The sequence below is a fragment of the Campylobacter sp. US42a genome (assembly GCF_004379055.1).
GTDB lineage: Bacteria > Campylobacterota > Campylobacteria > Campylobacterales > Campylobacteraceae > Campylobacter_D > Campylobacter_D jejuni.
The window spans coordinates 173015-403700 of the sequence record NZ_RYYK01000001.1 but is presented as its reverse complement, the minus strand read 5'-3'; the positions used below and the strand labels follow the sequence as shown (position 1 = coordinate 403700).

Here is a 230686-nt window from a genome sequence, read left to right as displayed (position 1 = left end):
CCTGAAATCAAAGCCTGTTTCATAGCAAATTCCCAAATTTCAGGGCTAATTTTATAGTTTTTTGGTATAGCTATACTAAATTCAAAGCCCAAAATCGCAGCCGCAATAAGCCAAGAATTGCACATATTGTTACTATCTCCGATAAAAGCAACTTTTGCTATACCATTTTGCATCTTATTCCATTCTTTGATAGTAAGCAAATCTCCTAAAACCTGAGTAGGGTGATAAAGCTCGCTTAAAGCATTGATCACAGGGGCTTTAGAATATCTTGCAAATTCGAGTAAAGTTTCATGTTTATTGACTCTCATCATCACAAAATCAACCATCGCCCCTATCACCCTAGCTGTATCCTTTACAGGCTCGCCACGACTAAGTTGTAAATCATTGCTGCTTAAAAATAAAGCCTTTCCGCCAAGCTCTGTTATGGCTAATTCAAAGGCCATTCTTGTTCTTGTAGAGTTTTTCTCAAAAATCATTGCTAAAGTTTTATCTTGTAAAAGTTTTTTAGGCTCTTTTTTAAGCTCGCTAGCATGATTTACAAGGCTTAAAATTTCCTCCTTAGAAAAATCTCTTAAAGTTAAAAAATGTTTCATTTTTCTCCTTTTAACATTTTAGCTAATTCTTTGGCATGATAAGTGATGATAAGCTTTGCCCCTGCTCTTTTAAAAGCTATCATAGTTTCATATAAAACTTTTTCATAATCAATCACTCCAGCATTTTTAGCTGCCTTTAACATAGCATACTCTCCGCTTACATTATAAACACACAAAGACAAGTTAGAATGAAAGGATATTTCTTTAACCACATCAAGATAAGCAAGAGCGGGTTTTACCATCAAAATATCAGCTCCTTGCGCTTCATCTTCTAAGCTTTCTTCTAAAGCTTCTTTACCATTAGCAAAATCCATTTGATAGCTTTTTCTATCTCCATAACTTGGAGCTGACTCTGCTACATCACGAAATGGTCCATAATAACTTGATGCAAATTTAGTAGAATACGCCATTATGGGTAAATTTTCAAAACCTTCCTTATCTAAAGCTTCACGCAAAGTAGTGATAATACCATCCATCATTCCACTAGGTGCTATCATATCTACCCCTGCTCTTGCATGAACTAAGGCTTGTTTGGCTGAAATTTCTAAAGTGGCATCATTATCCACACTTTTTGTTTTTGGATCGATAATCCCACAATGCCCGTGATCTGTGTATTCACAAAAACAAAGATCGCTGATTATAAAAAGATCTGGAAAATTTTTCTTAATCTCTCTTATACTTCTTGCAACAAGCCCTTCATCATCTAAAGCATCGCTTCCACAGCTGTCTTTTTTCTCATTTTCCAAAACGCCAAAAAGTATAATGGCTTTAATGCCTAAGTTGACTACATTTTGACACTCTTTTAAAATTTCATCTAAACTCATTTGAAACACATCGGGCATAGAAGAAATTTCTTTTTTTATCCCCGTTCCATTAACCACAAAAAGCGGATAAATCAAATCATTTACACTTAAAGAATTTTCCCTTACCATAGCTCTTAAGTTTTCATTAAGTCTTAATCTTCTAAATCTTTTAAACATTTTTTTGTCCTTTTTTTGCTAAAATCTTAACATAAATTTGATTATAGAGAGTAGTAAATGAAAATAAAAATTTCAGAAATTGCGAATTTACCTAGCAAATGGGGAAATTTCCAAATACAAAGTTTCAAAGAAAATGATAAAGAACATTTATGTATATTTAAAAATACTCCAAAAGACACACTCAATCTAAGAATTCATTCAGAGTGCTTAACAGGAGATGCTTTAGGAAGTTTAAAATGTGATTGTGGGGAACAGCTTGAATTTTCGCTAAAATATATAGAAAAGAATGGCGGAATGGTGATTTATCTTAGGCAAGAAGGAAGGGGTATAGGGCTTTTTAACAAGGTTAATGCTTATGCTTTACAAGATAAAGGTTTTGATACGATTAAAGCAAATCATCAGCTTGGCTTTAAAGCCGATGAAAGAACTTATGAAATTGTAGAATTTATACTCAAACACTATGAAATTTCTAAGGTTAATTTACTCACAAATAATCCCGAGAAACTAGAGTCCATTAAGGAAAAAATCATCACACGCATACCGATTTTAATAGAACCTAATCGTTTTAATGTAGAGTATTTAAACATAAAACAAACTCAAATGGGACATCTTAAATAAATGATTTTTAAAGATTATGATTTTTTACAAAACTACGATTTAAAAAACTTTGAAGAAAAGATAAAAATTTATAAAGAATTATTATCTAAATTTAACCGCATTCACAATCTTACTCATTTAAAAAATATAGATGAAAATATCTTTGATAGTATTAAAATTTTAGATTTTTATGATTTTTCTAAAGCAAAAAATATCGCCGATATAGGAAGTGGCGCAGGATTTCCAGCTGTATTTTTAGCCTTTTTACTGCAAAGTAATTTTCATCTTTTCGAACCCAATCCCAAAAAAGCTGCCTTTTTGCGGACATTAAAAATAGAATGTGAACTTCCAAATTTACATATTTACAAAGAAAAAGTTCAAGAATGCCAAAATACCTTTAAAGCCGATATCATCACTTCAAGAGCCTTAATGGATATCAAGCCTTTGCTTAAAATTTGCAAAAATCTAAAAGATGAAAATACGGTTTTTATTTTATGGAAAGGTAGTGAAATTTATCAAGAACTTGAAAATATAAAAGATTATGAAATTTTTGAAAATAATTTAAGAAGATATTGTATTTTAAAGTAGCCCTAAGGCTACTTTTTATTCTGCTAAATCAGCGTTAAAACTGATATCCACCAAAGGCCAAGAAATTCCACCATGTCCTGCAGCCACATCGCTTAATGCTTTTAATGCTTTAGAACCATTTTTAAAAGTATGCAAATCAACTTGTCCTTTAGCTTCAAATTTATTATCTTTGATGGTATAAGTTAAAGGCACAATAGTACTTTTTTTATCCATAGTAATTTTTGCTGAAATAACGCCTTTATTTTCACCCGCAATCACATCTTGAAAAACAACTTTAATATCCGTATCTCCCAATAAAGCAGGGAAAAATACTTTTGTGATATTATTGGTTATAATATCATTGCCTTCACCCATAAAAGCATTACTTGGCTTTATGGTAGCTTTAGCGCCTTTAAGATAACTTGCTAAATCCTTTGTATTTTTAGAAAATTTATATTCTACATTTTTAAATTCACCTTTTGTTCCTATCATATCTTTAGTTTTATATCCTTCAAAAGAAACCTTTAAACTATCTTCTTTAAAAGATACAGCACTTAAAGCCGAAGCTAACAAGCAAGAACTTAAAATACTTACAAGAATTTTTTTCATCTTTATTCCTTTTTAATAAATTTAATTAATGAATTAAATTATATTCTTAGTTGATTAATAAAATAAAATTTTCTAAAAAATAATTTTTATTACCAAAGTATACCTTTAAAAGCTAAGGTTAAAAAATATCCTCCAAAAATCAAAACAAGCCCTAAAACAAAAGCCAAGCCAAATACCCTAGAGCCACTTTTTAAAAATTTTTTAAAGTCAATTTGCAAGCCTAAAGCTGCCATAGCAAAAACGATACATAAAGTACAAAGTGTTTTACCTAAAGAAATAATATCACTCGTAGCAATACCTAAAATACTTTCTTTACTTGCTAGATATGTATTTAAAACTATCATACCTAAAAATGCGAATGCAAAATAAGGTATAGTGATACTTTTTGCAGTTTTTCCACTGTTTGAATGCTGATTTTTAGCGAAAAAATAAGTCACTATAAGTAAAAAAGGAACAAGCAAAATCACTCTCATCATTTTTATAATCACTGCAACATTAGAAGCACCTTGCTCAAATCCTGCCATATCTTTTGCCATTTCAGCAGCACCTGCAACATTTGCCACCTCATGCAAAGTAGCTCCCATAAAAACCCCCATAGCATTTTGATCAAAAAAAGGAAAAAGATTTAAAGAAAAAGCTATGGGATATAAGAACATAAACACAAGTCCAAAAATCACCACAGTACCTACGGCTAAAATTCCCTTAAAAGGATCACTTTTCAAACTTGACTCTAGTGCTAAAACCGCTGCCGCACCACAAATAGCACTTCCAGCTCCAACAAGCATAGAAGTTTCTTTATCGAGTTTAAAAATTTTCATTCCTACAAATAAAGCAATAATAAAAACAAAAAATATCACTATAGCAGAAAGTAAAAACCCTTTCAACCCTACACTTAAAAGCTCAGTTAAAGTGATATTAAAACCATATAAAACAATGCCAAGTCTTAAAAGCTTTTTCGCACTAAAATGCACTCCAGCTTGAAAATGATGTTGGTATTTAAAAAACCAAGGAGAAAGCAACACTCCTATGATAATAGCAAAGGCAGTCGCTGCCAAATGAGTAGTATCTTTGATACTTTGAACACTAGAAAGATACATAGCAAAAATCACTATACAAGCAGTAAAAAGCAAACCCTTAAAATTTGATCGCACTATAGCCACGCTATGTGCTAAAAAACTTGTTTTCATTTATTTTCCTTTTTATAAATTTTGTGTTATTATATTTTTTTTATTAAAATTATAAAAATATATTATTTTAATTTTTATAATAAATTTTTTTTATTAAATAAAGGAATCACTCATGAAAATCAAAGACATGGAAATATTTTTAGATCTTTTAAACACTCAAAGTCCAACTCATACAGCCAACAATTTTTCCATAACTCAACCTAATGTTTCAATAGTAATTAAAAATTTAGAAAATAAATTTGATGGCATTTTATTTGAAAGACTTGGAAAAAAACTCTTACCTACACCAAAAGCTTTAGAACTAGGAAAAAATTGGTTAAAAATTATACAAGCCTACTACCAAAGCTTAGAAAAATTAAACGACGAAAGTATGCTCTTAGGGGAAATAAAAATAGCCTCAACTCAAAGCATTTCTGAACATTTTTTAGCTCCTATTTTATTTGATTTTAAGGCAGAATTTAAAAACATAGAAATTCGCTCTCAAACGCAGAATTCAAAAGAATGTTTAAATTTACTAAAAAACGGAAATATAGAATTTGCAATCATTGAAGCAGAACTTGATCCAGCTTTAGTGGAGTATGAAAATTTAGAAATAAATTTTTGGCAAGATGATGAACTTATAGTAGCTACAAGTGATAAAAAACTCAATGAAAAAGAATTTTATATCGATGAACTTTTGGAACAAAAGTGGATTTTAAGAGAAGCAGGCTCAGGCTTAAGGGATAAATTTTTAAACGAAATTGGTGCAAGCTCAAAAAAACTTAATATTTTTCTTGAACTTGATAGAATGGCTGCGATTAAAGAACTTGTTTTACAAAAAAAAGCAATCTCTATTTTTTCCAAAAAAAGCATAGAAAAAGAATTAAAAAATTCAACACTTTATGAAATTAAATTAAAAAATATCGACCTAAAGCGTAAATTTTATACCTTAAAAAGAAAAAATTATAATTTTAACAGAGCTTTAGAAAAATTTGAAAAAATATTCAAATCATAAGCATAATAACCGATTTATATAGAAAGTTAAGCAATTTTTAGATAAAATCCAAAGCTTATATAAATTTCAAGGATAATCAATGAACGCCAAAACTCAAGAAGCCGAATTAGAAGAATTATTTCAAGAAAATGCAAAAGATTATATCACATATGAAAAATTGGTAAAATATCTTACAAAACAACCAAGTGCATCAACCGCTAAAAAAGTGCAAGCATTAATGAAAAAACACAAAGTGCAACTTTTTTCAGCAGCCGAAATTGCACAAATGAAAAACATAGAAGATGCAAAAAGACTTCAAGAAGAAAAACAAAAACTCCAAGATACAAGCCTTGAGAACGAATTTGATTTAGCCAATGAAAACGATTTATTAGAATGGAGCAGATCAGACTCTCCTGTTCGTATGTATTTAAGAGAAATGGGACAAATTGCTTTATTAAACAAAGATGAAGAAATTGAAATTTCCAAAAAAATAGAACTTGGCGAAGATATTATCATTGATGCTTTTTGTTCTGTACCTTATTTGATAGATTTTATTTTAGATTATAAAGAACCTTTAATAAACAGAGAAAGAAGGGTAAAAGAACTATTTAAAAGCTTTGACGATGAAGAAAAAAGTGATGATAAACTTGATGAACTTGATATAGATGAAGATGAAGAAAACGAAACAGAATTAGAATCAGATGAAGAAAATACTAAAAAAAACAGCAAAAAAGAAGATGAAAGAACTTTAAAAGTTATAGAAAAATTTAAAGCTCTAGAAAAAGCTAAAAAAGATTGGCTAAAAACATCCAAAGACAAAGAAAGCGGAGATGAACTTTTAGATAAATTAAGCATTGCGTTCAAAAAAAATATTTTAAAAGAAAAATTAATGGATCTAGGCCCTACTTCAAAACTTATTAGTGAAATCGTAAAATCAATGGAAACTGCACTAAAAAGCGATGAAGAATTTGACAAAGAACTTAAGCGTTTAGAATACCGCTTACCTATGTTTTCTGATGAACTTAAAAAACGCCATGCAGATATTTTAAAAGATATTACAAAATTGAGCAAAGAAGAAATCACAGAGCGAGCTTTAGAAACAACCATGGTAAGCACTTATATGGAAATTAAAAAACTATTTCAAACTAAAGAAGCTAGTGAAAAAAGCTTTGATCTTGAAAAATCACGTTTAAAAGAAATTTTAGAGCAAATTAAACGCGGTAAAAAAATCTCTGATGAAGCAAAAGGAAGAATGGCAAAATCAAACTTGCGTCTTGTTGTAAGCATAGCTAAACGCTACACAAATCGTGGCCTACCTTTCTTAGATCTTATTCAAGAAGGAAATATAGGTTTAATGAAAGCTGTGGATAAGTTTGAATACAAAAGGGGTTATAAATTTTCCACTTATGCAACTTGGTGGATCAGACAAGCTATTTCAAGGGCTATAGCTGACCAAGCAAGAACCATAAGAATTCCAATCCACATGATAGAAACCATCAATCAAATTAACAAAATTATCCGCGAACATCTACAAAAAGATGGAAAAGAACCTGATGTCAGTGTTATAGCTAAAGAAGTAGGTTTAAGCGTAGATAAGGTTAAACAAGTCATTAAAATCACAAAAGAACCAATTTCCCTTGAAGCTCCAATAGGAAATGAAGATGATGGTAAATTTGGAGATTTTGTTGAAGATAGAAATTCACTTTCTCCAATGGATCATATCTTAAAGGATGATTTAAAAGAACAAATTGATGAAGTTTTAGATCAATTAAACGATAGAGAAAAAGCGGTAATTCGTATGCGTTTTGGTTTAATGGATGATGAAAGTGATAGAACTTTAGAGGAAATTGGAAAAGAGCTTAATGTCACTCGAGAAAGAGTGAGACAAATAGAAAGCTCAGCTATAAAAAAACTCAAACACCCTAAAGTAGGAAGAAAACTAAAAAATTATATTGAAGGTTGGAAGTAAGAGCCAATCTCTTACTAAAAACCCAAATCTTTTTCTTCTTTTAACTTGCGTACATGTTCAAAAAAAACTAATTTTCCGCTATGTTTTTTTAAATTTTTAAATTCCTTAATATCAAATTCTAAACACAAGATAGAAGAAGTTGGAAAAGAAGCTAAACATAGCGAGCTTAATAACTCTCCAAGTTCCATTAAACCAGGATTATGACCCACTAAAAATACTTCGTTAAACTCATCATCAATATCTTGCAGAATTTTTAGCAAATTTTCAACATTACAAAGATACAATCTTTCATCAAAACAAATTTTATTTTTATCAAAATTATAAAATTTGGCTATTTTTTTCGCTGTTTTAGCGGTTCTAACAGCAGGACTTGATAGCACCAAATCAGGATGAATTTCATGCAAGGCAAGATTTTTAAAAAGTTTTTTTAAATCTTCCTTTCCACTCTTAGTAAGTTTTCTTTCAAAATCATCAATATCCCCACTCTTACTTGCTTTTGCATGTCTTATAATATAAATTTTTTTCATTTTACCTCTTTTATTTTAGCTAAAATATAACCACACATAAACCCGAAAATATGACCATACCAAGCAACATTTACCCCCATAAGCAATGGCGCAAAACTCATAAGTAAAATTGCCACTATAAGTCCTTTTGTGCTATTTTTATCAAGAACAGCATAAAAGCCCATTAAAACACAAATTGCACCACTAGCGCCTATGACATTTATATTTTCTCCGAAATATTTAAAATCAAAATACACATAAAAAACACTTAAAAGTGAACACAACAATCCGCCAATAAAATAAATAAAAATAAAACGCAAAGCACCTAAATAAGTTTCTAATATACGCCCAAATTGAAACAAAACTATCATATTTAATATAAGATGAGTTAAATTTCCATGTAAAAACATTGAACTTAAAAGTTGCCAATAAGCTCCATTAAAAAATAAAATATTCAAACCAAGAATATTATAATAATCATAAGAAATCAAAAAATAACATAAAATATTTAAAAAAATTAAAAAAATTGTAAGCAAAGTATAAAACCTTTATTTTTTATAATATTGTCTTAAAATTCACATAAAATTCACATAAATTCTTTACAATTTTACTAAAAAATAATTAGGAAAAATATTGAAAATTAAATTTTTAAGTATTATTACTATTTTAAGTTTATCTTTAAATGCTGATATAATAATTTCTGCTGATAATTTGCCAAGTGTTTCTAAAGAATTTTTACAACATAATTTCAAAGCACCCATAGGGATCGTACAAAAAGACAAAAATTCCTATGAAGTCTATCTTAGCGATGGGACAGAACTTGAATTTGACATAGATGGAGCTTGGAAGGAAATTGAAAATAAAGCCTTTCCTTTTGATCTAGATTTTTTACCTCAAAATTTAGCCAATATCATTAAAAACGAATTTCCAAATATAAAAGCTAGAGAAATCGAAAGAAAAATCAATCATTACAAGATTAAACTTGATAACGATGTAAAAATTCTTATAGATTTTAATGGAACCATCTTGCACAAAGAAATTGATGATTAAAATATAATCAAACCTGCATTATATTTTTAACATCATCATGTTCTATCTTTTCTTTTTCAAGCAAAAGCTCTGATAATTTTAAAATTTTATCCTTCATAGAATTTAAAAATTCATCCATTTCTTTTTTTTGTTCATTTAAATTTGGCTCTTCTAACATATCAAAACTCAACATATAATCAAGCAATTCTTTAATCTTTAAAAAATCATCTTGCGAGTTAGTATAACTTTCATTATAAATCAATCTCATAGCTCTAGAACCAGCCAAATAAACTTTTATACGATTGATAAGCTCTGATTTTGATCTTATATTATGCTCATATTCTTTAAAACGATCTTCAATGAGAGTGATTTTTTCAAATCCTATGTCAAAATAATAAGCACTCAAAGCTTTTGCAGCCTGATAAGTGGCTTGAATTTTCTTCTCTTCATCATTAAAACTTAAAATCTTTTTCTTGCCTAAAAGAACTTTATTTAATACAGCATAAAAATCATTTTCCTCGACTAATGCACTATTTCTTCTTAAAGCATTAATTGCTGCTTCATTGACCAAAGTTTCAAGCCCTGCTCCACTAAAACCTACGCTTGCTTTGGCGATTTTATTTAAATTGACATTATTGTTTTTATCTTTCATATAAATTTCTAAAATTTTAAGTCTATCCTTAAAATCAGGCAAAGATAAAAAAATTCTCCTATCAAAACGCCCCGAACGCAATAAAGCAGGATCCATAAGTTCGATTTTATTTGTCGCAGCTATAACTATAACCCCACTATTGTCCTCAAAACCATCCATTTGAGTTAAAAGTTGATTTAAAGTGCTATCTCTTTCAACATTTGACATTTCTCCTCTTGCCTTACCTACAGCATCTATTTCATCGATAAAAACTATACTAGGAGCCATCATTTTAGCTTTTGAAAAAAGCTCTCTAACTCTTTTTGCACCCATACCTACATAAATTTCAACAAAACTTGAACCGCTTTGATAAAAAAATGGCACCCCTGCTTCTCCTGCAACTGCTTTTGCTATCAATGTTTTTCCTACACCAGGTGGGCCTACCATTAAAACACCTTTTGGCATTTTTACACCAAATTCTTTATATTTTTTAGGATTTTGTAAAAAATCCACAAGTTCGCTTAGCTCCATTTTAACTTCATCAACACCTGCTACATCATTAAAAGTAATATTTGAAATCACAGGTTTTATATGAGAACTTTCTAAATTTATATTTGAATTTTGAGCTTGAGTGTGATTTTGATTCTTATTTGATATTGGATATTTAGCTAACTCTTTTTTACGAGCAAAATAGCCAAGACTTATAAAAAGTGCGATAATAAAAACAAGTAAAATAAAAAACACCCAAAGCGTGTTATCTTTTTTAACTTCTACGGGAACTTTTGCTAAAAGTGTTTTTATATCTATGCCATCTTTTATAATTACGTAATTTTCACCTTCCGCCTTAAGCCAAATTTCGTCTTTATCAATCACAGCTTTTTGGATTAAATTTTGACTTAACAGACTTTGATAAAGATTTTCATCTATATATTTAGGTTCATTTTTAAAATATAAAATTCCCAAAAGCATACATAAAACCATAAAAGATGCTAAAATTATCTTTTTATTTTTCATTATCTAGCCTTTTAAATTTGCAAAGTTAGACTTTTCTTGCACTTCATATTGAGATATAAAGATCCATTCTTTAGCTATATCTTTATCACTTTTAATTTTGATCTTGTTAAAAAACTGATCATACCCCTCAAAAAAACCATCTTTTTGATTTTCCACCAAAACTTCAAGCGGAACTTGATTTTTTTTCCTAAATTCATAATTATTTTTTTCCACGATAGATTTTAAAGTATTTAATCTTTCTTTAGCCAAAGTTCCATTTATCACATCTTTCATGGTAGCAGAATGCGTATTATTTCTAGGACTAAAAATAAAAGCATGGATATGAGTGAGTGGAAATTCTTTAAAATTTCTTAAAGCTTCTTGCCACACTTCTTCACTCTCGCCTGGATGAGCTACTATAAAATCCGTCCCTAAAGCATATCCTTTGCTTGCTATAGTATTAAAAAGCTTTAAATCATTATCCGTATGCGATCTTCTTCGCATTATGCGAAGCATTTTTTCACTTGTATGTTGCAAAGCAATATGTAAATGCCTTTCAAGCCAAGTCTCATCTAAAATTTCTAAAAAACTTTCATCAATTTGTGCGGGTTCTAAACTACCTAACCTTATGCGTTTTATACCTGAAATTTGTCCCATTTTTTGCAAAAGCTTGCCTAAACTTGTGCCATTTTTAAGCCCATATGAACCTATATTAGTCCCTGTTAAAACAATTTCACTATAGCCATTAGCCCCCAAAATTTCAACTTGTTTTAAAAGAGCTTTTTCATCTACACTTCTTGATTTACCCCGCACGCTAGGGATAATACAATAAGAACAAGCAAAATCACAACCTTCTTGAATTTTCACAAAAGCTTTGGTATGATTTTCATACTCACAAACTATATCTTTATCAATAAAATTTAAATTTCCAAGTTCATAAAAACTTGTCTTTGCTCCTAGAAATTCATTGATTTTATCTTTATTTGACGCTCCAAGCACTCCAAAAACTTGCTTTTTATCTAAAAGCTCCTTACCTTTGCTTACAGCACCGCAACCTGTAAGTATAACTTTAATGCCTTTTTTTTGCATGGTATTTACATAAGACTTTATCCCACTATCAGCACCATTTGTAACCGTGCAAGAATTTACAACGATAATTTGTGCTTTATTCTCATCATTTATAATCTCATAATCTTTTACATAACTTTTTAAAAGCTCTGTATCATAAATATTTGTGCGACACCCAAAGGTTTTAAAAAAAACTTTTTCTTTCAATCTTTATTCCTTGCATGAAAATGCATATTTTCATGATGTTGTTCAAAATGATTTTGATTTAAATTTCCTAAATATAAATTTTGCGATGGATAAGCGATTTTTATATCTTTATGCTTATTAAATTCTTTTATAATCTCTTTACTAATCGTACTTCTTAATACCAAAGCCGCATAAGCATTGGTCATATACCATGCAGAAATTCGCATTCCCCAATGTTCAAAAAACATAAAAAACCTTGGCTCCACTTTAGGATTTTTAATACTATATTCATGTTGTAAACGAGCTATATTTTTTCTAGCAAGCTCAGTATAACCTTTGGCATGACGTGTAACAATATTTTCTACAATTTCTTGTGCCTTATCAAGATTACTATCAAAAGTAACACTTATATCAATGCCATCAAGCACGGTTTTCATACCATGATGAGTATAATTAGCAAGCAAATTTGTAAAAACATAGTTATTAGGAATAAATATAATACGCCCACTACGACGATTTTTATTATAAGTTTCAAGTGTAAGCTCTTCATAAAGAGTAATACGTAAAAAAGAAATGTCTATAATATCTCCTATATAGGTAGTATCATTTTGAAAAACCTTTACACGATCCCCTACTCTAAAACTTCCGCCAAAAATAATCACACACCATCCAAGCATAGACATAAACATATCTTTCATAGCAATAGCTAAGCCCGCAGAGGCAAAACCAAGTATAGTTACAAGATAAGTAATATTTTCTATATAAGCAAAGAGCAAAATAAGAAAAATAATATTTATATTAATAAAATTAATAATCTTCGTAGCAGTATAATATCTTTCACTATCTTTAATGTATTTTTTAGCAATAAATTTCAACATAAAAGCTATAGCTATAACAATAACAATAGCAACAAGTATATTTACAGCCCTTAAGCTTTGAACTTTAATCTCAGCACTTACTCGAGAAAGCTCTTCATCAATTTTTTTCTCATAAACAGAATAAGAAACACTAGCAAAATTTAAAGCTTGCTCAAATTCTTCCAACTTTTTATCCGAAGCTTTTAAAGCTTCTATATTCTCAACACTTGGTTTAAGCTCAACTAATTCCTTAAGTTCTGAGTTTTTTTCCCTGATCTTATCTACTAAATTTTTAAAATCATTAAATTTAAATATATACTCTTCCTTTTCTCCTTTTAATTTCTTAATATGAGAAAAAGCTCCTATAATAGCCAAAGGATTAGTAAGCTTAGATAAAGTTTCTATATTATCAGGGGCACTAAGACTTTGTGCAAAATTTAAATCTTTATATTCTTTAAGCAAGCTCAATTGCTCTTCTAAATTTGCTATCTTGCGTTTAAGTTCTTCTTGTTGGTGAATATCGGAAGTCTTTTTTAAATTAAGATTTAAAATGATTAATTCATCATTTATATCTTGATATTTTATAAAATTTTCATAACGTATATTCCAAATACTAGCACTGATTACAGTATTTAAAGTATTAATTTTCTCATTTATATTATTAATAATAGTCCGATTTACATCACCAAAAGCAAAAACAACAAAAAAGGTTAAAATAATAATTTTTTTCATTGAAATTCTCTTAAAGTTGCAATTATATCTTCTTTAGAAATATCACCTTTTATTAAACCCTTACCCAAAGGACTAGCAAGAACAAAATTGATTTTTTTATTAGAGCTTTTTTTATCCATGAAAAAAGCTTCATAAAATTCATCTACATTGTTGATTTTATATGATATTGGCAAACCGAATTTAAGTAAAATATCTTTTATTTTTTGACTTTGCGTTTTATCCAAAAGCCCTAAATTTAAAGCCAATTGATTTGCCATAACCATACCTATAGCCACCGCTTCTCCGTGTAAATAAAGCTTATAATCTGTAAAATTTTCTATAACATGAGCAAAAGTATGACCATAATTTAAAAGCATTCTAAGCCCTGATTCTTTTTCATCTTGTTCAACAACCCTTGATTTAAGTTCTATGCTTCTTGCTATAATTTGAGTAAAAATTTCATTCTCACAAGTAGCATTTAAGAAACTTTTTTCATCAATTTTTTCTATAAAATCAAGTATACTATCATCAAACATTGCTGCCATTTTAATAAATTCAGCCATGCCTGCAGCAAGTTCTCTAGAACTCAAAGTCTTTAAAAAAGAACTCTCGCAATATACAGCTTTAGGTTGATAAAAAGTACCAATAAGATTTTTACCAAAATTATTATTAACACCTGTTTTTCCACCTACTGCTGCATCAACGCAAGCTAAAAGTGTAGTAGGAATATTTATAAAATCAATACCTCTTTGATAAATACTAGCAGCAAATCCGCCCATATCACTAATCACGCCACCACCAAAACTTATAAGCACGCTTTTTCTATCCAATTTAGAATTAAACATTTGGTTTAAAATTTCTTCCATGGTGCTTAAATTTTTATATTCTTCACCATCTTTTACAGTGACAATAAAAATTTCTTTTGCCTTAATTTTAGAAAGTAATGTTTTCAAATGAAATCCTGAAATCTTAGGATTTGAAAGTATAAAAACCTTACTATCAAATTCTAATTCTTCAAGTTCATCAATATAAACCTTATAAGCATTTTCTTTTAACTTAACTTCTACTTGCATTGAACTACTCTTTTTGCGTTTATTCTATCACATTTAATTAATTATTTATTCTACTGGTATGAAAAGTTGGTAATTTTGTCTCATTTTATAATAATGCCTATTTAAATTTGTACTTAAATTTCTGCCAAAATCTCTATTTAGTAATTCTTTTTGAAAACTCACAAATTGTAACAAATCTTCGCGATATTGCAAATTTAAAAGAGGGTTTTCATCATTTTTATTAATAATTTGTATATTTTTATCATAAAGCTTAGATAAACTTCTAAAATACTCCTCCATATCTGTAGTATTTTGAGAATTTGGATTATAATAATATAAAATAACTCCAAAATCAAGCTGTTTGCTTAAATCAGTAATGACATTTGCATTGTTTTCAAGTTCGCTCTCATCGGCACTTAAAATAATCGCTTCTTTAAGCTCATCAAAAGAAGCTTCACCCACTTTCATAATAGGAATTTTTAAATCAAAAAAAGCTTGTTTTTCTTTCTCAAAATTTTTTATATCGGTTACAACTAATCCTATATCATTATTTTGCAACCATGTGGAAATTTGTTTAAAATCCGTGTTGAAATAATCAAAAAACACACCTTCTTTATCCTCAGAAAGTTTTTTTAATTTTTCATACATTACCCCTAATTTAGGATTGATAACATGTATAAAAAATCTTTTTGCATTGCTTTTTTGAGTTAATTTTAAAGTAGTATCAAGCACTCTTTCTTGCATATTTTGATTCATATTTTTCATATCAATTAAAGCAAAAACATTACTTCCAAAAGGCATAGGAAATTGCCCTGCTTTGCCTCTTATATTATGAAAAATACTTTGTAAAACAACAGGATCTCCAACGATCAAAATGCTATCATTTGGCTCTAAAACAAAAGATGGTTTTACAAAATAAATCTTAGAATTTCTATAAATAAGGACTATGCGCCACCTTTTTTGTTGTATTGAACTTATGTGCCTATAAGCAAAAATAGACCCTGCTGGAATTTTTACTTCCATAATCTCTCCAACCCCAAGTCCTATATACTGAGCTGTTAAAGCAATATCTGGTAAAAAATCCATAAATCTACGGCTTAAAGTCATTCTAGCATCAGCTAAATTTGCATGAGTATCATTAACACTTAACCCCCAAAAATCCATTATTTCTATTTCTAAATTTGGATTTAAAGAACGCAAAGCCTCATAACTTTTTTTAGTTTCAAATTCATCTTGCATATAAATAAAAGCCTGTTTAAAATCTTTACTCATAATATTTTCAAGACGCGCTGTGCTTGTAGGATCAAAATAATGCAAGTCAATATACTCACTAGAAATATTTAAGTTATTTTTTTCACTATTTTGACACACTACTGTAAAAAAGTAACCTAAGCCTTTTTCAAAACAAAGCCTTTCTAAGAAATGCTTTGCTAAAATACCGTCTATTATAATTAAAATATTATTCATTTTAAACTCCAAAAAGGAAATTATAACAAATGGAATTTAAATTAAAGCATAAAGATGGAATGGCAAGGGTTTGTGAAATCACTACCGCACACAGCACTTTTTTAACCCCTGTTTTTATGCCTGTTGGCACAGTAGGAGCGGTTAAAAGTCTTGATGCTAATGATATGAAAAACGAGCTTGATGCAAAAATTATTTTAGCAAATACCTATCACATGTACTTGCGTCCAACTTCCAAAGTGGTAAAAGATTTTGGAGGTTTACATGGTTTTACGAAATTTGATAGAAGTTTTTTAACTGATAGCGGTGGTTTTCAAGCTTTTTCTTTAAGTAAAAATTCCAAACATTTTAATGAAGGTATAGAATTTAAAAGTCACATCGATGGGAGTCGTCATCTTTTTACTCCAAAAAGTGTTTTAGATACTCAATATGATTTTAACTCTGATATTATGATGATTTTAGATGATTTAGTAGCCCTACCCGCAACCAAAGAAAGGGTTAAAATTTCTGTTGATCGCACTATACTTTGGGCAAAAGAGGCTATTACTTATCATAAAAGTATGCAAAATAAAGGTATAGGTATAGGGCAAAATATTTTTGGTATTATCCAAGGTGGTACAGATTACAAAGAAAGAAAGCGTTGTGCTTTAAGTTTAAACGAAATGCCATTTGATGGTTTAGCTATAGGTGGGCTTAGCGTGGGCGAAGAAAACGCCTTGATGTACGAAACAGTCCAAAACTTAAACCCTTATCTAGATGAAAATCGTCCAAGATATTTAATGGGCGTAGGAACTCCTGAAGATTTAGTAGAAAATGTTGAGCGAGGAGTAGATATGTTTGACTGTGTGATGCCAACTAGAAATGCAAGAAATGGAACATTTTTCACAAGTTTTGGAAAATTTAATATCAAAAAAGCAGAATTTATCAACGATCATGAAGCCATAGATCCTACTTGCTCATGTTATACTTGTCGTAATTTTTCAAGGGGTTATTTAAACCATCTTTTCAAAGCTAAAGAACTTACTTTTTTTCGTTTGGCAAGTTTGCACAATCTACATTATTATCTTGAACTTGCAAGAAAGATGCGTGAAGCAATTTTGAATAATTCTTTTACGCAATTTAAAAGAAATTTTTATCACTTAAGAGGCAAATAAAATGCTAGAACTACACGAAAATCTAAAAAAAATCCTACAAGCAAAGAATTTAGAAACTTTCTATAGTGAAATTTATGGACAAAAAATTTTTGTTTATGTGGGATTAAATTTGGAAACTTGGCTTTTTAACGATGAAAAAATTTATAAACTTCAAGATGAAGAATTTAAGCTTTCTAGCATAGAAGAATTTTCAAATTTTATTAAATCCATTTTAGAAGATTTTAAAGTACAAAATACTCATTTTCAAAACCTTTTAGAACACAAAGAAGGTATTATCTTAAAAGGTGGTTTTGTTAAAAATTTTTACAAAAAATCCTTTGTGTTAAGACAAAAAATCAACAAAAATCTAAAGCAAATTAATCTTCTAAGCGAAGCTTTCAATCTTTTGCTTAGTGAACAAGCACAATACAAAAAACATTTAAAAATTTTAAATTTATCCATCAGCATCTTAAGTAAAAACACCAAAGAACATCTAGTAAGAGTTGATACTCTTTATACATTAACAAGTGCAATTAAAAATGAAAAAATGAATAAAAGTATTTATCTTTTAAGTATACTTTCTTCTATTTTCCTGCCTTTAAATTTGATCGTAGGATTTTTTGGAATGAATACTAATAATCTTTTTTTCAAAGATAGCCCTTATGGTACACTTTATATTTTTTCTTTGATTTGCTGTATTTTGATTGTAGGTTTTATATTTTATCATTCAAAAAAGACTAAAGAATTTGATTTAGATCAAGGTAAAAAAGCTAAAAAACAAACAAAATAAGCAAAATTTTGCTTATTTTAAGAATATTTATATATAATTTTAACTTATTTTTGCGCTCATAGCTCAGCTGGATAGAGCATTTGATTGCGGTTCAAAAGGTCAGAGGTTCGAATCCTCTTGAGCGCACCATATTATTTATCTTCTTTAATTTTTCTTTTAGCTAATCCCATATGCTCATAAGCATCAATTTCTTTTTTGTAAGATCCAGAAATTTTCTTAAGTTCTTTATTTAAGTAACTTACTGTTTGTGCACTTGCATTAATATTTGCAGCCAAAGCAGAAACAAATTCTAGTTTCTTTTTTGTTGCTTCATCTAATTCTTTAGAAGTTTTTGAACCAAGTTTATGTGTCTGCACATAAAGTTTGGCAAGTTCTTTTAATTCAATATCCGTTAGCTTAACATCGGAAGCAGCAATTATCATTTTATCTAAGTCTGTATCAAATTTTTTAGTCTTTTCAGTTACATGCTGCTTTTGGCTAGTTTTTTGCTTTTTAATTGTTTTTTTACCATCACTTGTAATAAGATAAGCAATCATGCCTAAAAACAATAAAAGCGCTAAAGCAGCACAAAAAATAACCAAAAAAATATGGCTCATTTACAGTTTGCCTACAAAATTTCGCTTCCTTCTTGCAAAAAGAGCTAAAACCACCATCAACGAAAATCCCCAATAAACATAATTAGGAATTTGAGCCGCTTCGCCTGCAGCGTAAGAATGAAGTCCCGTTAAAAAGTAATTTACTCCAAAATAAGTCATAATAATAACCCAATAAGCAAACATACTCCATAAAGCAAACACAAATTGATTACAATATTTTGGAATCATTCTAAGATGCAAAATTGTTGCATAAACCAAAATGCTAACTAAAGCCCAAGTTTCCTTAGAATCCCAACTCCAATATCTCCCCCAACTTTCATTTGCCCAAATTGCACCTAAAAAATTTCCTACAGTAAGCAAACAAAGTCCAAAAATCATTGCCATTTCATTAATTCTTGTAGCCTCTGTAATATTTCTCAAAATATTAAGATTATATTTTCCATCTTTCTTAAGAAAACACATTAAGAACAGCGTAAAGATACCAAGTAAGGCACAAAGTCCTAAAAATCCATAACTAGCAGTAATAACAGATACATGAATACTAAGCCAATAAGAATTGAGCACAGGAACAAGATTTGTAATTTGCGGATTCATTTCGCTTAAATGTGCAACCATTAATACAACACCGGATAAAATAGAAGTTAATGACAAGGCTATAGGACTTTTTCTAGAGAAAAATATACCCGACAAAGACAATGCCCAAGCTATATACACCATACTTTCATAGCCATTACTCCACGGAGCATGACCTGATAAATAAGCACGAAGTCCAAGACCTACTGTATGAATTGCAAAAGCTAAAACATTTAAAACATATACCACTTTAAATATAAAAGAGATTTTTAAATTCGGTATGACCATTTTAGAAAAAACAAGAATCAAAAGTAAAAAACCCGCAATTAAATATACAGGAGCGAGTTTAACGAAAATTTCAGCCTTATTAGAAAAAATTTCCATTTCAACCTTGGTTTTACTAGGCATGACTTTATATCCTATTTTTTCTTGATATTCTTTGATAAATTTCAAACCTTCATCAGCTCTAGTCCAATTACCATCTTTAAAAGCATTTTCCACGGCACTAAAATAATTCTGTATTAAAGCCAAAACAATATGCCCTTCATCCCCCTTAAGAGTAGTTACAGCAGAAAAAGGTGCAAGCCAAACATTATTTGGATTATTTTGAACAGGAATAAATTTAAATAATTCACCACTAAAAACTAAATTTACAACATTAGCTCTTTCATCTAGTTTTATAATTTCCTTATCAAAAACTCCTCTTGCATTTGGGTTTTTACGATTTGCATTTTCAACATATTTTTGAAGTTTATATCGGTTATTCTCATCAAAGAAATCTTTATAAGAAATATATTTAGCGCTAGGAATTTCTAAAATATTTGCAATAGCATCACGAACTGCTTGATTTTGTGGCATTAAAATAAAAGGTTCCATTTGCCATTTATCTACATCAACGAGCATGGAAAGCATAACAGCGTTAGAATTTTGACTCTTATAGCTATCACTTTGATGAATTTTTTCTAAAATTTCTCTTGATAGCGTATCAAAAGGCACCATTCTTCCATCTGCTGATTTTTGAACTATTAAAGTAGCAAGAGCTTTAGCATGATTAGTATTTACCACAGGTAAGGTCGAATTTAAATCTTGAGCAAAAGTCTTTTCAGAGCCAAAAGATAGCAATAAAATAAAAATAATCACACTTGTATGTTTTAAAGTGTCTTTATTAATTAATCTTGCCAAAGTTCTAAATCTAGAATGTGGATTTAAAAAATTCATAAACATTCCAAGACAAAGCAAAAAATAACCTATATAAGTTGGTATTTTACCTGGATCTTTATTTACAGATAAAACAGTCCCTTTTTCATCTTGATCATAAGAACTTTGATAAAATCTATAGCCATCATAATCTAAAACATTATTCATAAAAATTCTATAATCAAAATTTTCATTATTATTTTTTACGGTAATTTCACTTGCATAAGAAGCTGGAGACATAGAACCTGGATAACGATCTAATACAAAATCTCTTAAATAAATATCAAAAGGCAATTGTTCATAAGAAAGCGCCCAAGAAATAAAGAATTTTTGACCCGCAAGTTCTATCATAATAGGTTTATTATATTCAAAAATATAAAATTCTTTACTTTCATTTTTATAGCTTAATTCTAATTTTAAAGCATTAGAGCCAGTTAATTCTAAGTTTTTATTCTCATTGCTTAAGGCAAAATCTTTAAAATGCAATAATAAAGAATTTTTCCAATTTTGAGGCTCGCCAAAAGTAGAAATCAACATAGTTCTACCCACTTCTAACCAAGCAGATTTAAACCATAACCAAAAACTTTCATCTTGAGGTCTATTGGAACCTTCTAAAGCTTCTTGCGCATGCAAAGAAGCAGCTTTAACTACAAAACTAATATCATTGATTTCATAAAGCCTTCTTTCCTTAGCATTTGCCTTTTCTCCAATTTTAAGGTCTAAATTTTGTCCATCTAGCATACTTAGAAAATGTAAGTTTTCACTTGAACTTAAAGTTAAATTTTCGTCAATTTTTACAAAAGGTGCTTTAACATTATCATTCATAAAAGCAAAGTTAACCCCTTCTATATTCTTAACTTCACCTTTTTCAAATTTAACATCAACACCTTGAGATCCTTTTTGAGAAAGCATCAAAACCAATAAAGGATCAGAATTATTATTTTCTTTATAAGTATAATGAGCATTTAAGATTAAATCTTTATATTTTAATACAGCTTGATCATCACCTAAATTAAGTTTTAATTTAAAAGAATTAGCAAAAGGCAAATTTCCTATATAACGATCATTAACCGCACTATAGCGTTCTCCATCTTTTATAGCAGAAATGCGCAAAGAAGTCTTAGAACTTTCTATAAGTGAATTTTGAGTATGCTCTCTAATAGGTAAAATACCTTCAAAACCAGCATATCTTGTCATTGCAGAACCCACTAAAATAAATAAAAAAGAAATATGAAAAATCATTAAAGGCAATTTTTTAAGCCCAAACATTTTATAACGAAACATCCCGCATAGTAAATTAATACCAAGTAAAAGTTGTATATATTCAAACCAAAAAGTATCATAAACCATTGCCCAAGCCGTAGGAGTTCCATAAGCACTTTCAATAAAAGTTGCCAAAGCACAAAAAAGCGCAAAAAGCAAAAACAATACAACCGAAACTCTTAAATCCCCTATGCTTTTTATTATATTTTTCATTCTTTTTCCTTTAAATTTTAAAGCCCTAAATATTTCTTTCTAATCTCATCATCACCTATTAAATTTTTAGCCTCATTTTCCATTACAATGCGACCATTTTCCAAAACATAAGCATAATCACTTATTTTTAATGCAGAATAAGCATTTTGCTCTACCAAAAGAATAGTTATACCCTCTTCTTTTAAACGCACAATAATATCAAAAACTTCACCCACAATCTTTGGAGCAAGTCCCAAAGAAGGCTCATCCAACATCAAAAGTTTTGGTTCACTCATTAAAGCTCTTGAAATTGCAAGCATTTGCGCTTCCCCTCCACTCAATGTTCCAGCTAAAGCATGCTTTTTACTTGCAAGTCTTGGAAAAAGTTTATACATTTGCTCTCTTAAATGCTCATAATTTTCAGCATTATTAAAAGCACCTATTTTTAAATTTTCCTCTACGCTTAAATTAATAAAAACACGCCTTCCTTCAGGAACTAAAGCTATACCTTTTTGAACTAAAGTATGAGTTAAATGCCTTTTAGTATCATAACCTAAGAAATTAACCTCACCAGTTCTTTTAACTGAGTTTAAAAGCGCATTTAAAGTTGAAGTTTTACCTGCTCCATTTGAACCTATAAGAGAAACAATATGGCCTGTTTCCACTTTAAAATCAATCCCTTTAACAGCTTCAATTAATCCATAATAAACATGCAAATCTTTAACTATTAGCATCAAAATCCCCTAAATACGCAGCAATTACTTCTTTATGATTTACAGCATCGCAAAGTTTACCTTCAAAAATTGTTTTTCCATAATCAAGTACCAATACGCGATCGCACAATTTATTTACAAATTTCATATCATGCTCTATAAGCAAAACGCTAATTTTATAATCTTTTCGTAATTTAAAAATGAGCTCAGCAAGTTCATCGCTCTCAGAGCTATTCATCCCAGCGGCTGGCTCATCAAGCAATAATAATCTTGGCTGAGTAGCCATTGCTCTTGCAATCTCAACTTTTCTTTGTTGTCCATAACTTAAGCTAGTAGCCTTTTCATTGGCAAATTCTGCAATACCAAGTTCTTCTAATATTCCATAAGCCTTCTCTTTAAATACTTGTTCTATTTTTCCAAAACGCCCTAAATGCAAAAAGGCTTCAAAAATATTATATTTCATTTGTTTATTAAAACCAATAAGAACATTTTCAAGCACATTCATGCTTGAAAAAAGCCTAATATTTTGAAATGTTCTAGCTATTCCTAAATGCACAATCTTATGAGGTTTTAAGTGGTCAATTCTTTCTCCTAGAAATTCAACCGAACCTGAACTAGGTTTATAGTTACCTGTTATAATATTAAAAAGAGTTGTTTTGCCAGCCCCATTAGGTCCAATTAAAGCAAAAATTTCACCCTCATTGATTTTAAAAGAAGTTTCATTAATAGCCTTAACACTACCAAAACTTTTTGAAATTTGTTTTAATTCCAAAATCATTTTTCACTCCTTTTAAAACGCTTTTTAATCCCTCTAATCAGATCACTCAACTCATAATAACCCATTATGCCTTTTCTTGCAAAAAGCATTACTAAAATCAGAACAATAGAAAAAACAACCATTCTAAGCCCTGGCGTTGATTGGATATCAAGATTTAAAGAATCTATTTTTATATTTAACTCATCTAAAAATCTAAGCCACTCACTTCCACCAATAACTAATATCGCACCTATAATAGCACCTGTAGTAGAACCAAGTCCGCCTAAAACAATAATAATCAAAAGCTGAAAAGTAAGTAAAAAATCAAATTGAGTTGGAGATACGGTAGTCAACAGACAAGCCAAAAGCCCCCCACCTACACCTTCTAAAAATGCTGAAGTGCTAAAAGCTAAAGTTTTTATCCAAAAAGTATTTATTCCCATAGCACTTGCAGCATCTTCATCATCTCTTATAGCCTTCATTGCACGACCATATTTAGAATAAACTATATTTAAAATTAAAATAACCGCTACAATAGCAATACCACCTGTCCAATAAATCGTGGAAAATTGTGGAATATCTACCAGTCCTCTTGAGCCATTAGTAATAGAAGGAAAATTAATAGCAGCTATTTTAATAATTATTCCAAAGCCTAAAGTTACAATAGCCAAATAATCCCCTCTCACGCGAAATACAGCAAAAGCCAAAATCAGGGCAAGTAAAGATGAACAAATTCCAGCTACAATTAAAGCTAGAATAAAGGAATTTGAATGGATGGCTAAAATAAAAGAACTAGGACCATCTAAAAAAAACTGATCATTTTTCGCATCAGCACTCAAAAGAACTAAAGCAGCCGCATAAGCTCCAATCGCAACAAATCCATTGGGTTCTAGTGAAAATTGTCCAGTTACACCATTAATAAGGTTGTAACTCACAGCCAAAATAATAAAAATAGCAATTTGATTAACAATATTTAATCCATAGTCCCCAAAAATATAAGGAGAAATGAAAATAAAAATAATTGAAGCAATTAAAAAGATTAAATGTGAAAGCTTAATTTTAACCATCATTAAAACCTACTCTTTTCAAAATTTATACCTAAAATTCCCGTAGGCCTAAATAACAATATAAACACCAAAAAAATAAAAGCAAATGCATCTTTAAAGCCTGATAAATCTGGAAAAAAAGCCACAACAACAACTTCAGTAAATCCTATAATAAGTCCACCCAAAACTGCACCTACTACAGAACCTATACCTCCTAAAACTGCAGCAGCAAAAGCTTTTAAACCTATTAAAGTTCCCATAGTAGGTTCAACAGAGTAATAATTTGCAGCCCAAAAAACACCCCCAACTGCTGCCAAAGCTGAACCTAGGGCAAAAACTATAGCAATAATACGATTTGCATCTATACCCATTAAATTTACTGTTTGTATATCAAATGCCAAAGCACGAATAGCTATACCATATTTACTTTTATACAAAATCCATAACACTGCTATTAAAATAACAAATGTAAGAGCAGGAACCATTAAAGAACCATAAGTTGTTATCACTCCACCAAAATTAACACTTTCCTCAAAATAACTTGGCGGTGTAAAAGTTCTAGGTGTTGAAGTAAAAAGCATATTAAAAAGATTTTGCAAGAAAAAACTAATACCAATTGCTGTAATCAACAATGAAATTCTAGGAGCCTGTCTTAAAGGTTTATAGGCGATTCTATCTGTAGCTATTCCAACACAGGCAGCAAAAATCATTGCCAAAGATAAAGCTCCTAGAAAAGGAACATTTAGATTAGTCATGCAAAAAAGAGCTGCATAAGCACCAACCATCATAATATCGCCGTGAGCAAAATTAATAAGTCTTAACACGCCATAAACCATAGTATAGCCAACAGCAATAAGGGCATACATACTGCCCAAACTAAGTCCATTAACAAGTTGTTGTAAAAATAAAGTAGAATCCATAATCTTTCTATTTTTCCTTTAAGGATTGATAATATCTTTATAATTTTGCTTTTGATTTTTAATTTCTTTAACCACTACAGAACGAGTTGCATTTCCTGTTTGATCAATACTGATAACACCAGAAACACCTTGATAATTTTTAGTTTGGTGAATTTTTTCATTGACACACTTACTAGTAAGATTTTCAACGCAAGCATTCATAGCATTTAGCATTACAAAATACGCATCAGCACCCATAGCTGAAAAATTTGGAACTTCTTTTGTTCCTTTAGCTTTTTCATAAACACTGATAAATTCTTTGCTTAATTTTGTAGTTGGATTATTAGCATCAAAACTATCTGTGAAAATATAACCCTCGCTTGCATCTCCAGCTAAACTAATAAAAGTTTGATCAGCAACTCCATCTGCAGAACCCATAGGAATATTTAAACCTGCGAGTTTTGATTGTCTTGCAAACAAAGAAGCTTCACTATAATAAAGCGGTAAAAAAATAAATTCTGGATTTAAACTTTTAACTTGAGCTACAATAGCTCTAAAATCTTTATCTCCTGAATTAACTCTTAAAATTCTAAGAATTTGGCCACCATTAGACTTATACTGTTTTTCAAAAGCTTTTGCTAAACCTAAGGAATAGTCAGTGCTTTGATCTACGACAATAACAGCACTTTTATAATTAAGTTTTGAAAAAACATATTTTGCCAAAGATGAACCTTGAAAACTATCCATAAAACATACTCGAGAAGAATACATTTTTTTATCAAGCAATCTATCACCAGTTGCAGCAGGAGCGATTAATGGAATCTTATTATCTTCTGCTACACGCATAACTTGCAATGTATTAGCAGTAACCATTTCTCCTATAAGACCTATAACTTTATCTTGAGAAACTAAACGATTTGCTCCACTTGAAGATTCTAATTTATCACCCTTAGTATCAATAATAGCAAGAGAAACCTTATCTCCATTACTTAAAGTTGATTGCATTGAATTTGCAAGTTTAATCCCTTCTAGTGCACTTTGTCCATATGCTGCAGTAACTCCGCTAAGCGGTAAAACAACTCCTATTTTGACTTCCGCAGCACTTAAACTTAAACTTAGAATACTTGCTAAAATTAAACTTTTTTTCATTCTCTACCTTTATTTTAGTAATTATGGATTTATAATTGTTTTGTAATTTTGTTTTTGATTTTGAATTTCTTTAATCACAACAGAACGAATAGCATTACCACTTTCATCTATGCTAATCACACCACCAACAGCTTGAAAATCTTTAGTTTGATGAATTTTATTATTAATACATTCACTGCTAAGATTATCAACGCAAGCATTCATAGCATTCAACATTACAAAATACGCATCAGCACCCATAGCCGAAAATGCTGGAAGTTCTTTTGTTCCTTTAACTTTCTCATAAGCTGCAACAAAATCTTTTCCTAATTGCGTAGATGGATTGTTATAATCAAAACTATCAGTGAAAATTACTCCATTAACAGCACTTCCACCAAGATCTATAAAAGTTTGATTATTCACACCATCTCCTGCCGCTAAAAGTTTATCAAAACCAATTTGTCTTGCTTGTCTCGCAATTAACGCAGCTTCAGGATGATAAATAGGCATATAAACAAAATCAGGATTTAAACTCTTAAGTTGAGAAACCACGGCTCTAAAATCTTTATCTCCTGAATTAATAACAAGTTTTTTTATAATTTTCCCACCATTATTCTTAAAAGAATTTTCAAAAGCTCTTGCCAAACCTAAAGAATAAACATTGCTTTGATCTATGATGATAACAGCATTTTTAAGCCCTAAATCCTTAGATACATAAGTAGCAAATTTATCTCCTTGAAAACTATCTTTAAAACAAACTCTACTTGCATATTTCTTTTTATCTAGTAGTTTATCTCCAGATGCCACTGGAGCTATTAGAGGAATTTTTTTCTCTTCTGCTATAGAAATAGCTTGAATGGTATTTGGAGTTGTAGCTTCACCAATAATCCCAAGGACTTTATCTGTTGCTATTAAACGATTAACTCCGTTTGAAGTTTCAAGCTTATCTCCTTTTGTATCTATTGTGATAAGTTTAACAACATCTCCATTTGAAAGTTTTGGCTGTAGCTTATTAGCCAGTTCAATTCCGTTAAAAACATCTTGCCCATAAGCTGCCACAGTTCCAGTTAAAGGTAAAACTACTCCTATATTAATATCCTTAGCATATAAGCAATTTACCATAGTTAAAACACTTAAAGTTAAAGTTAGTTTTTTCATAGCATTCCTTTTAATTATAGTTTTTACATTTTATTTTAGAAATATATTATGTTTTGTTTTTTGCGCAGGTTCTTCTTCAAGAAGGTCTTTTACTTGCAAATCAAGCGCAAAATTTCCACCTTTAATATAAGCAATAATATTATCTATATCCTCGTGGCTTAAATTTCTAGCATAAAAAGCCATTTGAGAAGCTGTTGTAGAACTGCTACTATCAAGAGTATAACCTATCAAAGCTCCTTTAATATCCTCAGGAGACATATCTTTTAAAATTCTAGATCCTATAACACTCTTTTCAGCATTATCTCCATGGCAAGTATTGCATTTATTTTGAAAATACAAAGCCTTCGCTTTTTCCATATCATATTGCTTATTTGCATCAAAGGTATAAGTAAAAAATGATTTCAAGTTAATACCAAAAAGCGCAACAACAAATATTGAACTAATAAACAACCATCGTACAATCATGATTTTCCTTATTTTATTGTAATTTCCGTTTGTGTTTTATTTTGATATCTATGTGTTTTTTTGTTGTATTTTTTTCTTTTTTAATATCATAGCGATAACGAACAGTCCCTGAAACTTCTATATCTTTAAAGACTTCATCTAACGGAGCTGCAAAAACAAAATGATTTAAAATCATACCAATTAAAAATATTTTTTTCATTTTTATTCTTTAAACACAAAAAACGATTATATCAAAAAAAGATAATCCTTGTTAATGACCACCTTTATGTAAAAAATAAAGTCCTACACAAAGAGCTAAAATCGATCCAGCAAGAAAAGCCATATCCACAGGAGTAGCAAATTTCATCTGCAAAACCCTTTGAAAGAAATTTACCACTAAGACCATAATGATAACTTTTGCAAGCTTGTCTTTTAATTGATCTAAGCTATGCACCTCTAAAACCTTGCTTTGTTTTGTTTGTTTAAATTCTTCTATTTCGCTGATAAAAAGCTCATAAACTCCAAAAGAAAAAATAAACAAAACTAAAGCCATAAGATAAAGATCAACAGCCCCTATAATTAAAGCCACCACATCCTCATGCAAATCCACATTAGAACCTGCATCAAAAAAATAATTATAAGTATAAAATATAACCTTTAAAACATCATAACTTGCAATAAAAAACAATACAAAAGCCCCAATTAAACCAAAAATTACGGGTAAAATTGTAACAATACGACTTCTAACAAGCAAAGATTCAAATATTTTCTCTAACATTTTTTTCCTTATTCATTTTTTAATTCTAACCATTTTTGCGCAATACGCACAGCATTTGTTGCAGCACCTACGCGAATTTGATCTGCTACACACCAAAGATGTAGTATTTTTTTATCATACACATCAGCGCGAATTCTTCCTACATAAGTTTCATTAGTATCACTTGTCATTAAAGGCATAGGGTATTTTTTATTTTTAGGATCATCTATGACAACAACACTTGGTGCTTTTTTTAAAATTTCTTTAGCTTTTTTTACATCTATTTCTTTTTCAAAATGCATAGTAATGGCTTCACTATGACTTCTTAAAACAGGCACTCTAACACAAGTTGCCGAAACTTCTAAATTTTTATGTAAAATTTTTTGAGTTTCATTAATCATTTTAAGTTCTTCTTTAGTGTAATCATTATCCATAAAAACATCAATTTGTGGAATAAGATTAAGTGCCAAAGTATAAGGAAAAGTTTGAGGTTCAAATTCATCAAGTTTAAAAGCAAAAAAACTTTGCATAGCTTCAACCAATTCTTGCATTCCTTCTTTTCCTGCTCCACTTGCAGCCTGATAGGTACTTACATCAACACGCTTTAAATTAAATGCATCATTTAAAGGTTTTAAAACTTGCACCATTTGTATAGTAGAACAATTTGGATTAGCAATAATCCCTGTTTTTTTCCAATCTTTAATATCCTCAGGATTGCATTCAGGAACCACCAAAGGAACATCTTTTTCCATTCTAAAATGACTTGTATTATCAATAACAACAGCACCAGATTCTACTGCAAATTTAGCATATTTTTCACTCACACTTCCACCTGCGCTAAAAAAAGCAATATCAATAGGATTTTCTTTAAATACATTTTCAGTAAGTTCTTTGACTTTATAAGCTTTGCCTTTAAATTCTACTTCACTACCTACACTTTTTACACTTGCTAAAGGTAAAATACTTTCCAATGGAAAATCAAGCTCATCTAAAACATTTAAAAGTTCTTCCCCAACCGCACCAGTAGCACCCACAATGGCTATTTTTTGTTTTTTTGACATTACTTATCCTTTATTTGATATTTTTTAATTTTTTCATTTAAAATTTTTATATCCATACCTAAAATTTGAGAAGCTTGATCCTTGTCATAATCTACACTTAAAAGAACTTCACAAATCAATTCTTTCTCTAAATTTTTTACATCTTTTTTTATACTTCTAGCTTCTAAGAACAAATCTTCACTTGAAATTTCATCATTTTCACTTAAAATACAAGCTCTTTGTACAACGGATATTAATTCTCTAATATTACCAGGAAAATCATATTCAAGTAAAGCATTTTTAGCTTCTTGGCTGAGCTGTTTTTCCTTAAAATCATATTCTTTACAAGTATCTTCTAAAACCTTTTGAGCTATACCTAAAATTTCTTCTTTACGCTCTCTTAAAGGCGGGATATTAATAGGAACAGTGTTTAAACGATAATATAAATCTGAACGAAATTCGCCATTTTTTATTTTTTCATCCAAATTTGCATTAGTTGCACTGATAATTCTTACATCTATTTTGATGCTTTTTGTACTTCCAAGTCGCGTAATTTCTTTTTCTTGCAAAGCTCTTAAAAGTTTGGCTTGAATTTCATAAGGCATTTCGCCAATTTCATCTAAAAATAAAGTGCCCTCATTAGCCATTTCAAAAAGCCCTATTTTAGTTGCATTAGCATCGGTAAAAGCACCTTTTTCAAAACCAAAAAGCTCACTTTCAATCAAATTTGCAGGAATGGCTGCCATATTAATAGCAACAAAAGGCTTATTAGAGCGTTTAGAATGAGTGTGAATATAACGAGAAAATACCTCTTTTCCTACTCCACTCTCTCCAAAAAACATTACAGAGGCATCAGTTTTAGCCGCTTTTTGACTTAAATTTAATGTTTTTTCTAAATTAGGAGAAGTTGAAAAAAAATCTTTATTTTCTTCTTTTTTTTCATTTTTTTTGCTTTTTTTATCGGCTGTTTTTTCTCTTATGATTTTAGCACGCTTAATAGCCTCGACTAAAGTATCAACATCAAAAGGCTTGGTTAGAAAATCTTTTACTCCCAAACGAACCGCTTCTATAGCACGGCTTAAAGTAGCATTTCCTGTCATAATAATAAAATCATATTTATTTTCACAGGCTTTAACAAATTCTATGCCATCAATTCCTGGCATATTAATATCTGTAATAATCAAATCTGTATTATCATCTATTTTTTTTAAAGCCTCAGTGGCAGATTTATAAGATTTAATATTAAATTCTTCATACTCTGCTAATGCAATTTCTAAGGATTTGCGCATATTAATATCATCTTCTACTATGACTAAATTCATCCTAAGCCTTTTAAAAAATTTCTGCTATGGTATCCAATTTGCGCTTAATTTTGAATTTACTTTTTTTTAAGATAATAAATTATCGCATTTTGTTCGCCAAATTCCACGGTAAAACGCAAGGGTAAAATTTTGACATAAGTTTCGCTTTGGGCATGTAATAAGTCAGTATTAACAATATCCTTAACACTGATTCTAGCTCCTATAAAGCAATCGCTTAATTCATCTTTATGAGAATTTAAAAAATTAAATTTAATTGTTTTTGGCATATTATCATCAATCAATCCTAAAGAAGTTCGAGGTAAAACTTTTAAATCTTGATCACTATAAGAAATTTCACATACCCATTGTTCTTCAACATTTTCGCTTTGCGTCATTGCTAAGGATAAATTTTGATTTTGATGAAAGAGAATGAAATTTTTACTAGAAAGCTCTGCCCAAAAAATAAATTCATCTTGGGCAAAAAGCTTAAAGCTAAGAAAGATTAATAAGCAAACAATTCTTTCCACTTGTCTGCATCGATTTTAAGTTCTAAGTTTACCCTATAAAGCCCTTGATTAAAATTCTCATCAATAATACTTGCATTTTTTATCAAACCATTTACTTGCGCAGTAATAGTTGAACTTCTAAGCATTGCATCTTTTACAGTGTCTTTACCATTCACTTTCACACCATAAAGCTTACTTGCAAGCTGTCTGTAAGCATCTGTAATCGCTGCTCTTTTTGCTAAAGCTAGGGCTTGAGCAGTAGAAACTGTATTCATCGGAGCAATCCCTTCACCAACTGCTGTAAAACTAAGTTCCGTTTCGCTAGCATCTGGAGCCAACATTTTTTCTTCTCTGATAATATCACGCACATCATCTTTATCGACTTTTTGCACGATAACATCTTGAGATGGGGCAGTGCTATTTGCACTTGAATTTTTAGTTGCACTGTTTGCACTTGGTACACAACCAGCGAAAATTCCTGCTATTGCTAGCATAAAATAAATTTTTTTCATTTTTACACCTTCAAAATATTGTAATTAGTAAAAAATAAAAAGCAATAAGCGTTCCAACTTTAAACTTATTACAAATCTAAACCAAAGTTTTCATCGCTTAACTCATCCTCATCATTTTCCTCTTTAGGACACTTAGCAATGCTAACCACCTCGTCATTTTCCACATTAACTACAATGACACCACTCGTATTACGCCCTGCTTTTCTAATGCTTTGCATATCAACACGTATCATCTTGCCTGAACTTGTAAGAGCCATCAAATCCATAGTTTCATCTACTATAACTACGCTAATAAGATCTTTGGTTTTTTCTGTAAGTTTCATACAAATTACACCCTTACCACCTCTGCTTTGCAATCTATATTCTCCAGCATTTGTGCGTTTTCCTATACCTTTTGCACTTATGCTTAAAATTTCTTGCTCATCATTTTCTATAACAACTGCACCTACTAATTCGTCATTTTTCTCTTTAAACTTAATAGCCGTCACCCCACGACTTACACGGCCGATTTCACGCACTTTAGCAAGTGGGAATTTGATACACATACCTTTTTTGGTTACTGCAAAGAGCATTTTACCTTGTGTGCTTACACTTTCTTCATTTTCAAGATTTTCATCATCTAAATTTTCAATTTCTTGATTTTCTAAATTTTCTTCACCACCAGTGGCAAAAATTTCATCTTCATCTCTTTGAACAATAATAGCAGTTACCAACTCATCATTTTCATCCAAGTTGATCGCTCTAACTCCTACACTTCTGATATTTTGATATTCACTCAAATTTGTACGCTTTACAATACCATTTTTAGTAAAGAAACATAAAGATTTACTCTCATCAAAATCCGTGGTTGGAATAATAGCCATGATTTTTTCTTCAGCTTGTAAATTAATAAGATTTACCACTGCTTTTCCTTTAGCCGTTCTTGAGCCTTCAGGAATTTTATAAACTTTAAGCCAATAAAGCTGTCCACGATCTGTTACAAACATAAGTGTATCATGTGTATTTGCCGTAAAGAAACTTTCTATAAAATCATCATCATAAGTCGTAACGGCTAATTTTCCTTTTCCGCCTCGTTTTTGCTTTTCATATTGTTTACTAGGCACACGCTTAATATAACCACGATGCGTAATAGTTACAACCATATTTTCATTAGGAATCAAATCTTCAATATCAATATCATCATAATCATCTTCAATTTGAGTAATACGTGGCACATCAAATTTACTTCTAATTTCTTTTAATTCATCGCGAATTAAATTTTCAAGCAAGGTTTCACTTTTTAAAATTTCTTCAAGTCTTGCAATTTCTTTCATTAATTCTGCAAGTTCATTTTCGATTTTTTCTCTTTCAAGTCCTGTTAAACGACCAAGTTTCATATCTAAAATAGCATTGGCTTGAAGCTCACTAAGACCAAATTTAGCTACCAAAGAATCTCTTGCGGTATTATTATCAGAACTATTTTTAATTAAAGCAATCACTTCATCTATATTATCAAGTGCAATTTTAAGACCTTCTAAAATATGAGCTCTTGCTCTTGCCTTTTGAAGTTCAAAAATCGTTCTTCTAATAATAACTGTTTTTCTATAGGTTAAGAAAAGATTTAAAAGTTCTAACAAAGAGAAAATTTTAGGTTCTTTATTGTGAATTGCCAACATAATCACACCAAAAGTACTTTCCATAGTAGTAGATTTAAATAGATTATTTAAAACAATTTCACTCATAGCCTCACGTTTAAGCTCTATAACAACGCGGATTCCTTCTTTATTGCTCTCATCTCTTACTTCAGATATTCCTTCAATTTGCTTTTCTTTAACAAGCTCTGCAATCTGCTCTATAAGCCTAGCTTTATTGGTTTGATAAGGAAGCTCATCTATAACAATAACATCTTTATTTGTCTTTTTTTCAATATGAGTTTTAGCGCGCACTTTCACGCGACCACGCCCTGTGCGATAAGCTTCTATAATACCTTTTTTACCATAAATTATTCCACCTGTTGGAAAATCTGGACCTTTGATAAACTGCATAATCTCTTCTAAGCTTGCATCTTTACTATCGAGCAAATATAAAAGTCCATCTATCAACTCATTTAAACTATGAGGTGGGATGTTTGTCGCCATACCTACAGCTATACCACTTGAACCATTTAATAATAAATTTGGAACCCTAGAAGGTAAGACATCAGGTTCACTTTCTGAACCATCATAATTTGGAACAAAATCGACCGTATCTTTATCTATATCTTTTAAAAGCTCATGAGAAAGTTTACTCATTTTTGCTTCAGTATAACGCATCGCAGCAGCGCTATCACCATCTATAGATCCAAAGTTGCCTTGTCCTGTAATACTTGGATATCTCATAGAAAAATCTTGAGCCATTCTAACCAAAGCGTCATAAACTGCTGTATCTCCATGTGGATGATAACGACCTATAACAGCACCCACTATACGGGCTGATTTGACAAAATCTGTTCTACTTTTTGCCTCATCATTTTGCATAGCATATAAAATTCTTCTATGAACAGGCTTTAAACCATCTCTTGCGTCAGGCAAAGCACGACCTATAATAACACTCATAGAATAGTCTAAGTAACTACTTTTTATAGAATTTTCTATATCTACAAGTTCAATATCAGAATCTTTGCTAAAAATATTCTCCATAAAAATCCTTCTATTAGTTCAAAGTTTTGATTATAGCATATTAAACTTTTGCATCAGCTAAAACAAGAGCAAAAAGTACAGAAATTTTATTTTCTTCTAAAACTTTTTTAGCTTCCAAAAGACTAGAACCAGTCGTTACAATATCATCTACTAAAATTACAGGTTCGTGAATGGTTTTTAAGAGTTTGTAATTTCTTTTATGTTTTTGACGAAATTCTAAACTTTTTCCAGAATATTTAATATGATTTTGTGCTTTTAAAACATTAAAAACAGGTTTTACAAATTTTGTTTTAAGATATCTAGCTAAAATAGCAGAATGCGAATAAAGCATATCTTCAACCTTATCATCTAAAGCTATAACATTAATTGTCATTCTAGGATCAAAAAAATCTTTAAATTTTGCAAAACTTAATTTAGCAAGCATTTTATAAACAAAATAACCATAAAAATAATGTTTAGAGTGAAGCAAGTGTTGTATTTCATGGTATTTATAAAAAGAATAGACTTTGAAATTATTATCAAGCTTTCTTACATTTAAGGAAAATTCAGAAAGCTCTAGCTCGCATAATTCACAAAAGCAGAGCAGAGCAAAAGCTCCGCAATTTATACACCTCAAAGTTCAGAGATTAAACTAGCTGCTTTATTTGCCATTTGTTTTATTAACAAATGAGTATAAAAAGTTGTTTCTTTTAAATCATCAAAACCTTGTACATCTTGCTTGGTGCGGATTGTAAATTTCTTATTTTTATTTATATCACTAACTTGTAAAACTCCTACTAGTTTTGAATGTAATCCTATAGCATCTTGAGTTGCTCCATAAGATATAAATTCTAAATCAATCTTACTCACATAAGGTGAATTTTGATCGTTATTGTCAAGCACAACTATTCCTCTAGCTTCAAGTTCTTGTTTTAAATAAGTATAAAATACCGCATTAAAATTCACATCAACAAATAACTTTTTCCCTTTAGCATTTAAAACCTTTTGCCCTTCTTTTAAATCATAAAATCTATGTAAATAAACCTTTTTCAAAGCAATACCGGTGTCTAAAGTGCGTTTATTGGCACAACATTGAATTCCAACATCGCTAATGTACAAAAGCCCTTTAATCTTTGCTTCAAAACCACCAGGACTTTCACAAGAACTGCATTGAGAATTTTTAGAAATTTGATTAACTTGAGCAAAAGTATCTTGTTTAGTTGCACAAGCACTCAAAAATAAAATAGGCACTATAAAAATCAAAAATTTTTTAAACATTTTTTCTCCTTAGAAAATTATTTTAAAATTGTATTAAAAATACAAGCAAATTTCAAGCCAAGTTTTAAATTTATCATCAATCTATCTTTAAAACACTCAAAAAAGCCTCTTGAGGTAAATTTACCTTACCTATAGCTTTCATTCTTTTTTTACCTTCTTTTTGCTTTTCTAAAAGCTTTCTTTTTCTAGTAATATCCCCACCATAACATTTTGCTGTCACATTTTTACCCATGGATTTAACAGTTTCTCTTGCGATGATTTTATTTCCAATACTTGCTTGAATGGCCACTTCAAAAAGCTGTCTAGGAACTATTTCTTTCATAGCACTAACAAGTTCTCTTCCTTTACTTTGCGCTTTTTCATTAGGCACGATAATGCTTAGCGCATCAACATTTTCACCCGCTACCTTAATATCAAGTTTTACCAAATCCCCTACTCTAAATTCTATAGGCTCATAATCAAAACTCGCATAACCTTTTGTTAAGGACTTTAATTTATCATAAAAATCCATCACAATCTCATTTAAAGGCACATCATATTCTAGCAAAACACGCTCAGGTGTGATATAGTCCATTTTAACCTGCACTCCTCTTTTGCGATTTAAAAGAGTGATTAAATTCCCTAAAAATTCACTTGGAGTAATGATAGTAGCTTTAACATAAGGCTCTTTTATATGATCGATTTTATTAACAGGAGGAAGCTCGCTAGGATTTTGAATTTTAATAAGCTCTCCATCGGTTTGATAAATTTCATAAGTCACAGTTGGAGCTGTAGCAATCAAATCAAGATTAAATTCTCTCTCAAGCCTTTCTTTGATAACTTCCATATGTAAAAGCCCTAAAAATCCTACCCTAAAACCAAAGCCTAAGGCCAAAGAAGTTTCAGGCTCATAAGTAATAGAACTATCATTAAGCTTTAATTTATCCAAAGCATCTCTTAAATCTTCAAATTTATCCGTTTCTATAGGATAAAGTCCCGCAAACACAAAAGCTTTAGCCTTTTCAAAACCACCTATGGCTTCTTTAGCTTTGTTTTTTACCAAAGTGATGGTATCGCCTACTTGTACATCACCTACGGTTTTAAGCCCTAAAACCACCACACCTACTTCGCCTGATTGTAAAGATTGAGTTTTAATTGGACTTAAAGGGTGGGGATAAAAAAGATCTTGAACTATATGTTTTTTATCCGTACTCATGACTAAAACTTCATCGTTTTTAGCAATACTTCCTTCATAAATCCTAACCAAAGCCAAAGCACCCAAATAATTATCAAACCAAGAATCATAAATTAAAGCCTTAGTAGGAGCTTCATCATCTGTTTTTGGTGCAGGGATTTTAGTAATAATTGTTTCTATAAGCTCTTTTATACCCACTCCTGTTTTTGCACTCACGCAAATTGCATCTTTGCAATCTATACCTATAATATGCTCGATTTCATGCTTTACTTTCTCAACATCAGCATTAGGTAAATCGATTTTATTAATCACAGGAATGATTTCAAGATTATTTTCAAGCGCTATATAAACATTAGCTATAGTCTGTGCTTCAACACCTTGAGAAGCATCTACTACAAGCAAAGCCCCTTCACAACTTGCCAAAGAACGACTCACTTCATAAGAAAAATCCACATGGCCAGGAGTATCAATAAGATTTAAAACAAAATTTTCATTATTAAATTTATAATTTAAACGCACTGATTGTGCTTTTATGGTGATACCACGCTCTTTTTCTATATCCATAGTATCCATAACTTGTGAACTCATCTGCCTATCGCTAATAGCACCACACTCGCTAATAATCCTATCTGCAAGAGTAGATTTTCCATGATCTATATGAGCTATAATAGAAAAATTTCTAATATTTTTTACCGACAAAATTTCATCCTAAATATAAAATTTTAAAGCTAGGATTTTAACAAAATTTATGTTTAAAACAAATAAATTTTATTTTATATAAAAAACTTCAATTGAAATTTATATAAAGCATATTAAAATATCAAATGCTTGAAAAATATTTAAAATCAGCTATATTTTTAGCTCTTTATCCCTTAGCAATGTTAGCTTCTAATTTGCACGAATTTATAGCACTAAGTCAAAATAATGAATCCTATCTCATTAAGCAAATGCAAAGCGAACAAGCAAATTTAGACAAAGAACAAGCTTTTAGAAATTACCTACCCTCTCTTAGTCTAAACTCAGCTTATGTAGCCAACAATAAAGATCGCTTCATTATCGATCCACAAGAAAGTTTATTTGCTAAAGTTTCTCTTAATTTTTTGCTTTTTGATGGGGGTGCTAGAGAGGCTAATTTAAGAGCTTTAGAAAGCAGAGAAAAATTAAACCTTTTAGACAAAGAACAAAATAAAAATTACCTTGCCCTAAATGCAATCACACTTTATTTTAACACCTTAAGTCTTGAAAAAATTTTACTAGCCAATCAACAAAAAGTATCTTTTTTAAAATCAACTTTTGAAAGATTGCAAAAATTTTACGACACAGGACTTAGCCCTAAAGATGAACTTGAAAGCATTAAGGCTAAATACCATTTAAGCTTATTAGAGCTCAGTCAAAATGAATTAAAACTTGCCAATATACAAAAAGAGATTAAAATTTTAAGCGATACAGATTTTAAAGTGCAAGGGAATGCTTTTTTAGAAAATCCGCAACAAGAAAAAAGTCAAAACTATGAAGTAATGATAGCTAAAGAACAAATCAATCTTGCTAAAGAAAGTGTAAATTTAGCAAAAGCTGAATATTTTCCAAAATTTTATATTCAAGATAATTTTAACTTTTATAAAAACAATTATAATCCAAAAGTTCCAGCTCCTTTTGCAAATTTAGCGGATCAATTCTTAGAAAAATATTCTCAAGGTAATCAATTTATTTTAGGTATGGAATGGAAAATTTTTGATTTCAATGCAAGGGCGAAAGAAGTTGAAAAAGAGCGTTTAAATGTTCAAATAGCCAATGCAAATGCAAGATTTAGCGAGAGAAAAAATAAAGAAGAATTAAATTATTTAGACAAAAGTTTAAAAGTTTTACAAGAACAAATTTTAGCTCTTAATCTTAGCTTAAATGCTGCAAATTTAGCTTTTGAAAGTGTAGATAAAAAATACCAAGCAGGACTTGTTTCTTATGTAGAATATCTTCAAGCTTTAGAGGCTAAATTTAAAGCACAAAGCGATTTAGAGCTTGCTAAAAATGAATTTGAAATTACTAAAGCAAATTATTATTTTAATGCGGGTATAGATCTTAATTCAAAGGTTAAAGAATGAAAAAAATTCTATTTTTACTTCTTGTTTTTAATTGCGCCTTTGGCGAAGAAATTTACGCAAGTTTCAATGTAGAAGCATCAAAACAAAGCAAACTTGCCCTTGAAAGCATAGGTTTGGTTCAAAAAATTCCTGTAGAAATTGGACAAAAAGTCAGCAAAGGAGAACTTTTACTTGCTCTTGATCAAGAAAGTGAAAAAATAGCTCTTCAAAATGCTCAAAATTCTTATCAACTTGCCCTTGTAGAATACGAAAATACCAAAAGTAGGATGCAAAAAATCAAAGCTGTAGAAAATGTTATAGACAAACAAAGCTATGAAGATATGAAAGCTAAGTTTGATGCTGCTAATTTAAATTTAAACAAAGCAAAAATCAATATAGCTTATTATAAAAATATCATGGCAAAAAAAGAATTACGCGCACCTTATGATGCTATTATCGCAAACAAATTTATACAAGTGGGCGAAGGAGTAGGAGGAGTAGCTCAACCTTTAATAGAAATTTTTTCCTATCCACAAAGCAAACTGATTTTAAGTTTTGATGAAAAATATAAAGATAAAGTTAGATTAGGCGATGATTTCTTTTATAAAATCGATCAAAATGGTACAGAATTGAAAGGAAAAATCAGCCTTATTTATCCAAGTATAGAAGTAAAAACAAGAAAAATTTATGCTGAAGTGCAAACCACAAATCTAACACCAGGGCTTTTTGGTGAAGGTAGAATCATCACTAAAGATTAAAAATGTTTAAACTAGCTATAAACCGACCTATTACCGTGCTAATGTTTTTCTTAGCTCTTATGATTTTTGGGCTAATCTCTGCTTTTAGCATGAGTGTAAATTTATTTCCTAATGTTTCCATACCTCTTATAAAAATCACAAGTAAGATAAATGGGGATTTAAATTTCGTAGAATCAAAAGTCACTAAAGAAATAGAAAATGCTTTAAGTGAAATCGATGGAGTAAAGACCATAACCTCAGCTGCGTATGATAATTTTAGTGTGAGTGTAGTGGAGTTTAAACTGGGTAAAAATCTTGAAGTAGCTGCTAATGATGTGCGTGATAAAATAGGAACTTTAAGCCTACCTTCTAAGCCTGAAATTGAAAAAATCAGTTCAGATTCTGGTTCTGCTATTTCGCTTTTTTTATATTCTAAAGATAAATTACAACTCATGCGTGAAATCAATGATAAAATAAAACCTTTTTTGCAAAGAGTTGAAGGAGTAGGTAAAATCGAAGCTAAGGGGTTTTTAGAACCCCAAATTCGCATAGAATTAAAACCAAACGAACTTAGAAAATACAATCTTAACGCCCTTGATGTAGCAAATATCATCAAAAGTCAAAATTTTAAACAAGCCCTAGGTGAACTTAACAACAATCAAGATAACTATATCATCAAAGGCTATTTTGAAGCCACAAATTTAGAAGAACTTAGTAATCTTCGCATAAAAACAGGAGTATTTTTAAGTGATATTGCTAATATTTCAAGCCTTTATGAAGATGAAAAACAAAGTGCTTTATACGAAGGTAAAGAAGGGGTGCTTTTAGAACTCGGAAAAATCACAAATTATAACACCCTTGAAATGATTAAAAATGTCAAAAATGCCTTGCCTATTTTAGAAAAACAAATTCCAAAAGATATAAGCATTAATATGCTTTATGATAAAAGCTTAAATATCCACAAGCACCTTTCTCAAGTGATTTTTGATATGGTTTTGGGGATTTTTCTAACCCTTGTTATCGTGTTTTTATTTTTAAGAAATTTAAGTGCAACTCTCATTGCTTGCATAGCTATACCTACTTCTATCATTTCAACTTTTTTTATTATCGATCTTTTAGGCTATGATTTAAACCGCTTAACTTTTATAGCTTTAACCTTAAGCATAGGAATTTTTATCGATGATGCTATAGTAGTGATTGAAAATATTGCTAAAAAACTAAAAACTTATCCGCCTTTACAAGCTGCTTTTTTAGGTATCAATGAAATAGGTTTTAGTGTTTTAAGCATAAGTATAGTTTTACTTTGTGTTTTTATCCCTATTTCTTATATGAACTCTATATCAGGGCTTTTTTTCAATGCCTTAGGCATAAGCGTTGCAAGTGGGATAGTTATAAGCTTTTTGGTTTCTGTATTTTTAATACCTAGTATTGGGGCAAGATTTTTAAATCCAAAAGAAAACAAGTTTTATAAAAAAACAGAAGCTTTTTTTGAAAAAATAGAGCAAAAGTATGAAAATTTACTCTATAAAATTTTACAAAATAAAGTAAAATTTATCCTAGCCACTCTTGTTTTTATAGGGCTTTCTTTTGCTTTAGCCACTCGCATAGGGCTTGATTTTTTACCTATGGAAGATGATAGTGAAATTCAAGTTTTGCTTGAAAGCAAAAAGGATTTAAGTTTAGAAGCCATGAAAGAAAAAAGTTTAAATTTGCTTGAAAAAATCAAAAATGATAGCAACGTCAAATACGCTTTTTTACTTGTAGGCTATGATGATGCCAAAGATGCTACAAAGGCTAAAATTTATGTTAAACTTAAAAATTTAGACGAAAGAAATTTAAGACAAAGTGCCATAGTAAGTTTATATCGTCAAAAATTTCAAGATGAAAGTTTAAAAATCAAAATTTTAGAACTTCCAAAGATAGAGGGTGCAGGCATTGATGATCCCGTGCAATTTTTAATCTTAGGAGATGATTTAAACACTCTAAAAGAAGCTGCTTCTCAGGCAAAAGAAATTTTAGGCACTAATGCACGCATTGTAGATATAAGTGATAATGCTAATGCTACAAAAGATGAAGTAGCCTTACACATCAACAAAGAAAAAGCCAAACTTTTAGATGTCAATCCTCAATATATCGCTGGGGTTTTAGGGTATTCTTTCTCGCAACTTAGCGTAGGAAGCATGGATAGAGGCAATTCAAAAGATGATATTATCCTAAGTTTTGCTCCAGAATTTAAAAAAGACATAGAAGCTTTAAAGCGCATTAGCATTAAAAACAACCAAGGTATAAATTTAAAACTTTCAAGCGTGGTGGATTTTATATACAGTAAAGATTTAAAAACTATCAATCGTTACAATAAAAACCGCTCTGTGAAAATCACAGCTGGAGTGAATGATCTTTCCTTAGGAGCGGTGCAAAAACTTTTACTAGATAATATGGATAAAATTTTAAATAACAATCCAAGTCTTAGCTATGCTTTTTCAGGCTTTATCAATCTTTTAGGTGAAACCGTGCAAGGTTTTGCTATGGCAGTAGCACTTGCTTTTGTTTTAATTTATCTTGTTTTAGCCGCACTTTATGAAAGTTTTATTCTGCCTTTAATCATCATGATAACCATGCCTTTAGCCTTTGGCGGAGCTTCTATAGGGCTTTTTATCACAGGGCATAATTTTTCACTTTTTGTACTTATTGCCATCATCTTACTTTTTGGTATGGTGGGGAAAAATGCTATTTTACTCGTAGATGTAGCTAATAAAAAATGCCATGAAGGTTTAGATCCCGATAAAGCTCTTTTAATCGCTGGAAAATCACGCTTAAGGGCTATATTGATGACAACTTTTGCTATGATTTTTGCTATGCTCCCACTTGCTCTTTCAAGGGGTGCGGGCTATGAAGCTAATTCTCCTATGGCAATAGCCATTATCTTTGGACTTATAAGTTCGACTTTGCTTACCTTACTCGTAGTACCTGCACTTTTTAAATTTTGTTTTAAACTAGATAGCAAATTAAGAAAAATTTATGAGAGAGAAAAATTAAATTAACCAAAATGATTAATTTAATTTTTTTAAGTATTATTCTTATAAAGTGCTTTTAAGTTATCATAGGCAATTTGTATTTTTTCAAACTGTTCTCTTGCGTAAGCTTTTTCTATTGCACTTTTTCCTTGATGAAAATCAGGATGATAAAGTTTTACCAAAATCAAATATTTTTGTCTGATTTCACTAAGATCATTTTGCGGAGTGCATTCTAAAGTATTAAAATAATTACTAAAAAGCTTAGCTAAAGCATTAAATTTCCATTTCATATTTTCTTTATTGTGAATATTTTGGCGAAATTTTTTATACTCTTCGCGGTCAACTTCAAAATTCACGCAATATTTTAAATGCTCGCTCTCATCTGCAAAAGCTTCAAAAAGTTCAAGGGTATTCTCGTTTTTATATTCTAAAATTAGAATATTTGTCATTTCATTATATTCTATATAATGATCTTGAAAATAATTTCTTATATAAGTAATAAATAATTTTTCATTAGAGCTTAACTTCATCAAAATTCTACCCGCAACAAAATCAATCTTGATAAACAACATAGGCTTAAGCATATTATTTTGCTCAAAAATTAATCTAAAAGTTTTAAAATGAGCATCTTGTAAATTCTCTATACCTTCATTTGTGCTTTTGCGATATTTTTGATCTAAAACTTTTAAGAAATAACGGCGCTGTGGAATTTCATTTTCTTCAAAAAAAGAAAAAATTTTATTTTTTCGTCCTATGACCTTTGTGAAATTTTTGGTAATCAAGTCTTTAAAATACTGAAATACGCTAATATCATCTGTATTAACATTGATAGTTTCTAAAGTTTGCACGATTTGCATCTATTTCTCCCATAAAACCTCATTTTCAAAAAGCTCTTTAGTGCCTTTTAAAATTTCATTGGGTGTATAATCGGCTTTATAAGATAAAGATTGACACTTTTTTACAAAATACCCAAGATAAATATAATCTAAGTTCATTTTTTTAGCTATTTGTATTTCATTGAGCAAAGAAAATTTACCCAAAGAAAAATACGAAAAATCAGGATCATAAAAACAATAAATGCTTGAAATTCCATCCTCTAAAATATCAATCAAATCAACACAAACGAGCTTATCTTCTATATAAAATGCAAGCTCATATCCAAAATTCATAAAACCATCGACATAAAGATTATAATACTGTTTAAAGCTTAAATCATAACGCTTCCAGTTCTTTTTTTCTTCCATAAAACGATGGTATTTATCATATAAAAACAAATGTTCATTGCTTAAATTGGGTGTTCTAAGTATAACTTTGGTGTTAATATTTTTATTTACAACCCTTCTTTCACTTCTTGAAAAATTATATTCATTAACTAAAATTCTAAGACTTAAACATTCATCACAATCTTTACAAATAGGGCGTGAAAAATACCTACCAAAACGACGCCAACCTCGTTTTATTAGCTCATTATTGATTTCTTTAGGGCAATTTTCAATGTATGTATACTCTATTCTTGAACGTTTATCCTTTAAGTAAGGACACTGATCTTCAAGAGTACAAAAACCAATCTCAAGCATTAAATTTTCTTAATATCTGTATTTTTAATAAATTCGGAAAATTCATCCTGTAGTTTTTCTTGCTTTAAGAAAATTTCTTGCATTTCCTTATCTATGTTTGTTTCTTGATTTTTTTCGCGAATATCTTTAGCTAGTTTTTCTAAATTTTTTACACTTGCTCCACTCTTGCTTGATTTCTTCGCTAATTTTGAAGTATTGGTGTTAGCTTGCATTTCTTTTTTAATACTTTTAAGACTGTCTAAAAAATCCATCTATTATTCCCTACTTTCTCGTATTTTTTTAAGCGTAGCAGCTATTGCAGCTATAACTTCTTCTTTATTTTCTTGATGACGATCTTCTGTTTTTTCTAATAATTCTTGCATATGTGTCTCTATGAAAGAGGTGTCTAAATACCCCCTTCTAAATTCTCTTGTTTTTGTAATGGCAATTAAAAATGGTATTGTTGTTCTAATATCATCAATCACAAATTCCTTCAAAGCACGCTCAAGTTTATTAACCGCTAAATCATAACTTGTTGCTTTAATAATAAGCTTTGCAAGCATGGAATCATAATAAGGCGGCACAGTATAGTCTTTATAAATATGACTATCAACTCTAACAGATGGTCCAAGAGCTGGGTAGTATTCTCCTATTTTTCCAGGACTTGGAATAAAATTTTTCCATACATTTTCAGCAGTAATTCTAGCTTCAATAGCAAAACCCCTAGGTTTAATATCGCTTTGTTCTAAGTCCAAAATTTCTCCTGCTGCAATACGAATTTGTCTTACAATAAGATCAATACCTGTAATTTCTTCAGTAATTGGATGCTCAACTTGAATTCTTGTATTCATTTCCATAAAATAAAAGCGATTATAATCATCAAGCAAAAACTCTATAGTTCCAGCATTTGTATAACCTACAGCCTTAGCAGCTGCCACAGCTGTAACACCCATGGTTTTTCTAAGATTATCTGAAATTCCAGGGCAAGGTGCTATCTCAATTACCTTTTGATGTCTTCTTTGAATAGAACAATCCCTTTCACAAAGATGGATAATATTTCCGTAGTTATCTCCTAAAATTTGAAATTCTATATGTCTGGGATTAACTACATATTTTTCCATAAATACTTCATCATTATTAAAGTATGTTAAAGCTTCTCTTTTGCAAGATTCAAAGGCATTTTCAAGATCTTGTTCTTTATGAACAACGCGAATTCCGCGTCCACCTCCACCACCTGAAGCTTTTAAAATAACAGGATAACCAATCTTCTCAGCAAAAATTTTAATTTCTTCCATGCTATAGGAATTTAATTTTTCAGTCCCTGGAACAATAGGTATGCCATTTTTAGCCATTAACTTACGAGCGATATTTTTATTTCCCATCTTATGGATTACTTCAGATTTTGGACCTATAAAAATAATTCCAGCATCTTCACAAGCCTTAGCAAATTCGTAATTCTCACTTAAAAATCCATAACCAGGATGAATCGCATCAGCACCACAAGCCTTAGCAATCTCAACAATACGAGCAACATCTAAATATCCTCTTATAGCATCCGTTCCTATGCGATAAGCCTCATCTGCGATTTTTACATGCAAACATTCACGATCAGGCTCTGTAAAAACTGCAACACTTTTAATATGCAAATCTCTACAAGCACGGATTACTCTAACAGCTATTTCAGCTCTATTTGCTATGAGAATTTTATGGATTTGATTCATAATTTGCCTTTTTTGTTATATTTTTATTGTTAATTTTAGCAAATTTTCCTTACAAAAACTTAGCAAAAAATTTAATTTATTTTAGTTATAATAAAACTTTTTAAAATTTTAATTCCAATAAAGAAAAGTTATAATTATAATGGTTGCTGATAAAAGATTATTTTATTTAAGTTGTATTTTAATCACCATAGGAATAGTATTTTCATACTCTCTTACAGCTTTTACTGTTCTTTTTCTTGACTATAGCGAGTTTCATTTTTTTATTCGTCAGCTTTTTTTTGGAATTAGTGGCATACTTATAATGTTTTTTATTTCTCGATTAGACCCTGATAAAGCACTTTCTAAAAAAATTATTTTAGCTATTTTGATTATTTCTTTTATCTTTATCATCATTTTGCCATTTTTACCTTCTGCATTAGCAACAGCTAGCGGAGGAGCTAAACGCTGGATACGCTTAGGCCCACTCTCTATCTCTCCTGTGGAATTTTTTAAAATAGGATTGATTTATTTTTTAGCATGGAGCTATACAAGGCGTATTGATGATAGCAAAAAAGCTATCAGACACGAGGCTTTAATTCTTCTGCCTTATTGTATCTTAGCTTCTATAGTTATAGGATATATTTATATCACTCAAAACGATTTAGGACAAAGCGTAATTTCTTTCTTTTTGATTCTGGCTTTAGCTTTTTTTGCAGGAGCTAGTAAAAGGCTTTTTGCTTTTGGAACTTTAATTATTATGATGATAGGTATAATGGTAATTTTTAGCAACCAAAGAAGAATTCAAAGAATCGCTTCTTGGTGGGGAAATATACAAGATGCTTTTTTACCTATGCTTCCTGATTGGCTGGCAAATGCTTTAAGAGTAAGTAGCAATACCGAGCCTTATCAAATTTCACACTCTTTAAATGCTATAGCCCATGGAGGAATGTTTGGCGAAGGCTTAGGACTTGGAACTTTTAAATTAGGCTTTTTGAGTGAAGTGCATACTGACTTTGTTCTTTCAGGAATTACTGAAGAAATAGGATTCTTAGGTCTTGGGGTTATTTGCTATATTTATCTTTGGATGATTTTAAGAATTTTTAGAATTGCAGGAAGATGTGAAGCTAAACAAGATTTTATTTTTTGTTCAGGCATAGCCTTACTTTTACTTTTTTCTTTCTTTATGAATGCTTTTGGTATTATTTCTCTCACTCCACTAAAAGGCGTAGCGGTTCCACTTTTAAGCTATGGAGGAAGTTCAATGTGGGCAATTTGTATAGGCATAGGATATGTATTAATGATTTCAAAAAAGGTTAAATTATGACAATAGCTTTAACAGGTGGTGGAACTGGAGGACATTTGGCCATAGTGCGTTGCTTATTAGAAAGTGCGATTAAAAAAAATATAGAATGTGTATACATAGGCAGTCAAAATGGTCAAGATAAAGCTTGGTTTGAAAATGAAGTACGCTTTAAGGAAAAATTTTTTTTAAGCTCTAAAGGAGTGGTTAATCAAAGCAAATTTGACAAAATCAGTTCTTTACTCCACACCTTAAAACTCTCCAAAGATTGTAGAGAAATTTTTAAAAAATACCACATCCAAGCCGTTTTTAGTGTAGGTGGATACAGTGCAGCTCCTGCATCTTTTGCGGCTTTATTCTCACATTTGCCTCTTTTTATACATGAACAAAATTCAAAAAGCGGCTCTTTAAATATGCTTTTAAAACCTTTCGCTACAAAATTTTTTAGCGCTTTTGAAAAAGAAATTAGCCCTTATCCTGTAGCAGATAAATTTTTTGATAATGCTAGGATTCGCAAAGAATTAAAAAATATTATTTTCTTAGGAGGATCACAAGGGGCTCATTTTATCAACGAACTAGCTTTAAATTTAGCACCAAAACTTCAAGAACAAAATATCAAAATCATCCATCAATGTGGAAAAAATGATTTTGAAAAGTGCAAAAAACATTATCAAAGCTTAAATATCCAAGCTGATATTTTTGATTTTAGTTTAAATTTGGAAGAAAAAATGAAAAATGCAGATCTAGCTATATCAAGAGCAGGTGCAAGTACTCTTTTTGAACTTTGTGCTAATACTTTGCCCACTATTTTTATACCTTATCCTTATGCAGCTAAAAATCATCAATACTTTAATGCTAAATTTTTACAAGATCAAGCTTTATGTCAAATTTTTATGCAAAACTCTATTAATCTTGATGAATTTTTTAAGTCAATATTAAAACTAAATCTAGAAAATATTTCTACAAGATTGCAAAATATAACCCAAAAAAATGGCGCAGATATGCTAATCCAAAAAGCTTTATTTGATAATTTGACTTTTATAAGATAAATATCCAAAGATATTTACTAAAATTCCAACAAAAACTAACATCAAAATAGCAAATGAAAAATTTTCAAATTTGTCATGCAAAAAACCTATAATCCATTGTCCTTGTGCTGCAATTAAATATCCAAAACCCTGAGCTAAAGCAGAAAGTCTCGCTGCTATTTGAGCATTAGAGCTTTTTTGTGCAATAAAAAGCAACGCAATGCCAAAAACTCCACCCCATGGAAAACCCATGATAAAAGCACTGATAATAATAGAAATTTTACTATCAAAAATAAAGAGCATACCAAAAGCGATCACATACATACTGCACAAACCTGCTATGTAAAAAGTATGTAAATTTTGTCTTAATTTTCCTAAAAGTAAAGGGCCAAAAAGAGACACTGGAGCTGCAACAAGTTGAGCAAATAAAACCATACTTGTAGAAAATTCTTTATCAAATCCTTTTTCTACAACAATTTGAACATACCAAAAAAACAAAGAATAAGCTAAAAAACTTTGAAATCCCATAAAAAGAGTAATTTTCCAAGTTGTTAAATTTGTAAAAAGATTGATTTTTTTATGAGTTTTTTTCTTAATACGAAAAAATCTACCATTTTTAGCTTGAGGATAGTAAACTACTAAAGCTACAAAAGAAAAAATAGCCCAGAAAAACATAGCTCCAGCTAAATCAAATACACTAAGCAAAGGTATAGCTAAAGCAATACCCATAATCGAAGAAATACTCAAAACAAGACTATAAATTCCCATTATACTTGCCATTTTTTTTGGAAATTTTTCTTTAATAAAACTAGGAAGTAAAACATTTGCAATTGCTATACCACAGCCCATTGCTAACATTCCTAAAAATAAGCCATATACACCAAAATAAGAACGAATAATTTCGCCTAAAAAAATTAAAAAAATTCCAAAAACAATAGCACGAATAGGAGAAAAATACCCCACAATAAAAGAAATACTTCCAAAAGCTATCAAAGGAAGACTTGTAAGTATGCCCGCTACGGTTGAGTTTAAATAATACTTATCTTTAATAATATCAATAATAGGCCCCACTGCAGTAATTGGGGCTCTAAGATTAAAAGCTACAATAATAACAATAGTAACATTAATCCAAAATATCTTTTTAAAAGAAGCCATAAAAGCCTTATTTGTTAAGTTCTACTTTGAATATTTTACCTTCTGCCATCTTAGGAATCCATAAAATATTACCTTCAATAAATATATCTGCAGGACCTTTCATCAAAGGAAGTTCAAGTTTTACAGATTTAACATTATCTAAATTATAAATATATCCATTTAGATTATTTCCCCAAGAACTTACCAATAAACCATCTTTATAAGGAACTATTCCATCATAAGATTCTTTTTCATTTTTAATTATACTGAGTTCTTTTGTATTTAAATCATAAGCCATTACAACACCGCCACTTACACCATCAGGATGATAACCAGCTATAAAAAGCTTATGTTTTTTTCTATCTAGATATAACCCATTTGGACCGCCAAATTTTGCTAAATCAAGTTTTAATAATTCATCATATTGCTTAGTTTTTAAATCAACCTTTAAAATAAGCCCTGTGCCAGTATCGCTAACCAAAAGCGTATTGTCGTCTAATTTTTCTATGTCATTTAAAAAGATTGCACCTTTAATAGGTAAATTAAAAATTTCTTTTTTAGTTTTAAGATCAAAACCGCGTAAAACATCGATATCTACCACATAAAGAGTTTTTCCAATCTCCATCATGCCTTTTGGTGCATTAAGATGGGTTAAAAATTTATATTCTAGCACTTTGCCATTTTTATCAAGCTTAGAAATAAATCCATCATTATCTTTCGCCAAAGGTTCAAGTTTTTCTCCTACATTAGATACATAAACATAGTTTTTATCTACAAAAATACTTTCAGGGCTTTTAAAACCATCAAATTCTTGATATTTTAATTCACTTGCACCAAGCAAACTTCCAAGAAGCGCTAAACTTAAAACATATTTTTTCATATTTTCTCCTTTATTTAAAAATATTTTCATTGAATTATATTTATTTAGATAAAAAAAATGTGCTAGTTTTTTGATAAAAAATACAAGTTTTTTGTTTTTTGATATTGCTTAGGAGTTTGCTCATATTTCTCTTTAAATCTTTCAATAAACCAAGCTACCGAAGAAAAAGCGCACTCATTAGCTATTTCATTGATATTTTTTTTAGAAAATTTAAGTAAAATCTTTGCTTTTTGCAACCTTTTTTCATCTAACCATTTTTTAGGACTTTGTCCAAAACATTTCTTAAATTCTTTAGAAAAAGTTGCTAAATCTAATTTCGCAAAATTAGACATTTCATTTACGCTTAAAAATTCTCTACCACAATACTCAAAAAGTTGGGAAAGATCAAGGCGAAATTCTTTTAAAATTCCTGATAAAAAACTAATAAAATAAATATTCTTATTTAAAAGCAAATGTAAAAAAATCTCTTCAAATTTCAAACTCACTATAGGATCTAAAATTTGCGTATTTTCTTCAAAATGCGGTGAAAAACTTTCCAAAATTCCTTGCAAAATCTTATCATTTTTTACCCAAAAAATTTCATAGTTTTGAAACTTTTGATCTAGTTTAAAAAAATCTTTATACTTATAAATAAGTTCAATTAAAAATGCATTGTCAAAAAAAAATAAATAAGCTTCATAAACTCCTTTACTAAGTCCTACATTGCTTAAAGTATAGCTCCCAGCTTTTAAAAACAAAGTTTCATAAGAGTTAATCTTATAATCTTTTGATGCAGTATGTAAAATTTTATATCCTTTGCGAACAAAAGTTAAAAGATGACTTCCTACATTAACAAAAGTAGAATGCGAAGTATCCGTTTGTGTATATTTAGCAAAAGTGCAAGATTTAATTTTTTTATAATTGACACCTTTTAATTGCTTTAAATCTTCTGGTAAAGAAAGAATTTTATTCATCGTAAATTTTGCCTACATTCTAAAAGATACTTTTTAAGATCTTTTTCTTTCATTAAAATTTCACGCATACAAACGCCTGCTACATTTATATCTTTAAAATTTTCTATATTTTGAGCATTGATACCGCCTATAGCATAAAGTGGAATTTGACTAAATTCAAGTAAGGATTTTAAAAAATCAAGCCCTTTAGGTTCTAAACCCATCTTGCAAGAACTTTCAAAAATATGCCCTACAAAAGCATAATTTACCTTATAGCTCATCGCCTCTAAAAGCTCTTCTTTGCTATGGACTGAAGTACCAAGTATATGAAAATATTTTGTTAATTTAGGTTCTTTTCTTAGCAAAGAAAGCGGTGTGTGAAAATAACGATGTCCTAATTTTAAACAAACCTTATCAAAAAAATGCAAAAAACAAGTCACTTTTTGCTTTGCGCAAATGCTTAAAACTTCTTTTGCTAAGTCATAATACTCAAATTCGCTTAAATCTTTTTCTCTTAAAACTATAGCATCTACCTTAGCCTTAGCAAGTTTTTCAATCTGCTTTAAAAAGTCTATTTCTACACATTTTCTATCGCTTATGGCGATGATTTTTTTATCCCACATAGATACTATCGCTCATCACAGCTTGCAAATTGGATCTTTTAAGCATAGCTAAAATTTCATCTACGCTTCTATCATCTGAAATTTCAAACTGCTCATCACCCTTTTTCTCACCCTTATGCTCACCTATACCCACACTCACTCCTGCACTCATTTTAGTAGCACCAAGCTTGATAACCTCATCTCTAAAACCTATTCTTTCACGACTTGAAATGGTAATGCCCGCAAAAGGCAAAAAGAGTCTATAAGCACAAAGTACTTGCAAAAGGCGTTTTTCACTCACATCTTTAGGATGGATTTTAGCATTATTGATAATAGGCCTTAAACGTGGTACTGAAATAGAAATTTCAGCATGCGAATAAGCTTGTTGTAAAAAATGTGCATGAAGCGCCGTAGCAAAAGCGTCTTTTCTAAAATCATCTATGCCTAAAAGCGCCCCAAAAGCCACTCCACGCATACCCGCTTTTAAAGCTCTTTCTTGAGCATTAAAGCGATAAGGAAAAATGCGTTTTTCACCAGCTAAATGAATTTTATAATATTTTAGAGGATTGTAAGTTTCTTGAAAAACAGTCACATAATCACAACCCTTTTCATGCAAAATTTTATATTCATCTTCATTCATAGGATAAATTTCAACACCTACAACCTTAAAATACTCTCTAGCAATCTTGCAAGCATTTGCTATATATTCTACACTTGCAAACTCCCTACCCTCACCTGTTAGCATTAAAATTTCTTCTAAACCACTTTTAGCAATGGCTTGCATTTCTTCGTGAATTTCAGCTTCATTTAGCTTAGCTCTTGCGATTTTATTGCCTTTTTGAAAACCACAATAAACACATTTAGAATTACAATAATTTGACAAATAAAGCGGAGTAAAAAGAGAGATAGAATTTCCAAAATATTTTTGCTTGACTTTGGCGGATTTAAAGGCTAATTCTTCTATGAAATCTTCTGCTGCACTTGAAAGCAAGGCTTTTAAATGCTCTATGTTTAAATGTGTTTGATTTAAAGCATTTTTAACATCCTTGGCGCTAAATTGACTCTCATCATAGCTTTGAACTTGACTTAAAACCTTATTTAAAATTTCGCTTTTTATTTCCTGCATGTGAGGTAAATACTGCATATAATCTTGCATAATCAATCCCTTAAAAAGCCTGTTAATGGAGAACTTGCTTTAGCTTCACTCACACTTGCCAAACCTGCTAAAAAAGCCGCTCTTCCCGCATTTACTGCCAAAGAAAAAGCTCTAGCCATCAAGGCTATATCTTTAGCTTCAGCTATGGCTGTATTTACCATCACCGCACTTACTCCCATTTGCATAGCTTCACAAGCTTGTGAAGGACTTCCAATACCCGCATCTACAATGATAGGCAAATCAATTTCATTAAGCAAAATTTGTATAAATTCCTTAGCACATAAGCCTTTATTACTCCCAATAGGCGCTGCCAAAGGCATGATAGCCGCAGCTCCAGCATCACGCATAGCTCTAGCTGCGTAAAGATCAGCATGCATGTAAGGTAAGGGTGTAAAACCCTCTTTAGCTAAAAGCTCGCAAGCTTTAATCGTTTCATAATTATCAGGCAGCAAATACCTACTATCGCTTATCACTTCTATCTTGATAAGTTCTCCACAACCAAGCTCTCTTGAAAGCCTTGCAATGCGTAAAGCTTCATCGGCGTTTCTTGCGCCTGAAGTGTTGGGTAAAAGTGTGATATTTTTAGGGATATAATCAAGTATATTAGCAATTTCCCCTGTATTTGCACGGCGTAAGGCTAGAGTGATGATCTGCGCTTTAGCTTCTTCTATAGCTGATTTTATAAGCCCTAGCGAATATTTTCCAGAACCTAAAATAAATCTTGAATCAAACTCGTATTTGCCTATTTTTAATTTATCGTTTTTTAAATTTTCTTGCATTTTTACTCCTTATTTGCTAAAAGTTCTAAAACAAGGTTACTTTGATGTCCTGCGCAAATATTTACCCTTGGCGCCATAAGTCCATTTCCTAGCTTAGCACCATTTACCAAATCCCCACACACATAGAAATTTTTAGCAATTTTTCTTGTTTGTATGCTGTTGCTATCACCATAGCCCGCAAGCCCTGAAGCGCAGATTAAAATACTATCTTTGTAAAATCTATGAAAATTTTGTGCCATCATTGCTTTTGCGATAGCACTATCAAAGGCTTCACAAACTATATCTATATCTTTAAACAAAGATTTTAAATTATCCTCATTGATTTTCAAAGTGCAAATTTCAACGCTGATATAAGGGTTAATCTCGCTAATTTGCTCTTTTAAAGCTTCGGTTTTAAATTTACCCAAATCACTTACACGATAAGCTTGACGATTCAAATTACTAGGCTCAATCACATCAAAATCAATCAACTTTAAATACCCCACTCCACTTCTTGCTAAATTTATCGCAATGTGCGATCCAAGCCCACCTAAACCACAAACTGCCACGCGCCCATTTTTAAGTTTATCATGAAGTTTTGGAGTGTGTCTTGCTCTCATCATAGCGTCTAGCGCATCTTTTGGAGGTAAAGTATTTCTTTCTATACAAAAAAGCTCATCATCTTCGTTTAAAGCAATATTCTCTTTTGTTGCAAAACCATTGATAATCCATACATCATTTTCATTTTTGCTGATATTTTCAAAAAATTCCAAACTTGTTTTAAAGTCTGTATCAAGTTCTTTGCCATTAAATTTTACTCTCATCATCCACCTCCCACAAAACTTACAATTTCAGCTTTATCGTTTTCTTTTAAAATCAAATTTTCAAATTCGCTCTTTGGTACGATTTCTCCATTTAATTCTAAAGCAATAAGTTCAATTTTAAAACCTTTTTCTTTGATAAAATCCATAAATTTAAGCTCTTTTAACTCAAGCTTTTGTCCATTGATAATCATTCTAAACCTTTAAAAATTTTCTATCAAGTCTTTAAAAACAAGGCAAAGTTTTTCAAATTCTTCTATACTTACTCTTTCATCAATAGCGTGAATTCTATCATTACAAACCCCAAATTCCACTACTTTTACACCATATTTTGCAAAATACCTTGCATCACTTGTACCACCTTTGGTATTAAGCTCTGGCACTTCATGAGTGATTTTTTGAACGCTTTCATTCATTTTTTGAACGATTTTATTATCGATATTTGTCAAAAAAGCTTCGCTTGATTGTTTTAGCTCTAACTCATAGTTTAAACCATGACAAATTTTTTCTACATAACTTTTTACATCTTCTAAACTTGTATCAGGGGAATTGCGAACATTAAACATAAGTTTTAAATCATTTGGCGTAACATTACACACCCCCATACCTCCGCGAATATCGGTAATAACGATTTTTGAAGGACTAAATTCAGCACTTCCAGGATCAAGATCAAAACCCGCTAAAAGCTTTAAAACTGGCGCAAAATCATGCACAGGATTGATACATTTTTCAGGATAAGCAACATGCCCTTGTTTTCCACGGATTAAAAGCTTTCCATTGATAGAACCACGACGCCCTATTTTAATACTATCACCAATTTTTTTAACACAGGTTGGCTCGGCAACCACAGCATAATCAGGTAGCATATCTCTTTCTTGCATCCATTCTAAAACAGCCTTAGTTCCATATATAGCTTCGCCTTCTTCATCACTTGTTAAAATAAGACTCAGTCTTGCTCCTTTAAAATCCGCATTCTTTGCCGCATCTACAAAGGCTGCTACTCCGCTTTTCATATCTTGAGCACCCCTTGCATAGATAAAGCCTTCTTTTTCCATAGGCACGAAAGCATCGCTACTCCAACCCTCACCTGCAGGCACCACATCTACATGCCCACCAAAAGCTAAATGCTCACCCTCATCTTTAAATTTTTTAGTGAGTAAAAGGTTTTTAATGCCTTCTTTTTCTATAAAAAAAGCTTCAAAATCACTCAGTTCCATAGCGATGAAATTTAAAGCTCCATCATCATTTGGCGTAACAGATTTAAATTTTAAAAGTTCGATTAAAAATTCTTTTGCATTCATTTTTTATCCTAAGAAAGTTTTATATAATAAATTAAGAGCAAAATACTCTATAATTATAGCTGAAATTATATTGATTATAAAAACAACTTTTGCACTAAAAACATGACTATATCTTGCCACCACAAAGGCTAAAGCACTTACCCAAAAAAGTATAGCCACAACAAGCCCCAAAGTCATAAAATAAGCATGATCACTACTTAAAACCACGCTTGCAGCACTAAGCCAAAATCCTATCACAAAAGGATTTGAACCATTTAAAAAAGCTCCTTTAATATAACTTTTCAAAAGACTTTCTTTAAATTCTTTATGCTCTAAATTTAAGCTTTCTTTCTTTTTTCTTAGCATCAAGTACGCCATATAAGTTAAAAAACAAAAACCAAAAATCGCCAAAGAACGCATAAAAATAACATTGTCTAAAAAATTTAAAAGCCCAAATTGAAGCAAAAAAAGATAAAGCATATCTATACTAAATGCTCCAAGTCCTACAGCTATGGAATTTTTAAAAGCTTTTAGTGCATAAGTTAAAATCAAAATATTTACAGGTCCAAAAGGCACACTCACTCCAAAGCCCAAAAAAACTCCACTTAAAAAAGAATCAAACATTACCATCTTTCATAAAATTTTCTATATCAAGTGCGATTTTATCAATAGCACTTATAATATCTTCTATATAGATTTTATCAAAATACCGCTCTAAATTCGCATCTTTTTCGTAGATATTTAAAATACTTTTTTCGCACATTGAAGCATAACGCCCTACAGGCAAAACCGCCCCACTTGTGCCTATGCTGATAAAAAGCGAAGTTTGATTTAGCAAAGAATAAAGCGTAGCATAAGCAGGAGCTTGCTCTTCAAACATGACTATATTGTGTCTTAAATCCTTGCTTTTGCATTTTGGGCATTGTTTATCTGTGATTTTTTCATAGCCTATATTAAAAATTCCTTCGCATTTTAAGCAGCGAAGTTCAGGCAAAAAGCCATGCAAATGAATCACATCTTTACACCCTGCACGCTCTAGCAAATCATCTACATTTTGCGTGATAACAAAAAGATTTTTACCCCATTTTTCTTTTAATTGTGCGATTTTTTCATGAGCATGATTTGGCTTTACATTTTGAAGTTGCGCTCTTCTTGCATCGTAAAAATCAAGTACTTTTTTAGGATTTTTTCTAAAACCTGTTGCGGAGCAAACCTCCATCACATCGTATTCTTCCCAAAGTCCATCATTATCTCTAAAAGTTTTAAGCCCACTTGGAGCAGACAAACCCGCTCCGCTTAATATCATAATGTTTTTCATAATCTCACCACCTTAGCACCAAAACCACCTTGATTGATCGGTGCGTCATTAAAGCCTTTAACGCTTTTATGGGTTTTTAAAAACTCTCTTACCGCAAAGGCAAGCTTTCCTGTGCCTATACCATGATAAATCAAAACCTCATCAAAGCCTGCAAGCAAAGCATCTGAAATAAATTTATCAAGCCTTGAAATAGCTTCATCACTCCTAAGCCCGTGCAAATCCAAGCTAACGCTAAGATTAGTCGGTTTTGCCACACTAATGCTTGTTTTTGGACTTATTTTAGGTGTAGGAGTGCTTTTTTTAAGCAGTTTTAAAGGCACACGAAGTTTGATCCCATCGCTTTCAACCATAGCATCGTTTTTAGAAATGCTTATGATTTTACCCTTAATTTTTTCATATTTTACAAAATCCCCCACACGCAATTCTTCGTTTTGCTCCATACTTGGCAAAATGATTTCTTTTTTAAGCTCATTGGCTTTATTAAGACTTCTTTGTTTGTCTTTTATATCTTTAAGCTGTATAGTTTTTTTAGCTTCTTCTATGGCTTTGTGAAATTTAAATTCTAAATTTCTCAAACTCGTACGAAATTCTTGTTCATTTTTTTCTTTTTGCTCTTTTAAGGAAAGTAAAATTTCATCGACTTTTTGCTCTTTTTTCTCGACATTTTTAAGCTTAGCTTTTAGTTCTAATTCAAGATTGATATTTTTACCCACAAGCTCTTCTAAATTTTCTTTATCCTCGCCATAAAGCTTTTTAGCCTCGCTAACTAAATTCGGCGGAATCTGATAACGCAAAGCCGTTTCAAAGGCATAAGATTTTCCTATAGTGCCTTTTAAAAACTCATATTTTGGGCGTGAAAGCTCTTCATCATATAAAGCAGCGATGAGTTCAACTTGCTCATTTTTTGCTAAAAGCATGGCAAGGCGTTTGTGGTGGGTGGTGATGATGATTTTAAGATTATTAGCTATGAGTTTTGAAATCAACACACTATACAAACAAGCCGCTTCTTCAAAATCTGTTCCAAGCTCTATTTCATCTATACCTAAAAGCAAATTTTTCTTAGAAAAAAGTCTAGAAAAATGCAACATTCTTCCTGCAAAAGTTGAAATGTCATTTTTAACATTTTGCGGATCTTCTATAATAGCGTCAAATTCTTTAAAAGTACCGATTTTACTTTCACTTGCTTTGATATACATAGGCAAAAGATGTTTAGCTAAAAATGCTGCGCTTAACATGGATTTTAAAAGCATGGATTTTCCACCTGCATTTACCCCTGTGATGATTAAAACTTGTTTTTTAAATTCCAAACTCACACTTTTTGGATTTTTTAAAGCAGGATGAGCGAAATTTTTAAGAACCAAATCTGTACTTTGATCGCACAAAACAAATTCAAAATCCCTTTTTTTAGCAAGCAAAACCCTAGCACTATAATGATCAAAAAGATCAAAGGCTGTATTGATAAATTTTAAAAAAGGTAGGTTTTTTGCTAAAAAAGCTGAGAAATTTTTAGCGTATTCATAATAAATTTCTTCTTTTTGATTTTTGATTTTTTCTATATCATTTTGCAAATTTTCAACACTTAAAGGCACGATATAAAAGCCGCCACCGCTACTTCTACCTATGATTTTTGCTTTAATAGCGTGATTAAACCCGCCTCTTACAAGCAAGGCTTCAAGATTGTTTATAAGATGGATTTGTGTATCGATAAGATAAGGCATTAAAGCTTTTGTATAGCAAAATTTCTTAAACTCAGCTATTATGCTTTCATTTTTTAATCTTAAAGCAGCATTAAGATTTACAAGTCTTTCATCTAAACTTTCTTTTAATTCCCCTTTCTCATCGAAATTCAAACAAAGTTCCAAAGCCCCGCTAACAAATTCTATCTTTTGTAGCCAAGAGTCTAAATTTGTTCCTAGTTTTATTTTTTTTAACTTTTCAAAATAACGAAAAATTTTTACAAATTCAAAAATTTCATCTAAATGTAAAATTCCTTGCTTGCTTAAATGAACTAAGGCTTTATCAAGATTGCTAAGCTCTGGTATAGTAGGAAATTCCACCTCGCAAAGCTCATGTATACGTTTAAAATGAAGATTAGAATCTCCTTGCAAAAAAATCTCCTTATCTCTTGCAAAAAGGGCTTTAAACTCTTCTAAATAGTTGTTTAAATCAAGCTTTGAGATCAATTCTTCTTTTGTATCATTCATCATTTAACCTACAATCTTTAATATCTATAATTAAAGAATTAAAACTTTGATTATTATCCTTTGAAATAAAACTTCCTGTACCAAATTCATAATTAAAATACGCCTTAGAAACATTGATATCTTTACATAAAATATTTTTATTTTGATTAAAAACTACGATAATATCTGTTCTTAAATGACTTTTTTGCATATTTTCAAATTCAAAAAATACTGCTAAAACAATAAAAATCACAAGTAAAATACCAAAAAAAGGTTTAGTTTTTTTGCCTAATTTTTCACGCAAAGCAAAAGTGATTAAGGCTAAAATTAAAATAATTAAAAAATATAAAAAAACCCTACTCATTCTTTTGCCTTAATTTGTTGCTGATATCTCCTGCGCCAAAACCTATAATAAGCCCTTCTTCAAAAACCTGCCCCTTAGAAGCCACCAAAAATTTACCCTCTCTTTTAATATCTTCTACAAATAAAGCCTTAGGAAAAACCGCTTTTAAATCAAGCTCTATAGGCTCTTCTCCTGCAGCATAAACAGGTAAAATTACAAGCTCATCAACACCTTCAAAAGCCTTTGCAAATTCCTTTAAATTTGCAGCTAAACGCGTGTAGCGGTGGGGTTCAAAGATAGCTGTGATTTTTTTATATCTACCTAATTTTGCGTATTCTTGTGCTGCACTTAAAGTCGCTTTTATTTCGGTTGGATGATGACCATAATCATCGATTAAAACCAAATTTTCATCAGCATGTAAAATATCAAAACGCTTTTTAATACCTTGATAATTTTTAAGCCTAGTTCTTATCGTTTCTATATCTAAAAAATTTAGAGCCGCCAAAATCGCCAAAGACGCATCAAGGGCTAAATGATATCCCATACCAAAAACTTTAAACTCACCTAAATCTTTTAACTCAAAGCTTGTAAAAGGTTTGAAATTTTCTATACACATGGTGCAGTTTTTGATATCTTTGCTTGGATAAAGCTTGATTGACTCATTTTTATAATTTTTCAAAAACTCATCTTCAGCATTAATCACGCGAATTTTAGCCGTATCTAAAAACTCCGCATAAGCATGATGGAGTTTTGAAACTTCATTGCCATAATGATCTAAATGCTCTGCTTCCGCATTGGTAACTATAGCCAAATAAGGATTTGAATTTAAAAAAGAACTATCGCTCTCATCAGCTTCAAAAACAAGGTTTTGGCTTTCTTTATAAATCATATTTGAACCAAATTCTTTTAAAATCGCTCCGATGATCACAGAAGCATCATCAAGCAAAGAAGCTAAAATACTTGAAGTTGTGCTTTTTCCATGTGCTCCTGCAACTGCAAAAACACGCTTATCTTCTAAAATAAGAGGCAAGGCCTCCTTGCGTGAAAGACATTTAATGCCTAATTCTTTAGCGTGTTTAAATTCAGGATTTTCTTCTTTGATAGCAGCAGAATAAATAACTAAATCTTTGTTTAAAATATTGTCTTTATGATGAGGGATACTGACCTTAACCCCTTCTTTTTCTAGTTCTTTAGTGATTTTACTCTCTTTAAGATCACTTCCGCTAATCTTAAAACCTTTTTCTTTTAAAAATCTTGCTAAAGCGGAAATTCCTATACCGCCTATGCCGATAAAATGGATATTTTGCATCATTTAAACCTTTATACTTTAAAGGCTAAATTTTAGCACTTTTTTACTAAAAAGAAAATATAAATCCTATTTTGAAATGCCTAAACGCTCAGCTAATTGATATAAATTTAACTCTCTATAAAATTTATCAAAGTCTTTAGTATAACCATCAAGGTTAAAAGCTTTATTCATATCTTTTAAAGTATCATTACTTTCAAAATAGTACCCTTTACCACCACTATAAATACCTTTTTTATCAATCCATACAGCATCATTGATCCCAAATTCTAATTTCTCATCATTTGGTCTTGCTAACATATTTCTTCCGCCTACGCTTAAATACTTGACATTATTTAAACTTAAAGCATAAAGAGTTGGAAAAATATCTTTATGAGATCCTACACGATCTTTATCATAATAAATATTATCTTGCAAATCCTTAGGAATATAAAGATAAAAAGGTACACTATAAGCAAAAGCTTTTTGGGAATTTAAATCCATACTCATTTCGCGTACTCTATGATCTCCAGTTGCTGCTATAATAACACTATTCTTAAATGGACTTTGTTTTACTTTATCTAGAAATTTTCCAAATTCATTATTTGCATAAGTATAAGCTTTGATAATATTATCTTGTTTATCTTTTTCATAAGGAAGCATATTAAGCAAAGTTTGTGGAATGTTTTGTAATTTTGGCAAATCATTTTGTGGAATTTTATAAGGTGGATGATTGGATATGGTAAGAGCAATTATAAGGGTTTTATGTGGATTTTTTTGAAGTAAGTCATAAACTTTTTTATATAAAAACTCATCAGCTATCCCATAACCATTTTCACTATCTTTTGCTCCATTATACTCTTTCATTAAAATATTTTCATCTATAATCTCATCTACTCCCAAAATACTGAGATAATTTTTAATATTTTGCCAAGATCCATTACCTGCACTTACAAAAATCACCTTATATCCTGCTTTCTTATAAACAGCAATAGGTGTTAAATCCAAATAAGTTTTCTGAAATTTACTTGTAGAAATATTAGAAAATGGACTTACAAAAAATAAGTTTGCAAAACTTGGTATAGTTCCATTACTAGAACTCAAAAAGCGTTTGAATAAAAAATCTTGCTTAAAATGTTTATCTAACGAACCTAAAAAATTATGTTCTGTATTTGCAAAATCAGCCAAATTAAGCCCAAAACTTTCCATTAAGTTAACAAATACACTAGGATGATTCTTTTCAGCTTTTAGATTTATAGGACTTTGATGCAAATAATCAAAAAGTTTTTCTTTAAGTTCTTGTGCTTTCAAAGGTGTGATAACCTTCAAAGCCGCTTCTTCTTTATATTGTTTTAAAGCCCAAGAAAATGCCATAATTGGATTTAACATTGTATCATTTACAACACTATATTCACTAAAAGAATAATTTTGCACATTTATAGCCACATGCTTAAAGGGACCCCTTAAGGCTATAACATAAACAATAATTAATATTAAATTTAAAGCTATTAAGGGAAATAATCTTAAATTAACAGGTTTTAGCTTTAAATTTAATATTTTCAAATTTAAAAAAAATACAAAAACTCCAAAAATCAACATTAAAGCTAAAATTTTTAAAATTGGATAATCATGATAAATAATACTTAAAATAGTTTTTGTATTATCATCTTTTAGAGTAAACATAAAAATATCAAATTTAGTCTTGTAAATTTCGTAATAATAGTATTTTGCATAAGAAAATCCTATACAAAGACAAGAAAGAACAATTATATAAACGCTTGAAAAAATGAAATAAAAATTTTTACTATATATTACTAACTTATTATTTATTTTTATATTAGAAAAAATTAAACTTAAAAAACCACAAAGCAAGAATGGTAAAAACGCTGCGCTTAAAAATCTTATATCATGAAAAACACCCAAAAGATACATTAAAAAGATTTCATTTTTATCACTAATTAAACCTGTAGGGATGAAAGAATTTTGCATTAAAATACGATTAATGGCAAAAGTTACTATAAATAATACGCTAAAAATAAAAATTTGAAGTAAAATTTTTCTCATATTTACCTTCTTTAAAAATTCTTAAGAATTTTATCAAAACCCCAAAGTTTTCTTGCTTCATCACTTTTTTTAGGCTCTATAATAAGCATTTCTTCTTCAGAACCTAATTTACTTTCTATCTCGCCAAAAGCATTGATAAACAAAGTATCGCCGTAAAAATTCCATTCATCTTTTGTTTTGCCTATGCGATTGACTCTTAAAATATTTGTAGAATTTAAAAAAGCTCTTGTTTTTAAAAGCTCTTCCCATCTTTGTTTGCTTTCAAAGGTACAAGCACTAGGAACGATAACCAAATCAATTTTTTTCGCCATAATCTGCTGCCAAAAAATATCAAAATGCGTCTCAAAACCAAAAAGTAAAGCACATTTTAATTTTTCATAATTAAAAGTAAAAATTTTTAATTCCGATGGAGTTTTGTTGCTGAAAAATTTTTCTTCATTCCAATGTTCATAAGGCGTTAAAATTTGCTGTTCATAACTTTTAACACCATTTGGAGTCACTTTTAAGCAAAGTTTTTTATAACTTTTAGCTTCAACGCTTACATAAGGAGCGATGATTTCTAATTCGTATTTTTTAGCAAGTTTAATCAAGCTTTCTTTTTTAGCTTCACTTTGTTCTTTTATCATATTTTTTGGCATATGTAAAAGTTCTGTAAAAAAACTGTTGATCACATATTCGCCCAAAACTACTAAATTTGCCCCATTGTCTTTTGAAGCTTTGAGATAATAATCAAGCCTTGATTCACTTAAAGCTAAAGTTGGAAACTGTAAAGCCGCTATTTTACTCATCGATTTGCTCCACTTCTAATTTTGCTTTTTCAAGCTCAAGTCTTGCTTTTTTGATACTTTCTAAACCCTCTTTGTAAATTTTTACACTTTCATCTAAGGCAAGCTCTTGATTGTTTAATTTTTCCAAAGATTCATTAGCGTGTTTTAAATTTTCTTCAAAACTCATTGATGATTGACCTTGTAATTTGGTGCTTCATGAGTGATAGTAACATCATGTACATGACTTTCTTTAAGCCCTGCGGTAGTAATTTCAACAAATTCAGCTCTTTTTTGAAAATCTTCTATATCTTTAGCCCCAACATAACCCATAGAAGAACGCAAACCTCCTAAAAGTTGGTGCACCACGCTTCTTATACTTCCCACATAAGGAACACGCCCTTCTATACCTTCAGGAACGAGTTTATCTTGAGCAGTACCTTGCTGAAAATATCTATCCGAACTTCCCTTTTGCATAGCCCCAAGTGAGCCCATACCACGATAAGACTTATATTGTCTTCCTTGATAAGTAAAAAGCTCTCCTGGACTTTCATCCGTTCCAGCTAAAAGCGATCCTATCATAACGGAACTCGCACCTACAGCTAAAGCTTTTGCAATATCACCTGAATATTTAATCCCGCCATCAGCTATCACAGGAACGCCAAATTTATTTGCTTCTTCCACGCACTCATCAATGGCTGAAATTTGAGGCACACCCACACCTGAAACAATACGTGTAGTACAAATACTTCCTGGCCCAATACCTACTTTAACCGCATCCACCCCTGCTTCGCAAAGTGCTTTTGCTGCGGCTGCGGTAGCAATATTTCCTGCGATAAGATCTAAATTTGGATATTTGGCTTTAATTGCTTTTACTGTATCGATAATACCTTTAGAATGTCCATGCGCAGAATCAAGCACAACAACATCAACGCCAGCTTCAACTAAAGCATCTACACGATCCATTTGCCCTACTCCTATAGCCGCACCCACACGCAATCTTCCAAAACCATCTTTATTGGCATCGGGATATTCTTTGCGTTTTTTAAGATCTTTTATAGTGATAAGTCCTTCCAAGCGTCCTTGTTCATCAACTATAGGAAGTTTTTCTACTTTGTTGGTGCTGAAAATTTTTTCCGCATCATCTAAAGTACAACCCTTTGGAGCAGTGATTAAAGGCATTTTAGTCATAACATTTTCAACCAAATTTGAAAAATCACTCTCAAATCTTAAATCACGATTGGTAAGTATGCCTATTAGTTTTTGATTTTCATCCACTACAGGAACACCTGAAATTCTATACTCTGCCATGATTTCTAAAGCCTCCGCAACACTTGCCTTAGGACTTACAAAAATAGGATCGATAATCACCCCGCTTTCGCTTTTTTTCACTCTTTTTACTTCTCTAACCTGTGAGGCTATATCCATATTTTTATGAATCACTCCAAGTCCTCCAAGTCTTGCCATCATGATAGCAGCTCTGTGTTCAGTAACGGTATCCATAGCCGCAGAGATTAAAGGCATATTTAAAGTGATATTTTTTGTTAGTTTAGTGTGAATTTTTACTTCCTTAGGTAGAACTTCAGAATACCCAGGACGCAATAATACATCTTCAAAAGTTAAAGCTCTTTTTACAATTTTCATCTTTCATCCTTAATTTTTAATCATTTGTTCTAAACTTAAAGCCCCGTCTAACAAGGTTTGTTCATCATAAGCTTTGCAAATCAGTTGTGCTGATATATTAAGCCCTTCTTTATCTTTTGCAACAGGCACACTAATGCCTCCAAGCCCTGCTAAATTTACAGAGATAGTATAAACATCTTCTAAATAAGTTTGCATAGGGCTTTTTTGAGTATCAAATTTAAAAGCCGTTGTAGGAGTTACAGGCATAAAAATAAGATCACAATCTTGCAAAATTTCTTCATATTTTGCCTTGATAAAAGCTCTAGCTTTTTGTGCTTTGATATAATACGCATCATAATATCCACTGCTTAAAACAAAAGTTCCTAACAAAATTCTTCTTTTTACTTCTTCACCAAAACCTTCGCTGCGTGTATTTACATACATTTCTTTTAAATTTTGAATATTTTCAGAACGCTTGCCATAACGTACCCCATCATAACGACTTAAATTTGCACTTGCTTCAGCTGTTGCGATGATATAATATGCCGCAATATCAAACTTAGAATCAAGCAAATTTTTATATACAATCTCATGTCCATTAGCTTTTAACATATCTATGGTTTTTAAAAGTGCGTTTTTTACTTCACTATCTGCATCATTGACATAATTTTCAATCACTGCGATTTTTAATTTTTTATTTGCATTTAAATTTGGAGCGGTTTTGATAAACTCGATATTTGCACTCGTGCTATCCATTTTGTCATATCCTGCGATCGCATCATATAAAATTGCCGCATCTTCTACATTTTGCGTTAAAACCCCGATTTGATCCAAACTTGAAGAATAAGAAGCTAAGCCATAGCGACTCACTCTTCCATAACTCGGTTTAAATCCTACACAACCACAAAAAGCCGCAGGTTGGCGTACAGATCCACCTGTATCAGAACCCAAACTTGCCAAAGCCAAGCCACCCGCTACCGCAGCAGCACTTCCACCACTTGACCCACCTGGAACACGCTCAAAATTTAAAGGATTTAAAGTTTTTCCATAACAAGAACTCGCTGTTGAACTTCCCATAGCAAATTCATCCATATTGCAACGCCCAAAAGGAGAAAAACCATTAGCTTTTAAATTAACAATCGCACTTGCATCATAAGGAGCAATATAACCTTGTAAAATCTTACTCGCACTAGTAAGCTCCCAGCCCTTTACGCTGATATTATCTTTTATAGCTACAGGCACACCTTCACCTGAAACACTTAAGTCTTTATCTAAAAATTGTTCAATATAAGCACCTAATTTTTTTTCTTTTTTTGCTTTTTCATTGAGTTCTTTTTTTAAATTTTCAAGTTCTTCTTTGGAGTATTTTAAAGCTTCTTTTAAAGTTATCATTTATTTTCCTTTGTTTTTTTGATCAAAAATACTGCTAAAGCACTAAAAGCCAAAACCACCGCTATAGTTGTGATGATAATACTATTTGGAATCGGATTTTCTAGCATTGAACTCCTTTTAAAACTTCTTCACATCTTAAACAAGGTGTTTCTTCATTTTTACTTTGAAGTTTCCAACATCTTGGGCATTTACAAAGTGAAGCTTTGGTGATTTTAAATTTCTCATTCTCTACTTCAAATTCAGCCAAAATTTCTTCATTTTCATTGCTGATTTGACTTACCATAAACCAATCGGCTAATTCCTCATTTGGGAATTTATTAAAACTGATGTTTAAATTTAATTCCAAAGTAGATTTAATGATTTTATCTTTTTTAAGTATATCAATTTGTTCAAAAAATTTCTCTCTAGCGCTCATTAAAAATGTATCATCTATACCAAAATCATAATCAAAATCCTGAGTTAAACTCAGATCAAATACATCTTTTGCATCACCTTTGATTAAAACATTAGCATGTTCTAAAGCCTCATCTACACTATAGCTTAAATTTGGAGCAAGCAAATTTAAAAGTTCTTTTGCTATCAAAGCCATAGCCACTTGAGCAGATTTTCTTCTTTGAGCATTTTCACTATCGCAATAAAGTCTATCTTTACTGATATCAAGATAAATCCCACTTAAATCCGCACTTAAGAAATTTAAAAGCAAACTAAAACCTTTAGCAAATTCATAAGCAAAAAATGCTTCTTTACTTGCTTTAAAAACTTTAGTTGCACGGCTTAATATCCACTTATCAATAAAGCTAAATTCTTTAACTTCTAAATCTTTTAAATCATTGGTATTAGCAAGTAAAAATCTTATAGTGTTTCTTATTTTGCGGTATTGTTCGCCTACTTGTTTTAAGATATTGTCTGAAATTTTTAAATCACTTGAATAATCACTTAAAAGTATCCAAAGTCTTAAAATTTCAACTCCATAAGTTTTTGCTACATATTCAGGAGCAATCACATTGCCTTTAGATTTAGACATTTTTTGCCCTTTTTCATCGGTGGTAAAACCATGAGTCAAAATGCTTTCATAAGGTGCGTTTTCATTGATCGCTGTACCTACAAGCAAAGAGCTTTGAAACCAACCCCGATGTTGATCGCTTCCCTCTAAATACATACTTGCTCTTTTTTCTCCTGCGTCATAAAGCCCACTATTTAAAACCGCATTAAAAGTACTTCCACTATCAAACCAAACATCTAAAATATCATATACTTTTTCTAAATTTTCAGCTTTATATTTTGAATTTGTAGGAATTAAATCTTTGATTTCAAACTCCCACCACGCATCAGCGCCGTGTTTTTCAAAAATAGCCGCTACAAAGTCAAAAAGCTCATCATCAAAAATGACTTCTTTAGTGTTTTTATCTCTAAAAAAGGCTATAGGCGTTCCCCAGTCCCTTTGTCTTGAAATACACCAATCTGGGCGATTTTCCACCATAGAACCTATTCTTTTTACCCCACTTTGCGGATAAAAGGTTGTTTTTAAAAGTTGTTCTTTTGCACACTCTCTTAAAGTTTTTCCTTGAAGTTTTGGCTCATCCATTAAAATAAACCATTGTTTAGTAGCTCTATAAATCACAGGCTTATGCGTTCTCCAGCAAAACGGATAAGAGTGTATAAATTTAGAAGAATGCAACAGTTTTGCGCCTAAAAGTTCTAAAATCTTTTCATTGGCCTTAAAAATATGAAGACCTATAAACTCTTCAAGCAAATGAGAAGGCAAAAGCTCTTTAGCTCTTAAAGTTTCATCATAACATCCACCATCATCAACAGGCATTAAAACTTCAATGCCATATTTCAAACAAGCATAGTAATCATCTTCGCCATGTCCTGGTGCAGTATGCACAAGCCCACTTCCACCATCCATCAATACATGCTCACCCATGATTAAAACAGATTTTCTTCCATTTAAAGGATTGATAGCTTCAAGTTTTTCAAATTCTTTTGCGTTGAGTTCTTTTTGAATTTCTCCACTTGTAAGTCCTTTTTCTACCATGCTTTTAAGTAAAGCACTTGCAAAAATCAAACCTTCTTTAGTGATCACATAATTTTCGTTAGGATTTAAGGCTATAGCTTGATTAGCCACCAAAGTCCAAGGCGTAGTTGTCCATATCACTGCGCTTGCTTTTAATACACCTAATTTTTCGCAAGCTTTTGCATCTAAATCAAAAGCCACAAAGATAGAATAATCTTCTTTATCTTGATACTCTACCTCAGCTTCTGCTAAAGCTGACTTTGCCGCCCAACTCCAAAAAACAGGTTTAGAACGCTCACAAAGTAAGCCTTTTTTAGCAATCTCACATAAAGTTCTATAAATCGCTGCTTCAAACTCAAATTTCATAGTTAAATAAGGCTTATCCCAATCTGCAATAATGCCTAAATTTTTAAATTCTTCTCTTTGGATATCTACAAATTCACTCGCATGTTGTCTGCAAAACTCACGAATTTCTTTCTTGCTTAAGCTTTTTTTCTTTTCTCCAAGCTTTACTTCTACTTGTTGTTCTATAGGTAAACCATGACAATCCCACCCTGGAGTAAAACGCACACTCTCACCTTTAAAATAATGCGTTTTGATAATAGTTTCTTTTAAAATTTTATTTAAAGCATGTCCTATATGGATATGTCCGTTAGCATAAGGGGGGCCATCGTGCAAGGTAAAACTTTTTTTCGCATTTTTGCGATTTTCTTTCATTTTTTCATAAGCATAATTTTGCTCAAACCATTTTTTAAATCTTTGCGGTTCAAGTTCCGCTAAATTCGCCCGCATAGCAAAAGTAGTGCTGGGCAAAAGTAGAGTTTCTTTGTAGTCCATTTTTTCCACCTAATTTTTAATAATCTTAAATTCTACTCAAATTAGCTTTAATTTCTACTTTGTTTTTGGCTATAATTATAAGAAAAAAGGAAAATTTATGAAACATTTGCTTTATCTTATAGGAGATGAGCTTACTATAAACGAAAAATTCAAAAATTATATTTATAGAACTTATGAAGAAAAATTTAAAGAAATTAACGAAATTCGCATACAAAATAAAACCGATAAAGATTTACCTTTTTTACTTGAAAATCTCTTAAATCAGTATGATTTTATCACTTTATTTACAAGCCCTTTGCATTATGCGACTGTTGCTAAAATTTTAGCAACTTTAAATGATGATAATCTTATCTTAAAAGATGATACCTTGGTTCCAGATAAAGCAGAATTTAGTAAAAATAGCTTTGTGTGTAATTTTTCAAATTCAAAAATCAATGTCGTTAAAATAAATCCAAGCGAAAAATTACCCAATCTTCTTGGGCATATAAAATTAAATTTTGCATATTTTTGCATTTTTGGCATGGATGATGAAAGCGCTATATTGCTACTGCAAACCCTAACAAAATCTTATGAGATAAGTATAAAATCAACCAAGCTTTTAGATAATCTTGTGCTTATTAAGGCCACTTGCGCTAATTTTGGAAAACTTGATGGTTTTTTAAATAGCGTAAAAAATCTTTTTGGACAAAAGGTGTTTTTAGGTAAAGATCCTATACATTTTATAAGCTCTAAACTTTTAGAAAAAAAATTAAAAATTTCTTTTGCTGAAAGTTGCACAGGCGGACTTTGTGCAAGCACCTTAACCAAAATTTCAGGTGTAAGTGAAATTTTTGAAGGATCTATTGTAAGTTATTCCAACCGCATCAAACACGAATGGCTTGGAATTAGCGAAAGCGTCTTAGAAAATAATGGCGAATACAGTGAACGTTGTGTTTATTTTATGCTAAAAGGTATTTTTAAAACGGCTAATCCTGATTTTGCCTTAGCTATTAGCGGAGTAGTTGGCGAAAAAGATGAGGGAAAAATAAAATCAGGCACTATTTATATAGGCGCAATGTTTAGAGATGGAACTTTTATCCAAGAAACGCTTTATTTAGATGGAGATCGTGAATTTATGCAAGAACAAGCTGTTTTAGCAACTTTTTGCCTACTTTTAAAATTAAAACCTGAGATTTTTGAAATTTAAGGGATTTAAAAATGAAAGAAATTAAGCTAAAAGAAGACTTGGAAAAAATTTATCCCTTGATAAAACAATTAAGAAATAACCTATCTTTGAAAGATTTTTTAGACAAAATCCAACTTGCTACACAAACTCAACATTATAAACTTTTTGCCTATGAAAATGAGGGAAGCTACAAAGCAGCTTGTGGAGTCATGCCCTTTAATGTACTTTATCATAATCATTGTCTTTATATTTGTGATTTTGTCGTAGATGAAGCTTTAAGAGGAAAAGGTATAGGTCAAGCTTTTTTGAAAAAAATCCAAATTTGGGCAAAAGATCAAGGATATGAAGAATTAGAACTAAGTTCAAGTTTTTTTAGAACACAAGCTCATGAATTTTATATCCAAAAAATGGGTTTTGAAAAATCCGGTTTTGTTTTTAAGAAAAATATCAAACTATAATATTTTTTGATTAAGCTTTGCATTTTATAATTAATATTATTATTTTTGATTTGAAGGAATAAAATGAATTTTAAAGAACTAATTTCAAAACGCAGAGCTTGTAAACTTTTTAATGATAAAAAAATCAATGAAAAGGATTTGCATTTTATCTTAGAAAGTGGAGTCTTAGCCCCAAGCTCACATGGATTTGAGCCTTGGAAATTTGTAGTATTAGAACAAAAAGAACACAATCTTAAACTCTCAACCCTATGTTACAATCAACAAAATGTAGCAAGTGCGAGTCATAATATTATTTTTCTAGCAAGAAAAGATCTTCAAAGCAAAGATGAATTTGCACAAAAACAAGTGTGTCGTTTCTCAGGTTCTAGCGAAGAAAATTTTCAAAAAATTTTAGAAATTTACACCCATAAAACCAATGCAATGAATGATAATGAACTCTATCATTACGCACAACTTCAATGCTATCTTGCTATGATGCAAATGTCGCTAGCTGCAATGAGCTTAGGTATTGATTCTTGTATGATAGGTGGATTTGAAAAAGCTAAGGTTGATGATTTTCTTCATTTAACTTATCCTTTTGAAACTGCTGTAATTTTATCCTTAGGATATAAAGCCCACGAACCAAAATATTCTACTCAACGCTTAAATTTTAATGAAGTCGTCGAATTTTACAAGGAAAAATAATGAAAAAAGAACTTGAAATTTTTAGCACAAGATATTCTTGTAGAAATTTTAAAAATGAAAAACTCAAAAAAGAGGATTTAAATTCTATTTTAGAAATAGCAAGATTAAGCCCCAGCTCCTTAGGACTGGAACCTTGGAAATTTATAGTAGCACAAGATGAGAAAAGAAAAGAAGAACTTTCTAAAATTTGCAACCAACAAAAACATGTAAAAGATTGTGCTGCATTAATTATCATCATTTCAAGACTTGATTTTTTAGATTATTTTGAAAAAAAACTTAGAAAAAGAGATATGAGTGAAACAGAAATTCAAAAACGCTTAGATACTTATATGCCTTTTTTAAAATCTCTAAATCAAGAACAAAAAATATCTTATGCAAGAGAACAAGCTCATATAGCTCTAGCTAGCATACTTTACAGTGCTAATGCTTTAAATATAGCAAGTTGCACTATAGGTGGTTTTGATAAAGAAAAGCTTGATTCTTATTTATCACTTGATATTCAAAAAGAAAGATCAAGTTTGGTGGTGGCTTTAGGATATTGCAACGATGAAAAAAATCCTCAAAAAAATCGTTTTAGTTTTGATGAAGTTGTAAAATTTATTTAAATTTTGCTTTTAAGCAAAATTTAAATAAAAATAAACTGATTCTTTTTTGTATTTTTACTAAGTCTTTGCTTAAATTTTATACAATTTTGATTATAATTTTACATTTAATTTCACAAGGCTTGTTATGAATTTACCCAATATCTTGGCGATTTTTAGAATGGTTTTAGCGCCTTTGCTATTTTTTTTGTTAATTCATAAATTTGAAAATATTCATCAAAGTTGGATTAACTATTTTGCTGCCTTAACTTTTTCATTAGCAGCTTTAAGTGATTTTTTTGATGGATACATTGCAAGAACTTGGAAACAAACTACAAAACTAGGCGGAATCTTAGATCCATTAGCCGATAAAATGCTTGTTTTAGCAGCTTTTTTAGGACTTTTACTCACAGGAAAAGCTAATGAATGGGTAATTTATATTATATTAGTAAGAGAATTTTTTATCACAGGTTTTAGAGTTGTGATGATTAGCGAAAATTTAAATGTCAATGCTTCTTTTGCAGGCAAACTTAAAACCGCTTTTCAAATGACTGCGATAGGATTTTTAATCATGGAGTGGATAGGCGGTGAAATTCTACTTTACATAGCTTTGATTTTAACTCTTTATTCTGGATTTGAATACATCTATACTTATATAAAAGCTCAAAAAAAAGGAGAAAAATGAGATCTTTATTGCTTTTAATTGTTATTTTGATTTTGGGAATTAAATTTTATTCTATTGAATTTTTAGCAACTATTTTAGTCATCTCATTTTTAATTTTCTTTCACGAATTAGGACATTTTTTGGCTGCAAGATCTTTGGGTGTAAAAGTTGAAGTCTTTAGTATAGGATTTGGAAAAAGTCTTATAGAGCGTGAATTTAAAGGCACAAACTATCGCTTAAGCGCTTTACCACTTGGAGGATATGTTAAACTTAAAGGACAAGATGATATGCGTCCTGGTTTTGAAAATCTAGACAAAGATAGCTATAGCATTTTAAGTCCTTTAAAAAAGATTTATATTCTTTTTGCTGGACCATTTTTTAACCTGATTTTAGCTTTTTTTCTTTATATTATCATAGGAAATTTAGGTCTAAACAAACTTGCTCCGCAAATAGGCAACATAGCGCCAAACTCTGCTGCACAAGAAATAGGACTTCAAAAAAATGATACTATCTTAGAAATTAACGGTGTAAAAATTCAAAGCTTTGATGAAATTTCAAAGCATTTAAGTTTAGAGCCTTTGAAAATATTAATCAATAGAGAAGGAAAAAATTTAGAATTTATTTTAACTCCAAAAATAGGACAAGGATACAATGACTTTGGGCAAATTATTGAAAAACCTCAACTTGGAGTCAGTCCAAATGGTACAAGCACTCTTGTAAAACATCAAGGTTTAGAAAGTTTTAAATATGCCGTACAAGAAAGTTTTCAAGCTTCTACACTCATCATCAAGGGTATAATAAAACTCATAAGTGGTGAAGTTGAAGCAAAAAATTTAGGCGGTATTATCACCATGACTGAAATTACCTCAAAGGCTGCACAAAATAGCTTTACTTTGCTTTTATTTATCACTGCTTTAATTTCTATAAATTTAGGCATTTTAAATCTTTTACCTATTCCTATGCTTGATGGAGGGCACATACTTTTTAATCTTTATGAAATGATTTTTAGACGCAAGGTTCCACAACGTGCTTTTAAATATCTAAGTTATGCAGGCATGGCAATACTTTTAAGCTTAATGCTCTTTGCAACTTATAATGATATATCAAGGATTGCAGGTGAATAAAAAATTTTCCTACCCTATTCCAAATTTTACTGATAGAAGAAAAAGTATCATCTTTTGGCGCTATTTGCGTTTTCAAGCAAGAAAAATTTTATATTTTCCTCAAGTAAGGCTTCTAGAAAAAACGCTTAATGAAGAAAAAAATAAACATTTAAAAGACTTTTTCTCTCAAAGACCCTATGCTTGCTACAATGCTATAAGAAGATTTTGCGATAAAAGTTTTAAAGCAAATGAACGCGTTAAAACACTTATTTATGATGTTGATAAGGGACTTACTTGTTTTAATTTTCTTCCCGAAGAACAAATGATTTTTTCTTTTGATGAAGATTTTGAGCTTTTTTTAGGATATAACCATAATGTTTACGAAGAAGGTTTTTGGGCTTTTTCTTTAAAATTTAAAAAATACACTATCTCACAATGTAATTTTTGCTTTACTTTAGAAAATAATCTTCTACTTTCTTGCATACAAGGATATAAATACAAAGATTTTAATATTTTAGAAATTAATAAAATTTTAACTAAAAAATGTCATGGTTTGCGCCCTGTTGCTTTACTTATAGAATGCTCTAAGATGCTTTGTGAAATTTTAAAACTTCAAGCTACTTTAGGTGTGCATGAAAAAAATCAAATCCGTTCTCAAAAAGGAAAAGAAAAAGGATATTTTGCAGATTATCAAAAAATTTGGTTAGAAAATGGTGGAGAATTAATAAAAATCGATAAACACAAATACTACAAGCTCCACCACTCGCAAAAAAACCTAGAAGAAATTCCTTCACAAAAACGCTCCATGTATAAAAAACGTTTTGCCATGCTTGAAAATATTAAACAAAATTTATTCCAAATTTTATCTAAATAATACTTTTTAAATATTCTACACTTTTCTCACAACCTTTTTTTTGAAGTTTTAAAAGCCTCTCTAAGCATTCTTGAGATACTTCTTGAGGATAATAATACTGCATAGCTTTTAAATCTTCAAACAAAGATTTTTCTATCTTAAAAGCCCCTTTACCTAATTCTTTAACCCCGCCTGTTCCTTTTTCTCTTTTAAAAGTCGCACAATAAGGATAACATTGCTCTACATTAATACGGTCAAGTCCTTCTTTTTTAAGAATTTCTACACAAGTTTTAATGTTTAAATTTCCTTCTCCCAAAGGAACGCCGCAAACATATTCTACACCCTCTTCAATGAAAACTATATGATCCTTACAATGCGTGCTAAAAGTACATTTAGCCATGTCTTTGCAAGCTTTTATAGGATCTTCATAGGCCATCATAGAATTTCCAAAATCATATAAAAATCCTATTTTAGGATGATTGATCAATTTCAACAAATCAAGCAAATCCTCTGAAGTTTGATACTCATGATTTTCTATAGCAAGTTTTAAATCATATTTTTCCAAAATCGGTATCAAAGCTTTTATTTCATCCTTTGTAGCTAAAAAATCTTCTTTATCGAATCTAGTAGTAATTTTAGAATCATCATAAGCCCCATCGCTAGCATGTTTAACCTTTTTATTTTTATCGGTTAAGGGCACATAAGAGCGTATAATTTTAGCGCCTAAAATAGAAGCTACTTTAGCAATTTTTTCAAATTTATCCCTATTAAAACCCTTAGAGTCAATCTCACAATACATATTGTATTCATCCAATTTGACTTTAATTTTTTTAAGATGATTTTCGTCATCGCTTCCTAAGCATCCCCATTCTTCATCCAAACCAAAATCTTTAATGATATTTATAATCACACCCTCACAGCCCAAATTTTTAGCAAAATCGATATAAGAAAATATATCCATCCTGCCATTTTGAAACCATAAATGCATGCTTTCAGTTTCTAAACCTATTTTCATGATACCACTCCTTTTAATGCTTTTTTTCTAGCTATCATCTTAAGTAAAATCGTAGTTACAATCACACCACAAATAGCAAAAATCCCCATTAACGCAAAAACAATTTGATAGCCTAATAAACCTTTAAAACGATCGATCATAAAACCATAAAGTGCAAAACAAAAAAGTTGTGGAGAATAACCAAAAATACAAGCTATACTCATAGCAGCTCCACTAATTTCTCTAGGTACTTCTATCTCATCCACAGGAGCAAAAAATGTTGCACGCATAGTAAAAACAAGAGCGGCAAAACCTAAGGTTAAACTCATACCAAAATAAATATTTAATTTCTCATGAGGCATAAAAACAAAAATTAATATGGCCAAGGCTGCTAAAATCAAAGCGAAACGCAAATATCTTGTTGAAGATTTAAAGGTTTTATCTGCTAAATATCCCCCAATTGGCCCACCTACTAATTTTAAAGTGTATTGATTGATAATACCATAAGCACCGACCAAAGCCACAGGCATACCATAAATATCTTTTAAAAATGGAATAAAATAAGTCAAACCACAATACACAGAATAAATAGTAAAAATGGTCAAAGATACCACCCAAATTTCAGGAGTTTTAATCGCTTTGATAACTCCATTCCAAGCGGCTTTGTTTTTACTGATTTCATTTCCTTGCTCATCTTGGGTATTAATTTTGTCATCTTCAAGTAGAAAATATGCCAAAATACCTGCTATAATCACACAAGCGCTATAAAATAATATAGCAGCCTTAAGTCCACCTGCGCCAGACCCTAAAAGTAAAAAAATTCCCAAAGCACTAAAAGCAACTATAGTATCTATAACACCACGTCCTGCTTCTAAAAATCCAAAAAGTCTTCCTTGTTGAGTAGAATCTCCAAGCAAGCGAATGGCTTTAAGCAAAACAGGCCAATACACAACTTCTCCAAATAAAGAAAGCAAACCCCAAGCTATTAAAATTCCATAAAAAGAAGGAAAAGTAGAAATATAAATTCCAACCAAACCCACACAAACCAATGAAAAAGGAATGAGTATTTTTTTAGAAAATCTATCTGCTATATAAATGGATGCAAAATTTCCCACCGTTTGCACTATGCCATAAACTGAGAGCGCGAGTCCAATTTGTGTATTGCTAAGATTCATAAATTCTTGCATAGGCACATAAAAGGCATCTTTTAAAGAGGAAAGTTTAAAAACAGTTCCTCCGCCAATAACTAAAACGATAAAAGTAAACCAACGAATAGGTTTCGTACTATTCATATCCACCCTCCTTTTTTAACAATTCGCAACTTAAATTAATTATATCACGGATTAAGATAAAAGGTTAAAATTTCACCTTTAAATTATAAACAGGTAATTACAAAAAGTTACAACACTTATTGAAGTATAAATTAAGTATATTTTGATATAATTTAGTCTTGCTTTATGCAAAATCCTTGCTCATGAAAATGGGCTTTAATATCCATAAGGAGAAAAGATGAAACATTATGAGGTTTTATTTATCTTAAAACCAACACTTACCGAAGAGGAAGTTAATGCGAAGTTGGAATTCGTTAAAGAAGTCCTAACCAAAAATGGTGCAGAAATTGAAACTGTTGTTCCAATGGGCACTAGAAAATTAGCGTATAAAATCAAAAAATACGAAAGAGGAACTTATTTTGTGATTTACTTCAAAGCTCCTACAAACTTAATTGCAGAGCTTGAAAGGGTGTTAAGAATCACTGAAGAAGTAATAAGATTTTTAATCGTAAAATATGAAAATAAAAAAGAAATTGCAGCTTGGGAAAAACTAAGCCACGGGATTAAGCAATCTAAAAAAGAAATCAAACCTTTAGATGCTCCTGAAATTCAATAAGGAAAAAGATGTTTAACAAAGTTGTTTTGGTTGGAAATCTTACACGTGATATAGAAATGCGTTATGCACAAAGCGGTAGTGCTATTGGAGCTTCCGCTATAGCAGTAACAAGAAGATTTACCACAAATGGAGAAAAAAGAGAAGAAACTTGCTTTATTGATATAAGCTTTTATGGTCGCACCGCAGAAGTTGCAAACCAATACCTTACAAAAGGTTCAAAAGTACTCATAGAAGGACGTTTAAGATTTGAACAATGGAGTGATCAAAATGGACAAAATCGCTCTAAACATAGCATTCAAGTTGAAAATATGGAAATGCTTGGCAATTCCAATGCTCCACAACAAGGCGGAAATTTTAGCAATAATAGCTTTTCAAACAACAATTATAGTGGAAACTATGAAAATCAAAGCTATGATCCTTATATGAGTGAAAATCAAAATTTTAATAAAGCAAAAACAAACCCTGCTCCACAAAGAAACCAAAACCCACAACACGAAGAAAAATTAAAAGAAATTGATATCGATGCTTATGATAGCGATGATACTAATTTACCATTTTAAAGGATAAACTATGGCAGAAAAAAGAAAATACTCTCGCAAATATTGCAAATACACTGAAGCAAAAGTTGAATTTATTGATTATAAAGATACAGCAATGTTAAAACATGCTTTATCTGAAAGATTTAAAATCATGCCACGCCGTTTAACAGGTACAAGCAAAAAATACCAAGAAATGGTAGAAGTTGCAATCAAACGTGCAAGACATGTAGCTCTTATCCCTTATATAGTGGATAGAAAAGAAGTAATCAATAATCCTTTTGAAGGACTATAATCTTTTAAAAGCAAACTTATAAAAAGTTTGCTTTCTTATACATTTATTCTCAAAATAAAATTAAACCAAAGTATATTCTAAAACATCACTGAAAGTATCAACAGCAATGATTTCCATATTGTCTCTAACCTCACTAGGAATATCTTTTAAATCCCTTTCGTAATTTTTTCTTGGGATTAAAGCTGTTTTTATATCTGCTTTATAAGCTGCAATTAATTTTTCTTTTAATCCGCCTATTGGTAAAACTTTTCCTTTTAAATCTATTTCACCTGTCATTGCAACATCTGCTTTAACCTTTTTATCACTAAAAATAGAAGCAATGGCTGTGCTTATCGTAATACCTGCACTTGGGCCATCTTTTGGGGTAGCTCCATCTGGCACATGTATATGAATATTATAACTATCATAAACATTAACTTTAGGATCAATAATTATTTTTTTAGGTATTTTTATTTTTCCTTCATCGATTAAAACTTTTATCATGCTAAAAGCAATTCTAGCTGATTCTTTCATTACATCACCCAAACTTCCCGTGAGCGTTAATTCTCCTTTACCTTTAATTTTTACAGCCTCTACTTTTAAAACATCTCCACCTACACTTGTCCAAGCCAAACCATTAACCTGACCTACTTGATTTTCTCCATTATTTTTTTCTATTTCAAAAACTTTTTTATCTAAAAATTCATTCAAATTTTTTGTATTAATAATGACTTTTTTAATATTTTCTAAAAGTAGTTTTTTAGCACTCTTACGACACAACTCTGCCACTTTGCGACGCAAATTTCTGACTCCTGATTCACGAGTATAATCACTAATGATTAACTCTATAGTTTCATCATCAATAGATAATTCATTGGATTTTAAGCCATGTTTTTTAAGCTCATCTGGAACTAAATATTTTTTCATTATATGAAATTTTTCACTTGGAGTATAAGAGCTAAGTTCTATAAATTCCATTCTATCTCTTAAAGGTGCAGGAATATTGCTAATATCATTTGCTGTTGCTATAAAAATGACTTTACTTAAATCAATATTAAAATTTAAATAATAATCCCTAAATTTAGAATTTTGCTCTGGATCTAAAATTTCTAAAAGCACCGCACTTGGATCGCCTCTAAAACTGCGATTTAATTTATCAATTTCATCCAATACAATTACAGGATTAATTTGTTTTGCCTCTATGAGTCCTTGGGTAATACGTCCAGGCATAGCGCCTATATAAGTTCTACGATGACCACGTAGCTCATTAACATCTTCAAGTCCGCCTAAGGCTATGCGAATAAGCTCTCTTTTTAAAGCTTTTGAAACAGAATTTGCCAGTGAAGTTTTACCCACGCCAGGAGGTCCATAAAGACAAAGTATAACTTTAGCACCATCTTTTTCTGCTATTTTTCTTTTTTCTAAAAGTTCCCTAACTGCAAAATATTCTTCTATGCGTTCTTTTGGTTTATTTAATGCATAATGATCATGGTTGAGCTGTTTTGAAACTTCTTTAATATCAAGTTTTTTCTTAGAAATTTTTTCAAAAGGAATATCTAATGCTGTTTCTATGTAAGTTTGAATCATCGATGCTTCGGAATTATCTTGATGAATGCGTTCGAATTTTTCAATTTGTTTTTTGATTTCTTTATAAGCGTCTTCGTGCATAAATTTCTTCTTTAATTCCAGACGCTTTTGATACTCTCTAACCTCATCTTCTTTTTGTGTGTCAGAACCAAGCTCTTTTTGAATTTGTCTTAATTGTTCTTTTAAAAAATATTCTTTATTTACCTTATCAATACGAGAATGTACTTTATTTTTAATTTCTTTTTGAATTTTATTGGCTTCTATTTCTTGGGCAATTAAATCTATTAATTTTACTAATTTTTGCTCAAGATCTGTTAAAACAAAAAACTCATAAGCAACTTGTTTTTTAATACGCACAGTATTTAAAATCAAATCACAAATCCTAGACGCATCAAAACCTTCTTCAATTGTTCTTAAAAGATCTGGAGAAAAATAATGACTAATATTTGCCAAATTTTTTACCTTCTCTTTTAAAACTTCAAGAAGCGCTTCTTTTTTAGTTCCTTCTAAAAAGTCTTCTTTTATAAGTTCTATCTTGGCTTCTAAAGGTTTATTAGAAATTTGCTCTATAATTTTACCCTTAGCATATCCTTGAAAAAGTATTTTCACCCTTCCATCAGGCAAAGGAACTTTTCGCATGATAGTCCCAATCACTCCACAATTATAAATTTCATCAAAATTTCTTCCATTTTCCAACTTTGAAGGTGCAACAAAAAGCATACTATCATTTTTAATCGCAAGATCTAAAGCTTTCATATTGGATGAATCGTTAATAAAAATAGGAGTTATCATAAAAGGATATAAAAATAATTCATCTTCAACCAATACTGGTAAATTTGCTGGATAATTTTGTATCTCTTCAATCTGCATTTATTTTCCTTGTTTATTAAAATCTTTCAAATATACTTCTATACCAAGGAAGCTCAGGTTTGATAATACTTTGCTGATAAAATTCACTTTCTTGAAGTCTTTGTTTATAAATTTGCGCACTTTCATCATGCCCTATGCGCTGGTATAGATTTTCTATAGTACTATTAAGATAAAAAACCGCTAAATTAAATTTTGTAAGCATTGTTTGAACCAAAGGTTCATATTCTGTATAAGGATAATCTTTCAAAAAAGTATCTATTTCTTTTTGGCTTTCAAGCATTAAAGCCTGATTACGATTTGGCACTGCAAATGCATCAAATTTTGCTTTAATTTTAAGATAACGAATATAATCAGCATTGCGTGAATTTCCAAATTTTTTATTATATTCATCTAAATAAAATTCAGCTAACTTATATTCCTCTTCATCCATATGAGCTTGTGCTAAAATAATTAAAGTAGTTTCCAATAAAGGATCGGCAACGTGCTCACTTGCCATACCATTATAATGATCATCGGCTTTTTCCAAATCCTTGTCCTGTAAATCTTTAATAATTTGCTTATACCACTCACTAGCACTAAGATTGTATAAACCTTCATCATTTTTTGTACTACACGCATTAAAAAAAACACTTAAAAAAACCAATAAAAAAATACCTTTTTTCATACTTCACCTTGATTTATATTCTCAAAAATCTATATTTTAACGATTTTATAATTATGTTCTTCTAAAATTATAATAAAATTAATTAAATAATTTAAAATTTTGGAATGATTATTGCTTATTTTATGTTAAAATATTAAACATTATAACTTGAGGAGAAAACATGACCCTAGCTGTTAAATGCCCTATCTTAGGTTTTGAAGAAACCAAAAATATGGAATTTTCAACTATCGATGAAGTATTTGTAAGACTTAAAAGTCTTGATGGTAAAGACTTTTCTTTTGTTTTAATTAATCCTTATTTGATTAGACCTGATTATGAATTTGATATACCAACTTATTATCAAGAGCTTCTTTCTTTAACACCTGAATCTAATATGAAAATTTTTAATATAGTAGCCATAGCAAAAAGCATTGAAGAATCGACAGTGAATTTTCTAGCTCCAGTAGTCATTAATCTTGATAATAATACTATGGTACAAGTGATACTAGATACAGTTAATTATCCGGACTTTTTTCAAGCTGATCAAATTGCTAATTATATTAAAAAATAATGCTCTATATACTTGCAAATGGAGCTATGGCAACAGCCTTAGCCTATGGATTAAAAGATGATTATGAAATTTGTATAGTAGGAAGAAGTATAGAAAAACTTCAAGCCCTCACCAAAGAAGGCTTTAAAACCTTACTTTACAAAGATTTTAACATAGAAGGTAAAGATGTTATTTTAGCATTTAAACCCTATGCTTTAGAAAATATTGCTCAAATGCTAAAAGGACAAGCACGTATCTTAATCTCTGTTTTAGCCAATGTTGATTTTGAAAAACTACAAACCATCAAAGCTCAAAATTATGTTAGAATAATGCCCAATACAGCAGCTAAATATAAGGCTTCAACTACACCATATATACTTAAAAACTCTCATTTTGAAAATGAAATTTTAGACATTTTAAAAACTTTTGGCTCGGCTTATAAATTAGATAATGAAATACAAATGAATGCAGCTATGGCGATTAGCGGCTGCGCTCCTGCTTTTTTAGCACTTATAGCAGAAAGTATTGCTAATGCTGGAGTTTATGAAGGTTTGTCAAAAGAACTTAGTCTCAATCTTACGCGCTCTTTATTTAAAAGCTCTAGTGCTTTACTAGAACATGAACATCCAGCTATTATCAAAGAAAATATTTGCTCCCCTGGCGGAGTTACAATAAAAGGCATAAAAATACTCGAACAAAAAGGAATTCGCGGAAGTTTTTTTGAAGCCATAAATGCTAGCAGCACTAAATGAAAAAGGCTTTCATACTTATAGAAAGTATTAGTGCTATAACGATCATATCTTTAATTTTCATTGGCATTTTTTATTACTATACTCAACTTTACAAAAACTATGAAAATTTAAATATTTTTGAAAGACTCTATAAACTTCAAGAAGAATTATATGAAAAGCCCATTTTTAAAACCATCATACTTCAAACTTCAGCCTTAAAACCTATAGTTTTACAAGAACAGTTTGTTAATGATGGTATATTTCAATTTCAAAAATTATACTTTCAAGATCAAAATTATAGCGTTTATTTTAAAGAATGAGCAAAGCTTTTACACTTTTTGAACTTATAATATCACTAATACTTTTTACTTTTATAACTAGCTTACTTTCAAAACCTTTAATGGATTTTTATCATTTAAATTTCACTGCTTTACATACAAACAATCTTATCACTCAAGCACATTTAAACTTGCTTAAAATAGAAAAATTAATACAAAATTGTATTAATATTACATTTTCACAAAATACATTAAAATGTCTTTTAAAAGATGAGTTAATTAGCCTAAAAGATAATAAACTTTATCTTATTAATTCTGCTCTTATTTTAGAAAATAATCATACACTTTATTCACCTCATTCTGATTTTAAAACACAACTCCAAAATAGAAAAGATTTATATAATGACAATGAGCATATTAGCTATGCTTATAAAATTAATAAGATTGAAAAAATATCCATCTTAGAAAATGGTATATCTACAAATTTTACAGGTAGTTTTATTCCTTTGCAAGCTCAAATAGTTATCAAATTGCAAAATGAAGAACTTATATATGAAATAAAGCCAAAATTTAATGAACAATTAAACCAATAAGGATTAATTTCTAAAAACATAAGCTCATTTAACCTGCAAAACAATAAATTAAAAATTTGCCTAAAAAGACAAACAAAATATTGCCTTGAAAAAAGAATTTTACTATGAAAAAAGCTTATGTTTTAATTTGGACAATTTTTTTAATACTACTAATAAGTCTATGGATGAGCTTGACCTTAAACATATCTAGCTACACTCCAAAAATAATCCAAGATAGTTATTACTACCTTCAAGCTCAAATTTTAAGTCACAATGCAACACAATTTTCTAAATATTTTTTATATCAAGCAAAGCAAGAAAATAAAGAATGTTTAGATAATATATATTTTAATTACGCAAAAGCTTTGATTAAAATAAAATATTTTTATCCTATTGCACAATGTGTTAATTTTAAATTTTCCAACTTCAATCCCGATGCAAATTTAAACAAAGATGGTGTTATTATAGCCCACATTAGCATTGCTTTAAATCGTGATAAAAATGTCAATGATGAAATTTTACTCACAAAAAGCATTATCATTTATCCCAAAGAAAATTTTTGGAATTTAAAAAATTAAACCAAAGTCTTAGCAAGCTTAACGCACTCTAAAAGACTTTGATTTTCGCATATATAAAGATTTTTAAAATTTAAAAGCTTCTTTGCTGTGCTTTGTCCTATAACTACAACCTTATCTTCTTCTTTTAAGCTATAAAATTTTAAAAAATTTTCTACACTTAAAGGAGAGGTAAATATAAAAATAGCAGGATGAGTAAGTTTTTTGTCACCTTTTTTAAAAACATTTTCATAAACAATCACTTCATCTAAATCCACACCTGCATTTTTAAGATCCAAATTTAAAGTTGAAACAATATTTTTAGCCCTTAAATACAAACATTTTTGCGTTTTTAATTCCTCTTTAAATTCAAGAAAAAGATCTTTTCCATAAGCCTTTGATGGAATTTTAATCTTTTTAAAACCTAAATTTTTAGCGTATTGAGCTGTACTTTGTCCTACAGCGTATAAATTGAGTTTAAAATTTAAAGTGATTTTTGCATGTTGTAAAGCTTTTAAAGCATTTTTTGAGGTGCAGATTAAAGCATCATATAAACTTAAATCCACACTAAAATCGTAAAAAATAATCTCATTTAAAATAAGATTTTCCACTCCTTCAAAAGGAGTTTCATTTAAGAGGTAAATTTTCATAGATTTTACGCTTTAGCTCTTTAGCTGCCAAAAAAGCATCTTTAGCATCCATGATCGCCCTAACCACAGCCACACCGCTTAAATTTATACCCTTTAACTCATCAAGCACTTCTTTATCAATCCCTCCTATGGCTACAACCCCTATAGGGCTTTTATCACAAATTTGGCTTAAAAACTCAAGGCTTAAAAGCGAACTTTCTTTAGTAGGCGTTGCCTTAATGGCTCCACAACCTAAATAATTTGCTCCTTGTATGAACTCAAGTTGTTCTAGTTTTTTAAGGCTTAAGCCTATGATTTTTTCATCTCCTAAAAGCTTTCTAGCTAGTTTTACTTCTAAATCTTCCTGCCCTAAATGCACCCCATCAGCATCTAAGGCTAAAGCTATGTCCACTCTATCGTTAATCAAAAAAGGTATTTTATAGGCCTTGCAAAGTTTTTGTACCTTTAAACCTAGTTTATAAAATTCTCTTGCATTAAGCTCTTTTTCACGAAGTTGTATGATACTTACTCCACCTTTTATAGCATTTTCTAAAGTATTTAAAAAACACTCCTCGCTTTTATTTCCCTGAGAAGCAACTAAATAAAGGCTAAGATCTAATTTATTTTTCATCTAAAAACTTGAAAAAATGATTTGTAGGACCACAACCTTTTCCAAGATTGAGTGAATAATAAATCGCATTTCTTACATATTCTTTAGCCTCACTAACAGCATAAAATAAATCCTTGCCCTTAGCTAAATTACTAGCAATAGCCGAAGAAAGCGTACAACCTGTACCGTGAGTATTTTTAGTTTCTATGCGTTCGCCTTTTAAAATATAAATTTCTTTTCCATCATAAAGCACATCATTGGCATTTTCTTCACTATGTCCGCCTTTAAGTAAAACTGCCTTAGCCCCCAAGCTGCATAAATGTTTAGCTGCTTTTATCATCTGCTCTTCATTAGCGATCTTAAAACCGCATAAAAACTCTGCTTCAGGAATATTAGGCGTAAGAATGTCTGCAAATTTTACTATGGTTTGTTTGAAAAAATCACAATTTTCTTGAGGCATTAAAGCATAGCCATTTTTAGCAAACATTACAGGATCGATCACTACATTTTGAGGTTTAAACTCGCTTAAATTTTTAGCTACACAGCTCATTAATTCACAAGAACCTATCATTCCGATTTTAGTTGCCTTTGGCACTATATCTTCAAACACGGCAAGCATTTGTTCATCTACGCTTTGAGTAGGTATATCGTGTACAGAAATCACCCTTGCGGTATTTTCAGCTACCACACTTAAAACCACACTCATACCAAAAAGATTGTGCGCACTAAAGGTTTTAAGATCAGCTTGTATCCCTGCTCCACCACTACAATCACTCCCTGCTATAGTTAAAACAGGTATAAGTTCGCTTCCTTTTGCTTTCATAAATCTTCCTTTAAAATTTTGATCCATTCTTCACCCTTAGGGCTTAATTTTTGTCCTTTAAAACTCTGTTTTGCAAAAGCTACAATCAAAGCATGAAAAATTTGATAAAGTTCGCAAAGTTCGCATTTTTTTCCTAAAATTTTACACAAATTTTCTTGCTCACTCTCTATACCACTTTGAAAAAATTCTCTTAATTCTTCATAATTTTCAAACTCATAGCCTAAGCAAAAAGCCAAACGCAAACTATAATTATCTACAACCAAAATCCCTCTTTTGCAAAGATAATTTAAAATACCATCAACACTTTCAAAACCCAAACCTTTGATATTTAAAAGCCATTCTCTGCTTACATTTGTTTTAAAATTTTCTAAATTTTCATAAGTGTTTATGATACTTTCTACTAAGCCTTTTAAACGCTTGGCTTTGGTGTTATAAAATCCGCTAGGCTTAATTAAAGTTGCAAGTTCTAAATTGGATAAAGTATTGATTTGTTCTAAGCTTGCAATATTTTCTTTTTTTAAATTTTCTAAAGCTTTTAAGACATTTTTCCAATTTGTATTTTGAGTTAAAATCACAGAAATTAAAAGCTCAAATTCACTCAATCCTTGATTTTCAAGCCAATCAAAATCATGATAATTTAAATCCAAATTTAAAAGCTTAGTAAAAATTTGTGCTCCAGTCATTTAAAATTCTCCTTAAAAGCCAAATAAAATTGCTTTGCAGTACGACCACTTCTACTTGCTCTTAGAGTAGCAAATTCTTTAGCTTTAGCGTGTAAAAGCTCTTTATCACAAGAATAATCTTTAAAATAAAAATCTATCATCTTTAAATACTCTTCTAAATTTCCCTGATAAAAACTTAACCACAAACCAAATCTATCACTCAAACTTAATCTTTCTTCAGCAGCATCGCTTAAATGAAGTTCTGTATGTGCAATTTGCGTATCAAGATTATCAGCAATGCTTTCACTTAATAAATGCCTACGATTTGAACTCGCATAAATAATTACATTATTTGGAGCCTTTTCTATGCTTCCCTCAAGTAAAGGTTTTAAAAATTTATAACTATCATCTCCTTTCTCAAAAGAAAAATCATCACAAAAAAGTATGAATTTAAAATTTTCTAATCTGATTTCATCGATGATATCTGCTAAGGCAAATAAATCTTCTTTATTTAATTCGACAAGTCTTAAGCCCTGTTCTTTAAATTCATTAAATATGGCTTTAATTAAACTTGATTTTCCAGTGCCCTTAGATCCCCATAAAAGTGCGTGATTTGCTCCCTTATTTTGAATGAAATTTAAAGTATTTTCATAAAGTGCTTTTTTTTGACTTTCCATACCTACTAAGTCTTTTAAAGTGATAGGATCGATTTCAAAAATAGGCTTTAAATAGTCTTTTCTTGCTCTATAAATTGCTGCATAAGTTTTATTCCAATCCATTTTAAGCCTTTCTTAAATGCATCAAAATTGCCTCTAAAATATCATCATCGTCTTTGCTTTTTGCCTTGATGAGTTCTTTTTCATCATTTAAAGCAGTAAATTGAATATTTTGCTCATAATTGCTAATACTTTTAAATTTATTTAAAGCTAAAATTTTAATAATAATCAAAGATAAAAATTGCTTAGTATAAATGTCAAGTTTTCCAAAGCGATCTTCAATTTCACCTTCGATCTCATAAACCTCATGAACTTGCTCACACTTGCTAAGTCTTCTATAAAGTTCTAATCTTAGGCGATCTTCGCTGATAAGCTCACTATTTAAAAAGGCATTAACATTGAGTTTTAAATCAAGTTTATTTTCTTTTTGATCCACTTCATTTTTACTTAAAGCATTAAGTTCATCTTCTAACATTTTAAGATATAAACTATATCCAATTTGCTCGATATGTCCACTTTGATCTACGCCTAATAAATTTCCACCGCCACGAATTTCAAGATCATGATAAGCCAAAACAGAACCTGCGCCCAAAAAAGAATTGCTTTCTAAAGAAACAAGACGCTTTAAAGCGTCTTTTGTGATAGCATTTTTATCTTCGATTAAAAAATAACAATAACCTTGCTTATCACTTCTTCCTACACGCCCACGCAATTGATGCAAATCAGCCATACCAAAACGATCGCTTTTTTCTACTATGATAGTATTTGCATTAGGTAAATCAATCCCACTTTCTACGATAGAGGTACTTAAAAGCAAATCATATTCTTTGTTTTCAAATTTCAACATTTCTTCTTCTTGCACCTTGGCATCGATTTTAGAATGTAAAATCAAAATACGCAAAGTAGAAAAAAGTTCTAATAAATGTTTTTTACACTGCTCTATACTTGCAATATGATTATGAATATAAAAAATTTGCCCACCACGTCTTAACTCTCTTGCTATAGCTTCTTTTAAAAGTGCGTCATCATTTTCTTTGACAAAAGTTCTTACATCCATTCTATCTTCTGGTGGAGTTTGCAAAACACTATAAGATTTTATAGAACTTAAAGCTTGATTTAAGCTTCTTGGTATAGGGGTTGCTGACATGGATAAAATATGTGAATTTTGAGTGATTTCTTTAAGCTTTTCTTTTTGCTTCACTCCAAATTTATGCTCTTCATCAATAATAACAAGAGCTAAATTTTCACATTCTACACTTAAAAGCGCATGAGTTCCTACAACTACACAAGCTTTATTTTCTTTTAAATTTTGTAAAACTTGTTTTTTTTCTGCACTACTTGTAAAGCGATCCAGTTTAAAAACCTTTATATCAAAAGGATCAAAACGCTTTTTTAAGGTTTTATAATGCTGATGAGAAAGCAAAGTTGTAGGCGCAAATAAAAATGCACAAAATCCACTTTTAACTACTGGATAAATAGCATTCATAGCAACTTCAGTTTTTCCAAAACCCACATCACCGCTTAAAAGCCTATCCATAACTTTTCCACTTTGAAAATCTTGCAAAATTTCATGACAAGCTTTCTCTTGATCGCTTGTATAAATAAAACCCGCACTAGTTATAAAATCAGCTTGTCTACTTAAATCCACTGTGATTTTTTTTGCTTGCACTAAAGATCTTTTAGCTGCCATAATAACAATTTCAGAAGCTATGGCTAAAAGTTTAGTTTTTAATTTTTCTTTAAGTTTAATAAAGCTTGTTTTACCTAGTTTGTCTAAACTTGGAATAGATCCACTCACGCCCAAATATTTATCAATCAAATAAAGATTTTCCACTGGTAATAAAAGCTTATCAGAATTTTGATACTCTATAGCAACAAACTCTTTTTTTGCTCCGCTTATCACTATCATCTCAAGACCTAAAAATTTACCCACTCCGTAATCTTCGTGTACTATATAATCCCCATTTTTAAGCTCATCTATAATCAAACTAGCTTTTTTTCTTGTTTTTTGTTTTTCTTTTTGATTTAAAGAAATGATTAGCTCTTCAGGACTAATAAGATTAAGCCTTAAATCACTTTTTACAAAATGGATATTTTGAGTATCTTCAAGCTCCAAAGCTTTAAACAAAGCTTCGTTTTTAGCTAAAAGTGTGATTTTTTTATTTTTATGAAATTCAAAAAAATCTTTATTGTAAGAACTTTGCAATTCTTTAAATTTTTTAGCTTGAGGTAAAATTTTTGCATTCACAAAACTTATATCTTTTTCATATTCGTTAATATCAAACTTTTCACAAGCTAAAAAATCAAGCTCCAAATAATCAAAAAAATCATCAATACACCAAAACCCTAAAGAATTGATATCATGTATTAAAGTATCGCTTTGAAAATCTTCTAATTTATCCTTAAAAATTTCATAATTTTCTTTGTCAAAATATTTTAAAAAAGGACAAATTTCAAAATGTTCCAGTTCATTAGGGATAGACTTTTGACTTTGCAAATCAAAATATCTTATACTTTCAATCTCTTCGCCAAAAAGCAAAATTCTAATAGGATTTTCTTCATTGATACAAAAAATATCAATAATATCCGCACGAATTGAAATTTCACCTTTATCCTGAACTATATCTACAAATTCGTATCCCAATCTTGAAATTTCATCTTCAAAACATTTCAAATCAAAATTTTGTTTTTTATCGATATGATAATTTTGTAAATGTTTTTTTGAAGGAAGTTTTTTTAAAACAGTATTTAAAGGAGAAATAAGGATTTTTTTTTCTTCTTCTTTATGATAAGCATTTAAAATCTTACAAAGATCAAAAAGTTCTTTAGAAAAAGCCCTTAAATCATCTCCAAACTGCGCTCTAAAATCAGGTAAAACAAAGGTTTTTAAACCCTTAAATCGTGAAACTTGAGCGAGTAAATCTGCTTGTTTTTCATCTTTACAAAGAAAAAGTTCACAAATTTTTGGATTTTGTAAGTATTCATAAAATGAAGCTTGCATTATTCTTCGTTGTTATTTTCAATAAGTTTGATAGTATCTTCTTTAATTTTACTAGTTCCATTAAAGCGACCGCCATTTTCTATAGAAATTTTTTGCGTTGAAATATCACCATTAACAACTCCGCCCGCTAAAATTTCTAAACTATTAGCCTCAAGTTGCCCTTCAAAATACCCATTTACTACAATTTTATCTGCTTGTAATTCACCTTTTAAATTTCCATTTTTTCCGATAACCACAATGCTTTCAGAATGAATAATGCCACTTAACTCTCCATCAACATGGAGCATAGAAGCAAAATAAAATTTACCCTCAATTCTCGCACCTGAAGAAATTACTGTTGTTTCTGAGCTAGAGCTGGATGTTGGGCTGATACCGCCTTTATTAAAGATTGCCATGGAACTCTCCTTTCTTGATTAAAAAAATCATTCATATTTTTTCTTTGCAAATTTAAAAAATACAAAGGTTCTAAAGTTTTATTAATAAACCTTACCTCATAGTGCAAATGCGGCCCCGTAGAAAGACCTGTATTGCCACTATAACCTATCAACTGCCCTTTATTAACAAATTGACCTGCTTTGACCACTTCTTTGCGCATCATATGAGCAAATACTGTTTTAAAACCAAAATTATGCAATAAAATTACATTATAGCCATAGCCATTATCACTATAACCTGAAAATTCCACTACTCCACTTGCTGGTGCATAAATAGGAGTACCAATTTCCGCTCTTAAATCAATGCCAGGATGAAATTCTCTTCTTTTTAAAAGAGGATGCTCTCTCCAGCCAAAATTTCCTGTAATGCCTTTATTTTCAATAGGCCATCCATTAGGAATTTGCCCCAAAATTCCAAGTTGCTGCTCATTGGTAAGCTGAAGATTATCAAGTCTTGCACTAATTGTAAGATTATTTTCTGCTTCTAAGCCCAAAGCCTCTTCAAAAGAAGCTATTTTATCTTCTATAGCTGCATACTGCTGAGTTTTTTCTTCTATGCTTTTTTGCATTTGCGAATTAGATAATTCCAATTCTTTGCTTTTTTTCAAAAGCTCCTCACGCTTTTCACTGATATCGCTAAGTTTGCTATCGAGATATTTGATATAAAAACCACTAAAAACTAAAAATAAAACAATAAAAGCAATAGTATAAAAAACTATTTTTTTGATTATTTGATTTAAATAAAAATGTCTTGAACCGTTAATATCTGTAATGGTAATAGTGAATTTATTTTTTACCACACCACTCCTTTAAAAAATTTTCTACCAGCATAAAAGAACCAAAAACTAGATTTTTTTTATTCTCTTCTAATTTTACAAATTCTTTACATTGTATGCCTAGCTTTGATGCAATACTATAAATTTCATCATCGGCCAGCTTTCGTTCTGCACTTTTATATTTATATATTTGTATTGTATCAATAATAGGCTTTAATGTATTTAAAATTTGAAAAATATCCTTATCCAAATAAGCATTATAAATAAGATTTATTTTTTCTCCTTGAAATTTATCAAGCATAGCCTTAGCAGCCATGGGATTATGACCCACATCAACAAAAAAATTTGGAGAAATTTCTTGGCATCTTCCTTGTAAATTTAACTCTTGTAACTTTTTTAAAGCTTCTAAGGTTTTTTCTTGCGAAGTTAAAATTTCACAAGCCTTTAATGCAAGCTTTAAATTATGCTTTAAAAAACAAGGTAAAACAAACTTTTTACAATAAATCTCAAATTTTTCTTTCAAAAAAGGATTTAAGGAAGAAACTTGCAAATTAGCTTTTTTTAAAAAAGCAATTTTTTTTGCTAAATTTAAAACATTTTGCTCTTGCTCATCACTTATAAGTGCTACAGGCGCCATAACTTTAAGCTTGGTTCTTGCAATATCTTCTAAAGAATTGCCCAAAATTTGAATATGGTCAAATCCAATTCTTGTAAAAATATTCATTCTTCTTTCAAAAACAGAAGTAGCATCATATTCTCCACCCACTCCTGCTTCTAAAACAATAAAATCGCATTTTTGAAATAAAATCATAGCTAAAAAAGTAGCATATTCGAAATAACTTAATTTTTGCAAGTCTTGTTTAAAAATTTCTTCAAGTCTTATATGAGCTTGTTCTAATTCTTCATCATTCGCAATCTTACCATCAAGATAAAATCTTTCATTAAAACTGAAAATGTGCGGGCTAGTATAATGCCCTATTTTATAATTTAAATTTTCTAAAAGTTGGGTTAAATATCTACCCGTGCTACCTTTACCATTTGTGCCTATAAGTTGAATTATAGGAATATTTTTAAAATATTTCTTATATTTTTCATACATTCTAAACATCAAAAAACGATCAATTTTATCGTAATTTATACTTTTTTGAGCTAAAAAATTCTCAACTTTCATTATGTTGTTCATTAACCGCTGCAATTTGCTTTATTAACTCATCTAAAATATTAATACTTGGCTTACTTTGCTTATCAAGATAAGCCACGTGAATTTTAGGAGTTATAATATCTTGCTTATAAATAAATCTAAAATTTTCTATAGTTTTAAGATTTGTATTTACAAGCTGTGTAATTTCATCTTTGCTTTTTCCTGGCGAAACAATCAAATAACTCTTTTCATCTATCATCCACAGTTCATCAAATTCGCTACAAGAATCTTTTAAAATTTTTTTAAATCGAACAAAAATTTCATTCAAACTTCCCATACCATATTTTTCCATAATGAAACGGTAATTTACTATAGAAAATAAAGCTAAAGAATAATTAACTTTATACTTATTAAAATTTTCATCCATTTTATCAAGCTCTTTAAGAACACTCCAAGCCTCTCTCTCCTCCAAGCTTTGCGTGAATTCAATTTGATTATTTAAAGATGTAATTTTTTCTCCAAGTTGTTTAAATTTTAGTTTTAAATCCTCAAAACTAAGTTTTACTTCCCCATTTTCATCTGGTTTTAAAGTATTGATAAAATCCATATTTTTTTCATTCGATTTATTAAGTAAGACAAGCAATTCATAGATTTTTTTTAGATTATCATTAAAAAAATTTAAATTTTTTTGGACATACATATTATCAACCATTATACGATGATTTATAAATTCCATTAGTTCATTTTTAAAATTTTCTTCACCTATCACAAAAGGCTTTTGTGTTAAATTTTGTATAAAACCTTGAATTTTTAAATCTTCTACCAATGAAGGATTTAAACCCAAGCATAATAATTCACTAAAGTGCTCATAACTACGCTCTTCAAGTTTAACTAAGAGTTTTTTAATCACGCTATCATAATCATCATATTTACTAATGCCATATTTACGAGCTTGTTCTTCTAAGTCATTTTCATCGTAATTTCTTTCAAGCTCTTTCCATTTTTTAGTAAGCAAGTAAATACTTTCACTATCCATAGTTTTAGAAATTCTAATCGAAGTCACCTTAGCCAAATCTCTTATCTTTTTATCCTTACTTATTTGCAAAGTTTTAGATATAGTATATAAAAAATCAAAAAATTCACTAAATTGTTTTCCGCTTTGTCTATTTAAAACAGAAATTAAAAAACTAATTAGTTCTTCTAAACTTCTTATAGTTTTAGAATTTAATTCTTGTTGATAAATCGGCAAAAGCAAGGTTTTATATTTGTCAAGTTTAGCTTTATTTGAGCTTGTGATACCATATTTTAAAGATAATTCTTCAAAAATTTCCGTATAATTTTCAGGAGTTGGTTTTAGTTTTCTTTCTTTTAATGCAATTAAAGTTTGCTTTGCTATTTCATTAGTATTTGGAATCACGTTTTTGCCCTTTAATAGCAATTACGGAAATAAACTCATCAAATGCCTCGCTTGAAGCTGCTCGAATAGCCTCATACCTTGCAGAATCACTGATAATACTATTTGGAGAAATTTCAAAATTATAACTTCCACTTGTACTAAAAGCCTGACTTGAACCATCTTTAAAGACAACATTAAAATCTAAATTTAATTTAGCTTTATAACTAATAACATAGCCATTTTTATCATAAGCTAAAGGAATAAATTCTAAATTATTCATTTTAACATTAATTACATCATCTGCCTCGTGTTTTAAAGCAAGTTTACGCCCTAATTTTGAAATTACCATTTCTTTTAAAGTATCGGCAACATAGATACTATTTTTTGGGTCTTGTTGACTTAATTCAACATTAACATAAACCTTCTCATCGAAAATATTATTAGCGATTTTTGATGTAGGAACATATCCACAAGCACCTAAAAATAAACCTATACAAAAAATTAAAATCTTTTTCATTTAATCACTAGATTAACTAGCTTTCCTTCCACATAAATTTCTTTAACTATACTCTTACCTTCAAGCCATTTAGCAGTATTTTCTTTTGCAAAAGCTAAAATTTCTTCTTTACTCGCACTACTTGAAATTTCAAATTCAGCCCTTTTTTTACCATTAATACTTACAGCTAAATTTAAAGTATCTTTTACAAAAACCTCTTCTTTAAGTTCTAATTTTTTGAAATTTTTACATTTAAAAAGCTCCTCGCTAAGCTCAAAACAAACATGAGGAATAATAGGCTCTAAAATATTTAAAATAATATAAAAAGCCTCTTGCTCCAAAGCTTCATTTTTACAAAGCGCTAAAGCATTTAAAGCTTCCATGCAAGCTGCAATTAAAGTATTGAAAGCAAAACTTTGATGATAAACTTCAAAAGATTTTTTCAAAGCTTCATATACCTTTAATCTTGCATATTTTTCTTCTTTATTTAAATTTTCTTGTTTTAATTCTACAAGCTCACCTTTTTTAACATTTTGCGCCCTATCATAGAGTTTGCAAATAAATCTATAAGCCCCTTCAACCGCATCATCATTCCATTCAAGCTCTTTAGCCGGAGGCGCAGCAAAAAGTATAAAAAGTCTTGCGGTATCAGCACCGTATTTTTCTATAATCTCATCAGGATCTACAACATTGCCTTTTGATTTTGACATTTTAGCACCATCTTTTAACACCATACCCTGAGTTAAAAGTCTATCGAAAGGTTCATTTTGTGTTAAATAACCCAAATCTCTTAAAGCTTTTTGGAAAAATCTCGCATAAAGTAAATGCAAGATTGCATGTTCAATACCACCTATATATTGATCCACACTCATCCAATACTTTACACTTTTTTCATCTAAAGCTTTTTCCTGCCAAGTTTTCTCATCACTTGCAAAACGTGCAAAATACCAAGAACTTTCAAAAAAAGTATCTAAAGTATCACTTTCTTTTTGAGCCTCTTTGCCACATTTGGGACAAATACAATTTTTCCAAGTTGGATGTTTATCAAGTGGATTACCCTCACCTGTAATTTGCACATCTTCAGGTAGGGTAATAGGTAAATTTTCTAGTTTTTGAGGTACTATACCACAGCTTTGACATTTAATCATAGGAATAGGCGCACCCCAATATCTTTGGCGTGAAACACCCCAATCACGAATTTTAAAATTTACAACCCTTTTTCCTATATTTTTAGCTTCAAACTGAGAAATGATTTTTAATCTTGCCTCATTACAATCAAGATTATCAAATTCTTGACTATGGATTAATTTTCCTGATTTTTGCGTATAAGGTAAATTTTCTTGAGTTTGAATAACTTGTTTGATGGCAAGATTATATTTTGTTGCAAATTCAAAATCTCTTTCATCATGAGCTGGAACAGCCATAACCGCTCCACTACCATAATCAGCCAAGACAAAATTAGCCACCCATAAAGGAATTTTTTCTCCGCTTAAAGGATGAATGGCATAAATTCCTAAAAAATAACCTTCTTTTTCAGAACTTTGTCTTTCTCTTGGGCTTTGATTTTGAATAGCTTTGATTTTATTTAATACATCTTGATTTAATAAATTTTGCGAAAGCAAATTTTGAACAATTTTATGTTCTGGAGCTAAAGCGATATACGAAACTCCATAAATTGTATCTGCTCTTGTAGTAAAAACTTCTAAAGAACTTTCTTTGGTTTTTTGCTTGCTTTCTTCGTCTAAATTTAAAGAAAATTCCAAACCTTCGCTTTTACCAATCCAATTTTCTTGCATAGTTAAAACTTGATTAGGCCATTTATCTTTTAATTCTTCTAAATCTTTTAAAAGTTCCTCAGCATAAGCAGTGATTTTTACATAATAACCTGGCATTTTTTTCTGCACCACTTCATGACCACAACGCCAACATTTTCCGTCTTCAACTTGCTCATTAGCCAAAACCGTTTGATCTTGTTCACACCAATTTACATTTGCTTCTTTAGTGTAAATCAAACCTTTTTCAAACATCTTAATAAAAAATTCTTGCTCAAATTTTGTATAAAGTGGATCTGAAGTAGCAAGCATTCTTTTTTTAGAAAAAGAAAAACCTAAAGAAAAAAGTTCTTTTTTCATATAAGCTATATTTTCATAAGTCCATGACTTAGGATGAATTTTATGTTTAATAGCTGCATTTTCAGCAGGCATGCCAAAACTATCAAAACCTATAGGATGTAAAACATTAAAACCTATCTTGCGATAATATCTTGCTAAAGCATCACCTATAGTATAATTTCTTACATGCCCCATGTGAATGCGTCCGCTAGGATAAGGAAACATCGATAAAATATATTTTTTAGGCAAATTTAAATCATCTTTTGGCTCAAAATATTCATTTTCATCCCAAATTTTTTGCCATTTTTTTTCTATTAAACTTGCTTCATAAGCCATAAATTCTCCTTACACTGTTCCTTTTTCATACATTGCACGATTGCGTTCTTTATCTTGTTTTCTTTTAAGCTTTTCAAGTTCTTTATTTCTAAAATCAAGCACGCTAAATTTAAACCAAAGTAAAGTTGGACTTGCTACAAAAATAGAACTTAAAGTTCCCGCTATAATACCTACAATTAAAGCCAAGGAAAATCCTTGTATCATCTCTCCGCCAAAGAAATAAAGTATCACAACGGTTGCTAAAGTTAACCCTGAAGTTAAAACCGTTCTTGATAAAGTTGCTGAAACACTTTCATTGATAATAGGTGCAAGTTCGGTTTTTTTACTTGTTTTAATGCCTTCTCTGATTCTATCAAAAATAATAATTGTATCATTCAAAGAGTACCCAAGCACAGTTAAAACAGCAGCCAAAGTATCTAGATTGACATCAATTTTAAATAAAGAAATTGCCCCTAAAGTAATCACAACATCATGAATTTCACTGATTATAGCCGCGAGAGCAAAACGCCACTCAAAACGCAACGCTATATAAATTAAAATTGCTATCAAAGATACAGCTATAGCCATAAGTCCTTTATTTCTAAGTTCATCACCTACTTTTGGACCTACCACATCAGCACGACGCACTTCAAATTTTCCCGTATCCTTTAAAAGAGTGCTTATATGCTCGCCTATATCATTGCTTACATTATCGTTGCTTCCTAAAAAGCGTATGGTTACTTCTTCATTGCTTCCAAATTCAGTTACAGATAAATTTTGAAAAGTTCCTTGTTTTTCTAAAATTTCTCGGATTTGTGTTATAGGAGCTGCATTTTCATATTTAAGCTGAACTAAAGTTCCTCCGCTAAAATCAATGCCATATTGCAAACCCCTATCCCAAAGCAAATAAATAGAACCAAAAAACAAAATAAAAGAAAGAGAAATAGCAGCAAAACGCATTCTCATAAAATCATAAATTTTCTTTTCGCTAAAAAACTGCATTATCTTCTCCTATAGCCAAACCAAAATCTTGTATTATTACTTTTTTCTATGCGTTGCATAAAATAATCAAACATTCCGTGAGTTCCTAAAATTGCCGTAATCATAGAAACAACGATACCAATTCCCAAAGTCACAGCAAAACCTTTAACTGCTCCTGTTCCATAAGCATAAAGTGCTACCGAAGTAACCAAAGAAGTGATATTTGAATCTATAATCGCACTCATAGCATTTTTATAACCTTGTTCTATGCTAGCTCTTATATTTACTCCATCTCGCAAGAGTTCTCGTATGCGCTCATTGATAATCACATTTGCATCTACTGCCATACCCACAGTTAAAACAAGTCCTGCCATCCCTGGTAAAGTTAAAGTTGCTCCAAACATAGCCATAACAGCCACTACTACCAAAACATTAACCAACATTGCAATATTTGCAAAAATTCCTGCCACACCGTAATACATCATCATAAATATTACAATAAAAACCGATGCACCGATTAAGGCTATCATACTCATTTTAATACTATCAGCACCTAAAGATGGTCCTATACTTCTTTGTTCAAGTAATTTTACAGGCGCAAGCAAAGCTCCACTTCTTAAAGCTACCGCCACATCACGCGCTTCTTCTTGGGTAAAAGCTCCACTGATTTGCCCACTACCTCCACCTATGCGTTCATTGATAGATGGGGCAGAATACACTTTATTATCAAGTACAATAGCAAGACGCTTTCCAACATTTGATCCTGTATAATCAGCAAATTTTTTAGAACCCTCGGCATTTAAAGTAAAATTAATCACAGGATAATTACTCTTATCACTAATCCCTACTCTAGCATCAGTAAGCATAGATCCATCTAAAATAGGTATGCTTTTTAAGGTATATTTTAAATTTGGATTTCTAGAATCAGGCACTAAAATCAGTCCATAACTCGCAGCCTCAGCATCGCTCATTGTAGAAGCTTGACCCATTTTAGAATCATCAACTTCCATAAGTTGCAAATGTGCTGCTTTTGTGATGCGTTCTTTTGCTCTTAGTTCATCTTCTTTGGTTTTAATCCCTGCAAGTTCAACCAAAATCTTATCATCACCTTGTTTAGCAACTGTTGGCTCTGCTAAACCAAATTGATCAAGCCTATTTCTTATGGTTTCAACTGCTTGCAAAAGTGCAAAATTTTCTATATTTTTTACTTCTTCTGAGGTAAAAGAAATTTTATAGTGCATATTTTCACTTTGTATATTAATTCCTTTTATTTCTTTAAGCAAATTTTCAACTTTTGCAATATCCGCATTATCAAGCAAAGTAAATTCTAAAATATCATCATGGGTATTTAAGCCATCATTTAAAATATTTTCTTTATTAAAAGAATAACTCAATGAAGATGCAATTGATTTTATTTTAGATTTTACAGCTTCTTCATTATCTACACCTAAGAGCATATAAAGCCCACCTTGCAAATCAAGCCCTAAATTAATCTTCGCACCACGTTCTGACTGCAAAAAAGAAGGGAGTGAAAAAGCCACTCCAAAAATAAATACCGCTATAAAAATAATCAAGCGATAATTGATTTTAGAATTACGCATCAATTTTCTTTGCTATAAATTCTCTTGAAATTTTTGCAGTAACATTGTCTTCATTAAGCTTAACTTTGATAAAATCCTCCTCTGGTTTTACGACTTCACAAATAAGTCCGCCATTAGTGATGATTTTATCTCCTTTTTGCAAAGACTCAAGCATTTGTTTATGTGCTTTTGCTTGTTTTTGTTGCGGTCTGATCACCAAGAAATAAAAAATTGCAAATAACACTACAAGAGGTAACAATGAAGTTAAAATTGAATTTTCTGCCATATTTTTCCTTTATTCCAAAAAAATTAAACACTAATTCTATCATTTTTAAAATAATAAAAGTCTTTTTTATTGCAATTTTACTTTCAAATTCTATTTATCTATCATTTTTTGAAAATATTTTTACACAAACTATTAGCCCATTTTTAGCTATTTGGGGGTTAGTTTTACTTCTAAAAAGTAAAAATTCTAAACAATATTTTTGGATAGGTTTTTTTGTAGGGATTCTTTGGTTTTGGTGGATTGGTTTATCTTCAATTTATTTTAATCTAAACTATTTAGTACCAATTATACCAATTATCATTGGTTTTATTTATGGACTACTTTTTAGATTATGTTATTTATTAAAATTTGATTTTTTAAGGCTTTGTGGAATTTTTTGCATAAGTTTTATCCATCCTTTAGGATTTGATTGGCTTAATTGGGGAATTTTTACAGTTTATGGTTTTTTTGACCCAAGTTATCGTGGTATTATTTGCATATTTTTAATAGCATATTTCATCTATGAGGGTTATATATCAAGATATTATAAAATAGCGATTGTTCTTATTTTATTCTTTAGTGGATTTCAATATAATGAAAAACAAGCTCAAACTCTTAATTTAAACTACAAACTCATCAATACTAATATCTCTCAAGATCAAAAATTTTTACAAGAAAATTTAAAATCAAATTCTGATATTTTAATTCAAGATATACTTCAAGCTATAAATGAAAAAAAAGAACTTGTAATCTTGCCTGAAACCGCTTTTGCTTTTGATTTAAAAAATACCAAATATGAGCTCATGCTTAAAGAATTATCTTATAAAATCACCATTATTACAGGAGCATTTCATGTCGAAAAAGAGCATATTTACAATAGCACTTATATCTTTAAAAAAGGCAATGTCTATATTTTAAATAAGCATTTTTTAGTTCCCTTTGGTGAAGAAATTCCATTTTTTAAAGACTTAACAAAAAAATATTTTCTTAAAAATATTGAAGAATTTTCCAAAGGTCCTATACAAAGCAAATATAAATTAGATAATCAAATTATCACAAATGCAATTTGTTATGAAGCTACCAAAGAACAAAACTATCAAAATTCACAAATTATTATAGCCCTAAGCAACAATGCTTGGTTTAATAATAGCAGCGAATACAAACTCCAGCAACTCTTAATGAAATTTTATGCAAGTAAATATGGGGTTAGTGTTTATCATGCTACAAATGGCAAAGAAAATATAGTTATACTCCCTAAAAAGCTTTTAAGTAAAGATTGGAATAATTTATCCAAAGAAATATTTAATGATAAAAAATAATATTAAAATTTTAATTTTAAAGTAATTTAAGTTATTTTATATTATAATTCTGTCAAACAATATTTTGACTTAGAGGGGTTTTTACCCCAAAGCTAAATTAATTTAGCTTCCTTCCTAACTTTTATATTTATGGGGGATATTGAAAAATATCCCTCTAAGTCAAAAATTAATATAACCTCATTAATTCTTTATAATTATACAAGCCTTATTTAAGCTTGTATAATATTGTTAATTTTTTAAAGTAGCTTTTTAAACTGTTCTAGAGCATCAAGTTTTTCCCAAGGATAGTCCTTTTGTCCTACTTGCCCACGAGCTGCTACATCCGCATAAAGAAAAGTTTCTTTACTTGGTTTATCCAGATGAAATTTATCACGGATCCAATTTGGTGTTAAAGAGAAATTTTGCATAACAAAATCACTTAAAACATCATCATTTACACTGGTATTTGTACCCATACAATCCACGCTTACCGAAGTAGGTTTTGCAACACCTATAGCATAGCTAAGTTGAACAATACATTTTTTAGCAAGCCCTGCTGCAACTATGTTTTTAGCTAGCCATCTACCTGCATAAAGTCCACTTCTATCAACCTTAGTATAATCTTTGCTCGATTGTGCGCCACCACCTATTGGAGAATAACCTCCAAAACTATCTACTATAAGTTTTCTTCCTGTTAAACCACTATCATGCAAAGAAGAATGATTAACATATTTACCAGTTGGATTGATTAAAATTCTAGTTTTATTAGGATCAAAAAGTTCTTTTGGTAAATTACTATCTAAGATAAGTTTCATTACTAAAGATCTTAAATCTTCTATTTTCATACTTTCAACACAAGGTGCAGAAACTACTATAGTATGGATACTTTGCGGTTCGCAATTTTCAAAATTCGCCTTAGTACCATAATCAATAGTTACTTGAGTTTTAATATCCACTCCAAGTTCATGTGGATTTGCTTTTGCATAAGCATAAACTCTATCGCATAGCATTCTTGCATAACTAATAGCTGCTGGCATGTATTCTTCAGCTTCGCAACTTGCAAAACCAAACATAATACCTTGATCACCTGCTCCTGTTTCGCCATCTTCTTGATCGACACCTTGATTGATATCAGGGCTTTGTTCATTTAAAAACACCATAACATCAACTTCATCAGGATGCAAACACTGCTCTTTACTAAAATGCCCTGCTCCGTCATAACCAATGTTTTTTAAAACATCTTTAACTAAATTATCGTAATCAGCTTTACTAAGCTTGTGATTTGACTTAACTTCGCCTCCTATCACAACCTTATTTCCTGCGACAAAAACCTCACTCGCCACCCTTGAATTTTTGTCATTTTTCAAGAGTATATCCACTATCGTATCAGCGATTATATCAGCGCACTTGTCTGGATGACCTGCACTTACGACTTCTGAAGTGAATAGATACATAAAAAGTCCTTTCATTTAAAATGAACCACAATTGTATCCAAATAAACTTATCAAAGCTTGATAAATTAAAAATTTACTAAAATTAAGCAAAAGTTAGTTAAAATCAACTTCTGATATAAAAAATATTTAAAAGGTTTTTATGTTTTCTAAAATCATTCAAAGCTACGCTAAAGGCAACCTCATAGTTCAAATTTGTATAGGTATAATACTAGGAATACTCATAGGCATTAGCTCTAAAGAAATATCTGAAATTGCAAATTTACTCGGAATACTTTTTACAAGTGCCTTAAAAGCTATCGCTCCTATGCTTGTTTTTATTTTAATTTTAACCTCAATTTGCACTAAAGATTTTTCTCAAAGTGGTGCTAAGATCAAAAATATTATTATTTTGTATATAGTAGGCACCTTTCTTGCTTCAGCTTGTGCGGTTCTTGCTAATTTTTTCTTCCCTGTAAAGCTTGTTTTAGATGGAGTTCAAACCGCTACAAATTCATCTCCAACCCACATGAGTGAGATTTTCAAAGATCTTTTATTTAAAATTGTCGATAATCCTATAAATGCTCTATCAAGTGGAAATTATTTAGGAATTTTAACTTGGGCAATAGCTGGAGGTATAGCATTAAAACACTGTTCTAACGAAGCAAAACAAGTTTTTATAGATATCAATGAAGGGGTTTTAAAAATTGTTAAATTTGTAGTAAAACTTGCTCCTTTTGGAATTTTTGGACTTGTGGCTAATTCTGTAGCACAAACAGGAGCACAAGGTTTACTAAGCTATGTAAAACTCTTAATTTTACTTGTAGCTACTATGCTTTTTGTTACCTTTGTTATCAATGCCTTAATAGTCTTTTTTTATACAAGAAAAAATCCCTTTCCTTTGATTTTTATCTGCTTAAGACACAGTGCATTTTTTGCTTTTTTTACAAGAAGTTCGGCAGCAAATATTCCTGTAAATATGGCACTTTGTGCCAAACTTGGCATAGATAAAGAATTTTATGGCATTTCTATACCTTTAGGAGCTACTATCAACATGGCAGGAGCAGCAGTTACTATAGCTATTTTAAGTCTTACTGCGGCCAATACTGTTGGTATAGAAATCAGTCTTTTACAAGCCTTTTTATTAAGCATTATTGCTACCTTTGCAGCTTGCGGGGCTAGCGGGGTTGCGGGCGGATCTTTACTGCTTATACCTTTGGCTTGTTCTTTATTTAATATAGACTATGATATTGCTATGAAGGTAGTTGCCATAGGTTTTATTATAGGGATTATTCAAGATAGTGTTGAAACTGCTTTAAATAGTTCTACAGATGTTCTTTTTACAGCAATTTGTTCCAAAAATGAATTAAATTACAATATCAAATAAGGCAAAAACATGCGTCATCTCATCACTACAAAGGATTTTAGCAAAAGTGAAATTATGGAGCTTTTTAAAGAAGCAAGTGATTTCTTAGATGAAAAGCCTAGAACTTTTCTTGAAGGAAAAAGTATCACGACAATTTTTTTTGAAAATTCTACACGCACCCTTTCATCTTTTGAAAGTGCTGCAAGAAGATTAGGTGCTAGGGTTTTACGCCTTGATGTTTCAAGATCAAGCTCTAGCAAAGGAGAAACTCTTTATGATACTGCTGCTAATTTAGATGCCATGAATCCTAATGCTATTGTTGTAAGACACGCAAACTCAGGAGTTCCTTTGATATTAGCAAAGCATATGCATTGTCCAGTTGTTAATGGAGGAGATGGAAAACACGCCCATCCTACCCAAGCTTTGCTAGATTTATTTACTATTTATAATCATTTTCAAGGCGATGTCGAAGGTAAGAAAATTTGCATCGTAGGTGATATCAAAAATTCCCGCGTTGCAGCGTCCAATATAGAACTTTTAAGCAGATTTAATCTTGATATTACCCTAGTAGCTCCACCACATTTTATGCCTAATACCCATCTTAAAAAACATTATAAGCTTGATGAGAATATCATAGCAAATTCAGATATTATCATGAGCCTTAGAACACAAACAGAAAGACATAATAAAACCGTTTATGCTTCACTTAAAGACTATGCAAATGATTTTTGCATTCAAAAAAGCTTAGTAAAGGATAAAAAGCTTATTTTACTACATCCAGGCCCTGTAAATCGCAATATTGACATAAGCGATGAAATGATGAGCGATGAAAGAACTTTAGTTTTAAAACAAGTTAAAAATGGAGTGGCCATTAGAATGGCTGTTCTTAAAAAACTCATATTAGAAAATGAAGGATAAAAAATGTTAGAATGGGATTTAAGTGCTTTATTCCACGATAAAGAAGCATTACAAAATTTTACACAAGATCAAATCCAACAAAGTTTAAATTTCAAAAAAAACTATGAAAATAAACTTTATACATTAAATGCTAATGAGTTTTTACAAGCTTTAAAAGATTATGAAAATTTAAATCAAGCCCTTGGCAAAATCATGACTTATGCTTATTTACTTTTTGCTAAAAACACTCAAAATGGTTCTTTTTACGCACAATACGAAGAAGAATGCAAAAAAATAGAAGAAAATTTACTCTTTTTCGAGCTTGAATTTTGCGAGTTAGCTCCTGAAAAAAGTCAAGAATTTACAACTTTTTGCAAAGATTATGATTTTTATCTTTCTAATTTATTACAAAACAAACGCTATAATCTTAGCAAAAACGAAGAACGCATTATGCTCTATCTTTCAAATACAGGTGCAAATGCTTTTAGTAGACTTTTTGATGAAAGCATGAGTGCTTTAAAAATCCCTTTTGAAGGTAAAAAACTTAGCGAAGAAGAAATACTAAGCAAAATGTATGATGAAGATAGAAAGATACGCAAAAAAGCTGCTAAAAAATTCAGTAAAGTTTTACAAAAAAATAGCAGACTTTTAAGTTTTATTATCAATATGATAAAAACAGAAAGAAAAAATATAAGCTTATTAAGAGGTTATGAAAATGCTGAAATTTCAAGACATATCAGCAATCAAATTTCACAAAAAAGCGTTGATTCTTTGATAGCAAGTGCGCAAAAACATTTTAACTTAGTATCGCAATTTTACAAAAGAAAAAAACAAATTTTAGGCTATGATGAGCTTAAAGACTACGACAGATATGCACCCATAGGAAAAGAAGCAAGTTTTGATTTTAAAACAAGTAAAAATATTGTTTTAGAAGCATTTCAAGCTTTTTCTCCGCAATTTTATGATATAGCAAAAAATGCTTTTAATCAAGGCTGGATTGATGTTTATCCACAAGAAAATAAACAAGGGGGTGCTTTTTCACATTCTGCAACTTCTGATGCACATCCTTTTGTTTTATTAAATTACACCGATAAAAGGCGTGATCTTTTTACACTTGCACATGAATTAGGACACACCATCCATCAAAAACTTTCTTATAATGTAAGCTATTTAAATCAAAACACGCCTTTAACCACCGCAGAAACAGCTTCAGTTTTTGCTGAAATGCTCGTATTTGATTTTATTAAAGATAAGTTAAAAAAAGAAGAACTCCTATCTTTATATGTAAATAAAATCGAAGATATTTTTGCAACTTTTTATAGACAAATTAATTTTACTTGTTTTGAAAGACGCTTACATGCTCAAGAAAATGAACTTAGCACCGAAGAAATCAATAAAATTTGGATGGAAGAATCTCAAAAGATGTTTCAAGATAGCGTAAAACTTACAAAAAATTATGCTTCTTGGTGGAGTTACATTCCTCATTTTATCCATTCTCCTTTTTACTGCTATGCTTATGCTTATGCACAACTTTTAGTTTTAGCTCTTTATGGACTTTACAAAAGTAAAAAATGTGAAAATTTTAAAGAACTTTATATCAAAATGCTTTCTTTAGGTGGAAGCGTGAGTCCAAAAGAACTAGTAGGAATGTTTGGCTTTGATATAGAAGATGAAAATTTTTGGGAAATAGGCATAAAAGAAATTCAAAAACTCATCAATGAATTTATGGAGTTACAATCATGCTAGAAGCAATCTTAAAAAATGAAAATTTTATCCATACCATGCAAAAGCATTGTTATGAAGTTATTTCACACCTTATAGAAGAAAATATAGAATTTTCCATAGTTGCAAATACAAATTTCATAGATTTTAACCCTGAACTTCCCAAAGAGCTTGATGTTAAACAAAATCCTTATGCTCTTTTTGCTCTTGGAGGATACACCTTTGAATCCATACAACTAAATAAAGATTTCATTCAATTTCACGCAGGTTTTGGAAATGATGATTTTGATAGTTTTGTAAAGGTTGATTTAGGAGCTATCACGCAAATTCAAATAGAAAATAGCATTTTATTTGTTAATTTTAGCCTTTATAAACGCGAAGATAGTAAAAATTTACAAAAATCTAAAAATATATTTTTAAATAATCCAAAAAATAAAGATATTTTCAAAAAATGAATCTATTTGAAGATTTAAATGATAGTCAAAAACAGGCAGTAAGCCACATTGATGGAGCTATGCTTATCCTAGCGGGTGCAGGTAGCGGAAAAACCAAAACTATCACCACTCGTCTTGCTTATCTTATCGGTGAAGTAGGCATCCCCTCGCATAACACTCTTACTCTTACTTTTACAAATAAAGCAGCTAGTGTTATGCGTCATAGAGCGTTAAATTTTCTACAAGGCAATCACAATCCTTTGCTTTGCACCTTTCATAAATTTGGACTTTTATTTTTAAAACTCCATTTTGAAAGATTGGAGCGTAAAAATAGTTTTATTGTTATCGATACAGATGATACAAAAAAAATAATTAAAGACTTAATCCATGATAAAAACAAAGATAATGTCTATGATATTATCAAATACATATCTTATTGCAAAAATGAAGGCAAAAGAGTAAGCAATGTCTTTGAAGATTTAAATTTACTAAAAGAACATAATTTTGAAAAATATCAAAATGAATACAAATTTGCCAACTATTACCGTGCTTATGAAGAATACTTATTAAAGCAAAATTTTGTAGATTTTGATGATCTTTTATTGCTAAGCAATCTCATTTTAGAAAATGATATAAATTTTGCCAAAGAACAAAGCTTACTTTATAATTACATTACAGTTGATGAGTATCAAGATACTAATACCTTGCAATATAAAATTCTAAAAAATCTATGTTGTATGCATGAAAATATCACAGTTGTTGGTGATGATGATCAAAGTATTTATAGTTGGCGTGGAGCAAAAATTGAAAATATTTTAAATTTTCAAAACGATTTTAAAAATGTTAAACTTGTAAAACTTGAACAAAACTATCGTTCAGTAGGGACTATTTTACAAGCAGCAAATAATCTCATATCTCACAATGAGCAACGACTTGGAAAAACTTTAATCTGCACTAAAGATACTGGGGAAAATATTAAAATATTAAAAAACGAAAACGAAAAAGATGAAGGTTTATATATCGCTCAAGAAGTGAAAAAATTGCTAAATTCTGGAGTAGAAGCTAAAGAGATCGCCGTTTTATTTCGAGTTAATGCACTATCAAGAGCAATAGAAGAAGCATTTATGAAGGAAAAAATTTCTTATAAACTGCTTAGCGGTATGCGTTTTTATGAGAGATTAGAAATAAAAGATTTAATCTCGTATCTTAGACTTATCTTAAATCCAAACGATGATTTGTCATTTAGGCGTATTATTAATCGCCCTAAAAGATCCATAGGAGAAAAAGCCCTAAAAAATTTAGAAGAATATGCAAAAAAACGTCAAATTTCACTTTTTGATGCCTTATGTGAAAGCGATGGCGGTGTAGGAATTTTAACAACAAAAAAAGCACAAAATGAAGCAAATATTTTTATACAAAATATTCACACTCTAAAAAGCTACGATAATGCAAAAAAAGTTTTTGACAATATAGAAGAATTATTTAAAATCAAAGATTATTTTTCAGAGCAAGATGATGGCGATGAAAGAATCAGAAATCTTGATGAGTTTTATGCTAATCTAAGAGAAAAACTCAAAGAAGATCCCGAAGCTTCTTTAGAAGATCTACTTAGTGAAATTTCTTTATTAAGTGATCAAGATAATTTAGATGAAGAATGTGTTTGCTTGATGAGCATTCATGCTAGCAAAGGTTTGGAATTTGATTATGTTTTTATAATAGGCTTTGATGAAGGATTTTTTCCTTTAAATAGTGAAGAAAATCTCGAAGAAGAACGCCGTCTTGCTTATGTTGCCATCACTCGCGCCAAGAAATTTCTCACAATAAGTGTTGCAAATTCTCGTTTTTATCATGGTTCAAGAGCAAACATCAATCCTAGTCGCTTCTTAGAAGAAAGTAAATTAATCAATGAAAAATCAAAAAATCAAAATATACAAAAAACTAGTTTTTGCAAAGGAGATCTAGTTAAACATAAAATTTTTGGCATTGGCAGGGTTGTCGAAGTTAATAAAAGCGGAAAAGAGGAAAAGCTTAATATTAATTTTGGTGGTATAATGCGTGTAATCATGGCAAGCTTTGTGGAAAAAGCAGTATGAACAAGATCTTTGCAGCCTTTAAACCAAGGGGTTTGAGTTCTAATGCCTTTTTAAGTACTTTAAAGAAAAAATATAAAAATAAAAAAGCAGGATATTCTGGCACTCTTGATCCTTTCGCCAAAGGGGTTTTAATCATTGCATTTGGACAATACACAAAACTTTTCCGTTTTTTAAAAAAAACTCCAAAAACCTATAAAGCTACTTTATGGCTTGGAGTTTACTCCTTAAGTCTTGATGATCAAAATATAAAAGAAATTAAAAATATAAAAGAATTTGATCTTGCAAATTTACAACAAATCATTGATCAAATGCAAGGAATTATCTCCTATACACCACCGCAATTTAGCGCCAAAAGAATCAATGGAACTCGCGCCTATGAACTTGCAAAAAAAGGTATAGAAGTAAATTTAAAACCTTGCCAAATGGAAGTATTTGATTGCAAGATTTTAAGCTATAATCATCCTTTTTTAAATATCGAAATCACAGTCAGTGAAGGTGCTTATATAAGATCTTATTGCGAACTTTTTGCTAGAAAACTAGGTATTAATGCGACTTTAAGCTCTTTAGAGCGCGTTAAAGAAGGCAAATTTGTTTATAATAATGAGAAAAGCTTAAATGTGTTAAAATACATTAACCTAAAGCCAAATTTTATCAAGGATTTAAATAAACTCGAAAATGGTGCTAAAATTTTTGTCGAAGAATTAAAATTTCATGATGAAGGAGATTATTATATTGAAACAGAAAAATATTTTAGCATAATTAATATTAAAGAAAATACAGTAAAATATCTTCTAAATAAGGTTGAAAAATGTTAATATTATCAAGAAAAGAAAATGAAAGTATAATTATCGGAGAAGGTATAGAAATCAAAGTCGTTCAAACAGGGAAAGGATATGCCAAAATAGGCATAGAAGCTCCAAAATCCCTTATGATACTTAGAAAAGAACTTGTTCAACAAGTAAAGGATGAAAATTTGCATTCTGTTGTTCAGAATGATATTAAACTTGATGACTTAAGCAAAAAACTAATCAAATGAAAGCTTACGCTAAAGCAAATATTTTTTTAAAACTTACCGGTTTTGACTCAAGAAAATATCATCTTTTAGAATCACGATTTATACTTTTAAAAGATCTTTTTGATGAGCTTGAGCTTGTTGATAAAGAATCAGATTCTAAAAAAGAATTTGAAATCATTAGTAATTTTAAATGTGAAAATAATATTATTCAAAAGGCTTATTTGCTACTTTCTAAAAGATATAATAACGAATTAAAAGAATTATTTAGCAAAAAAAGCCTAAAACTCACAAAAAATATCCCAGTATGTGCTGGGCTTGGTGGTGGAAGTAGTGATTGTGCGAGTTTTTTACTACTAATGAATGAAACCTTAAATTTAAAATTAAACCTACAAGAACTTATAAATTTAAGCATACAACTAGGAAGTGATATTGCCTTTTTTTTAAGTGGCTTTCACTCTGCTAATGTAAGTGGCTGTGGCGAAATTATAGAAGAATTTGAAGATGACATACCTAATTTAAAATGGACTTTTCCACAAATATCTTGCCAAACTAAAGCTGTTTATGATGAATTTGATAGAGAAATATTTGACTTTCAAAAAAACAATAATCAAGCGCAAATCTACAAAAAACTCAGCACAAAAGAGTTGTTACAAAACTTTAAAAACAAAGAATTAAATGATTTATTTACTCCTTGTGCAACTTTATATCCTAAAATGAAGTCTTACTTACAAGAAGATTTTTTTCTAAGCGGTAGCGGTAGTAGTGTTTTTAAGGTTGATCGATGAAAATTATTGCGAGAAATAAAAAAGCTTTATTTGATTATAGCATCATAGAACGCTTTGAAGCCGGAATTGTCCTTAAGGGAAGTGAAGTTGTAGCCTTAAGAGCAGGAAGAGCAAATCTTAAAGACTCTTTTGTTCGCATTATAAAAAATGAGATTTTTTTACTTAATTCTCATATTTCATTGCTTCATACTACACATTCTTTCTATAAACACGAAGAAAGAGGTGCTAGAAAGCTTTTAATGCATAGAAAGCAAATTGATAAATTATTAGGTAAAGTAAGTATAGAAGGATATACTATCGTTGCATTAGATCTTTATTTTAACACAAAAAATAAAGTAAAAGCCACTCTTGCTTTAGCTAAAGGGAAAAATTTGCACGACAAGCGTGAAACTTTAAAGAAAAAGCAAGCCGATTTAGAAGCTAGAGCTGCTATGAAAAATTATAAATAAAGGAAATTAAATGAAAAAAATTTTAACCCTATTTTTAATAAGTTTAGCATTTTTTCTTAATGCTTGCTCCAAAGAAGAAGAAATTCAAAATGATTTTATGTTTGAAGAGTATCACAAAGGAGATAAAATAGTCTTAAATAGTGTAAATGGTGGAAGCAAAACTTTAATAAGAACAGATAAAGGTTTTGTGGTAGAAGGAGAGGAAGGAAAAGTTCTAATGTTTGATTTTTTTGGCACTTTTTGCACCCCATGCAAAGAAGAAGCTTTAGATCTTAGCAAACTTTGGAAAAATAATTCTAGCAAATTTATCATTATAGGACTTACACATTTTGAAGATGTTAGCGATGAAACAGTTAAAAAATTCGCGGATGATTATGGTGCTTACTATTTTCTAAGCAATGGCGGTTCTAATGATCGTATTATTGCTCAAATTTTAAAAGATATAGACTATCAAAATATGGAGCAACTTCCTTTTAAAGTTGTTTTAAAAAATGGAATTTATCAAAAAATAAGCGATTACTGGAATAATAATACTCCAACAAATTTTTATCTTGGCAAAATTCCAACAGAACTCATGCAAGAAGATTTAAATAAAATCTACAAAGGAAAATAATGCCAAAAACCCAAACTCTAGAGCAGACAAAACTTAGTGAACCAAAAATGTATAAAGTTATACTCTTAAATGATGATGTAACAACCATGGATTTTGTCATAGAAATTTTGATGAATATTTTTCATCAAAACCTTGAAAAAGCAAGTCAAACAATGTTAGAAATTCATCACAATGGTTCTGGAATTTGTGGCATTTACACTCAAGAAATAGCTCTTTCAAAACAAAAAAAAGTTATAGATGCGGCTAAACTTGCTAATTTTCCACTACAAGCAAAGGTAGAAGAAGAATGAAATACCAAGAAAATTTACAAAAATATCTTGATAATGCCAAAAATCTAAGCTTAATAAACCACCATGAATTTGTTACCTGTGAGCATGTACTGTTTGCATTGCTAAAACTAAGCACTGATTTTAAGGATATATTTGAAGAATTTTCAGATGGAGATCTTGAGCTTCTAGAAACCGAATTAAAAAATTACATTTCTCAAAACAATCAAGTTATTAAACAAGAAATAGAACCTACAATATCTGTTGTTTTAGATGAAATCTTACTTTCATCTAAAAATAAAAATAATGAAATTAAAATTATAGATTTTTTAGAAAAGCTCATACAGGATTCAAGAAGTTATTCTAGCTATCTCTTAAAAAAACACAACATAAATCTTAACAAAATTCAAGAACTTCAAAATCATGAAAATATACAAAATTTAAGCAACCACACAAGTGATTTAACACTTTTAGCTCAAAATGGCAAGATTGATCCTTTAATAGGAAGAAAATTTGAGCTTGAAAGAATGATGCAAATTCTTTCACGTCGCAAGAAAAATAATCCTATTTTAGTAGGAGAAGCAGGAGTTGGCAAAACGGCCATTGTAGAAGGATTAGCATTGGCTATTGCGGAAAAAAAGGTGCCTAAAAACTTACAAAATGCAAAAATTTTTAGTCTTGATATGGCTAGTATACTTGCGGGAACAAAATACCGTGGAGATTTTGAGAAAAGAATTAAAGAAATTTTAAATGAACTTGAGAAAATACCCAATGCTATTTTATTTATTGACGAAATTCACACTATAGTAGGAGCTGGAAGCACAGGAGAATCTCATACTGATTTTTCCAATCTTTTAAAACCAGCTCTAAGTAATGGAACTTTAAAATGCATAGGTGCAACAACTTTTATGGAATATAAAAATACTTTTGATAAAAATAAACCCCTAAGTCGCCGTTTTGCTAAAATAAATGTAGATGAACCAAACCAAGAAGAAAGCTTGCAAATTCTTAAAGGATTAAAAAACAAATATGAAGAATTTCATCATATAAAATTAAACGATGAAATTCTTCAATATGCTGTAATTTGGGGTAAAAAATTTTTTAATGATAAATTTTTACCTGATTGTGCTATAGATCTGATCGATGAACTTGGCGCTTCTTTTGCTTTAAATCCAAAAGCTAAAAAAAATGTCAATTTAAAAGATTTAGAAAATGTTTTAGCAAAAATGACCCACCATCACAAAATGTTTGAATTCGATCAAAATAAAGCTTTAATGAATTTAAAAACAAATTTAAAAGCAAAAATTTTTGGCCAAGATGAAGTTATAGATAGTCTTGTTTTATCACTTAAGCAAAGTTTCGCGGGATTTAAAAATTCCAATACACCACGCGGAGTGTTTTTGTTTACCGGATCAAGTGGAGTTGGAAAAACAGAACTTTGCAAATCTTTAGCTGAATTTTTAGGTTTAAATTTAGAACGCTTTGATATGAGTGAATATGCAGAAAAACATGCTATAAGTAAACTAATAGGATCTCCAGCTGGATATATAGGTTTTGAAGAGGGTGGACTTTTAAGCAATGCTATTCGCAAAAATCCTTTCAGTCTTGTTCTTTTTGACGAAATAGAAAAGGCTCATCCTGATTTAAGCAATACCTTTTTACAGATTTTTGACAATGCTGAACTCACTGACAATAGCGGTCTTAAAGTAGATTTTAAAAATACAATCATTATTATGACATCTAATCTAGGACTTAAAGAAAGCAATGAGCTTGGTTTTTTAAGTAAAAATGAAGAAAAAAGTAATCGTGCTATCAAAGATTTTTTTGCTCCAGAATTTATTAATCGCATTGATAAAATTTTACATTTTAATGATTTAAACGATGCTATACTTGTTAAAATTATCGAAAAAGAACTTGATGAAATTTCTAAAAATTTAAATAATATAAAATTATCAGTGGATGATAAAGCTAAAATTTATTTAGCTAAAAAAGCCTATAATAAAGAATTTGGAGTAAGGCTTTTAAAACGCATAATTTCTGAGGAGATAGGAGAAAAAATCAGTGATGAAATTTTATTCGGAAAGCTTAAAAAAGGCGGTATAGCTAAAATCAAACTTGGTAAAAATGGAAAGCTCGAATTTATATTCTAAATTACTCAATGCACCTAAAAATGCTCCTGTATTTTTAAGTCAAAATTTAGAAGCTGATTTTATTGTAAAAGCTTATACTTTTGGTCTATTCCCATGGACAAGTAAACCTGTAACTTGGTGGTGCCCAGATCCTAGATGCGTTTTAATTCCAAATCAAATTCACATCCAAAAAAATATGAAAAAATTTATTAATCTCTATCAAATTAAACTTGATTATGATTTTTTAAAATTAATTACATTATGTCGCGATACACGCTCTCAAAGCTGGATAGATGATGAATTTATTACCACTTATTATAAGTTATTTACCCAAGGCTATGCGCATAGCCTTGAACTTTATGAAAATAATGAACTTATAGGTGGAATTTATGGTTTAATTTTAGGCAAGGTTTTCTTTGGTGAAAGTATGGTAAGCATTAAAAAAAATGCATCTAAAGTTGCCATGATTAAACTTTGTGATTTATTAAAACCTTATGATTTTATCATAGATTGTCAAGTTTATAACCAACATTTAGAATTCATGGGTGCTCATAATATTTCTAGGAAAGAATTTTTAAATATTTTAAAAGAAAAATGCAATCAAGAAAGTGGTTTTAAAAATTTTAAAGATTTAATTACTTAAAAAATAAGCGTGAAAATCACGCTTATGACATTGCTTTAGCAACTTCAGCAGAGCTTTCACGAATTTTCTCCATACATTCTCTTGCTTCTTTTGCAAGTTCAACACTCTGATTAACATCCTCTAAACCGCTTTTAATACTCTCAACCACTTGTGATGTAACATTACGAATAGAATTAATCGTAGTGGTAATTTCATTAACTGAATGCCCTGTTCTTTCAGCTAAATTTCTTACTTCATCAGCAACAACAGCAAAACCTCTACCATGTTCACCAGCACGTGCTGCCTCAATAGCAGCATTTAAAGCAAGCAGATTAGTCTGATCAGCAATATCACTAATAGTCTGAATAATAGATTTAATTTCATCTGATTGTTGATTTAATGAGGAAACAAGATTTGAACTTTGAGACATCATATCAGCAATATTCTGAACATTTGAAACAGTGTTTTCAATTACACGATCTCCATCTTGAGTAAGATTATCATTTTTTTCTGCAAGTTCGCTTATGAGGCGAAGTTTTTCTTGATCTTTTTTAACTTGTTCGCTTATATCTGTAGCAAATTTAATAACCTTGTAAATTTTTCCATCATCATTTTTAACCGGATTATAACTTGCTTCAAGGTATACTTTTTTATTATTTCTTCCGTATCTTATATATTTACCTGATTGAAATTTACCCTCTCTTAAATCTTCCCAAAATTGAACATAGTCCTTAGAGTGTCTATAATTAGAATCACAGAACATACTATGATGCTTTCCTTTAATCTCATCAATATTAAAATCCATAGTTCTTAAAAAATTTTCATTAGCCGTAATAATAGTCCCATCAGGTTTAAATTCAATAATAGCCATAGAACGATTAGCAGCAGCAATAGTATTTCTAAGATCAAGCATTTCATAATGTCTTTGAGTTATATCATTGGCAAATTTAATAATTTTATAAACATGACCATTATTATCACTAATTGGAAGATAATTTGCTTCTAAATAAACATCTATCCCTCCCTTAGCTATACGTCTAAAAAGACCACTTCTAGCTTTTCCATCTCTTAAATCTTTCCAAAAATCACTATATGCTGAAGAATTAACAACTTCAGGCAAACAAAACATACTATGATGCTTGCCCTTGATCTCTGAAAGGGAGTATTTCATAGTTGTTAAAAAATTTTGATTTGCCTCTAAAATAACGCCATCGGTAGTAAATTCAATTACCGCCATGGTATTCCCAATAGATCTTAAAATATCCCCTAAACCATTACACTTTTTTTCAAGTTGTTCAATTATTTCAGTATTATTTTTCTTAGCACCAAACATAAAACTCACCTTTTTAATAATAAATTATTTTAAAATTATATCATATTTATATAGTATTATTTACTTAAAATTATATTAATTTATAAGTTAAATATATCCTTTAAACCTACAATAATCATCTTAAACCCCATAGCAGCAATAAATACTTGTGCTATACGAGAAAAAACATGTAAAATCAATTTTCCAACTATTTTTTCTATAGTAGCTGCAAAATGAAAAAGTATAAACATAAAAATAAAAGCTATCATTACTCCGCCAAGAGCAACATCAAGCCCACCATCTTCGGCTATAACGATAACACTAGCTAAAGTTCCAGGCCCAACAAGCATAGGAAATGCCATAGGTATTAAACTCTGTCTTAAAATTTCCTTATCATCCATATCCTGATAAGAACTAAAATCCTTAGTTGCAATTTTTGTTGAAAAAAGTAAATTTTTAATAGCCATTATAATAAGAACCAAACCACCAGAAACCCTTAAATCATCTAATGAAACCCTAAAAATATAGTTCATAAACAAAGGTCCTGATAATAAAAATACCAAAACTATAGTAAAAGCTGTATAGAGAATAGTTCTAAAAAGTTTTTTTCGAAGCATTAAAGGCAATCCATCACTCATAGCCAAAAATTGAGTTAAATTACCAAAAGGATTTAATATGGCAAGCAAAGTAATTGCAGCAAAAAACATCAAATAAAGCTCAGAACCCATACTAGAAAACACTATCAATCCTTAGTTTTTACAAATTCCAAAGAAATAGAATTTACACAATGTCTTACATTTTTAGCAGAAAATCCTTCTCCTTCAAAAACATGACCTAAATGTCCATTGCAGTTTGCACATACAATCTCGGTTCTAATCCCATCTTTATCAGGAATTCTTTTGATAGCCCCTTTTATTTCATCATCAAAGCTAGGCCATCCACAACCTGATTTAAATTTATCTTCGGATTTATAAAGCGAAGCTCCACATTGCTTGCATTGATAGATTCCTTTTTCATAAAAATCATTATATTTCCCACTAAAAGGAGTTTCTGTTCCTTTATTTAAAATTACTTTTTTTTCTTCTTCATTTAATTCTTTCATGATCTGCCCTTGTAAAATAATTTTTATATTATATAATTAAAATTTCAATTTTAAATGATAAATTTTTATAATTTTCAAGAAAGTTTTAAATGCAAAAAGAATTTTTTCAAGAACTTCAAGATATTTTATATGAAAAAAATATAACTATAAAATTTCACTCTTTTCAAAATTTTTATGAAGACTTTAAAAGCCGCAAATTTATTTTTAATCACGAGCATCAAAGCATTTTCAAAAAAAATACATCGCAACAAATTACCTTGCTTCATCCTACGCGTATAAGAAGGCCTAAATTTCTCAATTCAACTCATGCGCTTGCTAAAATAATTCATTCAGTCGCTCATATAGAATTTAATGCAATTAACCTGGCTTTAGATGCGAGTTATCGCTTTAAAAATCTACCTTTGCAATTTTATTACGATTGGCTGGAGGTAGCAGATGAGGAAATTAAACATTTCAAACTTTTAAATTCAGCACTTGAAGAACTTGGTTATAAATATGGAGATTTTCCAGTGCATGATAATTTAGAATCTGCTCTAGAAGCTACAAAAGACTCTTTAAGCTTTAGAATGGGAATAGTTCATAGAGGTTTAGAAGCTAAAGGGCTTGATGCCAACCCCTTTGTTGTTCAAAAACTTCAAAGTTCCAATCATTCCATTAAAAATCTTTTAATGGAATATCTTGAAATTATACTTAATGATGAAATAAAACACGTTAAAAAAGGAGATACTTGGTGGAAATTTGCAAATCAAAGCAAGTATGATTTTATCGAGCTTTGTAAAACGTTTAAACAATTCTCTCTTGCAGGAAAAAAACTTAACATTCAAGCAAGAATCAAAGCTGGCTTCACTCAAGAAGAATGCGAAATCATTGAAAAATTTTACTCTTGATTTCTTATCTTAAATTTTGAAACGATAATGGTATATAAAACCCGAATAATTCCATAAAGCACATACAAGCTTGCTAAAATTACTAAACTTTCAAGAGGGTAAAGATATAAAAATGAAAATATTATAATTAAAATAATCAAAACTTTTAAAACACTAGAACGATTAAAATCAAGCTTTTTAAAGCTAGGATAGCGTATATTACTTACCATTAAAAGCCCTAAAATTGCTTGAAGCACCAAAAAAACTATACCATAAGGCTTTAAAAAATCATAACTGATAAACGCGTAAGTCCATATAGCACTCACAACTGCTGCAGTAGGTATAGGAAGACCTATAAAAACGGAGGGTTCATAAGTGCCTGTGGTGACATTAAATCTCGCCAAACGAATAGCTCCAAAAACCACAAAAAAAGCTGTAATCAAAGATCCAAGCTTTCCAAAATCATAACCTATGGCCATATAAAAAAGAACCGCTGGAGCAACTCCAAAAGCTACTAGATCAGCTAAAGAATCAAATTCTACTCCAAATTTTGAAGTAGAATTTGTAAGTCTTGCAACGCGGCCATCAAGCCCATCGCAAATCAAAGATAAAATAATATAAATCAAAGCTGTATAATAATTTCCGTGTATTGAAGCTATAATAGAAATAACCCCTAAAAAAGCTGAAACAGCTGTAAAAAGATTGGGTAAAATATAAATTAGTTGCGGTCTATTATTCATTATTTTTCCTTACGCAAAATAGCCTAGCAATGAGCCTGCTTTAATTTCATCATTTAAGCCTATATGAATTCTAGTATCTTTTGGTAAAAGTAAACTTATGGAGCCATTGATTAAAAAACCCATTCTATCTCCTGCTTTTAAATCATGAGAAATATTATCAAGCTTTAATTTTCTATCAAAAGAACCTGCATAGATTCGCAAGGCTATCGTTTTATTCTCTTTAACTTTTGCCAAAATAAAAGCTCTTTCATTCATCATTTTTGCAGATTTTAATTCACTGCACAAAAAAAGCCCATGTCGTAAACGAATATCTATTATAGACATTGCAAAAGGTGTATTAAAATTCCCAGCATCATAAAGAGCATTTTTAATAGTAATTTCAACACATTCACCCAAATCTTTATGATGAATATTTTCTATTTTAGTAACCCTACCATCCATAGGTGCAAAAATAGCTTTTTCATCACTACAAACAAGTTCTCTTTTGGGCGCTCTAAAAAGAAAAATACAAATTACAATTAATGCTAATAGCAAGATGGAAAAAGAATAAAAAATCCACACAAAAATAAAAATTAAGCTTAAAATAATAAGACTTAAATATCCATCTTTTGCAATAAAATCTTTCATTCTTCTACTTTAACTTCAGTTTTAACTTCTTCGAGTTCTTGTAAACGAGTTGGTAGACTATTTTGATCCTCAAACTCTTTAATAATCTCACGCACTTTATTACCTTCAATAGTTTCTTCTTCATAAAGGGCTGCAACCATAGTCTCAATCGCTCCCTTATAAGTATTTAAAGTATCTTTAACATCTTTATAGCGTTCATCTAAGGTTTTCTTTACATAATCATCTAAAGATTCTGCCATCTTTTCAGAATAATCTTTTATAGTTTGCCCACCACTTAAAAAAGTATTTCTTTGTTTTTCAAGCACCATAAGTCCTGCAATTTCACTCATACCATACATAGAAATCATAGCTTTTATGATATCGGTTGCTCTTTCTAAATCATTACTTGCACCCGTTGAAATTTCACCTATAAACACTTCTTCAGCTGCACGACCACCCAAAAGTACATCTACTTCAGCGATAAGTTCATGTTTTTGCATTAAAAATTTATTTTCCTCAGGAGTATTTAAAGTATAACCTAAAGCCGCAAGACCACGCGGAATCACAGAAACCTTACTTACACGTTTTGCGCCTTTGGTTGTTTCAGCAATCAAGGCATGACCACATTCATGATAAGTAACAATTTTCTTTTCTTTTTCATTAATACGACGTGATTTCTTCTCAAGTCCTGCTATAGCTCTTTCGACAGCTTCAACTAAATCATTTTGTTCTACATATTTTTTAGAATCCCTACCCGCTAAAAGCGCTGCTTCATTAATAATATTTGCAAGATCAGCTCCTGCAAGCCCTGCAGTTAAGCGTGCTATATCTTCTACTTTAACTTTTGGGGATATTTTGACATCTTTCATGTGCACTTTTAAAATATCACACCTACCTTTAAAATCAGGTTTATCAACTAAAACTTGTCTATCAAACCTTCCTGGTCTTAAAAGCGCTGCATCTAAAACTTCTGGGCGATTTGTTGCTGCTAAAACAATGACTGGGGAACTTTCTGTCCCAAAGCCATCCATTTCAGCCAAAAGCTGATTTAAAGTTTGCTCTCTTTCATCGTTTCCACCCATCATGCCACTTGCTGCACGACTTTTACCAATAGCATCTATTTCATCTATAAAAACAATAGCAGGAGCTTCTTTTTTTGCATTTTCAAACAAATCTCTCACACGAGAAGCACCTACACCCACAAACATTTCTATAAAAGATGAACCTGAAACACTAAAAAACGGCACATCAGCTTCACCTGCAACTGCTTTTGCAAGCAAAGTTTTTCCTGTACCTGGAGGTCCAACAAGTAAAAGCCCTTTTGGAATTTTAGCTCCCAATTTAATATATCTTTCAGGATACTTTAAAAAATCTACAATTTCTTTTACTTCTTCTTTAGCTTCTTCAACGCCAGCTACATCGCTAAATTTTACTTTAGGTTTTTCCGAATTTACAAGTTTTTTGGAACTTCCTATCCCTAATATAGAACTCCCCATATTTTTTTGCATACGACTTGCTAAAAACATCCAAATACCAAAGAAAATAAATACTGGCAAAACCCATGAAAAAAGTATATCCGTAAACCAATTTGTTTCAGAATACGCACCATAAGCGATATTTTTACTATCTAGTAAACTCACAAGCTCAGGATCATTAACTTTTTTTGCTGTATAAACAGTATTGTGAGAGCTTGAAATCGCTTTGATTGTTGTTTGTCCTATGCTAACTTGATTGATTTGTCCACTTTCAATAAGCTTTTTTAACTCAGAATAAGGGACATTTTTATTTACTTCATTGCCATTCAATGCCCCGCCAAAAGAACCATTGCCATCAAAAAATCCCTTAAAAATAATTATCATTACAATTGCAAAAATCGCAAAAATAAAAATGGGATTTTTGTTAAAAAAATTATTACCCTGCGGATTACCCTTATTATTTGGGGTATTATTATTCATTACTTATCCTTTTTTATTATTTTTATATACAAAACTACACCACTCATTAATTTGCATTTCATCAATGAGTTCCAAATCTTGAAATTTTTCTTTAATTCTTGTTGAATATTTATCTAAAATTCCTGACAAAATAAGTATAGCATTATCTTCTAAATGGTTTTTAATATCTTTTTCTAAAATTAAAATCACATCTGCAATGATATTTGCAACAATTAGATTATATAAACCATTTGCTTTATCTATAGATCCACACCAAGCCTTGTGAAAATCGACACCATTTAATCTTGCATTTTCTAAAGAACTATCAATAGCCAACTCATCAGTATCACAAATTTCAACATTACAGCCAAACTTTGCCATAATAATACCCAAAATTCCACTACCACAACCAAGATCTAAAGCTCTTAATTTATTTTTAGAAAATTTTTGTAAAAATTTTACACAAGAATATGTGCTTTCGTGATGTCCCGAGCCAAAGGCTAAGGCTGGATTAATCTTTATATTTATAAAATTCTTTTTTTCTTCTTGCCAAGTGGTATGGATGTAAACATTATCCACTAAAATAGGTTTTATGCCTTTTTTATATTCTTGTATCCAGTCCTTGTTTTCTTTCTCTACAAGACTTAAATTAGAAATAATTTTATGGTTTAAATTGAAAGTAGTTGTAAGTTTTTGAGCAAATATTTCAAGCGCCCATGAAAGCTCTTCTAAACTCTCATGGGATCTAATGTAAACACCATTATCTTTCTCTTCTATGGCTTCTATACCTAAATCAAAAGCAAAATCAAGAAATAAATTTTTATACCGCTCTTCTACGATAAAGAACAATTCGTAATATTTTTTTTGCATTTAGAATTTTAAAAATCAGCCTTTACTCAGCTGCACCTTCTCCACTTCCTGTTCCTAAAACATCTTCAAGTTTTTCCTTTAAAACTTGTGGAGTAAAAGGTTTTACAATATAGTTATTTACGCCAGCTTTTAAAGCAGTAATCACTTCAGCTTTTCCGCCCTCAGTTGTAACCATGATAATAGGCATATCTTCATATTTTTTCTCTGCTCTTACTTTTTTTACCAACTCCAAGCCATTCATTTCTGGCATATTCCAATCTGTAATTAAAACTTTTACATCTTCATTTTTAGTTAATAAATCCCAAGCTTCAACGCCATGCTCAGCTTCTAAAACATCATCGTGTCCAAGTCTTGTTAGGGTATTTTTAATAATCCTTCTCATAGTAGAACTGTCATCAACAACTAACAATTTCACAATTTCGTCCTTTCAAAGTTTTTATAGTTTTATTTTACCCTTTTTAGCCTTATTAATCAAGCTAAAAAATTTTAAAAAACAGCATTATATCATCTTTTACTTAAATTTTTACTCAAATATTATTATTTTTATACTTAACCGTAAATAAATATACACTTAAACCCAAAAGAAGTAAGCTCACTCCACCGATAAGATAAATCGCATAAATCATCTGAGAAAGATCACCAATAGCAAGTTTAAATACCAACATCAAAGCTTCTATAGCTAAAGCAATGATAATAGAACCCAAAAATCTCACCATAGTTTTTTGAATTCCACCTTCTTCTTTTTTTGTCCTTCCTAATACTTCTTGTTCGATCAAAGTTTTTGCCAAATCAAAAATAGCTAAAGCTAAAGTTATAGCGATGGTACTTTCAAACATATGTTCTATACCTATAGCTTGATTATCAAAAAGACTAAAAAAACCTTTTTGAAATAAAAAACAAGTAATCACAAATAAAACCAGTGCGAAGCAAAAATATACCAAACGACTAAATTGAGTAAAAACAAATTCAAATTTTCCTGCTTGAATAATCTTTAAAATATCTTCAAGCTTGATATCAATACAAACAACAAAAAGCAAGTTATTTTTATCATCGTAAATTGGCATAGAAGCTGTCACACAAAGCTCATTATTTAAAACCGAAGGATAAGGATCACTCAAAACACATCGTCTTAATTTTACAGCTCTATAAAAATAAGAACGAGTACTTCTATCCTCACCCTGCCCTATTTCATGAGCCTTATTTAGGGAAATCGCATTTTCTATTTGCATGCCTGAAATATCTAAAATATACAAAGCATCAAAAACAACAACTTCATGGGCTATTTTATCCAAAGCTGTTTTAATCGTTTCAAGGTGAATGTCAGGAAGTTTATTGGGCAGATTTCTTGTTAAAATATAACTCATATAAGCTCTAGCACGATAGCGGTTATCTTCAAATCTATGTATATCTTTTATATACATTATACACCTTCTTTATTGTGTTTAAATTCAGGTACAATCTTTAATAAAGCCTCTGAAATATCTTCACATATTTGTAAATTTTCTATCTCTTTATTAAGCCAATTAAGATCAACCTTCTCATTCTTTGCTACAAAAATACTCTCATATTGTGTTTTAGCATCATTTTCATCAATCAAAAGCTCTTCATAAAGCTTCTCACCTTTTCTTAAGCCTGTGATTTTAATTTCTAAATCATTGCGATTAGAAAGTAAAAGCATTTTTTTAGCTAAATCTATGATTTTCACAGGCTTACCCATATCCAAAACAAAAAGTTCTCCCCCTTTTGCGATAGCTCCAGCTTGTAAAACAAGTTGCACTGCCTCAGCCACAAGCATAAAATAACGCACTATATCAGGGTGCGTTAAAGTTAAAGGCTCATTATTGGCAATTTGTGCTTTAAATTTCGGTATCACACTACCACTAGAACCTAAAACATTACCAAAACGCACACAAGCAACTTCAAAATTTTCATCACTCATACTTAAAGTATAAAGCTCGCAAACTCTCTTAGTGCAACCCATAATATTTGTTGGTCGTACTGCTTTATCTGTACTTATCATCACAAATTTAGCTACTTTGTTTTCTTTAGCACTATCGCATAAAATTTTAGTTCCTAAAATATTATTGATTACTGCTGAATGTGGATTTTGTTCGCAAAGAGGCACATGTTTATAAGCGGCTGCATGTAAAATAAGCTCGGGTTTATAAGTTTTTAATACCTCATCTAAACTTTGCTTATCTAAAATACTCAGTAAAATAGGAGTAATTTTTTCTTTATATAAATTTAAATCATCATTGATCTTATAAAGATTATACTCACTATGATCAACCATGATAAGATGCTTAGCACCAAATTTAATACATTGCTTACAAAGTTCACTGCCTATAGTTCCACCTGCTCCACTTACCAAAACTACCTTATCTTTTAAAAAAGCCGCCACAGCACTATCATCTAAATCTTTTGGTTTTCTAGCAAGCAAGTCTTCTATACTGATATCTCTTGCTTCGTTTCTTGTAAAAGAAAATATTTTTACATCGCAAATACCATAAGCTACAAGTTCTTCAAAAAGTTTTTTAAGCTCTTCTTGTTCAAGTCTTAAAGCAATAATAGCAGTTTTTACCCCTTGTTCTACATAAGATTTTATTTTTTCTTTTTCTTCTACAATAAATTTATCACAATAAGTCCCTATAAGCTCTTTTCTCGCATCAACTACGCCTACAGGAAAAAGCCCTAAAGAACCTTCTTTTGCACCTTTTAACAAATGCAAAGCCTTAGAAGTTGCCCCTACTACAATACAAGGAGTTTCTTCTTCTTTCATTCTAGAAGGTTTAAAATCCACAAGCATTCTTTTGCTAATTCTTAAAGTACCTATAAACATATAAGAAAGAACAAAATCTATCACAATAGCACTTCTTGGAAAAGGATTAAAAAAATCACTAAAAAAATAAAAAATAAGAAAAAAACAAAACTCAGCTAAAAGCAAAGCGATAAAAATTTTTCTTGCTTCATTGAGAGAAAAAAATCTCCAAGCTACTTTATAAATTCTAAAAACAAACAAAAATGAAAGTTTTAAAACAAGCAAAATAATAGCAGAAACCATCATGCCATGATAAAAAATACTCGGAATATCTCCACTAAATCTCAAAGAAAAAGCCAGATAAACACTAAGTAAAATTAAAACAATATCTGAAGTTAAAAAAAATGCTAATCTTTTGCTTTTATAAAAAATCATTTTAAGCCTTTATGCTCTTTAAGATCAGTTTTGAAATTTCATAAACATCATCTTTACTCATCGCCGTACCACTTGGCAAACAAATTCCTTTTTGGAAAAATAACTCACTATTGCCATTAAGATAAGCCTTAGCTCCTTTAAATACTTCTTGAGTGTGCATAGCTTTCCATAATGGTCTTGTTTCTATTTGTTCATTTTTCAAATCTTCTATGAGTTTTGAAATTTTTGGATGCAAAGTAATATTTTTTTGACTGATATTTATATCTTTTTGACAAGCATTAAGTTCATTTTTATCAAAATCAATCAAAGCTGTACTTAACCAGCGATTACTTCTTGAATTTTCTAATTCATCTAAAAAGCTAAAATACTCTCCTAAAAATTCTTTATACCACTCATAAATTTCTCTTTTTTTAAGCACTCTTTGTTCTAAAACCTCCATTTGCGCTACGCCAATAGCTCCTAAAACATTGCTTAAACGGTAATTATAACCATAATCTAAATGTTCATAATGCAAACAATTTTCCCTAGCTTGAGTGCTGTAAAATCTTGCTTTTTCAATCTTTTCTTTATTTTTTCCTATAAGCATACCTCCACCTGAAGTGGTGATGATTTTATTGCCATTATAAGAATAAGCTCCAAATTCTCCAAAAGTTCCTAAAGCTTTATTCTTATAAAAACTTCCTAAAGCTTCAGCAGCATCTTCGATTAAAACAATTTCATTTTCTTTACAAATTTCAACAATTTCATCCATTTTAGCCGCATTGCCATAAAGATGAGTTAAAATCAATGCTTTTGGTTTTTTTTCGCATTCTTTAATGGCAAGTTTTAACAAATCTACATCGATATTATAAGTTTCATCACAATCTATAAATACAGGTTTTGCTTTAAGATAACAAATAGGCGCCACTGAAGCGATAAAAGTAAAAGAAGAAGCCAAAACAATATCATCTTGTTTTACCCCTGCCACCCTTAAAGCTAAATGCAAAGCTGCTGTAGCTGAATTTAAAGCTAAGGCATTTTCACTTTTGCTATAATCTTTTACACTTTGCTCAAAGCGATTTACAAATTCACCCAAAGGTGCTATATAATTGCTTTTGAAAACTTCTTCTATATATTTTAATTCATTACCGCCCATATGCGGAGGAGAAAGAAAAAATCTCATGATTTATCCTTTGTATAAAACAAAATTTTTATAAATTAACTCTATTTTACCTAAAAAAATTTACAAAGAATCAAACAAAAATCTTTTTATAATCATTTCATATTTTTCTTTTTGCAGGCACTCCCACAAAAACACCTTTTTCATTTTGGCTTTTAACCAAAGTTGCTCCACCACCCAAAATACTATCATCTGCTAAGCTTAAATTAGGCAAAACACAAGAATTAATCCCTAAAAAACAATTTTTACCGATTTTTACATTGCCCGCACATTTAGCCCCCACACTCACATGAGAAAATTCCCCTATCACGCATTCATGTTCAATCACGCTTGAAGTATTTAAAATCACGCCTTTTTCTATTTTGGCTTTAGCATTAACTACTACATAAGGCATGATTAAAATTCCTGCATTTTCTTCCACACTTGCACTAGAACTTATAAGCGCGCTTTTATGAATAAGATTAACGATTTTAAAGCCATTTTCTAAAATTTTTTGATAAATCTTTTTTCGAATTTCATTGTTTCCTATGGCTATAAAAAAATCATATTTAGGTAAGGTGCTTTCAAATTTCATTCCTTTAAAATCATCTAAAAAAATACATTCTTTATAACCCATATTTTTAGCCACATCTTCACAAACAAGCCCATGACCACTAGCACCATAAATATAAATTTTTTCAGTTCTTGCCATTAAATTTCTCTGTTGTAACATGGCCTTCTTTGCTTACCCCACTTCGTTTTAAAACCTTTAAGGCTGTTAAAAATATGATTTTTAAATCAAGTAAAAAAGAAATATTTTTCACATAATACACATCAAGTTCGAATTTTTTCTGCCAAGAAATAGCATTTCTTCCATTTACCTGCGCCCATCCTGTTATACCTGGACGCACTTTATGACGCAATTTTTGCTCTTCATTATAAAGGGGTAAATACTCAACCAAAAGAGGCCTAGGTCCCACAAAACTCATATCCCCTTTTAAAACATTAAAAAGTTGCAAAAGCTCATCCAAACTTAAGCTTCTAACAATTTTTCCAAAAGCTTTCAAACGCAATTCATCGCTCAATAACTCACCCTTTTCATCTCTTTCATCACTCATGGTTTTAAATTTATAAATTTTAAAAATTTTTTCATCTAACCCAGGGCGATTTTGGGTAAAAATTACACTTCCTTGAGTGATTTTTAAAAGTAAAGCAGTGATTAAAATCACCGGAGAAAAAAGTACTAAAAGCACTAAAGCTAAAATAAAATCAAAAATTCTTTTAAAAACTTTTTCATACATTCTTAATTACCCTATCATAAAGTTTTAAATAACGCTGTGCGATATTATTTTCATCGTATTGCAAAACATCTTGGGCGGCATTTTTAGCTAAATTTATTCTTAATTTTTCATCTTCTAATAAAAGTGAAATTTTTTCGCTTAAATCCTTGGCATCTTTTGTTTTTGCCCAAAGTCCATCATAAGCATTAGAAATAGCCTCCACACAACCTTCGCAGTCACTTACCACTATAGCCTTACCACAAGCTTTTGCCTCCAAAACACTTACAGGAAAGCCTTCTTTATAGCTTGGTAAAACAAAAATATCACAATTTTGCAAAAGCTCGACTATATCACTTCTAGCACCCAAATAATGCACCACACCCAAGTTTAAAAACTCCAAACTTGCACAAGAAGGATTTTCATCTCTTCCACCAACTAAAACAAAATTTGCTTTGTCTTTTAGCATAGCAGCACTTTCATAAAATTCTTTTACACCTTTATGCCATAAAGCTCTTGCTATCATAAGCACAATGGGTTTTTTATCTATGTTTAAATTTTTCCAAAAAAGCTCTTTTTTTTCCGATTCTACATAAATAGGAAAAAATTTTTTTAAATTGATCCCTACAGATTTTATCACACAAATTTTATTTTCCTTAAGTCCTAAATTCCGCATAAACTCAGCATTACTTTCATTGACAAAAATAAATTGGTGTGCAAATTTAAAACTTAATTTATAAAGATTATTAATAACAAAACGCACTAAATTTGCCTTAAAACCTTGATCTATATAAAAAGATCCCAAGCCTTCTACCAAAGCAAAACGATAAGGAATTTTTGCCCATTTTGCTGCTAAAATTCCAAAGGTATTGCTTTTGTGTGCCGCACTTTGAATAAGATCAAGATTTAAATTTTTCAAAACCTTAGCAAGATAAAAAAAATTCTTTAAAACCACAAAAGGATTTAAGCTAGCTCTTGAAAGCTCATAAACAATTACTTTTAAGCCAAGATCTCTAAGTTTTTGCGTGTATTCATCTTGTGGCACTATAACAAAAACTTCATCTTTTCTATCTTTTAATGCTTTTATAATAGGCATTCTAAAATGATAAATACTTGCTCCTGCATGAGATAAAAATCCTATTCTCATTTTCAACCCTTAAATTTTAAGTTTAAAAACCTTAGCATCTCTAGAATTAATCACCAAGTCAAATAAATTCTTATCATAATTTCCTAAAAAAAACATTTGCACATAAGCACTATTAAACATGGTTTTATCCATTAAAATAAATTGTGCGTAAGGAATAGCACTATCCTTTAAATAAAAAATATAAAACTGAGCCTTATCATCGATTGGAGTGATTTTGTATTCACCTTGTTTAATAGAATTAATCTCTACGATACTATTTACAGAAACCACATTATCACCTATTTTAAAACTTCTAAAATCATCGCTTAAAACCACTCCGTTGCTAAGATAAATTTCTCCATTTTTAACATCAAGTGGATAAGCTGTGCTAAAGGTAAAAGGTTTATCCAAAACCCCTGTATCTAAATTAATAAAAGAAAAACTAGCCACCGTAGAAAAAATCAAAGACATTCTAGCAGGCATATAAAGATAAATATCACGAGTTTTTGGCGTATCGATTTTAAAATCAGGTTTTGATAATGAAGCTAGAAACAAATCCACATTGCTTTGATTATAATCTTTCATCATGGCTTGTAAAATGTCTGTTTTTAAAATATCATTTTGCGGAGCATAAAAGCTTTTTTCTGTATATTCTACACTAAGTCTTGCCATATTAGCTGCAGCTTGTTCATCTTTGCTTAAAGCAAAAGAAGGGAAAAAATTATCCCTACCTAAATGCTTTCCACCATCTACTAAAGTTTTCACATCGCTATAATAACGCACAGGATAACCATAATCCCACCAAGTTACCACATAATCTTCTCTATTGGCTATATTTTTTAATTGATTTAATAATGATGCTTCATTTTGAGAAAAAACTGTTGGTGCTTTATAGTTGTAAATATGAATAAATACTGGAGCTAAAGTCAAAATAGTTGCAAAAACAATACAAATATTTGAAGTTAATTGGCTATATTTTTTAACCAATATAGCCTTAAACTCGCTCAATAAAAAACCAAATCCTAAAGCCATTACAGGTACAGAATAAATGGTAAATCTAAGCCCCCCTTTTAAGGCTAAAAACCCAAGCACCAATATAGGTAAAGCCATAACCATACTTTTATGTTTTCTCAAAAGCCATACAAAACCAAACAAAGAAAACAAGAAAACAATTTCACTACCACTAATTCTTCGCATAAATTCGCTAAGATCTACATTTTCAACTTCTTGTATGGTTTGATTGACATTAAAATACATAAAGCCCTGTGTTAAATTCGCACTTTCATCACTTCTAAAAATATAAAATTTAAGCTGATAAAGTATGGGATCAACCCCACCGCTTAAAATCAAAAATATCAAAGTTACACTAGCTAAAATTCCTATAATCATAAAATTTAAGCGTTTTTGCTCTAAGGCGAATAAAGCAAAAAGTATTACTATAATGGCACTTTGATAAAACCATGCTATATTTGAAAGAGTAAGAGAAGACAAAATCACAGCTATATAAAAAATCTTTTCTTTTCTATGAAAAATAAGTGTATAAATTAAAAAAAGTCCAATTAAAGCTACATTTAAAGTATAACTTGAAGGATACCACCAAAGATAAATTCCTATAAATAACGGCAAGGCAATCAATGAAAAAAAGTCTTTTTTTAAAATCATTCTTACCATAAAAAATAAAATAAACATAGGTAAAACAATTACCAGCATATCCGTATCATAATACCCACTCATAGTGCGATTATAATAACTGTTTGCTATGCTTGCTAAAAGAGCAGCTACAAAGCCCATTAAAGGACGTTTGTATTCATTAGCTAGCAAAATAATAGGAATCACCACCAAAGAAGATAAAAAAGTACTCATATATAAAATGATACTTTCAAAAGAAAAAGGTGTGACTTTATAAAGCCAATAAGTAAGCGCGGATAAAGAAGATCCATAATAACTCAAATCATTAGGCTGATGAAAACCTGCTATCATATCTCTTGCGCCCTCAGCAAAGGCATAGCCATCGTTTGAAATGATCATTAATTGATTATTGAAAAAATACTCATTAAACTCACTTGCCCACCAAACCCAATAAAACCTGCAAAATACACTAAAAACATAAGCTAATATAACCATCGCAAACAAAACTAAATAAGGGTTTTTTAAATACTCTTTTTTCAACATCTTTTATCCTAATAAATATTTCAAAGCATCACGTGCAATTTTTACTTTATCAAAAGCCTTAGCCCTAGTTTTAGCCTTATTTTTATACGCTTTTCTTAATTTATCATCTTCAAGCATAGTCTTTAAACCCTGAAACATGGAGTTTTCATTATCTACTTCTACTAAAAGTCCAAATTCATCATCTCCAAAAAGCTCTCTTGCACCACTTTTATGATCAGTGCAAACTACCGCACAAGAACAAGCTAAGCTTTCAATTAAAACATTTGAAAAACCTTCAAACACAGAAGCAAAAGCAAAAAATTCACATTTAGCCATGTATTTATAAGGATTATTATCAAATCCTAAAAGCAAAATCTTTTCTTCTAAATTTAATTCTTTAATCAAAGCTAAAAGCTCATCTTTAAGCACACCTTCACCTAAAATCACAAGCTTTAAATCTGTTTTCAATCTCGCATAAGCACGAATTAATAAAGCATGATTTTTACCTTTATCAAGCCTGCCTACACTTAAAATAAATTTATCTTTTAAAGCTATATCTTCAAGAGCTTTTTGCTCTATGTTTTCTAAATCGATGGCATTGTATAAAATTTCACATTTTTTTGGATTTATACTAAAATTTTGCACTAAATCTTCTAAATTTCCTTTAGAATTAGGCAAGATTAAATCAGCCCTTGGATAAAGTAAAGAAATTAAAAATTTATTTGCCAAAGAATTAAAATTATTTTTCATATACATCACACTTGGTGTAGTGCATTCATTGATCACAAGGCGAGTTTTGTTTCCAAACATTCTTGCCATTAAAGCTATATAATTAGGTCGATTTAAAAAAACAAATTCTGTATCAATGCCTAAATTTCTGCAAAGTTTTTTGTATTTTAAAGCCAAAAAAGGTAGTTTTAAAAATTTCAAAATAGGATTTTCACTAGGTTTTGAACATTCTAAAAAATGAATTTGACACTCTGGAATTTCATAAGAAATTTTATCATTCATCAAGATCAAATGCACTTCAAATTTCAAACTTAAAATAGGCAATAAAGTCGCCACAACTCTTTCAGCACCACCACTTCCTAAAGAATAAATAAAAATGCCTAATTTTTGCATAAAGCCACCCGAATTTTTGATAATTTTTCAATCATATTATTTGGAATTATACTTAAAATGAGTAATATCAAAGCAGGAGCGTTGATTTTTATACTCAGGCTTTTAAACAAACATTTATAAAGAGCTTTATAATTTTTTGCAAGTTTTGCATAATAAGCTGCCATTTTATAATAACTCGCACAAGTTTTTTTATAATCTTCATCCTTACTCATTCTAAGTTCATTTTCTAAAATTTTAGCAAGCTCTAAATATCCCAAATACACTCTATAAGCATTTTTACTCGCCCCTAAAGTCACGCTATCTTGCCTATAAATCCTATAAATCCTAAAAGCTTTATGGATATAAAAACTTTTTTCCTTGTATAAATTTACCCAAAGGGTGGCTTCATTGCCATAAAATTCTTCATTAAAACGCTTGTTTTCAAGTAGAGATTTTTTAAAAACAGAAAAAAACTCTCCGCTAAATTTAGCCATTAAAAAATCTTTTTTAGAAATTTCGCTATCTTTTTCCAAGCCCTTGCCGCTAAATTCCTTGCTTAAATTTCCTTCTTTTTCTATCAAACAATTTCCAAAAACATGAGCATAACCCTCATTTGCTTTTTGCATCAAGGTACTTAAAGCCCCAGATAAAAGCTCATCATCATCATCTAAAAAAGTTACAAACTCGCCACTTGCTTGATCTAAGCCATTGTTTTTATTGCCATTTGGACCTTGTTTGTAATTTTGATTTAAAAAATACTTAATGCGATCATCATCTTTTTGTAAATTTTGCACCACACTTTTAGTATCATCACTAGAATTATCATCACTTATAATAATTTCTAAATCTTTAAAATCTTGATTTTGTATGCTTTTAATAGCCTTTTCTAACAAAACTTGACGATTAAAAGTTGGTACTACAACAGAAAGTTTAGGCATTTTTAACCTCGGCTATAAGCTTAAGCCATTCTTCTTTGATATGAGAAATTTCAAAGTCTTTACACCTTTGTTTGGCATTATTTACAAGTTCTTTTCTAAAATTTTCATCATTTAAAACAAGTTCAAGTTTTTTAGCAAGTGCTATTTCATCATCACAACCTACCAAAAGTCCATCATGATTATCTTTGATCAAATCCTTAGCACCATTATAATAAGAACTTGAAATTCTACAAACCTCAAAATACAAACTTTCAATTAAAACCGTTGGCAAACCCTCTACAAAAGAACAAAGGCAAAGTGCTTTTGCTTTTTCATAAAGAGTCTTGACATTTTCAACGCGTCCTAAAAAATCAACTTTTATTCCTAAAGATTTTACCTTATATTCAAGTTCTTGCCTTAACTCTCCATCTCCTGCTATAACAAATTTATAATTTTCTTGCAAATTTTTATCCAAATGCACTATAGCTTTTAAAAACATTGCAGGGTTTTTGTTGTAATCTAAACGCCCTATAAAAAGAACCAAATTTTCCTTTTCAAAACTAGAATCAAAAGGAATCTCATCGCTAAAATGACAAGGGTTTAATAAAAGCTTAACCCTTTTTACAAATCTTTCATAATATACCTTATCACTGCTTCCAAGCACACTTAAAGCATCACAAAAAGGATAACTTACCCTTCTTAAAAAACGCCAAATTTTAGGTTTTAAATACGCCTCATTGCTATGCTCACTTATAATGAGTGGAGTTTTAAGCCCTATTTTCGCAGCAATACAAGCAATATTAGTCGTATCCAAAAAAGAAATAAAAACATCAGCCTTACTTTCTTTTAAAGCCTTTCTTAAAGCAAAAAATTTCTTAAAACGACTTGCGATTTTATGATAAAGCGTGTCAAATCTAAATTGTTCTAAACTTGTAACTTTAACTTCATTTTCAAGCTTATAAAAAGATTCTCCTGCATGAAATTTAATAATACTTACTTCATGCTCTTTACAAAGTGCATTAGCCAAGGTTACTAAAACACGCTCAGCGCCTCCTGAATTTAAAGTTGCGATAATAAAGCTTATTTTCATTATTTCTCCTCCTTAAGCTTACCGTGTTCTAAACGATAAACCTTATCACATTGCGTTATCGTAGAAAGGCGATGTGCGATAATAATCATGGTTTTATCTTTAGAAATTTTATAAATTTCATCCATGATTTTTGCTTCACTTTGAGTATCAAGCGCAGAAGTTGCTTCATCAAGCACTAAAATTTCAGGCTCTAGATATAAAGCTCTTGCTATAGCTATGCGTTGTTTTTGTCCCCCGCTTAAATTACTCCCCCCATCACCTACTTTTGTTTGCACTCCTTGAGGTAAATTTTTTATAAAATGCTCTAAATTTGCTTGTTTGATAACCCTGTTAAGTTTTCCTTCATCAACCGCATCTGTAAAAGTGATATTTTTAGCTATGCTATCATTAAAAAGATAGATATTTTGCGGAATATAGCCTATTTTTTGGCGATAATTTTTTGCATTACTTGCATTTAATTCTTGCTTATCAATTAAAATTTGCCCTTCTTTTGGTTTTAAAAGCCCTATGATAAGATCTACTAAGGTACTTTTTCCACAACCACTCTCCCCTATAAAAGCGATTTTTTCGCCTTTTTTAATGTTTAAATTAAGATTTTTAAATAAATGTTTTTTTCCCTCATAACCAAAGCTAAGATTGCAAATTTTAAGCTCTTGATTAAAGCTTAATTTTTCCTCGCCCAAATTTTCTTCTTCTTGTCTTAAATTTTGATAAATAATATCCAAAGAAGAATGATAATAAAGCAAATCATGATAACTTGTGATAATACGATTTGCGCTTGGCATTAAGCGATAAAGCGCTAAGACAAAAATAGAAATCGTGGATAAAATACCTGAAATATCACTTTCATTTTTCAAAACCAAAAATACCACGATAAAAACAAGTATGCAAAAACCTATTCCTTCAAGATAAATTCTAGGCACTGCAGCTACGCTTTCATTGGTAATATTCGCTTTAGAAAAAGCTTCACTTTGTGCTTTAAAAAGGCTTAACACTCCATCTTCTTTGGTTTTAAGCTTGATAAATTTGAAATTATTTAAATTTGTATTTAAAATTTCGAAGAAATTTTTCATCGCTTCTTCACGTTTTAGTCCTGCTTTTTTAATGATAGGACTTAAAATTTTCACTAAAATAAAGGCATTTAATACCATAAAAATACTTAAAAATAAAGTGATTTTATAATTAATCAAAAGCATTAAAGCATAAAGCAAAAGCACTACAAAAATTTCACTCATCAAAAGTAAAAATGATGAAATCATAGTGCTTAGATTATAAACTTCCCCTGTAATGGACTTTAAAATTTCAGATTGATTTTTTTGAGTAAATTTTTCATAATTAATATTTAAAAATTTAGAAAAAACCTTATAAGCAATCGCGTGATAACGCCCTTTAGAAAATCTTGCCAAAAGATGAAAATAATACGCATTTAACAAAGCTCTAAACACATAAAAAACAATAAGCCCCACTCCAAAATAAACAATGATTTCAAAAACAGGGATATTAAGATATTCTTTTAGGCTGATTAAATATTTATTACGATCAAAATAAGAAAAATCACTAGCCAAAGTGATAAAAGGCATTACCAAAGAAATTGCAAAAGTTTCTATAAAAGAAACAAATACTGAAAAAACAAGCAAGAAAAATAAAAAATTTTTATCTTCCTTGCTTAAAATAAAAAAAAGTTTTTTTAACACTGTTTTTCCCAATCAAAAGCAGATTTACAAATAAGCTCTAAATCATCATATTTAGGCTGCCAAGAAGTAAGATTTCTGATTTTACTTGCATCAGAAATCAACACACTAGGATCGCCCGCACGGCGTGGGGCAAGTTCTACTTTAAAATCCACTCCGCTAACTTTTTTCATCGCTTCAATCACTTCTTTTACACTAAAACCATGTCCATAACCTACATTAAAAACATTGCTTTCATTCTCTTGTAAATAATCCAAAGCCGCTAAATGCGCGCTTGAAATATCATCTACATGGATAAAATCTCTTATGCAAGTACCATCTTTTGTATCATAATCATCGCCAAATATGAAAAGTTTATCACGTTTTCCTGCGGCACATTCAGCTGCAACTTTTATAAGCAAAGTCGCTTTTGGATAGCGTTGTCCTAAAGTATAATCCATGCAAGCACCTGCAACATTAAAATATCTTAAAATACAATGCTTAAATTCAGGATTTGCCATACTTGCATCACGCAAAACTTCTTCGCTCATAAGCTTACTACGACCATAAGGATTAATAGGCGCTAAAGGGCTTGTTTCGCTCACAACAGGAGTTTGTGGTTCGCCATAAGTGGCTGCCGTTGAAGAAAATATAAATTTATTCACTCCAGTTTGCAAACAAGTTTCGATGAGATTTGTTGTATTAACAGTGTTGTTCATATAATATTTTAAAGGGTTTTGCATACTTTCAAAAACTTCAATGCTTGCTGCAAAATGCACAATAGCGTCAAATTTTTCTCTCTCAAACAATGCTTTTACACCTTGAAAATCACTTAAATCTTGTTCAAAAAATTTAAAAGCTCTTATTTTTTGCAAATCTTCTATTGCGATTTTAGAGCCCTTAGAAAGATTATCTAAAACACAAATTTCATGATCTGTTTTTAAAAATTGTCTTAAAGTATGAGAACCAATATAACCTGCGCCACCGCTAATAAGAATTTTCATCATCATTCCTTTTTTTAAAAATGTCAAAAATAAATTTTAATATATTTTCTTAAATACTTAAGATCGAACTTTTGAAATTTCACTCTCACAAGCTTTTGCAAAAACTTCTGTATAAGAACGATCTGATTTTTTTTCACGCAAAAAATCTCTCATATAAGAAAGAAAATCAACATAATCTTCTTCACTAACATTACCTTTAATAAATTCATATTTTAAAAAAAGCATATAGGTATTTAAAACATCACTTTCACAATATTCGTGAATTTTTTCAAGTTCATTTTCATAAAAAAGTTTCATCACCTCATCGCCATGCACATCATATTTTCCTGGCAAACCCACCATAGAGCAAAGTGTATCAAGCTTTATTCCACGCCCATTAGATCCTAAGGATTCTAATAAATCACAATGTTTTAATTCTGAAAATCTTGTTTTATAATTATTCCATTTATCGCTTTGAGTATCTAAATAAGTTGCTGCTTTTAAATTGTATTTTAAAGCCCTTAAAACAAGAGCAGGCATATCGAAATTTTTACCATTAAAGCTGACTAATTTTGGCTCATAATTTTCTATAAAATTAAAAAAATTCTCAATCATTTCTTTTTCATTTTGCCCATCAATTTTATTTACTTTGATAAATTTTCCAAAATTATCACTTAAAACCGCACAAATACTGATGATTTTATGATAAGGCAAAGGCAAAAACTCACTCCCGCTTTGTTCTTTTTGCCACTGAAGTGCTTTTAAACTTACTTCTAAATCACTTCCTTCAAAACCTAAAGTTTTACGGATAAGCTCAACATCTGGCACACTCTCACAATCAAAAACACAAATATAACCTTCATTTTTTGCCATTTTTTAACCTTTTTTTAAATAATTTCGCTAAAATCATAGCAAAAATTTTAAAATATTAGGCTTTTAATGAAAATAGCAATTGTTCGTTTGTCAGCACTTGGTGATATTATCCAAAATGCCGTGGTTTTGCAATTTATCAAAAATTTTAAAAAAGATATAGAAATTCATTGGTTTGTAGATGAAAAATTTGAAGGCATACTTAAAAACCATCCTTTAATAGACAAACTCTATGCCCTGCCCTTAAAAGACAAAAAAATTTTAAAAAGCCTAAAAATTCTTCTTAAAGCAAGAAAAAACAACTATAATGCAGTAATAGATCTACAAGGGCTTATAAAATCTGCTATTGTAAGTCGAATTTTAAGTAGAAATAATTTTGGTTTTGATAAAAATAGTCTTAAAGAAAGTTTTGCTCATAATTTCTACAACCAAAAACTTGAGTTAGATTACAATGAAAATGTATTTGTAAGATACTTAAGTCTTACCTCCTTTATGTTAAATACTGATTTTAATGTCAAAAATTTAGCCTTTAAACAAGATATTTTTAGCGTAGATGAAAATTTAAAACAACTCTTAAACAATAAACTCAAGCTCGACAAAAACGAAAAAAACATACTCATACACGTGGGTTCAAGTGTAGAAAATAAAATCTATCCTAAAACCAAACTTGCTATACTTTGCAAACTTTTAATCAATGAATTTCAACAAGCAAAAATTTGGCTCGCTTGGGGAAATGTAAAAGAATACGAATTTGCTAAAGAGGTTTTAAATCTTAGTGGTATTGATGAAACACATATAGAATTAGCGCCAAAATTCAGCCTTGAAGAACTAATGGCTTTTACAAAAATGATGGATCTTATCATAGGAAATGATAGCGGCCCAACACATTTGGCTTTTGCTTTAAATAAGGCATCTATTACGATTTTTGGTGCAACACCAAGCTACCGCAATGCTTTTCAAACTCATATCAATAAAATCATTGATGCAGGTAAAAAAATCCAAAATGCCAAGCATATCGATAAAAGTGATTTTTGTATCACGCGTATAGAAGAAGAAGATATCTTCAAACTTGCCAAAGGCTTACTTAATGAAAAATAGTGATAGAATATATCTTAGTCTTTATTATATTTTGAAATTTTTTGTTACTTTTATGCCTGAGTGTATCTTGCATTTTTTAGCTTTGATTGTAGCAAGAATCACTTTTTATCTTAACAAAAAACATCGCAAGATCATCGATATAAATTTGCAAATCTGTTTTCCTCAATACACTCAAAAAGAACGCGATAAACTATCTTTGAAAATTTATGAAAATTTTGCTCAATTTGGAATTGATTGTTTACAAAATCAAAACACCACCAAAGAAAAAATTCTCAATAAAGTAAATTTTATCAATGAAAATTTTCTTATAGACGCTCTAGCTTTAAAGCGTCCTATTATCTTCACAACTGCACACTATGGAAACTGGGAAATTTTAAGCCTTGCTTATGCAGCTAAATATGGTGCGATTTCTATAGTAGGGAAAAAGTTAAAAAGCGAAGTTATGTATGAAATTTTAAGTAAAAATCGCACCCAATTTAACATAGAGCTTATTGACAAAAAAGGCGGTATAAGACAAATGCTAAGTGCCCTAAAAAAGGGGCGAACTTTAGGAATTTTAACCGATCAAGACTGCGCAGAAAACGAAAGCGTAAGATTAAAATTTTTTAACAAAGAAGTGAATTATCAAATGGGAGCAAGCCTTATCGCACAAAGAAGCAATGCTTTGATCATCCCTGTTTATGCCTATAAAGAAGATGGTAAATTTTGCATAGAGTTTTTTAAAGCAAAAGATTCTCAAAATGCAAGTTTAGAAGAACTGACACTTTATCAAGCACAAAGTTGCGAAGAAATGATTAAAAAAAGACCTTGGGAATACTTTTTTTTCCATAAACGCTTTGCAAGTTATAATGAGGAAATTTACAAGGATGTAAAATGAATCTAAAGCAAATAAGCGTTATTATCATCGTAAAAAATGCTGAGCAAACTTTGCTTGAGTGCTTAAATTCTTTAAAAGATTTTGATGAAATTATTTTACTTAACAATGAAAGCACTGATAATACCCTAAATATAGCTAATGAATTTAAAAAAGATTTTGCTAATTTGCACATTTACCACAGTGCTTTTATAGGTTTTGGAGCTTTAAAAAACCTTGCTTTAAGCTATGCAAAAAATGATTGGATTTTAAGCATTGATGCTGATGAAGTACTTGAAAATGAGTGTATTAACGAACTTAAAAACTTAGAATTTGAAAAAGAAGATATCATTGCACTTAGTCGTAAAAATCTCTATAAAGGCGAATGGATAAAGGCATGTGGCTGGTGGCCTGATTATGTTTTAAGAATTTTTAATAAAAATTTCACTCGTTTTAATGATAATTTAGTACATGAAAGTCTTATTCTACCAAGCAATGCTAAAAAAATTTATCTTAAAAATGGATTAAAGCATTATGCATTTAGGGATATTTCTCACTTAATTGATAAAATGCAGCACTACTCAAGCCTTTGGGCAAAACAAAATATGCACAAAAAAAGTGGAGTTTTAAAAGCAAATTTAAGGGTTTTTTGGACTTTTTTTAGGAATTATTTTTTAAAAAATGGCTTTTTATATGGTTATAAGGGTTTTATAATTAGCGTTTGTTCTGCATTGGGAACTTTTTTTAAATACATGAAACTATATGAACTTCAAAGACAAAAACCACAAAGTTGCGCTTTAATAATAACAACTTATAATCAAAAAGAACGGCTTAAGCTCGTACTTGACAGTATCAAAAATCTAGCTTTTTTACCCAATGAAGTTTTAATCGCAGATGATGGTAGCAAAGAAGATACAGCAAGGCTTATTGAAGAATATCAAAAAGATTTTCCTTGTCCTTTAAAACACATTTGGCAAGAAGATGAAGGGTTTAAACTTAGTAAAAGTCGCAATAAAACTATAAAAAACGCTGATAGTGAATATATAATAGTTATTGATGGTGATATGATTTTGGAAAAAGATTTCATAAAAGAACATTTAGAATTTGCACAAAGAAAGCTTTTTTTACAAGGTTCAAGAGTAATTTTAAATAAAAAAGAAAGCGAAGAAATTTTAAACAAAGATGATTATCGTATAATTTTTAATAAAAAAGATTTTAAAAGTTCTAAAAATTCTTTTTTAGCTAAAATATTTTACAGTCTTTCAAAAAAAGATGAAAAAATCTTTAAAAAAACCACTCTTATTAAAGGTATTAGGGGTTGCAATATGAGTTTTTTTAAAGCTGATTTTGATGAACTTGATGGTTTTAATGAAAATTTTATTGGTTGGGGTAGAGAAGATAGTGAATTTGTTGCTAGATTTTTATTTAATAAAGGTATTTTTAGACGCTTAAAATTTAAAGCTATTGCTTATCATATTTATCACAAAGAAAATAGCAAAAAAATGCTTGAAAGCAATCATCAAATTTATTTAGATACCATCAAAAATAAAAAGATTTCTTGGAGATAAAACATGAAGAAAATAGGTGTAGTTATACCAATCTATAATGTAGAAAAATATTTAAGAGAATGTTTAGATAGTGTTATCAATCAAACTTATACTAACTTAGAAATCATACTTGTCAATGATGGTAGCACAGATGAACACTCACTCAATATTGCAAAAGAATATACCTTAAAAGATAAAAGAATAACTCTTTTTGATAAGAAAAATGGGGGTTTAAGTTCAGCTAGAAATATAGGTATAGAATACTTTAGCGGGGAATATAAATTAAAAAACAAAACTCAACATATAAAAGAAAATTCTTTAATAGAATTTCAATTGGATGGTAATAATCCTTATAATATATATAAAGCATATAAAAGCTCTCAAGCTTTTAATAATGAAAAAGATTTAACCAATTTTACTTACCCTAGTATAGATTATATTATATTCTTAGATAGTGATAATTATTGGGAATTAAATTGTATAGAAGAATGCGTTATAAGAATGAAAAATGTGGATGTATTGTGGTTTGACCATGATTGCACCTATGAAGACAATATAAAAAATAAGCACAAAAAAACAAGGATGGAAATTTTTGATTTTAAAAAAGAATGTATAATCACTCCAAAAGAATATGCAAATCGAGCATTAAGTGTAGGATCTAGAGATATTTCTTTTGGATGGAATGGAATGATTGATTTTAATTTTTTAAAGCAAATTAAACTTAAATTTATAAATTTTATTATCAATGAAGATATACACTTTGGGATAATTTTGTTTGCTAGTGCTAATAAAATTTATGTTTTATCACAAAAGTTGTATTTGTGTCGTTTAAGAGCAAACAGTATATCAAATCATGATAAGAAGATTACAAAAGCAAATGTGTCAGAGTATTTTAAAGATATATATGAAACTTTCGGGGAAAACGCTAAGGAAGCAAAAAATTATTTAAAAGCAGCAAGCAGGGTTATAACTGCTTTAAAATTGATAGAATTTTTTAAAGATCAAAAAAACGAAAATGCACTTGCTATAAAAGAAACATTTTTACCTTGCTATGCCAAAAAAGCTTTAATGATTAAAAAATTTAAAAAAGATCCTTTAAATTTAAAGGAACAATTAGTTTTAATTAAACCTTTTATTCAAACAAAACTTCCTTATGATATTTGGAAATTTTGGCAAAAAATAAAAAATATTTAATAATAAAAATATAAAAAATTAATTAATTTTTAGGTATAATCACTATAATTATAGGAGAAAATATTTTATATGCTATTTCAATCATACTTTGTGAAAATAATTTGCTTATTCATCCCTTTTAGAAAAATTAGACATAAAATAAAAAAAACATTTTTACTAAAAAACATACAACGAGATAAAATCGATTCTTATTTACCAAAAAAAACTCTTGTGCAAATTAATAAATACAACAATGAAGATTTAATTAAACTTAATAAAGCTATTATACGGGAGGGGCATAAAGGATATTTTAATTATGATGAAAAATCTAAAGATCCAAAATCTCCTTTGAATCCTTGGGCTTTTATACGAGTAAAAAATGAAGCTATTACCTTAAAAGCTTCTCTTGAAAGCATATTGCCTGCTATCCAAAGAGGTGTTATAGGATATAATGATTGTACCGATGGAAGTGAAGAAATAATTCTAGAATTTTGCAAACAATATCCTTCATTTATACCAATAAAATATCCTTATGAAATTCAAATTCAAAACCCAAAATCAGAAGAAAATAAACTCTATAGCTATTATAATTATGTTGCAAGTTTTATACCAAAAGATGAGTGGCTTATAAAAATAGATGTAGATCATATCTATGATGCTAAAAAACTTTATAAAAGCTTCTATATACCAAAAAACAAATATGATGTAGTTAGTTATTCAAGGGTTGATATTCACTATTTTAATGATAATTTTTTTCTTTGTAAAGATAATAATGGCAATATATTGAAAGAACCAGGAGATTGCTTGCTTATCAATAATTATAACTTAAAATGGAAAGAAGTATTAATTGACAGAATCAATAACAATTGGAAAAAAGCAACAAAACAAAGTTTTTCTTCAAATATACACTCTTTAGAGCAATTAAAGTATAAACACAGGATATTATTTCACACTGAATTAAATAATTATCATTTTCCTTTTTTAAAAAAACATAGAGCTCAAGATATTTATAAATATAATTGGATAAGTATTGAAGAATTTAAAAAATTCTATTTACAAAATATTAATCATAAAATAGAACCTTCTATGATTTCAAAAGAAACTCTAAAAAAAATATTCTTAACATTGTTTTAAAAATTTTTTATATTTAAATAAAATTTTTAAAGTTAAAATATTTATTTTAGCTAACAATGTAACCATTAATTTTGTTCTTTGTTTTTTATATATTTGAATATATAGCAAATATTTAATTAGCACATAAAGAACGCTACAATACTTGTTTAAAATATAATTTTGCCTTAAATAGTTTAAAACCAACTGCAACTCTTGAATATTATTTTTAACAAGCACTTCATTCTTAGTATTACAAATTGAATTATTATTAGGCACGTAATGATATAAATTACAGTTCATATATGCTATTTTTTGAGCTTGACTTAACATTGGATAATATAACAATACATCTTCAGCCATATTGATTTTAACATCTTTCTCGAGTCTTAAACTCGCAAAAGCTTCTAAATACAATTTCTTTCTTATAAGTTTCCCCCACATAGTCCAATATAAATTTTTCTTTGCAATAATTTTTTTCACAAACTCTTTTTTGCTATAAAAACCAGAATTAAAGTCAAACTTTTTATATGAAATAACATTACTTTCAACAATAGCATTGAAAAACACTAAATCAACTTCATCCTGTTCATCTAAAATTTTTATACACTCTTCACAAGCATTTAGTTCCAAATAATCATCAGGATCTAAAAACATTATATAAGGAGAGTTTGCTACTTTCACACCTTCATATCTTGCTCTTAAAAGACCTAAGTTTTTTTCATTGTGGATTATTTTTATTCTTTTGTCTTTTTTAGAGTATTCTTTGGCTATATTTATACTATTATCATTTCCACAATCATCAACTACAATTATTTCTATATCTTTAAAAGTCTGATTGATACAGCTTTCTATTGCCCTTGCTATATATTGTTCCACATTATAAGTTGGTAAGATGATTGAAATTTTAAACATATTTATTCCTTATTTTATTATAATTTAATTATAACATAAAATCTATTTTGATAAAATCGTTAAAAATAAATCTTGATGGAAAATAATCATGAAAAAAGTTATTATTGCTGGAAATGGACCAAGTTTAAAAGAAATTGATTATTCAAGGCTACCAAATGATTTTGATGTATTTAGATGTAATCAATTTTATTTTGAAGATAAATACTATCTTGGTAAAAAATGCAAAGCAGTGTTTTACACCCCTAATTTCTTCTTTGAGCAATACTACACTTTAAAACATTTAATCCAAAATCAAGAATATGAGACCGAACTAATTATGTGTTCTAATTACAACCAAGCTCATCTAGAAAATGAAAATTTTGTAAAAACTTTTTACGATTATTTTCCTGATGCTCATTTGGGATATGATTTTTTTAAACAACTTAAAGAATTTAATGCTTATTTTAAATTTCACGAAATTTATTTCAATCAAAGAATTACCTCAGGAATCTATATGTGTGCAGTAGCCATAGCCCTAGGATACAAAGAAATTTATCTTTCGGGAATTGATTTTTATCAAAATGGGTCATCTTATGCTTTTGATACCAAACAAGAAAATCTTTTAAAACTAGCCCCTGATTTTAAAAATGATCGCTCACGCTATATCGGACATAGTAAAAATACAGATATAAAAGCTTTAGAATTTCTAGAAAAAACTTACAAAATAAAACTATATTGCTTATGTCCTAATAGTCTTTTAGCAAATTTTATAGAACTAGCGCCAAATTTAAATTCAAATTTTATCATACAAGAAAAAAATAACTACACTAAAGATATACTCATACCTTCTAGTGAGGCTTATGGAAAATTTTCAAAAAATATTAATTTTAAAAAAATAAAAATTAAAGAAAATGTTTATTACAAGTTGATAAAAGATCTATTAAGATTACCTAGTGATATAAAGCATTATTTCAAAGGAAAATAAATGAAAGAAATAAAAATACAAAATATAATCATAAGTGAAGAAAAAGCACCCTTAGTCGTGCCTGAAATAGGCATTAATCATAATGGCAGTTTAGAACTAGCTAAAATTATGGTAGATGCAGCCTTTAGCGCAGGTGCTAAGATTATAAAGCATCAAACCCACATCGTTGAAGATGAGATGAGTAAGGCCGCTAAAAAAGTAATTCCTGGTAATGCAAAAATAAGCATTTATGAGATTATGCAAAAATGTGCTTTAGATTATAAAGATGAGCTAGCACTTAAAGAATACACAGAAAAATTAGGTCTTGTTTATCTTAGCACACCTTTTTCTCGTGCAGGTGCAAACCGCTTAGAAGATATGGGAGTTAGTGCTTTTAAGATTGGTTCAGGTGAGTGTAATAATTATCCGCTTATTAAACACATAGCAGCCTTTAAAAAGCCTATGATAGTTAGCACAGGAATGAATAGCATTGAAAGTATAAAACCAACTGTAAAAATCTTATTAGACAATGAAATTCCCTTTGTTTTAATGCACACGACCAATCTTTACCCAACCCCACATAATCTTGTAAGATTAAACGCTATGCTTGAATTAAAAAAAGAATTTTCTTGCATGGTAGGCTTAAGCGACCACACAACAGATAATCTTGCGTGTTTAGGTGCGGTTGCACTTGGTGCTTGTGTGCTTGAAAGACATTTTACTGATAGTATGGATAGAAGTGGCCCTGATATAGTTTGTTCTATGGATACAAAGGCTTTAAAAGAGCTAATTATGCAAAGTGAGCAAATGGCTATAATGAGAGGAAATAATGAAAGCAAAAAAGCAGCTAAGCAAGAACAAGTTACAATTGATTTTGCCTTTGCAAGCGTAGTTAGTATTAAAGATATTAAAAAAGGCGAAGTTTTATCTATGGACAATATCTGGGTTAAAAGACCTGGACTTGGTGGAATTAGTGCGGTTGAATTTGAAAATATTTTAGGCAAAAAAGCATTAAGAGATATAGAAAATGATACTCAGTTAAGCTATGAGGATTTTGCGTGAAAAAAATCCTTTTTATAACAGGTACTAGGGCTGATTATTCTAAGATTAAATCTTTAATGTACAGGGTGCAAAACTCAAGCGAATTTGAGCTTTACATCTTTGCAACAGGAATGCACTTAAGCAAAAATTTTGGCTATACAGTTAAAGAGCTTTATAAAAATGGCTTTAAAAATATTTATGAATTTATAAATTATGATAAATATTATCAAACCGATAAGGCTTTAGCTACTACAATTGATGGATTTTCAAGATATGTAAATGAGCTAAAACCTGATTTAATCGTAGTGCATGGAGATAGAATCGAGCCTTTAGCAGCAGCTATTGTTGGAGCATTAAATAATATCTTAGTAGCACACATTGAAGGTGGAGAGATTTCAGGAACTATTGACGATAGCTTGCGCCACGCTATATCAAAACTAGCACATATTCATTTAGTAAATGATGAGTTTGCAAAAAGGCGTTTAATCCAACTTGGAGAAGATGAAAAATCTATTTTTATCATAGGTTCGCCTGATTTAGAACTTTTAAACGATAATAAAATTTCACTTAATGAAGCAAAAAAATATTATGATATAAATTATGAAAACTATGCTTTACTTATGTTTCATCCTGTTACAACTGAAATTACTAGCATTAAAAATCAAACAGATAATTTAGTAAAAGCACTGATACAAAGTAACAAAAATTATATTGTTATTTATCCAAATAATGATTTAGGCTTTGAATTAATCTTGCAAAGCTATGAAGAGCTTAAAAATAACCCTAGATTTAAGCTTTTTCCATCGCTTAGATTTGAGTATTTTATAACTTTGTTAAAAAATGCTGATTTTATAATAGGTAATTCAAGTTGTATTTTAAAAGAGGCCTTATACTTAAAAACAGCAGGGATTTTAGTTGGCTCAAGACAAAATGGAAGACTTGGCAATGAAAATACACTAAAAGTTAATGCAAATAGTGATGAAATACTAAAAGCTATTAACACCATTCATAAAAAACAAGATTTATTTAGCGCTAAGTTAGAGATTTTAGATAGCTCAAAATTATTTTTTGAATATTTGCAAAGCGGAGAATTTTTTAAACTTAGCACACAAAAAGTTTTTAAGGATATAAAATGAGCTTAGCAATAATCCCTGCTCGTGGTGGCTCAAAGGGTATTAAAAATAAAAATTTGGTTTTATTAAATAATAAACCTTTAATTTATTACACCATTAAAGCTGCACTAAATACTAAAAGCATTAGTAAAGTTGTTGTAAGCAGTGATAGTGATGAAATTTTAAATTATGCAAAAAGTCAAAATGTTGATATTTTAAAACGCCCAATTAGCCTTGCGCAAGATGATACCACAAGCGATAAAGTGCTGTTACATGCTCTAAAATTTTATAAAGATTATGAAGATGTAGTTTTTTTACAACCCACTTCGCCGCTAAGAACAAATATTCATATTGATGAAGCTTTTAATCTTTATAAAAATAGCAATGCAAATGCCCTAATTAGCGTAAGCGAATGTGATAATAAAATTCTAAAAGCCTTTGTTTGTAATGATTGTGGCGATTTAGCAGGGATTTGTAATGATGAATATCCTTTTATGCCAAGGCAAAAATTGCCTAAAACTTATATGAGCAATGGTGCAATTTATATTTTAAAGATAAAAGAATTTTTAAACAATCCTAGCTTTTTACAAAGCAAAACCAAGCATTTTTTAATGGATGAAAACTCAAGTTTAGATATTGATTGTTTAGAGGATTTAAAAAAAGCTGAAAACTTAAATTAAATATTTTTCCATTTAAAATTTTTTAATAATGAAAATAAAGAAAAATGAGGCTTATAATCCAGTTTCTTACATAAATCAAATATTTTATGCTTGTTTAAAAGTTTGCTATAAATTCCATTGTCATAAAAAGTATTTTTATTCATTTTATTAACTCTCCACATTTCAGAAAATAAATGCAAACAAGGTCTATTTTCATCAAAAGTTTTTTTCTTATCTATAAAATCTCTAGCATTTTTCCATGGAATTTGACAAGTATCCTTATAATCTAAGGCATATTTTTCCAAATCACATTCTTTAACCCATTTAGCCAAAAACCAAGGTCCTATGACTCCCCAAGGGATGGTTTTTCTATTATTTACGATCTTCTTTGCTTCTTCTATAAGCAATTTTCCAAATTCACTTTGTTTTGGAAATTTAAGTAATGAAGTTGTAATTCTAGCTTTGTTAGGATCATCATCAATTTCCTTAGAAAAAATATATCCTTTTTCATGATAATCATAAGGGCTTAAACACACCATATCTAAATCTACCCATACCCCCCCCCTGAGATAGAGTAGATTAAATCTAAAAAAATCTGAAAAAGCAGCTACTCCAGCTCCCCTATCATCACTAAAATATTCTTCAAAAGCTATGATTTCATTTGCATTTTTAAGTGTAAAATTATCAAACAATTCTTGGAATTTTAAAAAGATTCTATCATTTAAATTATAAGTATATAGATGGAATTTATATCCATTATCAAGCCAAGATTTAATCGTAAGAATTTCCATCAAACCTATGCCCTTATAGCCTTTAGGGGTATACCAAAAACTTGAAATTTCAGTCATTATTAGCCTTCTAGTGTTAAAAAATACGAAAAATTTAATTATATAAAATTTAATCTTAAATTCTATTTTTTAAATCCAACTCTTCTTTCTTTAAAATCTCAAGTAATTTTTGATGAAAGGTATCATTTTCAAAGTCTAAAGAAAGCTTTTTTATTAGCTCATTGCTTTTCTTTTTATCTTGATAATTTTGATTTAAAATTTCTTTATTTTTGTTTTCATATCTTCCATTTGGATTAAATTCATAATGATAAATGCAAGTTTTAAAAACAGCTATTTTCTCACAAAACATAAAATAAACATAACAAAAAAGCACATCTTCACCGTAACTCAAACGCTCATCTATTTTAACTTTTTCAAAACTTTTTAAGATGATATCTTTTTTAAAGCACTTCGCCCAAACCGACCAGCAAAAATGCCTTTGTTTGCTTAAAAATTCTAAAAATTCCTTTTGATTAAAAACTTCATCTTGTTTAAAACGATAAAATTGTTTGGTTTTTACTCTATGCACAAAGGCATCAAAACAAAGCAAATCAAAACCTTTTTTTATCTCTTTAAATGCTATTTCACAAGCATCAGGTGTCAAAAAATCATCACTATCTAAAAACATTATAAAATCAGAACTAGAATGCAAAACTCCTATATTTCTACTTGCAAAAGTGCCTAAATTTTCTTCATTTTGAAAGATTTTTATCCTTGGATCTTTTTTGGCAAATTCTAAAACCATATTTAAACTATTATCTTTACTTTTATCATCAATAATCAAAATTTCAATATCTTTTAAAGTCTGATTTATACAACTTTGTAAAGCCCTTGAAATAAAATCGCAAGAATTAAAAAGCGGGATTATGATCGAAAGTTGTGGCATATTTTTCCTAAATTTTGTTAAAATAATAAAAACAATTCTATCAAAGTTTAGGAAATTTATGAAAATTTTTATACATCTTCCCACTTGGCTAGGCGATGCGGTGATGGCTTCACCTGCTTTATACGCTATAAAAGAACATTTTAAAAATGCTCAATTTATCCTTTATGGCTCTTTGGTTTCCACAGCACTTTTTAAAGAATTTCCTAATTCTAAAATCATCATAGAAAATAAACAATCTCGCTATAAACAAGCCCTATCTTTACGCAAAGAACTTGGTAAGATCGATTTTAGCTTTGCTTTTAGATCTGCGTTTTCTTCTAAGATTATCTTACATATTCTTAAAATAAAACAAAGATATTTTTTTGAAAAAAACAAGCACAAAGAAGAACATCAAGTTTTAAAATACCTTTATTTTATAGAAAACTCACTTAGTATAAAAGCTCATTCTAAAGACTTAAAGCTTCCCTTTAAGCTAAAATTTCAAAACCCTCTTGTCTTAAAAAATGGTAAAAAAATTCTAGGACTCAACCCTGGCGCAAGCTTTGGAAGTGCAAAAAGATGGGATGCGAGTTATTTTGCTAAAGTGGCTTTAAATTTCAGCCAAAGTCATGAGATTTTAATCTTTGGCGCAGGAAAAGCCGAACAAGAACTTTGTAATGAAATTTATCAAATTTTAAAAGAACAAAACATAAAAGTAAAAAATCTTTGCAATAAAACCACCATCAAAACCCTTTGTCAAAATATCGCTTTTTGTGATCTTTTCATCACAAACGACAGTGGTCCTATGCACATAAGTGCAGTTTATAAGGTAAAAACCGTAGCTATTTTTGGCCCTACAAAATTTACCCAAACTTCACCTTGGCAAAATGAAAACGCAAAATTAGTGCATTTAGATCTAGCTTGTATGCCTTGTATGCAAAAAACCTGCCCTTTAAAACACCACAAATGCATGAAAGATCTAAAGCCTCAAAGGGTTATAGAAGAGGCTAGAAATTTACTTAAAAACTCTCATCGATGATCTGGCAAAGTGTGTGTATGATTAAAATGTGCATTTCTTGAATTCTAGCTGTATCATCGCTTGGTACAACAAGATTATAATCACAAAGCTTATTCATCATTCCACCACCCTTTCCACTAAGCCCTAAACAAAGCATATTAAGTTCTTTTGCTTTTTTTAAAGCTTCTAAAACATTAGGGCTTTTTCCACTGGTTGAAATACCGATTAAAACATCATTTTCATTTCCTAAAGCTTCCACTTGTCTTGAAAAAACAAACTCAAAGCCATAGTCATTTCCTATAGCACTAAGTGCTGAAGTATCGGTTGTAAGTGCTATGCCTGCTAAAGCTTTGCGTTCTTTTTTATAACGCCCACTAAGTTCAGCTGCAAAATGCTGGGCATCAGCTGCACTCCCACCATTTCCGCAGATTAAAATTTTACCACCTTTTTTTAAGCACTCACACAAAAGCTCCCCTACTTTAGCAATTTGTCCTTTTAAAATTTCACTTTCTTGAGCGATTTTTTGATGCTCTTGCCATTCTTTTTCCACTAAATTTATCATTTTTTATCCTTAATCTTTTCTATGATCTTGCTGGTACTAAATCCTTCTTCAAAGTCGATTAATTCAACCTTTGAAACGATATCTGCACCCACAACAATTTTATCTTTATAATCAGCCCCTTTAACCAAAATATCAGGTTTTAAAAAGCTTATAAGTTCCAAAGGTGTATCTTCATCAAAAATCACTACAAAATCCACAAAATAAAAAGCTGCCAACATACAAGCTCTTTGAAACTCTGAATTTACAGGACGACTCTCACCTTTGAGTCTTTTCACACTCGCATCTGAGTTCAAACCTACAATTAAAACATCGCCCAATCTTTTAGCTTTCTCAAGGTATTTTATATGTCCAAAATGCACGATATCAAAACAACCATTTGTAAAAACAATCTTTTTATCATTTTGTTTTAAAAGCGTTAAAAGTTCTTCTTTGCTTTTGATTTTTTTCTCAAAATCCACACGATTAAAACTCTTAATCTCATCAAAACTCACACTCACGCTACCTATTTTACTCACTACAACGGCTGCAGCTTCATTGGCAAGTTCGCAAGCTTTAAAAATTTCAATCTCATTTGCCAAACAAAAAGCCAAAACGGCGATCACACTATCGCCCGCCCCTGTTACATCATAAACTTCTAAGGCTTTAGCAGGTGCGATTTTTAAACTCTTATCAAAAAGTGCGATCCCCGCTTCTGAAAGAGTGATGATAGAATAACGCAAAGCAAAATCTTCTTTTAATTTTTTAATCCCTTTTTCTAAATTTTCACCCTCTAAATTTTCAAATTTCAAAGCCTCTAAAGCTTCTTTTTTATTAGGCGTGAGTAAGGTTGCACCACTGTATTTGCTAAAATCACTGCCTTTAGGATCAACTAAAACAGGGATGTTTAAAGCCTTAGCCTTTTTTATCACAGCCTTGCAAACTTTAGGGGTTAAAACACCTTTGGCATAATCACTTAAAACCACAGCTTTAAAATCTTTAATCTTTTCATCAAACAAAGCTATAAGCTCATTTTCAAGCAAAATCTCACTTATATCTTCTTCATCTAGTCTTAAAACCTGCTGATTATGTGCCATAATGCGATTTTTAAAAGGAGTTTTGCGTCCTTTTTGGATCAAAAATTCTCCTTTTAAATTTTCTTGTAAAAATTTCCCACTCTCATCATCACCCACAACACCAAGCGCAAAAACATCAGCTCCCAAGCTTTTTAAATTTGCATAAACATTCGCAGCCCCGCCTAATCTTTTATCTTCTTTAAGGGTTTTCGCTACCAAAACAGGAGCTTCAGGACTGATACGCGAACAATCACACCAAGTGTAATTATCCACCATAAAATCCCCTATAATTAAAATTTTAGGTTTTTGCTGACTTAAAAACTCAAGCATTTACTTCCTTTTCAAAAAGTCTTTTTATCTCGCCTAAATAATCTTTTATACCCTCTTCAAGGCTAAATTTTGGCTGATAATCCCAAGTTTGATCTAGTTTTGCTTCAGTGTGGAATTGATAAGATTTTACATAAGGATTTGGGATATATTCGCAAGGCAAATCAGTCTTTAACTCTTTTTGCAAAATATCGACTATATCTTGAAAGGTTCTTGCTTTACCACTGCCTACATTATAAACCCCGCATTTTGAATCAAGGGCGATTAAATTGGCATTAATAACATCTTTAATATAAGTAAAATCTCTATAAATTTGATCACTTCTTTCAAACAAGCGTGGATTTTTTCCTGCTAAAATTTGATGGCCAAATTGTAAAACCATAGAAGCGGTTTTGTTTTTATAAAATTCGCCTTTTCCATAAACATTAAAATATCTAAGTCCTACTAAATGGGCTTTATCATAGTATTTTTTCGCTAACTTATCCATCATCAATTTTGAAAAAGCATAAGGATTTTTTGGTTCTTCATCTTTACCTACAGTTTGCGGGCTTTTTGCATCACCATAAACCGAAGCTGAACTTGCATAAATAAGCTTTGCATTAAGATCTATGCTAAGTTCTATAAAATCTTTAAAAGTATTTAAATTGGTTTGCAAAACCTTAGTTTGATCAAAAACCGTAGTGTCTGAAATTGCTGCTTGATGAAAAATAATCTCTGGCTTAAAATCTTCAATCTTTTTTAAAACTTTTTCATCATTAATATCGCCTGCAAAAAGTTCTCCATCAAATTCAAGTAAATTTTTAAAATGCCCAAAACTTTGCAAATTTCCATTTTCAAAAGTCGCACTACTACGCATTTTATCAATGATTAAAATTTCATGTTTTTCTTGTAAATTTAAAGCCAGTTGCGAACCTATAAACCCTGCGCCACCTGTGATTGCTATTTTCATTTAAATGTCCTTTTCTTTAAAAAAGCTCAAAATTTCTTTTAAATTTTTAAATTGTCTAAAAAAATCACCTTCTTTTTTTTCTTCATTCACTAAAATCAAAGTGCCAATATCAGCATTTAATCCTGCTTGCATATCACTTAGATTATCTCCGATAAAGATAGAATTTTTCATATCCAAATCAAACTCATCTTTTGCTTTTAAAAGCATGCCTGCTTTAGGTTTGCGACACTCACAACCTTCTAAATGCGGACAATGATAAATTTTATCAATTTTTATATCTTGCTTGGCAAATTCTTTAAGCATATAATCACAAAGCTTAAAAAAATCACTTTCCTTATAATATCCTCTTGCAATGCCTGATTGGTTTGTCGCTATAAAAAGCAAATAATTTCTAGCCAAAAAATATCTACAAAGTTCAAAAATTCCATCACAAAATTCGAAATCTTCTATTTTATAGACATATTTTTTATCTATATTAATCACACCGTCTCTATCTAAAAATAATGCTTTTGTTTTCATAAAAACATTATAATATAGCTTTTTTAAAAAGAAAATAAACATTATCTTTAATTTCTTAAGATTTTTATTAAAAATAAAGATATATAATACCTAGCAATCTAATTTTTACTAAGGAGAAAACAAATGAAAAAATTATTAGTAGTTTCTGCTTTGGCATGTCTTGGCGTTTCTGCTTTTGCTGCAGATGGTGCTACACTTTTTAAAAAATGTGCAGTATGTCATGGTGCAAATGCTGACAAAGTTTACTTAAACAAAGTTCCAGCTTTAAAAACTCTTTCTTCTGCTGAAAGACTTCAATATATGAAAGAATATTCAGAAGGCAAAAGAAATGCTTATGGTCAAGGTGCGATCATGAAACTTAACCTTAAAGGTTTAACTGAAGAAGATTTTAAAGCTATCGAAGCTCATATTGAAACTTTAAAATAATTTCTAAAAAAGGCTTTCCTTTTTAAGAAAGCCTTTTTTTATCCAAAGCTTCTTTTTTACGCCTTTCTAATTCTATAGCATCACGCAAAGAATTCTCATCATCATTTAAAGTAGTAAATTTATAATCATCATCAAATTGCTTATTTTTAATCCCCCAAAGTAAAGTTGCCAAAATGATAAAAAACGCTAAGATAGAAACTCCTATCATCATCATGATTATACTATTCATTCTTTGATCCTTAAAGCATTTAAAACGACTATTATACTACTAAAAGACATAGAAATAGCAGCAAATAAAGGATTTATCATACCCAAAAAAGCCAAAGGTATGGTACAAGCATTATAAAACAAAGAAAAAGCAAGATTTTGCTTGATAATTTTAAAGGTATTTTTAGATAATTTGATGGCTTTTTTTAAAGAAAGCAAGTCATTTTTCAAAAGTAAAACATCACTACTTTCTATAGCTAGATCACTTCCTTCTCTTAAAGTCATCGAAACACTTGCGTATTTTAAAGCTAGTGCGTCATTTACCCCATCACCTACAAATAAAACTTTGTAATTTTTGCTTAAATTTTCTATAGTTTTCATCTTATCTTCAGGCAAACAAGAAGCTTGATAATTTTGAATTTCTAATTTTCTAGCTATTTTTTCCACTGCTTTTTGATGATCACCACTAAGTATCATTAATTCTTTTTTTTCTTTTTTAAGATAAGCAATAAGCTCTTTTGCACCTTCTCTTAAAACACTATCAAACTCAAAAAAAGCTAAAATTTTACCTTCCTTGGCAAAAATAAAATGTGTATTATCAAATTCTTTAGTTGCAATACCCTTTTCTTGCAAAAATTTAGAACTTCCGCCTAAAAGCAACCCTTCATTTAACTCAGCACTTAAACCTTTAGCTTGAATGCTTGAAAGTTTTTTAAAATCCAAATTTAAATCCTTAGCTCCTTTTTGCTTTAAATATAACGCAATATTTTGAGATATAGGATGTTTAGAAAGTTTTACAAAATTATAAAGCTCGTTTAAATCAAGCGCTTTATCTAAAAAAACCTCTTTAAGTTCAAGCTCTATTTTAGTTAAAATACCCGTTTTATCAAATACCACGCAATCACATTTACTTAAATCTTCTATCACGCTAGAACTTTTAAATAAAATATGTTTTTTCAAAGCTCTACCTAAGGCCACAAGATTGCTCACGGGCGTTGCTAAAGCCAAAGCACAAGGACAAGCGATAATCAAAACTGCAATCGCATTGACTAAAGAAATTTCAAAACTCTCTTCTTTGTAAAAAAACCAAAAAGCAAAACAAATAAAAGCGATCAATAAAACCGTTCTAGAAAAATAAGCCGAAAGACTATTGACCAAACTTTCAAGTTTTGCTTTTTTAGAGCTTGCAAGTTCTAAAAGCTGGATAATTTGACTGAGTTTTGAATCTTTGTAAAGCTTTGTTGCTTCATACTCCACACTTCCATCAAGCACTATACAAGCTGAAAAAATTTCATCTTCTTTTTGTATGAGTTTTGGAATACTTTCTCCATTTAAAGAAGAGGTATCCACGCTCATTTCACCACTTTTACAAATCCCATCGATTAAAATTTTATCTCCAGTTTTAAGTAAAATTCTATCTCCCAAACAAACCTTTTGCACTTCTTTAGGAGCAAATTCTTTACCATTGAAAACTAAAACTTCATTTTGTAAAAAATCATTAAGCCCATCTATGGTATCTAAAGCACGCTTTTTGCTAAACATCTCAAGATATTTTCCTATAAACACAAAGCAAATTATCATCGCCACAGAATCAAAATACACTTCCCCCACCCTAAAAAACATAGCCCATAAAGAATAAACATAAGCCAAACTCGCTCCGCTAATCACCAATACATCCATATTTAAACTATGCATTTTTAAAGTTTTAAAAGCACTTTTATAAAAATGAGAGCCCGTATAAAAAAGCACAGGAGAACAAAGGATAAATTCAGCAAAATTTAAAATATCCTTAGTATCCTTATCCATACCGCTAAAAAGTCCTGCGTATTTTGCCACTGCTATCCACATGATATTCATCACACAAGCTATAGCCACAACAAGCTTAGAATAAAATTCCCTTTTTAATAAATCCGCTTTTTTTGAAGCCTTGCTCGCATCATAAGCACTCGCTTTATAGCCTATACTTTCAATAAGTCTTAAAATTTGCACCAAAGAAATGCTTTGTTCATCAAAAACAATGCGTGCTTTATGGCTTAAATGATTGATATCAAGTTCTAAAATTCCTTCTTGCTTGGTTAAAATTTTCTCATTAAGCCACACACAAGCTGCACATTCTATACCGTGTATCATGAGATAAATTTCACTAAATCCTTCTTTGGTTTTAGTGATAAACTCATCATAATTTTTCATTTCATTTTGAAAATTTACAGGGCTTAGGGTTTGATTTCCAAGCTTTTCATAAAACTCATCTAGTCCACTTTCATGTAAAATTTCCCAAACGCTCTCACAACCCTTACAACAAAAAAATTTACCCTTATACTCTATCATTTGGGCTTGTTTATAATCAAGTTTGCAATGTTCACATTTCATAATCATTCTTTAAAAAAATATTTTTTATAATTATAAACAAATTTGACAAAAAGTGCATTTTTTTACTAAAATCACATTTTACAAAAATTATTCTGCTAAATCTTACGAGGACTTATGGAAAAAGAAAAAAAACAACATCAAAGAACCCACGTTCCAGTGGAAGGTTATAAAATCGAAGAATTAAAATTATTAGATCTAGAAAATCTAGTTAAAATCGCTAATGAATGTGAAATCGAAAATCCAAGAGAATTTCGCCGCCAAGAACTTATTTTTGAAATTTTAAAAGCACAAACAAAAAAAGGTGGTTTCATACTTTTTACAGGGATTTTAGAAATTTCTTCTGAAGGTTATGGCTTTTTAAGAGGCATGGACTCCAATCTTAGCGATAGTGTTAATGACGCTTATGTTTCAAATTCACAAATTAGAAAATTTGCTCTGCGTGTAGGTGACATCGTTACAGGACAGGTAAGAGAACCAAAAGATCAAGAAAAATACTACGCTCTTTTAAAAATCGAAGCGATCAATTATCTGCCTTTGCAAGAAGCTAAAGAAAGACCTTTGTTTGATAACTTAACCCCTATTTTTCCAACAGAAAAAATCAAACTCGAATACGATGCGATGAAGCTTACGGGTCGTGTTTTAGATCTTTTTACTCCTATAGGAAAAGGACAACGCGGACTCATCGTTGCTCCACCACGCACAGGTAAAACAGAGCTTATGAAAGAACTTGCTGCTGCTATTGCAAAAAACCATCCAGAAATGCATTTAATCGTGCTTTTAGTCGATGAAAGACCTGAAGAAGTTACCGATATGCAAAGATGTGTAAAAGGTGAAGTTTTTAGTTCTACTTTTGATTTACCTGCTTATAATCACGTGCGTGTAGCTGAACTCGTGATAGAAAAAGCCAAAAGAATGGTAGAAACAGGAAAAGATGTTATTATCCTGCTTGATAGCATCACAAGACTGGCGCGTGCTTATAACACCGCAACTCCAAGCAGTGGAAAAGTCCTAAGCGGTGGAGTAGATGCTAATGCCCTACACAAACCAAAACGTTTCTTTGGCGCAGCTAGAAATATAGAAAATGGAGGCTCTTTAACCATAGTTGCTACAGCTTTAATTGACACAGGTTCAAGAATGGATGATGTGATTTTTGAAGAATTTAAAGGCACAGGAAATAGCGAAATAGTTCTTGATAGAAATATTGCCGATAGAAGAATTTATCCTGCGATTAATATCATCAAATCAGGAACAAGAAAAGAAGAATTACTCCAAGGCGTAGCAAATCTTCAAAAAATTTGGGCAATCCGTTCAGCGATTTCTCAAATGGATGATGTTGAGGCATTGAAATTTTTATATTCTAAAATGCTTAAAACCAAAGACAATGTAGAACTTTTATCTATAATGAACGAGTAAAAAATGCTTCAAGCTTTAGCGATTAAATACAGACCAAAAACCTTTGATGAACTCATAGGACAAAAAACAGTTAGCGTAAGTTTAAAATACGCCCTAAATCATAATCGCTTAGCTCATGCTTATCTTTTTTCAGGACTTAGAGGAAGTGGAAAAACTTCAAGTGCTAGAATTTTTTCTCGTGCTTTAGTTTGCGAACAAGGACCAAGTGATACTCCATGTAGCACTTGCAAACACTGTCTTGCAGCACTTGAAGGCAAACATATAGACATTATAGAAATGGATGCCGCAAGCAACCGTGGACTTGAAGATATACAAGCCTTAATCGAACAAACCAAATACACCCCTTCTATGGCAAGATTTAAAATTTTCATCATTGATGAAGTACATATGCTTACCCCACAGGCTGCAAATGCACTTTTAAAAACCTTAGAAGAACCCCCAAGTTATGTTAAATTTATACTTGCAACCACAGATCCTTTAAAACTTCCAGCTACTGTGCTTTCAAGAACGCAACATTTTCGCTTTAAACAAATTCCACAGAGTGAAATTTTAAATCATCTTAAAGAAATTTTACTTAAAGAAAATGTTAAATTTGAAGAAGAAGCTTTAAAATTTATAGCAAGAAGTGGCAATGGATCTTTAAGAGATACTTTAACCTTGCTTGATCAAGCCATTATTTTTTGCCAAAATGAAATCAGCATTAGCAAGATTACCGATATGTTAGGCTTTTTAGATCCTCAAAAAATCAAAGCCTTTTATCAGGCTATCTTAACAAAAGACAAGGAAAAAGTTTTTGCATACTTAGAAGAATTACAAGACTATGAAGCCTCAAGCGTGATCGATGAAATGCTTTTTTATTTAAAAGAAAGCTTTTTTGCAAAAAGTACAGAATTTTCTATTTTAATTTATGAAAGATTTTTCCGTATTTTATCAAAAGCTAAAAATATGCTTTGCGATGATGATGGCTTTACGCTTTGTGTTATGGCTTTTATGATGATGGAAGCAAGCCATTTAAAAGAAATTGATGCACAAATCCAAGAAATCAAACAAGAAAATATAACAAATATTACACCTAAGATCACGCCTGCTCCTATCATACCTAATCTTGAGAAAAAAATAGAAAAAATTGCTTATGAAATCTTGCTTGATAGTATTTATGATAGGGATTTTGATCTTGCAGAATGCTTTAAACAAAGCACAAAATTTATTAGTTTTGAAAACAATACCTTAAATATAAGCTCAAACGCACAAGGACAAAATCGCGATACACTCAATAAAGGTTTTAAACTCATACAAGAACTTTTTAAAGCTAAATTTGGAGAAAATGCTAAAATTAATGTGCAAAAAGCACTAACAATTGATGAAAATAAGCTTCAATCCTTAACTCAAGAATTACCAAACAATGAAAATAAAAACATAGATATTCAAAGTTCTATTAATATGCTTAAAGAAGGGGCCAAAAAATTTGACCCACAAGAAGATCTTAAAGAGGCTCTTAAAGATTGTTTTGGAGAGCCTAGTATAGAAAATTAATCATCATTTTTAAGAGAAATGAAAATCAAAGATAAAAACATATAAGTTACCAATCTTGTAGCATCAGGTAAACCGTTCCAAACCTTGCTCATCCACATTCCAAACCATTCTGCAGCAACTACTTGGAAGGCAAAAAACCATAAAATACAACAACAAGTTAAAGAAATAATCCCAAAAATCTTAGCATTATGAAAGCTTTGGGCATCTAAATTTCTAGCTTTAAACATATCATAAGCACCTTTTAGAGCTGTTAAGGTAATAAAAGTTTCAAAAAGAATAATTGCTATATAGCCTATATGATGAATCACAGGAGAAGTAATAGCCCTATAAACTATAGCATTACCCAAATAATCAGGCTTTGTATCCATACTCATCACATGCGAAACAAATTGGAAATTAGAATTGTAATCTGTCACATTTCCAAAAACCACTATACCTGCTAACGATGCAACGGTAAGCAAAATAATAATTTTTGAAAATCTAATCATTTTGCTTATGCAAAAACATTTTTGTTGCATTTATACTCCTTTAATAATATATTTTGGTAATATTAATTATATATAATATATTCTTAATAAAAATTAAATTTTTAAATTCTTTTAAGTCTTAAAGAATTAAGCACTACAGTAACAGAACTAAAACACATTGCAAGTGCTGCTATATGAGGACTTAAAGTGATAAAAGGTACAAATCCTGCTGCGATAGGAATGCAAAGCACATTATAAATAAAAGCCCAAAAAAGATTTAGCTTAATAATACTGCGTGTTTTTTTAGCAAGTTTAAAACATTTAAAAATCGCTGATAAATCATCTTTTATCAAGATAAAATCTCCTGTTTTTTTTGCAAGTTCATTTGCCTTTGAAAAACTCATACTTACACTTGCAGCAGATAAAGCCGCCGCATCATTAATCCCATCTCCTACAAAAAGAGTTTTTTCAAATTTTTGAATGATTTGTAGCTTTTCTTCGCTCTTAAGTTGAGCATAAAATTCGTCTATTTGTAATTCTTTGGCTATTTTTTCTACATTTTTTACATGATCACCACTTAAAATAAAAGTTTTAAGATTTTGCTTTTTTAAATTTAACACAAGCTCTTTGGCTCCATCTTTTAAAGCATTGCTTAACAAAACACCACCTAAACACTTTTTATTCTTAGCAAAATACACCCTAACATATTCTTTAAAAGTATCAAAAAAGATATCACTTTCTTTTGTGTCAATTTCATTTTCGTGCAAAAACTTCGCACTACCTGCGAGATAAATATCACTATCTTCTTTGTATTTTATGCCAGAACCCACAATCACTCTTCCCTCACCCTTTAAATCAAAAATTTGATCTTTATGCAAAGCCTTAGCTATAGGATGAGAGCTTAAACTTTCAATTTGACATAATTTATCAAAATCATCTTTAGAAAGATTGTGTTTAAAAATACTCAAATTTTCCTTTGTCAATGTACCTGTTTTATCAAAAAAAGCATACTTGACTAAGGCTAATTTTTCTAAAGCGGCAGGATTTTTAATAAGAACGAAATTTTTTGCCGCATTTGCACTTGCCACAACCAAAGCTATAGGCGTTGCAAGCCCTAAAGCACAAGGACAAGAGATCAAAAGCACAGCACAAGCGTGTAAAAAAGCTGTATTTAAATCTGCTTTTAGCACCCAAAAAACAAAAACTAAAAAAGCAAAAAATATTATACCCCCTACAAAGTATTTAGAAATTTGATCTGCTAAATTTGCCAAAGGACTTTTGATATTTCCTGCTTCAAAAACTAGATTTTTGATTTGTTCTAAAGTACTATCTATAGCCTTTTTGTTTGCTTTGATCCTTAAAGCACCATTTAAAACTACTGCTCCTGCTTGAACTTCATCGCCTTCTTTTTTTAAAACAGGCAAAAACTCCCCATTTAAAAAACTCATATCAAGCTCTGCACTCCCTAAAAGCACCACTCCATCTGCGACAATGCTTTCTCCTTCTTTTACCAAAAGCACATCGCCACTTTTGACAAAAGAACTTGAAATTTCTTTGATACTTTCATCTTCAAGCAAAATTTTTGTCTTTTTTGTGTCTATATTTTCTAAAATTCTTTGATAATCTTGTGCCTTAAATTTAGCCTTACTTTCAAGATATTTTCCTAAAAGCACAAAAGAAATAATCATCATTGCACCGCTAAAATACAAATCTTCTTCTTTAAAAATTTTCAAATACACCAAAAAAGAATACACAAAAGCACTCAAAGTCCCCAAAGCTACAAGGGTGTTCATATCTAAATTTTTACTTTTAAGTCCTAAAAAAGCATGGGAAAAAAAGTCTCTCCCACAATAAAATATCCCAAAAAAACTCAAAGCCATTTGGATATTTTGCGAAAAAGAACTTTTAACAAACATTTCAAAATACATAATAATCACACTCAAAACTATACTTAAGAGCAAATTTTTTCTTAATTCTAAGTGTTTTTTTGCCTTGTATGCGTTCAAGCTTTGTTCATCTTCTAAAATTTCAAAGCCTAAATTTTGAATTTTTGCGATGATATCCTTGCGTTTTTCTTGATTTTCAAGTAAAAAAACCCCACTAGAATTCACATAAGAAACACTAGCATCTTTAACACCGTCAATTTTTCTACAAGCTCTTTCTATAGCGTTAGAACAATTAACGCAAGTCATTTTGCCTATTTTTATACGCAATTCTTCCATTATAAACGCTCTACGATCTCAAAACCTAAATCTTGAAATTCTTTTGTAAAATTTGTTACTTGATTTTCTTCTAAATTTAAACTTAAAATTTTTTGATCCAAATCCACTTCTATATTTCCAAATTCATCTTCAAGAGAATTTTTGATCAAATTTACACAATTCATGCAATTAACATTTTTTACTTTAAATTTCATTTTCGCTCCTTATAGGTTGTATGGTAATGTGCCCGATTTCAAATTCATGTAGTAATTTATGGGATAAATCCTGAGATAGTTTTTCAAATTCCTTTAGATCGCAAACTCTTACTTTTAAATGCATGGAAGCTACTAGCATTTTATTAGTGATTTGAGTAATATGCAAATCCACCACCTCATCGACACTAGGATTTAAAAGCAAAACTTGTCTTACTTTTTCTATATCCACAGGAGAACTTTCAAGCAAGACATTAGCGCTTTGTTTAAGTAAGATAATCGCCCATCTTAAAAGCAAGATTGATAATACAATAGCTAAAACCGTATCTATATAAACAATACCGCTAAAATACACCACTATCCCACCTATAATAACCGCTAAAGAACCCAATAAATCGCTCATCATATGCAAAAAAGCGGACTTCATATTGACATTTTCTAAATTTGCACCCTTAAACATCATCAAAGCATTAACCCCATTTACCAAAAAGCCCAAAATAGCTACAATTATCATGGTTTTAGCGTCAATTTCTTTTGGATTAATAAATTTTTCTATAGCCTCATAAATGATAAATAAAGCCGATAAAATAATAGTTAGAGCATTGATAAAAGCCACTAAAACTTCAAGACGAAAATACCCAAAGGTCTTTTGATGATCTTGCCATTTTTCTACGGCTATAATGGCTAAAAAACTAAGAGCTAAGGCAAAAACATCAGAAAACATATGCAAAGTATCGCTTAAAAGTGCTAAAGAATTTGAAAGGATTGAATAAATAAATTGCACAAGCATCATAGAAAAAGTCATTAAAAGAGAAATTTTTAAAATCTTTTTATCCATACTCCTTGCATCAGCATGGGAATGATGATGTTCATGAGAATGTTCTTCGTGATTATGATGACAAGATTTGTTAGCTAAAGGCTCGTGTGATAAAAATTTATACATCTTATATCCTTTTTGCTTGACATTTTAAGATATTAAGCTAAAAAGGATATAAATATTTGTTATTTTTATAAAAATTAAAAGTCAAAAAGCTCGCCTAGCCAACTTTCTTTCTTTTTCTTTTTATAGTAATCATTGTGCTGATGATAAGCTGAGTCATTATATCTTGACTCTTGTCTTGAAGCTTGGTTAAAATTTGCTGTATTAGGGACACTGCGTTCTATGATTTTGTCAAGCTCTCCACGATCAAGCCAAACGCCACGACACTTTGGACAATAATCAATCTCAACTCCACTCCTATCACTCATAACCAAATCTACATTACAAACTGGACATAACATACAATACCTTTTTTTTAAATTTTTGATTTAAAATTATAAAAAGAAATATTAAACAAATTTACAACAAGTTTTAATGTTTTTTTGCATGTCTAGTCATCATAAAACTTTGTTCAAAAAATATAAGCAAAGTAACACTCACTCCTATAGCTAAAGCCAAAGTCACAGAAACAGTTGTAAAAAAATAATCAAAAAATTGAACCAAAAATTCAGACTTAGCCTTCAAATCATCACTGCGTATAAAAGAAATAAGATACAAAATCGCTTTATAAGCGTAAATTCCAGGTATCATAGGAATAAGAGCAGGAAAAGCGATAATTTCAGCAGGGGTTTTGATGATTTTTGCTAAAGCAATTCCTAAACATCCTATGCAAAATGAAGCAACAAAAGTTGCAATTGCTAAAGTTTGAAAATGAAAATATTCCACCAAGGTAAAACGAAGTCCATGTGCAATTGCCGCTAAAAGAGCAGATAAAATAAGGGTTTTTAAAGGTGGATTGCAAGCATAAGCAAAGCCAAATCCCGCCACAGCAGCAAAAAACATATCTCTTAAAATAAATTCAATCATCTTAAAATCCCAAAATCCGAAATACTAAGCGTCATGTAAATTCCAAGTGCTATACAACAAATCAAAATAGCCACGCTGATAATACGGCTAAGCCCCATTAAAATATGATCTTTTAATATATCAATCACAGAATTTATAAAAAATACCCCTGGTATAAGATACAAGATACTAGAACCCAAAGCCACATCAGAAGTATTGGTATATCCCATATCCAGTCCAAAAAATACAAACCACGATGAGATAAAAGAACAAAGGATGTATTGAATTCTTAAATCAATCTTTGCTTTAGTTAAAATATATCTTAATAACAATCCCACAAAAGTTGCAAAAAACACCAAATTTCCAGCACCAAAATCACCACCAAAAAGCCTACAAAAAGCTGAATTTGCCATAGAAACAAATAAAAGATTAAGCAAATAAGAATGCTTTTTTTGTTGAGAAATTTGCTCAAAAACGACTTTCGCTTTTTCAAGATCGTATTTGTGATCATATATAGCCCAGCTTAAAGCACTTAAATCAAAAATAAGCTTAAAATTAACATGGGCATGATGATTAGGTATAACATAAGTTCTTTGAATGGAGTTATCATCCATATCTACAACATTTAAAGTGATATGATGAAAAAAGAAATTGATATTTATCTCATAGCCATAAACCTCAGCTATTCTTCCTACGCATTTTGCCACCCTAGCTGTATAAGTTCCAGCACCTAGTAAAGTTTTAGTATATACGATTAAAAAATTAGTTAATCTTTGTATATCAGGTTTTTCCATATTTTAATAATCTTTGATTGAATTTGTTATAATTATAGCAAATTTTAAAATAAATAAGGAGAAAAAATGGCAAAAATCGGTATAGTTGGTTTAGGTTATGTAGGAGCTGCTAGTGCTTATAGCATAGTTACTCAAGGAATTTGTTCAGAACTTTACTTATATGATATAAAACAAGATTTAACTCTAGCTCATGCAAGAGATTTGGAAGATATGTCAGCCATTCATTTTTCTTATACAAAAATTTTTCATGTGCCAAATTTAGAAAATTTAGCTTCTTGCGATATTATCATTTTAGCTTTTAGAAAAGAAAGCTTAAAAGAATTACCTAGTCGCTTAGTAGAACTTCAAAACAATATCCTCGAACTTAAAGACATTGTCTTAACCTTAAAAAATGCTAATTTTAAAGGCAAATACATTGTCGCAACAAATCCAAATGACACCATAACTTACTACACTCAAGTATTAAGCCAATTACCTAAAAATCATGTTTTTGGTAGTGGAACAAATTTAGATAGTTCAAGACTTAAGAAATTTTTAGCCAAAGATTTAAACATAAATTCAAAAGATATTTTTGCTTGTATGATTGGCGAACATGGAGATTCTCAGTTTGCAGCACTTTCTAATGCAAGCGTTTTAGGACAAAATTTATTAGATTTTTATAAGCAAAAATTAGGCAAAGATTTAGACATACAAGAACTTGAAAAAGCTGTGATTAGCGAGGGATATTTCATCTATGAACGCAAAGGAAGGACAGAATTTGGCATAGGAACTTCTTGTGCAAATTTAGCCAAAGCCATCCTAGAAGATAGAAAAAGTTTACATCCTGTAAGTGTGGTTTTTGATGATATAGCTTTTTCAATGCCCGCTATCATAGGAAAAGATGGTATAGAAAAGGTTTTTGAATTAAAATTCAATGAAAAAGAAAAAACAAAATTAGAAAATTCAAAACAACAAGTCAAAAACGCCATACAAAGCGTAAAAGATAAAATTTAAGCCTTTTTAAAAGGCTTTTTGATTTTGATATAAATTAAACTTGCTAAAATCACAAAAACAATTACAATGATTAAAATTTGAGTTAAATAAGTTTTAATCAACTCTTCATTTTGTCCTATATAATAACCCAAAAATACAAGTATAGCCACCCAAATAGCACTACCAAGTGCAGTAAAAAGTATAAAATTTACAAGTTTCATTTTTACCAAACCTGCAGGCATAGAGATGTACTGACGAATTCCTGGTAAAAGACGACAAGTAAAGGTTGAAAATTCCCCGTGTTTGTTAAAAAATTCTTCAAATTTAGTAAATTTGGCCTCATTTATACCAAAATACTTACCCCATTTTAATACAAAATTTTTACCCCAAAAAAAGCAAATATAATAATTAATCAAAGCCCCTAAAACAGAACCTAAAGTCCCACTAAGTATACAAAGAGTGATATCAAGTTCGCCTTTATGTGCCAAATATCCAGCAGGTATCATAACAACTTCACTTGGAAAAGGTATAAAACAACTCTCTAAGGTCATTAAGATAATAATACCCAAATACCCCCAAGCACTAGCCGTCTCAACAATAAAAGAAATGATTTCTTGCATATTAGCCTTATTTGAAGAAAATTTTAAAAAATTGTAGCTTAAAAGATTAAACAGTAAAAAGCGGTTTTACACCGCTTTTTTTATTTACCTGCAACTGAAACTTGATTTGGATTGTCCGCTGCACGAGCGATCATACACTCTTTTAAAACAGCAGCATCAGCTGGATCGCTAACTTTTTTATTAATCCAGCGTTCAACTTGTTTCATTGTTTTTGACTCTGGCTCTGGAGCTTCGTATTTTGCCATCAAACTTGCACAATCAGCCAAAGCAATGATAGGTAATAAACTTGCAAAAAGTATTTTTCTCATCTTTTGCTCCTTAGAATTTTACATTATACATTAACATGATATTATCAGCTCTTGCTTTATCTTTTTTCGCTCCACCAAATGGTAAGCCACGATTACCCCAAATGTTTTGGATATTAGTATAGCTTAAGCGTAAGAATTGATATCTATCAAGTTGATAAATCACATAAAAATCATGTGCTGTTCCTCTTGTCATTCTTATATTAAGCGGATCGTTGATACTTGGACGACTCATAGTATACCAGTATCTACTTCCCCAGAAGAACTCATACCCTACTTTTAAAGCCTTGGTAAAATCATAGCGTCCACCTACATGTACAGCATAGCCGTCTTTTTCATTAAATTCCAATCGAGATTGCACAGCAGGATTTGGATGTAGAGTATGTGCATTTGCTCCGTTAGAATACCCTAAAGATACAAAATAATTAAAATTTGTACCAAAAGCATTATAGTTTTCAAAATGAATATTTGCTAAAGTTAAATTTCCTAGATTATAAACACCTTGATTTAATAAAACCATTTGCCCTGAATTAATGCTAGGCAATGGTAATGCAAAATCAGTCATATGAGCCACATTGAAGATAATAAGATTATCTCCCATACCTTCTATAGGAAGCTCTCCTTCTACCGCAGCATAGTAAAGATTTGCATCAGCATCTTTTTGATCGCTCATCCAATCTCTTACCTTACCTTCTTCATCCCATTGGTAAGTTTTACCATAAGCCACACGGATAGCTACCTTATGATCTTGCAAACTTTCAGGCTTATAAGTGATCACTGCTGCATCACCTAGAGCGTTGATTGCTAAGGCTGGATAAGTTGATTGTCTTAAAGCATTGTTTCTAAGATTACTTCCTGGACCATCGGTTCCTGGCTGTCTTCCTATGGTTGCAATCCACTCAGGTGTGATATAGTAGTCAAGATAAGCTCTATCTACATAAAGTACAGGCCCACTTGATCTTGTATTTCTTCCTGCATCTAAGTCAAGTGGACTTCCACTCCAACCCATTTGAGACCAGTTTTTAGCCATAGATAAACGACCATAGAATTTGGTTTTATCGTTAATATCAGCATTCATATTTAAATGAAGCTCATTCATCCATTTGTTATTAGCGCTATAATCTTGTCCGCTAACTTTATAGTTTGTATTTGAAACCGCTGTTGAAAACTCAAGTCCAAATTTAACCTTGCTCAAAGCAGCTTGAAATTCTGTTTCATCGGCTCTATCATTAAGATCGGCAAGTTCAGCTTTTACAGCTTCATTTTGCTTAGCTTGAACTTCTCTTTCTTTTCTGATTTCTGCAAGTTCAGCTTGAATTTGTGCAAGCTGTTTTTGAAGCTTGGTTATCTCATCATCTGTATTTTTAGCAAAAAGTGAAGATGAAAGAAGACAAGCACTTAAAATAAGTGAAAACTTAGTTTTCATAATCATAACTCCTTGTAATTTTGTTACATTTAGTAAATTAAAATTGTGATTATAGAAAAAAAAGTTTAAAAAAAAATTATACATTAATCATTTTTAGCTAGTCAAACTTATGACTAGCTTTGTAAATATTGTAGTTTCAAAAAAGTTTTAAAATTTTAAATTTTTAAATTTTATCGCAAATTTTTATGTCTAAAATTTTATCTCCTTGGCGTATAGAATCTAAAACTTCTAAACTTTCTTCATCTTTTGGATCAATTTGCCCAAAAACAGTATGAACTCCATCTAAATGAGCTTGAGGGCTGTGACAAATGAAAAATTGAGAACCACCCGTATCGCGTCCTGCGTGTGCCATAGATAAGGTTCCACGCTCATGTTTATGTTCTTGATCATCGCATTCGCAAATGATTTCATATCCAGGCCCACCTACACCATTGCCGTGTGGACAACCCCCTTGTATGACAAAATTTGGGATCACACGATGAAAATTTAAATCTTTATAAAACCCTTCATTAGCCAAAGTAGCAAAATTACAAACCGTTTGTGGAGCCTCATCGCCAAAAAGTTTTAGTTTCATTGTGCCTTTTTCAGTTTCTATGAGAGCAAATTTGTATTCGTTTACTTTGCTTGTGTCAATTGTTTTTATCATTATTTCTCCTTAATCTATATTTGTATAAACAGCTTGAACATCATCATCATCTTCTAACTTATCTAAAAGTTTTTCTATATCGCTAAGCTGTTCTTCGCTAAAGCTTACGGGATTGTTTGGTATATACTCAAGCCCTGCTTTTTTAAGAACTAAACCCTTAGCTTCTATAGCAGAACTTAGCTCACCAAATGCAGTATAATCACCGCTAATTACTAACTCTTCTTCATTTTGTTCTAATTCTTCAAGCCCTGCATCAATCAAATCAAGTTCTAATTCTTCTAAATCTCCTGCAAATTTTTCAAGATGAAAAACCGCTTTTCTAGTAAACATAAAGCCTAAAGATCCATTTTGCAAAACTTCTCCACCATTTTTACTAAAAATAGCTTTTACATTAGCCACGGTGCGTGTAGGGTTATCGCTCATACATTCAACTATAACCAAAGCTCCATGCGCAGCTTTTCCTTCATAATGAATGTTTTTAATATCTGCACTATCTTTTCCACTCGCACGCTTAATAGCCGCATCTATATTATCTTTTGGCATATTATTTGCTTTTGCTGTAGCTATAGCACTTCTTAATTTTGGATTCATATCAGGATCAGTGCCACCTTCTTTAGCAGCTACTTGTATGGCTTTAGCAAGCTTAGGAAAAAGCTTACTCATTTTATCCCATCTAGCCTCTTTAGAAGCTCTTCGGTATTCAAACGCTCGTCCCATAAATTCTCACTTTCTTTAAAGATTTTTAAACTTAAAAGTATAAACTAAAAAGGCTAATTAAAGCTTTAAATGGTATAATTTTACCATTTATTTTTAGGGAGAAGCTTTTTGAATATCGCAAAAAAAGAACTTTTTGTTGCTTGGTTTTTCTTGATTACTGCTATTGTATTTGAAGTTTTAGGTACTAGTTTTTTAAAAATGGAAAATCAAATTTTAGGCTATATATTTATGGCTTTATTTATAGCTTTTTCTTATTTTTTTATGGGCAAGGCGATTAAAAAAATTCAAGTAGGCATAGCCTATGCTGTATGGGAACTTTTAGGGATTATTCTTATACTTTTAGTTTCTTTTATAGTTTTTAAAGAGAGTTTAACCTTAACTCAAATTCTAGGCATTGTTCTTTCTATCGTTGGAATTATCATGATTAACATAGGCGAGGTTAAAGAATAATGTATATTTTTATCATTGTTCTATCGGCATTGTTAGATATCGTAGCAAATTTATTGCTAAAAAAATCAGATGGTTTTAAGAATAAAATTTGGGGCTTAGCTGCGATTGTCAATGCTATACTTGCTTTTTTTCTACTTTCTTTTTCTTTAAAATATGTTCCTTTAAGCATAGCTTACTCAACTTGGGGTGCTATAGGCATCATAGGAACTTGTCTTGGTGGATGGATTTTATATAAAGAAAAATTAAACAAAATAGGAATTTTAGGTATCATTATCGTGATAATAGCAGTATTTTTACTAAACTATTAAAACAGCAAAATGCGGTTTTAATGTTCCATTTTGTTTTTTGCTTCAATACCCATTAAAGAAAATGCGGTTTTAATACTAAGAGCAACCAAAGAAAATAATTTAAGCAAATCATTTTCATTTGCAGAGCCTACAACTTTATTTTCATTGTAGAATTTATGAAAATTTGCAGCTAAATTTTTAAGATAATCAGGAATTTTTTGCAAAGCTCTAGCCTCAAAAGCATCGTTTAAAACAGCCTTTAAATTCAAAGCTTCAAAAAGCAAATTTACGCCATCTTGATTTAAACTTTGCAAATCAGCTTTCATTACATCATCGATTTTTTTACCAGCTTTAGCAAACACTTGATGAATTCTAGCGTGTGCATAGTTGATATAGTATACAGGATTAGAGCTATCTTCTTTTTGCAAATCACTAATATCAAATTCCAAATGAGTATCGCATTTTTTACTCAAAAAGATATAACGCAAAGCATCACTTCCTATCTCATCAACCACGTCGCTCATCAAGATAAAATTTCCTGCTCTTTTACTCATTTTATAAGGTTCTCCATCTTTAAGTAGGGAAACCATTTGTGCTAAAATAATCTCAAGATTATTAGAGTCAAATCCCAAAAATTCCATCGCAGCTTTCATTCTAGGGATATAACCATGATGATCTGCTCCCCAGATATTAATACACTTTCCATAACCACGACTCATTTTATCTTTATGATAAACAATATCTGCTGCCAAATAAGTCCCACGTCCATCTTCACGAATAATTACCCTATCTTTTTCATCGCCTTTTTGCGAAGAAGCAAGCCAAATTTTACCTTCTTGCTCGTAAATTCCTTTATGCTCTTTTAAAGATTCTAAAGTTGCATTTAAAGCATCATAATACGATCTTTCGCTTACATAGCTGTCAATTTTAATCTTTGCTTGTTCTAAATTTTGTTTAATCAAAACAAGCATTTTATCTTTTGCCCAATCAGCCAAACTAGGGATATTTTCTTCGCTAAAAAATTCTTTACCAAATTTTTCAAAAGCTTCTTTTGCTAAATCCGCTATATACTCGCCTTTGTAATATTGCTCTGGATATTCAACATTTTCATGAAGTATATTTTCTTTCACACTTAGTAAAATAGAAAGCCCTAGTAAATAAATTTGATTACCCGCATCATTGACATAGTATTCTGTATCGAATTTATAGCCCAAATGTCTTGCAAGTCTTGTTAAGGTGTCTCCAAAAACAGCGCCTCTTGCATGTCCTATGTGTAAAGGCCCAGTAGGATTTGCACTCACATATTCAAGCAAAAAACTTTCTTGTTTTTTTTCTCCTTTAGTAAAATCATTTGGATTTGTTAAAGCCTGATTTGCAAGTTCATTTAAAAAAGTTTTGGAAATTCTAAAATTTAAATACCCATTTACAGCTTCAACTAATTCAAAACAATCATGATTTTGAAATTTGCTCGCTAAGTCGCTAGCGATCAACATAGGGGATTTTTTTAATTCCTTAGCCAGTGAAAAAGCCAAAGGGGTAGCAAAATGTGCTAAATTTTTATCCTTTGGATTTTCAAGCGCAAAATCACACTCTAAAATCTTTTTAATTTCATTAAAAATAATACTTTTCAAAAGACTAAACCTTAAGCTTTTTTTGTTTCGTCTATACTTGCATCAGCATTTGTATTATTAGTTGTGTTTTTGTTTTCTTCTATTTTTTGAGTATTTTTTGCTACTTCATCATCATTATTCATTTCATCTTTAAAAGTTTTAATACCTTTACCTAAACCCTTTGCAAGTTCTGGAATTTTTTTTGCTCCAAAAAGCAATACAACAATCAATAAAATAATCAACCAATGACTTGGACTTGACCAACCACCCATTTTATTCTCCTTCATTCCAAATATTTTGAATTTGCCCTAGATTCTGCCCTTTGGTTCTAAATTTATGGGCGATTAAAATCGCTCGCAATGCTTCATAACTTTGCTTTAACTCATCGTTAATGATAAGATAATCATACTCACTAAGCTCTTTCATTTCATCACTAGCGTTTTGTAATCTTTTTTCTAGTTGTATTATTGTATCAGTATTTCGCTTAATAAGTCTTTTTTTTAGCTCATCTTTATTTTTTGTAGTAATAAAAACAGAAACAATCTTATCAGCCATTTTTTTTCTGGCTATTTTAAATCCTTGCACATCAATATCAAAAACAACTATTTTTCCATTATCTAAAGCATCTTGAGTATGCTTTAAAGAAGTGCCATAAAAATTTTCATGTACCTTAGCCCATTCTAAAAAATGATCACTATCTATACCTTTTTGAAATTCTTCATGGGATATAAAATGATAATGTATTCCATTTTTTTCACCCTCTCTTGGTTTGCGAGTTGTTGAAGAAATAGAAAAATAAAGCTCATCTTCAAATTCATCAAAAAGTTTTTTTAAAAGAGTTGATTTTCCAGCACCACTAGGGCCTGAAATCAACAAAACAAAACCTTGCAATTTCAATCCTCTTTAAAACTAATGTTTATATTTATATTCATATTCATACCCTTAAGAGCAGCTTTTAAGGTATCATCTTTAATACTTGAAGTGATCGCTCCTGCTATGCTTTGGCTAAGCTCATTAACTATCTCTTCGCTATTATCATCTTTAGTTGCATCACTTACTATAGACTCTTCATTTTTTTCTAAGATTTCCTCTCCAAGAGCTTCTTGTATATCACTTTCTTTCAATGCATCAAAATCACTTATATTTAAATTTGGCACAACCACTTCCTCTTCATTTGTTCCTAATTCTTTATCGTCTAAAATTGGTTCATCTTTAAAATCTTCTAAAACCTTGCTACTATTGTCACTATCAATACCATAATCCAGCTCATCAAGTTGAGCTAGTTCTTCTTTGATTTGATCTTGAGTGCTCAAATTTGAAGTAAAATCATCTATTTCATCTTGAACATCTTCTTCCACAACAGGAGCAAACTCCTCTAAAACTTCCTCTGATTCTTCACTATCTTTTGCTTGACCTAAAAATTCAGCATCCTCAGGAAGATCATCAAAATCCATTTCTTTTTCTTGCTCTTCAACCACAGGAAGATCATCAAAGTCGCTTATATTAGCTTGTAATTCTTTGTTATCTTCTAAATCTTCATCATTTTTATCATCTAGCTCATCTAAACTAGGCTCAGTATCCAAAGCTGTATGTTCTTGGCTTAAGTCTTCTTTTTCGTTTTTATTATCTTCTAAAGTTAAATCTAAATCAGTTTGAATGTCTTCTTGAGTCTGTTCTTTAGTTGCTTCTTGTTCTAAATTTTCATCTTCTAAATTTTGAGTTTCTAAAGTTTTGTTTGCATTATCATCTTGAGATTCGCTAAGCTCTTCTTGCATTTCTAATGTATTTGTTTTAGAATCGTCTAATAATTCTTGCTTTTCTATTTCTTCATTTTTATCATCTAGCTCATCTAAACTAGGCTCAGTATCCAAAGCTGTATGTTCTTGGCTTAAGTCTTCTTTTTCGTTTTTATTATCTTCTAAAGTTAAATCTAAATCAGTTTGAATGTCTTCTTGAGTCTGTTCTTTAGTTGCTTCTTGTTCTAAATTTTCATCTTCTAAATTTTGAGTTTCTAAAGTTTTGTTTGCATTATCATCTTGCGCATCATCATCAAAACTCAAATCTTCCATTCCCTCTGAATTTATATCTAAAGAATTTTCATCAGGTAAATCATCTAAATTTAAATTATCCAAATCTAAACTTATATCAGCATAAGGATTTTCATCATTGCTTAACATTGGCAAATCAATAGGCGTATGTTTGTTTATATCTTTATTATTCAGTAAATTTAAAAAATCTGTAGGTAAAAAAGGTTTTTGTAAAATTTGCGCATCTATATCTTCTACATTTTGATTTCGCGGAGCTAAAAAAATCAATCTATCGCATTTTTCTTTAAGAATTTTTAAAGGTGCTGGAGTATCGCTATCTACAACAATCACATCATAATTACCCAAATTTTCACCATAAGCATTAAGTTCTTCAAAATCATAAGACATTTTTTTAGCACTAAGGCTTACAAGTCTTGAAACTACAGGGTTTTCATTTAAAAGTAAAATTTTCATCACTTTAATCCTTAAAAAATAATCGCTATTTTACGATAATTTCATTTATCCTTTCCTTAGGAGAAAAAAAGAGTTTGCATATGAGTGAAAAGTTCTAAAATTAAATTTTTAAAATATTGCATCATAACTAGTAAAATAGCGATCAAAACAATAAAACCTAAAGCTATCTTTATAGGATAGCCAATAACTAAAAGATTAAATTGTGGCATTGTTTTCATCAAAAGCCCAAAAATAACATCGGCCAAAAGTGAAATTCCAAGTATAGGAAAGCTCATAGTAAAACCTATGATGAAAATATTAAACATGCCCATATTTAAATAATGCATTAAATTCTCATGCGGATAAAAGCCACCTAAACTGATATAACCTAAAGAATGACTTAAAAACAAAAGTATTAAATGATGACCATCGAAAGCAAGAAAAAACATCAAAGCAAGTAAATTTAAAATTTGAGATGTGATAGGCATGCTCGTTCCAGAACTTGGATCTAATATACTTGCCATAGTAAATCCCATAGTAAAAGCAATCTGCTCACCTGCCATCATAATAATAGCAAAAATAATTTGAAGCATTAATCCTGCTATCATTCCAAAAATCACTTCACTAATAAGCTGTAAAACAAAAAAACTATCTAAATGCAAAGATTCTAATCTAGCCAAAGGATATAAATACATAGTCAAAAATAAAACTATAGTACTTTTTATCACCATAGGAATAGAATTATGTGAAAAAAAAGGAAAAAAAACTATAAGACCACTCATTCTAGCAAGAAGCAACATAAAAGTTACAACATTTTTATCGCCTAAATAATTAACAAATTCCATTGGCGTTTATAGTATAAGTTTTATCACAAAAACTTGCGAGCTTACTATCGTGAGTTACAAAAAATAAAGCTGCATCATTTTCTTTAACATAGGAAATTAAAAGTTCGATAACATTTTTAGCATTATCAAAATCCAAATTTCCAGTTGCTTCATCGGCAAAAATAATCTTTGGTTTTTTACAAAGCACACGTGCGATACTCACACGCTGTTGTTGTCCACCACTTAGCTTTCCTATTTTTTGATGTAAAAGCGTATCAATACCTAATCTTTTTAAAATTTTCTCATCTAAATCTTGACCCGATAGAACACTAGCAAGTTCGATATTTTCTAAAGCTGAAAAACCTTTAAAAAGATAATGTGTCTGAAAAATAATACCAAAATCATAACGGCGAATTTTTAATCTTTCATTTTCATTCATCTGATAAAGACTAGAACCTTTAAAAAAAACTTCACCTTTTTTTGGAATTAATAAAGAAGAAAGTATATGCAAAAGAGTAGATTTACCACAACCGCTACTCCCTTGAATAGCGATACAGTCTTTGGTATTTAAGGTAAGATTTAAACCCTCAAAAAGCGGATAATCAAAACTATGGCTTAAATTTTCCGCTCTTAAGAGTTCCATTTTTAACCGTTTTTAAAGTTGTGCAGCAACTTCAGCCGCAAAATCTTCAGTTTTCTTTTCTAAACCTTCGCCAACTTCAAAGCAAATAAATTCAACAATTTTAATTTTTCCACCAAATTCTTTTTCTTTTTCAGCAATTACTTGTTCTACAGTTTTTTTATCATCCATTACATAAAACTGACCCATTAAAGTAAGTTTGCTATCGAGTTGAGAATTATCAGCTATAAAACTATTCATTTTACCTGGAATAATATTGTCCCAAATTTTTTCAGGTTTACCTTGAGCTTTAAGTTCTTCTTTGATTTTTTCTTCAGCTTCTTTTAAAATTGCATCGCTTAATTGTTTGCGACTTGCAAATTGAGGAATTTTATGTTCAGGTTTATTTGGATCTTTAAGTCTGCGTCTTTCTTCATTTTCTTTTTCAAGTTCAGCAACCAAAGCTTTGTATTCATTTTCAACAAAAGTCATATCCAAATCTTCATAACTTAAATAACTTGGTCTCATTGCTGCAATATGCATACAAATTTGTCTTAATAAATCTCTTGATTTTGAAGCTACTTCAGCACTATCACAAGCTGCAGCGATCACAACACCAACATGGCCATTTGTATGGATATAGCCATTTACAACGCCGTTAGCACCTGCTTTTAAAGTTGCAAATCTTCTTACAACTAAGTTTTCTCCTATGGTTGCAATTTGACTTTTTAAATATTCTTCAAATTTTACACCATTAATCGTACTTGAGTGAAGTTCTTCCACGCTTTGCAAGCTATTGCTTTGAATATGCGCTGTAGTATCTTTTGTTAAAGCGATAAACTGATCATTTTTTGCCACAAAATCTGTTTCGGAATTAATCTCACTTACAGTTGCACTTGTAAAATCATCACTTACTTTTACACTTACTAAACCTTCTGCAGCAAGTCTATCTGCTTTTTTAGCAGCCTTACCTAAACCTTTTTCTCTTAAAAGTTGTACTGCTTTATCAAAATCTCCATTAGTTTCACTCAAAGCATTTTTACAATCCATCATCCCCGCGCCTGTACTTTCGCGGAGTTCTTTTACCATTGCAGCAGTAATTTCAGCCATTATTCTTGCTCCTCACCGAAGTCTTCTTCGCTCATCGCTTCATCTAAAACTTCTTTTTTCTCTTCATCAGTGATTTCTTTTTCTTCATTTGCTAAAGCTTCGCCATCTTGTTCTCTTAAAGCTTTTCCTTCATTAATCGCTTCAGCCATTTCTTGGCAGAAAAGTTGCACTGAACGGATTGCATCATCATTTCCTGGAATAGGATAAGTTACCAAGTCAGGATCGCAGTTTGTATCTAGTGGAGCTACAACAGGAATTCTTAATCTATTTGCTTCTTGAACAGCAATTTTTTCTTTTACTGTGTCAATAACAAAAATCATATCAGGTTGAGTTTTCATATAACGAATTCCACCTAAATAAGCTAATAATTTTTCTTTTTTTCTTGTAAGCATTAAAGCCTCTTTTTTAGTTAAAAGCTTAATACTTCCATCTTCTTCCATTTTTTCAATTACTTCTAATTTTCTAATTGATTGGCGAATAGTACCAAAATTTGTCATCATACCGCCAAGCCATCTGTGATTTACATAAGGCATACCGCATTTTTCAGCGTATTCTTTAATCGCTCCACCTGCTTGTTTTTTTGTCCCAACAAAAAGTATAGTTTTTCCTTCAGCAGCAGCGTCACGAACGATATTATAGGTATATCTAAAATATCTTAAAGTTTTTTGTAAATCAATTACATAAATACCTTTTCTCTCGCCAAAAATGAATTTTTTCATCTTTGGATTCCAGCGTCTTGTTTGGTGTCCAAAATGCACACCACATTCTAATAAATCTCTCATACTAACCATGAGTTTCTCCTTATAAATTTAGCTTTATTCCTCCACATCCCTTAATTTACACAAGCTAAAAAGGATTGATGTGTGTGAAATGAAGCTAAGATTTTATCAAATTTAAGTTTAGTTTTTACTTATATATGTAGTCCTTGGTAAGACTTAGATTATTATTGATTTCTTTTGTGATTAAAAATTGAAACAAATCCACGCTTCCAACACGAAAAGCAGAGGCACAAGAACGAAGGTACAAATCCCACATTCTTATAAATTCTTCATCATATTTTTCCCTTACCTTGTCCAATACTTTGTTAAAATTTTCATCCCATAAATCTAAAGTTTTTGCATAGTGCATTCTTAAACTTTCTGCTAAAAGAAGATGAAAATCCCACTCGCTCATAGCACTTACAACCTCTCTTAAAGAAGGTAAATATCCTCCTGGAAAAATATATTTATCTATCCAAGCATTTGTTTTTCCTTCAAACATAGCTAAAATAGAATGTAAAAGCATAGAACCTCCAGGTTTTAACACTTGTTTTACTTTCATGAAATAAAGTCCTAAATTCTCTTTGCCTACATGTTCAAACATACCCACAGAAACAACTTTATCAAAATAATTTTCAAATTCTAAATCTTGATAATTTTGAAGTCTTATTTCTATTTTATCTTCAAGACCAAGTTCTTTTACTCTTTCCTTAGCCTTTTTACACTGCTCCTCTGAAATAGTAATTCCAACAACCTTAACTCCATACTTTTGAGCCGCCATAATAGAAAGCCAACCCCAACCACAACCTATATCTAAAAGCTTTTCTCCTTCTTTTAAATCAAGTTTTTTAAGGGTATGTTCTATTTTATTAATTTGAGCTTCATAAAGAGTATTATTAGGCTCTTTAAAATAAGCGCAAGAATAGCTCATAGTATCATCAAGCCAAAGCTTATAAAAATCATTACCTATATCATAATGACTTTTGATATTTTTACTTTCTTGCTTTTGAGTTATTTTACTCAATACATCTTTTTTGGTTTTAAAAAATTGCTGATTAGAAAAATAGTATAATACCCTAGCCATTTCATCATAATCGCCCTCTATGTCAAGTTTTGCCTGCATATAATGTCTTGCAAAAACCAAACTTGTATCACCAAATAACTCCAAAAAAGGAATTTTTTCTTTAAAAATTAAAGAAAATTTAGCAGGTTTGTTTCCGATAAGAAATTCTTCTTTATCCCAAAAAACAACTCTAAAATCCCCATAATCCCATTTTTTTAAAATAGATTTGATTAAAGTTTTTTCTAACATAAAATACTCCTAAATTCTAAAATAATTATATTTTGGAGTATCTCTCTTTAAATATTAAAAATTAATAAAAATGAAGAAAAAATAAGATTTTTGCCATTATCATTAAATAATGGCAAAAAATGTAATATTAATGTAATTTAGACCAAACAGAACGCTTCCAACCTATAGCAAAAATACTTAAAATTACAAAGAATATCATTACATAAATTCCTGTAGTTTTTCTTTCTTCTTTTTTGCTATCACCCACTTGATCAATATAAGATACAACCTTAGCCTGTGCAGCTTCTGTTAAACCTACTCTTGGCATAGCGGTTCCTGGAAGAAGTTTTTGAGTATTATTGATAAAATCATGTAAATATTGCTCACCACGAGATCTTATCATCATAGAAAGATCAGGCGGAACAGAACCTAAATAAGTTTTTAAATCATTGTGATTTGATGGAGTAAAAAAGCTATCGTATTTCATATCATGACAACGTCCGCAAGCCTCAATAAAAGTTGCTTTATCTTTAGCAAATTTTATATCTTTTTCCATTAAAGCCGCTTTTTGAGCACTGTTTTCCATTTTAGCATATTTTGCCTCAACATCTTTCTTGATAGTAGCATCTTCATTGGCTTCAAATTTAACACTCACATCTTTAAGATAAGCAATTACATTGGCTATATTTGCATTTGTAGCTTCTTCACTTTCTCCTGAAGTATCTTTATTGTAAGCTGTCATAATAAAAGCATCACCAAATTTATGATCTACTTTTAAAGCAAGCGCAGGATGCATAATCAAAGCTGCTAAAAATTTTTCATCAAAAATAGCACCAGCTGCACTAAGATCAGGCGGTATTACTCCCATAGAAGAATCAGTAATATTAGCTGCTATTCCATCTTCTTTTACACCATGACATGCAAAACAGTTATTTTCAAAAAATTCTTTACCTTTTTTTGCATCACCCTTAGCAAAATCGATCTTTGCAACATCCGCCCAAAGTGTTTCAACCTTGCTTAATTCTTCTTTTGCTTTTTCAAGTTCTTTGTTTGCACTCTCTATTCTTTTAGCATCTCCTGAAGCTTGTGCATCTTTTAGAGCTAATTCTTTAGCCTCAACTATACCTTTTGCAAAAGTAGTATCTTCTACAGCAAAATCAAAATTTGCAGGAGCAACATGAGGCTTCATCACTGAATGAGCATAAGGCTCTACCCCCCAATATACAAGTGCAGTAAAAACTACTACAACTAAAAATATTTTTATTTCTCTCATTGTTTAGCTCCTTTTCTCTCCATAATAGTAATAACCGGTAAAACTACAATAAGTAAAAGTAAAAATACTATAGAAGCGTAAAATCCTACCCAAGCATTTACACCTGTTGGAGGTAATTTTCCATAAACTGTTAAAACAATTAAATCAATAAGCAATATCCAAAACCAAATGAAAAATAAAGGTCTTTCATGAGCTGGTTTTACAACATCACTTCTATCAAGCCAAGGAAGTAAGAAGAAAATCACTTGAGCAATACCAAATGCAGCCAAACCTATATCAAAAGCTTTAATACCTGCAATATCAAAGAAAAATCCTCTTAAAACTTCATAACTCCATAAGAAATACCACTCAGGATAAATATGAGCTGGTGTTTTAAGCGCATTAGCTGGATCAAAATTAATTGGATCCATTGCAAATTCAAATTTAAAACAGACCAAATAAAAGAAGAAAATCATAAAAAAGCTTATATACATAAAATCTTTTGATAAAAATCCTGGCCAAAAAGGAATCACTTTAGAACCCTTTGTGTCACCTGCCATGTACTTTTCAGCCTCTAAATCAAAGTCAAGTTCTTCAGAAATTTCATTATTAACATGAGGAATTCTTAAAGAATAGAAGTGAAATGCTATAATAGCAATGATAACTATAGGAAGCAAGCACACATGAAGCATAAAAAATCTTGTTAAAGTTGGATCAGAAACAGCATAATCTCCACGAATCCAAATCACAAGCTCAGGGCCAATAAATGGTATCCCTCCAAAAAGATTAGTGATTACTTGAGCTGCCCAATAACTCATTTGTCCCCAAGGAAGCATATACCCACTAAAAGCTTCAGCAGAAAATACAACAAACAAAAGCATACCGCTAACCCAAATCATCTCACGACCTTTTTTATAAGAACCGTAATAAATTCCTGTTAGCATATGTATGTATATAATCAAAAATACAACAGAAGCGGCAACACCATGCATGTGACGCCAAAGCCATCCATAATCCACCTCTTGCATAATAGTCTTATTCACACTATCAAAAGCAAGCGCAGTATCTGGTTTATAATACATCACAAGTAAAAGTCCTGTAATAAAAAGCACTGCAAAAAGAGTGGTTAAAATAACCCCCATTGCCCAAAGAAAGTTAATTTGCTTTGGTATCCAATACTTTACCATTAAAACATCAAGCAGTTTATGTACTGCAAGTCTTTGATCAAGCCAATCTACAAGGCCATTAGCTTTTCTAATTTGTGCCATCTTAAGCCTCCGCTATCATTTTTTTATATTCAGGACCCTCTTCACCTAAAACAAGTTTGGTTCCATCAATCTTAAAAGGAGGAATTTCAAGAGGCTTTGGAGGAGGTCCAAAGACATTTTTTCCACTTGTGTCAAATTCTCCACCATGACAGGCACATTTAAACAATTGCTCACTTGGTTGGTAAGCAGGTATACAACCCAAATGCGTACAAAGTCCTATAACCACAGTATAAGCTGCGTTATCTACCACAACATCACGTTTTTCGTCTTTTGGCATACTCGCATCTTTTTTTAATATAAAAATAGGCTTTTTACGCCATTCTATAGTTCTAAGCTCTCCATCTTGCATTCCTGATAAATCTACTGTAGTAAAACCTGCAGCTTTGACACTTGGAAGCGGATCCCAAGTTTTTTTCATCGCAATAAGCGAGAAAACACCGCCTACAGCAGCTACGCTTCCAAATGCAAAGCCCATAAAGCTTCGTCTACTCTCAGATGTAGCCATAACTTGTCCTTTCGATTTTATTTTTTAACCAAGTTAAAAGTTTATCGAAATTAAAATAAATTTTTTCTTTGTTTAACAAGTTTTGATATTTAGACAATAAGAGCAAAAAGAGAAAAAACAAGCACAGGTAAAGTTATCAAAAAGCCAAATTTACAATATTGCCAAAAAGAAATATTAATGCCTTTTCTAGCCAAAACTCCAAGCCAAAGCAAAGTTGCCAAAGAACCTATTGGCGTAAGTTTTGGGCCTATATTTACCCCCAAAAGATGAGCATAAATCATCAAAGAATCAAAAGAAAAATTCTCAAAATATTCTTTTAATGCCAAATCTCCGATTAAAACCATAGGCAAATTATTAAATACAGAAGATCCAAAAGCTGAAATCAAAGCCACACCAAAAATTCCACTCTTATCTTGCATCAAAAAAGCATAACTTTTAACCAAAATTTCACTCACACCTATTTTATGTAAAGCAAAAACTACCATATAAAGCCCAAAACTAAAAAGCAAAACTCCATAAGGTGCTTCAAAAAGAATTTTAATACTTTTTTTACCTTGAATTTTTAAAACAATAAGCCAAAAAATTCCCGCCCAAAGCAAAGCAAAAAAACTTATTTTAATATCAAAAATTTCACCTATAAAAAAACTGATCACAAAAAGAAATAAAAATACTATGCAAAGAAAAAACAATTTCAATGAAATTTGTTCTTTTTTGACTAGCTGAAACTCAAGTTTTTCAGGTAGCACTCTCACATAAAGCACAAAAACTATAGCTATAGTAGAAAGCAAAACAAAAAAATTTGGTAAAAACATATTTTTAGCAAATTCTAAAAATTCTATCTTAAAATAATTTGCTGTGATGATATTGGTTAAATTTGAAATAACCAAAGCATTTGAACTTGCATCACATAAAAAAGAAAGACTAAGCAAAAAAGAACTTAAAATAAAAGCATGATTTTTACAATCTTTAAGAGTTGAAAATAAAGCTATAATAATAGGTGTAATGATTAAAATCGCTCCATCATTAGCAAAAAATGCAGAAAGAAAAAAGACAAAAATCAACAAAAATAACATCAATTTTTTTGTGCTGATATAAATTTTTTCTTGGTTTTTTTCTCTAGAAAAATGCAAAATTTTACTCGCAATAAAATCAAAAAATCCCAAAGCTTCTAAGCTAAAAGAAAGAATAATCAACCCAACCAAAGTTAAAGAACTATCCCAAACCAAAGAAAAAACAAAATAAGCGTCTTTAAAATCTACCAATTGAAAAATAAAAACAAAAAAAGCTCCCAAGCTAGAAAATACCCAAATAGGTAAATTCCATGGACGCCAAAAAAGTAAAACTAAAGTAGATAAAAAAATAAAAAAAGCAAGCATTTAAGCTTTTTTCTTTTGCATTTTGATATAAATTTGTAAAATATCTAACGCTGCAGGAGTAATTCCACTGATTTGACTTGCAGCAAAAATGGTTGGAGGTTTATGATGATTAAGTTTTTCTACAACCTCATTACTCAAACCGCTTACACTTTTAAAATCAAAATTTTCAGGAATTTTAAGCTCACTAAGATTTTTCATTTTTTCTACTTGAGCTTTTTGCATACTGATATAATGATAATACTTTGCCTCGTTTAAAATTTCTCTTAAAGAATAATTATCCATGGTTTCAAATATAGGGTCAAGTTTTTTTAATTTTTCTATATCAAAACTTGCTCTTGCAACAATTTTTTGAAGATTGACTATAGAAGAAATTTTATCTTCCCCTAAACTCTCTAAAAAAGCATTATTTTGGTTGTTAGGCGTAAATTCTTTAGAAAGTAAAAATTCAAGTCCTTTTTGAAGATTGTTTGCAATATTTTGTATATAAGTAAAATCTTGCTCGCTTAAAAGCCCCAAATCATAGCCATATTTTCCGAGTCTAAGTATAGCATTTTCTTCCCTTAAAAGCAGTCTAAATTCCGCTCTTGAAGTAAACATTCTATAAGGTTCTTTTGTACCTTTTACTACCAAATCATCGATTAAAACTCCTATATAAGCTTCATCACGCCTTAAAATCAAAGGCTCTTTCATATCTATGCTTAAACTTGCATTGATTCCTGCCATAAAGCCTTGTGCTGCAGCCTCTTCATAACCTGTAGTTCCATTAATCTGTCCTGCACAATAAAGATTTTTAATCTTTTTAAGTTCTAAAGTATGCTTAAGTTCAGTTGGCTCTATATAATCATATTCTATAGCATAACCAAAACGGGTTATTTTAGCATCTTCAAAACCCTTTACAGAACGCAGCATTTGAATTTGTACCTCATAAGGCAAAGAAGTAGAAAAACCGTTGATATAATACTCTGTCGCATCGATAGTTTGAGGCTCTATAAAAAGATGATGACTTTCTTTATCGCTAAAACGATTGATCTTATCTTCTATAGAAGGACAATACCTTGGCCCTACACCTTCAATCTGTCCTGTAAAAAGTGGAGCACGATAAAAATTATTCTTAATAATCTCATGTGTAGTTGTATTAGTGCGTGCGATATAACAAGGAAGTTGAGTAGGATTGAAATTTCTTGAACGAAAACTAAAAGCTTTAGGATTTACATCACCATCTTGAATTTCAAGCACGCTAAAATCAATGCTTTTTGCATCCACTCTTGGGCAAGTTCCTGTTTTTAAACGCCCCATTTTCAAACCCAAAGTTTGTAGATAATTTCCTAAATTTACCGAAGCAAGCTCCCCTACCCTTCCTGCTTGAAGTTTATTTTCACCTACATGAATAAGTCCATTTAAAAAAGTTCCTGTTGTTAGGATCACTTTTTTGGCAAAATATGTATTTTCTAAATTTGTTTTTACGCCTTTAACTTCATCATTTTCTACGATTAAAACACTCGCTTGTTCTTGAGAGATTTCTAAATTTGGAAGTTTTAAAAGTTTATTACGTGCAATGATACGGTATTTATCCATATCAATTTGTGCCCTACTTCCTTGAACGGCTACACCCTTACTCTCATTTAAAATGCGAAATTGTATCCCTGCTTCATCGGTGATTTCGCCCATAAGACCACCCATGGCATCAAGTTCTTTTACCAAATGCCCTTTAGCAAGCCCTCCTATAGCCGGATTACAACTTGCCGCTCCTATTTGCTCAATCAATGCAGTTAAAAGTAAAGTTTTTTTACCCATTCTAGCAGCAGCAGCACTTGCTTCAACACCTGCATGTCCACCACCTATAACAATGACATCAAACATATTTTGCCTTGAAAAATGTGAATTTTAAAGAAAGATTATATAATATTTAGACTTAAAACAAACTCGTTTTAAGTCTAACAAAAATTTATTTAGCTTCTTGAAGAGAAAAGATTAGCTCATTATAAGTTTTATCTGCATCTTTGCAGAAATTTTTAAGCATCTCAACACCCTTATTTAAGCCTTGTTGCTGTTCTACTCTTAAAAGATCGCTATAAAGACTTTCTATTGTAGAAATAGCGCTTTTATTTGGCATACGACGAACGGAATAATAGCCTATGATATTATTATTAACATCTATTGATGGGGTTACATTTGCAAAAACCCAATAGTAATTGTTATCTTTGGTTTTGTTTTTTACGTAAGCAAAAATTTCTTTGCCTTCTTTCATATAATCCCATAAATATTTAAAAACAGTTTTTGGCATTTCTTCATGTCTTACTATGTTATGAGGTTTATTTAAAACTTCACCCATGGTATAACCTGCATACTTTAAAAAATCATCATTTGCATAAACTATTTTACCTTTTAAATCTGTTTTAGAAGTAATTAAACTATCTTCTTGTAAAAAAATTTCTCTTGACATTTTCCCACCCTCTTAATTTATATTTTTAATTTTGCTAAGATTTCAGCACTTCTTTGCTCTAGTGATTTAATATCATTTACAATCGCATCATAAGCTTTTTGATCAATATAATCTTGACTTGATTCTTCTATTGCTTTTTTAGCGTTGTCTTTTATAAATTCTTTAGCTAAATTTAACTCAGTTTCAGAACTAAGCTCATTAATAACACCTTGAGCTCTCTCATCTTGACAAAGATTAGAAATTGGATCTACACTTTCAAGATTGAAATTTTGAGCCCCATTTAAATTTAAATATATATTTGATTTATAAAGAATATGATCGATTTTAACCACAGACAAAATCAATCTCTTTGCAAAGGATCCAAAATTAACACCAAGCGCACTACTATTTTCTTCTAGACGTTTAAAAGCTTGAGAAAATTTATTAATTCTTTCTTCAGATTCACTAACAATGTTAAAAACTTGCTCACTGCCACTTTGGATATTTACAAAATCTTGTTGCATAGTCTGAATTGCAATAGAAATTTCGCTTGTAGATCTTTGAGTTCTTTCTGCTAACTTTCTAACTTCATCAGCCACAACCGCAAAGCCCCTACCATGCTCTCCTGCACGCGCAGCTTCAATAGCAGCATTTAAAGCTAGAAGATTGGTTTGATCGGCTATATCGCGTATTACTTCAACCACTGAAGTAATATTTTGGGAATTAGCCACAAAAGTTTGCACTGTTTCCTTGCTTGAATTTACAACATCCATTAAAGAACCCATAGCATTTTGTAAAGAATCCACCTCTGAGCCATTTTCTGTAGCTGTATGAGTAATGGCATCAACTGTATCATATACATTTTTCATCATACTAATATCTTGATTTAATGAGCTAGAAATTTGAGACATATCTTTATTTTGATTTCCAAGGCTTAAATCCATTAAAGTTCTTGATAAAGCATTTTTAAAAGTAGATCTTGCTGTCACTTCTATGTTTGCTAAAGCTTTATTTATAAATTCGATATTATGAGCAAAAATTCCTTTTAAACCTTCAGGCAAAGCCTTGCGATAAAATTCACCTTTTTGAGAACAAGAAATAGAAGTATTAATTTCCCTTAAGTAAGCTTCTAGCCCATCGATAGTATTGTTAAGATTATCTGCTATTTCGGCTAATTTTTTGCTTTTTGTTTTTACATAGATGATTCTATTGTCAAAATTACCCTCTTTTAACTCTCTACAAAGAACCAAAAGTTTATCTATCATTATTTGCTCATCTTTGTGTTGTCTAAGCAAATAAATCATTAAAACAGCGATTAAAACAAAAATTATCGCTCCAACATAAATATGAATAAAAATGGCACCTAAAACACCGATAACACTTAGAAAAATAGTTGATAATAATCCATTTTTCATCATAATTTACCCCTTTATTAAAAATTTTTGAAGTCATAAATTAAAGTAATACTTTAATAATATATATTACTTTAATTTTTAGGCGAAAATTATACAATAAAAAAGATTAAATATATCTTATTTAGTTATTTTCTTGTAAGTTAAAAACAAGTTCATTATAAGTCATTTTATAAGAATTTACAATATCCATTAAAGCTGAAACTCCAGCATTAATGCCTGATTTTTGCTCTTTTTCAAGTAAAATTTTATAAACTTCTTCAATTACAGGAAGAGATTTTCTATTAGGCGCACGACGAACAGAATAATAATTGATGATATTTCCATTAGCATCAAATGAAGCGCTTACATTTGCAAAAACCCAGTAAAAACTACCATCCTTAGCTTTATTTTTTACAAATGCAAAAATTTCTTCTCCTTTTTGAATATAATCCCAAAGACATTTAAATACAGTACGTGGCATATCTTCATGTCTTACTATATTATGAGATTTATACAAAAGCTCATCGACTTTATAACCTGCGTATTTTAAAAAGTCATTATTGGCATAAATGATATTCCCCTTAAGATCTGTTTTAGAAGTAATTAAAGCATTTTCAGACAAAACTATTTCTTTCATAATTAAAACATCCCAATAAAACAAATAAATCAAAAATAGAATTATTACCAATAATAAATAACAAAAAGTAAACTGAATTACAAAATTATAAAATTTTCAAAAATATTTTAAATTTTATAATGCAAATAATGAGAAATTTTGTAACATTTATATAAAAAATTGTCATATCATATAAAAGAAAGTATTTCTAGATTTGTTTTTTTGTTAAAATTTACAATACACATTGTTAAAATTATATTTTACAAAGATCAAAAGGAGTGAATAAACTTGGAAACTTTAAGTCAAACTTTAGCTGAAAGAAAACCGCCTTTATACAAACGTATTATCAAAAGTCTTGGATTTTGGGTGATTATAGGCATTATTGCAGGTATTGTACTTGGCTATGCAGATAGAGAATTAGCCATTGCTAGCAAACCAGGAGTTGATTATTTTATAGGTGCTTTAAAGGTTCTTATAGGTCCTATTATTTTTGTTACTTTGGTTTTGGGCATCATTAGTCTTGAAAGTTTAAAAAAAGTAGGTAGTATTGGTGCTAAAGCGGTTATTTACTTTGAAGTTGTAAGTACTTTAGCACTTGCTATAGGTATTTTTATGGCAAATGTTATGCAACCAGGTCATGGAATGAATCTTGATCCAAGTCAACTTGATACAAAAAGCGTTCAAAAATACATTTCTCAAACCACAGAAGTAAGTGCGAGCTCTGAGATTATGCATATTTTAAAAGATGCTATGCCTACTGATATTATCACGCCTTTTACAGAAGGAAAAACCATACAAGTTTTAGTTATTGCTATAATTACTGCTTTGATTATTTCTTTAATGAGAATAGAAGACAAACAGGCAATTCAAAGAGTTTTTGAAGTGGTACAAAATTTTGTTTTTAAAATTCTACAAATCATTATGTATTTTAGTCCTATTGCCGCCTTTTCAGCAATGGCTGTACTCATAGCTCAATACGGAATTGGCTCTTTAATCAACTTAGCATATTTACTTTTAGTAATGCTGATTTCATGTCTTGTTTTTATATTTGGAATCTTAGGTCTGATTTGTTATTTTGCAAAAGTAAATATCTTCAAATTTATGAGATTTATCTCAAGAGAAGTATTGATCGTTTTTGCAACCAGTTCAAGCGAGTCTGCACTTGCTCCTTTAATGAGAAAACTAGAAAAAGCAGGACTTTCTAAAGCAACAGTCGGACTTGTTTTACCAACGGGATATAGTTTTAATCTTGATTGTACAAATATTTATCTAGCTATGAGCTTAATCTTTCTAGCACAAGCTTTCAATGTAAATTTAAGTTTAGCACACGAAATCAGTATTTTAATAGTATTAATGATAGCTTCAAAAGGTGCAGTGGGTGTAACTGGATCAGGTTTTATAGTGCTTGGAAGTACGCTTGCAGCTTTAGGAAATATGGAAATTTCTGAAGCAAATGCAACCTTAGCACAAGTTCTACCAGTAGCTGCTATAGGTGTTCTTTTAGGTGTTGATAAATTTATGTCTGAAATGAGAGCGGTTGGAAATCTTTGCGGAAATTCAGTAGCAGCTTTAATCGTTGCTATCTGGGATAAACAAATTGATTGGGAAAAATTCCGCTATGCTATGGATAATCCAGAAAAATTTCATAATGCTGGAATGAACTAATGAGTTCTTTGGAGGAAATCATATCGATTAACCTCCTCTAAAGTATTATCTTTTTTCCTAAATTGTTTTAAAAAACTTTCATTGAAATTAAAACTAAATCCAACTTGAACAACGGTATCATCAATAGTCTCTCTTGCACTATAATCACGACGCAATAAATTTAAACTAAATACACTATAAGGAGAGTAAGATACTTGATAATTAGTTTTATCATTATCCTTACTTATATCAAAAGCAAAAGCAGTATAAGTTGGAATTACAAAACTCATTCCAAGCTGTAAATTTTTTTCTGCTTCATTGGGTATATAATAATTACTATAAGCCTTTATAAATTTACTATAACCAAACTCTGTACCAAAGCTTTTAGTATCTTTTTGTTCTTTTTGTTTATCAATAAAACCATTAATTCCAAATAAAAAATCATCTTTTTCATAACGATTGATTAAACCCCCTGAGTAATTATAATTATCTTGAGCCACAAAAAGTTCTTTTTGAAAAAGCAAGGAATTATTCTCCCCCTCATAAAGAGAACTTAAATTTTTAACCTGCGCGTTTTCATTTTGAAAATCTAAATTCCCATCTGTTTTATCTATACCATTATTATTTTCTAAAGTTTTTGAAAGTAAGCTATCAAAAGTGCTTTTAAAATCCACATTCTCTTCTTGAATTTTTGGAGCTTCTTTGGTATTTTTATAATCAAAGTGCTCCCAAGAATTTTGATTATTATTTTTTGCTAAAGCCTCTGTAAGTTCATCGGCATTGAGTAAAGAAAACAATGCTATTATATAAAAAATACCCCTCATTATTCTTATATTCCTTATTATTTCTTGTTTGAGTATTTATTATAAAAAAATAATATAAATAAAAATTCCACAAAGACTAAAAAATAAAATTAGCAAATTTAAAGTAAATAAGTGTATAATTAAAATAAAAAAGGGTTATTAATGCAAAAAGACAACCTCATAGCTTTTGTTATTTTTATTATCAGTACTATCGCATTTGTTATTTGGGGATTTGGTTATATTTCGCAACATCAACTGATTCTTTTTATTCTTGCTTCTATATTTGGTATTTTTATGGCATTTAATATAGGTGGAAATGATGTAGCCAATTCTTTTGGAACAAGCGTTGGCGCAAAAACAGTAACCATTAAACAAGCTTTAATTATAGCAGCTGTTTTTGAGCTAAGCGGGGCAATCTTCGCAGGCGCAGAAGTTACTAAGACCATACGCAGCGGTATTGTTATTTTTCCAAATTCTTTAGATCCTATGCTTTTTGTTATCATTATGCTTGCTGCACTTTTAAGCTCTGGGGTTTGGATTTTTATTGCAACAAAGAAAGGCTTACCTGTATCAACCACACACAGTATAGTTGGTGGGATTGTAGGTGCTAGTATTATGATGGGGCTTTTAAAATTTGATGGGATCCAAACACTCTCTATGGTTAAATGGAGTGAAATTTTAAGAATAGCTATTTCTTGGGTAGCTTCTCCTCTTTTAGGGGGTATTGTAGCTTATATTATTTATTCATATATTGATAAGAAAATTTTAAAACCATCAGAAAAACTAAATGATGATTTGAAAAATATCAAAAAAGAAAGAAAAAAATTCAAAGAAGAATATTTTTTAAATTTAAAAACAAAATCCCAAGAAGAACAAATCAAAGAACTTTCCGCTATAGCTTTGGATGAAGAAGAACAGGAAAATAATTTCTATAGAAATAAAATGAAGGAATTTAAAGAACAAGAAAAAGATATAGATATTTACTCTATTTTAAAAACTCATATGCCAATCATTGCTTGTATTGCTGCTGCTATCATTTCAGCAATGTTTTTATTTAAAGGCTTAAATAATGTTAGCACTTTAGATATTTTGCAAAACTTTTGGATTATCGGAATTATCGGAACTATAAGTTATGTTGTAACATTTGCTATAGTCAAAATCGTTAAAAAAACAGAGCTTAATAAAACTACTGATAGAATTTTCTCGTGGTTTCAAATATTTACAGCCTCTAGCTTTGCATTTTCACACGGAGCTAATGATATAGCCAACGCCATAGGTCCTTTTGCAGCGATTTTAGATGTCTTAAAAAACGGCACAATTAACGCGACTTCTCCTGTACCTTTTGCTGCTTTAGCTATGTTTGGAGTTGCTCTAGTTGTAGGGCTTTGGTTTTTAGGTAAAGAAGTGATTACTACAGTGGGTTCAAAACTTGCAACCATACGCCCTACTACTGGATTTTCTGCAGAACTTGGTGCAAGCATAGTTATACTCTTAGCTACACAATTTGGAATTCCTGTTAGCTCCACCCATATACTCATAGGTGCTATATTGGGTATAGGAGTGTATAATAAAAACGCAAATTGGATTATGATGAAGCCTATAGGATTGGCTTGGATTATCACTTTACCAGCCGCTGGTATTATGGCAGCACTTGTATTTTTAGGATTTAAACTATCTTTAGGAATTTAAGTAAAGCTTATTTTCTAAAATATTTTTTCCTTTAATTATATGCATTTTAATCTTTCCAAAAAGTTTATCCTCAGAATAAAGAGAACTTTTTGGAGCAAAAATTTCTTCATTCTCATCAAAAAGAACTAGATTAGCTTCTTTGCCAACTTCTATAACTCCACTATTTAAACCTAAAAATTCACTAGGGTTTTTACTTGTAAATTGACAAAGCTCTTGCCAATTTAAAAATCCTTCTTTGATTAAAAAAGTATAGCAAAGACTTATAAATTCGCATACGCTATGGATTCCAAAGGCCGCTTCATCAAAAGCTAAATCTTTTAAAGAAATTGATTTTGCACTATGCAAGGAAGTCAAAAAGCTAATCTTTCCTTCTTTTAAAGCCTCTCTTAAAGCCAAAACATCTTCTTTGCTTCTTAAAGGTGGCATAAGTTTCGCAGCAGTATTAAAATCTTCACAAGCACTATCATCTTTGATAAGATGATGAATGCTTACAAGTTTTAAATCCTTTTCATCTAATAATAATAAAGAATCTTTCAAACTTAAAAGATCAAAAATAACTTTATTTTTATAAAATTTAGCCAATTCTTTCATTTTAGCTATCTGGCTAGTTTCAGCGATTTTGCTCATACCTATAAGCCCTAACTCAAAGCTCATTTCACAATCATTCATCACTCCATTATCATCAAAATCCTTATCATAACAACGCACAAAAATTGGAGAGTCTTTCATAAAAGCATATTGCGAGCTTACTTTTAAAGTATTTGCATCCAAAGAACTATCAAGCTCTAAAGCACAAGCACCTTTATTTAAGAGAGTGGCTAAATTTTTAAGCTTGCCGTTTGTATCCTTAACCCGTACACTTGAAAAAATTTGCATCTTTCTTTGAGCTAAATTTTGTAAAAATAAAGCAAAACTTTCTTCATCAAAATCCATGCAATCACGCAAAACTACACTAGAAATTCCTCCTTTTAGACACTCATTTTCTAAAAGCTCTAAATTAGCTAAAGAAAATTTATCATTTTTCAAACTTACACACAAATCCACAAAAGATGGAAGTAAAGTCATACCTTTAGCATCTAAAATTTCTTCACCTTGTAAATTAGAACCAATATTAGTGATTTTTCCTTCTTTAATCTCTATATCTTGTAAAGAATCTCCATAAATTTTTGCATTTTTAATTATCATGATTTTTCCTTAATCATTTTGCTTTAATAAATTCTGCGTTGCTTCTTGCACACTTTTACCCTTAAAAATTGCCACTACTTCATTTACAATAGGTGTATAAATTCCTTTCATTTTTGCTAATTTTTCTATAGCATAAGCAGTTTTTACACCTTCTGCTACTTCATTAAGTTCGGCTAAAATACTATCTAATTTTTGATTTTGCGCCAGTTTTAAACCCACTCTATAATTTCTTGATAAAACACTCGTTGCAGTTAAAAACAAATCCCCTGCTCCACTTAACCCTAAAAAAGTTTCTTCTTTAGCACCAAAAAATTTACCAAAACGATGCATTTCTATAAGCCCTCTTGAAATCAATGCCGCTCTTGCATTATTACCAAGTTTTAACCCATCACTAATTCCACTTGCAATCGCCAAAACATTCTTATAAGCACCACAAATTTCAGCACCACGAACATCATTATCAATATAAGTTTTAATAAAATCAGGGAAAAAACTTGCAAATTTTTTACAAAGCTCTTGATTTATCCCGCTAATCATCAAAGCAGTAGGAAGTTTTTGCATCACTTCAGCAGCAAAAGAAGGACCGCTTAAAACACAAAAATTTTCTTTTGGTACAAAATCTAAAAAAATTTCATCTAAAAATTGACAACTTTGATCTTCTATGCCTTTTGAAGCAATTAAAATTTTTTGCCCCTTGTTGATGAAATTTTCTTTAAGCCAAGCACGCATTCCTTGAGAACTTAAAGCAAAAACAAGATATTCACATTCTAAAGCTTCTTTTATACTAACAAAATCCTCTAAATCACGCTGATGCAAAGAACTGATAAAACAATTGTGATTTTCTTTTAAGGCTAGATGTAAAGCACTGCCCCATTTTCCCGCACCAATAACCGCTATACGCATCAACCAAGCTTTGCTTTTAAAATTTCATTTACTTTTGCAGGATTAAAAGCTCCCTTACCCTCTTTCATTGTTTGACCCACAAAAAATCCAAAAAGCTTGTCTTTACCGCTTTTATACTCTGCAACCTTATCAGCATTTGCATTTAAAATTTGTTCAATTACCGCTTCTATAGCTGAATCATCACTCACTTGCTTTAGTCCTAGCTTTTCTATAGCATCATCAATTTCCATGCTAGTATTTTCAAACACAAAAGCTAAGACATCTTTAGCCGCTTTTGCACTGATAGTGCCATCTTCTATGCGTTTAATTAAAACTCCAAGCTTTTGAGCATCTACGGGAGAATTTTCTATAGTCAATTCTCCTTTTAAAAGTCCCATAAGTTCAGTATTTAACCAATTTACGCAAAGCTTAGGATTTAAATTTTGAGAAATAAGACTTTCAAAAAAACGACTCATTTCTAAAGAACTGATTAAAACCTCAGCATCACTTTCTTTTATACCAAGCTCGTCTATAAAGCGTGCTTTCTTCTCATCAGGAAGTTCAGGAATTTTAATATCCAAAAACTCATCTTTTAACAAAACAGGCAATAAATCAGGATCAGGAAAATAGCGATATTCTGCCGCTTCTTCTTTACCACGCATACTTCTTGTAACTAAATTTGTCGTATCAAAAAGTCTAGTTTCTTGAACTACTTCTTGTTCGTAAGTTCCATCTTCCCAAGCCTCACTTTGTCTTTTTACCTCATATTCTATGGCTTTTTGGATAAAACGAAAAGAATTAAGATTTTTAATCTCTACTCTAGTATAAAGTTTTGTATCGCCCTTAGGCCTTATGCTAACATTTGCATCGCATCTAAAACTTCCTTCTTGCATATTTGCATCTGAAATATCTAAAAAGCGTATAATAGAATGAAGTTTTTTAAGATAAGCTACTGCCTCATCACTACTTCTAAGCTCAGGCTCACTGACAATCTCAAGCAAAGGAGTTCCTGCACGATTTAAATCCACTTTAGAAAAATTACTTTCATGGATATTTTTACCTGCATCTTCTTCCAAGTGTGCTCTTGTAATACCTATGCGTTTATTTTCACCATTTACATTGATAAAAAGCTCACCCTTTTCTACTATAGGGATATCAAATTGTGAAATTTGATAAGCCTTAGGTAAATCTGGATAAAAATAATTCTTACGATTAAAAACACTTTTTTTATTAATTGTTGCATTGACAGCTTTTCCAAAAGCTATAGCTTTTTTTACAGCCTCTTCATTTAAAACAGGCAAAGCTCCTGGTAAGGCCAAACAAGTGGGACAAACATTAGTATTTGGAGCTTCTCCAAAAGAAGTTGCACATGAGCAAAAGATTTTTGTTTTTGTATTTAACTGAGTATGAACTTCAAGACCTATAACTACTTCAAACATAAAATTTCCTTGAATTTTTAAATGTTTTATTTTATCTTTTTTTCTTTTAGAAAGGCTTTAAATATTAACTTGAAATGCTATAATCCTTAGGCAATTTATATTTAAGGAGTTAAAATGCCATTATTAGACAGCTTTAAAGTTGACCATACTAAAATGCCAGCTCCTGCTGTGCGTTTAGCTAAAGTTATGAAAACACCTAAGGGTGATGATATTAGTGTATTTGATTTGCGTTTTTGCATACCAAATAAAGACATTATGAGCGAAAAAGGCACTCATACCTTAGAACATTTATTTGCAGGATTTATGAGAGATCATTTAAATTCAAATTCAGTTGAAATTATTGATATTTCACCTATGGGTTGTCGCACGGGTTTTTATATGAGTTTAATTGGAACACCTGATGAGAAAAGTATTGCAAAAGCTTGGGAAGAAGCTATGAAAGATGTTTTAAGCGTAAGCGATCAAAGCAAAATTCCTGAACTTAATATCTATCAATGCGGAACTTGCGCAATGCATTCTTTAGATGAAGCCAAACAAATTGCCCAAAAAGTTTTAAATCTAGGTATTAGCATAATGAATAACAAAGAATTAAAACTCGAGAATGCTTAAAAAGAATCTTTATTTTTTAAACGATTAAGCTTTAATTAATATATTTTTATATATGATTTTGAAATTTTATTATTTTAAAAGGAGAAAAAATGAAACTGATGTGCGAGATGTGTAGTATCTAGTGCGTCCTTTGGCTTAACATTATGTTTCCAAAGGTTCAAAAAGTGGATAAGGAGATATAATGTGTAAGAAAGTCAAAAAAGTTTATTTTTTCAAAATACTCATTTAAAATCTTAACTTACAAAAATTTCTCTAATAAAATTTAATTCAAAATATCTCCTTATCCTTAATTTTAATTTAAGGAGCAAAAATGAATTTACCTATACTTGATTTACAAGCTTATGAAAAAGATAAAAGCACTTTTCTTAAAAATTTAAGAGAAATTGCTTCTAAAATAGGTTTTTTTTATCTTATCAATACTGGTATAGATAAAAATTTAAACGAGAAATTATTCAAACTTGGCAAAGAATTTTTTAATCTTTCTAGAAGTTCGAAAGAGCTTATTTCTATGGTACATTCTCCTCAATTTAGAGGTTATACTAGCGAAGGTTTTGAATACACAGCAGGATCTAAGGATTATAGAGAACAACTGGATATAGGCACAGAAAGAGATGCTTTAAACTGGAATTTAAACTCACCCTTATGGCAAAGACTAGAAGGTCCTAATCTTTGGCCTAGTGAAATTCCAGAACTTAAAAAAACTTTCTTAACTTGGCACAAACAAACCAAAAAAGCTTGTTTAAAGCTTTTAAAAGCCTTTGCTCAAGCTCTTGATCTACCTAGCAATGCTTTTGATAAACTTTATGGAGAAAATTCTTACGAACATTGTAAAATCATACATTATCCAAAAAGCTTAAAAAATATCACTCAAGGCGTAGGTTCACATAAAGATGGCGGGCTTATCACTTTTGTTTTTCAAGAAAAACAAAGCGGACTTGAAGCTTTTATAGATGGTAAATGGCTTAGTATACCCCCACTTGAAAATAGCGTTGTAGTTAATATAGGAGAATTTTTAGAACTAGCTACCAATGGCTATTTAAAAGCTACTATTCACCGCGTGAATTTAAGCCCAAAAGAACGCTTTAGCATAGCTTATTTTCTTGGAGTGCAACTTGATAAGGATATACCTATTTTTAAGTTAAATCCAGAGCTTGCCAAAGAAAGTAAAGGTGTGGATACTGATCCTAAAAATCCACTTTTAAGAAATGTTGCAAGTAATTATTTTAAAAGAATGATACGCTCTCATCCTGATGTAGCAAGCATTTATCATAGTGACTTGATAGAAAAATTTAGTTTTGCGTAAAGGAGAAAAAATGACTTTATTTACTAAAGCTTTTTGCGTCGCTACTCTTTTTACCGGTTTTGCATGGGCAAATGAAGAACTTAAAGTTGGCTCTTCTATAACACCTCATGCAGATATTTTAAGATTTATAAAATCAGCGCTTCAAAAACAAGGTTATGATTTAAAAATTTATGAATTCAATGATGGGGTAATCCCTAATGTAATGGTTGAAAATGGTGAGTTAGATGCTAATTATTTTCAGCATGAACCCTATTTAAAAGAATTCAATCAAAGACAAGGCACCCATCTTGTAAAAGCTGCCAGTATCCATATAGAACCTATGGCAGTGTATTCTAAAAAACATAAAAAATTTAACCCCGAGGAAGGACAAAGCATTTCTATACCCAATAATCCTACAAATGAAAGCCGTGCTTTACGCATTGTAGCAAGCAAAGGACTTATAGAAGTTAAGGATAATGAGCTCATCACTCCTTTAGATATCACTAAAAATCCTAAGAAGCTTAAATTTGTAGAGTTAAAAGACGCTCAACTTACAAGAAGTTTAGATGATGTAGATTATTCTCTTATTAATAGCAATTTTGCTATTTTAGTAGGTTTAAACCCTGTAAAAGATGGGCTTTATACAGAAAGTAAGTATAGTGAATATGGCAATATCATCGCCGTTAAAGAAGGTAATGAAAACCTTCCTAAAATCAAAGCCCTAGTAAAGGCTTTGCAAAGCGATGAAGTTAAAAAATTTATAGAAGAAAAATATCAGGGTGCTTTAATCCCTACATTTTAAGGAGAACAAATATGAAAAATTCAATCATTTCTTATCCAAGAATAGGTGCAAATAGAGAATTAAAATTTGCTATTGAAAAATACTTTAAAAACCAAAGTTCTAAAGAGGAGCTTTTAAAAAGTGCTAAGGATTTAAGGATTAGACACTGGCAAGAAATTCAAAAAGCTGGCATTGATTTTATCCCTAGCAATGATTTTTCACTTTATGATAATGTCTTAGATGCGGCTGTGCTTTTTAACATTGTTCATACAAAGTATAAAAATTTAAATTTAGATGCTTTAGATGAATACTTTGCTCAAAGTCGAGGTTATCAAAGAGAAAATGGAGATGTTACAGCCTTAGCAATGAAAAAATGGTTCAATACAAATTATCATTATTTGGTGCCTGAGTGCGATAATGCTGATATTATAGCTTTAACAGGGGATAAAATTTTTAAAGAATATCTCGAAGCTAAAGAGCTTGGCATAGAAAGCAAGCCTGTTTTAATAGGCATTTTCACACTTTTTAAACTCATTGCCTTTAAAGATGAAAAAACTCAAAAACTCGCCAAAGAAAAGCTTTTAAACGCTTACATAGAGCTTTTTGATAAACTAAATGAACTTAAAGTGACATGGCTTGAACTTGATGAGCCTTATTTGGTTTATGATTTAAGCAAGGAAGATATCGCTTTGTTCGAAGAATTTTACCAAGAACTTTTAAATCACAAAAAAAATCTTAAAATTTTACTTCAAAGCTATTTTGGAGACTTAAGAGATATTTATCCTAAACTTTTAGAAAGCAAATTAGATGCTTTGGGGCTTGATTTTATCGAAGGTAAACAAAGCTTAGCCTTAGTTCAAAAATACGGCTTTGCTAAAGATAAAATCCTTTTTGCAGGTCTTATTAACGGCAAAAATATCTATGCTAATGATTATGCTAAAAGCCTAAAGCTTGTTAAAGAGCTTCAAAAATATACACAAAATATCATCTTAAACACCTCTTGTTCGCTTTTACATGTGCCTTATAGCGCTGAATTTGAAAGCAAATTAGATTCAAGCTATCTTAAACTTTTTGCCTTTGCTAAAGAAAAACTTCAAGAACTTAAAGATTTAAAAGAAATTCTAAATTCTAGCGAAGAAAATCCGCTCTTTAGAGCCAATCAAGAGCTTTTTAAAAATATCCCAGAGCGTTTAGATGAAAAAGTCAAAGCAAGACTTAAGGCTTTAAAAAAAGAAGATTTTACCAGAACGCCTAGTTTTAAAGAACGCGCCTTAATCCAAAAAGAATTTTTAAAACTTCCTCTTTTACCAACCACAACCATAGGTTCCTTTCCTCAAAGTGCCGATGTAAGATCTAATCGCCTTGCCTTTAAGCAAGAAAAAATTTCAGCTCAAAACTACACTGAATTTAACCAACAAAAAATCAAAGAATGCATACAAATTCAAGAAGAAATAGGACTTGATGTTTTAGTGCATGGAGAATTTGAAAGAAATGATATGGTGGAGTATTTTGGAGAGAATTTAAAGGGCTTTTTATTTACTCAAAATGGTTGGGTGCAAAGCTACGGTACAAGGTGCGTTAAACCTCCTGTGATTTGGGGTGATGTATCACGCACAAAGCCTATCACCTTAGCTTGGTCTAAATTTGCACAAAGTTTAAGTCAAAAAATCGTAAAAGGTATGCTAACTGGACCTGTAACCATACTTAATTGGTCCTTTCCAAGAGAAGACATCAGTCTAAAAGAAAGTACTGAGCAAATTGCCTTAGCTATAAGAGATGAAGTGTTAGATCTTGAAAATGCAGGTATAAAAATCATACAAATTGATGAAGCCGCTTTGCGTGAAAAACTGCCTTTAAGAAAAAGCGATTGGCATAGTGAGTATTTAGATTGGGCTATTCCTGCTTTTAATCTTGTGCATAGTGGGGTAAAAGCTAAAACTCAAATTCACACTCATATGTGCTATAGTGAATTTAGCGATATCTTAAAAGAAATTGACGCTATGGATGCTGATGTGATTTCTTTTGAAGCTTCAAGATCAAACTTAAGTCTTTTAGATACCCTAAAAGCTATTCATTTTAAAACTGAGGTGGGACCAGGAGTTTATGATATACATAGCCCTAGAGTTCCAAGCATAGAAGAGCTAAGCTTAACCATAGAAAAAATTCTAAACAAATTACCTAAAGAACAAATTTGGATCAATCCAGACTGCGGACTTAAAACAAGAGCTTATGAAGAAGTCATAGCCTCTCTTAAAAATTTAGTTACGGCTACGCAAAAAATACGAAAACAATTATAAGGAGTTTTTATGTGTAATTTTTCTTTTGAAGTTTTTCCACCAAGAAAGGATGAAAATATCAAAAATCTTCATGCTATCTTAGATGATTTAGGGCAATTAAGCCCTAATTTTATCAGCGTAACCTTTGGAGCTGGAGGCTCTGTTAACTCACAAAACACTTTAGAAATTGCAAGCTTAATCCAGAAAGAATATCAAATTCCTAGCATAGTACATTTACCTTGTATCCATTCTAGTAAAGAAAAAATCACTCAGATACTTCAAAAATGCAAAGAAAAAAATCTTAATCAAATTCTTGCTCTAAGAGGCGACATATGTGAGAATTTAGAAAAAAGCAAAGATTTTTCTTATGCTAGTGATTTAATTTCTTTTATAAAAAAACAAGAATATTTTGAAATTTATGCCGCATGCTATCCTGAAAAACATAATGAATCTAAAAATTTCATCGAGGATATACACCATCTTAAAACTAAGGTAAATGCAGGAACAGACAAGCTCATTACTCAACTTTTTTACGATAATGAAGATTTTTATACTTTTAAACAAAATTGTGCTTTAGCAGGTATTGACATACCTATTTACGCAGGTATTATGCCTATTACTAACAAAAGACAGGTTTTAAAAATTTCTCAACTTTGCGGAGCTAAAATCCCTCCTAAATTTGTTAAAATTTTAGAAAAATATGAAAATAATACTTTGGCTTTAGAAGATGCAGGTATCGCGTATGCTTGCGATCAAATTGTCGATTTAATCACAAGTGGTGTAGATGGAATTCATCTTTATACTATGAATAAATCCAAAGCAGCTATTAAAATTTATGAAGCTGTAAAGTATTTGCTTAAAGAAGAGCTTCATGCTTAGAAAATAAACTATTTTTTGCTTTTATCTTAACTTATTTTCATTTTTTAGCTTATGGTTTTCTATAAGTAAAACAAAAATTAAAGATAAAAGCAAACCTGGTATAATACCCAAGCAAAGATAGAAAAAAGAATTATATTTAAAAAAGAAGAAAAATGCACCAAAAAGCATTAAAGCTAAAGATGCACCTTTGAAAAATTCTAAAATATAGATCAATGACCTTCCTCAACAACAGTTGCACCCGCTAAATATACATAAGTTAAAATCATAAAAATAAAAGCTTGTAAAAATGCCATAAAAGTTAAAAGCACATAAGCAGGAAGTGGAGCTATATAAGGAACTAAAGCTAAAATTACCATTAAAAATAAATCGTCGCCTTTAATATTTCCAAACAAACGGAAGGACAAAGAAACCACACGAGAAAGATGAGAGACTATCTCTATAGGAAACATCAAAGGAGCTAAAAGTTTAATAGGTCCCATGAAATGAGCAAAATACTTTACAAAACCTTGTGCCCTAATACCCTCAAAATGATAATATACAAAAACTATAATAGCCAAGGACAAAGTCAAATTTAAACTTGCAGTTGGAGCGTGAAAACCAGGTATTATACCTATAATATTACTAAAAAACACTATAATCCCCAAAGTTGCAACCAAAGGAAGATATTTTCTTGCACCTTTTTCACTTCCCATGGTATCTCTACCCATAGATAAAACTCCCTCTAAAAAAGCCTCACCTAAATTTTGCATACCGCGTGGAACAAGTTGCATAGAACGAGTAGCCATCATAGCCACTATAACAGCAATTAAAGCTACCAAACCTATGTGAAAAAAATAAGAAAAAGTATGACTTGCATCAAGCAAAGAGCTAAATAAAAATAAATCTTTCATGGTTTCCTCAAAAATTTTTATTCTAAACTCCGAATTTTAGCAAAATCTTACTTATATTTTAATGAAAATTTACATCCATTCTAAAACTTGCGAAAGTTCTTTAGCAACAAAACACTTAAGCCCTATATCTTCCAAAGGCTTAGAAGGAACAATGGCATTTTTAAATTTTTGCATTTTAGCTTCTTTTAAACGCGTATCAAGGCTAAAAACCTCTCTAATTTCTCCATTTAAACTAAGCTCCCCTATAAAAATACTATCTTTGCTCAAAGGGCGATTTTTAAAACTTGAAATAATCGCAGCAACCACAGCCAAATCCGCAGCAGTTTCACTTACTTTTACTCCGCCGCTAATATTTACAAATACATCATAATGCCCTAAAGGAATTTCAAGTTTTCTTTCAAGCAAAGCCAAAAGCATATCTAAGCGATTTTTTTCATATCCTGTAGCGCTGCGTTTTGGATAAGAACTTTCACACACTAAAGCTTGAACTTCTAAAACCAAGGCACGAGATCCTTCCATTACAACACCTAAAGCACTTCCTGAAATAGCCTTTCCACGAGTAAAAAAACGATTTGCTAAATCTTTTGCGCTAATCAAACCCTTAGCAGTCATCTCAAAAATACCTACTTCATTCGTTCCACCAAAACGATTTTTAAAGCCTCTTAAAAGTCTAATTTCTTTAGTGGCATCTCCTTCAAAATAAAGCACCACATCTACCATATGCTCAAGAACCCTAGGCCCTGCTATAGCACCTTCTTTAGTAATATGCCCTATGATAAAAGTACTGATATTATAAGCCTTGCTAACACGCATAAGCTCAAAAGTAATCTCACGCACCTGAGTGATGCTTCCTGCTGCTGAAGTGATTTTATTTGAATATAGAGTTTGTATAGAATCAACGATAAGAATGCTATAATCTTTTTTGTGCAATTCTTCTAAAATATTTTCAAGGCAAAGTTCAGTAAGTAAAAATAAATTCGGAGTATTAGCCTCAAGACGATCAGCTCTTAATTTAATCTGGGCTTTACTTTCTTCGCCACTGACATAAAGCACTTTTTTACCCTGTTTAGCTAAATTTGAAGCAATTTTTAACAAAAGCGTAGATTTTCCCACACCTGGACTTCCACCTATAAGCACTAAAGAACCTTCAACAAGCCCTCCGCCTAAAACCAAATCAAGCTCATTATCATCTGTGCTGTATCTTGTAAAATGTTCTAACTCCACATCTTCAATACAAACAGCCTCACTTGTTTTCATACTAACTTGCGCAAGCTCTTTTAAAACTTTAATTTGCTCAGCTTTTAATTCTATAAAACTATCCCAAGCTCCACAATCAGGACATTTTCCAAGCCATTTGCTTTGTTGATTTCCACAAGCTTGACATTCAAAAAGTGCTTTATTTTTTGCCATTATTCAAAAATAGGATCTAATAAAGTATCTAAGTAAGCACTTGCATTAAATTCTTGTAAATCCGTCATTTGCTCACCCACGCCTACATAAAAAATAGGAAGCTCAAGCTCTCTTGCTATACTAAAAAGTACACCCCCTTTAGCTGTCCCATCAAGCTTTGTAATAATCACACCATCAAGTTTTACAAGCTCATTAAAAGCTTTAGCTTGTAAAATTCCAGCATTTCCCTGTGTTCCATCTAAAACTAAAATTTTTCTATGGGGTGCACCTTCTAAAGCTTTGTTTGAAATTCTCACAATTTTTTCAAGCTCATGAGCTAAATTTTTTTGATTTTGCAAACGTCCTGCTGTATCGATAATAACTCTATCAAAATCCTTTGCTTTTGCTTTAGAAATGGTATCAAAAGCAACCGCTGAAGGATCATGCCCTTGTGCAGTTAAAACTATATCTACATCCACTTTTTGCGCCCAAAGTTTTAATTGCTCAATCGCACCTGCTCTAAAAGTATCACACGCTCCTAAAATCACTTTTTGATTTTGGTTTTTGTATAAATAAGCAAGCTTGGCAATACTTGTTGTTTTTCCTGCTCCATTTACTCCTAAAATAAGCTCTACAAAAGGTTTTTCTTGATTGGTTTCTTTTTTTTCATAAAGAAAATAAGAACCCATAACACGCTTTAAATCTTCTTTTTTTACTTCATTTTGAGGTGGTAAATAATAAATTATCTCTTCAACTATTTCATAACTTACATCTGCTTCAAGCAAAATTTCTTCAAGCAAATCTTTGGTTATCTTTTTATTCTCTCCTTTAACTCCAACAATATTTTCAAGAGTTTTTGCAAGTCCTTTTTTAAAAAAATTAAACATTAAAGTATAGCCTTTTGTATATCGATTTCTAGCATTTCTTCAGGAATAAGCCCTAAATACTGATTAATCAATTTAGAATGCTTGTTGTAAAGAAACATAGTAGGAATTCCATTTACCCCGCCTAAAGCTTTAGCTAAAAGATAGTTATTTTCACCATTAGCGACTTTATAAGATATTTTATGCTGTTCTATAAATTTTTGAATCTCATCATTAGATTTATCTTCTAATAAAACTCCAACTATGTTAAAATCATTATTATACTTTTCTTGTAATTTATTAAGATGAGGGATTTCAGCAATGCAAGGGGTACACCAAGTAGTAAAAAATACAAACAAAGTTGCCTTATCTTCATCATTGAAATTTAAAACGGCATTTTCTTTTTTAACTGAAATTGATCCTCCATCAATCAAATTAAGTTTAAAATTCATATCATCGCTTTGATTTATACTTGCCTCGGTGCTTAAATTTACATCATTTTGCTGCTTTTCTTTATCATTGCTACAAGCAACAAACAAACAAGATATTGCCACTAGTAAAAGTATTTTTTTAATCTTCATTATTTATCAATCCTTTATTCTTCTTTATAAAAATGCTAAAATTATAACATACATAAGATAATATTTTTTTAAAGGCATATTAATGGAAAAAACAGATTTTAGGGCATTGCAAAAAATACGCCTTTTCAAACATTCAAAGCTAAATTTCAAACAAGATTATAAAATATTTAAAGAATGTCTTAAAATAATAAAACTATTTAAAGCTAAAAATATTTTAATTTTTATTCCTTTGCATTATGAACCAAACTTAATAAAATTTCGCCATATTCTTAATAAAAATTACAAACTTTTTGTTCCATTTATGCAAGATAAAAGTTTAAAAATTGTAAAATTAAGATTGCCTTTTATTAAAAAAAGGTTTGGGGTTTTAGAGCCTATAGATTCTTTTTTTAAAGCAAAAATTGATTTAGCTATTGTGCCTGTAATTGGCGTCGATAAAAATTTAAAAAGAATAGGACATGGGCAAGGTTTTTATGATAGATTTTTTGAAAATTTAAATTACAAACCTCATATAATATTTGTCCAAAGTATAGATGCTTTAAGTCAAAATAATCTAACACAAAAGCATGATATTTCAGGAAAATTATACATAAACCCTTATAAAAAATATTACAAGAAAGAAAGAAAAAATGATAGAATCACTTATCGCACTTATAGCCGCTATAGTCGGACTCGGTATAGGATATTTAGTTGCAAAAAAAATCAATGATGCCAAATATGAAATTTTCGTAGAACAAGCCAAAGCCAAAGCCAAAGCTATAGAATACGAAGCGGAGCTTATTTTAAAAGATGCAAAAAATTCAATTCTTAATGCAGAATTAGAAGTTAAAAAAAAATACGAAGAAAAAACTCACAAAATTCAAAAAGATTTTAATCAAAAATTTGATGATCTTTCTAAAAAAGAACAAAAACTTCAGCAAGAAGAAGAAAAACTAAAAGAAGATAAAGAATACCTTTGCAAGTCACAAAAACACATTCAAGACTTACAATCTGATGTTGATAAATTAAAAAACAAATATCAAGAAAAACTTGACGATGTTTTAAAAATTTTAGAACATTCTACAGGACTTACACAAAATGAAGCCAAAGAAATCATTCTTAAAAAAGTAGAAGAAAATTCTCGCGAGCAAATTGCACATATAGTAAGAAAATATGAAGAAGAAGCAAAAAATGAAGCCAAAAGAAAAGCTAATTTCATCATTGCTCAAGCTACCTCTCGTTTTGCGGGTGAATTTGCAGCTGAAAGACTTATCAATGTTATTAACATTAAAAACGATGAACTTAAAGGACGTATCATTGGTAAAGAAGGGCGCAATGTTAAAACCTTAGAAATGGTTTTAGGTGTTGATATTATCATCGATGATACACCAGGTGCTATTATAGTAAGTTGTTTTAATCTTTATCGCCGTGCTATTGCTACAAAAGTTATAGAACTTTTAGTTGAAGATGGCAGAATTCAACCCGCGCGCATAGAAGAAATTCACGAAAAAGTGTGTAAAGAATTTGATAGTGCTATTCTAGAAGAAGGCGAAACCATAGTTATGGATCTAGGTTTAAATAAAATACACCCTGAAATTGTAAAACTCATAGGAAAACTCAAATACCGAGCAAGCTATGGACAAAACGCTTTAGCACATTCTTTGGAAGTGGCTCACCTTGCAGGAATCATTGCTGCTGAGTGTGGTGGGGATGAGAATTTAGCACGTCGTGCGGGAATTTTACATGATATAGGAAAAGCATTAACCCATGATTTTGAAGGATCTCATGTGGATTTAGGTGCAGAACTTTGCAAACGCTATAAAGAGCATCCTGTAGTAATCAATGCTATTTACGCACATCATGGACACGAAGAAGCTACAAGCATAGAATCAGCAGCTGTTTGTGCAGCAGATACTTTAAGTGCTGCACGACCTGGAGCTAGAAGAGAAGTATTAGAAGCTTTCTTAAAAAGAGTCAGTGAGCTAGAAGATATCGCTAAAAGCAAAGAAGGAATTAAAAATGCCTATGCAATCAATGCCGGAAGAGAAATTCGCGTCATAGCCAATGCTCAGCTTGTTAATGATGATGAAAGTGTACTTTTGGCTAAGGAAATAGCAGCTGAAATTCAAGAAAAAATGCAATATCCTGGTGAAATTAAAGTCAATGTTATACGTGAACTTAGAGCTGTAGAATACGCTAAATAAGGTTTATTATGCAAGATATGATTGATACTTTAATAAAATATGGTTATATTGTTTTATTCTTTTACTCTTTAGGGGGTGGAATGGTTGGAATTTTAGCTGCAGGAGTTTTAAGTTCTCAAGGAAAAATGGAACTTAGTTTTTGCATTGCTCTTGCTTTTATTGCTAATACCATAGGTTCAACTTTGCTTTTTATACTTGGAAAATATTATAAAAAAGATATTATGCCTTATTTTAAAAAACACCGACGCAAGCTAGCCCTTGCTATGATGAAAACAAAACAACACGGAATTATTTTACTTGTAACTCAAAAATTTATTTATGGTTTAAAAACTTTCATTCCCATAGCTGCAGGTATGGCAAAACATAATTTTATTAAATTTTTTATTATCAATACTCTAGCTAGTTTAGCATGGGCTATTGTTCTAGGTTTTGCTGCTTATACTTTTGGGTATGTTATTGAAGCAATTTTTGATAAACTGAGTTTATATCCTTATGCCGCTCCTTTATTTTTATTATTTTTAGCTGGAATAATTTGGCTTTATTTAAGTAAATTTTCCAAAAAATAATGTCTCTATGGAATTCTTTTTCTTACTCTTTTAAAGAATTTCATTATTTATTTTTATCTGTTGTTATTATTTTTATTTTTAATATCCTTTTAGAATATAATAATTTTTTAAAATTTAAAAACCAAAAACATTACTTTATAAATAACGCTCTATTAACGCACCAATATACAAAATATAATAAAAAAAATAAAAAATACTGGGTTTTAAAATTACAAACTGAAAACTTCACTTTTTATACTACAAGTTTTAAGGATTTAAATTTAAGCAAGAATCAACTTTTAAGCCTTAGAATTATCACCCATAATATTAACTTTAAAGACTATCTGAGCAAAAGTTTTTATGCACCTTCTTACGATTTTGAAAAATTAAAAGAAAAAGAATACAATCCCATTATATCTTACTTCTTAAATCAACATACAAATGAAAAAATTAAAGAATTTTATGGTGCTTTATTTTTTGCACTGCCCATATCTTTAGAGCTTAGAAACGATGTAAATTACTATGGCATAGCACACCTTATAGCAATTAGCGGTTATCACATAGGCTTGCTTTTTAGTTTAATTTTCTTTATTTTAGCTCCAATTTATAGTTTTTTCCAAAAAAGATATTTTCCTTATAGAAATTTACGTTTAGATTTAAGTATTTTAATTTTTACACTACTTTTAGCTTATGCTTGTTTAATAGGATTTGTCCCTTCTTTTGTGCGCTCCTTGATTATGGCTTTTTGGGTTTTTTATCTATTGTGCAAAAATATAAAAATTATTAATTTCTTTACGCTTTTTTGTAGTATTTTATTGTGCATTTCTCTTTACCCTAGACTTTTATTTAGTATTGGATTTTTATTTTCTATTTTAGGTGTTTTTTATATTTTTTTATATATGCATCATTTTGCAAATAAATTTAATAATCTTATAAATATTATTTTGCTTAATATTTGGACTTTTTTTGCTATGGTTTTACCTGTGCTTTATTTTTTTCCACTTATAAGCTACCAACAAATTTTAGGTATTATTTTGAGTGGAATTTTTGTAATATTTTATCCTTTAGTATTATTTTTGCATCTTATAAACTATGGAGATTTGCTCAATTTTATCTTAGATGAATTTTTTAAATTTAAAATTTATGGAACTAATATCCATATCCCATTTTGGATTTTTATAAGTTATCTTATTGCTTCTTTAATCTCTGTACGATTTAAATATCTAGCTTTTCTTTGTATTTTTGCGAATTTTATTCCCTTCATTATGATTGTGATTTAGAAAATAATAGAGTTTAAGCCCAAAAAGATAAATAATCCAAGAAATATAAATCCAAATAAAAAAGAATAAAATAGTAGAAAAAGATCCATAAACACTAGCGTATGTTTTATTATATACCACATAATATACAAACAAATTTTTTCCTATATACCAAATAGCACCCGCTCCAAAAGATACTAAAGCTAAACTTTTAAGAGTTCCCTTATGAACAGAACTTGAATAAGATATAAAAAATAAACCCCAAATAATTACAAAGGGTAAAATTTCAAAAAAATTAAACCCTATTTTATAATCATCTAAAGTTTGTTGGATAAAACCTGAAATATAAAAACTAAGCCCAAGCCCCAAAGGAACAAGAGTTAAAAGAGTCCAATAAGAACTAATGCTTTGCCAAAGTCCTTTAGGTTCATTTTTAGTAATGCGATTGATTACAAAATCATAGCCTGAAAAAAAAGCTAAAGAAGTAAATGCCATAGCAATAAGACCTACAATACCCAAATTTACACTATTTTTTAAAAAAGTATCGATGTAGGTAGCAACAACATCTTGTTGCGTTGGTATTAAAAAAGCAAAAATTACTTGCTTTGCTTTTTCATAATAAGCTTTAAAACTAGAAATTTGCGTAAAAACAGAAAAACATACAAATAAAATAGGTATTAAAGACAATATAGTATAAAAACTAAGCGCTGCTGCATAATTTAAAATTTCCTTATCACGCAAATTTAGCAAAATAGTAAAAAAATTTTTCACCTTCTAAAGTCCCATTTTAAAAGGATTTAGTATATTATTTGGATCAAAAGCTTTTTTAATATTTCTCATTAAATTCATTTCGGCTTCAGAAAAAGCTAAATTCATAAAAGGTGCTTTAGAGAGTCCGATACCATGCTCTCCGCTTAAAGTTCCTCCAAGTTTCACTGTTAATTTAAAAATTTCTTCCACAGCTTCATAGCCTTTTTTCACCTGCTCTTTATCATTTTTATCAGGAACCATAACATTAGTATGCACATTTCCATCCCCTGTATGTCCAAAACAAGGAATTTTAAAACCATATTTTTTAGAAATCTCATCTATACCTTCAAGCAAGGCAGGTAGTTTAGAACGCGGAACTGTAATATCTTCATTAAGTTTTAAAGTTCCATACATGGCAATGCTTTGAGAACAATTTCTTCTAGCAAACCAAATATCCGCGGCTTCTTGTTCGTCTTTTGCTATTTTAAATTCACTAGCTCCAGCTTCTAAAAAATAATGTTCTAAACTTCTTAAATCCTCATCAATAGCCTCTTTAACATTACCATCCACATCAGCAATCAAAATAGCGCCAGCTTCTATAGGCAAACCTTTATTAAATTTACTCTCAACCGCTCTAATGCTAAGATTGTCTAAAAATTCCATAGATACAGGACTTACACCGCTAGCAAGGCTTTTATAAACCGCATTCATAGCACTTTTTACACTTGGAAAAATAGCAAAAGCGGTTTTTTTGAATTTAGGTAAAGGTATTAATTTTAAAGTAAGCTCACTTAAAACTGCCAAAGAACCTTCACTAGCGATTAAAATTCCTGCCAAATTATAACCTGCCACATCTTTAATAGTGCGTTTTCCTGCACGAATGATTTCTCCGCTAGGCAAAACAGCCCTTAAAGCCATCACATAATCTTTTGTAATGCCATATTTTGCAGCTCTCATTCCCCCAGCATTTTCGCTTACATTACCCCCTAAGCTAGAATACTCCATGCTAGCAGGGTCAGGTGGGTAAAAAAGTCCGTATTTAGCCACTTCTTTTTGTAAATGTATATTAATAACCCCAGGTTGCACAACAGCCACTAAATTTTCAAGATCAATTTCCAAAATTTTATTCATATGCTTTTCAAAAGCAAGCACCACACCGCCATTAACAGCTAAAGCTCCTCCTGTAAAACCAGATCCTGAGCCTCGTGGTATGACTATGATATTATTTTCATTGCAAAATTTTAAAATTTGAGCAATATCTTCTTCATTTCTTGGAAAAAGAACCCCATCGGGTAAATAATGTTTTTTTGTCGCATCATAGCTATAAGCTCTTTTGTGAATTTCATCAAAATAAGCGTTTTCTTCTCCTAAAAATCGTTTAAAATATTGTTCAAATTCTTTTTTCATGTTTATTGCACCTTAGGAAGATTAATCAAAGCATCATAATATCTATAATAATTCCCTATTTCTTGAGAGTTAAAATCAAAAAAATTACTTTTATATCCACCTATACGAGAATAAAAAGGAACCTGAACGCTAGTTGGCTTGCTTATAGGCACTTCATAAAGCTTATTAAAATCTTGACAATCCACAACTTCTGCTTGATTTTCCAAAGCCACAACCAAAATGCCAACCGCATTATCATCACAAAATTGCCTAAAATCTGAACGCTTAGGAGAAAGAGTGGCCGTTCTAATTAATTGTGCTCCAAAAATGTCAATATGGGTAAAATATATCTGCGGAAATTCTCTAACAAGTTCATTATAAGTTTGTTCATCAGGAGCAATTACCAATCCTCTATCATAAAGAAAATTTAAAACAACCTCATCACCTACTTTAGGTAAAACATTTGGCAAAGGCAAAGCATCTTGCTTAAGAGCTGAAAAAACGCTAAATTCTAATTTTGCCAAACCATTTTTTTTATCTATAACACTTGCTCTAGCGATGATACTTTGCGAATTGCTAAAATGTTGTACTACTACGCCACTTGAATAAAGTTTTATATCATCACTATCTTTAATATAACCATAAATATCATCAACTTTTACAAGTTCACTTTTTATAGGTTTTAAATCAAATCCAACCGCAAAGAGGCTAAGGTTTAAAGCTAAAAAACACACTATAGTTTTAAACAAATTTGCTCCTTAAATAAAAATTTATAGAATTATAATCCTTTTTTGTTAAACAATTGTAAGAAAAATAAAGTAAAATATAGCTTTCAAAATTTCAAAATTCTTTTAAAAATTAAGGTTATCTCATGAAAAAATTATTGCTTTTATTTATTTTTGTTATTCAAAGTTTTGCAGCTTTAAGTGTTGAAGAGCTAACTTGGGATAATGGAGATACCTTGCTTAAATTCTTACAAAGAAATTCCATACCTATGTCGCTTTATTATGGACTTGATAGAGAAGATCAAGAACTTGCTTCTGATATAGCCTATAAAATAAAATATCAAGTTTTAAAAGATGAAAACAACAACATAGAACAAGTTTTAATTCCAATTAGTGATGATTTACAAATTCATATCTATAAAGATAAAGATGGACAATACACTCTTGCTTTTACTCCTGTATCTTATCAAAAAGAAGATAGAATTTTACATTTAACCATTAAAAGCTCTGCTTATCAAGATGTCTATGAAGAAAGTGGTAGCAGTACTTTAGCTCGTGCTATGGTTCGTGCTTTTCGAGGAAGTATAAATTTTCGCAATATCCAAAAAGGTGATGAAGTAACCCTATATTATGAACAAAAAAGACGCATGGGTAAACTTTGGGGTGATATAAATATAAAAATGGCAATGGTAGAAATCAATAAAAGCGCTAGAGAAGTCTTTTCTTATAATGATATATTCTATGATCGCGATGGCAAGGAATTAGAATCTTTTTTACTTACAAAACCTGTGAACTACACTAGAATTTCCTCTCCTTTTACAACAGCAAGATATCATCCTATATTAAAACGCTATCGTGCTCATCTTGGTATAGACTATGCTGCACCTACTGGAACTCCTGTAAAAAGTGCTGGCAAAGGAGTAGTAACCTTTATAGGCACAAAAGGTGGTTATGGAAATGTAATTCAAATCAAGCATGACTCAGGTTATATGACTTTATATGCTCATCTTAGTCGTTTTGCAAAAATTAAAAACGGACAAAAGGTAAATCAAGGACAAGTAATTGCATATGTTGGTTCAACAGGTATGAGCACAGGTCCTCATTTGCATTTTGGAGTATATTTAAATAATAAAGCTATAAATCCTGCATCTGTTGTAAAAATCGCCAAATCAGAACTTAGTGGAAAAGCGAAAGAGAATTTTAAACATATCATAGCTGGATACGAGCAGGTTGTTAAAGAAGCCCTAGCCTCGAATCAACCTAATCCTCCAAAAGAAGAAGATTTTGAAAACTATATAGAATTTTAATTACTCAACAACGCTTTATCTTTTGCATTGATTAAAGAATTTAGAAGAGTTGCAAGCTCTTCTTTTTCTTTTTCATTAATTTCACAAAAATCTGCATCAATCAATTGTTTCACCAAAGCTTCATTTAATAAATCTCCATCGCCAAATTCTCTAGCTTTTTGAATGATTTTTAACACTCTTAAATCTTTTCTTTCATACATTTTAATCCTTTAAATAAACCACACTCACAAAACGCTTAGGCGTTTTATCACGACGATAAGAAAAAAAACTCTCATCGTCAAAACTACAAATTCCACAATCTTTAATATTTTCAATGCCTAAATTTTGAGCTTGAAATTTTACTAAAGCTTTTAAATCAAGTTTATCATCTTGAACAAATTCTTTAAATTCTTTTTTGGCAAATTTTAAAATTTCTCCATCTATTTTATAATTTTTAGCACAAATTCCAGGCAAAATAAAAAGATGAAATTTATTCTTATCTAAATGTGAATTTTGCATAGTAATTTGATCAACGCATTCTTTTAGGATATTTTCAAAGCTTCCTTTTCTACCTGAATGCAAAGCTGCTATAATGCCATTTTCATGATATAAAATTAAAGGTAGACAATCCGCGCTTAAAACACAAAGAGCAGTATTTTTTTCTTTACTTATAAGTCCATCACAGCTAAGATTTTTTAAATTTTCATCATAAATGATAACTTTATGAGAGTGAATTTGATCCATAAAAACACATTTTTCAATATCTTTAAAACCTAAATGAGAAAATAAATTCTCATTATGAATTTTAGCCCTAAAAACATTATAATCCTTATCAAAAGCACAAAAAATACCGACTTTATCATTTTCTAATAAAGATAAGAAATTCTTTCGACTTCTTCCCATGATAATCCTTTGTTTTTACCTTGCAATTGTGCATAAATATAACGAGCAAGTAAATCACTTTCTATATTTATTTTTCTACCTACTTGATAGTCTTTAAAAAGCGTTTCTTTAAAAGTAATAGGAATAATAGTAAGCCTAATACCATTTTTTAAAATTTCATTGATAGTAAGACTTACTCCATCAACGCCTATACTTCCTTTTTCTGCCATAAATTTCATAGCTTCTTTAGGTAAAGATATATGAAAATCCACTCCATTTTCATCTTTTTGAATTTTTTCAAGTATACCGATAAAATCAATATGTCCTTGCATAAGATGTCCATCAATTCTATCGCCATATCTTAAAGCAGGTTCTATATGAACTTTATCTTTTAAATTTTCTATAGCTATATGAGTGCGACTTTCACGAGAAAGCTCTACTTCAAAACCCCCTTCATAAAGTTTTGTTACACTTAAACAAGCTCCATTTACGGCTATGCTATCGCCAAGATTTGGGCGATATTTTGCTTTTAAGCTTAAAGTATTGTTTTGATAAGATTGAACTTTAGCAATTTCTCTTATGAGTCCATTAAACATTTTTTACCTTAAAAAATCTTATTTAATAATTTATTCACCGCTTTATCAACTTTATCGCCCGTACTTTTAGCACCATCACTCACACCGCCACCTACTACATTTTTAATAGAATTTAACACACTTCCTGCATTTAAATTCACTTTAGGATTTTCCGTAGTTCCTGTAATACTTCCTTTAAAATTGGCTCTATCGAGTTTAATATCAAAAGGCAAATTTAAAGCTCCGCTTTTAGAATTTAAAGCTCCTGATTGTACTAAAATATAAGAACGATCTGCTTGCATATTAAGATCAAGTTTGATATTTTCTTTTTTAATCAAAGCTTTAGCATTAGCAGTGCGATAAACATCATTGGTAATATCTTTTAGTGTTAAAATTTTTAAAGCATTGGTAATAAGATTTGGTTTTAATTTACCCTCTTTCATATCCAAATTAACCTCTCCTTCTTCGCTTAAAAGATTGTAATTTGCCTTCACATCTGCCTTACCTTGATAAACATCCATAAAATCTAAACCTTGAGCTAGACTACTTAAATCCACTCCATTTAAATCAGCAAGCAAAAGGTTATCTTTAAGTGTGCTTTGAAGCCTCCCTTCAAATAAATTTGGACTATTTACAACAAAATTTAAATTCTTATCAAAACCTACCTTTCCATTAAATTCTGCCTTACCTTTAAGTTTTCTATCCAACAAAAAGCCTAGTTTTGAAAAATCATTTATCTTTAGATTAAAATCCGAATTTAAAAGCATTTTGCTTATATCAAAACTTCCTTGTAGCTTTGTAAGATCAGCTAAAGATGAATTTAAAACAGAATCAAATTGAGCGATATTGTTTTTAAAATTAATTTTGGTATTTAAATCATAACTTGTATTGTTTGGAAAATTTTTATTTAAAATTTTACTTAAAGTTGTAGCATTTAAAATACCTTTAGCTTCTAAATTTGCTTTACCATTAAGGTTGTTAAAATCGATATTATCTAAATTAATTTTTGCATTAACAATCCCACTGGCATAATTTGGCATACCTGCTATAACAAAAAGTTTAGATAAATCAAGTTTATCAATGTTTAAATCAAGTTTTTTACCATTTGAATCAGCCTTGATTACACCATCTGCCAAATTTGCATTTGCATTTAAATTTTGTATTTGAGTGCCTATAATATGAGCTTTTGCAGTAAGATCTGCCTTACCTTGTAATTTTTGTCCTGCTATAGCACTAAACTGGGATAAGTCATCAATAAAAGCATTTAAATCTGTATTTAACTCACTATTTTTTAAATTATAAGTTCCTTGAAGTTTTTTGATATTAAGCAAATTTGAAGCAAGCAAAGCATTGTAAGCAATATTGCTATTTTTTGCATTTGCTTTAGCATCAAAACTAAAAATTGTATTTGGAAGCTCTATTTTAGCTATTTTTTTAAGCTCATTGGTGTTAATCTTTGCATTGTTTATTTTTGCTTCAAGATCAAAATTAGAAAAATCCAAATCTGCATTTAGAAGTTTAGCATTTAAATTTCCAGAAACCAAAGCTCCATATCCTGCAAGAGCTAATAATTTTTCCAAACTTACTTCATTAATATCTGCAAAAATTTTATTATTTTTCAAACTTGTCTTTACCTCTCCACCAAGTCCGATAACTTGAGCATTTAAACTTGATAAGGCATTATTTACAACACTTGTTTGACCTATCACACCCAAACTACCATTTAGTCTAGTTTTTGTAAGTTTTTCAAGCTTTACAAGAGAAGGAATACTTAAATTAAAATCAGTACTTAAAGCATTCTTGCTAATATCATAAAGAGTTTTTTGGGTTTGTAAGTTAAGATAATCATTGTAAATTTTACTTACAGCATAAATCTTATCTTCTTTAACATTGGCCAAAATTTCTGCTTTAGGATTAGAATTTAAAGGCAAGTCTAAAGAAAAATCTTTTTTTATCGCCTCATAGTTTATATAACTTGTATCAAGTTTTATGATGATATTCCCATCAGGTTTTAAATTCTGTGCTGAAATTTTTGCTTGAGCATTTAAAAAACCTTTAGCGTAACTAGGGTAAGATAAAAGATGAAGTATTTCTTCTATCTTAAGATTTTGCGCATCTAAATTTAAAGCAATAGGGCTATAATTATACATTCTTGCATTTAAAAGTACATTTGAACCTAACAAATAACCCTTTCCATCTAAAATAAAATCACTTGCTTTACCTTGAATTTTACCGCCAAAAGAAAGGTTTTGATTTAAATTTAAACCTAAATTTTTAGCATAATTTTGCTTTAAAGAAATAAGATAGTCAAGATCAAATCCAAGCTTAAAAGGACTCAAAGCTCCCTTGAGATTGAAATCTGCCATATTTGCGATATTTGCTTGCAATTCAAGACTTGAAAAACGTAAATTAAAATGCGTGATATTTACATCTAATCCTGCACTTTCTTTGATCTTTTTTTGCGCTATATTTGCCACTATATTATTACCAAAACTTGTGAAAAGTATGGTATAAATAGCAATTAAAAGCACAACAACAAAAGCTATAACTCCATAAAAAATCTTTTTCATTTTTATCCTTTAGTTTATTTTATAAAATAACTTTAGTCTATAAAACTAAACTTTTATAAATATTTTAATTTAAAGTATTGACAAAATTCATTTTTTATAGTATGATATTATCACTCTAAATAAAAGAGTGCTAAAATCAATATTTTTAAGGATGGACAAAAATGAATTTTCAACCTTTAGGAAAGCGTGTTCTAGTTAAACGCGTAGAAGAAACTAAAACAACAGCCTCAGGCATAATTATACCAGATAATGCTAAAGAAAAGCCTTTAATGGGCGAAGTAGTAGCAGTAAGTAAAGAAATCACTGATATTGCAAATGGCGATAAAATCATATTTGCTAAATATGGTGGAACAGAAATTAAACTTGATAATAGTGAATATTTAGTTTTAAATTTAGATGATATCTTAGGAATTTTAAAATAATTTATAAAAAAGGATAAAAAATGGCAAAAGAAATTATTTTTTCAGATGAAGCAAGAAATAAACTTTATGAGGGCGTTAAAAAACTTAATGACGCGGTAAAAGTAACTATGGGACCAAGAGGACGCAATGTTTTAATCCAAAAAAGCTTTGGTGCTCCAAGCATTACTAAAGATGGCGTAAGTGTTGCTAAAGAAGTAGAGCTTAAAGATAGTCTTGAAAATATGGGCGCTTCACTTGTAAGAGAAGTAGCAAGCAAAACAGCTGATCAAGCAGGCGATGGAACAACTACTGCAACGGTTTTAGCTCATGCGATTTTTAAAGAAGGTTTAAGAAATATCACAGCAGGTGCAAATCCTATTGAAGTAAAACGTGGCATGGATAAAGCTTGCGAAGCTATAGTAGGCGAACTTAAAAAACTTTCTCGCGAAGTAAAAGATAAAAAAGAAATCGCACAAGTTGCTACAATCTCAGCCAATTCTGATGAAAAAATCGGAAATTTAATCGCTGATGCTATGGAAAAAGTGGGCAAAGATGGTGTTATCACTGTTGAAGAGGCAAAATCAATCAATGATGAATTAAATGTAGTTGAAGGTATGCAATTTGATAGAGGTTATTTAAGCCCTTATTTTATCACTAATGCAGAAAAAATGACAGTAGAGCTTTCAAGCCCTTATATCTTGCTTTTTGATAAAAAAATTGCAAATTTAAAAGATTTATTACCGGTTTTAGAACAAATTCAAAAAACAGGCAAACCACTTTTAATTATCGCTGAAGATATTGAAGGTGAAGCACTTGCAACTTTGGTTGTAAATAAACTTCGCGGTGTTCTTAATATTTCAGCCGTAAAAGCTCCAGGTTTTGGCGATAGAAGAAAAGCTATGCTTGAAGATATAGCGATTTTAACAGGCGGAGAAGTGATTTCTGAAGAACTTGGAAGAACTCTTGAAAGTGCGACCATACAAGATCTTGGACAAGCTTCTAGCGTAATCATCGATAAAGACAATACAACCATAGTAAATGGCGCAGGTGAAAAAGCAAATATCGATGCAAGAGTAAACCAAATCAAAGCACAAATTGCTGAAACAACTTCAGATTATGATAGAGAAAAATTACAAGAAAGACTTGCAAAATTAAGTGGCGGTGTTGCAGTTATTAAAGTAGGTGCAGCAACTGAAACTGAAATGAAAGAGAAAAAAGATCGCGTTGATGATGCTTTAAGTGCTACTAAAGCAGCAGTTGAAGAAGGTATAGTAATTGGTGGTGGTGCAGCGCTTATCAAAGCAAAAGCTAAAATCAAACTTGATCTACAGGGTGATGAAGCAATTGGCGCAGCTATCGTTGAAAGAGCTTTAAGAGCACCTTTAAGACAAATTGCTGAAAATGCAGGATTTGATGCAGGTGTGGTTGTAAATAGCGTAGAAAATGCTAAAGATGAAAACACAGGATTTGATGCTGCAAAAGGTGAATATGTTAATATGCTTGAAAGTGGAATTATCGATCCTGTTAAAGTAGAAAGAGTAGCTTTACTCAATGCAGTTTCTGTAGCTAGTATGCTTTTAACTACAGAAGCAACAATTAGTGAAATTAAAGAAGATAAACCTGCTATGCCAGATATGAGCGGTATGGGAGGAATGGGTGGCATGGGCGGAATGATGTAATATCTGCTCTAACCTCTTATCAGCAAGGATTTTCCTTGCTGATTACCAATTTAATTTAAAAACACTCCCTTGATTTTCTACAGATTCGCAAATAATCTTAATATCATTATCATCACAAACTTTTTTTACCAAAGAAAGCCCTATACCAAATCCTCCTTGATCGGTATTAAATCTTGTATACCTATCAAAAATATGATTTAAATTTGACTTTGAAATTCCACAACCTGTATCCGCGATACTTAAAAAATTGGCTTTTAAAATTATAGAAATTACTCCACCTTTTTTATTGTATTTAATAGCATTGCTTATAAGATTATCAATCAATTTAGAAATTTGACTTTTAGGAGCAAAAATATTTGCTTGATTTAAATCAAGCTTTAGTGTAATTTTTTTTTGCTCAAAAAATACTTTAAAATATTCTAATCTTTCTTCAAGTAGTATTCTTAAATCAAATTTTTGTTTTTCTGTTTCTAAAGTATTAGGGAAATTATAAAAAACAAGATCAGAATACACTTGAGACAAACTTTTTGCAGCAAGCTTAATCCTTGTAAATTTAGCATTATCTCCTAAATTTTGATGCTCAAGTTGTTCTATACTCATCAAAATAACACTTAATGGGGTATTGAGTTCATGGGTTGAATCTTTAATAAAACGATTTAGTGTGCCGATTTTATCCTCTAAAGGCTTTAGAGCAATTTTTACTAAAATATAAGATATTAAACCCAATATGCAAAAAGCCATAATAGCAAAACCAAAAACTTTCGTTCTAATCCAAAAAAGATCTTTGCCAACATCTTCACCCTGTATTAAAATTTGCAAACCATCGTTAGTATTTACTTCTTCATTGCTAGCATGTCTTAAAAAATAATGATCTGCACTCATAGGAGCAAGGAAAAAAACCTTATTATCACAAATACCTCTACCTTTAAGCTCTATCTTTGCTTTTCTTAAATCAAAATCTATATTACTAAAAACAATCTTTTTAGCATCAAATATAGCAAATTTTAGCGCTGTGCTTTGAGCAATATTTTTTGCACTTATATCTATAGGGGTAAAACGAGAATTTAAGATGCTTATAACAATATTTCTATGATTTTCTCTCAAAGTGGCACCCTTTAAAACAACTAATTCTTCATATAATTTTTGATACCATAATGCAAAAAAAATAGTTAAAAAAATACCTGTAGTTGTTAAGTAGATTAATAAAATTTGCCTAATGACTTTTTTAGCCATAGCAATATCCCCTGCCTCTTTGATTTATAATTTTTTCTTTTCCTAAAATTTTACGTAAATTTTTTACATAAGCTCTTAAACTTAGCTCACTAGGCTCCTCATCATAATCCCAGAGTTCTTCAAAAATTCTCTCTGTGCTTAAAAAGTTGTTTTTATTTTTAAGTAATAAAGACAAAAGCTTAATTTCTTTACTCGGTAAAGTCAAGGCTTTATTATTATGGTAAAGAATTTGTGTAGTAAATTCAAATCTAAATCCATCTCCTAAATCTTCAAAATCTTCATTTTTATGTGAAAAAGCTCTTTTAAGCAAAGCTTTAACCCTGATAGATAACTCGGCAAGTTCAAAAGGTTTTTTTATATAATCATCACAACCTGCGTCAAAGCCTTGTTTTAAATCGTTTGTTGTGTTTAAAGAAGTCATGAAAATTGCTGGAGTTTGCTTTCCGCTTTTTCTTAATTCTTTAAGTAATGAAAATCCATCTCCTAAAGGAACTTTTACATCTAAAATCCAAAGATCAAAATATCTTTCATAAGCCATATCTAAAGCTTCTTGTGCATTATCGCATAAAAATACTTCATATCCTTCATCGTTTAAAAACTCTTCAATGATCTCACTCAAGCTCAAATCATCTTCTAAAAGTAAAATTTTAGCAGCCATAATTTAAATCTTTCTAACTTCAAATCTCTTAAATATATATCATTGTATCAAAATTCTTATCAATTATTTAATAAAATTTCATTTTTATTTAATTTATTTTTATCTATAATCCTTTTATACAAATAAATTTTTCCTTAAGGAGTTAAAATGCTTCCAAGATGGGATAACAGCTATAGTGTGCACAATGCTAAAATTGATGAGCAGCATAAAAAGCTTTTTGAACTTGCTGCAAAAGTTGAAGTTGTATCAGATAGATCTGTAAGTAAAAATGAAGTCAAAGAACTTTTGGCTGAATTTTTTAATTATATGAAAGATCACTTTAATGATGAAGAAAAATACATGCAGCTAATAGGCTATCCAAATTTAGAAGAACATCGAAAAATACATAAAGAAATCATCCAAACCATGATTAACTTGATCAAAGATATCAAATCAACCAATGATCTTAAAGAAAAACTTTATATAGTGGCTAAAAAGTGGCTTTTAGAACACATACTATATGAAGACATGAAAGTTGAAAAATGGAGAAGTTCTTCTTTGTCTACAGATGATGGTGGCGATGTTAGCTTTGAAGCAGCAGAAGATGAAGATAATGAGCATCCACAATTTTATCTTTATACCTGTAATTGTCCTGGTAAAATTCACGATGTTCCTTATAGCATTCATCAAAAAATAGAATTACAAGGTCATAAATTTACTTGTAAAACTTGTAAACAAGCTATAAAATTTTACAAAAAACATTCTTAAGGAGGATAAAATGAAACGCAATGTAAAAACTTATTCTTTTAGAATGCCTTTAGAGCTTAAGGAGCGTTTGGATAATTTAAGTAAAAATCTTTCTAAACCAAAATCAGCCATAGTAAAAGAAGCCATAGAGGCTTATCTTAATGAAGTTGAAGATTTTTCTTTTGCTGTTAATGCCTTAGAAGAACTTAAAGATGGGGATTATCAAAAGGCAAGTAAAAAAATAGATAAAATTGTCAAAAATCTCCAAGAAGATTCTAACGATAACGAACTTGGTGATTTTGATTTTGCTATTGAAGCTTTAGAAGAACTTAAAGATGGGGATTATCAAAAGGCAAGTAAAAAAATAGATAAAATTGTCAAAAATCTTAAACAAACAAAATAAAAAACTTTATCACAATTTTTTTGTGATAAAGACTTATTAATTTTTTATATTAAAATACATTTATAAATATTAAAAATGGAGTTAAAAAAGTGGCTCCGGATGTAGGATTCGAACCTACGACCAATCGGTTAACAGCCGACTACTCTACCGCTGAGCTAATCCGGAATATTTAAAAGTAAAATGTGATTATAGTGAAATTAAAAAACTTTGTCAAGGGTTTTTACACAAAAATACATTTTTTATGTAAAAAAATTAATTTACTCCTTAACAATAACACTTTTTAAATTTCTAAAATAAAATAAATTTACCCCATCTTCATATAAATAATCGAGCTTCATTCCATGTGTTTCTAAAATAGTATTTACAATATAAAGCCCTAATCCAAAACTTGATTTTTGTTTTGATCCTTGAGTAAAAGCTTGAGTATAGTATTCTAAAGTATTATTAAGCTCAGGACCACGATTTTTAAAACAAATATAATCATCTATAATATCAATTTGCACAAACCCATCTTCAGAATGTTTAATACCATTATCTATCATATTTTTAATCGCCGTAGTAAAAAGTTTAAAATCCACATTTACAAAAAAACTTTCTTCCATAAAAATACGTATATTGCTATCATCTCGCATTGCAATTTCTTTGGCTTCATCTAAAACATCTAAAATATTGTATTTTTTTCTATTTATAAAAGCAGCCCCTGAAGTAATTTGCTCAATAGCAGCAAATTCATTAATTAAAATTTCAAGTCTAGTAAAAACCCCATTTAAGCGCTCTTTATATTTATTATCTTCTATCATTTCTAAAGTTAAAAGCCCCTTAGTAATAGGAGTTTTGAGTTCATGCATAATATTTCTTAAAAAAAACTGACGAGATTGGTTTAGCTTTCGAATTTGAACAATGGCTTGATAAAAAGCTTCACTTACTTGTGAAATTTCATCCACCCCAGTGCTTACATCTTCTATATCGTTAAGCTTTCCTTGGGCAAATTTATCAATTTGTTTTTTAAGTCTTTTAAGTGGTTTTAATTTTTTAAATATATAAATATAAAGCAATACAAGAATACAAATCACAGCTACAGCTATAGCTTTGATAATAAAATACCTATAGGTTTGATAATCTTGATCCTTATAAAGATAAACCTTTCCATCATAAATAATATTTAAATACACCTGTCTATTATAAGAAATAATCTCGATCAAGCCATTATTAACCTCAACCCTAGCTAAAACATCACCACTAAAAAGAATTTTACGGATCTGCTTTGCTTCTGTTATCTCATCCATTTTATTATAATTTTTTGTCTGCTCTTCAAATTCTTTTTCACTGATAACTCCTGCAAAATTTAAGAGCCTTGCATTAGCTATCAAAGAATATTTTGTATTTAATTCTCTAGTATAATTTTGCTGATCGTATTCTATAAGCCACAAAAAGCCAAGTATAACACTAACCCCAGCAAAAATAAAAATAAAAGTTATAGTATAAAAAATCGAAGATTTATTCATTGAGTAAGCTTATAACCTATTCCACGTATAGAGTGAATATATTTTGGAGTTTTTGGATCATCTCCCATCTTTTGACGAATTCTACTGATAATAACGTCTATACTTTTATTACTAGAATCCTCACTAATAGAAGAACAATTATAAACAAGCTCTTCACGACTTACCACTCCACCCTCTTTTTTAATCAAATAGCTTAAAATATCAAATTCAGCATTAGTTAAAGTAAGCTCTTGTCCTTTCATGGTAATAATATGCTTATATTGATCATAAACAAGATCTTTTACACTTTTTGCTATGGCACTTTTTGTATTTGAAATACGTCTTAAATGACTTTTAATACGTGCTTGTAATTCTTTTGGATTATAAGGTTTTGGTAGGTAATCATCTGCTCCAAGCTCTAAAGCATTAACCTTATCTGTAATATCATGTCTTGCACTTGAAATAATAATAGGCGTATCATACTTTTTACGAATCTCTTCACACACTTCAAGCCCATCAAGTCCTGGCAAAGAAAGGTCTAAAATGATAAGCTGATACTCTTTTAATGCGAGCTTAGAAAGGCCTATATAAGGCTCATGAGCTATATCAACTTTCATATCAAATTTTTCCAAATATTCAGCTGTAATTTCTGCTAATTCTAAATCATCTTCTATCATAAGAATATTTGTCATAGTTTTCCTTTATTTTAAACTTAATTTTAATTTTAAACTAAAATTTATAACGAAAGGAAAATCCTTCCGTTATTTTTATTTAAGCACAAGCAAAGTCGCAAAACCATTGCGATATACCCAAACTTTGGTAAATTCTTTTTTATTAACTTGTTTTAAAGCTTGTTCTAAATCTTTTAAATTTTTAATTTCACTTTGTCCAACACCTATGATAATATCACCCTCTTGGAAACCAGAATTTTTTCCTTTGCTCTTTTCTTTAACACTATCAACCAAAACACCATTAACATCTTTTGAAATTTGCAAACGATCCTTAAGTCTTGGATCTAAATTTCTCAAACTCAAACCATCAATCAGATCACTTTGTACGCCTTTAGGATTTTCTTTTTCACCTTTAAGAGTAAAACTTGCTTGCTTATTTTCTCCATCTCTTTCGTAACTTAATGAAATTTTTTGACCAATCTCTAAAGTTCCTATATAATTTTTAAGATCAATAGGACTTTTTATAATCTTATCATTAACTTTAATAACTAAATCTCCGCGCTTAAGCCCTGCTTCATCAGCACTTGAACCTTTTTGAACATCAGTAATTAAAGCTCCTTCTTGATTTTTGTAAGCTTTTTTAGTATCACCTTGCAAAGCTGAAATAGTCACACCTAAAAATCCTCTATCGATCTTGCCTTTTTCAATAAGTTTTTTAGCTATATCTTTAACCATATTTGAAGGTATAGCAAAACCTATGCCGTTATTTCCACCGCCACGAGAAAGAATAGCTGAATTAATACCTACTAAATATCCACGACTATCCACCAAAGCTCCACCTGAATTTCCTGGATTGATAGAAGCATCTGTTTGTATAAAATTTTCATATTGATTTAAACCTATATTGTCTTTGTTTAAAGCAGATATTATCCCACTTGTAACACTAAAACCGACTCCAAAAGGATTTCCAAGTGCAAAAACAACATCTCCCTCCATTAAATCATCAGAATTTGTAAAAGTAATAGCTGAAAGATTATTAGCCTCTATTTTTATAACAGCCAAATCTGTTTTTGGATCTTTACCTATAAGTTTTGCTTTATATTCTGTATCGCTTCCTGGTAAATTCACTGTAATCGTATCAGCATCATCTACAACGTGATTATTTGTTACTATATAACCATCTTTTGAAATAATCACCCCTGATCCCAAAGAACTCACCACTTCTTTATCATTTTTTCCTTTTCTTTGAGGAAAATCAAAATCAAAAAATTGTTTAAAATAAGGATCATTAAAAAAATCATCCAAAGGACTTGGACGATTCGCTCTTGTAATAGTTTTTGAGGTGGAAATATTAACCACTGATTTTTTTGCATCTTTAATAGAATCATGATAAGAAAGCACTGCATTTCCGGCAGCAGGATTCACACGATTAGCCGTTGTAGTCGATTCGTTAAAATTAATACTTGCAGCAAATAAAGCACTTGCTAAACTTAATGATAAAAAAATCTTTTTCATTTTATTTCCTTTTGTTCTTAAAGATAAATTATCTCGTAAAATATTTTACTGTCTTCATAGTATAAAACCGAAAATTTACAAAATTGTAAATAAAACCTTGAGTGATAAAAATTTATAAAACTTGATTGACTTAGGCTAAAGTTTATGTTATAATTTAATCCTTTATATAATCAAGTAAAAATTTTTAAGGAAATATAACATGAATAGTTTATACGAAACTCTTGGAGTTAGCAAAAATGCTAGTGCAGATGAAATAAAAAAAGCTTACCGTCGCCTAGCTAGAAAATATCATCCTGATATCAACAAAGAAAAAGGCGCAGAAGAAAAATTTAAAGAAATTAATGCTGCTTATGAAATTTTAAGCGACGAAAAAAAACGAGCTCAGTATGACCAATACGGCGATTCTATGTTTGGTGGACAAAGTTTTCATGATTTTTCAAGAAATACTGGTGGGGTAAATTTAGACGATATTTTAAAAGATCTCTTTGGAGGAGGCTTTGGTGGACGCTCAAGAGGGGGTTTTAACGGCTTTTCTTCAAAAGGCTTTAGCAGTGGTTTTGGAGGATTTGGAGGTTTTGAAGAAGAAAATTTAGACAGCAATCTAGAGCTTCACATTCCTTTCGAAAAAGCTGTTAAAGGCGGGGAACATAGTTTTAATTTTCAAGGCGAAACCATTAAATTTAAAATTCCACACGGTATAAAAGAAGGCGAGAAACTAAGAATTCGCTCTAAAGGAAAACAAAGCAGAAATGGAGCTAGAGGCGATTTAATCATTATTGTAAAAATAGAAGAAAGTCCTATTTACACAAGAGAAGATGATGATTTATATCAAAAGGTTGATATTTCTTTAAAAACTGCACTTTTTGGTGGAAAAATAAATATAAAAACACTCAAAGAAGGTAAGGAAGAAGCGACAATTAACATAACGCCTAATTCAAAAAATAACCAAAAAATTCGTTTAAAAGGTTATGGGGTGCAAAATAGAAAAAGTGATATTTATGGGGATATGTATTTGATTTTAAATGTTGTTTTGCCAAATTTAGATACTCTTGATGAAAAATTTATAGAACTCTTAAAAGAAAAATTACCTTAAAGAAAGGAATAAAATATGGAACACCATTATGATGAACCTGTATATTTAATCAGTGTTGTGGCTAAAGTTTTAAGCATACATCCACAAACCTTAAGGCAATACGAAAGAGAAGGATTGATAGAGCCAAGTAGAACCGATGGCAAAATAAGACTTTATTCTCAAAGGGATATTGACCGTATTAAACTTATATTGCGTTTAACAAGAGACATGGGAATCAATCTTGCTGGAGTAGATGTTATCTTAAAATTGAAAAACCAACTTCACGAATTTGAAAATTTAATTGATGAACTACGCTTAGAATTAAGCAAACAACAAGATAAAGAAGCGGCTAGTAAAGCCGTTGTTAAGCATAAAAATAGCTTTGATTTGATTTTTTATGAGAAAAAATAAAAAATAATGGATAATTTTTTAGAAATTTTTTTAATCACCGTTGCTATAGCTATAGTTTTAAATGTCATATTTAAAAAATTTGAAATTCCAACTATCATTGGATATATAGCTGCTGGAGAAATCATTTCTGAAATTTATCATTTAAGTGGCAAAGGCGAAATCACCCATATAGCCGAATTTGGTATAGTGTTTTTAATGTTTACCATAGGGCTTGAATTTTCTTTTAAGCATTTAATGGCAATGAAACAAGAAGTTTTTTTAAACGGCTCTTTGCAGATGCTTACTTGTGGCTTTGTTTTTATGCTACTTGCTATAGGAATTTTAGGACTTGGAGATAAAAGCGCTACCATAGTAGGCTTTGCACTAGCACTTTCTTCAACTGCAGTGGTGCTTAAAATTTTAAATGATAATGGCGATATAAATGAGCAATATGGCAGAAAAGCATTGGGAATTTTGCTTTTTCAAGATATAGCCGTTATTCCTTTGCTTTTGCTTGTAGATATTTTTTCATCCAACAATCAAAACATAGAAAAACTCCTTTTTACCACTTTAATTTCAGCACTTATTTTAATCACTTTATTATTTTTCATAGGTAAATATCTAGTGGATAGAATTTTTAGACTCATTATCCACACTTCTTCTCAGGAAATTTTTATTAGTACTGTTTTATTTATGGTTATTGGAGCAAGTTTTTTAGCAAATTATTTTGGATTTTCTTATTCTTTGGGTGCTTTTATAGCAGGTGCTTTGATAGCAGAAACAAAATATAAACACAAAATAGAAGCGGACTTAATCCCATTTAGAGATTTGCTTTTAGGGCTTTTTTTCATAACTGTAGGCATGCAAATTCAACTTGATGTAGTGGCGCAAAATTGGTTTTTAATCATAGTTTTAACTCTTCTTGTAATGGCTTTAAAATTTGGCATAGTTTTTGGCTTTTTATTTCTTTACACCAAAAAAAGAGTAGCGCTTAAAACAGCTTTTGCCATAGCGCAAATTGGCGAATTTGCCCTAGCAATTTTTTCTCTTTTACAAGCAAAAAATATGCTTGATATCAAAACTTCACAAATTTTAATTGTTGTTTCTATTTTAACCATGATTATCACACCTTTTATTTTAAACAATATAAGAAAAATTACCAATGTTGTAGAAGATATAGCACTTAATACCAACGCTGTGCAAAATATTGACAGCAATATCAAGCTTAAAAATCATCTTGTTGTTTTTGGCTATGGACGCTTAGGACAAGAAGTCGTACAAAA

Annotated in this window: 229 protein-coding genes, 2 tRNA genes and 3 pseudogenes (2 of these 234 cut by a window edge); 78 read left to right on the top strand and 156 right to left on the bottom strand. The window is 30.3% G+C overall.

The window, feature by feature from the left end:
* On the bottom strand, positions 1-593 hold the 5' portion of the coding sequence (gene argF / locus ELQ10_RS02010) for an ornithine carbamoyltransferase (protein ID WP_052793035.1). 328 nt of this gene lie to the left of the window's left edge; the window shows 593 of its 921 coding nt (coding positions 1-593); its start codon is at positions 591-593; the stop codon falls past the left edge of the window.
* Positions 590-1573 carry a porphobilinogen synthase gene (hemB, locus tag ELQ10_RS02005; protein WP_134250109.1) on the bottom strand — a complete coding sequence of 328 codons (984 nt, stop codon included), beginning with the start codon at positions 1571-1573 and terminating at the stop codon, positions 590-592. Before hemB ends, argF begins: the two co-directional genes overlap by 4 nt.
* A 57-nt stretch (positions 1574-1630) precedes the next feature.
* Here hemB and ribA point away from each other — a divergent pair, with 57 nt between their 5' ends.
* A complete protein-coding gene (gene ribA, locus ELQ10_RS02000) occupies positions 1631-2191 on the top strand; it encodes a GTP cyclohydrolase II (protein ID WP_002854114.1) in 561 nt (186 codons plus the stop codon).
* Positions 2192-2758 (top strand): 16S rRNA (guanine(527)-N(7))-methyltransferase RsmG, encoded by a 567-nt coding sequence (rsmG, locus tag ELQ10_RS01995; RefSeq protein ID WP_134250108.1) that lies wholly within the window; start codon positions 2192-2194, stop codon positions 2756-2758. It begins immediately after the preceding gene.
* 15 nt (positions 2759-2773) lie between these two features.
* Here rsmG and ELQ10_RS01990 read toward each other — a convergent pair whose 3' ends face one another.
* A complete protein-coding gene (locus ELQ10_RS01990; RefSeq protein WP_134250107.1) occupies positions 2774-3346 on the bottom strand; it encodes a hypothetical protein in 573 nt (190 codons plus the stop codon).
* An 89-nt stretch (positions 3347-3435) separates the two neighbouring features.
* The gene (locus ELQ10_RS01985; RefSeq protein WP_134250106.1) at positions 3436-4533 is read right to left on the bottom strand and encodes a YeiH family protein; all 1098 of its coding nucleotides are present in this window, start codon (positions 4531-4533) and stop codon (positions 3436-3438) included.
* A gap of 112 nt (positions 4534-4645) precedes the next feature.
* Between ELQ10_RS01985 and ELQ10_RS01980 the strand changes: the two genes are divergently transcribed.
* Together ELQ10_RS01980 and rpoD are read left to right on the top strand one after the other, a co-directional pair.
* Positions 4646-5527 (top strand): LysR family transcriptional regulator, encoded by an 882-nt coding sequence (locus tag ELQ10_RS01980; RefSeq protein ID WP_002893222.1) that lies wholly within the window; start codon positions 4646-4648, stop codon positions 5525-5527.
* Between the two features lie 79 nt (positions 5528-5606).
* On the top strand, positions 5607-7475 hold the full coding sequence (rpoD, locus tag ELQ10_RS01975) for an RNA polymerase sigma factor RpoD (RefSeq protein WP_002853451.1): 1869 nt from the start codon (positions 5607-5609) through the stop codon (positions 7473-7475).
* Between the two features lie 14 nt (positions 7476-7489).
* On the opposite strand, the gene ELQ10_RS01970 is transcribed toward rpoD, so the two are convergent.
* Positions 7490-8002, bottom strand: a complete 513-nt coding sequence (locus tag ELQ10_RS01970; RefSeq protein WP_002853673.1) for a histidine phosphatase family protein — start codon at positions 8000-8002, stop codon at positions 7490-7492.
* Complete coding sequence (locus ELQ10_RS01965) at positions 7999-8517, bottom strand: rhomboid family intramembrane serine protease (protein WP_002853517.1); 519 nt, start codon at positions 8515-8517, stop codon at positions 7999-8001. The genes ELQ10_RS01970 and ELQ10_RS01965 overlap by 4 nt, the downstream gene beginning before the upstream one ends.
* Positions 8518-8614: 97 nt before the next feature.
* Between ELQ10_RS01965 and ELQ10_RS01960 the strand changes: the two genes are divergently transcribed.
* The gene (locus ELQ10_RS01960) at positions 8615-9031 is read left to right on the top strand and encodes a PepSY-like domain-containing protein (RefSeq protein WP_002853760.1); all 417 of its coding nucleotides are present in this window, start codon (positions 8615-8617) and stop codon (positions 9029-9031) included.
* Between the two features lie 7 nt (positions 9032-9038).
* Here the strand turns inward: ELQ10_RS01960 and ELQ10_RS01955 are convergent, their stop codons facing one another.
* The 5 genes from ELQ10_RS01955 to ELQ10_RS01935 are packed head-to-tail and all read right to left on the bottom strand — an operon-like array spanning position 9039 to position 15975.
* A complete protein-coding gene (locus tag ELQ10_RS01955) occupies positions 9039-10655 on the bottom strand; it encodes an ATP-dependent metallopeptidase FtsH/Yme1/Tma family protein (protein ID WP_134250105.1) in 1617 nt (538 codons plus the stop codon).
* 3 nt (positions 10656-10658) lie between these two features.
* Positions 10659-11909 carry a tRNA (N(6)-L-threonylcarbamoyladenosine(37)-C(2))-methylthiotransferase MtaB gene (gene mtaB / locus ELQ10_RS01950; protein ID WP_002921891.1) on the bottom strand — a complete coding sequence of 417 codons (1251 nt, stop codon included), beginning with the start codon at positions 11907-11909 and terminating at the stop codon, positions 10659-10661.
* Positions 11906-13477: a mechanosensitive ion channel domain-containing protein gene (locus ELQ10_RS01945; protein ID WP_002856191.1), complete on the bottom strand. Its 1572-nt coding sequence runs from the start codon at positions 13475-13477 to the stop codon at positions 11906-11908. The genes mtaB and ELQ10_RS01945 overlap by 4 nt, the downstream gene beginning before the upstream one ends.
* The gene (gene aroB / locus ELQ10_RS01940; protein ID WP_134250104.1) at positions 13474-14529 is read right to left on the bottom strand and encodes a 3-dehydroquinate synthase; all 1056 of its coding nucleotides are present in this window, start codon (positions 14527-14529) and stop codon (positions 13474-13476) included. The genes ELQ10_RS01945 and aroB overlap by 4 nt, the downstream gene beginning before the upstream one ends.
* Before the next feature lie 45 nt (positions 14530-14574).
* Positions 14575-15975: a COG3400 family protein gene (locus ELQ10_RS01935; RefSeq protein ID WP_002856550.1), complete on the bottom strand. Its 1401-nt coding sequence runs from the start codon at positions 15973-15975 to the stop codon at positions 14575-14577.
* Between the two features lie 29 nt (positions 15976-16004).
* Here ELQ10_RS01935 and tgt point away from each other — a divergent pair, with 29 nt between their 5' ends.
* The 3 genes from tgt (at position 16005) to ELQ10_RS01920 (ending at position 18024) form a co-directional block, all read left to right on the top strand.
* Entirely contained in the window at positions 16005-17126 is a 1122-nt protein-coding gene (tgt, locus tag ELQ10_RS01930) for a tRNA guanosine(34) transglycosylase Tgt (RefSeq protein ID WP_002893216.1), read from the top strand.
* Between the two features lies 1 nt (position 17127).
* A complete protein-coding gene (locus tag ELQ10_RS01925; protein ID WP_133401428.1) occupies positions 17128-17895 on the top strand; it encodes a magnesium transporter CorA family protein in 768 nt (255 codons plus the stop codon).
* A gap of 52 nt (positions 17896-17947) precedes the next feature.
* A tRNA-Arg gene (locus ELQ10_RS01920) sits at positions 17948-18024 on the top strand.
* Between the two features lie 2 nt (positions 18025-18026).
* On the opposite strand, the gene ELQ10_RS01915 is transcribed toward ELQ10_RS01920, so the two are convergent.
* The 19 genes and pseudogenes from ELQ10_RS01915 to lepA all read right to left on the bottom strand — a co-directional run bounded on the left by ELQ10_RS01915 (position 18027) and on the right by lepA (position 37764).
* Positions 18027-18476, bottom strand: coding sequence for a hypothetical protein (locus ELQ10_RS01915; protein WP_024088204.1), 450 nt, complete (start codon positions 18474-18476; stop codon positions 18027-18029).
* 15 nt (positions 18477-18491) lie between these two features.
* Positions 18492-21737 carry a cytochrome c biogenesis protein CcsA gene (gene ccsA, locus ELQ10_RS01910; protein ID WP_134250103.1) on the bottom strand — a complete coding sequence of 1082 codons (3246 nt, stop codon included), beginning with the start codon at positions 21735-21737 and terminating at the stop codon, positions 18492-18494.
* 17 nt (positions 21738-21754) lie between these two features.
* On the bottom strand, positions 21755-22450 hold the full coding sequence (locus tag ELQ10_RS01905) for an ABC transporter ATP-binding protein (protein ID WP_002852965.1): 696 nt from the start codon (positions 22448-22450) through the stop codon (positions 21755-21757).
* A complete protein-coding gene (locus tag ELQ10_RS01900) occupies positions 22437-23207 on the bottom strand; it encodes an ABC transporter ATP-binding protein (protein WP_133401430.1) in 771 nt (256 codons plus the stop codon). The genes ELQ10_RS01905 and ELQ10_RS01900 overlap by 14 nt, the downstream gene beginning before the upstream one ends.
* A complete protein-coding gene (locus ELQ10_RS01895; RefSeq protein ID WP_134250102.1) occupies positions 23204-24256 on the bottom strand; it encodes a branched-chain amino acid ABC transporter permease in 1053 nt (350 codons plus the stop codon). The genes ELQ10_RS01900 and ELQ10_RS01895 overlap by 4 nt, the downstream gene beginning before the upstream one ends.
* Positions 24256-25152 carry a branched-chain amino acid ABC transporter permease gene (locus ELQ10_RS01890; RefSeq protein WP_002852952.1) on the bottom strand — a complete coding sequence of 299 codons (897 nt, stop codon included), beginning with the start codon at positions 25150-25152 and terminating at the stop codon, positions 24256-24258. Before ELQ10_RS01890 ends, ELQ10_RS01895 begins: the two co-directional genes overlap by 1 nt.
* Before the next feature lie 18 nt (positions 25153-25170).
* The gene (locus ELQ10_RS01885) at positions 25171-26280 is read right to left on the bottom strand and encodes an ABC transporter substrate-binding protein (protein WP_133401431.1); all 1110 of its coding nucleotides are present in this window, start codon (positions 26278-26280) and stop codon (positions 25171-25173) included.
* 21 nt (positions 26281-26301) lie between these two features.
* Positions 26302-27417, bottom strand: a complete 1116-nt coding sequence (locus ELQ10_RS01880) for an ABC transporter substrate-binding protein (RefSeq protein WP_133401432.1) — start codon at positions 27415-27417, stop codon at positions 26302-26304.
* A gap of 30 nt (positions 27418-27447) precedes the next feature.
* The gene (locus ELQ10_RS01875) at positions 27448-27882 is read right to left on the bottom strand and encodes a c-type cytochrome (protein ID WP_002936574.1); all 435 of its coding nucleotides are present in this window, start codon (positions 27880-27882) and stop codon (positions 27448-27450) included.
* 8 nt (positions 27883-27890) lie between these two features.
* Positions 27891-28081: pseudogene (locus ELQ10_RS01870) on the bottom strand (mini-MOMP protein).
* 51 nt (positions 28082-28132) lie between these two features.
* Positions 28133-28639, bottom strand: coding sequence for a YqhA family protein (locus ELQ10_RS01865; protein WP_002852919.1), 507 nt, complete (start codon positions 28637-28639; stop codon positions 28133-28135).
* Between the two features lie 8 nt (positions 28640-28647).
* Complete coding sequence (locus ELQ10_RS01860; protein ID WP_096738323.1) at positions 28648-29679, bottom strand: aspartate-semialdehyde dehydrogenase; 1032 nt, start codon at positions 29677-29679, stop codon at positions 28648-28650.
* On the bottom strand, positions 29679-30980 hold the full coding sequence (gene flgR, locus ELQ10_RS01855) for a fla regulon two-component system response regulator (protein ID WP_002919906.1): 1302 nt from the start codon (positions 30978-30980) through the stop codon (positions 29679-29681). Before flgR ends, ELQ10_RS01860 begins: the two co-directional genes overlap by 1 nt.
* 56 nt (positions 30981-31036) lie before the next feature.
* Positions 31037-31486, bottom strand: coding sequence for a flagellar assembly protein FlgQ (flgQ, locus tag ELQ10_RS01850; protein ID WP_002888259.1), 450 nt, complete (start codon positions 31484-31486; stop codon positions 31037-31039).
* Positions 31462-31977, bottom strand: a complete 516-nt coding sequence (gene flgP, locus ELQ10_RS01845) for a flagellar assembly lipoprotein FlgP (protein WP_002852972.1) — start codon at positions 31975-31977, stop codon at positions 31462-31464. The genes flgQ and flgP overlap by 25 nt, the downstream gene beginning before the upstream one ends.
* A 68-nt stretch (positions 31978-32045) precedes the next feature.
* On the bottom strand, positions 32046-34634 hold the full coding sequence (gene gyrA / locus ELQ10_RS01840; protein ID WP_134250101.1) for a DNA topoisomerase (ATP-hydrolyzing) subunit A: 2589 nt from the start codon (positions 34632-34634) through the stop codon (positions 32046-32048).
* A gap of 40 nt (positions 34635-34674) precedes the next feature.
* Positions 34675-35250: a ComF family protein gene (locus ELQ10_RS01835; RefSeq protein WP_002853564.1), complete on the bottom strand. Its 576-nt coding sequence runs from the start codon at positions 35248-35250 to the stop codon at positions 34675-34677.
* Complete coding sequence (gene mapA / locus ELQ10_RS01830) at positions 35247-35891, bottom strand: outer membrane lipoprotein MapA (protein WP_002852941.1); 645 nt, start codon at positions 35889-35891, stop codon at positions 35247-35249. Before mapA ends, ELQ10_RS01835 begins: the two co-directional genes overlap by 4 nt.
* Positions 35892-35967: 76 nt before the next feature.
* Positions 35968-37764, bottom strand: coding sequence for a translation elongation factor 4 (gene lepA / locus ELQ10_RS01825; protein WP_002837927.1), 1797 nt, complete (start codon positions 37762-37764; stop codon positions 35968-35970).
* Between the two features lie 125 nt (positions 37765-37889).
* Here lepA and cmeD point away from each other — a divergent pair, with 125 nt between their 5' ends.
* Genes cmeD through cmeF form a run of 3 tightly spaced genes read left to right on the top strand, consistent with a single transcriptional unit; the run spans position 37890 to position 42921 of the window.
* The gene (cmeD, locus tag ELQ10_RS01820) at positions 37890-39164 is read left to right on the top strand and encodes a multidrug efflux RND transporter outer membrane subunit CmeD (protein WP_126212006.1); all 1275 of its coding nucleotides are present in this window, start codon (positions 37890-37892) and stop codon (positions 39162-39164) included.
* A complete protein-coding gene (gene cmeE / locus ELQ10_RS01815; protein ID WP_002797145.1) occupies positions 39161-39901 on the top strand; it encodes a multidrug efflux RND transporter periplasmic adaptor subunit CmeE in 741 nt (246 codons plus the stop codon). The genes cmeD and cmeE overlap by 4 nt, the downstream gene beginning before the upstream one ends.
* 2 nt (positions 39902-39903) lie before the next feature.
* Positions 39904-42921 carry a multidrug efflux RND transporter permease subunit CmeF gene (gene cmeF, locus ELQ10_RS01810; RefSeq protein ID WP_134250100.1) on the top strand — a complete coding sequence of 1006 codons (3018 nt, stop codon included), beginning with the start codon at positions 39904-39906 and terminating at the stop codon, positions 42919-42921.
* A gap of 23 nt (positions 42922-42944) precedes the next feature.
* On the opposite strand, the gene ELQ10_RS01805 is transcribed toward cmeF, so the two are convergent.
* The 4 genes from ELQ10_RS01805 to ELQ10_RS01790 are packed head-to-tail and all read right to left on the bottom strand — an operon-like array spanning position 42945 to position 46171.
* The gene (locus ELQ10_RS01805) at positions 42945-43751 is read right to left on the bottom strand and encodes an adenylosuccinate lyase (RefSeq protein WP_002866067.1); all 807 of its coding nucleotides are present in this window, start codon (positions 43749-43751) and stop codon (positions 42945-42947) included.
* A complete protein-coding gene (locus ELQ10_RS01800; RefSeq protein ID WP_103627731.1) occupies positions 43752-44471 on the bottom strand; it encodes an arginyltransferase in 720 nt (239 codons plus the stop codon). It abuts the gene before it with no gap.
* Complete coding sequence (locus ELQ10_RS01795) at positions 44471-44722, bottom strand: hypothetical protein (RefSeq protein ID WP_002853000.1); 252 nt, start codon at positions 44720-44722, stop codon at positions 44471-44473. Before ELQ10_RS01795 ends, ELQ10_RS01800 begins: the two co-directional genes overlap by 1 nt.
* Before the next feature lie 3 nt (positions 44723-44725).
* A complete protein-coding gene (locus ELQ10_RS01790) occupies positions 44726-46171 on the bottom strand; it encodes an acetyl-CoA carboxylase subunit A (RefSeq protein WP_002856595.1) in 1446 nt (481 codons plus the stop codon).
* A gap of 139 nt (positions 46172-46310) precedes the next feature.
* On the opposite strand from ELQ10_RS01790, the gene ftsW reads away from it, so the two are divergent.
* Positions 46311-47474 carry a putative lipid II flippase FtsW gene (gene ftsW / locus ELQ10_RS01785; protein WP_133401437.1) on the top strand — a complete coding sequence of 388 codons (1164 nt, stop codon included), beginning with the start codon at positions 46311-46313 and terminating at the stop codon, positions 47472-47474.
* The gene (gene murG / locus ELQ10_RS01780) at positions 47471-48499 is read left to right on the top strand and encodes an undecaprenyldiphospho-muramoylpentapeptide beta-N-acetylglucosaminyltransferase (protein ID WP_002875943.1); all 1029 of its coding nucleotides are present in this window, start codon (positions 47471-47473) and stop codon (positions 48497-48499) included. The genes ftsW and murG overlap by 4 nt, the downstream gene beginning before the upstream one ends.
* On the opposite strand, the gene ELQ10_RS01775 is transcribed toward murG, so the two are convergent.
* The 21 genes from ELQ10_RS01775 to ileS form a co-directional block, all read right to left on the bottom strand.
* Positions 48470-49633: a CynX/NimT family MFS transporter gene (locus ELQ10_RS01775; protein ID WP_002858279.1), complete on the bottom strand. Its 1164-nt coding sequence runs from the start codon at positions 49631-49633 to the stop codon at positions 48470-48472. The genes murG and ELQ10_RS01775 overlap by 30 nt on opposite strands.
* Positions 49634-49640: 7 nt before the next feature.
* The gene (locus ELQ10_RS01770) at positions 49641-50492 is read right to left on the bottom strand and encodes an ATP-binding protein (RefSeq protein WP_002918514.1); all 852 of its coding nucleotides are present in this window, start codon (positions 50490-50492) and stop codon (positions 49641-49643) included.
* Positions 50493-50554: 62 nt separating this feature from the next.
* Entirely contained in the window at positions 50555-51445 is an 891-nt protein-coding gene (locus ELQ10_RS01765) for an AraC family transcriptional regulator (RefSeq protein ID WP_002852985.1), read from the bottom strand.
* Positions 51442-52047, bottom strand: a complete 606-nt coding sequence (locus tag ELQ10_RS01760) for a thiamine phosphate synthase (protein WP_002880749.1) — start codon at positions 52045-52047, stop codon at positions 51442-51444. Before ELQ10_RS01760 ends, ELQ10_RS01765 begins: the two co-directional genes overlap by 4 nt.
* Complete coding sequence (gene thiH / locus ELQ10_RS01755) at positions 52037-53182, bottom strand: 2-iminoacetate synthase ThiH (protein ID WP_002880750.1); 1146 nt, start codon at positions 53180-53182, stop codon at positions 52037-52039. Before thiH ends, ELQ10_RS01760 begins: the two co-directional genes overlap by 11 nt.
* A 2-nt stretch (positions 53183-53184) precedes the next feature.
* Positions 53185-53961 (bottom strand): thiazole synthase, encoded by a 777-nt coding sequence (locus ELQ10_RS01750; RefSeq protein WP_002880751.1) that lies wholly within the window; start codon positions 53959-53961, stop codon positions 53185-53187.
* Between the two features lie 2 nt (positions 53962-53963).
* Positions 53964-54767, bottom strand: a complete 804-nt coding sequence (gene thiF / locus ELQ10_RS01745) for a thiamine biosynthesis protein ThiF (protein ID WP_079264404.1) — start codon at positions 54765-54767, stop codon at positions 53964-53966.
* Positions 54764-54955, bottom strand: a complete 192-nt coding sequence (gene thiS, locus ELQ10_RS01740) for a sulfur carrier protein ThiS (RefSeq protein WP_002858367.1) — start codon at positions 54953-54955, stop codon at positions 54764-54766. Before thiS ends, thiF begins: the two co-directional genes overlap by 4 nt.
* 9 nt (positions 54956-54964) lie before the next feature.
* On the bottom strand, positions 54965-56062 hold the full coding sequence (gene dapE, locus ELQ10_RS01735; RefSeq protein WP_002877725.1) for a succinyl-diaminopimelate desuccinylase: 1098 nt from the start codon (positions 56060-56062) through the stop codon (positions 54965-54967).
* Positions 56063-56065: 3 nt separating this feature from the next.
* Positions 56066-56665, bottom strand: coding sequence for a LysE family translocator (locus ELQ10_RS01730; protein ID WP_002880756.1), 600 nt, complete (start codon positions 56663-56665; stop codon positions 56066-56068).
* Positions 56658-57359 carry an NAD-dependent deacetylase gene (locus tag ELQ10_RS01725; protein WP_002880759.1) on the bottom strand — a complete coding sequence of 234 codons (702 nt, stop codon included), beginning with the start codon at positions 57357-57359 and terminating at the stop codon, positions 56658-56660. Before ELQ10_RS01725 ends, ELQ10_RS01730 begins: the two co-directional genes overlap by 8 nt.
* The gene (locus ELQ10_RS01720; protein WP_079264405.1) at positions 57356-59566 is read right to left on the bottom strand and encodes an endonuclease MutS2; all 2211 of its coding nucleotides are present in this window, start codon (positions 59564-59566) and stop codon (positions 57356-57358) included. Before ELQ10_RS01720 ends, ELQ10_RS01725 begins: the two co-directional genes overlap by 4 nt.
* On the bottom strand, positions 59556-59906 hold the full coding sequence (locus ELQ10_RS01715; RefSeq protein ID WP_134250099.1) for a hypothetical protein: 351 nt from the start codon (positions 59904-59906) through the stop codon (positions 59556-59558). Before ELQ10_RS01715 ends, ELQ10_RS01720 begins: the two co-directional genes overlap by 11 nt.
* A complete protein-coding gene (gene murC / locus ELQ10_RS01710; protein WP_079264406.1) occupies positions 59899-61197 on the bottom strand; it encodes a UDP-N-acetylmuramate--L-alanine ligase in 1299 nt (432 codons plus the stop codon). Before murC ends, ELQ10_RS01715 begins: the two co-directional genes overlap by 8 nt.
* A gap of 63 nt (positions 61198-61260) precedes the next feature.
* Positions 61261-63234, bottom strand: coding sequence for an LTA synthase family protein (locus tag ELQ10_RS01705; RefSeq protein ID WP_070305521.1), 1974 nt, complete (start codon positions 63232-63234; stop codon positions 61261-61263).
* An 11-nt stretch (positions 63235-63245) separates the two neighbouring features.
* Complete coding sequence (locus tag ELQ10_RS01700) at positions 63246-64022, bottom strand: carbon-nitrogen hydrolase family protein (RefSeq protein WP_133401439.1); 777 nt, start codon at positions 64020-64022, stop codon at positions 63246-63248.
* Complete coding sequence (gene xseB, locus ELQ10_RS01695) at positions 64015-64188, bottom strand: exodeoxyribonuclease VII small subunit (protein WP_002853034.1); 174 nt, start codon at positions 64186-64188, stop codon at positions 64015-64017. Before xseB ends, ELQ10_RS01700 begins: the two co-directional genes overlap by 8 nt.
* Entirely contained in the window at positions 64185-65642 is a 1458-nt protein-coding gene (gene guaB / locus ELQ10_RS01690) for an IMP dehydrogenase (protein ID WP_002936667.1), read from the bottom strand. Before guaB ends, xseB begins: the two co-directional genes overlap by 4 nt.
* Before the next feature lie 9 nt (positions 65643-65651).
* The gene (gene gatA, locus ELQ10_RS01685) at positions 65652-67013 is read right to left on the bottom strand and encodes an Asp-tRNA(Asn)/Glu-tRNA(Gln) amidotransferase subunit GatA (RefSeq protein ID WP_133401440.1); all 1362 of its coding nucleotides are present in this window, start codon (positions 67011-67013) and stop codon (positions 65652-65654) included.
* A complete protein-coding gene (locus ELQ10_RS01680) occupies positions 67010-67120 on the bottom strand; it encodes a membrane protein (protein WP_002869114.1) in 111 nt (36 codons plus the stop codon). The genes gatA and ELQ10_RS01680 overlap by 4 nt, the downstream gene beginning before the upstream one ends.
* Complete coding sequence (gene ileS / locus ELQ10_RS01675; RefSeq protein ID WP_134250098.1) at positions 67114-69867, bottom strand: isoleucine--tRNA ligase; 2754 nt, start codon at positions 69865-69867, stop codon at positions 67114-67116. The genes ELQ10_RS01680 and ileS overlap by 7 nt, the downstream gene beginning before the upstream one ends.
* A gap of 97 nt (positions 69868-69964) precedes the next feature.
* Between ileS and ELQ10_RS01670 the strand changes: the two genes are divergently transcribed.
* From ELQ10_RS01670 to ELQ10_RS01640, 7 genes are all read left to right on the top strand, one after another.
* Positions 69965-71053 carry a CinA family protein gene (locus ELQ10_RS01670; RefSeq protein WP_002852915.1) on the top strand — a complete coding sequence of 363 codons (1089 nt, stop codon included), beginning with the start codon at positions 69965-69967 and terminating at the stop codon, positions 71051-71053.
* 11 nt (positions 71054-71064) lie between these two features.
* A complete protein-coding gene (locus ELQ10_RS01665; RefSeq protein ID WP_002777060.1) occupies positions 71065-71490 on the top strand; it encodes a GNAT family N-acetyltransferase in 426 nt (141 codons plus the stop codon).
* A gap of 63 nt (positions 71491-71553) precedes the next feature.
* A complete protein-coding gene (locus tag ELQ10_RS01660; protein WP_134250097.1) occupies positions 71554-72174 on the top strand; it encodes an NAD(P)H-dependent oxidoreductase in 621 nt (206 codons plus the stop codon).
* Positions 72174-72779 carry an NAD(P)H-dependent oxidoreductase gene (locus ELQ10_RS01655; protein WP_086032107.1) on the top strand — a complete coding sequence of 202 codons (606 nt, stop codon included), beginning with the start codon at positions 72174-72176 and terminating at the stop codon, positions 72777-72779. The genes ELQ10_RS01660 and ELQ10_RS01655 overlap by 1 nt, the downstream gene beginning before the upstream one ends.
* Before the next feature lie 124 nt (positions 72780-72903).
* The gene (pgsA, locus tag ELQ10_RS01650; RefSeq protein ID WP_002812871.1) at positions 72904-73440 is read left to right on the top strand and encodes a CDP-diacylglycerol--glycerol-3-phosphate 3-phosphatidyltransferase; all 537 of its coding nucleotides are present in this window, start codon (positions 72904-72906) and stop codon (positions 73438-73440) included.
* Positions 73437-74543 carry an RIP metalloprotease RseP gene (rseP, locus tag ELQ10_RS01645; RefSeq protein WP_086032108.1) on the top strand — a complete coding sequence of 369 codons (1107 nt, stop codon included), beginning with the start codon at positions 73437-73439 and terminating at the stop codon, positions 74541-74543. Before pgsA ends, rseP begins: the two co-directional genes overlap by 4 nt.
* Positions 74536-75396 (top strand): VirK family antimicrobial peptide resistance protein, encoded by an 861-nt coding sequence (locus tag ELQ10_RS01640; RefSeq protein ID WP_002880784.1) that lies wholly within the window; start codon positions 74536-74538, stop codon positions 75394-75396. Before rseP ends, ELQ10_RS01640 begins: the two co-directional genes overlap by 8 nt.
* On the opposite strand, the gene ELQ10_RS01635 is transcribed toward ELQ10_RS01640, so the two are convergent.
* Together ELQ10_RS01635 and ELQ10_RS01630 are read right to left on the bottom strand one after the other, a co-directional pair.
* A complete protein-coding gene (locus ELQ10_RS01635) occupies positions 75389-76390 on the bottom strand; it encodes a TIM barrel protein (RefSeq protein WP_134250096.1) in 1002 nt (333 codons plus the stop codon). The two genes, ELQ10_RS01640 and ELQ10_RS01635, sit on opposite strands and share 8 nt — an antisense overlap.
* On the bottom strand, positions 76387-77661 hold the full coding sequence (locus tag ELQ10_RS01630) for an MFS transporter (RefSeq protein ID WP_002880790.1): 1275 nt from the start codon (positions 77659-77661) through the stop codon (positions 76387-76389). Before ELQ10_RS01630 ends, ELQ10_RS01635 begins: the two co-directional genes overlap by 4 nt.
* Positions 77662-77878: 217 nt before the next feature.
* On the opposite strand from ELQ10_RS01630, the gene rpsF reads away from it, so the two are divergent.
* Genes rpsF through rpsR form a run of 3 tightly spaced genes read left to right on the top strand, consistent with a single transcriptional unit; the run spans position 77879 to position 79087 of the window.
* Positions 77879-78256: a 30S ribosomal protein S6 gene (rpsF, locus tag ELQ10_RS01625; RefSeq protein WP_002812868.1), complete on the top strand. Its 378-nt coding sequence runs from the start codon at positions 77879-77881 to the stop codon at positions 78254-78256.
* An 8-nt stretch (positions 78257-78264) separates the two neighbouring features.
* The gene (locus ELQ10_RS01620; protein WP_002880798.1) at positions 78265-78816 is read left to right on the top strand and encodes a single-stranded DNA-binding protein; all 552 of its coding nucleotides are present in this window, start codon (positions 78265-78267) and stop codon (positions 78814-78816) included.
* Between the two features lie 10 nt (positions 78817-78826).
* A complete protein-coding gene (rpsR, locus tag ELQ10_RS01615; RefSeq protein WP_002853032.1) occupies positions 78827-79087 on the top strand; it encodes a 30S ribosomal protein S18 in 261 nt (86 codons plus the stop codon).
* A gap of 60 nt (positions 79088-79147) precedes the next feature.
* On the opposite strand, the gene lon is transcribed toward rpsR, so the two are convergent.
* Both lon and ELQ10_RS01605 read right to left on the bottom strand, forming a co-directional pair.
* Positions 79148-81523, bottom strand: a complete 2376-nt coding sequence (gene lon, locus ELQ10_RS01610; protein WP_002880799.1) for an endopeptidase La — start codon at positions 81521-81523, stop codon at positions 79148-79150.
* A 16-nt stretch (positions 81524-81539) separates the two neighbouring features.
* Positions 81540-82187: an outer membrane protein assembly factor BamD gene (locus tag ELQ10_RS01605; RefSeq protein WP_002877748.1), complete on the bottom strand. Its 648-nt coding sequence runs from the start codon at positions 82185-82187 to the stop codon at positions 81540-81542.
* Between the two features lie 160 nt (positions 82188-82347).
* Between ELQ10_RS01605 and fliW the strand changes: the two genes are divergently transcribed.
* From fliW to ELQ10_RS01580, 5 genes and pseudogenes are all read left to right on the top strand, one after another.
* Positions 82348-82737, top strand: coding sequence for a flagellar assembly protein FliW (gene fliW, locus ELQ10_RS01600; RefSeq protein WP_002852982.1), 390 nt, complete (start codon positions 82348-82350; stop codon positions 82735-82737).
* Positions 82737-83468, top strand: a complete 732-nt coding sequence (locus ELQ10_RS01595; RefSeq protein WP_086032109.1) for a pyrroline-5-carboxylate reductase — start codon at positions 82737-82739, stop codon at positions 83466-83468. The genes fliW and ELQ10_RS01595 overlap by 1 nt, the downstream gene beginning before the upstream one ends.
* Positions 83465-83767: a transformation system protein gene (locus tag ELQ10_RS01590; RefSeq protein WP_002855822.1), complete on the top strand. Its 303-nt coding sequence runs from the start codon at positions 83465-83467 to the stop codon at positions 83765-83767. The genes ELQ10_RS01595 and ELQ10_RS01590 overlap by 4 nt, the downstream gene beginning before the upstream one ends.
* Positions 83764-84426: pseudogene (locus ELQ10_RS01585) on the top strand (hypothetical protein). Before ELQ10_RS01590 ends, ELQ10_RS01585 begins: the two are co-directional and overlap by 4 nt.
* The gene (locus tag ELQ10_RS01580; protein ID WP_002869049.1) at positions 84423-84875 is read left to right on the top strand and encodes a hypothetical protein; all 453 of its coding nucleotides are present in this window, start codon (positions 84423-84425) and stop codon (positions 84873-84875) included. Before ELQ10_RS01585 ends, ELQ10_RS01580 begins: the two are co-directional and overlap by 4 nt.
* Here ELQ10_RS01580 and ELQ10_RS01575 read toward each other — a convergent pair.
* The 15 genes from ELQ10_RS01575 to yajC are packed head-to-tail and all read right to left on the bottom strand — an operon-like array spanning position 84872 to position 100808.
* Positions 84872-85501 (bottom strand): uroporphyrinogen-III synthase, encoded by a 630-nt coding sequence (locus ELQ10_RS01575; RefSeq protein ID WP_086032111.1) that lies wholly within the window; start codon positions 85499-85501, stop codon positions 84872-84874. The two genes, ELQ10_RS01580 and ELQ10_RS01575, sit on opposite strands and share 4 nt — an antisense overlap.
* Positions 85479-86111, bottom strand: coding sequence for a thiamine phosphate synthase (gene thiE / locus ELQ10_RS01570; RefSeq protein ID WP_057042821.1), 633 nt, complete (start codon positions 86109-86111; stop codon positions 85479-85481). Before thiE ends, ELQ10_RS01575 begins: the two co-directional genes overlap by 23 nt.
* Positions 86101-86913, bottom strand: a complete 813-nt coding sequence (gene thiD / locus ELQ10_RS01565; protein ID WP_002869047.1) for a bifunctional hydroxymethylpyrimidine kinase/phosphomethylpyrimidine kinase — start codon at positions 86911-86913, stop codon at positions 86101-86103. Before thiD ends, thiE begins: the two co-directional genes overlap by 11 nt.
* Positions 86910-87596 carry an endonuclease III domain-containing protein gene (locus ELQ10_RS01560; RefSeq protein ID WP_002880803.1) on the bottom strand — a complete coding sequence of 229 codons (687 nt, stop codon included), beginning with the start codon at positions 87594-87596 and terminating at the stop codon, positions 86910-86912. The genes thiD and ELQ10_RS01560 overlap by 4 nt, the downstream gene beginning before the upstream one ends.
* The gene (locus ELQ10_RS01555; protein WP_002880804.1) at positions 87593-88354 is read right to left on the bottom strand and encodes an ATP-binding protein; all 762 of its coding nucleotides are present in this window, start codon (positions 88352-88354) and stop codon (positions 87593-87595) included. The genes ELQ10_RS01560 and ELQ10_RS01555 overlap by 4 nt, the downstream gene beginning before the upstream one ends.
* Position 88355: 1 nt before the next feature.
* Positions 88356-91292, bottom strand: coding sequence for a DEAD/DEAH box helicase (locus ELQ10_RS01550; protein WP_002880805.1), 2937 nt, complete (start codon positions 91290-91292; stop codon positions 88356-88358).
* The gene (locus tag ELQ10_RS01545) at positions 91292-91687 is read right to left on the bottom strand and encodes a polymer-forming cytoskeletal protein (RefSeq protein ID WP_002868630.1); all 396 of its coding nucleotides are present in this window, start codon (positions 91685-91687) and stop codon (positions 91292-91294) included. Before ELQ10_RS01545 ends, ELQ10_RS01550 begins: the two co-directional genes overlap by 1 nt.
* On the bottom strand, positions 91624-92526 hold the full coding sequence (locus ELQ10_RS01540) for a M23 family metallopeptidase (protein ID WP_002880806.1): 903 nt from the start codon (positions 92524-92526) through the stop codon (positions 91624-91626). Before ELQ10_RS01540 ends, ELQ10_RS01545 begins: the two co-directional genes overlap by 64 nt.
* Positions 92513-93697, bottom strand: a complete 1185-nt coding sequence (locus ELQ10_RS01535) for a folylpolyglutamate synthase/dihydrofolate synthase family protein (RefSeq protein ID WP_086032112.1) — start codon at positions 93695-93697, stop codon at positions 92513-92515. The genes ELQ10_RS01540 and ELQ10_RS01535 overlap by 14 nt, the downstream gene beginning before the upstream one ends.
* Entirely contained in the window at positions 93663-95060 is a 1398-nt protein-coding gene (locus tag ELQ10_RS01530; protein ID WP_002858150.1) for a hypothetical protein, read from the bottom strand. The genes ELQ10_RS01535 and ELQ10_RS01530 overlap by 35 nt, the downstream gene beginning before the upstream one ends.
* Entirely contained in the window at positions 95044-95556 is a 513-nt protein-coding gene (lptE, locus tag ELQ10_RS01525) for an LPS assembly lipoprotein LptE (protein ID WP_002860199.1), read from the bottom strand. Before lptE ends, ELQ10_RS01530 begins: the two co-directional genes overlap by 17 nt.
* The gene (gene leuS, locus ELQ10_RS01520) at positions 95553-97982 is read right to left on the bottom strand and encodes a leucine--tRNA ligase (protein ID WP_002892217.1); all 2430 of its coding nucleotides are present in this window, start codon (positions 97980-97982) and stop codon (positions 95553-95555) included. Before leuS ends, lptE begins: the two co-directional genes overlap by 4 nt.
* 9 nt (positions 97983-97991) lie before the next feature.
* Positions 97992-98963 carry a protein translocase subunit SecF gene (secF, locus tag ELQ10_RS01515; RefSeq protein WP_134250095.1) on the bottom strand — a complete coding sequence of 324 codons (972 nt, stop codon included), beginning with the start codon at positions 98961-98963 and terminating at the stop codon, positions 97992-97994.
* On the bottom strand, positions 98963-100543 hold the full coding sequence (gene secD / locus ELQ10_RS01510; RefSeq protein ID WP_086032115.1) for a protein translocase subunit SecD: 1581 nt from the start codon (positions 100541-100543) through the stop codon (positions 98963-98965). Before secD ends, secF begins: the two co-directional genes overlap by 1 nt.
* On the bottom strand, positions 100536-100808 hold the full coding sequence (yajC, locus tag ELQ10_RS01505) for a preprotein translocase subunit YajC (RefSeq protein ID WP_002786346.1): 273 nt from the start codon (positions 100806-100808) through the stop codon (positions 100536-100538). The genes secD and yajC overlap by 8 nt, the downstream gene beginning before the upstream one ends.
* Between yajC and ELQ10_RS01500 the strand changes: the two genes are divergently transcribed.
* Positions 100781-102106, top strand: a complete 1326-nt coding sequence (locus tag ELQ10_RS01500; RefSeq protein ID WP_134250094.1) for an apolipoprotein N-acyltransferase — start codon at positions 100781-100783, stop codon at positions 102104-102106. The genes yajC and ELQ10_RS01500 overlap by 28 nt on opposite strands.
* A gap of 236 nt (positions 102107-102342) precedes the next feature.
* Here ELQ10_RS01500 and metK read toward each other — a convergent pair whose 3' ends face one another.
* On the bottom strand, positions 102343-103539 hold the full coding sequence (gene metK / locus ELQ10_RS01495) for a methionine adenosyltransferase (protein ID WP_002866117.1): 1197 nt from the start codon (positions 103537-103539) through the stop codon (positions 102343-102345).
* Positions 103540-103678: 139 nt separating this feature from the next.
* Here metK and sstT point away from each other — a divergent pair, with 139 nt between their 5' ends.
* Genes sstT through aat form a run of 13 tightly spaced genes read left to right on the top strand, consistent with a single transcriptional unit; the run spans position 103679 to position 115927 of the window.
* Positions 103679-104902 (top strand): serine/threonine transporter SstT, encoded by a 1224-nt coding sequence (sstT, locus tag ELQ10_RS01490; protein ID WP_134250093.1) that lies wholly within the window; start codon positions 103679-103681, stop codon positions 104900-104902.
* A 9-nt stretch (positions 104903-104911) separates the two neighbouring features.
* The gene (locus tag ELQ10_RS01485) at positions 104912-105799 is read left to right on the top strand and encodes an aspartate carbamoyltransferase catalytic subunit (RefSeq protein ID WP_086032118.1); all 888 of its coding nucleotides are present in this window, start codon (positions 104912-104914) and stop codon (positions 105797-105799) included.
* 3 nt (positions 105800-105802) lie between these two features.
* Positions 105803-107524, top strand: coding sequence for a M3 family oligoendopeptidase (locus tag ELQ10_RS01480; RefSeq protein WP_086032119.1), 1722 nt, complete (start codon positions 105803-105805; stop codon positions 107522-107524).
* Positions 107518-107955 carry a hypothetical protein gene (locus ELQ10_RS01475; protein WP_086032120.1) on the top strand — a complete coding sequence of 146 codons (438 nt, stop codon included), beginning with the start codon at positions 107518-107520 and terminating at the stop codon, positions 107953-107955. The genes ELQ10_RS01480 and ELQ10_RS01475 overlap by 7 nt, the downstream gene beginning before the upstream one ends.
* Positions 107952-110027, top strand: a complete 2076-nt coding sequence (locus ELQ10_RS01470) for a 3'-5' exonuclease (RefSeq protein WP_002866122.1) — start codon at positions 107952-107954, stop codon at positions 110025-110027. Before ELQ10_RS01475 ends, ELQ10_RS01470 begins: the two co-directional genes overlap by 4 nt.
* Positions 110024-110842: a tRNA pseudouridine(55) synthase TruB gene (truB, locus tag ELQ10_RS01465; RefSeq protein WP_086032121.1), complete on the top strand. Its 819-nt coding sequence runs from the start codon at positions 110024-110026 to the stop codon at positions 110840-110842. The genes ELQ10_RS01470 and truB overlap by 4 nt, the downstream gene beginning before the upstream one ends.
* A complete protein-coding gene (gene csrA / locus ELQ10_RS01460) occupies positions 110836-111063 on the top strand; it encodes a carbon storage regulator CsrA (protein WP_002852854.1) in 228 nt (75 codons plus the stop codon). The genes truB and csrA overlap by 7 nt, the downstream gene beginning before the upstream one ends.
* The gene (locus tag ELQ10_RS01455) at positions 111060-111827 is read left to right on the top strand and encodes a 4-(cytidine 5'-diphospho)-2-C-methyl-D-erythritol kinase (protein WP_086032122.1); all 768 of its coding nucleotides are present in this window, start codon (positions 111060-111062) and stop codon (positions 111825-111827) included. The genes csrA and ELQ10_RS01455 overlap by 4 nt, the downstream gene beginning before the upstream one ends.
* Positions 111824-112276 carry an SsrA-binding protein SmpB gene (smpB, locus tag ELQ10_RS01450; RefSeq protein WP_002852861.1) on the top strand — a complete coding sequence of 151 codons (453 nt, stop codon included), beginning with the start codon at positions 111824-111826 and terminating at the stop codon, positions 112274-112276. Before ELQ10_RS01455 ends, smpB begins: the two co-directional genes overlap by 4 nt.
* Positions 112277-112286: 10 nt before the next feature.
* Positions 112287-112889: a TlpA disulfide reductase family protein gene (locus tag ELQ10_RS01445; RefSeq protein ID WP_086032123.1), complete on the top strand. Its 603-nt coding sequence runs from the start codon at positions 112287-112289 to the stop codon at positions 112887-112889.
* Positions 112889-113179: an ATP-dependent Clp protease adaptor ClpS gene (locus ELQ10_RS01440; RefSeq protein ID WP_002856038.1), complete on the top strand. Its 291-nt coding sequence runs from the start codon at positions 112889-112891 to the stop codon at positions 113177-113179. Before ELQ10_RS01445 ends, ELQ10_RS01440 begins: the two co-directional genes overlap by 1 nt.
* Positions 113176-115305 (top strand): AAA family ATPase, encoded by a 2130-nt coding sequence (locus ELQ10_RS01435; RefSeq protein ID WP_086032124.1) that lies wholly within the window; start codon positions 113176-113178, stop codon positions 115303-115305. The genes ELQ10_RS01440 and ELQ10_RS01435 overlap by 4 nt, the downstream gene beginning before the upstream one ends.
* Positions 115280-115927 carry a leucyl/phenylalanyl-tRNA--protein transferase gene (aat, locus tag ELQ10_RS01430; protein ID WP_002880660.1) on the top strand — a complete coding sequence of 216 codons (648 nt, stop codon included), beginning with the start codon at positions 115280-115282 and terminating at the stop codon, positions 115925-115927. Before ELQ10_RS01435 ends, aat begins: the two co-directional genes overlap by 26 nt.
* Positions 115928-115949: 22 nt before the next feature.
* On the opposite strand, the gene cetZ is transcribed toward aat, so the two are convergent.
* The 3 genes from cetZ to ELQ10_RS01415 form a co-directional block, all read right to left on the bottom strand.
* On the bottom strand, positions 115950-117239 hold the full coding sequence (gene cetZ / locus ELQ10_RS01425) for an energy taxis response protein CetZ (protein ID WP_002861827.1): 1290 nt from the start codon (positions 117237-117239) through the stop codon (positions 115950-115952).
* An 80-nt stretch (positions 117240-117319) separates the two neighbouring features.
* A complete protein-coding gene (locus tag ELQ10_RS01420) occupies positions 117320-117946 on the bottom strand; it encodes a MarC family protein (RefSeq protein ID WP_002866128.1) in 627 nt (208 codons plus the stop codon).
* A 14-nt stretch (positions 117947-117960) separates the two neighbouring features.
* Complete coding sequence (locus ELQ10_RS01415; protein ID WP_002880718.1) at positions 117961-118320, bottom strand: methionine-R-sulfoxide reductase; 360 nt, start codon at positions 118318-118320, stop codon at positions 117961-117963.
* Between the two features lie 89 nt (positions 118321-118409).
* Here ELQ10_RS01415 and ELQ10_RS01410 point away from each other — a divergent pair, with 89 nt between their 5' ends.
* Complete coding sequence (locus tag ELQ10_RS01410) at positions 118410-119207, top strand: ferritin-like domain-containing protein (protein WP_002880717.1); 798 nt, start codon at positions 118410-118412, stop codon at positions 119205-119207.
* On the opposite strand, the gene pssA is transcribed toward ELQ10_RS01410, so the two are convergent.
* From pssA to ELQ10_RS01320, 18 genes are all read right to left on the bottom strand, one after another.
* The gene (pssA, locus tag ELQ10_RS01405; RefSeq protein ID WP_133401458.1) at positions 119198-119926 is read right to left on the bottom strand and encodes a CDP-diacylglycerol--serine O-phosphatidyltransferase; all 729 of its coding nucleotides are present in this window, start codon (positions 119924-119926) and stop codon (positions 119198-119200) included. The genes ELQ10_RS01410 and pssA overlap by 10 nt on opposite strands.
* Positions 119927-119935: 9 nt before the next feature.
* Complete coding sequence (locus tag ELQ10_RS01400) at positions 119936-120553, bottom strand: phosphatidylserine decarboxylase (protein WP_002866132.1); 618 nt, start codon at positions 120551-120553, stop codon at positions 119936-119938.
* The gene (gene ftsH, locus ELQ10_RS01395) at positions 120550-122487 is read right to left on the bottom strand and encodes an ATP-dependent zinc metalloprotease FtsH (RefSeq protein ID WP_002853468.1); all 1938 of its coding nucleotides are present in this window, start codon (positions 122485-122487) and stop codon (positions 120550-120552) included. Before ftsH ends, ELQ10_RS01400 begins: the two co-directional genes overlap by 4 nt.
* A gap of 3 nt (positions 122488-122490) precedes the next feature.
* On the bottom strand, positions 122491-123336 hold the full coding sequence (locus ELQ10_RS01390; RefSeq protein WP_002880715.1) for a 50S ribosomal protein L11 methyltransferase: 846 nt from the start codon (positions 123334-123336) through the stop codon (positions 122491-122493).
* Between the two features lie 22 nt (positions 123337-123358).
* Positions 123359-123751 carry a chemotaxis response regulator CheY gene (locus tag ELQ10_RS01385; RefSeq protein WP_002866134.1) on the bottom strand — a complete coding sequence of 131 codons (393 nt, stop codon included), beginning with the start codon at positions 123749-123751 and terminating at the stop codon, positions 123359-123361.
* A gap of 112 nt (positions 123752-123863) precedes the next feature.
* Positions 123864-124757 (bottom strand): PDC sensor domain-containing protein, encoded by an 894-nt coding sequence (locus ELQ10_RS01380; protein ID WP_002880714.1) that lies wholly within the window; start codon positions 124755-124757, stop codon positions 123864-123866.
* Entirely contained in the window at positions 124757-126529 is a 1773-nt protein-coding gene (gene pglF / locus ELQ10_RS01375) for a UDP-N-acetylglucosamine 4,6-dehydratase (configuration-retaining) (protein ID WP_133401459.1), read from the bottom strand. Before pglF ends, ELQ10_RS01380 begins: the two co-directional genes overlap by 1 nt.
* 1 nt (position 126530) lies before the next feature.
* A complete protein-coding gene (gene pglE, locus ELQ10_RS01370) occupies positions 126531-127691 on the bottom strand; it encodes a UDP-N-acetylbacillosamine transaminase (RefSeq protein WP_086032127.1) in 1161 nt (386 codons plus the stop codon).
* A gap of 97 nt (positions 127692-127788) precedes the next feature.
* A complete protein-coding gene (pglD, locus tag ELQ10_RS01365) occupies positions 127789-128379 on the bottom strand; it encodes a UDP-N-acetylbacillosamine N-acetyltransferase (protein ID WP_134250123.1) in 591 nt (196 codons plus the stop codon).
* A complete protein-coding gene (gene pglC, locus ELQ10_RS01360) occupies positions 128366-128968 on the bottom strand; it encodes an undecaprenyl phosphate N,N'-diacetylbacillosamine 1-phosphate transferase (protein ID WP_070233031.1) in 603 nt (200 codons plus the stop codon). The genes pglD and pglC overlap by 14 nt, the downstream gene beginning before the upstream one ends.
* A complete protein-coding gene (gene pglA / locus ELQ10_RS01355) occupies positions 128961-130091 on the bottom strand; it encodes a N,N'-diacetylbacillosaminyl-diphospho-undecaprenol alpha-1,3-N-acetylgalactosaminyltransferase (protein ID WP_070233030.1) in 1131 nt (376 codons plus the stop codon). Before pglA ends, pglC begins: the two co-directional genes overlap by 8 nt.
* Before the next feature lie 9 nt (positions 130092-130100).
* Complete coding sequence (gene pglB, locus ELQ10_RS01350) at positions 130101-132242, bottom strand: undecaprenyl-diphosphooligosaccharide--protein glycotransferase (protein ID WP_134250092.1); 2142 nt, start codon at positions 132240-132242, stop codon at positions 130101-130103.
* Between the two features lie 3 nt (positions 132243-132245).
* Positions 132246-133343, bottom strand: a complete 1098-nt coding sequence (gene pglJ / locus ELQ10_RS01345; RefSeq protein WP_134250091.1) for an N-acetylgalactosamine-N,N'-diacetylbacillosaminyl-diphospho-undecaprenol 4-alpha-N-acetylgalactosaminyltransferase — start codon at positions 133341-133343, stop codon at positions 132246-132248.
* A complete protein-coding gene (gene pglI / locus ELQ10_RS01340; RefSeq protein ID WP_002870505.1) occupies positions 133331-134260 on the bottom strand; it encodes a GalNAc(5)-diNAcBac-PP-undecaprenol beta-1,3-glucosyltransferase in 930 nt (309 codons plus the stop codon). The genes pglJ and pglI overlap by 13 nt, the downstream gene beginning before the upstream one ends.
* Entirely contained in the window at positions 134253-135332 is a 1080-nt protein-coding gene (gene pglH, locus ELQ10_RS01335) for a GalNAc-alpha-(1->4)-GalNAc-alpha-(1->3)-diNAcBac-PP-undecaprenol alpha-1,4-N-acetyl-D-galactosaminyltransferase (RefSeq protein ID WP_134250090.1), read from the bottom strand. The genes pglI and pglH overlap by 8 nt, the downstream gene beginning before the upstream one ends.
* Entirely contained in the window at positions 135329-137023 is a 1695-nt protein-coding gene (gene pglK, locus ELQ10_RS01330) for an ABC-type lipopolysaccharide transporter PglK (RefSeq protein ID WP_134250089.1), read from the bottom strand. The genes pglH and pglK overlap by 4 nt, the downstream gene beginning before the upstream one ends.
* The gene (gene galE, locus ELQ10_RS01325; protein ID WP_002874249.1) at positions 137017-138003 is read right to left on the bottom strand and encodes a UDP-glucose 4-epimerase GalE; all 987 of its coding nucleotides are present in this window, start codon (positions 138001-138003) and stop codon (positions 137017-137019) included. Before galE ends, pglK begins: the two co-directional genes overlap by 7 nt.
* Positions 138004-138060: 57 nt before the next feature.
* Entirely contained in the window at positions 138061-138855 is a 795-nt protein-coding gene (locus ELQ10_RS01320; RefSeq protein WP_134250088.1) for a 3'-5' exonuclease, read from the bottom strand.
* Positions 138856-138921: 66 nt separating this feature from the next.
* On the opposite strand from ELQ10_RS01320, the gene waaC reads away from it, so the two are divergent.
* The 5 genes from waaC to ELQ10_RS01295 all read left to right on the top strand — a co-directional run bounded on the left by waaC (position 138922) and on the right by ELQ10_RS01295 (position 144657).
* Positions 138922-139950, top strand: a complete 1029-nt coding sequence (waaC, locus tag ELQ10_RS01315; RefSeq protein ID WP_134250087.1) for a lipopolysaccharide heptosyltransferase I — start codon at positions 138922-138924, stop codon at positions 139948-139950.
* Positions 139940-140827, top strand: a complete 888-nt coding sequence (gene htrB / locus ELQ10_RS01310; RefSeq protein WP_134250086.1) for a lipid A biosynthesis lauroyl acyltransferase HtrB — start codon at positions 139940-139942, stop codon at positions 140825-140827. The genes waaC and htrB overlap by 11 nt, the downstream gene beginning before the upstream one ends.
* On the top strand, positions 140824-142371 hold the full coding sequence (locus tag ELQ10_RS01305) for a glycosyltransferase (protein ID WP_134250085.1): 1548 nt from the start codon (positions 140824-140826) through the stop codon (positions 142369-142371). Before htrB ends, ELQ10_RS01305 begins: the two co-directional genes overlap by 4 nt.
* 3 nt (positions 142372-142374) lie before the next feature.
* Complete coding sequence (locus ELQ10_RS01300) at positions 142375-143544, top strand: glycosyltransferase family 2 protein (protein WP_134250084.1); 1170 nt, start codon at positions 142375-142377, stop codon at positions 143542-143544.
* 69 nt (positions 143545-143613) lie between these two features.
* Positions 143614-144657: a beta-1,4-N-acetylgalactosaminyltransferase gene (locus ELQ10_RS01295; protein WP_002870498.1), complete on the top strand. Its 1044-nt coding sequence runs from the start codon at positions 143614-143616 to the stop codon at positions 144655-144657.
* On the opposite strand, the gene ELQ10_RS01290 is transcribed toward ELQ10_RS01295, so the two are convergent.
* Positions 144643-145548: a glycosyltransferase family 2 protein gene (locus tag ELQ10_RS01290; RefSeq protein ID WP_134250083.1), complete on the bottom strand. Its 906-nt coding sequence runs from the start codon at positions 145546-145548 to the stop codon at positions 144643-144645. The genes ELQ10_RS01295 and ELQ10_RS01290 overlap by 15 nt on opposite strands.
* A gap of 88 nt (positions 145549-145636) precedes the next feature.
* Between ELQ10_RS01290 and ELQ10_RS01285 the strand changes: the two genes are divergently transcribed.
* The 4 genes from ELQ10_RS01285 to ELQ10_RS01270 are packed head-to-tail and all read left to right on the top strand — an operon-like array spanning position 145637 to position 149324.
* Positions 145637-146512, top strand: a complete 876-nt coding sequence (locus ELQ10_RS01285; protein WP_134250082.1) for an alpha-2,3-sialyltransferase — start codon at positions 145637-145639, stop codon at positions 146510-146512.
* Entirely contained in the window at positions 146513-147553 is a 1041-nt protein-coding gene (gene neuB, locus ELQ10_RS01280; protein ID WP_002870496.1) for an N-acetylneuraminate synthase, read from the top strand.
* Complete coding sequence (gene neuC / locus ELQ10_RS01275; protein ID WP_134250081.1) at positions 147550-148668, top strand: UDP-N-acetylglucosamine 2-epimerase; 1119 nt, start codon at positions 147550-147552, stop codon at positions 148666-148668. The genes neuB and neuC overlap by 4 nt, the downstream gene beginning before the upstream one ends.
* Positions 148665-149324, top strand: a complete 660-nt coding sequence (locus ELQ10_RS01270; RefSeq protein ID WP_134250080.1) for an acylneuraminate cytidylyltransferase family protein — start codon at positions 148665-148667, stop codon at positions 149322-149324. The genes neuC and ELQ10_RS01270 overlap by 4 nt, the downstream gene beginning before the upstream one ends.
* Here the strand turns inward: ELQ10_RS01270 and ELQ10_RS01265 are convergent.
* Both ELQ10_RS01265 and ELQ10_RS01260 read right to left on the bottom strand, forming a co-directional pair.
* Positions 149321-150151, bottom strand: coding sequence for a glycosyltransferase (locus tag ELQ10_RS01265; RefSeq protein WP_134250079.1), 831 nt, complete (start codon positions 150149-150151; stop codon positions 149321-149323). The genes ELQ10_RS01270 and ELQ10_RS01265 overlap by 4 nt on opposite strands.
* A 55-nt stretch (positions 150152-150206) precedes the next feature.
* A complete protein-coding gene (locus ELQ10_RS01260; protein WP_134250078.1) occupies positions 150207-151016 on the bottom strand; it encodes a glycosyltransferase family 2 protein in 810 nt (269 codons plus the stop codon).
* A gap of 58 nt (positions 151017-151074) precedes the next feature.
* On the opposite strand from ELQ10_RS01260, the gene waaF reads away from it, so the two are divergent.
* On the top strand, positions 151075-152034 hold the full coding sequence (gene waaF, locus ELQ10_RS01255; protein WP_134250077.1) for a lipopolysaccharide heptosyltransferase II: 960 nt from the start codon (positions 151075-151077) through the stop codon (positions 152032-152034).
* Here the strand turns inward: waaF and gmhA are convergent.
* Genes gmhA through gmhB form a run of 4 tightly spaced genes read right to left on the bottom strand, consistent with a single transcriptional unit; the run spans position 152015 to position 155464 of the window.
* Entirely contained in the window at positions 152015-152575 is a 561-nt protein-coding gene (gmhA, locus tag ELQ10_RS01250; RefSeq protein WP_020836830.1) for a D-sedoheptulose 7-phosphate isomerase, read from the bottom strand. The two genes, waaF and gmhA, sit on opposite strands and share 20 nt — an antisense overlap.
* A complete protein-coding gene (gene rfaE1 / locus ELQ10_RS01245) occupies positions 152572-153957 on the bottom strand; it encodes a D-glycero-beta-D-manno-heptose-7-phosphate kinase (RefSeq protein ID WP_134250076.1) in 1386 nt (461 codons plus the stop codon). Before rfaE1 ends, gmhA begins: the two co-directional genes overlap by 4 nt.
* A complete protein-coding gene (gene rfaD / locus ELQ10_RS01240) occupies positions 153950-154903 on the bottom strand; it encodes an ADP-glyceromanno-heptose 6-epimerase (RefSeq protein WP_134250075.1) in 954 nt (317 codons plus the stop codon). The genes rfaE1 and rfaD overlap by 8 nt, the downstream gene beginning before the upstream one ends.
* Positions 154904-155464, bottom strand: a complete 561-nt coding sequence (gene gmhB, locus ELQ10_RS01235; protein WP_002878815.1) for a D-glycero-alpha-D-manno-heptose-1,7-bisphosphate 7-phosphatase — start codon at positions 155462-155464, stop codon at positions 154904-154906.
* An 81-nt stretch (positions 155465-155545) separates the two neighbouring features.
* On the opposite strand from gmhB, the gene ELQ10_RS01230 reads away from it, so the two are divergent.
* Positions 155546-155848, top strand: coding sequence for a cytochrome c (locus ELQ10_RS01230; RefSeq protein ID WP_002852762.1), 303 nt, complete (start codon positions 155546-155548; stop codon positions 155846-155848).
* Between the two features lie 22 nt (positions 155849-155870).
* On the opposite strand, the gene ccoS is transcribed toward ELQ10_RS01230, so the two are convergent.
* Complete coding sequence (gene ccoS, locus ELQ10_RS01225; protein WP_002937295.1) at positions 155871-156077, bottom strand: cbb3-type cytochrome oxidase assembly protein CcoS; 207 nt, start codon at positions 156075-156077, stop codon at positions 155871-155873.
* Positions 156074-158431: a heavy metal translocating P-type ATPase gene (locus ELQ10_RS01220; RefSeq protein WP_134250074.1), complete on the bottom strand. Its 2358-nt coding sequence runs from the start codon at positions 158429-158431 to the stop codon at positions 156074-156076. Before ELQ10_RS01220 ends, ccoS begins: the two co-directional genes overlap by 4 nt.
* Before the next feature lie 108 nt (positions 158432-158539).
* On the opposite strand from ELQ10_RS01220, the gene rho reads away from it, so the two are divergent.
* Together rho and ELQ10_RS01210 are read left to right on the top strand one after the other, a co-directional pair.
* The gene (gene rho, locus ELQ10_RS01215) at positions 158540-159838 is read left to right on the top strand and encodes a transcription termination factor Rho (protein ID WP_057042622.1); all 1299 of its coding nucleotides are present in this window, start codon (positions 158540-158542) and stop codon (positions 159836-159838) included.
* A 3-nt stretch (positions 159839-159841) separates the two neighbouring features.
* Positions 159842-161371 (top strand): DNA polymerase III subunit gamma/tau, encoded by a 1530-nt coding sequence (locus ELQ10_RS01210; RefSeq protein ID WP_134250073.1) that lies wholly within the window; start codon positions 159842-159844, stop codon positions 161369-161371.
* On the opposite strand, the gene ELQ10_RS01205 is transcribed toward ELQ10_RS01210, so the two are convergent.
* The 7 genes from ELQ10_RS01205 to ELQ10_RS01175 all read right to left on the bottom strand — a co-directional run bounded on the left by ELQ10_RS01205 (position 161368) and on the right by ELQ10_RS01175 (position 166870).
* The gene (locus tag ELQ10_RS01205) at positions 161368-161889 is read right to left on the bottom strand and encodes a DUF2165 family protein (RefSeq protein WP_134250072.1); all 522 of its coding nucleotides are present in this window, start codon (positions 161887-161889) and stop codon (positions 161368-161370) included. The genes ELQ10_RS01210 and ELQ10_RS01205 overlap by 4 nt on opposite strands.
* A gap of 71 nt (positions 161890-161960) precedes the next feature.
* A complete protein-coding gene (copA, locus tag ELQ10_RS01200; RefSeq protein WP_134250071.1) occupies positions 161961-164060 on the bottom strand; it encodes a copper-translocating P-type ATPase CopA in 2100 nt (699 codons plus the stop codon).
* Complete coding sequence (locus tag ELQ10_RS01195) at positions 164060-164254, bottom strand: cation transporter (protein WP_002856180.1); 195 nt, start codon at positions 164252-164254, stop codon at positions 164060-164062. Before ELQ10_RS01195 ends, copA begins: the two co-directional genes overlap by 1 nt.
* A complete protein-coding gene (gene czcD, locus ELQ10_RS01190; protein ID WP_134250070.1) occupies positions 164244-165194 on the bottom strand; it encodes a CDF family cation-efflux transporter CzcD in 951 nt (316 codons plus the stop codon). Before czcD ends, ELQ10_RS01195 begins: the two co-directional genes overlap by 11 nt.
* A 74-nt stretch (positions 165195-165268) precedes the next feature.
* The gene (locus tag ELQ10_RS01185; protein WP_002866179.1) at positions 165269-165532 is read right to left on the bottom strand and encodes a zf-TFIIB domain-containing protein; all 264 of its coding nucleotides are present in this window, start codon (positions 165530-165532) and stop codon (positions 165269-165271) included.
* Between the two features lie 70 nt (positions 165533-165602).
* Positions 165603-166097 carry a threonine/serine exporter family protein gene (locus ELQ10_RS01180; protein WP_002853757.1) on the bottom strand — a complete coding sequence of 165 codons (495 nt, stop codon included), beginning with the start codon at positions 166095-166097 and terminating at the stop codon, positions 165603-165605.
* Positions 166094-166870 carry a threonine/serine exporter ThrE family protein gene (locus tag ELQ10_RS01175; RefSeq protein WP_002853925.1) on the bottom strand — a complete coding sequence of 259 codons (777 nt, stop codon included), beginning with the start codon at positions 166868-166870 and terminating at the stop codon, positions 166094-166096. The genes ELQ10_RS01180 and ELQ10_RS01175 overlap by 4 nt, the downstream gene beginning before the upstream one ends.
* Before the next feature lie 66 nt (positions 166871-166936).
* On the opposite strand from ELQ10_RS01175, the gene ELQ10_RS01170 reads away from it, so the two are divergent.
* Positions 166937-167863: an L-lactate dehydrogenase gene (locus ELQ10_RS01170; protein WP_134250069.1), complete on the top strand. Its 927-nt coding sequence runs from the start codon at positions 166937-166939 to the stop codon at positions 167861-167863.
* Here the strand turns inward: ELQ10_RS01170 and ELQ10_RS01165 are convergent.
* From ELQ10_RS01165 to ELQ10_RS01145, 5 genes are all read right to left on the bottom strand, one after another.
* Positions 167860-168462, bottom strand: coding sequence for a DedA family protein (locus tag ELQ10_RS01165; protein WP_134250068.1), 603 nt, complete (start codon positions 168460-168462; stop codon positions 167860-167862). The two genes, ELQ10_RS01170 and ELQ10_RS01165, sit on opposite strands and share 4 nt — an antisense overlap.
* Positions 168463-168542: 80 nt before the next feature.
* Positions 168543-168770 (bottom strand): hypothetical protein, encoded by a 228-nt coding sequence (locus ELQ10_RS01160; protein ID WP_002822505.1) that lies wholly within the window; start codon positions 168768-168770, stop codon positions 168543-168545.
* 10 nt (positions 168771-168780) lie between these two features.
* The gene (locus ELQ10_RS01155) at positions 168781-170193 is read right to left on the bottom strand and encodes a DUF3373 family protein (protein ID WP_134250067.1); all 1413 of its coding nucleotides are present in this window, start codon (positions 170191-170193) and stop codon (positions 168781-168783) included.
* A gap of 163 nt (positions 170194-170356) precedes the next feature.
* Positions 170357-170839 (bottom strand): peptidylprolyl isomerase, encoded by a 483-nt coding sequence (locus tag ELQ10_RS01150; protein ID WP_002822502.1) that lies wholly within the window; start codon positions 170837-170839, stop codon positions 170357-170359.
* A gap of 9 nt (positions 170840-170848) precedes the next feature.
* A complete protein-coding gene (locus tag ELQ10_RS01145) occupies positions 170849-171556 on the bottom strand; it encodes a YebC/PmpR family DNA-binding transcriptional regulator (protein WP_002780603.1) in 708 nt (235 codons plus the stop codon).
* A 108-nt stretch (positions 171557-171664) separates the two neighbouring features.
* Here ELQ10_RS01145 and ELQ10_RS01140 point away from each other — a divergent pair, with 108 nt between their 5' ends.
* Positions 171665-172006 carry a multidrug efflux SMR transporter gene (locus ELQ10_RS01140; RefSeq protein ID WP_002831625.1) on the top strand — a complete coding sequence of 114 codons (342 nt, stop codon included), beginning with the start codon at positions 171665-171667 and terminating at the stop codon, positions 172004-172006.
* A complete protein-coding gene (locus tag ELQ10_RS01135) occupies positions 172006-172314 on the top strand; it encodes a multidrug efflux SMR transporter (protein WP_002777309.1) in 309 nt (102 codons plus the stop codon). The genes ELQ10_RS01140 and ELQ10_RS01135 overlap by 1 nt, the downstream gene beginning before the upstream one ends.
* 17 nt (positions 172315-172331) lie before the next feature.
* On the opposite strand, the gene argS is transcribed toward ELQ10_RS01135, so the two are convergent.
* The 17 genes from argS to cetC form a co-directional block, all read right to left on the bottom strand.
* Positions 172332-173924 carry an arginine--tRNA ligase gene (gene argS / locus ELQ10_RS01130; protein ID WP_002852838.1) on the bottom strand — a complete coding sequence of 531 codons (1593 nt, stop codon included), beginning with the start codon at positions 173922-173924 and terminating at the stop codon, positions 172332-172334.
* Between the two features lie 11 nt (positions 173925-173935).
* Positions 173936-174175 (bottom strand): twin-arginine translocase TatA/TatE family subunit, encoded by a 240-nt coding sequence (locus ELQ10_RS01125; protein ID WP_002852866.1) that lies wholly within the window; start codon positions 174173-174175, stop codon positions 173936-173938.
* A 1-nt stretch (position 174176) separates the two neighbouring features.
* The gene (gene gmk, locus ELQ10_RS01120; protein ID WP_115794566.1) at positions 174177-174800 is read right to left on the bottom strand and encodes a guanylate kinase; all 624 of its coding nucleotides are present in this window, start codon (positions 174798-174800) and stop codon (positions 174177-174179) included.
* On the bottom strand, positions 174797-176404 hold the full coding sequence (locus tag ELQ10_RS01115) for a highly acidic protein (protein ID WP_134250066.1): 1608 nt from the start codon (positions 176402-176404) through the stop codon (positions 174797-174799). The genes gmk and ELQ10_RS01115 overlap by 4 nt, the downstream gene beginning before the upstream one ends.
* A 56-nt stretch (positions 176405-176460) precedes the next feature.
* On the bottom strand, positions 176461-177228 hold the full coding sequence (gene fliR / locus ELQ10_RS01110; protein ID WP_134250065.1) for a flagellar biosynthetic protein FliR: 768 nt from the start codon (positions 177226-177228) through the stop codon (positions 176461-176463).
* Entirely contained in the window at positions 177215-177850 is a 636-nt protein-coding gene (locus tag ELQ10_RS01105; protein ID WP_134250064.1) for an ABC transporter ATP-binding protein, read from the bottom strand. The genes fliR and ELQ10_RS01105 overlap by 14 nt, the downstream gene beginning before the upstream one ends.
* Before the next feature lie 12 nt (positions 177851-177862).
* On the bottom strand, positions 177863-178936 hold the full coding sequence (gene tsf, locus ELQ10_RS01100) for a translation elongation factor Ts (RefSeq protein WP_134250063.1): 1074 nt from the start codon (positions 178934-178936) through the stop codon (positions 177863-177865).
* Entirely contained in the window at positions 178936-179727 is a 792-nt protein-coding gene (gene rpsB / locus ELQ10_RS01095; RefSeq protein ID WP_002853455.1) for a 30S ribosomal protein S2, read from the bottom strand. Before rpsB ends, tsf begins: the two co-directional genes overlap by 1 nt.
* A 115-nt stretch (positions 179728-179842) precedes the next feature.
* Positions 179843-181006: a cyclopropane-fatty-acyl-phospholipid synthase family protein gene (locus tag ELQ10_RS01090; RefSeq protein ID WP_134250062.1), complete on the bottom strand. Its 1164-nt coding sequence runs from the start codon at positions 181004-181006 to the stop codon at positions 179843-179845.
* Between the two features lie 127 nt (positions 181007-181133).
* The gene (locus ELQ10_RS01085) at positions 181134-182258 is read right to left on the bottom strand and encodes a cytochrome c1 (RefSeq protein ID WP_134250061.1); all 1125 of its coding nucleotides are present in this window, start codon (positions 182256-182258) and stop codon (positions 181134-181136) included.
* Entirely contained in the window at positions 182255-183505 is a 1251-nt protein-coding gene (locus ELQ10_RS01080; protein ID WP_002866196.1) for a cytochrome bc complex cytochrome b subunit, read from the bottom strand. Before ELQ10_RS01080 ends, ELQ10_RS01085 begins: the two co-directional genes overlap by 4 nt.
* A gap of 1 nt (position 183506) precedes the next feature.
* Positions 183507-184010: a ubiquinol-cytochrome c reductase iron-sulfur subunit gene (petA, locus tag ELQ10_RS01075; RefSeq protein WP_134250060.1), complete on the bottom strand. Its 504-nt coding sequence runs from the start codon at positions 184008-184010 to the stop codon at positions 183507-183509.
* Positions 184011-184099: 89 nt separating this feature from the next.
* Entirely contained in the window at positions 184100-185386 is a 1287-nt protein-coding gene (locus ELQ10_RS01070) for an arsenic transporter (protein WP_134250059.1), read from the bottom strand.
* Positions 185387-187246, bottom strand: a complete 1860-nt coding sequence (gene mnmG / locus ELQ10_RS01065) for a tRNA uridine-5-carboxymethylaminomethyl(34) synthesis enzyme MnmG (protein WP_134250058.1) — start codon at positions 187244-187246, stop codon at positions 185387-185389.
* Positions 187247-187331: 85 nt separating this feature from the next.
* Entirely contained in the window at positions 187332-187829 is a 498-nt protein-coding gene (gene cetB / locus ELQ10_RS01060) for a bipartate energy taxis response protein CetB (RefSeq protein WP_057043009.1), read from the bottom strand.
* A 17-nt stretch (positions 187830-187846) separates the two neighbouring features.
* Positions 187847-189226 carry a bipartate energy taxis response protein CetA gene (gene cetA / locus ELQ10_RS01055; protein WP_057100435.1) on the bottom strand — a complete coding sequence of 460 codons (1380 nt, stop codon included), beginning with the start codon at positions 189224-189226 and terminating at the stop codon, positions 187847-187849.
* A gap of 118 nt (positions 189227-189344) precedes the next feature.
* Complete coding sequence (gene cetC / locus ELQ10_RS01050) at positions 189345-189839, bottom strand: energy taxis response protein CetC (protein WP_134250057.1); 495 nt, start codon at positions 189837-189839, stop codon at positions 189345-189347.
* Positions 189840-190106: 267 nt separating this feature from the next.
* On the opposite strand from cetC, the gene ELQ10_RS01045 reads away from it, so the two are divergent.
* Positions 190107-191483 carry a cation:dicarboxylase symporter family transporter gene (locus ELQ10_RS01045; RefSeq protein ID WP_134250056.1) on the top strand — a complete coding sequence of 459 codons (1377 nt, stop codon included), beginning with the start codon at positions 190107-190109 and terminating at the stop codon, positions 191481-191483.
* Here ELQ10_RS01045 and ELQ10_RS01040 read toward each other — a convergent pair.
* On the bottom strand, positions 191480-192286 hold the full coding sequence (locus ELQ10_RS01040) for an inverse autotransporter beta domain-containing protein (RefSeq protein ID WP_134250055.1): 807 nt from the start codon (positions 192284-192286) through the stop codon (positions 191480-191482). The two genes, ELQ10_RS01045 and ELQ10_RS01040, sit on opposite strands and share 4 nt — an antisense overlap.
* A 141-nt stretch (positions 192287-192427) precedes the next feature.
* Here ELQ10_RS01040 and ELQ10_RS01035 point away from each other — a divergent pair, with 141 nt between their 5' ends.
* On the top strand, positions 192428-193954 hold the full coding sequence (locus ELQ10_RS01035) for an inorganic phosphate transporter (protein ID WP_002867379.1): 1527 nt from the start codon (positions 192428-192430) through the stop codon (positions 193952-193954).
* Here ELQ10_RS01035 and ELQ10_RS01030 read toward each other — a convergent pair.
* Genes ELQ10_RS01030 through gatB form a run of 3 tightly spaced genes read right to left on the bottom strand, consistent with a single transcriptional unit; the run spans position 193943 to position 197460 of the window.
* Positions 193943-195139: a metal-dependent hydrolase gene (locus ELQ10_RS01030; RefSeq protein ID WP_134250054.1), complete on the bottom strand. Its 1197-nt coding sequence runs from the start codon at positions 195137-195139 to the stop codon at positions 193943-193945. The genes ELQ10_RS01035 and ELQ10_RS01030 overlap by 12 nt on opposite strands.
* 9 nt (positions 195140-195148) lie before the next feature.
* On the bottom strand, positions 195149-196045 hold the full coding sequence (locus tag ELQ10_RS01025; RefSeq protein ID WP_074468983.1) for an NAD(P)H-dependent glycerol-3-phosphate dehydrogenase: 897 nt from the start codon (positions 196043-196045) through the stop codon (positions 195149-195151).
* Complete coding sequence (gene gatB, locus ELQ10_RS01020) at positions 196042-197460, bottom strand: Asp-tRNA(Asn)/Glu-tRNA(Gln) amidotransferase subunit GatB (RefSeq protein ID WP_070298697.1); 1419 nt, start codon at positions 197458-197460, stop codon at positions 196042-196044. Before gatB ends, ELQ10_RS01025 begins: the two co-directional genes overlap by 4 nt.
* 114 nt (positions 197461-197574) lie before the next feature.
* On the opposite strand from gatB, the gene luxS reads away from it, so the two are divergent.
* The 5 genes from luxS to metF all read left to right on the top strand — a co-directional run bounded on the left by luxS (position 197575) and on the right by metF (position 203287).
* Entirely contained in the window at positions 197575-198069 is a 495-nt protein-coding gene (luxS, locus tag ELQ10_RS01015; protein ID WP_002870821.1) for an S-ribosylhomocysteine lyase, read from the top strand.
* A gap of 310 nt (positions 198070-198379) precedes the next feature.
* Positions 198380-199372: an isopenicillin N synthase family oxygenase gene (locus tag ELQ10_RS01010; RefSeq protein ID WP_133401481.1), complete on the top strand. Its 993-nt coding sequence runs from the start codon at positions 198380-198382 to the stop codon at positions 199370-199372.
* Between the two features lie 10 nt (positions 199373-199382).
* Positions 199383-200153, top strand: a complete 771-nt coding sequence (locus ELQ10_RS01005; protein ID WP_207919320.1) for a MetQ/NlpA family ABC transporter substrate-binding protein — start codon at positions 199383-199385, stop codon at positions 200151-200153.
* A gap of 11 nt (positions 200154-200164) precedes the next feature.
* Positions 200165-202429: a 5-methyltetrahydropteroyltriglutamate--homocysteine S-methyltransferase gene (gene metE, locus ELQ10_RS01000; protein ID WP_133401483.1), complete on the top strand. Its 2265-nt coding sequence runs from the start codon at positions 200165-200167 to the stop codon at positions 202427-202429.
* 9 nt (positions 202430-202438) lie between these two features.
* Positions 202439-203287: a methylenetetrahydrofolate reductase [NAD(P)H] gene (gene metF / locus ELQ10_RS00995; protein ID WP_002892722.1), complete on the top strand. Its 849-nt coding sequence runs from the start codon at positions 202439-202441 to the stop codon at positions 203285-203287.
* A gap of 21 nt (positions 203288-203308) precedes the next feature.
* Here metF and ELQ10_RS00990 read toward each other — a convergent pair whose 3' ends face one another.
* From ELQ10_RS00990 to ELQ10_RS00970, 5 genes are all read right to left on the bottom strand, one after another.
* Complete coding sequence (locus tag ELQ10_RS00990; RefSeq protein ID WP_002933843.1) at positions 203309-203500, bottom strand: hypothetical protein; 192 nt, start codon at positions 203498-203500, stop codon at positions 203309-203311.
* Positions 203497-204177 (bottom strand): F0F1 ATP synthase subunit A, encoded by a 681-nt coding sequence (locus tag ELQ10_RS00985; protein ID WP_002858390.1) that lies wholly within the window; start codon positions 204175-204177, stop codon positions 203497-203499. The genes ELQ10_RS00990 and ELQ10_RS00985 overlap by 4 nt, the downstream gene beginning before the upstream one ends.
* A 69-nt stretch (positions 204178-204246) precedes the next feature.
* Complete coding sequence (gene radA / locus ELQ10_RS00980; protein ID WP_002870828.1) at positions 204247-205587, bottom strand: DNA repair protein RadA; 1341 nt, start codon at positions 205585-205587, stop codon at positions 204247-204249.
* Positions 205587-206453: a signal recognition particle-docking protein FtsY gene (ftsY, locus tag ELQ10_RS00975; RefSeq protein ID WP_133401484.1), complete on the bottom strand. Its 867-nt coding sequence runs from the start codon at positions 206451-206453 to the stop codon at positions 205587-205589. Before ftsY ends, radA begins: the two co-directional genes overlap by 1 nt.
* Positions 206453-207010 (bottom strand): TlpA disulfide reductase family protein, encoded by a 558-nt coding sequence (locus tag ELQ10_RS00970; protein ID WP_087703664.1) that lies wholly within the window; start codon positions 207008-207010, stop codon positions 206453-206455. The genes ftsY and ELQ10_RS00970 overlap by 1 nt, the downstream gene beginning before the upstream one ends.
* Before the next feature lie 82 nt (positions 207011-207092).
* Between ELQ10_RS00970 and ELQ10_RS00965 the strand changes: the two genes are divergently transcribed.
* Genes ELQ10_RS00965 through ELQ10_RS00950 form a run of 4 tightly spaced genes read left to right on the top strand, consistent with a single transcriptional unit; the run spans position 207093 to position 211018 of the window.
* Positions 207093-207719: a 5-formyltetrahydrofolate cyclo-ligase gene (locus tag ELQ10_RS00965; protein WP_002860439.1), complete on the top strand. Its 627-nt coding sequence runs from the start codon at positions 207093-207095 to the stop codon at positions 207717-207719.
* Entirely contained in the window at positions 207640-209193 is a 1554-nt protein-coding gene (gene rny, locus ELQ10_RS00960; RefSeq protein WP_002853829.1) for a ribonuclease Y, read from the top strand. Before ELQ10_RS00965 ends, rny begins: the two co-directional genes overlap by 80 nt.
* An 8-nt stretch (positions 209194-209201) precedes the next feature.
* Positions 209202-209759: a DedA family protein gene (locus ELQ10_RS00955; protein WP_134250053.1), complete on the top strand. Its 558-nt coding sequence runs from the start codon at positions 209202-209204 to the stop codon at positions 209757-209759.
* Positions 209759-211018 carry a ComEC/Rec2 family competence protein gene (locus ELQ10_RS00950; protein WP_070317886.1) on the top strand — a complete coding sequence of 420 codons (1260 nt, stop codon included), beginning with the start codon at positions 209759-209761 and terminating at the stop codon, positions 211016-211018. The genes ELQ10_RS00955 and ELQ10_RS00950 overlap by 1 nt, the downstream gene beginning before the upstream one ends.
* Here the strand turns inward: ELQ10_RS00950 and ELQ10_RS00945 are convergent.
* The 3 genes from ELQ10_RS00945 to ELQ10_RS00935 are packed head-to-tail and all read right to left on the bottom strand — an operon-like array spanning position 210962 to position 213882.
* Complete coding sequence (locus ELQ10_RS00945; protein WP_044306136.1) at positions 210962-211768, bottom strand: YihY/virulence factor BrkB family protein; 807 nt, start codon at positions 211766-211768, stop codon at positions 210962-210964. The genes ELQ10_RS00950 and ELQ10_RS00945 overlap by 57 nt on opposite strands.
* A gap of 3 nt (positions 211769-211771) precedes the next feature.
* Complete coding sequence (locus ELQ10_RS00940) at positions 211772-213154, bottom strand: FAD-linked oxidase C-terminal domain-containing protein (RefSeq protein ID WP_052801120.1); 1383 nt, start codon at positions 213152-213154, stop codon at positions 211772-211774.
* Positions 213155-213156: 2 nt separating this feature from the next.
* Positions 213157-213882, bottom strand: a complete 726-nt coding sequence (locus ELQ10_RS00935) for a plasminogen-binding N-terminal domain-containing protein (protein ID WP_002853792.1) — start codon at positions 213880-213882, stop codon at positions 213157-213159.
* A gap of 122 nt (positions 213883-214004) precedes the next feature.
* On the opposite strand from ELQ10_RS00935, the gene ELQ10_RS00930 reads away from it, so the two are divergent.
* Positions 214005-215165, top strand: a complete 1161-nt coding sequence (locus ELQ10_RS00930; RefSeq protein ID WP_002871673.1) for a M23 family metallopeptidase — start codon at positions 214005-214007, stop codon at positions 215163-215165.
* Here ELQ10_RS00930 and ELQ10_RS00925 read toward each other — a convergent pair.
* Genes ELQ10_RS00925 through ELQ10_RS00910 form a run of 4 tightly spaced genes read right to left on the bottom strand, consistent with a single transcriptional unit; the run spans position 215162 to position 219171 of the window.
* Positions 215162-215365 carry a hypothetical protein gene (locus tag ELQ10_RS00925; RefSeq protein ID WP_002853612.1) on the bottom strand — a complete coding sequence of 68 codons (204 nt, stop codon included), beginning with the start codon at positions 215363-215365 and terminating at the stop codon, positions 215162-215164. The two genes, ELQ10_RS00930 and ELQ10_RS00925, sit on opposite strands and share 4 nt — an antisense overlap.
* A gap of 1 nt (position 215366) precedes the next feature.
* Positions 215367-216047 (bottom strand): polyphenol oxidase family protein, encoded by a 681-nt coding sequence (locus ELQ10_RS00920; RefSeq protein ID WP_133401486.1) that lies wholly within the window; start codon positions 216045-216047, stop codon positions 215367-215369.
* Entirely contained in the window at positions 216011-216622 is a 612-nt protein-coding gene (locus tag ELQ10_RS00915; protein ID WP_002937824.1) for a riboflavin synthase, read from the bottom strand. The genes ELQ10_RS00920 and ELQ10_RS00915 overlap by 37 nt, the downstream gene beginning before the upstream one ends.
* A gap of 8 nt (positions 216623-216630) precedes the next feature.
* On the bottom strand, positions 216631-219171 hold the full coding sequence (locus tag ELQ10_RS00910) for a hypothetical protein (RefSeq protein WP_134250052.1): 2541 nt from the start codon (positions 219169-219171) through the stop codon (positions 216631-216633).
* Between the two features lie 161 nt (positions 219172-219332).
* Here ELQ10_RS00910 and groES point away from each other — a divergent pair, with 161 nt between their 5' ends.
* Together groES and groL are read left to right on the top strand one after the other, a co-directional pair.
* Positions 219333-219593 carry a co-chaperone GroES gene (gene groES, locus ELQ10_RS00905; RefSeq protein WP_002937819.1) on the top strand — a complete coding sequence of 87 codons (261 nt, stop codon included), beginning with the start codon at positions 219333-219335 and terminating at the stop codon, positions 219591-219593.
* A 20-nt stretch (positions 219594-219613) separates the two neighbouring features.
* Positions 219614-221251 carry a chaperonin GroEL gene (gene groL, locus ELQ10_RS00900; RefSeq protein ID WP_002853460.1) on the top strand — a complete coding sequence of 546 codons (1638 nt, stop codon included), beginning with the start codon at positions 219614-219616 and terminating at the stop codon, positions 221249-221251.
* Positions 221252-221293: 42 nt separating this feature from the next.
* On the opposite strand, the gene dccS is transcribed toward groL, so the two are convergent.
* Positions 221294-222484, bottom strand: coding sequence for a two-component system sensor histidine kinase DccS (gene dccS / locus ELQ10_RS00895; protein WP_133401488.1), 1191 nt, complete (start codon positions 222482-222484; stop codon positions 221294-221296).
* Positions 222477-223142, bottom strand: coding sequence for a two-component system response regulator DccR (gene dccR, locus ELQ10_RS00890; protein ID WP_002853205.1), 666 nt, complete (start codon positions 223140-223142; stop codon positions 222477-222479). The genes dccS and dccR overlap by 8 nt, the downstream gene beginning before the upstream one ends.
* Before the next feature lie 147 nt (positions 223143-223289).
* On the opposite strand from dccR, the gene ELQ10_RS00885 reads away from it, so the two are divergent.
* Positions 223290-223889: a bacteriohemerythrin gene (locus tag ELQ10_RS00885; RefSeq protein WP_133401489.1), complete on the top strand. Its 600-nt coding sequence runs from the start codon at positions 223290-223292 to the stop codon at positions 223887-223889.
* Positions 223890-223899: 10 nt separating this feature from the next.
* Positions 223900-224139 (top strand): annotated as a pseudogene (locus tag ELQ10_RS08610) (ribbon-helix-helix domain-containing protein); the annotation flags it as partial.
* A 222-nt stretch (positions 224140-224361) separates the two neighbouring features.
* On the opposite strand, the gene ELQ10_RS00875 reads toward ELQ10_RS08610, so the two are convergent.
* The 4 genes from ELQ10_RS00875 to htrA form a co-directional block, all read right to left on the bottom strand.
* A tRNA-Asn gene (locus ELQ10_RS00875) sits at positions 224362-224436 on the bottom strand.
* Positions 224437-224528: 92 nt separating this feature from the next.
* Positions 224529-225776, bottom strand: a complete 1248-nt coding sequence (locus ELQ10_RS00870; RefSeq protein ID WP_133401490.1) for an ArsS family sensor histidine kinase — start codon at positions 225774-225776, stop codon at positions 224529-224531.
* Entirely contained in the window at positions 225773-226447 is a 675-nt protein-coding gene (locus ELQ10_RS00865; protein ID WP_002777451.1) for a response regulator transcription factor, read from the bottom strand. The genes ELQ10_RS00870 and ELQ10_RS00865 overlap by 4 nt, the downstream gene beginning before the upstream one ends.
* Before the next feature lie 75 nt (positions 226448-226522).
* A complete protein-coding gene (gene htrA, locus ELQ10_RS00860) occupies positions 226523-227941 on the bottom strand; it encodes a serine protease HtrA (RefSeq protein ID WP_134250051.1) in 1419 nt (472 codons plus the stop codon).
* Between the two features lie 199 nt (positions 227942-228140).
* On the opposite strand from htrA, the gene ELQ10_RS00855 reads away from it, so the two are divergent.
* The 3 genes in view from ELQ10_RS00855 to ELQ10_RS00845 are tightly spaced (at most 15 nt apart) and all read left to right on the top strand, a layout consistent with a single transcriptional unit that may run on beyond the window.
* Positions 228141-229034: a DnaJ family protein gene (locus tag ELQ10_RS00855; RefSeq protein ID WP_002859296.1), complete on the top strand. Its 894-nt coding sequence runs from the start codon at positions 228141-228143 to the stop codon at positions 229032-229034.
* A gap of 15 nt (positions 229035-229049) precedes the next feature.
* Complete coding sequence (gene hspR, locus ELQ10_RS00850) at positions 229050-229424, top strand: heat shock transcriptional regulator HspR (RefSeq protein WP_002861924.1); 375 nt, start codon at positions 229050-229052, stop codon at positions 229422-229424.
* 6 nt (positions 229425-229430) lie between these two features.
* Positions 229431-230686: the 5' portion of a cation:proton antiporter gene (locus tag ELQ10_RS00845; RefSeq protein ID WP_002859297.1), read on the top strand. Its footprint extends 370 nt past the window's final position; only the first 1256 of its 1626 coding nucleotides appear in the window; its start codon is at positions 229431-229433; its stop codon lies beyond the right edge, outside the window.

Bases quoted from the DNA above. Each gene is read 5' to 3' on its own strand.
- hemB (WP_134250109.1), bottom strand. From the start codon at position 1,573: ATGTTTAAAAGATTTAGAAGATTAAGACTTAATGAAAACTTAAGAGCT.
- ribA (WP_002854114.1), top strand. From the start codon at position 1,631: ATGAAAATAAAAATTTCAGAAATTGCGAATTTACCTAGCAAATGGGGA.
- rsmG (WP_134250108.1), top strand. From the start codon at position 2,192: ATGATTTTTAAAGATTATGATTTTTTACAAAACTACGATTTAAAAAAC.
- ELQ10_RS01990 (WP_134250107.1), bottom strand. From the start codon at position 3,346: ATGAAAAAAATTCTTGTAAGTATTTTAAGTTCTTGCTTGTTAGCTTCG.
- ELQ10_RS01985 (WP_134250106.1), bottom strand. From the start codon at position 4,533: ATGAAAACAAGTTTTTTAGCACATAGCGTGGCTATAGTGCGATCAAAT.
- ELQ10_RS01980 (WP_002893222.1), top strand. From the start codon at position 4,646: ATGAAAATCAAAGACATGGAAATATTTTTAGATCTTTTAAACACTCAA.
- rpoD (WP_002853451.1), top strand. From the start codon at position 5,607: ATGAACGCCAAAACTCAAGAAGCCGAATTAGAAGAATTATTTCAAGAA.
- ELQ10_RS01970 (WP_002853673.1), bottom strand. From the start codon at position 8,002: ATGAAAAAAATTTATATTATAAGACATGCAAAAGCAAGTAAGAGTGGG.
- ELQ10_RS01955 (WP_134250105.1), bottom strand. From the start codon at position 10,655: ATGAAAAATAAAAAGATAATTTTAGCATCTTTTATGGTTTTATGTATG.
- ELQ10_RS01945 (WP_002856191.1), bottom strand. From the start codon at position 13,477: ATGAAAAAAATTATTATTTTAACCTTTTTTGTTGTTTTTGCTTTTGGT.
- aroB (WP_134250104.1), bottom strand. From the start codon at position 14,529: ATGCAAGTAGAAGTTAAGTTAAAAGAAAATGCTTATAAGGTTTATATT.
- ELQ10_RS01935 (WP_002856550.1), bottom strand. From the start codon at position 15,975: ATGAATAATATTTTAATTATAATAGACGGTATTTTAGCAAAGCATTTC.
- tgt (WP_002893216.1), top strand. From the start codon at position 16,005: ATGGAATTTAAATTAAAGCATAAAGATGGAATGGCAAGGGTTTGTGAA.
- ELQ10_RS01925 (WP_133401428.1), top strand. From the start codon at position 17,128: ATGCTAGAACTACACGAAAATCTAAAAAAAATCCTACAAGCAAAGAAT.
- ccsA (WP_134250103.1), bottom strand. From the start codon at position 21,737: ATGAAAAATATAATAAAAAGCATAGGGGATTTAAGAGTTTCGGTTGTA.
- ELQ10_RS01905 (WP_002852965.1), bottom strand. From the start codon at position 22,450: ATGCTAATAGTTAAAGATTTGCATGTTTATTATGGATTAATTGAAGCT.
- ELQ10_RS01900 (WP_133401430.1), bottom strand. From the start codon at position 23,207: ATGATTTTGGAATTAAAACAAATTTCAAAAAGTTTTGGTAGTGTTAAG.
- ELQ10_RS01895 (WP_134250102.1), bottom strand. From the start codon at position 24,256: ATGATGGTTAAAATTAAGCTTTCACATTTAATCTTTTTAATTGCTTCA.
- ELQ10_RS01890 (WP_002852952.1), bottom strand. From the start codon at position 25,152: ATGGATTCTACTTTATTTTTACAACAACTTGTTAATGGACTTAGTTTG.
- ELQ10_RS01885 (WP_133401431.1), bottom strand. From the start codon at position 26,280: ATGAAAAAAAGTTTAATTTTAGCAAGTATTCTAAGTTTAAGTTTAAGT.
- ELQ10_RS01880 (WP_133401432.1), bottom strand. From the start codon at position 27,417: ATGAAAAAACTAACTTTAACTTTAAGTGTTTTAACTATGGTAAATTGC.
- ELQ10_RS01875 (WP_002936574.1), bottom strand. From the start codon at position 27,882: ATGATTGTACGATGGTTGTTTATTAGTTCAATATTTGTTGTTGCGCTT.
- ELQ10_RS01865 (WP_002852919.1), bottom strand. From the start codon at position 28,639: ATGTTAGAGAAAATATTTGAATCTTTGCTTGTTAGAAGTCGTATTGTT.
- ELQ10_RS01860 (WP_096738323.1), bottom strand. From the start codon at position 29,679: ATGTCAAAAAAACAAAAAATAGCCATTGTGGGTGCTACTGGTGCGGTT.
- flgR (WP_002919906.1), bottom strand. From the start codon at position 30,980: ATGAATTTAGTCATAGTAGAAGATGATATTAATATGCGCAAATCCTTA.
- flgP (WP_002852972.1), bottom strand. From the start codon at position 31,977: ATGAAAAAAATTTATTTTATGCTAGCAATAGCAGGAATTTTCGCTGGT.
- gyrA (WP_134250101.1), bottom strand. From the start codon at position 34,634: ATGGAGAATATTTTTAGCAAAGATTCTGATATTGAACTTGTAGATATA.
- mapA (WP_002852941.1), bottom strand. From the start codon at position 35,891: ATGTTTAAAAAATTTTTGATTTTTATAGTGCCTATTTTATTTTTGAGT.
- cmeD (WP_126212006.1), top strand. From the start codon at position 37,890: ATGCTTGAAAAATATTTAAAATCAGCTATATTTTTAGCTCTTTATCCC.
- cmeE (WP_002797145.1), top strand. From the start codon at position 39,161: ATGAAAAAAATTCTATTTTTACTTCTTGTTTTTAATTGCGCCTTTGGC.
- cmeF (WP_134250100.1), top strand. From the start codon at position 39,904: ATGTTTAAACTAGCTATAAACCGACCTATTACCGTGCTAATGTTTTTC.
- ELQ10_RS01805 (WP_002866067.1), bottom strand. From the start codon at position 43,751: ATGCAAATCGTGCAAACTTTAGAAACTATCAATGTTAATACAGATGAT.
- ELQ10_RS01800 (WP_103627731.1), bottom strand. From the start codon at position 44,471: ATGCTTGAGATTGGTTTTTGTACTCTTGAAGATCAGTGTCCTTACTTA.
- ELQ10_RS01795 (WP_002853000.1), bottom strand. From the start codon at position 44,722: ATGGATTTTTTAGACAGTCTTAAAAGTATTAAAAAAGAAATGCAAGCT.
- ELQ10_RS01790 (WP_002856595.1), bottom strand. From the start codon at position 46,171: ATGAATCAAATCCATAAAATTCTCATAGCAAATAGAGCTGAAATAGCT.
- ftsW (WP_133401437.1), top strand. From the start codon at position 46,311: ATGGTTGCTGATAAAAGATTATTTTATTTAAGTTGTATTTTAATCACC.
- murG (WP_002875943.1), top strand. From the start codon at position 47,471: ATGACAATAGCTTTAACAGGTGGTGGAACTGGAGGACATTTGGCCATA.
- ELQ10_RS01775 (WP_002858279.1), bottom strand. From the start codon at position 49,633: ATGGCTTCTTTTAAAAAGATATTTTGGATTAATGTTACTATTGTTATT.
- ELQ10_RS01770 (WP_002918514.1), bottom strand. From the start codon at position 50,492: ATGAAAAAATATGTTTTAAGTTTAGCGCTTCTTGGAAGTTTGCTTGGT.
- ELQ10_RS01765 (WP_002852985.1), bottom strand. From the start codon at position 51,445: ATGAATAAAATTCTTTCTTTACCAGAAGATTTAAAGCAATTAAAAGGT.
- ELQ10_RS01760 (WP_002880749.1), bottom strand. From the start codon at position 52,047: ATGTGGGATAAAAAAATCATCGCCATAAGCGATAGAAAATGTGTAGAA.
- thiH (WP_002880750.1), bottom strand. From the start codon at position 53,182: ATGCAAGATTATATGCAGTATTTACCTCACATGCAGGAAATAAAAAGC.
- ELQ10_RS01750 (WP_002880751.1), bottom strand. From the start codon at position 53,961: ATGCAAGAAAATTTAAAAAACGATAAATTAAAAATAGGCAAATACGAG.
- thiF (WP_079264404.1), bottom strand. From the start codon at position 54,767: ATGATGAGAGTAAAATTTAATGGCAAAGAACTTGATACAGACTTTAAA.
- thiS (WP_002858367.1), bottom strand. From the start codon at position 54,955: ATGATTATCAATGGACAAAAGCTTGAGTTAAAAGAGCTTAAATTTATG.
- dapE (WP_002877725.1), bottom strand. From the start codon at position 56,062: ATGAATGCAAAAGAATTTTTAATCGAACTTTTAAAATTTAAATCTGTT.
- ELQ10_RS01730 (WP_002880756.1), bottom strand. From the start codon at position 56,665: ATGTTTGATTCTTTTTTAAGTGGAGTTTTTTTGGGCTTTGGAGTGAGT.
- ELQ10_RS01725 (WP_002880759.1), bottom strand. From the start codon at position 57,359: ATGAAAAACATTATGATATTAAGCGGAGCGGGTTTGTCTGCTCCAAGT.
- ELQ10_RS01720 (WP_079264405.1), bottom strand. From the start codon at position 59,566: ATGATGAATGATACAAAAGAAGAATTGATCTCAAAGCTTGATTTAAAC.
- ELQ10_RS01715 (WP_134250099.1), bottom strand. From the start codon at position 59,906: ATGAGTAGGGTTTTTTTATATTTTTTAATTATTTTAATTTTAGCCTTA.
- murC (WP_079264406.1), bottom strand. From the start codon at position 61,197: ATGATGCAAAATATCCATTTTATCGGCATAGGCGGTATAGGAATTTCC.
- ELQ10_RS01705 (WP_070305521.1), bottom strand. From the start codon at position 63,234: ATGAGAAAAATTTTACTTCAAATTTTTATTTTTAGCGTATTATTTATA.
- ELQ10_RS01700 (WP_133401439.1), bottom strand. From the start codon at position 64,022: ATGAGTAAAATAGCGGCTTTACAGTTTCCAACTTTAGCTTTAAGTGAA.
- xseB (WP_002853034.1), bottom strand. From the start codon at position 64,188: ATGAGTTTTGAAGAAAATTTAAAACACGCTAATGAATCTTTGGAAAAA.
- guaB (WP_002936667.1), bottom strand. From the start codon at position 65,642: ATGAAAATTGTAAAAAGAGCTTTAACTTTTGAAGATGTATTATTGCGT.
- gatA (WP_133401440.1), bottom strand. From the start codon at position 67,013: ATGATAACTTTAAAAGAAGCTTTAAAATACTCCAAAGAAGAACTTGAA.
- ELQ10_RS01680 (WP_002869114.1), bottom strand. From the start codon at position 67,120: ATGCTAGAAAATCCGATTCCAAATAGTATTATCATCACAACTATAGCG.
- ileS (WP_134250098.1), bottom strand. From the start codon at position 69,867: ATGGACTACAAAGAAACTCTACTTTTGCCCAGCACTACTTTTGCTATG.
- ELQ10_RS01670 (WP_002852915.1), top strand. From the start codon at position 69,965: ATGAAACATTTGCTTTATCTTATAGGAGATGAGCTTACTATAAACGAA.
- ELQ10_RS01665 (WP_002777060.1), top strand. From the start codon at position 71,065: ATGAAAGAAATTAAGCTAAAAGAAGACTTGGAAAAAATTTATCCCTTG.
- ELQ10_RS01660 (WP_134250097.1), top strand. From the start codon at position 71,554: ATGAATTTTAAAGAACTAATTTCAAAACGCAGAGCTTGTAAACTTTTT.
- ELQ10_RS01655 (WP_086032107.1), top strand. From the start codon at position 72,174: ATGAAAAAAGAACTTGAAATTTTTAGCACAAGATATTCTTGTAGAAAT.
- pgsA (WP_002812871.1), top strand. From the start codon at position 72,904: ATGAATTTACCCAATATCTTGGCGATTTTTAGAATGGTTTTAGCGCCT.
- rseP (WP_086032108.1), top strand. From the start codon at position 73,437: ATGAGATCTTTATTGCTTTTAATTGTTATTTTGATTTTGGGAATTAAA.
- ELQ10_RS01635 (WP_134250096.1), bottom strand. From the start codon at position 76,390: ATGAAAATAGGTTTAGAAACTGAAAGCATGCATTTATGGTTTCAAAAT.
- ELQ10_RS01630 (WP_002880790.1), bottom strand. From the start codon at position 77,661: ATGAATAGTACGAAACCTATTCGTTGGTTTACTTTTATCGTTTTAGTT.
- rpsF (WP_002812868.1), top strand. From the start codon at position 77,879: ATGAAACATTATGAGGTTTTATTTATCTTAAAACCAACACTTACCGAA.
- ELQ10_RS01620 (WP_002880798.1), top strand. From the start codon at position 78,265: ATGTTTAACAAAGTTGTTTTGGTTGGAAATCTTACACGTGATATAGAA.
- rpsR (WP_002853032.1), top strand. From the start codon at position 78,827: ATGGCAGAAAAAAGAAAATACTCTCGCAAATATTGCAAATACACTGAA.
- lon (WP_002880799.1), bottom strand. From the start codon at position 81,523: ATGCAGATTGAAGAGATACAAAATTATCCAGCAAATTTACCAGTATTG.
- ELQ10_RS01605 (WP_002877748.1), bottom strand. From the start codon at position 82,187: ATGAAAAAAGGTATTTTTTTATTGGTTTTTTTAAGTGTTTTTTTTAAT.
- fliW (WP_002852982.1), top strand. From the start codon at position 82,348: ATGACCCTAGCTGTTAAATGCCCTATCTTAGGTTTTGAAGAAACCAAA.
- ELQ10_RS01595 (WP_086032109.1), top strand. From the start codon at position 82,737: ATGCTCTATATACTTGCAAATGGAGCTATGGCAACAGCCTTAGCCTAT.
- ELQ10_RS01590 (WP_002855822.1), top strand. From the start codon at position 83,465: ATGAAAAAGGCTTTCATACTTATAGAAAGTATTAGTGCTATAACGATC.
- ELQ10_RS01580 (WP_002869049.1), top strand. From the start codon at position 84,423: ATGAAAAAAGCTTATGTTTTAATTTGGACAATTTTTTTAATACTACTA.
- ELQ10_RS01575 (WP_086032111.1), bottom strand. From the start codon at position 85,501: ATGAAAATTTACCTCTTAAATGAAACTCCTTTTGAAGGAGTGGAAAAT.
- thiE (WP_057042821.1), bottom strand. From the start codon at position 86,111: ATGAAAAATAAATTAGATCTTAGCCTTTATTTAGTTGCTTCTCAGGGA.
- thiD (WP_002869047.1), bottom strand. From the start codon at position 86,913: ATGAAAGCAAAAGGAAGCGAACTTATACCTGTTTTAACTATAGCAGGG.
- ELQ10_RS01560 (WP_002880803.1), bottom strand. From the start codon at position 87,596: ATGACTGGAGCACAAATTTTTACTAAGCTTTTAAATTTGGATTTAAAT.
- ELQ10_RS01555 (WP_002880804.1), bottom strand. From the start codon at position 88,354: ATGGATTGGAATAAAACTTATGCAGCAATTTATAGAGCAAGAAAAGAC.
- ELQ10_RS01550 (WP_002880805.1), bottom strand. From the start codon at position 91,292: ATGCAAGCTTCATTTTATGAATACTTACAAAATCCAAAAATTTGTGAA.
- ELQ10_RS01545 (WP_002868630.1), bottom strand. From the start codon at position 91,687: ATGGCAATCTTTAATAAAGGCGGTATCAGCCCAACATCCAGCTCTAGC.
- lptE (WP_002860199.1), bottom strand. From the start codon at position 95,556: ATGAAAAAGATTTTAATTTTTTGTATAGGTTTATTTTTAGGTGCTTGT.
- leuS (WP_002892217.1), bottom strand. From the start codon at position 97,982: ATGGCTTATGAAGCAAGTTTAATAGAAAAAAAATGGCAAAAAATTTGG.
- secF (WP_134250095.1), bottom strand. From the start codon at position 98,963: ATGCAGTTTTTTAGCGAAAAGAAAATTTATGATTTTATGAGAATGCGT.
- secD (WP_086032115.1), bottom strand. From the start codon at position 100,543: ATGCGTAATTCTAAAATCAATTATCGCTTGATTATTTTTATAGCGGTA.
- ELQ10_RS01500 (WP_134250094.1), top strand. From the start codon at position 100,781: ATGAAGTTAAAATTGAATTTTCTGCCATATTTTTCCTTTATTCCAAAA.
- yajC (WP_002786346.1), bottom strand. From the start codon at position 100,808: ATGGCAGAAAATTCAATTTTAACTTCATTGTTACCTCTTGTAGTGTTA.
- metK (WP_002866117.1), bottom strand. From the start codon at position 103,539: ATGTATCTATTCACTTCAGAAGTCGTAAGTGCAGGTCATCCAGACAAG.
- sstT (WP_134250093.1), top strand. From the start codon at position 103,679: ATGTTTTCTAAAATCATTCAAAGCTACGCTAAAGGCAACCTCATAGTT.
- ELQ10_RS01485 (WP_086032118.1), top strand. From the start codon at position 104,912: ATGCGTCATCTCATCACTACAAAGGATTTTAGCAAAAGTGAAATTATG.
- ELQ10_RS01480 (WP_086032119.1), top strand. From the start codon at position 105,803: ATGTTAGAATGGGATTTAAGTGCTTTATTCCACGATAAAGAAGCATTA.
- ELQ10_RS01475 (WP_086032120.1), top strand. From the start codon at position 107,518: ATGCTAGAAGCAATCTTAAAAAATGAAAATTTTATCCATACCATGCAA.
- ELQ10_RS01470 (WP_002866122.1), top strand. From the start codon at position 107,952: ATGAATCTATTTGAAGATTTAAATGATAGTCAAAAACAGGCAGTAAGC.
- truB (WP_086032121.1), top strand. From the start codon at position 110,024: ATGAACAAGATCTTTGCAGCCTTTAAACCAAGGGGTTTGAGTTCTAAT.
- csrA (WP_002852854.1), top strand. From the start codon at position 110,836: ATGTTAATATTATCAAGAAAAGAAAATGAAAGTATAATTATCGGAGAA.
- ELQ10_RS01455 (WP_086032122.1), top strand. From the start codon at position 111,060: ATGAAAGCTTACGCTAAAGCAAATATTTTTTTAAAACTTACCGGTTTT.
- smpB (WP_002852861.1), top strand. From the start codon at position 111,824: ATGAAAATTATTGCGAGAAATAAAAAAGCTTTATTTGATTATAGCATC.
- ELQ10_RS01445 (WP_086032123.1), top strand. From the start codon at position 112,287: ATGAAAAAAATTTTAACCCTATTTTTAATAAGTTTAGCATTTTTTCTT.
- ELQ10_RS01440 (WP_002856038.1), top strand. From the start codon at position 112,889: ATGCCAAAAACCCAAACTCTAGAGCAGACAAAACTTAGTGAACCAAAA.
- ELQ10_RS01435 (WP_086032124.1), top strand. From the start codon at position 113,176: ATGAAATACCAAGAAAATTTACAAAAATATCTTGATAATGCCAAAAAT.
- aat (WP_002880660.1), top strand. From the start codon at position 115,280: ATGGAAAGCTCGAATTTATATTCTAAATTACTCAATGCACCTAAAAAT.
- cetZ (WP_002861827.1), bottom strand. From the start codon at position 117,239: ATGTTTGGTGCTAAGAAAAATAATACTGAAATAATTGAACAACTTGAA.
- ELQ10_RS01420 (WP_002866128.1), bottom strand. From the start codon at position 117,946: ATGGGTTCTGAGCTTTATTTGATGTTTTTTGCTGCAATTACTTTGCTT.
- ELQ10_RS01415 (WP_002880718.1), bottom strand. From the start codon at position 118,320: ATGAAAGAATTAAATGAAGAAGAAAAAAAAGTAATTTTAAATAAAGGA.
- ELQ10_RS01410 (WP_002880717.1), top strand. From the start codon at position 118,410: ATGCAAAAAGAATTTTTTCAAGAACTTCAAGATATTTTATATGAAAAA.
- pssA (WP_133401458.1), bottom strand. From the start codon at position 119,926: ATGAATAATAGACCGCAACTAATTTATATTTTACCCAATCTTTTTACA.
- ELQ10_RS01400 (WP_002866132.1), bottom strand. From the start codon at position 120,553: ATGAAAGATTTTATTGCAAAAGATGGATATTTAAGTCTTATTATTTTA.
- ftsH (WP_002853468.1), bottom strand. From the start codon at position 122,487: ATGAATAATAATACCCCAAATAATAAGGGTAATCCGCAGGGTAATAAT.
- ELQ10_RS01390 (WP_002880715.1), bottom strand. From the start codon at position 123,336: ATGCAAAAAAAATATTACGAATTGTTCTTTATCGTAGAAGAGCGGTAT.
- ELQ10_RS01380 (WP_002880714.1), bottom strand. From the start codon at position 124,757: ATGTATATAAAAGATATACATAGATTTGAAGATAACCGCTATCGTGCT.
- pglF (WP_133401459.1), bottom strand. From the start codon at position 126,529: ATGATTTTTTATAAAAGCAAAAGATTAGCATTTTTTTTAACTTCAGAT.
- pglE (WP_086032127.1), bottom strand. From the start codon at position 127,691: ATGAGATTTTTTCTTTCTCCTCCGCATATGGGCGGTAATGAATTAAAA.
- pglD (WP_134250123.1), bottom strand. From the start codon at position 128,379: ATGGCAAGAACTGAAAAAATTTATATTTATGGTGCTAGTGGTCATGGG.
- pglC (WP_070233031.1), bottom strand. From the start codon at position 128,968: ATGTATGAAAAAGTTTTTAAAAGAATTTTTGATTTTATTTTAGCTTTA.
- pglA (WP_070233030.1), bottom strand. From the start codon at position 130,091: ATGAGAATAGGATTTTTATCTCATGCAGGAGCAAGTATTTATCATTTT.
- pglB (WP_134250092.1), bottom strand. From the start codon at position 132,242: ATGTTGAAAAAAGAGTATTTAAAAAACCCTTATTTAGTTTTGTTTGCG.
- pglJ (WP_134250091.1), bottom strand. From the start codon at position 133,343: ATGCAAAAATTAGGCATTTTTATTTATTCTTTAGGAAGTGGTGGTGCT.
- pglI (WP_002870505.1), bottom strand. From the start codon at position 134,260: ATGCCTAAACTTTCTGTTGTAGTACCAACTTTTAATCGTCAAGTTTTG.
- galE (WP_002874249.1), bottom strand. From the start codon at position 138,003: ATGAAAATTCTTATTAGCGGTGGCGCAGGTTATATTGGTTCTCATACT.
- ELQ10_RS01320 (WP_134250088.1), bottom strand. From the start codon at position 138,855: ATGGCAAAAAATGAAGGTTATATTTGTGTTTTTGATTGTGAGAGTGTG.
- waaC (WP_134250087.1), top strand. From the start codon at position 138,922: ATGAAAATAGCAATTGTTCGTTTGTCAGCACTTGGTGATATTATCCAA.
- htrB (WP_134250086.1), top strand. From the start codon at position 139,940: ATGAAAAATAGTGATAGAATATATCTTAGTCTTTATTATATTTTGAAA.
- ELQ10_RS01305 (WP_134250085.1), top strand. From the start codon at position 140,824: ATGAATCTAAAGCAAATAAGCGTTATTATCATCGTAAAAAATGCTGAG.
- ELQ10_RS01300 (WP_134250084.1), top strand. From the start codon at position 142,375: ATGAAGAAAATAGGTGTAGTTATACCAATCTATAATGTAGAAAAATAT.
- ELQ10_RS01295 (WP_002870498.1), top strand. From the start codon at position 143,614: ATGCTATTTCAATCATACTTTGTGAAAATAATTTGCTTATTCATCCCT.
- ELQ10_RS01290 (WP_134250083.1), bottom strand. From the start codon at position 145,548: ATGTTTAAAATTTCAATCATCTTACCAACTTATAATGTGGAACAATAT.
- ELQ10_RS01285 (WP_134250082.1), top strand. From the start codon at position 145,637: ATGAAAAAAGTTATTATTGCTGGAAATGGACCAAGTTTAAAAGAAATT.
- neuB (WP_002870496.1), top strand. From the start codon at position 146,513: ATGAAAGAAATAAAAATACAAAATATAATCATAAGTGAAGAAAAAGCA.
- ELQ10_RS01270 (WP_134250080.1), top strand. From the start codon at position 148,665: ATGAGCTTAGCAATAATCCCTGCTCGTGGTGGCTCAAAGGGTATTAAA.
- ELQ10_RS01265 (WP_134250079.1), bottom strand. From the start codon at position 150,151: ATGACTGAAATTTCAAGTTTTTGGTATACCCCTAAAGGCTATAAGGGC.
- ELQ10_RS01260 (WP_134250078.1), bottom strand. From the start codon at position 151,016: ATGCCACAACTTTCGATCATAATCCCGCTTTTTAATTCTTGCGATTTT.
- waaF (WP_134250077.1), top strand. From the start codon at position 151,075: ATGAAAATTTTTATACATCTTCCCACTTGGCTAGGCGATGCGGTGATG.
- gmhA (WP_020836830.1), bottom strand. From the start codon at position 152,575: ATGATAAATTTAGTGGAAAAAGAATGGCAAGAGCATCAAAAAATCGCT.
- rfaE1 (WP_134250076.1), bottom strand. From the start codon at position 153,957: ATGCTTGAGTTTTTAAGTCAGCAAAAACCTAAAATTTTAATTATAGGG.
- rfaD (WP_134250075.1), bottom strand. From the start codon at position 154,903: ATGAAAATAGCAATCACAGGTGGCGCAGGGTTTATAGGTTCGCAACTG.
- gmhB (WP_002878815.1), bottom strand. From the start codon at position 155,464: ATGTTTATTTTCTTTTTAAAAAAGCTATATTATAATGTTTTTATGAAA.
- ELQ10_RS01230 (WP_002852762.1), top strand. From the start codon at position 155,546: ATGAAAAAATTATTAGTAGTTTCTGCTTTGGCATGTCTTGGCGTTTCT.
- ccoS (WP_002937295.1), bottom strand. From the start codon at position 156,077: ATGAATAGTATAATCATGATGATGATAGGAGTTTCTATCTTAGCGTTT.
- ELQ10_RS01220 (WP_134250074.1), bottom strand. From the start codon at position 158,431: ATGATTATGAAATGTGAACATTGCAAACTTGATTATAAACAAGCCCAA.
- rho (WP_057042622.1), top strand. From the start codon at position 158,540: ATGGAAAAAGAAAAAAAACAACATCAAAGAACCCACGTTCCAGTGGAA.
- ELQ10_RS01210 (WP_134250073.1), top strand. From the start codon at position 159,842: ATGCTTCAAGCTTTAGCGATTAAATACAGACCAAAAACCTTTGATGAA.
- ELQ10_RS01205 (WP_134250072.1), bottom strand. From the start codon at position 161,889: ATGCAACAAAAATGTTTTTGCATAAGCAAAATGATTAGATTTTCAAAA.
- copA (WP_134250071.1), bottom strand. From the start codon at position 164,060: ATGGAAGAATTGCGTATAAAAATAGGCAAAATGACTTGCGTTAATTGT.
- ELQ10_RS01195 (WP_002856180.1), bottom strand. From the start codon at position 164,254: ATGAAATTTAAAGTAAAAAATGTTAATTGCATGAATTGTGTAAATTTG.
- czcD (WP_134250070.1), bottom strand. From the start codon at position 165,194: ATGTATAAATTTTTATCACACGAGCCTTTAGCTAACAAATCTTGTCAT.
- ELQ10_RS01185 (WP_002866179.1), bottom strand. From the start codon at position 165,532: ATGTTATGTCCAGTTTGTAATGTAGATTTGGTTATGAGTGATAGGAGT.
- ELQ10_RS01180 (WP_002853757.1), bottom strand. From the start codon at position 166,097: ATGATTGAATTTATTTTAAGAGATATGTTTTTTGCTGCTGTGGCGGGA.
- ELQ10_RS01175 (WP_002853925.1), bottom strand. From the start codon at position 166,870: ATGGAAAAACCTGATATACAAAGATTAACTAATTTTTTAATCGTATAT.
- ELQ10_RS01170 (WP_134250069.1), top strand. From the start codon at position 166,937: ATGGCAAAAATCGGTATAGTTGGTTTAGGTTATGTAGGAGCTGCTAGT.
- ELQ10_RS01165 (WP_134250068.1), bottom strand. From the start codon at position 168,462: ATGCAAGAAATCATTTCTTTTATTGTTGAGACGGCTAGTGCTTGGGGG.
- ELQ10_RS01160 (WP_002822505.1), bottom strand. From the start codon at position 168,770: ATGAGAAAAATACTTTTTGCAAGTTTATTACCTATCATTGCTTTGGCT.
- ELQ10_RS01155 (WP_134250067.1), bottom strand. From the start codon at position 170,193: ATGAAAACTAAGTTTTCACTTATTTTAAGTGCTTGTCTTCTTTCATCT.
- ELQ10_RS01150 (WP_002822502.1), bottom strand. From the start codon at position 170,839: ATGATAAAAACAATTGACACAAGCAAAGTAAACGAATACAAATTTGCT.
- ELQ10_RS01145 (WP_002780603.1), bottom strand. From the start codon at position 171,556: ATGGGACGAGCGTTTGAATACCGAAGAGCTTCTAAAGAGGCTAGATGG.
- ELQ10_RS01135 (WP_002777309.1), top strand. From the start codon at position 172,006: ATGTATATTTTTATCATTGTTCTATCGGCATTGTTAGATATCGTAGCA.
- ELQ10_RS01125 (WP_002852866.1), bottom strand. From the start codon at position 174,175: ATGGGTGGTTGGTCAAGTCCAAGTCATTGGTTGATTATTTTATTGATT.
- ELQ10_RS01115 (WP_134250066.1), bottom strand. From the start codon at position 176,404: ATGAAAATTTTACTTTTAAATGAAAACCCTGTAGTTTCAAGACTTGTA.
- fliR (WP_134250065.1), bottom strand. From the start codon at position 177,228: ATGGAATTTGTTAATTATTTAGGCGATAAAAATGTTGTAACTTTTATG.
- ELQ10_RS01105 (WP_134250064.1), bottom strand. From the start codon at position 177,850: ATGGAACTCTTAAGAGCGGAAAATTTAAGCCATAGTTTTGATTATCCG.
- tsf (WP_134250063.1), bottom strand. From the start codon at position 178,936: ATGGCTGAAATTACTGCTGCAATGGTAAAAGAACTCCGCGAAAGTACA.
- rpsB (WP_002853455.1), bottom strand. From the start codon at position 179,727: ATGGTTAGTATGAGAGATTTATTAGAATGTGGTGTGCATTTTGGACAC.
- ELQ10_RS01090 (WP_134250062.1), bottom strand. From the start codon at position 181,006: ATGTTAGAAAAAACTTTAATCAAATCTATTTTAAAAAAATGGGATTAT.
- ELQ10_RS01085 (WP_134250061.1), bottom strand. From the start codon at position 182,258: ATGAGAGAAATAAAAATATTTTTAGTTGTAGTAGTTTTTACTGCACTT.
- ELQ10_RS01080 (WP_002866196.1), bottom strand. From the start codon at position 183,505: ATGGCACAAATTAGAAAAGCTAATGGCCTTGTAGATTGGCTTGATCAA.
- petA (WP_134250060.1), bottom strand. From the start codon at position 184,010: ATGGCTACATCTGAGAGTAGACGAAGCTTTATGGGCTTTGCATTTGGA.
- ELQ10_RS01070 (WP_134250059.1), bottom strand. From the start codon at position 185,386: ATGCTTGCTTTTTTTATTTTTTTATCTACTTTAGTTTTACTTTTTTGG.
- mnmG (WP_134250058.1), bottom strand. From the start codon at position 187,246: ATGTTTGATGTCATTGTTATAGGTGGTGGACATGCAGGTGTTGAAGCA.
- cetB (WP_057043009.1), bottom strand. From the start codon at position 187,829: ATGTCAAGAGAAATTTTTTTACAAGAAGATAGTTTAATTACTTCTAAA.
- cetA (WP_057100435.1), bottom strand. From the start codon at position 189,226: ATGATGAAAAATGGATTATTATCAACTATTTTTCTAAGTGTTATCGGT.
- cetC (WP_134250057.1), bottom strand. From the start codon at position 189,839: ATGAAAGAAATAGTTTTGTCTGAAAATGCTTTAATTACTTCTAAAACA.
- ELQ10_RS01040 (WP_134250055.1), bottom strand. From the start codon at position 192,286: ATGAGGGGTATTTTTTATATAATAGCATTGTTTTCTTTACTCAATGCC.
- ELQ10_RS01035 (WP_002867379.1), top strand. From the start codon at position 192,428: ATGCAAAAAGACAACCTCATAGCTTTTGTTATTTTTATTATCAGTACT.
- ELQ10_RS01030 (WP_134250054.1), bottom strand. From the start codon at position 195,139: ATGATAATTAAAAATGCAAAAATTTATGGAGATTCTTTACAAGATATA.
- gatB (WP_070298697.1), bottom strand. From the start codon at position 197,460: ATGTTTGAAGTAGTTATAGGTCTTGAAGTTCATACTCAGTTAAATACA.
- luxS (WP_002870821.1), top strand. From the start codon at position 197,575: ATGCCATTATTAGACAGCTTTAAAGTTGACCATACTAAAATGCCAGCT.
- ELQ10_RS01010 (WP_133401481.1), top strand. From the start codon at position 198,380: ATGAATTTACCTATACTTGATTTACAAGCTTATGAAAAAGATAAAAGC.
- ELQ10_RS01005 (WP_207919320.1), top strand. From the start codon at position 199,383: ATGACTTTATTTACTAAAGCTTTTTGCGTCGCTACTCTTTTTACCGGT.
- metE (WP_133401483.1), top strand. From the start codon at position 200,165: ATGAAAAATTCAATCATTTCTTATCCAAGAATAGGTGCAAATAGAGAA.
- metF (WP_002892722.1), top strand. From the start codon at position 202,439: ATGTGTAATTTTTCTTTTGAAGTTTTTCCACCAAGAAAGGATGAAAAT.
- ELQ10_RS00985 (WP_002858390.1), bottom strand. From the start codon at position 204,177: ATGAAAGATTTATTTTTATTTAGCTCTTTGCTTGATGCAAGTCATACT.
- radA (WP_002870828.1), bottom strand. From the start codon at position 205,587: ATGGCAAAAAATAAAGCACTTTTTGAATGTCAAGCTTGTGGAAATCAA.
- ftsY (WP_133401484.1), bottom strand. From the start codon at position 206,453: ATGTTTAATTTTTTTAAAAAAGGACTTGCAAAAACTCTTGAAAATATT.
- ELQ10_RS00970 (WP_087703664.1), bottom strand. From the start codon at position 207,010: ATGAAGATTAAAAAAATACTTTTACTAGTGGCAATATCTTGTTTGTTT.
- ELQ10_RS00965 (WP_002860439.1), top strand. From the start codon at position 207,093: ATGGAAAAAACAGATTTTAGGGCATTGCAAAAAATACGCCTTTTCAAA.
- rny (WP_002853829.1), top strand. From the start codon at position 207,640: ATGATAGAATCACTTATCGCACTTATAGCCGCTATAGTCGGACTCGGT.
- ELQ10_RS00955 (WP_134250053.1), top strand. From the start codon at position 209,202: ATGCAAGATATGATTGATACTTTAATAAAATATGGTTATATTGTTTTA.
- ELQ10_RS00950 (WP_070317886.1), top strand. From the start codon at position 209,759: ATGTCTCTATGGAATTCTTTTTCTTACTCTTTTAAAGAATTTCATTAT.
- ELQ10_RS00940 (WP_052801120.1), bottom strand. From the start codon at position 213,154: ATGAAAAAAGAATTTGAACAATATTTTAAACGATTTTTAGGAGAAGAA.
- ELQ10_RS00930 (WP_002871673.1), top strand. From the start codon at position 214,005: ATGAAAAAATTATTGCTTTTATTTATTTTTGTTATTCAAAGTTTTGCA.
- ELQ10_RS00925 (WP_002853612.1), bottom strand. From the start codon at position 215,365: ATGTATGAAAGAAAAGATTTAAGAGTGTTAAAAATCATTCAAAAAGCT.
- ELQ10_RS00920 (WP_133401486.1), bottom strand. From the start codon at position 216,047: ATGGGAAGAAGTCGAAAGAATTTCTTATCTTTATTAGAAAATGATAAA.
- ELQ10_RS00915 (WP_002937824.1), bottom strand. From the start codon at position 216,622: ATGTTTAATGGACTCATAAGAGAAATTGCTAAAGTTCAATCTTATCAA.
- ELQ10_RS00910 (WP_134250052.1), bottom strand. From the start codon at position 219,171: ATGAAAAAGATTTTTTATGGAGTTATAGCTTTTGTTGTTGTGCTTTTA.
- groES (WP_002937819.1), top strand. From the start codon at position 219,333: ATGAATTTTCAACCTTTAGGAAAGCGTGTTCTAGTTAAACGCGTAGAA.
- groL (WP_002853460.1), top strand. From the start codon at position 219,614: ATGGCAAAAGAAATTATTTTTTCAGATGAAGCAAGAAATAAACTTTAT.
- dccS (WP_133401488.1), bottom strand. From the start codon at position 222,484: ATGGCTAAAAAAGTCATTAGGCAAATTTTATTAATCTACTTAACAACT.
- dccR (WP_002853205.1), bottom strand. From the start codon at position 223,142: ATGGCTGCTAAAATTTTACTTTTAGAAGATGATTTGAGCTTGAGTGAG.
- ELQ10_RS00885 (WP_133401489.1), top strand. From the start codon at position 223,290: ATGCTTCCAAGATGGGATAACAGCTATAGTGTGCACAATGCTAAAATT.
- ELQ10_RS00870 (WP_133401490.1), bottom strand. From the start codon at position 225,776: ATGAATAAATCTTCGATTTTTTATACTATAACTTTTATTTTTATTTTT.
- ELQ10_RS00865 (WP_002777451.1), bottom strand. From the start codon at position 226,447: ATGACAAATATTCTTATGATAGAAGATGATTTAGAATTAGCAGAAATT.
- htrA (WP_134250051.1), bottom strand. From the start codon at position 227,941: ATGAAAAAGATTTTTTTATCATTAAGTTTAGCAAGTGCTTTATTTGCT.
- ELQ10_RS00855 (WP_002859296.1), top strand. From the start codon at position 228,141: ATGAATAGTTTATACGAAACTCTTGGAGTTAGCAAAAATGCTAGTGCA.
- hspR (WP_002861924.1), top strand. From the start codon at position 229,050: ATGGAACACCATTATGATGAACCTGTATATTTAATCAGTGTTGTGGCT.